Annotated in this window: 229 protein-coding genes and 3 tRNA genes (2 of these 232 cut by a window edge); 70 read left to right on the forward strand and 162 right to left on the reverse strand. The window is 50.8% G+C overall.

Features of this window, described 5'->3' with window-relative positions:
- The 8 genes from OMQ46_RS04720 to OMQ46_RS04755 form a co-directional block, all read right to left on the reverse strand.
- Window positions 1-624: the 5' portion of an XdhC family protein gene (locus tag OMQ46_RS04720; RefSeq protein ID WP_266235877.1), read on the reverse strand. The gene continues 363 nt to the left of window position 1, outside the view; 624 of the gene's 987 nt are visible here — the first part of the coding sequence; it begins with the start codon at window positions 622-624; the stop codon falls past the left edge of the window.
- The gene (locus OMQ46_RS04725) at window positions 625-2,910 is read right to left on the reverse strand and encodes a xanthine dehydrogenase family protein molybdopterin-binding subunit (protein WP_266235405.1); all 2,286 of its coding nucleotides are present in this window, start codon (window positions 2,908-2,910) and stop codon (window positions 625-627) included.
- Window positions 2,900-3,370, reverse strand: coding sequence for a (2Fe-2S)-binding protein (locus OMQ46_RS04730; RefSeq protein ID WP_266235403.1), 471 nt, complete (start codon window positions 3,368-3,370; stop codon window positions 2,900-2,902). Before OMQ46_RS04730 ends, OMQ46_RS04725 begins: the two co-directional genes overlap by 11 nt.
- Before the next feature lie 44 nt (window positions 3,371-3,414).
- Window positions 3,415-4,353: an AraC family transcriptional regulator gene (locus tag OMQ46_RS04735; protein WP_266235402.1), complete on the reverse strand. Its 939-nt coding sequence runs from the start codon at window positions 4,351-4,353 to the stop codon at window positions 3,415-3,417.
- A gap of 161 nt (window positions 4,354-4,514) precedes the next feature.
- A complete protein-coding gene (locus tag OMQ46_RS04740; RefSeq protein WP_266235400.1) occupies window positions 4,515-5,936 on the reverse strand; it encodes an efflux transporter outer membrane subunit in 1,422 nt (473 codons plus the stop codon).
- On the reverse strand, window positions 5,936-9,106 hold the full coding sequence (locus tag OMQ46_RS04745; RefSeq protein ID WP_266235398.1) for an efflux RND transporter permease subunit: 3,171 nt from the start codon (window positions 9,104-9,106) through the stop codon (window positions 5,936-5,938). The genes OMQ46_RS04740 and OMQ46_RS04745 overlap by 1 nt, the downstream gene beginning before the upstream one ends.
- A 9-nt stretch (window positions 9,107-9,115) precedes the next feature.
- Complete coding sequence (locus OMQ46_RS04750; protein ID WP_266235397.1) at window positions 9,116-10,282, reverse strand: efflux RND transporter periplasmic adaptor subunit; 1,167 nt, start codon at window positions 10,280-10,282, stop codon at window positions 9,116-9,118.
- Between the two features lie 535 nt (window positions 10,283-10,817).
- Window positions 10,818-11,795: a glutathione S-transferase family protein gene (locus OMQ46_RS04755; protein WP_266235395.1), complete on the reverse strand. Its 978-nt coding sequence runs from the start codon at window positions 11,793-11,795 to the stop codon at window positions 10,818-10,820.
- Window positions 11,796-11,959: 164 nt separating this feature from the next.
- Here OMQ46_RS04755 and OMQ46_RS04760 point away from each other — a divergent pair, with 164 nt between their 5' ends.
- Entirely contained in the window at window positions 11,960-14,413 is a 2,454-nt protein-coding gene (locus tag OMQ46_RS04760; RefSeq protein WP_266235394.1) for an efflux RND transporter permease subunit, read from the forward strand.
- Window positions 14,414-14,457: 44 nt separating this feature from the next.
- Window positions 14,458-15,108: an MlaC/ttg2D family ABC transporter substrate-binding protein gene (locus OMQ46_RS04765; RefSeq protein WP_266235393.1), complete on the forward strand. Its 651-nt coding sequence runs from the start codon at window positions 14,458-14,460 to the stop codon at window positions 15,106-15,108.
- A 32-nt stretch (window positions 15,109-15,140) separates the two neighbouring features.
- Here the strand turns inward: OMQ46_RS04765 and OMQ46_RS04770 are convergent, their stop codons facing one another.
- The 9 genes from OMQ46_RS04770 to OMQ46_RS04810 form a co-directional block, all read right to left on the reverse strand.
- On the reverse strand, window positions 15,141-15,710 hold the full coding sequence (locus OMQ46_RS04770; RefSeq protein WP_266235392.1) for a PqiC family protein: 570 nt from the start codon (window positions 15,708-15,710) through the stop codon (window positions 15,141-15,143).
- Between the two features lie 21 nt (window positions 15,711-15,731).
- Window positions 15,732-17,402 (reverse strand): intermembrane transport protein PqiB, encoded by a 1,671-nt coding sequence (gene pqiB, locus OMQ46_RS04775; protein WP_266235391.1) that lies wholly within the window; start codon window positions 17,400-17,402, stop codon window positions 15,732-15,734.
- The gene (locus tag OMQ46_RS04780; protein ID WP_266235389.1) at window positions 17,395-18,732 is read right to left on the reverse strand and encodes a paraquat-inducible protein A; all 1,338 of its coding nucleotides are present in this window, start codon (window positions 18,730-18,732) and stop codon (window positions 17,395-17,397) included. Before OMQ46_RS04780 ends, pqiB begins: the two co-directional genes overlap by 8 nt.
- A 196-nt stretch (window positions 18,733-18,928) precedes the next feature.
- The gene (locus tag OMQ46_RS04785; RefSeq protein WP_266235387.1) at window positions 18,929-19,831 is read right to left on the reverse strand and encodes a catalase family peroxidase; all 903 of its coding nucleotides are present in this window, start codon (window positions 19,829-19,831) and stop codon (window positions 18,929-18,931) included.
- Entirely contained in the window at window positions 19,785-19,925 is a 141-nt protein-coding gene (locus OMQ46_RS04790; protein WP_266235386.1) for a hypothetical protein, read from the reverse strand. Before OMQ46_RS04790 ends, OMQ46_RS04785 begins: the two co-directional genes overlap by 47 nt.
- Window positions 19,926-20,125: 200 nt before the next feature.
- On the reverse strand, window positions 20,126-23,266 hold the full coding sequence (locus OMQ46_RS04795) for an efflux RND transporter permease subunit (protein WP_266235384.1): 3,141 nt from the start codon (window positions 23,264-23,266) through the stop codon (window positions 20,126-20,128).
- 9 nt (window positions 23,267-23,275) lie between these two features.
- Window positions 23,276-24,502: an efflux RND transporter periplasmic adaptor subunit gene (locus OMQ46_RS04800; RefSeq protein ID WP_266235383.1), complete on the reverse strand. Its 1,227-nt coding sequence runs from the start codon at window positions 24,500-24,502 to the stop codon at window positions 23,276-23,278.
- A 5-nt stretch (window positions 24,503-24,507) separates the two neighbouring features.
- A complete protein-coding gene (locus OMQ46_RS04805) occupies window positions 24,508-25,788 on the reverse strand; it encodes a TolC family protein (protein ID WP_266235381.1) in 1,281 nt (426 codons plus the stop codon).
- Between the two features lie 62 nt (window positions 25,789-25,850).
- Window positions 25,851-26,108, reverse strand: coding sequence for a hypothetical protein (locus OMQ46_RS04810; RefSeq protein WP_266235379.1), 258 nt, complete (start codon window positions 26,106-26,108; stop codon window positions 25,851-25,853).
- Window positions 26,109-26,538: 430 nt separating this feature from the next.
- On the opposite strand from OMQ46_RS04810, the gene OMQ46_RS04815 reads away from it, so the two are divergent.
- From OMQ46_RS04815 to OMQ46_RS04825, 3 genes are read left to right on the forward strand one after another with little or no spacing between them, the layout of a single operon-like run.
- The gene (locus OMQ46_RS04815; RefSeq protein WP_266235378.1) at window positions 26,539-27,609 is read left to right on the forward strand and encodes an HlyD family secretion protein; all 1,071 of its coding nucleotides are present in this window, start codon (window positions 26,539-26,541) and stop codon (window positions 27,607-27,609) included.
- On the forward strand, window positions 27,609-30,347 hold the full coding sequence (gene rbbA, locus OMQ46_RS04820) for a ribosome-associated ATPase/putative transporter RbbA (protein WP_416234828.1): 2,739 nt from the start codon (window positions 27,609-27,611) through the stop codon (window positions 30,345-30,347). The genes OMQ46_RS04815 and rbbA overlap by 1 nt, the downstream gene beginning before the upstream one ends.
- A 2-nt stretch (window positions 30,348-30,349) precedes the next feature.
- Entirely contained in the window at window positions 30,350-31,474 is a 1,125-nt protein-coding gene (locus OMQ46_RS04825) for an ABC transporter permease (protein ID WP_266235377.1), read from the forward strand.
- 20 nt (window positions 31,475-31,494) lie between these two features.
- On the opposite strand, the gene OMQ46_RS04830 is transcribed toward OMQ46_RS04825, so the two are convergent.
- The 3 genes from OMQ46_RS04830 to OMQ46_RS04840 form a co-directional block, all read right to left on the reverse strand.
- Window positions 31,495-33,093, reverse strand: a complete 1,599-nt coding sequence (locus tag OMQ46_RS04830) for a BCCT family transporter (protein WP_266235375.1) — start codon at window positions 33,091-33,093, stop codon at window positions 31,495-31,497.
- Window positions 33,094-33,250: 157 nt separating this feature from the next.
- On the reverse strand, window positions 33,251-33,859 hold the full coding sequence (locus OMQ46_RS04835) for a c-type cytochrome (protein WP_266235374.1): 609 nt from the start codon (window positions 33,857-33,859) through the stop codon (window positions 33,251-33,253).
- 135 nt (window positions 33,860-33,994) lie between these two features.
- The gene (locus OMQ46_RS04840) at window positions 33,995-34,486 is read right to left on the reverse strand and encodes a TIGR00645 family protein (RefSeq protein WP_266235373.1); all 492 of its coding nucleotides are present in this window, start codon (window positions 34,484-34,486) and stop codon (window positions 33,995-33,997) included.
- A gap of 492 nt (window positions 34,487-34,978) precedes the next feature.
- Between OMQ46_RS04840 and OMQ46_RS04845 the strand changes: the two genes are divergently transcribed.
- Window positions 34,979-35,419: a protein tyrosine phosphatase family protein gene (locus OMQ46_RS04845; protein ID WP_266235372.1), complete on the forward strand. Its 441-nt coding sequence runs from the start codon at window positions 34,979-34,981 to the stop codon at window positions 35,417-35,419.
- Between the two features lie 48 nt (window positions 35,420-35,467).
- On the opposite strand, the gene OMQ46_RS04850 is transcribed toward OMQ46_RS04845, so the two are convergent.
- The 4 genes from OMQ46_RS04850 to OMQ46_RS04865 all read right to left on the reverse strand — a co-directional run bounded on the left by OMQ46_RS04850 (window position 35,468) and on the right by OMQ46_RS04865 (window position 37,803).
- Window positions 35,468-35,941, reverse strand: a complete 474-nt coding sequence (locus tag OMQ46_RS04850) for a nuclear transport factor 2 family protein (RefSeq protein ID WP_266235879.1) — start codon at window positions 35,939-35,941, stop codon at window positions 35,468-35,470.
- 3 nt (window positions 35,942-35,944) lie between these two features.
- Entirely contained in the window at window positions 35,945-36,559 is a 615-nt protein-coding gene (locus OMQ46_RS04855) for a glutathione S-transferase family protein (protein ID WP_266235369.1), read from the reverse strand.
- 89 nt (window positions 36,560-36,648) lie between these two features.
- On the reverse strand, window positions 36,649-37,206 hold the full coding sequence (locus tag OMQ46_RS04860; RefSeq protein WP_266235367.1) for a pyridoxamine 5'-phosphate oxidase family protein: 558 nt from the start codon (window positions 37,204-37,206) through the stop codon (window positions 36,649-36,651).
- A 51-nt stretch (window positions 37,207-37,257) separates the two neighbouring features.
- Window positions 37,258-37,803 carry a carboxymuconolactone decarboxylase family protein gene (locus OMQ46_RS04865; protein WP_266235365.1) on the reverse strand — a complete coding sequence of 182 codons (546 nt, stop codon included), beginning with the start codon at window positions 37,801-37,803 and terminating at the stop codon, window positions 37,258-37,260.
- A 123-nt stretch (window positions 37,804-37,926) separates the two neighbouring features.
- Between OMQ46_RS04865 and OMQ46_RS04870 the strand changes: the two genes are divergently transcribed.
- The gene (locus OMQ46_RS04870; RefSeq protein WP_266235363.1) at window positions 37,927-38,826 is read left to right on the forward strand and encodes a LysR family transcriptional regulator; all 900 of its coding nucleotides are present in this window, start codon (window positions 37,927-37,929) and stop codon (window positions 38,824-38,826) included.
- A gap of 42 nt (window positions 38,827-38,868) precedes the next feature.
- Here the strand turns inward: OMQ46_RS04870 and OMQ46_RS04875 are convergent, their stop codons facing one another.
- From OMQ46_RS04875 to OMQ46_RS04905, 7 genes are all read right to left on the reverse strand, one after another.
- Window positions 38,869-39,180, reverse strand: coding sequence for a hypothetical protein (locus tag OMQ46_RS04875; protein ID WP_266235362.1), 312 nt, complete (start codon window positions 39,178-39,180; stop codon window positions 38,869-38,871).
- 227 nt (window positions 39,181-39,407) lie between these two features.
- Window positions 39,408-39,860, reverse strand: a complete 453-nt coding sequence (locus OMQ46_RS04880) for a DoxX family protein (RefSeq protein ID WP_266235360.1) — start codon at window positions 39,858-39,860, stop codon at window positions 39,408-39,410.
- An 11-nt stretch (window positions 39,861-39,871) separates the two neighbouring features.
- Window positions 39,872-40,606: a DNA-binding domain-containing protein gene (locus OMQ46_RS04885; RefSeq protein ID WP_266235359.1), complete on the reverse strand. Its 735-nt coding sequence runs from the start codon at window positions 40,604-40,606 to the stop codon at window positions 39,872-39,874.
- Window positions 40,599-41,471, reverse strand: coding sequence for a DUF692 domain-containing protein (locus tag OMQ46_RS04890; RefSeq protein ID WP_266235357.1), 873 nt, complete (start codon window positions 41,469-41,471; stop codon window positions 40,599-40,601). Before OMQ46_RS04890 ends, OMQ46_RS04885 begins: the two co-directional genes overlap by 8 nt.
- Before the next feature lie 34 nt (window positions 41,472-41,505).
- Entirely contained in the window at window positions 41,506-41,787 is a 282-nt protein-coding gene (locus OMQ46_RS04895; protein ID WP_266235356.1) for a DUF2282 domain-containing protein, read from the reverse strand.
- Between the two features lie 9 nt (window positions 41,788-41,796).
- Window positions 41,797-42,114, reverse strand: coding sequence for a thioredoxin family protein (locus tag OMQ46_RS04900; RefSeq protein WP_266235355.1), 318 nt, complete (start codon window positions 42,112-42,114; stop codon window positions 41,797-41,799).
- A 52-nt stretch (window positions 42,115-42,166) separates the two neighbouring features.
- Window positions 42,167-42,643, reverse strand: coding sequence for a YHS domain-containing (seleno)protein (locus OMQ46_RS04905; protein WP_266235881.1), 477 nt, complete (start codon window positions 42,641-42,643; stop codon window positions 42,167-42,169).
- A gap of 290 nt (window positions 42,644-42,933) precedes the next feature.
- On the opposite strand from OMQ46_RS04905, the gene OMQ46_RS04910 reads away from it, so the two are divergent.
- Entirely contained in the window at window positions 42,934-43,764 is an 831-nt protein-coding gene (locus OMQ46_RS04910) for an AraC family transcriptional regulator (RefSeq protein ID WP_266235352.1), read from the forward strand.
- Window positions 43,765-43,881: 117 nt separating this feature from the next.
- Here the strand turns inward: OMQ46_RS04910 and OMQ46_RS04915 are convergent, their stop codons facing one another.
- A complete protein-coding gene (locus tag OMQ46_RS04915; RefSeq protein ID WP_266235350.1) occupies window positions 43,882-44,598 on the reverse strand; it encodes an FMN-dependent NADH-azoreductase in 717 nt (238 codons plus the stop codon).
- A 115-nt stretch (window positions 44,599-44,713) separates the two neighbouring features.
- Here OMQ46_RS04915 and OMQ46_RS04920 point away from each other — a divergent pair, with 115 nt between their 5' ends.
- Both OMQ46_RS04920 and OMQ46_RS04925 read left to right on the forward strand, forming a co-directional pair.
- The gene (locus OMQ46_RS04920) at window positions 44,714-45,595 is read left to right on the forward strand and encodes a LysR family transcriptional regulator (RefSeq protein WP_266235349.1); all 882 of its coding nucleotides are present in this window, start codon (window positions 44,714-44,716) and stop codon (window positions 45,593-45,595) included.
- Between the two features lie 60 nt (window positions 45,596-45,655).
- Window positions 45,656-46,846, forward strand: a complete 1,191-nt coding sequence (locus tag OMQ46_RS04925) for a cysteine desulfurase family protein (RefSeq protein ID WP_266235347.1) — start codon at window positions 45,656-45,658, stop codon at window positions 46,844-46,846.
- A 442-nt stretch (window positions 46,847-47,288) separates the two neighbouring features.
- Here the strand turns inward: OMQ46_RS04925 and OMQ46_RS04930 are convergent, their stop codons facing one another.
- Entirely contained in the window at window positions 47,289-48,113 is an 825-nt protein-coding gene (locus OMQ46_RS04930) for a DUF5677 domain-containing protein (protein ID WP_266235345.1), read from the reverse strand.
- A gap of 147 nt (window positions 48,114-48,260) precedes the next feature.
- On the opposite strand from OMQ46_RS04930, the gene OMQ46_RS04935 reads away from it, so the two are divergent.
- From OMQ46_RS04935 to OMQ46_RS04950, 4 genes are read left to right on the forward strand one after another with little or no spacing between them, the layout of a single operon-like run.
- The gene (locus OMQ46_RS04935; RefSeq protein ID WP_266235344.1) at window positions 48,261-48,644 is read left to right on the forward strand and encodes a 4a-hydroxytetrahydrobiopterin dehydratase; all 384 of its coding nucleotides are present in this window, start codon (window positions 48,261-48,263) and stop codon (window positions 48,642-48,644) included.
- 19 nt (window positions 48,645-48,663) lie between these two features.
- Window positions 48,664-48,870 (forward strand): DUF6494 family protein, encoded by a 207-nt coding sequence (locus OMQ46_RS04940; RefSeq protein ID WP_266235343.1) that lies wholly within the window; start codon window positions 48,664-48,666, stop codon window positions 48,868-48,870.
- 17 nt (window positions 48,871-48,887) lie between these two features.
- Complete coding sequence (locus tag OMQ46_RS04945) at window positions 48,888-49,331, forward strand: ferritin-like domain-containing protein (protein WP_266235341.1); 444 nt, start codon at window positions 48,888-48,890, stop codon at window positions 49,329-49,331.
- Between the two features lie 5 nt (window positions 49,332-49,336).
- Window positions 49,337-49,708, forward strand: coding sequence for a DUF2237 family protein (locus tag OMQ46_RS04950; RefSeq protein WP_266235925.1), 372 nt, complete (start codon window positions 49,337-49,339; stop codon window positions 49,706-49,708).
- On the opposite strand, the gene OMQ46_RS04955 is transcribed toward OMQ46_RS04950, so the two are convergent.
- The 5 genes from OMQ46_RS04955 to fae form a co-directional block, all read right to left on the reverse strand.
- Window positions 49,701-51,629: an ATP-dependent DNA helicase gene (locus OMQ46_RS04955; RefSeq protein WP_266235339.1), complete on the reverse strand. Its 1,929-nt coding sequence runs from the start codon at window positions 51,627-51,629 to the stop codon at window positions 49,701-49,703. The two genes, OMQ46_RS04950 and OMQ46_RS04955, sit on opposite strands and share 8 nt — an antisense overlap.
- Entirely contained in the window at window positions 51,630-52,535 is a 906-nt protein-coding gene (locus OMQ46_RS04960) for a GIDE domain-containing protein (protein WP_266235338.1), read from the reverse strand.
- Window positions 52,536-53,111, reverse strand: coding sequence for a LemA family protein (locus OMQ46_RS04965; RefSeq protein ID WP_266235337.1), 576 nt, complete (start codon window positions 53,109-53,111; stop codon window positions 52,536-52,538).
- Between the two features lie 12 nt (window positions 53,112-53,123).
- Complete coding sequence (locus OMQ46_RS04970; RefSeq protein ID WP_266235335.1) at window positions 53,124-53,651, reverse strand: hypothetical protein; 528 nt, start codon at window positions 53,649-53,651, stop codon at window positions 53,124-53,126.
- 127 nt (window positions 53,652-53,778) lie between these two features.
- A complete protein-coding gene (gene fae / locus OMQ46_RS04975; RefSeq protein WP_266235333.1) occupies window positions 53,779-54,327 on the reverse strand; it encodes a formaldehyde-activating enzyme in 549 nt (182 codons plus the stop codon).
- Between the two features lie 355 nt (window positions 54,328-54,682).
- Here fae and OMQ46_RS04980 point away from each other — a divergent pair, with 355 nt between their 5' ends.
- Window positions 54,683-55,084 (forward strand): group II truncated hemoglobin, encoded by a 402-nt coding sequence (locus OMQ46_RS04980; RefSeq protein WP_266235332.1) that lies wholly within the window; start codon window positions 54,683-54,685, stop codon window positions 55,082-55,084.
- Window positions 55,081-55,833: a competence/damage-inducible protein A gene (locus tag OMQ46_RS04985; protein ID WP_266235330.1), complete on the forward strand. Its 753-nt coding sequence runs from the start codon at window positions 55,081-55,083 to the stop codon at window positions 55,831-55,833. Before OMQ46_RS04980 ends, OMQ46_RS04985 begins: the two co-directional genes overlap by 4 nt.
- Here the strand turns inward: OMQ46_RS04985 and OMQ46_RS04990 are convergent.
- Entirely contained in the window at window positions 55,812-56,732 is a 921-nt protein-coding gene (locus OMQ46_RS04990; RefSeq protein ID WP_266235329.1) for an AEC family transporter, read from the reverse strand. The two genes, OMQ46_RS04985 and OMQ46_RS04990, sit on opposite strands and share 22 nt — an antisense overlap.
- Before the next feature lie 209 nt (window positions 56,733-56,941).
- Here OMQ46_RS04990 and OMQ46_RS04995 point away from each other — a divergent pair, with 209 nt between their 5' ends.
- The gene (locus OMQ46_RS04995; protein ID WP_266235328.1) at window positions 56,942-58,840 is read left to right on the forward strand and encodes a LapD/MoxY N-terminal periplasmic domain-containing protein; all 1,899 of its coding nucleotides are present in this window, start codon (window positions 56,942-56,944) and stop codon (window positions 58,838-58,840) included.
- Between the two features lie 20 nt (window positions 58,841-58,860).
- Entirely contained in the window at window positions 58,861-59,526 is a 666-nt protein-coding gene (locus OMQ46_RS05000; protein WP_266235326.1) for a transglutaminase-like cysteine peptidase, read from the forward strand.
- 1 nt (window position 59,527) lies between these two features.
- Here OMQ46_RS05000 and OMQ46_RS05005 read toward each other — a convergent pair whose 3' ends face one another.
- The 15 genes from OMQ46_RS05005 to OMQ46_RS05075 form a co-directional block, all read right to left on the reverse strand.
- A complete protein-coding gene (locus OMQ46_RS05005; RefSeq protein WP_266235324.1) occupies window positions 59,528-60,211 on the reverse strand; it encodes a hypothetical protein in 684 nt (227 codons plus the stop codon).
- Complete coding sequence (locus OMQ46_RS05010; RefSeq protein WP_266235323.1) at window positions 60,208-60,987, reverse strand: FTR1 family protein; 780 nt, start codon at window positions 60,985-60,987, stop codon at window positions 60,208-60,210. Before OMQ46_RS05010 ends, OMQ46_RS05005 begins: the two co-directional genes overlap by 4 nt.
- 4 nt (window positions 60,988-60,991) lie before the next feature.
- Window positions 60,992-61,315 (reverse strand): cupredoxin domain-containing protein, encoded by a 324-nt coding sequence (locus OMQ46_RS05015; protein ID WP_266235322.1) that lies wholly within the window; start codon window positions 61,313-61,315, stop codon window positions 60,992-60,994.
- A gap of 1 nt (window position 61,316) precedes the next feature.
- Complete coding sequence (locus OMQ46_RS05020) at window positions 61,317-62,639, reverse strand: ATP-binding protein (RefSeq protein ID WP_266235321.1); 1,323 nt, start codon at window positions 62,637-62,639, stop codon at window positions 61,317-61,319.
- Entirely contained in the window at window positions 62,636-63,295 is a 660-nt protein-coding gene (locus OMQ46_RS05025) for a response regulator transcription factor (RefSeq protein ID WP_266235320.1), read from the reverse strand. Before OMQ46_RS05025 ends, OMQ46_RS05020 begins: the two co-directional genes overlap by 4 nt.
- Window positions 63,276-63,935: a tetratricopeptide repeat protein gene (locus OMQ46_RS05030; protein WP_266235318.1), complete on the reverse strand. Its 660-nt coding sequence runs from the start codon at window positions 63,933-63,935 to the stop codon at window positions 63,276-63,278. The genes OMQ46_RS05025 and OMQ46_RS05030 overlap by 20 nt, the downstream gene beginning before the upstream one ends.
- Window positions 63,936-63,945: 10 nt before the next feature.
- Complete coding sequence (locus tag OMQ46_RS05035; RefSeq protein WP_266235317.1) at window positions 63,946-64,731, reverse strand: SDR family oxidoreductase; 786 nt, start codon at window positions 64,729-64,731, stop codon at window positions 63,946-63,948.
- Entirely contained in the window at window positions 64,719-65,387 is a 669-nt protein-coding gene (locus OMQ46_RS05040) for a TenA family transcriptional regulator (RefSeq protein WP_266235315.1), read from the reverse strand. Before OMQ46_RS05040 ends, OMQ46_RS05035 begins: the two co-directional genes overlap by 13 nt.
- Window positions 65,388-66,836: an AMP-binding protein gene (locus OMQ46_RS05045; RefSeq protein ID WP_266235313.1), complete on the reverse strand. Its 1,449-nt coding sequence runs from the start codon at window positions 66,834-66,836 to the stop codon at window positions 65,388-65,390.
- Window positions 66,833-67,540: a thermostable hemolysin gene (locus OMQ46_RS05050; protein WP_266235312.1), complete on the reverse strand. Its 708-nt coding sequence runs from the start codon at window positions 67,538-67,540 to the stop codon at window positions 66,833-66,835. The genes OMQ46_RS05045 and OMQ46_RS05050 overlap by 4 nt, the downstream gene beginning before the upstream one ends.
- Window positions 67,541-67,626: 86 nt before the next feature.
- Window positions 67,627-68,859 carry a TolC family protein gene (locus tag OMQ46_RS05055; RefSeq protein WP_266235310.1) on the reverse strand — a complete coding sequence of 411 codons (1,233 nt, stop codon included), beginning with the start codon at window positions 68,857-68,859 and terminating at the stop codon, window positions 67,627-67,629.
- A 67-nt stretch (window positions 68,860-68,926) separates the two neighbouring features.
- Complete coding sequence (locus OMQ46_RS05060; protein ID WP_266235309.1) at window positions 68,927-72,049, reverse strand: efflux RND transporter permease subunit; 3,123 nt, start codon at window positions 72,047-72,049, stop codon at window positions 68,927-68,929.
- Window positions 72,049-73,281 (reverse strand): efflux RND transporter periplasmic adaptor subunit, encoded by a 1,233-nt coding sequence (locus OMQ46_RS05065; protein WP_266235308.1) that lies wholly within the window; start codon window positions 73,279-73,281, stop codon window positions 72,049-72,051. Before OMQ46_RS05065 ends, OMQ46_RS05060 begins: the two co-directional genes overlap by 1 nt.
- A gap of 46 nt (window positions 73,282-73,327) precedes the next feature.
- On the reverse strand, window positions 73,328-76,165 hold the full coding sequence (rapA, locus tag OMQ46_RS05070; RefSeq protein WP_266235306.1) for an RNA polymerase-associated protein RapA: 2,838 nt from the start codon (window positions 76,163-76,165) through the stop codon (window positions 73,328-73,330).
- Between the two features lie 16 nt (window positions 76,166-76,181).
- Window positions 76,182-76,460, reverse strand: coding sequence for a cupin domain-containing protein (locus OMQ46_RS05075; protein ID WP_266235304.1), 279 nt, complete (start codon window positions 76,458-76,460; stop codon window positions 76,182-76,184).
- Between the two features lie 142 nt (window positions 76,461-76,602).
- Between OMQ46_RS05075 and OMQ46_RS05080 the strand changes: the two genes are divergently transcribed.
- On the forward strand, window positions 76,603-77,181 hold the full coding sequence (locus tag OMQ46_RS05080; RefSeq protein ID WP_266235883.1) for a YigZ family protein: 579 nt from the start codon (window positions 76,603-76,605) through the stop codon (window positions 77,179-77,181).
- Here the strand turns inward: OMQ46_RS05080 and OMQ46_RS05085 are convergent.
- The 8 genes from OMQ46_RS05085 to OMQ46_RS05120 all read right to left on the reverse strand — a co-directional run bounded on the left by OMQ46_RS05085 (window position 77,171) and on the right by OMQ46_RS05120 (window position 81,568).
- Complete coding sequence (locus OMQ46_RS05085; protein WP_266235942.1) at window positions 77,171-77,431, reverse strand: methyltransferase domain-containing protein; 261 nt, start codon at window positions 77,429-77,431, stop codon at window positions 77,171-77,173. The two genes, OMQ46_RS05080 and OMQ46_RS05085, sit on opposite strands and share 11 nt — an antisense overlap.
- Before the next feature lie 6 nt (window positions 77,432-77,437).
- Complete coding sequence (locus tag OMQ46_RS05090; protein ID WP_266235884.1) at window positions 77,438-77,803, reverse strand: hypothetical protein; 366 nt, start codon at window positions 77,801-77,803, stop codon at window positions 77,438-77,440.
- A complete protein-coding gene (locus OMQ46_RS05095) occupies window positions 77,803-78,525 on the reverse strand; it encodes a DUF445 domain-containing protein (RefSeq protein WP_266235299.1) in 723 nt (240 codons plus the stop codon). The genes OMQ46_RS05090 and OMQ46_RS05095 overlap by 1 nt, the downstream gene beginning before the upstream one ends.
- Entirely contained in the window at window positions 78,518-78,802 is a 285-nt protein-coding gene (locus OMQ46_RS05100) for a hypothetical protein (RefSeq protein WP_266235298.1), read from the reverse strand. The genes OMQ46_RS05095 and OMQ46_RS05100 overlap by 8 nt, the downstream gene beginning before the upstream one ends.
- 17 nt (window positions 78,803-78,819) lie before the next feature.
- Entirely contained in the window at window positions 78,820-80,121 is a 1,302-nt protein-coding gene (locus tag OMQ46_RS05105; RefSeq protein ID WP_266235296.1) for a M18 family aminopeptidase, read from the reverse strand.
- Between the two features lie 65 nt (window positions 80,122-80,186).
- Entirely contained in the window at window positions 80,187-80,624 is a 438-nt protein-coding gene (locus tag OMQ46_RS05110) for a hypothetical protein (protein ID WP_266235294.1), read from the reverse strand.
- 42 nt (window positions 80,625-80,666) lie between these two features.
- Complete coding sequence (locus tag OMQ46_RS05115; protein WP_266235293.1) at window positions 80,667-81,101, reverse strand: hypothetical protein; 435 nt, start codon at window positions 81,099-81,101, stop codon at window positions 80,667-80,669.
- Window positions 81,098-81,568: a YcgN family cysteine cluster protein gene (locus OMQ46_RS05120; RefSeq protein ID WP_266235290.1), complete on the reverse strand. Its 471-nt coding sequence runs from the start codon at window positions 81,566-81,568 to the stop codon at window positions 81,098-81,100. The genes OMQ46_RS05115 and OMQ46_RS05120 overlap by 4 nt, the downstream gene beginning before the upstream one ends.
- Between OMQ46_RS05120 and OMQ46_RS05125 the strand changes: the two genes are divergently transcribed.
- The 3 genes from OMQ46_RS05125 to OMQ46_RS05135 all read left to right on the forward strand — a co-directional run bounded on the left by OMQ46_RS05125 (window position 81,567) and on the right by OMQ46_RS05135 (window position 84,982).
- A complete protein-coding gene (locus OMQ46_RS05125) occupies window positions 81,567-82,046 on the forward strand; it encodes a DUF6231 family protein (RefSeq protein ID WP_266235289.1) in 480 nt (159 codons plus the stop codon). The two genes, OMQ46_RS05120 and OMQ46_RS05125, sit on opposite strands and share 2 nt — an antisense overlap.
- A 79-nt stretch (window positions 82,047-82,125) precedes the next feature.
- Window positions 82,126-84,213: a polyphosphate kinase 1 gene (gene ppk1 / locus OMQ46_RS05130; RefSeq protein WP_266235287.1), complete on the forward strand. Its 2,088-nt coding sequence runs from the start codon at window positions 82,126-82,128 to the stop codon at window positions 84,211-84,213.
- 7 nt (window positions 84,214-84,220) lie between these two features.
- Window positions 84,221-84,982: a ParA family protein gene (locus tag OMQ46_RS05135; protein WP_266235284.1), complete on the forward strand. Its 762-nt coding sequence runs from the start codon at window positions 84,221-84,223 to the stop codon at window positions 84,980-84,982.
- Here the strand turns inward: OMQ46_RS05135 and OMQ46_RS05140 are convergent.
- Window positions 84,979-85,140, reverse strand: coding sequence for a hypothetical protein (locus OMQ46_RS05140; protein ID WP_266235282.1), 162 nt, complete (start codon window positions 85,138-85,140; stop codon window positions 84,979-84,981). The genes OMQ46_RS05135 and OMQ46_RS05140 overlap by 4 nt on opposite strands.
- 87 nt (window positions 85,141-85,227) lie before the next feature.
- The gene (gene rlmKL, locus OMQ46_RS05145) at window positions 85,228-87,429 is read right to left on the reverse strand and encodes a bifunctional 23S rRNA (guanine(2069)-N(7))-methyltransferase RlmK/23S rRNA (guanine(2445)-N(2))-methyltransferase RlmL (RefSeq protein WP_266235280.1); all 2,202 of its coding nucleotides are present in this window, start codon (window positions 87,427-87,429) and stop codon (window positions 85,228-85,230) included.
- Between the two features lie 48 nt (window positions 87,430-87,477).
- On the opposite strand from rlmKL, the gene yhbY reads away from it, so the two are divergent.
- The 5 genes from yhbY (at window position 87,478) to hrpA (ending at window position 93,812) form a co-directional block, all read left to right on the forward strand.
- Window positions 87,478-87,771 carry a ribosome assembly RNA-binding protein YhbY gene (yhbY, locus tag OMQ46_RS05150; RefSeq protein WP_266235277.1) on the forward strand — a complete coding sequence of 98 codons (294 nt, stop codon included), beginning with the start codon at window positions 87,478-87,480 and terminating at the stop codon, window positions 87,769-87,771.
- A 4-nt stretch (window positions 87,772-87,775) separates the two neighbouring features.
- Window positions 87,776-88,372, forward strand: a complete 597-nt coding sequence (locus OMQ46_RS05155; protein ID WP_266235275.1) for a nitroreductase family protein — start codon at window positions 87,776-87,778, stop codon at window positions 88,370-88,372.
- A gap of 12 nt (window positions 88,373-88,384) precedes the next feature.
- Window positions 88,385-88,846 carry a pentapeptide repeat-containing protein gene (locus OMQ46_RS05160; RefSeq protein ID WP_266235273.1) on the forward strand — a complete coding sequence of 154 codons (462 nt, stop codon included), beginning with the start codon at window positions 88,385-88,387 and terminating at the stop codon, window positions 88,844-88,846.
- A gap of 82 nt (window positions 88,847-88,928) precedes the next feature.
- Window positions 88,929-89,903: a DUF481 domain-containing protein gene (locus OMQ46_RS05165; RefSeq protein ID WP_266235272.1), complete on the forward strand. Its 975-nt coding sequence runs from the start codon at window positions 88,929-88,931 to the stop codon at window positions 89,901-89,903.
- A 24-nt stretch (window positions 89,904-89,927) separates the two neighbouring features.
- Window positions 89,928-93,812, forward strand: coding sequence for an ATP-dependent RNA helicase HrpA (gene hrpA, locus OMQ46_RS05170; protein ID WP_266235270.1), 3,885 nt, complete (start codon window positions 89,928-89,930; stop codon window positions 93,810-93,812).
- A gap of 1 nt (window position 93,813) precedes the next feature.
- On the opposite strand, the gene OMQ46_RS05175 is transcribed toward hrpA, so the two are convergent.
- Window positions 93,814-96,153: a putative bifunctional diguanylate cyclase/phosphodiesterase gene (locus OMQ46_RS05175; RefSeq protein WP_266235885.1), complete on the reverse strand. Its 2,340-nt coding sequence runs from the start codon at window positions 96,151-96,153 to the stop codon at window positions 93,814-93,816.
- A 207-nt stretch (window positions 96,154-96,360) separates the two neighbouring features.
- Here OMQ46_RS05175 and OMQ46_RS05180 point away from each other — a divergent pair, with 207 nt between their 5' ends.
- The 5 genes from OMQ46_RS05180 (at window position 96,361) to OMQ46_RS05200 (ending at window position 99,628) form a co-directional block, all read left to right on the forward strand.
- Window positions 96,361-96,555: a hypothetical protein gene (locus OMQ46_RS05180; protein ID WP_266235265.1), complete on the forward strand. Its 195-nt coding sequence runs from the start codon at window positions 96,361-96,363 to the stop codon at window positions 96,553-96,555.
- Window positions 96,556-96,816: 261 nt separating this feature from the next.
- A complete protein-coding gene (locus OMQ46_RS05185) occupies window positions 96,817-97,218 on the forward strand; it encodes a c-type cytochrome (RefSeq protein ID WP_266235263.1) in 402 nt (133 codons plus the stop codon).
- Window positions 97,219-97,308: 90 nt separating this feature from the next.
- Window positions 97,309-97,602 carry a PepSY domain-containing protein gene (locus tag OMQ46_RS05190; RefSeq protein ID WP_266235262.1) on the forward strand — a complete coding sequence of 98 codons (294 nt, stop codon included), beginning with the start codon at window positions 97,309-97,311 and terminating at the stop codon, window positions 97,600-97,602.
- Window positions 97,603-97,608: 6 nt separating this feature from the next.
- Complete coding sequence (locus OMQ46_RS05195) at window positions 97,609-98,286, forward strand: response regulator transcription factor (protein ID WP_266235260.1); 678 nt, start codon at window positions 97,609-97,611, stop codon at window positions 98,284-98,286.
- Window positions 98,279-99,628: an ATP-binding protein gene (locus tag OMQ46_RS05200; protein ID WP_266235258.1), complete on the forward strand. Its 1,350-nt coding sequence runs from the start codon at window positions 98,279-98,281 to the stop codon at window positions 99,626-99,628. Before OMQ46_RS05195 ends, OMQ46_RS05200 begins: the two co-directional genes overlap by 8 nt.
- Here OMQ46_RS05200 and yjgA read toward each other — a convergent pair.
- Genes yjgA through OMQ46_RS05225 form a run of 5 tightly spaced genes read right to left on the reverse strand, consistent with a single transcriptional unit; the run spans window position 99,622 to window position 104,405 of the window.
- Complete coding sequence (gene yjgA / locus OMQ46_RS05205; protein WP_266235257.1) at window positions 99,622-100,149, reverse strand: ribosome biogenesis factor YjgA; 528 nt, start codon at window positions 100,147-100,149, stop codon at window positions 99,622-99,624. The two genes, OMQ46_RS05200 and yjgA, sit on opposite strands and share 7 nt — an antisense overlap.
- Before the next feature lie 2 nt (window positions 100,150-100,151).
- The gene (locus tag OMQ46_RS05210; protein ID WP_266235255.1) at window positions 100,152-100,568 is read right to left on the reverse strand and encodes a secondary thiamine-phosphate synthase enzyme YjbQ; all 417 of its coding nucleotides are present in this window, start codon (window positions 100,566-100,568) and stop codon (window positions 100,152-100,154) included.
- The gene (locus OMQ46_RS05215; RefSeq protein ID WP_266235253.1) at window positions 100,565-101,611 is read right to left on the reverse strand and encodes an anthranilate phosphoribosyltransferase; all 1,047 of its coding nucleotides are present in this window, start codon (window positions 101,609-101,611) and stop codon (window positions 100,565-100,567) included. The genes OMQ46_RS05210 and OMQ46_RS05215 overlap by 4 nt, the downstream gene beginning before the upstream one ends.
- 3 nt (window positions 101,612-101,614) lie before the next feature.
- Window positions 101,615-103,633 (reverse strand): NAD-dependent DNA ligase LigA, encoded by a 2,019-nt coding sequence (ligA, locus tag OMQ46_RS05220; protein WP_266235252.1) that lies wholly within the window; start codon window positions 103,631-103,633, stop codon window positions 101,615-101,617.
- On the reverse strand, window positions 103,617-104,405 hold the full coding sequence (locus OMQ46_RS05225; RefSeq protein ID WP_266235251.1) for a cell division protein ZipA C-terminal FtsZ-binding domain-containing protein: 789 nt from the start codon (window positions 104,403-104,405) through the stop codon (window positions 103,617-103,619). The genes ligA and OMQ46_RS05225 overlap by 17 nt, the downstream gene beginning before the upstream one ends.
- 58 nt (window positions 104,406-104,463) lie before the next feature.
- Here OMQ46_RS05225 and queF point away from each other — a divergent pair, with 58 nt between their 5' ends.
- Window positions 104,464-104,853, forward strand: a complete 390-nt coding sequence (gene queF, locus OMQ46_RS05230; protein ID WP_266235250.1) for a preQ(1) synthase — start codon at window positions 104,464-104,466, stop codon at window positions 104,851-104,853.
- Between the two features lie 236 nt (window positions 104,854-105,089).
- Complete coding sequence (gene cysZ, locus OMQ46_RS05235; RefSeq protein ID WP_266235249.1) at window positions 105,090-105,824, forward strand: sulfate transporter CysZ; 735 nt, start codon at window positions 105,090-105,092, stop codon at window positions 105,822-105,824.
- Here the strand turns inward: cysZ and OMQ46_RS05240 are convergent, their stop codons facing one another.
- The 13 genes from OMQ46_RS05240 to OMQ46_RS05300 all read right to left on the reverse strand — a co-directional run bounded on the left by OMQ46_RS05240 (window position 105,825) and on the right by OMQ46_RS05300 (window position 115,269).
- Window positions 105,825-106,025 carry a (2Fe-2S)-binding protein gene (locus OMQ46_RS05240; RefSeq protein WP_266235248.1) on the reverse strand — a complete coding sequence of 67 codons (201 nt, stop codon included), beginning with the start codon at window positions 106,023-106,025 and terminating at the stop codon, window positions 105,825-105,827.
- 96 nt (window positions 106,026-106,121) lie between these two features.
- A complete protein-coding gene (locus OMQ46_RS05245) occupies window positions 106,122-106,730 on the reverse strand; it encodes a LysE family translocator (protein ID WP_266235247.1) in 609 nt (202 codons plus the stop codon).
- A 393-nt stretch (window positions 106,731-107,123) separates the two neighbouring features.
- Window positions 107,124-107,750 (reverse strand): hypothetical protein, encoded by a 627-nt coding sequence (locus OMQ46_RS05250; protein WP_266235244.1) that lies wholly within the window; start codon window positions 107,748-107,750, stop codon window positions 107,124-107,126.
- 116 nt (window positions 107,751-107,866) lie between these two features.
- Entirely contained in the window at window positions 107,867-108,016 is a 150-nt protein-coding gene (locus tag OMQ46_RS05255) for a DUF3096 domain-containing protein (protein WP_266235241.1), read from the reverse strand.
- A gap of 69 nt (window positions 108,017-108,085) precedes the next feature.
- Window positions 108,086-108,442 carry a YidH family protein gene (locus tag OMQ46_RS05260; protein ID WP_266235240.1) on the reverse strand — a complete coding sequence of 119 codons (357 nt, stop codon included), beginning with the start codon at window positions 108,440-108,442 and terminating at the stop codon, window positions 108,086-108,088.
- Between the two features lie 26 nt (window positions 108,443-108,468).
- Window positions 108,469-108,768 (reverse strand): hypothetical protein, encoded by a 300-nt coding sequence (locus OMQ46_RS05265; protein WP_266235888.1) that lies wholly within the window; start codon window positions 108,766-108,768, stop codon window positions 108,469-108,471.
- Window positions 108,769-108,862: 94 nt separating this feature from the next.
- Window positions 108,863-109,405 (reverse strand): cytochrome b, encoded by a 543-nt coding sequence (locus OMQ46_RS05270; RefSeq protein WP_266235889.1) that lies wholly within the window; start codon window positions 109,403-109,405, stop codon window positions 108,863-108,865.
- Window positions 109,406-109,444: 39 nt separating this feature from the next.
- Window positions 109,445-109,996, reverse strand: a complete 552-nt coding sequence (locus tag OMQ46_RS05275; protein WP_266235233.1) for a hypothetical protein — start codon at window positions 109,994-109,996, stop codon at window positions 109,445-109,447.
- 386 nt (window positions 109,997-110,382) lie between these two features.
- Window positions 110,383-112,560, reverse strand: a complete 2,178-nt coding sequence (locus tag OMQ46_RS05280; protein ID WP_266235231.1) for a TonB-dependent receptor — start codon at window positions 112,558-112,560, stop codon at window positions 110,383-110,385.
- A 59-nt stretch (window positions 112,561-112,619) separates the two neighbouring features.
- Entirely contained in the window at window positions 112,620-112,922 is a 303-nt protein-coding gene (locus OMQ46_RS05285) for a hypothetical protein (protein WP_266235229.1), read from the reverse strand.
- 132 nt (window positions 112,923-113,054) lie between these two features.
- Window positions 113,055-113,771 carry a ZIP family metal transporter gene (locus OMQ46_RS05290; protein ID WP_266235227.1) on the reverse strand — a complete coding sequence of 239 codons (717 nt, stop codon included), beginning with the start codon at window positions 113,769-113,771 and terminating at the stop codon, window positions 113,055-113,057.
- Window positions 113,772-113,836: 65 nt separating this feature from the next.
- Window positions 113,837-114,430: a hypothetical protein gene (locus tag OMQ46_RS05295; protein ID WP_266235224.1), complete on the reverse strand. Its 594-nt coding sequence runs from the start codon at window positions 114,428-114,430 to the stop codon at window positions 113,837-113,839.
- A 38-nt stretch (window positions 114,431-114,468) separates the two neighbouring features.
- On the reverse strand, window positions 114,469-115,269 hold the full coding sequence (locus OMQ46_RS05300; RefSeq protein WP_266235222.1) for a phosphatase PAP2 family protein: 801 nt from the start codon (window positions 115,267-115,269) through the stop codon (window positions 114,469-114,471).
- A gap of 320 nt (window positions 115,270-115,589) precedes the next feature.
- On the opposite strand from OMQ46_RS05300, the gene OMQ46_RS05305 reads away from it, so the two are divergent.
- A complete protein-coding gene (locus OMQ46_RS05305) occupies window positions 115,590-116,024 on the forward strand; it encodes a GlcG/HbpS family heme-binding protein (RefSeq protein ID WP_266235220.1) in 435 nt (144 codons plus the stop codon).
- A 185-nt stretch (window positions 116,025-116,209) separates the two neighbouring features.
- Here the strand turns inward: OMQ46_RS05305 and OMQ46_RS05310 are convergent, their stop codons facing one another.
- From OMQ46_RS05310 to OMQ46_RS05330, 5 genes are all read right to left on the reverse strand, one after another.
- The gene (locus OMQ46_RS05310) at window positions 116,210-116,938 is read right to left on the reverse strand and encodes an NAD(P)-dependent oxidoreductase (RefSeq protein ID WP_266235217.1); all 729 of its coding nucleotides are present in this window, start codon (window positions 116,936-116,938) and stop codon (window positions 116,210-116,212) included.
- Between the two features lie 79 nt (window positions 116,939-117,017).
- Entirely contained in the window at window positions 117,018-117,383 is a 366-nt protein-coding gene (locus tag OMQ46_RS05315) for a VOC family protein (protein ID WP_266235215.1), read from the reverse strand.
- A gap of 47 nt (window positions 117,384-117,430) precedes the next feature.
- Window positions 117,431-118,522: a hypothetical protein gene (locus tag OMQ46_RS05320; RefSeq protein ID WP_266235214.1), complete on the reverse strand. Its 1,092-nt coding sequence runs from the start codon at window positions 118,520-118,522 to the stop codon at window positions 117,431-117,433.
- A gap of 13 nt (window positions 118,523-118,535) precedes the next feature.
- Window positions 118,536-118,997: a GNAT family N-acetyltransferase gene (locus tag OMQ46_RS05325; protein WP_266235212.1), complete on the reverse strand. Its 462-nt coding sequence runs from the start codon at window positions 118,995-118,997 to the stop codon at window positions 118,536-118,538.
- 302 nt (window positions 118,998-119,299) lie between these two features.
- Entirely contained in the window at window positions 119,300-119,728 is a 429-nt protein-coding gene (locus tag OMQ46_RS05330; RefSeq protein ID WP_266235210.1) for a helix-turn-helix domain-containing protein, read from the reverse strand.
- Window positions 119,729-119,795: 67 nt separating this feature from the next.
- Here OMQ46_RS05330 and OMQ46_RS05335 point away from each other — a divergent pair, with 67 nt between their 5' ends.
- The gene (locus OMQ46_RS05335) at window positions 119,796-120,296 is read left to right on the forward strand and encodes a DUF2938 domain-containing protein (RefSeq protein ID WP_266235208.1); all 501 of its coding nucleotides are present in this window, start codon (window positions 119,796-119,798) and stop codon (window positions 120,294-120,296) included.
- A 112-nt stretch (window positions 120,297-120,408) separates the two neighbouring features.
- On the opposite strand, the gene OMQ46_RS05340 is transcribed toward OMQ46_RS05335, so the two are convergent.
- The 10 genes from OMQ46_RS05340 to OMQ46_RS05380 form a co-directional block, all read right to left on the reverse strand.
- Window positions 120,409-121,170: a penicillin-binding transpeptidase domain-containing protein gene (locus tag OMQ46_RS05340; protein WP_266235207.1), complete on the reverse strand. Its 762-nt coding sequence runs from the start codon at window positions 121,168-121,170 to the stop codon at window positions 120,409-120,411.
- A gap of 42 nt (window positions 121,171-121,212) precedes the next feature.
- Window positions 121,213-121,722 carry a DUF6653 family protein gene (locus OMQ46_RS16590; RefSeq protein WP_323135141.1) on the reverse strand — a complete coding sequence of 170 codons (510 nt, stop codon included), beginning with the start codon at window positions 121,720-121,722 and terminating at the stop codon, window positions 121,213-121,215.
- Between the two features lie 109 nt (window positions 121,723-121,831).
- A complete protein-coding gene (locus OMQ46_RS16630) occupies window positions 121,832-122,230 on the reverse strand; it encodes a GFA family protein (protein WP_416234829.1) in 399 nt (132 codons plus the stop codon).
- A gap of 104 nt (window positions 122,231-122,334) precedes the next feature.
- Window positions 122,335-122,736 carry a GFA family protein gene (locus tag OMQ46_RS05350; RefSeq protein WP_266235203.1) on the reverse strand — a complete coding sequence of 134 codons (402 nt, stop codon included), beginning with the start codon at window positions 122,734-122,736 and terminating at the stop codon, window positions 122,335-122,337.
- Between the two features lie 336 nt (window positions 122,737-123,072).
- Window positions 123,073-123,615: an NMCC_0638 family (lipo)protein gene (locus OMQ46_RS05355; protein WP_266235201.1), complete on the reverse strand. Its 543-nt coding sequence runs from the start codon at window positions 123,613-123,615 to the stop codon at window positions 123,073-123,075.
- A 118-nt stretch (window positions 123,616-123,733) separates the two neighbouring features.
- Window positions 123,734-124,069 carry a hypothetical protein gene (locus OMQ46_RS05360; RefSeq protein ID WP_266235200.1) on the reverse strand — a complete coding sequence of 112 codons (336 nt, stop codon included), beginning with the start codon at window positions 124,067-124,069 and terminating at the stop codon, window positions 123,734-123,736.
- Window positions 124,070-124,135: 66 nt separating this feature from the next.
- Window positions 124,136-124,906, reverse strand: coding sequence for a CPBP family intramembrane glutamic endopeptidase (locus OMQ46_RS05365; protein ID WP_266235198.1), 771 nt, complete (start codon window positions 124,904-124,906; stop codon window positions 124,136-124,138).
- Window positions 124,907-125,020: 114 nt separating this feature from the next.
- Window positions 125,021-125,569: an STM3941 family protein gene (locus OMQ46_RS05370; protein WP_266235197.1), complete on the reverse strand. Its 549-nt coding sequence runs from the start codon at window positions 125,567-125,569 to the stop codon at window positions 125,021-125,023.
- A gap of 74 nt (window positions 125,570-125,643) precedes the next feature.
- Entirely contained in the window at window positions 125,644-126,267 is a 624-nt protein-coding gene (locus OMQ46_RS05375; protein WP_266235195.1) for a hypothetical protein, read from the reverse strand.
- A 492-nt stretch (window positions 126,268-126,759) separates the two neighbouring features.
- Window positions 126,760-127,941 (reverse strand): pyridoxal phosphate-dependent aminotransferase, encoded by a 1,182-nt coding sequence (locus OMQ46_RS05380; protein WP_266235194.1) that lies wholly within the window; start codon window positions 127,939-127,941, stop codon window positions 126,760-126,762.
- A gap of 422 nt (window positions 127,942-128,363) precedes the next feature.
- Here OMQ46_RS05380 and dksA point away from each other — a divergent pair, with 422 nt between their 5' ends.
- Window positions 128,364-128,786, forward strand: coding sequence for an RNA polymerase-binding protein DksA (gene dksA, locus OMQ46_RS05385; protein ID WP_266235192.1), 423 nt, complete (start codon window positions 128,364-128,366; stop codon window positions 128,784-128,786).
- A gap of 88 nt (window positions 128,787-128,874) precedes the next feature.
- On the opposite strand, the gene OMQ46_RS05390 is transcribed toward dksA, so the two are convergent.
- The 3 genes from OMQ46_RS05390 to OMQ46_RS05400 form a co-directional block, all read right to left on the reverse strand.
- Complete coding sequence (locus OMQ46_RS05390) at window positions 128,875-132,918, reverse strand: translocation/assembly module TamB domain-containing protein (protein ID WP_266235190.1); 4,044 nt, start codon at window positions 132,916-132,918, stop codon at window positions 128,875-128,877.
- On the reverse strand, window positions 132,919-134,667 hold the full coding sequence (locus OMQ46_RS05395) for an autotransporter assembly complex family protein (protein ID WP_323135138.1): 1,749 nt from the start codon (window positions 134,665-134,667) through the stop codon (window positions 132,919-132,921).
- An 87-nt stretch (window positions 134,668-134,754) separates the two neighbouring features.
- Window positions 134,755-135,672: an AraC family transcriptional regulator gene (locus OMQ46_RS05400; protein ID WP_266235189.1), complete on the reverse strand. Its 918-nt coding sequence runs from the start codon at window positions 135,670-135,672 to the stop codon at window positions 134,755-134,757.
- 166 nt (window positions 135,673-135,838) lie between these two features.
- On the opposite strand from OMQ46_RS05400, the gene OMQ46_RS05405 reads away from it, so the two are divergent.
- From OMQ46_RS05405 to OMQ46_RS05420, 4 genes are all read left to right on the forward strand, one after another.
- A complete protein-coding gene (locus tag OMQ46_RS05405; RefSeq protein ID WP_266235187.1) occupies window positions 135,839-137,359 on the forward strand; it encodes an aldehyde dehydrogenase family protein in 1,521 nt (506 codons plus the stop codon).
- Between the two features lie 130 nt (window positions 137,360-137,489).
- The gene (gene acs, locus OMQ46_RS05410; protein ID WP_266235186.1) at window positions 137,490-139,454 is read left to right on the forward strand and encodes an acetate--CoA ligase; all 1,965 of its coding nucleotides are present in this window, start codon (window positions 137,490-137,492) and stop codon (window positions 139,452-139,454) included.
- Entirely contained in the window at window positions 139,454-139,855 is a 402-nt protein-coding gene (locus OMQ46_RS05415; RefSeq protein WP_266235185.1) for an RNA-binding S4 domain-containing protein, read from the forward strand. The genes acs and OMQ46_RS05415 overlap by 1 nt, the downstream gene beginning before the upstream one ends.
- Before the next feature lie 2 nt (window positions 139,856-139,857).
- Window positions 139,858-140,286, forward strand: coding sequence for a MazG nucleotide pyrophosphohydrolase domain-containing protein (locus tag OMQ46_RS05420; RefSeq protein WP_266235183.1), 429 nt, complete (start codon window positions 139,858-139,860; stop codon window positions 140,284-140,286).
- Here OMQ46_RS05420 and fdhD read toward each other — a convergent pair.
- The 4 genes from fdhD to OMQ46_RS05440 all read right to left on the reverse strand — a co-directional run bounded on the left by fdhD (window position 140,283) and on the right by OMQ46_RS05440 (window position 143,079).
- Entirely contained in the window at window positions 140,283-141,104 is an 822-nt protein-coding gene (fdhD, locus tag OMQ46_RS05425; protein WP_266235182.1) for a formate dehydrogenase accessory sulfurtransferase FdhD, read from the reverse strand. The two genes, OMQ46_RS05420 and fdhD, sit on opposite strands and share 4 nt — an antisense overlap.
- Window positions 141,097-142,104 (reverse strand): GTP 3',8-cyclase MoaA, encoded by a 1,008-nt coding sequence (moaA, locus tag OMQ46_RS05430; RefSeq protein ID WP_266235180.1) that lies wholly within the window; start codon window positions 142,102-142,104, stop codon window positions 141,097-141,099. Before moaA ends, fdhD begins: the two co-directional genes overlap by 8 nt.
- 11 nt (window positions 142,105-142,115) lie before the next feature.
- Entirely contained in the window at window positions 142,116-142,331 is a 216-nt protein-coding gene (locus OMQ46_RS05435) for a DUF2892 domain-containing protein (RefSeq protein WP_266235178.1), read from the reverse strand.
- A 76-nt stretch (window positions 142,332-142,407) separates the two neighbouring features.
- A complete protein-coding gene (locus tag OMQ46_RS05440) occupies window positions 142,408-143,079 on the reverse strand; it encodes a Bax inhibitor-1/YccA family protein (protein ID WP_266235176.1) in 672 nt (223 codons plus the stop codon).
- A 154-nt stretch (window positions 143,080-143,233) separates the two neighbouring features.
- On the opposite strand from OMQ46_RS05440, the gene OMQ46_RS05445 reads away from it, so the two are divergent.
- From OMQ46_RS05445 to OMQ46_RS05460, 4 genes are all read left to right on the forward strand, one after another.
- Window positions 143,234-143,323 (forward strand) — tRNA-Ser (locus OMQ46_RS05445).
- Between the two features lie 403 nt (window positions 143,324-143,726).
- On the forward strand, window positions 143,727-144,176 hold the full coding sequence (locus OMQ46_RS05450) for a hypothetical protein (RefSeq protein WP_266235175.1): 450 nt from the start codon (window positions 143,727-143,729) through the stop codon (window positions 144,174-144,176).
- Window positions 144,177-144,270: 94 nt separating this feature from the next.
- The gene (locus tag OMQ46_RS05455) at window positions 144,271-144,705 is read left to right on the forward strand and encodes a hypothetical protein (protein ID WP_266235173.1); all 435 of its coding nucleotides are present in this window, start codon (window positions 144,271-144,273) and stop codon (window positions 144,703-144,705) included.
- 143 nt (window positions 144,706-144,848) lie between these two features.
- Window positions 144,849-145,235, forward strand: coding sequence for a hypothetical protein (locus OMQ46_RS05460; RefSeq protein WP_266235171.1), 387 nt, complete (start codon window positions 144,849-144,851; stop codon window positions 145,233-145,235).
- On the opposite strand, the gene cmoB is transcribed toward OMQ46_RS05460, so the two are convergent.
- From cmoB to tsaB, 3 genes are read right to left on the reverse strand one after another with little or no spacing between them, the layout of a single operon-like run.
- Complete coding sequence (cmoB, locus tag OMQ46_RS05465) at window positions 145,236-146,210, reverse strand: tRNA 5-methoxyuridine(34)/uridine 5-oxyacetic acid(34) synthase CmoB (protein ID WP_266235169.1); 975 nt, start codon at window positions 146,208-146,210, stop codon at window positions 145,236-145,238.
- A complete protein-coding gene (gene cmoA / locus OMQ46_RS05470; protein ID WP_266235168.1) occupies window positions 146,207-146,938 on the reverse strand; it encodes a carboxy-S-adenosyl-L-methionine synthase CmoA in 732 nt (243 codons plus the stop codon). The genes cmoB and cmoA overlap by 4 nt, the downstream gene beginning before the upstream one ends.
- Window positions 146,938-147,621, reverse strand: coding sequence for a tRNA (adenosine(37)-N6)-threonylcarbamoyltransferase complex dimerization subunit type 1 TsaB (gene tsaB, locus OMQ46_RS05475; RefSeq protein ID WP_266235166.1), 684 nt, complete (start codon window positions 147,619-147,621; stop codon window positions 146,938-146,940). The genes cmoA and tsaB overlap by 1 nt, the downstream gene beginning before the upstream one ends.
- Window positions 147,622-147,707: 86 nt before the next feature.
- On the opposite strand from tsaB, the gene OMQ46_RS05480 reads away from it, so the two are divergent.
- Window positions 147,708-147,830 carry a hypothetical protein gene (locus tag OMQ46_RS05480; protein WP_266235164.1) on the forward strand — a complete coding sequence of 41 codons (123 nt, stop codon included), beginning with the start codon at window positions 147,708-147,710 and terminating at the stop codon, window positions 147,828-147,830.
- 97 nt (window positions 147,831-147,927) lie between these two features.
- Window positions 147,928-148,167 (forward strand): hypothetical protein, encoded by a 240-nt coding sequence (locus OMQ46_RS05485; RefSeq protein WP_266235163.1) that lies wholly within the window; start codon window positions 147,928-147,930, stop codon window positions 148,165-148,167.
- Here OMQ46_RS05485 and OMQ46_RS05490 read toward each other — a convergent pair whose 3' ends face one another.
- The 8 genes from OMQ46_RS05490 to OMQ46_RS05525 all read right to left on the reverse strand — a co-directional run bounded on the left by OMQ46_RS05490 (window position 148,168) and on the right by OMQ46_RS05525 (window position 155,509).
- Window positions 148,168-148,740 carry a YceI family protein gene (locus OMQ46_RS05490; RefSeq protein ID WP_266235161.1) on the reverse strand — a complete coding sequence of 191 codons (573 nt, stop codon included), beginning with the start codon at window positions 148,738-148,740 and terminating at the stop codon, window positions 148,168-148,170.
- Complete coding sequence (locus OMQ46_RS05495) at window positions 148,737-149,300, reverse strand: cytochrome b (protein ID WP_266235159.1); 564 nt, start codon at window positions 149,298-149,300, stop codon at window positions 148,737-148,739. Before OMQ46_RS05495 ends, OMQ46_RS05490 begins: the two co-directional genes overlap by 4 nt.
- Before the next feature lie 90 nt (window positions 149,301-149,390).
- A complete protein-coding gene (locus OMQ46_RS05500) occupies window positions 149,391-151,574 on the reverse strand; it encodes a YgiQ family radical SAM protein (protein WP_266235158.1) in 2,184 nt (727 codons plus the stop codon).
- 79 nt (window positions 151,575-151,653) lie between these two features.
- The gene (locus tag OMQ46_RS05505) at window positions 151,654-152,217 is read right to left on the reverse strand and encodes a L,D-transpeptidase family protein (protein ID WP_266235156.1); all 564 of its coding nucleotides are present in this window, start codon (window positions 152,215-152,217) and stop codon (window positions 151,654-151,656) included.
- On the reverse strand, window positions 152,214-152,648 hold the full coding sequence (locus OMQ46_RS05510) for a CBS domain-containing protein (RefSeq protein ID WP_266235154.1): 435 nt from the start codon (window positions 152,646-152,648) through the stop codon (window positions 152,214-152,216). The genes OMQ46_RS05505 and OMQ46_RS05510 overlap by 4 nt, the downstream gene beginning before the upstream one ends.
- The gene (locus tag OMQ46_RS05515) at window positions 152,641-153,834 is read right to left on the reverse strand and encodes a cation:proton antiporter (RefSeq protein WP_266235152.1); all 1,194 of its coding nucleotides are present in this window, start codon (window positions 153,832-153,834) and stop codon (window positions 152,641-152,643) included. Before OMQ46_RS05515 ends, OMQ46_RS05510 begins: the two co-directional genes overlap by 8 nt.
- Window positions 153,834-154,640 (reverse strand): spermidine synthase, encoded by an 807-nt coding sequence (locus tag OMQ46_RS05520; RefSeq protein WP_266235151.1) that lies wholly within the window; start codon window positions 154,638-154,640, stop codon window positions 153,834-153,836. Before OMQ46_RS05520 ends, OMQ46_RS05515 begins: the two co-directional genes overlap by 1 nt.
- A complete protein-coding gene (locus OMQ46_RS05525) occupies window positions 154,640-155,509 on the reverse strand; it encodes a DUF3530 family protein (RefSeq protein WP_266235149.1) in 870 nt (289 codons plus the stop codon). Before OMQ46_RS05525 ends, OMQ46_RS05520 begins: the two co-directional genes overlap by 1 nt.
- 141 nt (window positions 155,510-155,650) lie before the next feature.
- Here OMQ46_RS05525 and rpe point away from each other — a divergent pair, with 141 nt between their 5' ends.
- The 6 genes from rpe to trpC are packed head-to-tail and all read left to right on the forward strand — an operon-like array spanning window position 155,651 to window position 160,954.
- Window positions 155,651-156,343, forward strand: coding sequence for a ribulose-phosphate 3-epimerase (rpe, locus tag OMQ46_RS05530; RefSeq protein ID WP_266235148.1), 693 nt, complete (start codon window positions 155,651-155,653; stop codon window positions 156,341-156,343).
- An 8-nt stretch (window positions 156,344-156,351) separates the two neighbouring features.
- Window positions 156,352-157,020: a phosphoglycolate phosphatase gene (locus OMQ46_RS05535; RefSeq protein WP_266235146.1), complete on the forward strand. Its 669-nt coding sequence runs from the start codon at window positions 156,352-156,354 to the stop codon at window positions 157,018-157,020.
- 9 nt (window positions 157,021-157,029) lie between these two features.
- Window positions 157,030-158,526 carry an anthranilate synthase component I gene (gene trpE / locus OMQ46_RS05540; RefSeq protein ID WP_266235144.1) on the forward strand — a complete coding sequence of 499 codons (1,497 nt, stop codon included), beginning with the start codon at window positions 157,030-157,032 and terminating at the stop codon, window positions 158,524-158,526.
- 16 nt (window positions 158,527-158,542) lie between these two features.
- On the forward strand, window positions 158,543-159,121 hold the full coding sequence (locus OMQ46_RS05545; RefSeq protein WP_266235143.1) for an aminodeoxychorismate/anthranilate synthase component II: 579 nt from the start codon (window positions 158,543-158,545) through the stop codon (window positions 159,119-159,121).
- Window positions 159,122-159,130: 9 nt separating this feature from the next.
- On the forward strand, window positions 159,131-160,144 hold the full coding sequence (trpD, locus tag OMQ46_RS05550) for an anthranilate phosphoribosyltransferase (RefSeq protein WP_266235141.1): 1,014 nt from the start codon (window positions 159,131-159,133) through the stop codon (window positions 160,142-160,144).
- A 9-nt stretch (window positions 160,145-160,153) separates the two neighbouring features.
- Entirely contained in the window at window positions 160,154-160,954 is an 801-nt protein-coding gene (gene trpC / locus OMQ46_RS05555; protein WP_266235139.1) for an indole-3-glycerol phosphate synthase TrpC, read from the forward strand.
- A gap of 13 nt (window positions 160,955-160,967) precedes the next feature.
- On the opposite strand, the gene crp is transcribed toward trpC, so the two are convergent.
- Entirely contained in the window at window positions 160,968-161,651 is a 684-nt protein-coding gene (gene crp, locus OMQ46_RS05560) for a cAMP-activated global transcriptional regulator CRP (protein ID WP_266235137.1), read from the reverse strand.
- A 118-nt stretch (window positions 161,652-161,769) separates the two neighbouring features.
- On the opposite strand from crp, the gene OMQ46_RS05565 reads away from it, so the two are divergent.
- From OMQ46_RS05565 to OMQ46_RS05580, 4 genes are read left to right on the forward strand one after another with little or no spacing between them, the layout of a single operon-like run.
- Complete coding sequence (locus tag OMQ46_RS05565; RefSeq protein WP_266235136.1) at window positions 161,770-162,189, forward strand: OsmC family protein; 420 nt, start codon at window positions 161,770-161,772, stop codon at window positions 162,187-162,189.
- Window positions 162,161-163,819, forward strand: a complete 1,659-nt coding sequence (locus OMQ46_RS05570) for a DUF885 domain-containing protein (RefSeq protein WP_266235134.1) — start codon at window positions 162,161-162,163, stop codon at window positions 163,817-163,819. Before OMQ46_RS05565 ends, OMQ46_RS05570 begins: the two co-directional genes overlap by 29 nt.
- The gene (locus tag OMQ46_RS05575; RefSeq protein WP_266235132.1) at window positions 163,819-164,211 is read left to right on the forward strand and encodes a VOC family protein; all 393 of its coding nucleotides are present in this window, start codon (window positions 163,819-163,821) and stop codon (window positions 164,209-164,211) included. Before OMQ46_RS05570 ends, OMQ46_RS05575 begins: the two co-directional genes overlap by 1 nt.
- A 19-nt stretch (window positions 164,212-164,230) precedes the next feature.
- The gene (locus OMQ46_RS05580) at window positions 164,231-164,512 is read left to right on the forward strand and encodes a YcgL domain-containing protein (RefSeq protein ID WP_266235131.1); all 282 of its coding nucleotides are present in this window, start codon (window positions 164,231-164,233) and stop codon (window positions 164,510-164,512) included.
- Window positions 164,513-164,673: 161 nt separating this feature from the next.
- On the opposite strand, the gene mutS is transcribed toward OMQ46_RS05580, so the two are convergent.
- Complete coding sequence (gene mutS, locus OMQ46_RS05585; RefSeq protein ID WP_266235129.1) at window positions 164,674-167,238, reverse strand: DNA mismatch repair protein MutS; 2,565 nt, start codon at window positions 167,236-167,238, stop codon at window positions 164,674-164,676.
- 16 nt (window positions 167,239-167,254) lie between these two features.
- Here mutS and pncC point away from each other — a divergent pair, with 16 nt between their 5' ends.
- From pncC to OMQ46_RS05625, 8 genes are all read left to right on the forward strand, one after another.
- Complete coding sequence (gene pncC, locus OMQ46_RS05590; RefSeq protein WP_266235127.1) at window positions 167,255-167,758, forward strand: nicotinamide-nucleotide amidase; 504 nt, start codon at window positions 167,255-167,257, stop codon at window positions 167,756-167,758.
- A gap of 113 nt (window positions 167,759-167,871) precedes the next feature.
- Window positions 167,872-168,912 carry a recombinase RecA gene (gene recA, locus OMQ46_RS05595; RefSeq protein ID WP_266235126.1) on the forward strand — a complete coding sequence of 347 codons (1,041 nt, stop codon included), beginning with the start codon at window positions 167,872-167,874 and terminating at the stop codon, window positions 168,910-168,912.
- Window positions 168,909-169,358, forward strand: a complete 450-nt coding sequence (gene recX / locus OMQ46_RS05600) for a recombination regulator RecX (RefSeq protein ID WP_266235124.1) — start codon at window positions 168,909-168,911, stop codon at window positions 169,356-169,358. The genes recA and recX overlap by 4 nt, the downstream gene beginning before the upstream one ends.
- Window positions 169,348-171,951 carry an alanine--tRNA ligase gene (gene alaS / locus OMQ46_RS05605; protein WP_266235122.1) on the forward strand — a complete coding sequence of 868 codons (2,604 nt, stop codon included), beginning with the start codon at window positions 169,348-169,350 and terminating at the stop codon, window positions 171,949-171,951. Before recX ends, alaS begins: the two co-directional genes overlap by 11 nt.
- 2 nt (window positions 171,952-171,953) lie before the next feature.
- Window positions 171,954-173,180 (forward strand): aspartate kinase, encoded by a 1,227-nt coding sequence (locus OMQ46_RS05610; RefSeq protein WP_266235120.1) that lies wholly within the window; start codon window positions 171,954-171,956, stop codon window positions 173,178-173,180.
- Between the two features lie 235 nt (window positions 173,181-173,415).
- A complete protein-coding gene (gene csrA, locus OMQ46_RS05615) occupies window positions 173,416-173,601 on the forward strand; it encodes a carbon storage regulator CsrA (RefSeq protein WP_266235118.1) in 186 nt (61 codons plus the stop codon).
- Window positions 173,602-173,656: 55 nt separating this feature from the next.
- A tRNA-Ser gene (locus OMQ46_RS05620) sits at window positions 173,657-173,746 on the forward strand.
- Between the two features lie 49 nt (window positions 173,747-173,795).
- Window positions 173,796-173,872: transfer RNA gene (locus OMQ46_RS05625), tRNA-Arg, on the forward strand.
- Between the two features lie 64 nt (window positions 173,873-173,936).
- Here the strand turns inward: OMQ46_RS05625 and OMQ46_RS05630 are convergent.
- From OMQ46_RS05630 to amrS, 8 genes are all read right to left on the reverse strand, one after another.
- Complete coding sequence (locus OMQ46_RS05630) at window positions 173,937-179,015, reverse strand: diguanylate cyclase domain-containing protein (RefSeq protein ID WP_266235116.1); 5,079 nt, start codon at window positions 179,013-179,015, stop codon at window positions 173,937-173,939.
- 14 nt (window positions 179,016-179,029) lie between these two features.
- The gene (locus OMQ46_RS05635) at window positions 179,030-179,746 is read right to left on the reverse strand and encodes a hypothetical protein (protein ID WP_266235115.1); all 717 of its coding nucleotides are present in this window, start codon (window positions 179,744-179,746) and stop codon (window positions 179,030-179,032) included.
- Between the two features lie 11 nt (window positions 179,747-179,757).
- Window positions 179,758-180,552 carry a gamma-glutamylcyclotransferase family protein gene (locus tag OMQ46_RS05640; protein ID WP_266235113.1) on the reverse strand — a complete coding sequence of 265 codons (795 nt, stop codon included), beginning with the start codon at window positions 180,550-180,552 and terminating at the stop codon, window positions 179,758-179,760.
- A gap of 267 nt (window positions 180,553-180,819) precedes the next feature.
- Entirely contained in the window at window positions 180,820-182,403 is a 1,584-nt protein-coding gene (locus OMQ46_RS05645; protein WP_266235111.1) for a methyl-accepting chemotaxis protein, read from the reverse strand.
- 127 nt (window positions 182,404-182,530) lie between these two features.
- Window positions 182,531-185,065 (reverse strand): EAL domain-containing protein, encoded by a 2,535-nt coding sequence (locus OMQ46_RS05650; protein ID WP_266235109.1) that lies wholly within the window; start codon window positions 185,063-185,065, stop codon window positions 182,531-182,533.
- An 81-nt stretch (window positions 185,066-185,146) separates the two neighbouring features.
- Complete coding sequence (locus tag OMQ46_RS05655) at window positions 185,147-185,575, reverse strand: helix-turn-helix domain-containing protein (protein ID WP_266235108.1); 429 nt, start codon at window positions 185,573-185,575, stop codon at window positions 185,147-185,149.
- Window positions 185,576-185,605: 30 nt separating this feature from the next.
- Complete coding sequence (locus tag OMQ46_RS05660) at window positions 185,606-186,178, reverse strand: DUF2726 domain-containing protein (protein ID WP_266235107.1); 573 nt, start codon at window positions 186,176-186,178, stop codon at window positions 185,606-185,608.
- Window positions 186,179-186,189: 11 nt separating this feature from the next.
- Entirely contained in the window at window positions 186,190-187,296 is a 1,107-nt protein-coding gene (gene amrS / locus OMQ46_RS05665) for an AmmeMemoRadiSam system radical SAM enzyme (protein ID WP_266235106.1), read from the reverse strand.
- An 87-nt stretch (window positions 187,297-187,383) separates the two neighbouring features.
- Between amrS and amrB the strand changes: the two genes are divergently transcribed.
- Both amrB and amrA read left to right on the forward strand, forming a co-directional pair.
- Window positions 187,384-188,172, forward strand: coding sequence for an AmmeMemoRadiSam system protein B (gene amrB, locus OMQ46_RS05670; RefSeq protein ID WP_266235104.1), 789 nt, complete (start codon window positions 187,384-187,386; stop codon window positions 188,170-188,172).
- Window positions 188,173-188,174: 2 nt separating this feature from the next.
- The gene (gene amrA / locus OMQ46_RS05675) at window positions 188,175-188,726 is read left to right on the forward strand and encodes an AmmeMemoRadiSam system protein A (RefSeq protein WP_266235102.1); all 552 of its coding nucleotides are present in this window, start codon (window positions 188,175-188,177) and stop codon (window positions 188,724-188,726) included.
- A gap of 42 nt (window positions 188,727-188,768) precedes the next feature.
- On the opposite strand, the gene OMQ46_RS05680 is transcribed toward amrA, so the two are convergent.
- The 3 genes from OMQ46_RS05680 to OMQ46_RS05690 all read right to left on the reverse strand — a co-directional run bounded on the left by OMQ46_RS05680 (window position 188,769) and on the right by OMQ46_RS05690 (window position 192,411).
- Window positions 188,769-189,542 (reverse strand): TIGR01458 family HAD-type hydrolase, encoded by a 774-nt coding sequence (locus OMQ46_RS05680; protein ID WP_266235101.1) that lies wholly within the window; start codon window positions 189,540-189,542, stop codon window positions 188,769-188,771.
- Between the two features lie 77 nt (window positions 189,543-189,619).
- Window positions 189,620-191,086 carry a cryptochrome/deoxyribodipyrimidine photo-lyase family protein gene (locus tag OMQ46_RS05685; RefSeq protein ID WP_266235099.1) on the reverse strand — a complete coding sequence of 489 codons (1,467 nt, stop codon included), beginning with the start codon at window positions 191,084-191,086 and terminating at the stop codon, window positions 189,620-189,622.
- Complete coding sequence (locus OMQ46_RS05690) at window positions 191,086-192,411, reverse strand: DASH family cryptochrome (RefSeq protein WP_266235097.1); 1,326 nt, start codon at window positions 192,409-192,411, stop codon at window positions 191,086-191,088. The genes OMQ46_RS05685 and OMQ46_RS05690 overlap by 1 nt, the downstream gene beginning before the upstream one ends.
- A 51-nt stretch (window positions 192,412-192,462) precedes the next feature.
- On the opposite strand from OMQ46_RS05690, the gene OMQ46_RS05695 reads away from it, so the two are divergent.
- Window positions 192,463-192,861 carry a thiol-disulfide oxidoreductase DCC family protein gene (locus OMQ46_RS05695; RefSeq protein WP_266235095.1) on the forward strand — a complete coding sequence of 133 codons (399 nt, stop codon included), beginning with the start codon at window positions 192,463-192,465 and terminating at the stop codon, window positions 192,859-192,861.
- On the opposite strand, the gene OMQ46_RS05700 is transcribed toward OMQ46_RS05695, so the two are convergent.
- From OMQ46_RS05700 to OMQ46_RS05740, 9 genes are all read right to left on the reverse strand, one after another.
- Window positions 192,862-194,817, reverse strand: a complete 1,956-nt coding sequence (locus tag OMQ46_RS05700; protein WP_266235094.1) for an alpha-amylase family glycosyl hydrolase — start codon at window positions 194,815-194,817, stop codon at window positions 192,862-192,864.
- A gap of 24 nt (window positions 194,818-194,841) precedes the next feature.
- The gene (locus tag OMQ46_RS05705) at window positions 194,842-195,717 is read right to left on the reverse strand and encodes a carbohydrate kinase family protein (RefSeq protein ID WP_266235093.1); all 876 of its coding nucleotides are present in this window, start codon (window positions 195,715-195,717) and stop codon (window positions 194,842-194,844) included.
- Entirely contained in the window at window positions 195,714-196,571 is an 858-nt protein-coding gene (locus OMQ46_RS05710) for an HAD-IIB family hydrolase (RefSeq protein WP_266235091.1), read from the reverse strand. Before OMQ46_RS05710 ends, OMQ46_RS05705 begins: the two co-directional genes overlap by 4 nt.
- Complete coding sequence (locus OMQ46_RS05715; RefSeq protein WP_266235090.1) at window positions 196,568-198,721, reverse strand: HAD-IIB family hydrolase; 2,154 nt, start codon at window positions 198,719-198,721, stop codon at window positions 196,568-196,570. The genes OMQ46_RS05710 and OMQ46_RS05715 overlap by 4 nt, the downstream gene beginning before the upstream one ends.
- 209 nt (window positions 198,722-198,930) lie before the next feature.
- Window positions 198,931-199,551 carry a 2OG-Fe(II) oxygenase gene (locus OMQ46_RS05720; RefSeq protein ID WP_266235088.1) on the reverse strand — a complete coding sequence of 207 codons (621 nt, stop codon included), beginning with the start codon at window positions 199,549-199,551 and terminating at the stop codon, window positions 198,931-198,933.
- Window positions 199,552-199,662: 111 nt separating this feature from the next.
- Entirely contained in the window at window positions 199,663-200,193 is a 531-nt protein-coding gene (locus tag OMQ46_RS05725; RefSeq protein ID WP_266235086.1) for a gamma-glutamylcyclotransferase family protein, read from the reverse strand.
- Window positions 200,194-200,220: 27 nt separating this feature from the next.
- Window positions 200,221-200,685: a DUF2380 domain-containing protein gene (locus tag OMQ46_RS05730; protein WP_266235084.1), complete on the reverse strand. Its 465-nt coding sequence runs from the start codon at window positions 200,683-200,685 to the stop codon at window positions 200,221-200,223.
- Between the two features lie 207 nt (window positions 200,686-200,892).
- Complete coding sequence (locus tag OMQ46_RS05735) at window positions 200,893-203,016, reverse strand: molybdopterin-containing oxidoreductase family protein (RefSeq protein ID WP_266235083.1); 2,124 nt, start codon at window positions 203,014-203,016, stop codon at window positions 200,893-200,895.
- Between the two features lie 115 nt (window positions 203,017-203,131).
- Window positions 203,132-204,307, reverse strand: coding sequence for a trans-sulfuration enzyme family protein (locus tag OMQ46_RS05740; RefSeq protein WP_266235081.1), 1,176 nt, complete (start codon window positions 204,305-204,307; stop codon window positions 203,132-203,134).
- A gap of 239 nt (window positions 204,308-204,546) precedes the next feature.
- On the opposite strand from OMQ46_RS05740, the gene OMQ46_RS05745 reads away from it, so the two are divergent.
- The gene (locus OMQ46_RS05745) at window positions 204,547-204,888 is read left to right on the forward strand and encodes a cupin domain-containing protein (RefSeq protein WP_266235080.1); all 342 of its coding nucleotides are present in this window, start codon (window positions 204,547-204,549) and stop codon (window positions 204,886-204,888) included.
- 81 nt (window positions 204,889-204,969) lie between these two features.
- Here the strand turns inward: OMQ46_RS05745 and narL are convergent, their stop codons facing one another.
- Both narL and OMQ46_RS05755 read right to left on the reverse strand, forming a co-directional pair.
- Window positions 204,970-205,614 (reverse strand): two-component system response regulator NarL, encoded by a 645-nt coding sequence (gene narL / locus OMQ46_RS05750; protein WP_266235079.1) that lies wholly within the window; start codon window positions 205,612-205,614, stop codon window positions 204,970-204,972.
- A gap of 15 nt (window positions 205,615-205,629) precedes the next feature.
- Entirely contained in the window at window positions 205,630-207,429 is a 1,800-nt protein-coding gene (locus tag OMQ46_RS05755; protein ID WP_266235077.1) for a histidine kinase, read from the reverse strand.
- A 69-nt stretch (window positions 207,430-207,498) separates the two neighbouring features.
- Between OMQ46_RS05755 and OMQ46_RS05760 the strand changes: the two genes are divergently transcribed.
- Window positions 207,499-208,884, forward strand: coding sequence for a PAS domain-containing protein (locus tag OMQ46_RS05760; RefSeq protein ID WP_266235076.1), 1,386 nt, complete (start codon window positions 207,499-207,501; stop codon window positions 208,882-208,884).
- Between the two features lie 47 nt (window positions 208,885-208,931).
- Here OMQ46_RS05760 and OMQ46_RS05765 read toward each other — a convergent pair whose 3' ends face one another.
- The 22 genes from OMQ46_RS05765 to glnT form a co-directional block, all read right to left on the reverse strand.
- On the reverse strand, window positions 208,932-209,978 hold the full coding sequence (locus OMQ46_RS05765) for a heme-dependent oxidative N-demethylase family protein (RefSeq protein WP_266235074.1): 1,047 nt from the start codon (window positions 209,976-209,978) through the stop codon (window positions 208,932-208,934).
- A gap of 16 nt (window positions 209,979-209,994) precedes the next feature.
- A complete protein-coding gene (locus tag OMQ46_RS05770; protein WP_266235073.1) occupies window positions 209,995-210,948 on the reverse strand; it encodes a PDR/VanB family oxidoreductase in 954 nt (317 codons plus the stop codon).
- Complete coding sequence (locus OMQ46_RS05775; RefSeq protein WP_266235071.1) at window positions 210,945-211,547, reverse strand: dimethylamine monooxygenase subunit DmmA family protein; 603 nt, start codon at window positions 211,545-211,547, stop codon at window positions 210,945-210,947. Before OMQ46_RS05775 ends, OMQ46_RS05770 begins: the two co-directional genes overlap by 4 nt.
- A gap of 60 nt (window positions 211,548-211,607) precedes the next feature.
- Complete coding sequence (locus OMQ46_RS05780; RefSeq protein ID WP_266235069.1) at window positions 211,608-212,756, reverse strand: aminomethyltransferase family protein; 1,149 nt, start codon at window positions 212,754-212,756, stop codon at window positions 211,608-211,610.
- A 123-nt stretch (window positions 212,757-212,879) separates the two neighbouring features.
- A complete protein-coding gene (locus tag OMQ46_RS05785; RefSeq protein ID WP_266235067.1) occupies window positions 212,880-214,571 on the reverse strand; it encodes an APC family permease in 1,692 nt (563 codons plus the stop codon).
- Between the two features lie 74 nt (window positions 214,572-214,645).
- Window positions 214,646-214,969, reverse strand: coding sequence for a quaternary ammonium compound efflux SMR transporter SugE (sugE, locus tag OMQ46_RS05790; protein ID WP_266235065.1), 324 nt, complete (start codon window positions 214,967-214,969; stop codon window positions 214,646-214,648).
- An 81-nt stretch (window positions 214,970-215,050) separates the two neighbouring features.
- On the reverse strand, window positions 215,051-216,181 hold the full coding sequence (gene ribBA / locus OMQ46_RS05795; protein WP_266235064.1) for a bifunctional 3,4-dihydroxy-2-butanone-4-phosphate synthase/GTP cyclohydrolase II: 1,131 nt from the start codon (window positions 216,179-216,181) through the stop codon (window positions 215,051-215,053).
- Between the two features lie 9 nt (window positions 216,182-216,190).
- Window positions 216,191-216,979 (reverse strand): GTP cyclohydrolase FolE2, encoded by a 789-nt coding sequence (gene folE2, locus OMQ46_RS05800; RefSeq protein WP_266235062.1) that lies wholly within the window; start codon window positions 216,977-216,979, stop codon window positions 216,191-216,193.
- A 276-nt stretch (window positions 216,980-217,255) separates the two neighbouring features.
- Entirely contained in the window at window positions 217,256-217,402 is a 147-nt protein-coding gene (locus tag OMQ46_RS05805) for a hypothetical protein (protein WP_266235060.1), read from the reverse strand.
- A gap of 343 nt (window positions 217,403-217,745) precedes the next feature.
- Window positions 217,746-218,465, reverse strand: coding sequence for a TorF family putative porin (locus OMQ46_RS05810; protein WP_266235059.1), 720 nt, complete (start codon window positions 218,463-218,465; stop codon window positions 217,746-217,748).
- A 72-nt stretch (window positions 218,466-218,537) separates the two neighbouring features.
- Window positions 218,538-219,995 carry an APC family permease gene (locus OMQ46_RS05815; RefSeq protein WP_266235891.1) on the reverse strand — a complete coding sequence of 486 codons (1,458 nt, stop codon included), beginning with the start codon at window positions 219,993-219,995 and terminating at the stop codon, window positions 218,538-218,540.
- Between the two features lie 238 nt (window positions 219,996-220,233).
- The gene (locus OMQ46_RS05820) at window positions 220,234-220,530 is read right to left on the reverse strand and encodes a hypothetical protein (RefSeq protein WP_266235055.1); all 297 of its coding nucleotides are present in this window, start codon (window positions 220,528-220,530) and stop codon (window positions 220,234-220,236) included.
- Window positions 220,514-221,185, reverse strand: coding sequence for a hypothetical protein (locus tag OMQ46_RS05825; RefSeq protein WP_266235053.1), 672 nt, complete (start codon window positions 221,183-221,185; stop codon window positions 220,514-220,516). The genes OMQ46_RS05820 and OMQ46_RS05825 overlap by 17 nt, the downstream gene beginning before the upstream one ends.
- Before the next feature lie 58 nt (window positions 221,186-221,243).
- Window positions 221,244-221,672 carry a universal stress protein gene (locus OMQ46_RS05830; RefSeq protein WP_266235051.1) on the reverse strand — a complete coding sequence of 143 codons (429 nt, stop codon included), beginning with the start codon at window positions 221,670-221,672 and terminating at the stop codon, window positions 221,244-221,246.
- Window positions 221,673-221,683: 11 nt separating this feature from the next.
- Window positions 221,684-223,078, reverse strand: coding sequence for an APC family permease (locus tag OMQ46_RS05835; protein WP_266235049.1), 1,395 nt, complete (start codon window positions 223,076-223,078; stop codon window positions 221,684-221,686).
- Window positions 223,075-223,254: a hypothetical protein gene (locus OMQ46_RS05840; RefSeq protein ID WP_266235048.1), complete on the reverse strand. Its 180-nt coding sequence runs from the start codon at window positions 223,252-223,254 to the stop codon at window positions 223,075-223,077. Before OMQ46_RS05840 ends, OMQ46_RS05835 begins: the two co-directional genes overlap by 4 nt.
- Window positions 223,251-223,661, reverse strand: coding sequence for a hypothetical protein (locus OMQ46_RS05845; protein ID WP_266235046.1), 411 nt, complete (start codon window positions 223,659-223,661; stop codon window positions 223,251-223,253). The genes OMQ46_RS05840 and OMQ46_RS05845 overlap by 4 nt, the downstream gene beginning before the upstream one ends.
- 12 nt (window positions 223,662-223,673) lie before the next feature.
- Window positions 223,674-223,979, reverse strand: coding sequence for a hypothetical protein (locus tag OMQ46_RS05850; protein ID WP_266235044.1), 306 nt, complete (start codon window positions 223,977-223,979; stop codon window positions 223,674-223,676).
- Between the two features lie 180 nt (window positions 223,980-224,159).
- Window positions 224,160-225,494 carry an FMN-binding glutamate synthase family protein gene (locus tag OMQ46_RS05855; RefSeq protein ID WP_266235043.1) on the reverse strand — a complete coding sequence of 445 codons (1,335 nt, stop codon included), beginning with the start codon at window positions 225,492-225,494 and terminating at the stop codon, window positions 224,160-224,162.
- Window positions 225,495-225,519: 25 nt separating this feature from the next.
- Window positions 225,520-226,260: a protein glxC gene (locus tag OMQ46_RS05860; RefSeq protein ID WP_266235042.1), complete on the reverse strand. Its 741-nt coding sequence runs from the start codon at window positions 226,258-226,260 to the stop codon at window positions 225,520-225,522.
- Between the two features lie 23 nt (window positions 226,261-226,283).
- Entirely contained in the window at window positions 226,284-227,186 is a 903-nt protein-coding gene (locus OMQ46_RS05865; RefSeq protein WP_266235041.1) for a class II glutamine amidotransferase, read from the reverse strand.
- A gap of 36 nt (window positions 227,187-227,222) precedes the next feature.
- A protein-coding gene (gene glnT, locus OMQ46_RS05870) for a type III glutamate--ammonia ligase (RefSeq protein WP_266235040.1) crosses the window boundary here: on the reverse strand, window positions 227,223-228,035 show its 3' portion. Its footprint extends 558 nt past the window's final position; 813 of the gene's 1,371 nt are visible here — the last part of the coding sequence; the start codon falls outside the window, past its right edge — the gene reads right to left on this strand; it ends in the stop codon at window positions 227,223-227,225.

The raw sequence follows: 228,035 nt of genomic DNA on the forward strand, positions 1-228,035 counted from the left end.
TAACTCGCCATCTTCAGCCAACCAGGTTTGTTGCATGTCCTCACGTGGCTCGGCAACCAGCACCTGGTAATCCAGTGCCGAGGCCATTTTGGCTAAATAACCGGAAGTTTCACCGGCACCGATCACCAACAGGCGGGCACGTGGACCATAGCTGAAAGTCAGCTCTGTAGCTTTTTCCTGAACCAGATGTTCACTGTCTGCCAGCTCAATAAAGCTTTTTGCCTGAACGAGATCAAGCCGGCGCTGAATAGTCCGGCGCTGTTCAATCGTTTCCAGCACTTGTTTCACCCAGCTGATGTCTGTCACTTTCTCCAAAGAAAGGCGCAAAGTGCCGCCGCAGGGGAGACGAAACCGGTCACGTTCCTCAACCGATTCACCATAAGTCAACAGCCTCAGTTTTGTTCCGGCCAGTTCTCCCGACAGAACCTTGTCTTTGAGATCTTCTTCTATGCAGCCACCCGAGACTGAGCCGATAAGGGCGCCATCCTGCCGGATGGCGCACATCGCACCGGGTTGTCTGGGGCTGGAGCCATAGGTTTTTATCACCGTGCTCAGCCAGACAACGTGACCAGCTTCGTGCCAACTTAGTACCTGCCGCAAAACCGTGATATCGGTGCTTTGCATCTAGGCCTCCAGTTGATAACGGATGGGCAGGTTACGGATGCGCTTCTTGGTCGCGTTGAAAATGGCATTACACAAGGCCGGCGCAATTGGTGGCATGCCGGGTTCACCAACACCGCCAAGCGGCTGGTTGTAATCTTTGGCTGGTACAAAGTGGACATTGATTCTGCCCGGTGCGCCATCCATTCGGGTGACCTGGTAACCATCAAAGTTATCCTGTTCTGCCACACCGTCCTTGAAGCTGATTTCTCCCAGCATGGCAAAGCTGATCCCCATCACACAGGCACCCTCCAGCTGTGAACGGATACGCTCAGGATTCACCTGCGGCCCGCAGTCGATAGCAATATCGACCTGGGGTATCGTGACTTCACCGTCATCATTGACCTCAACCTCGACCACAGCGGCGACATAGGAAACAAAGCTGTAGTGAGCAGCCAGACCCTGACCTTTACCGGACGGTAATGACTTGCCCCAACTGGCTTTGTCTGTGACAAGCTCAACAACCCGGCGCAGGCGACCCGTGTCGATGGGGTAAATCTCCGGTGACTGACCATAATTCCAATCATCCTGTAGGGTGCGCGGGTCAATCTGACGATCATCACCAATCAGTTCCAGCAGCAGTTCCTTGTGATCACGTTGCTGTTGATGCGCCATTTCTGCGATAAACGATTGCACGGCAAAGGCATGAGGCAGATTGGAGACCGAACGGAACCAGCCAATTCGGGTATGGTTTTTAGCAGCTGGGTTTTCCAGCTGAATATTAGGAATGGCATAAGGGATATTCACCACGCCCATACCGATTTCGATCGGCATTTGATGCTCAGAGCTGGCATCAAAAGTCGATGAGATCGAAGGCGCGACGGTACGATGCAACCAGGCCTGGGTTTTACCGTTCTCATCAAATGCGGCTTCCAGGTGTTCGTAAGACACCGTGTGATAGTAGGCATGCTGGATATCGTCTTCACGTGTCCAGACCAGTTTGACCGGTTTGCCATCCATCGCTTTGGAGGTCAGGGCCGCCTCAACCAGATAGTCAGGCTTGGATTTACGTCCGAAACCGCCGCCAAGCAAGGTGACATTCACGGTGACCTGTTCTGGTTTGAGTTCCAGCCACTTGGCCACGGTATCCACGCTGGCCTGGGGGTTTTGTGTCGAAGCCCAAAGCTCACAGGCATTGCCCTTGAAATGGGCTGTCGCTACAGGCGGCTCCATCGGTGCCTGTGCCAGGTGCGGAATGTAGTAGCCGGCACTGAGGGTCGATTCAGCATTTTCCAGTGTCTTGTATGCATCACCGAGCTGTCTCAGGACTTTGCCACCTTTTTGTTTGGCTGACTGTTCCAGCGTTTGACGAAAAGCCTTTGAGTCATAGTCGCTGTTCGGGCCTTTGTTCCACTCGATCTTGAGTTTTTTACGGCCTTCCATCGCTGCCCAGGTATTCTCGGCAACCACGACCACCCCACCCAACGGGTTGAATACCGCAGGCGGCGGGGAAGAGGGCAGAGTCAGCGTTTTAATCACGCCCGGGACTTTCAATGCTTCACTATCATCAAAGGATTTTAGCGTGTCGCCATAAGCGGGCGGATGAGCAACGACGGCATAGACCATGTCATTGAGGCGAACATCCATGCCATATTCGGCTTGGCCGGTGGCGATGGCGTGACCGTCGATATTCTTACTGCTGTTTTTGCCGATGTAGCGAAAATCTTCAGCTGATTTATATTGCAGACTGGAGCGTTCCGGCACGTCTAACTGGGCAGCTGCCTGAGCCAGTTCGCCATAGCCCATTTTGCGGCCTGAAGGCGGGTGGATCACTTCATGATTCAGCGCTTTCACTTCTGAGACCGGTACTGCCATCATCGCCGCCGCTGCTGTTTCCAGCATCATGCGGGCGGCTGAGCCCACATTGCGCATCGGCATGAAGAAGTGGCGAACACTGCGGGATCCATCGGTGTTCTGATTGCCATATTTTTGCTCATGACCCGGCGCCTGAACGACTTTGACCCGCTCCCAGTCAGCCTCCATTTCATCGGCCACCACCATAGGCAGGCTGGTACGTACCCCCTGACCCATTTCTGCACGGTGGGCAACGATGGTGACAGTGCCGTCCTCAGCAATCGACACGAACACTAGTGGATTATCAACCCAGCCGTTAGGCATGGCATCTCGGCCATATTTGGGCTTTTCTTCTTCGGCGGACAGCCCCGGCAGACCGACGGCCAATACCAGACCACTCAGCGCAAAACCTTTGACAAAACCGCGGCGGCTGATGTTAACGATGTTATCCTTCATGACCGGCCCCCAGTTTGTTGGCTGCCTGTTTGATGGCATCACGAATGCGGGTATAGGTGCCGCAGCGACAGATATTGCCGCTCATGGCGTTGTTGATATCCTCATCACTGGGTTTGGGATTGGTGTTGAGCAGCGCGGTGGCAGAAACTATCTGACCGGACTGACAGTAACCACATTGGGGCACATTCTTTTCCAGCCAGGCAGCCTGAATGGCGCGACCCGCGGGTTGCTCAGAGATTGCCTCAATCGTAGTCAGTTTTTTGTTTTCGGCCTGTTTGATCGGGGTCACACAGGAGCGGATGGGCTGACCATCAAGCATCACAGTGCAGGCGCCGCACAGTGACTGCCCGCAACCGAATTTGGTGCCGGTCATGCCTAAAACATCACGAAGCGCCCACAGGATGGGCATATCCTCAGGCACATCAACCTGATGGACCTGCTCATTGATAGTGATTTTCATACACAATCCCTTAAATTTGAAAACGCGTTTGATTTTTTATTGTGTTAACTGGCTGTCAGGTGTGACCGGGCATCTTTGCTGGGCGGCACCCCGAATAAACGACTGTACTCACGGCTGAATTGAGACACGCTGGAATAGCCGACATGCATGCAGGCGGTGCTGACATCCATCATTCTTGTCAGCATGATTTGCTTGGCTTCGTGCAGTCGCAACTCTTTCTGAAACTGCAGTGGCGTCATGCGCGTGACATTTTTGAAGTGGGTGTGAAACGCAGACACACTCATATTGCTGAGCGTGGCCAGTTCCTCCACTTTCATCGGTTCTTTAAAATGTTCGCGGATCCAGCTGATGGCTTTGGATATTCTTTGCAGACTGGAATCGGTGGACGCAATCTGTGCCACCAGGGTACCGATATCACTACGCAGCAGTCGGATGAAGATTTCATCGATAATCAGTGGCTGCAGAAACTCGGCATCTTCAGGTTGTGCCAGCAGCTCAAGCAGACGAGTGCCGGCTTCGACAATCTTCGGATTAGCCTTACCGATAAACAAAGCTCGTGGATGCTGCACCCGGGGCACTCCGTGGGGGAAAGCTTTTAAAGTGAGCTCGGCCAGCTTCTGCGGTTCAATATCGACAATCAGACATAGATAAGGCTCGGCTTCACTGGCTCTTAAAATTTTGGCCGAGACCGGCACCTCGGTGGAGTAGACCGCCATTCGGGAGTTATCGTAGTCGTAAACATCCTGTCCGATCAGGACCCGCTTGGCACCCTGCGCAATAATGCACATGCCCGGATTGGTCACCGCCCGGGTCGGGTTGGTGTCGGTATTGGCGGTGCGGAGCAGGTGCACGCCGGGCAGTGGCAGATCAAACAGACCGTCATGCGGTGCATAGCGACTGATGAGTTTAGCCAGTGCCGCACGGGCATCAGCACTGTCATCGCTGCTGGCAGCGTGCGCTTCTTTGTGGTTTAATTCAGTCATGGTCAACCTACCGCTGTGGCCGTGATAGCATGGAAATTATCAATCTTTAATTCTAGAGACTGACAGCTTGTCTGACTTGCCTGAAGCTACAGCCTTGTTGACTGATTCTCCAGTAAACCCGTCCGATATGAATAACTGACCACCACGGATAAATTCAGTTCTCAGCTTTTTACCTGCCAACCACCACCTAGCGCCTTGTAAATGGCAATCAGGTTCAGCACGGCACTGATTTCACTTCCGGCCAGAGTATCTTCGGTTTCCAGTAAAGTTCGCTCGGCATCCAGCACATCCAGAAAATCATCATAGCCTTCATCAAAACGTTGTCGTGCCAGCTCGGCAGAATGTTGGGCTGACTTTGCCGCCTGTTGCAGGGTCGCCCGGCGTTCCTCTTCGCGGGCAAAATCACTGACCGCAGTCTGTGTTTCTTCCAAAGCCGCCAGTACCGTTTTGTCGTAGTTCGCCAGTTGGGCGAGACTGCGGGCATCAGCCTGATCGATACGGGCACGAATGCTGTCACGGTTGAATACCTGCCATTGCAGGGAAGGACCCAGTGAACCAGCTAGCGCCGAAGTGCCGAAGCTGCTGAGATTGGTGGCGACAAAACCCAGCGAGCCAAGCAGGCTGACTTTCGGGAACAGATCAGCAACAGCGACATTATAAGCCGCGACACTGGCCGCCAGATTGCGCTCTGCCGCGCGAATATCAGGACGTCGTTTGAGTAATGACTCAGCATCACCCACAGCCAGCGTCACCGGCAATTCAGGCAGTGGCGCTTTTTCTGATAATCGCTTACGCAAGGCGTCCGGTACCTGTCCTGTCAGCACTGATAAACGATTGATGGCGGCAGATACCGCTGCCTGCAGCGGGGGGATAGTCGACTTGGTGAGGGTCAACTGGGTTTCAGCTCGGGACACATCCAGCGCTGTAGCGCGACCATTATCCAGGAGCACTTGCGTCAGTTCATAGGTTTCAGCCTGGTTGCTCTGGTTACGCTCGGCAATATCCAGCCGGTGCTGGGCACCGCGAAGTTCGATGTAGGCTCTGGCAACCTCTGCAGCAATGGTGACATAAATCTGCTGTAAATCCGCTTCGGCAGATTCCGTCAAAGCCTGCTGTGCTTCAACCCTAGATGATACACGGTTGAACAGATCCAGTTCCCAACTGGCATCAAAGCCCGCCTGGAAACTGTTATTGGTTCTGGGCAGGTTGGTCCCATTGGAGCTCTCCTGCGAATTCAGGTTACGCGAGGCATCGCCGGTGGCATCGACAGCAGGCTGACGGTCATAACCGACTTCACGACGCAAAGCCCGGGCTTCCTGCAGATTGGCGTAGGCGATCCGCACATCCGGATTAGCATTGAGCGCGGTGTTGACCAATTCGGTCAGCAGGGGATCATTAAATTCACGCCACCAGTCGGCAACCGGTTTTTTGTTGGCCTGAACACGATCATTACCGGCCTGTTGCAGTTCAGTTTCCGACACCGCCTCGGGCGTTTCCGGTGCCTGATAATCGCGAAATGAGGCGCAGCCGCCGGCTGCCATGAGAACCCCGATAAGTAGCGCTAGTAAAGGTCGCTTTGTCATTAAACAGACTCCGAAGACAGGTTATCCGAGGTCTTTTTGACCCGAATCAGTGCCAGTTTGCGGCACAACACATAAAACACCGGCGTGAATATCAAGCCGAAGGCGGTCACACCGAGCATGCCGGAGAACACGGCCACCCCCAGCGCCTGGCGCATTTCCGCACCGGCACCGGTGGCAATCACCATCGGCACCACGCCCAGAATGAAGGCGAAGGAGGTCATCAGAATCGGGCGCAGGCGAAGCCGCGCCGCTTCCACCGCCGCCTGCCACATATCACGACCCTGATCTTCCAGTTCGCGGGCAAACTCGACAATAAGAATGGCGTTTTTAGAGGCCAGCCCCACCAGGACCACCAGACCGATCTGGGTCAGGATGTTGTTATCCATACCGGCCATATAGACGCCGGTAATGGCCGACAGCAGACACATCGGCACAATCAGAATAATGGACAGTGGCAGCGTCCAACTCTCGTACTGGGCGGCCAGCAGCAGAAAGACAAACACCACCGCCAGCACAAAGGCGAGGACCGCCGTATCGCCGGTCGATTTCTGCTGATAGGCAATCTCTGTCCACTCATAACCAATGCCGTCAGGCAGGATCTGCGCGGCCAGATCTTCCATCGCGTTCAGCGCTTCACCCGAGCTGTAGCCGGGACTGGCACTGCCCATTACACCGGCCGCCGGATACAGATTGTATCGCGGCACACGGGAGGGGCCAGAGGTGTTTTCCACTGTGGCAAAAGAGCCAATCGGCACCATATCACCGTTGTTATTGCGCACCCGGATTCGCAATGCATCATCAATGCTGAGGCGTTCTTCGGCTTCCGCCTGCGCTGTGACCCGGAAAGTTCTGCCCAGGTAATTAAAGTCATTGATATAGACCGACCCGATAAAGACTTCCAGCGCTTCAAACACGTTATCCACCGGTACGCCCAGACGCTCAGCCTTATTGCGGTCAATATCCAGGTAAAGCTGTGGATTATTGGTATTGAAGAAAGTAAACGCTGCTGTCGTGGCCGGACTGTCAGGGCTGTTGGCAGCCGCTGCCATATCTTTGGCTGCCTGTTCCAGCACAGCCAGACCGCGCCCACCCTGGTCCTGTAACATCATTTTAAAACCACCGGCATTCCCGATACCGGGAACAGGCGGTCGCTCAAACACGGCAATCTGAGCATTTTTGAACGAGCCCGCAACAGCACGCATATTGTCCAGAATGCTTTGATATTCAATGCCTTCAGCGAGCCGCTTATCAAATGACTCGAGTGGCGTGAAGATGACCGCGGCATTGGATTGCAGCGTACGGGTCGCGCCGGAGAAACCGGTAAAACCCACCGTATTGGCAAGGCCCGGCACCTTCAACATTTCGCTACTAACGGCCTGGACTACCTCATCGGTTTCAGTTAGAGACGCACCTTCCGGCAGCGTAATCGCAACAATCAGCGAGCCCTGGTCCTGTGATGGAATAAAGCCTGTCGGCACACGGTCGAACTGAAACGCGGTCAGCGTCATCAGACCGCCGTAAATCAGCAGCATGATAAAGCCCATGCGAATGGTTTTGCCGACAAACCAGCCATAACGATTCGACAGCCCGTTCATGCCTTTATTGAAACCATTAAAGAAGGCTTTGACCGGTGACTTGTACCATTTGACCGGTTTGTGGTCATGCGGCTCCACCTTCATCAGTATGGCGGCCAAAGCAGGGGACAGGGTCAGCGATACTGCCACCGAAATCATCGTGGCCACGGCCACGGTGAGACCGAAAGCCTGGTAGAATTTGCCCGAAATCCCCTCCAGGAACAGGGTTGGCAGGAACACCGCGACCAGGACCAGTCCCATCGCAATCAGCGCGGAACCGACCTCATCCATCGTTTTACGGGCGGCATCACGGGGTGAAAGACCATTGCGCAGGTTGCGTTCCATATTTTCTACAATGACGATGGCATCATCGACCACGATACCAATCGCCAGCACCAGACCGAACAGGGTCAGGTTATTGAGCGAATAGCCGAGCGCCGACATCACGGCAAAGGTCCCGATCAAAGACACCGGAATCGCCACAATCGGAATAATGGCAGCGCGCCAGGTCTGCAGAAACACCAGAATGACGATCACCACCAGGAACACGGCTTCATACACGGTCAGTTCAACCGCTTCAACCGACTGTTCAATAAACTCGGTGGGGTTATAAGCAAACTCGTATTCGATTCCGGGCGGGAAATCCTTGGCGATATCGATCATTTCAGCCTTGAGGGCCTGGGTGGTAGCAATCGCATTGGATCCCGGACGCTGGTAGATAGGCAGCGCCACGGCCGGTTTTTCACCCAGGTAGCCTTTGGTGACATACTCCTGAGCACCGAGTTCAATACGGGCCACATCTTTCAGGCGAACAATCCGGCCTTCCTCGGCTTTCACGATAACTTCCCCGAACTGTTGCGGGGTTTCCAGCCGGCCCTGAGTCTGCACAATGTATTCGTAGTAGTTCTGTTCCTTTTGCGGTGCACTGTTGAGCGTGCCACTGGCAACCTGCACGTTCTGACTCCGGAGGGCATTAATGATGTCGCCGGCCGCGATATTATAGGATTGCAGCAATGCCGGTTTCAGCCAGATCCGCATCGCATAATCAGCAGCACCAAATACCCGGACCTCACCGACACCTTCAATCCGGCGCAGGCGATCACGAACATTAAGCACGCCATAGTTAGCCAGGTAGTTCTGGTCATAAGTGCCATCCGGGGAGGACATATTGACTACCAGCATCAGATCCGGGGTGTTTTTACGGGTTGTCACCCCCATGCTACGGACGACTTCCGGCAAGCGCGGTTCAGCAATCGCCACCCGGTTTTGAACCAGCACCTGGGCGGTATCCAGATCCGTACCCAGTTCAAAGGTGATAGTGAGGGTCATACTGCCGTCGGCTGAAGCCTGTGAATGCATATAGAGCATGCCTTCGACACCGTTCACTTCCTGCTCAATCGGTGTGGCTACCGTTTCTGCCACCGTTTCGGCGGTGGCCCCCGGGTAATTGGCCGAAACCTGGATGGTGGGGGGAGCCACTGAAGGATATTGCTCAATCGGCAGGGTAAAAAAGGCCATCGCACCGACGATCACGGTCATGATAGACATCACCGTGGCAAATATCGGTCTGTCGATAAAAAACTTGGGAAATTGCATAAAAATTCCTTATTCCTGATCCGTCCGTTGCTCAGAACCTGTACCTTCCGCCTGCACCAGGGTATCGGGCTCTTGCCACGCTAACTCAACAGGATTAGGAGTGACGGGCTGGTCCGCCTGACGGATCCGCTGAATGCCGTTAATCACCACGCGTTCATCGCCGCTCAATCCCTCGCTGACCACAATCAGATCGTTATCCAGAAGGTTGCCGATCTGCACATACTGCCGCTGTACGATGTCTTTACTATCAACAACATAGACGAACTTTTTATCCTGGTCGGTATTGATGGCCTTTTCCGGCAGCAGAATCGCTTCGTAATTGGCCCTGCCCAACAGACGGGCACGGCCGAACAGGCCCGGGTAGATAATGCCGTTGTCATTGTTGACGGTGGCGGTCGCCTGAATGGTGCCGGTGGAATTATCAACGGCATTGTCGACAAAGTGCATCTTGCCCTGGTGGTAGAATTTATCTTCATCCAGCAGTTTGATGTAAATGGGATTCGGCGCGGAATCGCTGCTTGGACGTTGACCGGCCCGATCCAGACGCAGATATTTGAGCAGATCAGTCTGCGAGCCTTCAAAGCGGAAATGTATCGGATTGGTGCTGACGATGCGGGTTAATACCGTTTCGTTTTCTTCCACCATATTGCCGACATCCACGTAACTGTCACTGACCTTGCCATCAATCGGCGAGGTGACTTCGGTAAAGGCCATTTGCAAACGTGCGTTGTCCAGCGAAGATTTGGCAATCTGTAACTCCTGAAAGCGCCGATCAGCTTCTTCCTGAGAAATCGCCCGGCTCTCACGTAGATTCTGGGCGCGTTCCCATTCTTTCTGTGCCAGTTGGTGCTGTGCTTCTATCCGCTGTAGTTCATAGCTGAATGGGCGCGGGTCAATGACGTAGAGCACATCGCCTTTTTTGACCATCTGTCCGTCTTTGAATCTTTTTTCCACCAGATAACCGGTGACGCGGGCACGTAATTGCACATCGTTGATGGCTTCAAAACGCCCTGTGAACTCATCCCAGTCGGTCAGCGTCTGTTTTAAAGGTGTCGCTACATCCACTTCCGGCGGCGGGGGTGGACTTGGGGCAGCGTCGGCATTCTGTGTGCTATCCGTGCAGGCTGTGGAGGCCAATGTCATTAAAAAGACTAAAGCTGAAAATGAAAGTCGCATGCTTAAACTCCATGGCAGATTGCGTCTAATGAACGCATACATTTATTAAAATCCGGTTAATTGATTGGCCCTGGCCAGGAAAAACAGACCTGCTGAATGCTGTGCCCGAGGTCTCAGGCCGTCATTGGGCTGAGGAAAGTGATTAGCATTGTAGGTGGATGCGCAGAGACAAGCTTGCCCAAAACTACAGGCTTATTGATTGATTCTCGTTAACCCAGGCTTTTTTTGAAACGGCTTCGCTGCCGGAATGAGGCTGGGCAATGCGCGCTTTTTCAGGCTATTCAGGCGCATTGTATAAGTTGCTTTTAAACAAATACGGACTGCCGAATAAGCCAAGTACTGTCAGCAGAAAGGCACCCGCTGAAAGCACGGCAGCGGAGGGATAAATAAAGTCACAAATTGACCGCTGAAATTTGCTTTGGTGTTACACAATCATATGGCTTAAAAGTGAAATGCTCGGATCAAAGCCTCAAGCCGTTTGCAATCGACGCCACCGTCAGCAACGCCACGTCAATGGCGAGGAAGAGCAGCCCGTTCAGCGTTGCTCACGCCCATGCGGCTGATTCAGATCCAGTACCGGCCCGGCAGGCACAATCCCGGTGGGATTAATTGTGCCGTGGCTGCGGTAGTAATGCTGTTTGATATGGGCCATATTGACGGTGTCGGCGACACCCGGCCATTGATATAACTCACGTAGGTAGCCTGACAGGTGGGGATAATCCGCAATCCGCCGCAGATTGCATTTGAAGTGGCCAACATAGACCGGATCAAACCGGAGCAGGGTGGTGAATAGGCGCCAGTCGGCTTCCGTCAGTTGATCGCCGACCAGATAGCGCTGCTGTGACAGACGCTCGTCAATCCTATCCAGGGCTTCGAATAACGGTATGACGGCTTCTTCGTATGCTTCCTGCGTGGTGGCAAAGCCGGCTTTATAAACGCCATTATTGATCCGGTCATAAACCTCATCATTAATTGCATCAATCTCTGACCGCAGTGCTTCAGGATAATAATCACCGGCTTCGGCGCCCAGCCCGTCAAAGGCTGTGTTGAACATACGGATAATCTCGGCAGACTCATTATTCACAATCGTATCCTGCTGCTTGTCCCACAGTACCGGCACGGTCACCCGGCCGCTAAAGTCAGGCTGAGCAGCGGTATAGATTTGATGCAGGAAGTCGGCATCGTGGACTGGATCGGCTATCACGCCGTCTCCGCTTTCAAAAGTCCAGCCATGCTCTCCCATGTACGGATTCACCACCGATAGTGAAATTATTGATTCCAAACCTTTCAATTTACGGAATATCAATGTCCGGTGGGCCCAGGGGCAGGCCAGTGAGACGTAGAGATGATAACGATCCTTTTCTGCTTTAAAGCCAGCATTGCCGCTGGGGCCGGGCTGACCGTCCGGCGTCACCCAATGACGAAACTGGGATTCACTGCGTTTGAATCGGCCCTGATTGGATGCCGTGTCGTACCAGCGGTCATACCACTTCCCGTCAATAAGCAGTCCCATGAAACGTCTCCTGTTGATCAATATAATGGCTAATCTGGCTATTAGTTGCGGCGAAGGTTCCAACAGACCAGTCCAGAACTTTACTGTCATACGAGGATTGGGCAGAGTGGGCGTGAACTTGTGGACCCGATTTACTTCAAACACACAGCAACACTGGATACCGCATGAAAAAAAGCTTAATTGCGCCACTCTCTCTGATTCTATTGCTGACAGGCCTTTGCCTGGTCGCGGCATACTACGTTCAGGACTTCCGTTTTGATGCCTCGGAAGACACGCTGGTGGCAGAGGGCGATCCGGAGCTGGCCTATTACCGTGATGTTAGTGAACAGTTTGGCGGCGAAGGCTTCCTGGTGCTGACCTATACGCCCACAAACCAGCCTTTAATCAGTCCGCAGAGCATTCAAAACCTGCAGCAGTTGGTCGGTCAACTGGAGGAAATTGATGGCGTCAGTAATGTGGATTCAATGCTGGAAGCGCCGTTACTGCAAAGCCCCCATGTGCCGGTCTCGGAACTGGCAACAGGCTTTCGCACACTGCTGTCAGATGATGTGGATTTAAGCCTGGCCAGAGAAGAGCTGACGCAAAGCCCGTTATTCCGCAATCTGTTGATATCAGAAGAGGGTCAGACTACCGCAATCCGTATTCAGTTAGAACCGGATCACGCACTCGCTGAAATTAGAGAACAGCGTCGTGCGTTACGGAAGATTGAGAACCCAACAGAGGAACAACAGCTTCAGCTGGCCTCGGTCGAGGAGCGCTATCAAAAAGTCTACAGCCAGCATCTACAGGACAGGGAACAGTTAATCAGCCAGATTCGGGCGGTACGAGACAACGTAAGTGATGATGTGAAAGCCTATCTCGGCGGGATTCCGATGATTGCCGCCGACATGATCAGCTACGTGAAGCAGGATGTGGTGATTTTCGGCAGCATTGTGATTGCCCTCATTTCTGCGATGCTGTTCTGGCTATTCCGACAGTTACGCTGGGTGTTATATCCGCTTGCCAGCACCGGCGTGACCATTTTTCTGACCACAGGTATTCTGGGCTTTTTACAGCAGCCGACCACGGTCGTTTCCTCCAACTATATCTCTCTGCTAACTATTTTCAGCATCTCCTTTGCGATTCACCTCATCGTTCGTTACCGCGAGTTGGGAAGCAAGAACCCAGACATGCCGCATCAGGCACTGGTGATCGAGACCATGAAAGATAAGCTGGCCCCCTGTGTTTATATGGCGCTGACCACCATGGTGGCATTCGGCTCATTGGTCACCAGTGATATCGTACCGGTGATGGATTTTGGCTGGATCATGAGTATCGGCATCCTGGTGTCATTTCTGGTGACGTACGCTTTGTTCGCCGGCATTTTACTGCTGCTGCCCAGAGCGGGTGACCATGCCCGCCTTCATGATGAACCACATCTCACCCATTTCCTGAGCGGTCTTGCCGTGAATCGTACCCGCCTGGTGTTAATCCTGATGCTGATTGTGTTTGTTGTGGCAACGCTCGGTATCGGCCGACTGAGCATGGATAATCGCTTTGTCGAATACTTCCGTGATCACACCGAAATTCATAAAGGGCTCGAATTTATTGATAAGAATCTGGGTGGCACCATGCCGATGGATATCATTCTCCAATTCCCGCCTTATCAAGAACCGGAAGAGGAGGAGACCAGCTTCTTCAGCACTGGTGCAGAAGATAGCAACGCCAGACTCTACTGGTTTACCCCCAACAAGATTCAATATTTGCGTGAGATGCATGACTACCTGGAGCGTAAAGAGGCTGTCGGTAAAATCATCTCGTTGGAAAACCTGGAACAGGTGGCACAGACCTACAATGATGGTGAGCCCCTGGGGCCGGTTGAGCTGGTTACGGCCATCAAAGCCATGCCTGAGCGGGTTTACCATGATCTGATTGAACCCTACGCCTCCCCCGAGACTGGCATGATGCGTATCACCCTGCGTCTGCATGAAACGGTGCCTGATTACACGATTGAGGGGCTGATTGAAGATATCGAACACCATGCGGTGAACGAACTCGGTTTTGCAGCAGAGGATGTTCGCATCACCGGCATGGCAGTACTGTTCAACGGTATGCTGCAGCACCTGTTTGATTCGCAGACATCCACCCTGGTATTTGTGATTATCGCGACATTGATCATGTTCATGCTGTTGCTGCGTTCCCTGACGCTGGCCGTACTGGGTTTGATTCCCAATGTGCTTGCCGCAGCGACTGCGCTTGGCCTGATGGGCTACCTGGGCATCCCGCTGGATGTGATGACGATTACCATTGCCGCGATTATTATCGGTATCGGGGTCGATGATGCGATTCATTATCTGCATCGCTTCCGGAAGGAATATGCGGCCAGCCATAATGTCCGAACTGCTGTCAGCCAGAGCCACCAGAGTATTGGCAATGCGATTTACTACACCTCGGTGACGGTCATTATCGGTTTTTCAGTGCTGGTGTTTTCCAATTTTATTCCCAGTGTCTATTTTGGTTTGATGACGGCACTGGCCATGATGCTGGCGCTGACCGCCAATCTGACCATTCTGCCTGGACTGTTGATTCTCGCTTACCAGTCAAAAGATAAGCAGCGAACTCAGGCCAGCGAAAACTGACTCATTCATTGAAATACCAACTACGGAAAAGGGATACCTTACTTATGCAACACAGCACGTTTTTCCATTGGATTTTAGCGACATACCTGCTTTTCTTTGCGTTCACTGTCAGCGCAGAGCAGGGTCATAACAACCCGAGAGACATCATCCAGGCATCCACGACTGAAGTACTGGATATTATCAAAGAGCACCAGACGCTCGACGAAGGCCAGATGACGCAGGAGATGGCGGATGATCTGTTTCAGGTACTGGAACCGATTGTGGATTTTGATGCCATTGCTCGCGGGGTCATGGGCAAGCACGGCAAAGCAGCGACACAGGAACAGAAGCAAGCCTTTTCGGAGGCCTTTAAGCGCAGCCTGTCAAAGCTCTACATGAAAAGCTTTCAAACCTTTGAAGTCAAAAGTATCGAAGTCCAGCCCCTGCCGGCGGATTTCAATCCGCAGCGTGATAACCGGACCTATATCAAAATGAAGGCAGAAGCAGGCAACAACCGAATTTATTCAATTGATTATGCCCTGGGCCGAAAAGACAGCAGCCAAGCCTGGCAGGTGCACAATATTATTCTCGACGGGGTCAACCTGGGTATGGTGTATATGAACCAGTTTGATGGTGCTGTCAGTCGACATGGCAGCGTCGAAGCAGCGATAAATAACTGGTCAGCGGATGAAATCAAGGGTGTCGACGAGCTGTAATAAGGTGCTTAACACGCATATCCTGGCAACCGCTAGGGTTGCAGATAGTCTGCAATCTGCTGCGACAGTTTATCGAGATTCTGCCCCAGCGCTCTGACCAGCGCTGGGTAACCTGACTCCTTGAGTGCTGTCTCCATCTCAAAGCGCTGGATGTGCTGGATTTCACCTTGTTGATTTTTCAGTTGCCATTGTCCGCTGGTCAACGCCAGACCATCATAGCGGCCATGAAATCCATGAATATCGATAGATAAACGTAAATCAGCCGGAGTCTGAGGTCTTACCACTGTGTAGGGCTGTGACTGAAGATTCAGACGTGCCTGCAGACCACGGTTGATTTGCCGGCGTAGATCTTCAGCCCAGACATGGTTTTTTGCCTGATTCAGGGTAATGTCGTCCAGTTGCAACACCAGTCCCGATTTATTCAGAAAGTCAGCCAACTGTACGTCACTGATTTGCAGCAATTGCATTTTCCCCGGCTTATCGGCTGACTCAATCTCGCCGCTCGGTCCCGGCAGGAAATAATGTTGCTTGTCCATAGTCGGCTTGGCACAGGCCGACAATAGCAGAATGAACAAAACGCTTAGATAAGTTTTCGGTGTCATCACAGTAAAATCGATTCCTGATTAGGGTGTGGCTGCCGGTGGCTGTGGGTCATTAGTCGCCGGTGGATTAAAAATCAAGGCATTAGGCTGCTCACCCAGGGTTCGTGCCAGAGGTTGCAGGTCCCGCAGCAGGGTTTCCAGGGTTTGCAGTGTTTGGTTCAGTTCCTGGTAGGTCTGCGACTCCGGTGACAGGCCTTCAATGGCTTTTCGCAGCTCAGTCAAAGTCTGATTGATATTGGTCGGGACCTGCTGAATTTCCGGATTATCCAGCAAATCCTTAACGCTGGCAGTAAGACTGCGGACTTCCCGCAACAGGGATTCGGACTGCTGCATATTATTGTCCATCCCTTTCATGATTGGCTCGATCTGCAGTGCATTGAGTTTATCCAGCAGACTGGATACCTTCAGCTCAATTTGCGCCAGCCCTGTCGGGGTAGTGGGGATCACAAGCCGTTTCTCAAAGGTTTCCAGCTTCCTGTTTTCGTCTTGGTCACGCTGAAAGTTGAGATCAACAAATAAGGCTCCAGTAAGCAAATTGCCGGATTTCAGCGTGGCATGCAGGCCATTCTCCACGATGTTTTTCAATCTTTCACGCCAGGACGCCAGGTCGACTTTTTCCTGACCACCAAGACGCTGCGGCTCAATACTGATCAATACCGGGATGGCAAAGTTTTCACGAATACGTCGTTCCGGTGAGGTAAAGCGCCAGGGTACTTCCTTGACCGTGCCAACACGAAGACCACGAAATTCCACCGGTGCGCCTTCACTGAGACCGCGCACCGTGTCTTCCACCAGCAGCACATACTCCAGTGAATCGCTGAACAGTCCCTGACGGGCTTTTTCTTCGTCCGGGAATAGTTGAAAAACCTGCTCCTGTTCTACAGGGCCTGCCGGCAAGTCTTCCAGAATGCCGAAAGTCACGCCACCGCTCAACAGGGCTTCCAGTGAAGCGATATTGACCTCAAATCCGGTGGAGCTCAACTCCAGGTTGACACCTTTGGCAGACCAGAATCGGGTATTAGCGTTAATCAGGGCATCATAGGGCTGCTCTATAAACAATTGGTGATTGACCTGCAGGGCGGCCTCATCAAACTCGGCACTCTCAACACGTCCCACGGTGTAACCCTGATACGTCACCGGGTCGCCCACCCGCAGAGAATTTCCCAGTTGACTGACCAGCTTGATTCGGATCCCTTCATTGCCATCCAACGCCACCGGTGGCTGCTCAAGTACCTCAAATTTTCGCCGTTGTTTCTGTGACTGGCCGGGATGCAGTTGGATATAAGCACCGGACAACACGGTGCCGAAACCACTGATGCCCTCACGGCTGATACGGGGTTTCACAACCCAGAAGCGGGTATCTTCAACCAGCACTTCCTCGGCATCGTGGTTGATGCGGGCCATCACCAGGGCCTGACTGAGATCATCGGATAATTTCACTTCTTCAACCTGGCCGATATCAACATTGCGGGTCTTGATTCGGGTTTTACCGGCCTCAATGCCTTCAGCGTTGGAGATAGTCAGGGTGATCAACGGACCGGTGTGTAGATAGTTGTCGACAACCAGCCAGGCACCTATCAGGGCTGCCACAACAGGAATGATCCAGATAGGCGATAATCGTGAGGCCCTGACAGTCGTCGCTTTGTGTAAATCGCTGTTGTGTGGCTGGTCGGTTGAACCGTTTTCACTCATGCAGTGGGTCCTTGAAAGCGTGGTTTCTGTGTTCAGTGGATTGATCCCAAATCAGTCTCGGGTCAAAACAAATGGCAGCCAGCATAGTCAATATTACCACCAGGGCAAAGGCCAGTGCAGCCGGACCGGGTGTGATGGACATCAGGTTGCCGGCACGAATCAGCGCGACCAGGATGGCGACGACAAACACATCGACCATGGACCAGCGACCGATAAACTCCACAACACGGTAGAGTCTGATACGACTGCGATACGTCATCTCACTGCTTTTGCCAACACGAAGACACAGCCAGCCCAGAGCCAGTATTTTGCCTACCGGGACGATAATACTGGCGGTGAAGATGATCAGGGCAATCGGCCAGGAGCCACCATTGATCAGGTCGACAACACCACCAATAATCGTCTGTGGCTGCGTCTGTCCCAGCCGGGTACTATGCATAATCGGGTAGACGTTGGCCGGCACATAGAGCACACAGGCGGTGAGCAATAAGGCCCAGGTGCGCTGCAGGGAGTGGGGGAGCCGGGGGCGTAGTCGCTCACCACAGCGTTCGCAGTGAGCCTGTCCCTGATTCGGCAGTCTCTGCAACAGGCCACAGGTGCTGCAGCCGGTCAGCTGTTGTGAGGCCGCTGTTATTCCGGTTTGTGTTCCCTCGGGTGCCGGTGGTTCGCCGGCAATCGAAAACCACAACCAGTCATCATCAACCGATCGGGTCGTCATCAGCAGCAAAATGGCAAAGCTGCAAAAGGCCCAGAAGCCAGCCCCGAGCGTCACATCAGCGGACCCAGACAGCTTAAACAGGCTGACCAGCGCGCCGATGATGAACACATCCGCCATCATCCAAGGATGCAAATGTTTCAAAGATCGGGCAATAACCCGACTCATTGGCTGTGGTTTCCCCCGCAGCAAACCGCTTTGCAACCAGATCACTGCTAGCAGGTACAACGCCGGCAAAATCACGATAGTCAATGACACCAGAATGGCCATCAATGGCTGTTCAAAACTCAGTAACTGCGTGGCTGTCTGGCTGAGCTGAATTTTCTGACCGATGCCCAGCGCATGAAAACTGACAAAAGGAAAATAGACCGCCAGCATTAACGCAATTAAGGCACTGATGGCCAGCGCCATACTGCGTTGCGCCGGGCGGAAATGTCGTCGCGCCAGCGTGTGATGACAACGGGGACATGTGGCAAGCTGATTGGGCTTGAGTGCCGGTAAGGCCACTACCCAGTCACATTCCTGACAGGCACGTAAACGCCTGCGCCGCCCCCGTGATTCAGGAGAACCAGGCTCGACAAATTGAAAGGTCTTAAATCGTTGCGCTCGCTGCAAATCAAATGTCCATGCGGCTTATGAGCGAAAGCTCAAGTGTCAGGGATAAGGCTTTATGGATAAGTACGCTTGTCGTAATGTTATCAGTGGACTATCAATTGTTCATATCCGAAAATTGGGTACGTAATCCACAGCAGGACTGAAACAAAAAATGCGGGCTTTAACCCGCATTTTTTTATCGATGCGGTGCTGGCGTTCAGTCTGCCCGTTTTTGAAAACTGAGCGCGTAAGCCGTGGGTCTTGCAAGTAAAACCGGATCATCAGAAGCCGAGATGCCATCGGTCAATGCCAGCGGATTGAACAGGGTGTTTTTGGCATATTCAGCGCCATTGTCCATGATGTTCTGAATTTCAAGTGTACCCAGTTCGATGATTTGTCTTTCTTCCGGCCAGACCACGGTAGGATCATTTTTAATATCGTCCTCACTCGCAATCTGTAGCGAGATTGTCATCACGGCTTTGCCTTGTTCAAGCCGGCTTTTTAATTCAGTGGAGAGATAATCCGGCGCTGCCGATTCGCGTGCGTCTCTATCCAGAAACTGTGAACCATTAACCGGCTCTACCAGATAACGCCCGTAAACGCGCTCACCATCAGCATTAGTGAAAATAAGGGCATTCAGACCATGATAGTTTTGTGTGGTAAAGCTTTCTGGTGCGGGTTTGTCCAGTTCAACAAAGCGTTTGGCACTGGGATTGTTTTCAAGAAAGCGGGCAATCGGCGAAGGGGTGGCATCACTGTCACGGGATGCTTTAATCGCTGTCAGTAACTCAAGAAATTTTTCCGGCGTACTGACCGGGAATCGATTGACGGATAACAACACCATATCAGTCTCATCCCCGTCTTCGAGTAAAAAACGAATAGCCATCCCCTTGGGAAAAGCTTCGCCAGACGCATCATGAATTTGCGGGACACCGGTCGCATTTGAAAACCTGACGACAACATCAGTGGGCGTTTTTTGGAAATGGGGTGCTGTGGTGATCTGGCTGGCCTGAGACGATGGCGTAAAAATGCCTTCAGCCACAATGCCCTCTGCGTGATTAACCCGCTCACCTTCATGGACCACCTGACAGGGCCACAAAGGTATCGACGATGTTGGCATGGGCACTTTCTGCTAATGCCAGTCCCGGCAGAAAAGCCATAAAACAGATACCTATCCAGCCAGACAACTTACCTATCTTATTTTGATTACGCATAGAGACCTCTCAAATAAAAGCCGGCATTCAAACGGCAGAATTAGCGGTTTAGCCATTGCAGAATAGCATTATGTCAATCTGACCGTTCATTGCTGAATTAAGCACGAATGACACAGCCATATTCATCCAGAATAGAGATGATTGATGAATTTTTTGTGATCGCGCCTTTCCGTTTATGCCGTATCAGGTCTGATGTCAATTTATGGCTGCGCCGACCGACGCTCAGCACGTCGATGAGCCAGAATATACAGCGCCGGTAACACGACCAGCGTGAGTAAGGTCGACGAGATTATGCCCCCCACGACCACGGTGGCCAGAGGCCGCTGTACTTCAGCCCCTGTACCGGTATTGAGCGCCATGGGTAAGAAGCCGAGACTGGCCACTAATGCGGTCATTAAAACCGGTCGTAAACGCTGCATCGCTCCACTTCTTACCGCTATCAAGAGGTTTTCCCCTTTCGCACGCAGTTGGCGGATGAATGACAGCATGACAATACCATTGAGCACGGCAATGCCTGACAGGGCAATAAAGCCGACTGCTGCGGAAATCGACAGCGGCATATCTCTGAAAAGCAGAGACAAGACACCACCGGTTAGTGCCAACGGTATACCGGTAAACACCAGCAGCGCGTCTCTAAGTGATTGAAAGGCGCTAATCAACAGGCCCAGAATCAACAGCAGGGTGACCGGCACCACGATTGATAGCCGCTGCGTGGCGGACTGCAATTGTTCAAATGTGCCGCCATAGTCGACCCAGTAACCCGCCGGCATCGATAACTGCTCATTAATCGCCGTTTGAACATCACTGATAAAGGAGGCCAAATCACGTTGGTTGACATTAGCCGACACCAGCACATGCCGTTTGCCATTTTCCCGATTGATTTGATTTGGACCAATAACTCTCTTAATGGTCGCAATTTCACCCAGAGGCACATAGGACAAATCAGGCTCATCACTATCTGGCAGTGCTACGGGAAGCTTTGAGAGGTACGCAATGTTTTCACGCTTTTCATCGGCCAGCCTGACAATCAGATCAAAGCGTTTATCGCCCTCATAAATCAAACCAACCTCACGGCCACCAATCGCAGTCTGAATAGTCTGCTGCATATCATTGATAGTGAGGCCCAGGAGGGCGAGATGATCACGATCAGGTTCGATGGCGATCATCGGCAGACCGGTAATAGGCTCCATGCGGACATCGGCCGCCCCCGAAACACGCTTGATGATATTAATGGCTGATTCGCCGATTTGATTAAGCTCATCCAGATCATCGCCATAAACCCTGACAGCAACATCCGCTCTTACACCCGCAATCAGTTCATTGAAGCGCATCTCAATCGGCTGGGTGAATTCGTATTTATTGCCGGGTACAGCTTCAACTGCCTGACGTAACTCATCCAGAAACGCCGCCTTGGTTTGAGTCGGATCGGGCCAAGCACTGCGTTGCTTGAGAATGATATAGGTATCCGCGACATTGGGTGGCATAGGATCAGTGGCAATATCGGGGGTACCTATTTTTGAGAACACCCGCTCAACCTGTGCAAATTCACGAATCACGCTTTCCAGCTGGTTCTGCATATCAACAGATTGTTCCAGGCCTGTGCCGCTGATTCTCAGCGCATGCATGGCAATATCACCTTCATCCAGTTTAGGCAGAAATTCCGCGCCCATACGCGTGGTCAGACTGGCCGTCCAGATGACGAAAATCAATGCAGACAGTGTCACTACCAGCGGCAGACGCATAGCCAGAGACAGAAAAGGCCGGTAGGCAAAACGTGCACCGCGCATCAAAATATTTTCCCGGTGTCGCACTTTACCCCTGACAAAAATCGCCAGTGCCGCCGGTACAAAAGTCACAGCAAAGATTAATGCCCCGGTGAGGGCCGCCATGACGGTAAATGCCATGGGCTCAAACATCTTGGCTTCAACCCCGCCCAGTGCAAACAGGGGCAAATAAACCAGCATGATTATCAGGACGCCGAAAACTGCCGGATTAAAGACTTCACGCGTGCTTTCTGTGACTTCCTTTAAGCGCTCCTGCAGGGTCAATAAGCGTCCAAGTCGCTCCTGCGCCAATCCCAGTCTGCGAAGTCCATTTTCAACCACGATCACCGCGCCATCGACAATCAGACCAAAGTCGATCGCCCCCAGGCTCATCAGATTGCCCGAAACCCGGTTATTGACCATGCCGGTTACCGCAAACAACATGCTCAAAGGGATGATCATGGCAGTGATAAAGGCTGCCCGGAAGTTGCCGAGCAGAGCAAACAACACCACGATGACCAGTAAGGCGCCCTCTAGCAAATTTTTCTGTACGGTGGCGATAGTCTCTTCGACCAGGGTGGTGCGGTTGTAGACCGCTTCGGCTTTGACGCCCTCAGGTAAGCTGCGGTTAACCGCCGCCAATTTCTCAGACACGGCTTCAGCCACAACCCGGCTGTTTTCACCAATCAGCATAAAAGCGGTACCCAAAACGGTCTCCTGACCATTCTGGGTCGCTGCACCAGTGCGAAGTTGCTTGCCCAGCATCACTTCAGCGACATCGCCCACAGTGATGGGCATATCATCACGCTTGGCAATCACCACTTTGCGAATGTCATCCAGGGTTTTGAGCTGTCCCGGCGAGCGAACCAGCCACTGCTCACCATAACGCTCTATATATCCGGCCCCGGTATTTTGATTGTTCTCCATCAGCGCCTGAGACACGTCGGCCAGCGTTAGTTTGTAAGCCAGTAATTTTGCCGGGTCCGGCGCAACCTGGTACTCACGCTCATAGCCACCGACACTGTTAATTTCGGTAATGCCAGGCACCGTGACCAGTTGCGGCCTGATGATCCAGTCCTGGATGGTTCTCAGATCTTCGGCGTTGTAGGGCTCACCGTTTTCTTTAACCGCATCTGCTTCAGCGCTGATTGCATAGGTAAAAATTTCGCCGAGACCACTGGCGACTGGCCCCAGTTGTGGCTCGGCACCGGCGGGTAATTGACCGCGTATGGATTGCAGACGCTCACTAATCTGTTGTCTTCCCAGATAAATATCGGTGTCATCCTCAAACACCACCGTCACTTGAGACAGACCATAGCGTGACAGGGAGCGGGTGTATTGCAGATCCGGCAGACCGGCCATAGCGGTCTCAATCAGGTAAGTGACACGCTGTTCCGCTTCCAGTGGCGAATATCCAGGCACCTCCGTGTTGATTTGCACCTGCTTATTGGTGATATCCGGTACTGCATCAATGGGCAGTTGATAAGTGTTGTAAACACCCAGCCCGGCGATCAGCAGGGTCAACACCAGTACCAGCCAACGCTGATTTATCGCGAAGCGAATAATCGAATCAATCATGGTTCGCTCCTAATGGCTGTGGCTGGCGCCATCTTTCAGGACTTCGGCCTTAAGCAGATAGCTGTTTTCAATGACATAGTCGGTGCCGGGTTTCAGCCCCCCAGTGACTTCTACATACGCTTCATCCTGACGGCCAAGCTGCACCATCCTGACTTCAAAGATATTGCCAAAACGGGCAAAGACCACCGGCATGTCACGGTAGGTCTGCAGCGCTGAGCGTTTGACAGCCAGCGGCACTTCGAGTTGTTCAGTGACAACGCTGGCAATCACATGCATACCGGGCCGCCAGTTGCCATCGGGATTGGCCAGTGTCGCCCTGGCACGGGCAATATGCCCCCCGGTCATCTGGGGTGAGAGATAATCGAGTTCAGTTTCTGCCATTTGCTCGTCATGAAGATCACTGACTCTGACCTTCATGCCTTTGGAAATAGCCTCGATATCCTGGGGAAACATCGACATTTCTACCCAGACTTTGGAAAGGTCACTGACTTCGACCAGCGTACCCATATCGCTATGGTCGCCTTTTTTAACAGGACGCAGCGTCACCTCACCCGCAGCCGGGCTGGTCACGGCATAAGTCTGCAGGGTCTGCTGGTTGAGCACGGTCAGCAGACGCTGACCTTTTTTAACCTGGTCACCGGTATTGACCAGCACCGACTGGACAATACCGGGGTAGGGCGCATGGACATGAAACACCCGGTCTTCGGCTTTACTGATAATGCCGTAGACGGTGTTGGTCACTGTCAAAGTCTGCGGGCTGGCGGTGTCTGTTATAACGCCCGATAAGGCCAGCAATCTGTCTGTGATTTCTGCACGGCCCTCATAACTTTCAAAATGCCAGTGATGCTCCTCATCCTGGTAACGGGCAGTGACCTCGACTTCAAATGAATGTGGCTCTCTAACCTCCTGGTCTCCCAGCAAATAATCGGATTCAGGCATAAAATCAATCAGATCCTGATCACCGCCGGTCCGGTTTAAAGTCACGGTCATATTAATCTTTTCAGGATCAATCGCTGTACCGTCCGGCTGATAAGCATAAACCCGCATCTCCGGTGGAATACCGGATTCAAAAATGCTGAGTTCCAGGTTCAAACTGTCACTCTCCAGCAGACGCCCGCCATGGGGACCTTCCGGTGGTGCTTCATGCCCGCTGTCATCATGACCGTGGCCGTGACCGCCGGCAGCGAAAGCAGTGGTATGAATAAAAAAAGTGAATATCAAAAAATAAAATTTCATGGTGCTTATTCCTTGTCAGCAGCGTCGCTGGATGAGTGGTTAACCAGACTCATGCCACTGAGCCGTTCCAGTTCCAGAAACTGCAGATGAACAGCGTACTGGGCTTCGATAATGTCCCGCTCGATAGCGTAGAGCTCATCCTGGGCATCGACCCATTGCAGGACGTTGTAAATACCGAGTTGGTAGCCGCGTTCCACTTCGTCGAGTAATGAGTTCGCCACAGGCTTAAGGTCCTGATTAAGGCGATTTTCCTGCTCGATATTGTTTTGCATTGCCGCCAGAATGCGACTCAGCGCAATCTCCAGCCGGTTTTTCATCAACGTTTGATGCGCCAGTTTTTCCTGATACCGGGCCTGTGCGGCGGCGATGCTGCCCTGATTTTGATCATTCAGTTGCAAGGGCATGGAGAAATTGAATACCAGCGCCAGATCATCATTGCCCTCAAATCGTCTGATACCGGCACCCACCGTGACATTTGAAGTACGCTCAGCTTCAGCCAGCGCCAGTCTCGCCTGATTGATCCGGGCCTGTGCCGCTAAAAGCAGATAATCCGGCGTTTTAACTAAAGCCGCTTGAAGTTCATTCTCATCCGGTAGACGGGGGAGCTTGGCGAGTTTGCCAGCGACAGCCTCGAAATCCGGCGCCTGTACCCAATTGGCAGCCAGCATTCTCAGCGCCTGTTCATGCTCTGCGAGAAGCGTTTGTTGCTTGGATTCAGATTTCGCCAAACGCAATTGCATACGCATCAGATCGGCTTCACCGACCACACCGGCATTGGCGCGTTTTTGAATGACTTCTAAAGCCGCCTTTTCGCTGACAATCCGCTGTCGGTTCCAGTCCATAAGGTGCTGTAAACGCAGTGCAGCATAATAATCTCGCAGGGTAGCCGCCACGACATCGAGACGTTTGACTTCATAGTCGTGTTGTAACTCAGCCGACTTGCGGTCAATGACATCGACCCGACGCTCACGCTTGCCACCCAGTTCCAGTACCTGACTTAAAGACAGCGTCAGTTCATGCCCCGCAAGAAAGCGGCTATCACCGGTGCCCATCACATTTTCCAGGCTGGCGCCCAGCGTTGGATTGGGTCTCAGGTCCGCCTGCAGCGCTTCACCCTCGAGAGTGCGCACATGGTAAGGATAAAGCTCTAACTGCGGACTGGCTTGCAGCGTTCGTTTTACCGCGGTTGACGGCTCAATAGCCAGTGCTGAGCCTGAACTCAGCAGCCCGGTGACGACTGCCAGCACCGGCATGGCGGAGCGGCATAATAAATTCAACAATTTCATGATCAAATCCCATAGCAAATTCACACGCAAAAGCGTGTCTTAAGAGACCAGTTGCTAAAGGATCAGGCGTTGGGCGGGGGAAGAGGGGGGGTATAAGAGCGGGTAATCAGCGGGCTCATCACATCGCCACTGATATGATTAGCCGATTTGATAAAACGAATAGCTTCATGTTCAATCAGATCCGCTGTGATATGCAGGTTGAAGTGATGCGCATGCTCAGCACTGGCATCATGTTCCTCATGCACACCCGAATCAGTTTGATGATCAGCGTACGTCAAATCGGCATGCGTCAGTTCGAGTTGGTGTTCATTGAGGTGCAAAAAAGCTGATGCACTGGTCGAGAAAACCATGCAGATAAGTAAACTGATTGTGATCAGGAAGTTCGGCTTCACGTCAACGTATGAATGAAATAATTGAGTTCATGGTATGCCCGGAACCGGGACAAATCAAATTTGAAATATCGTTTTTGATTGCAACCAGCTTATCGATAAAACAAATCAGGTTGCTCATCGTCGAGCATTTTTTATCCAGCCTGAGGCCATCATTTGGCAGGAATTTGATCTGAATCAGTTGCCGTGATTTTGAAATCTCTTATTGTTTAACTTATTGCTGCTAGGACAACTGATCCTTAATATGAATTCAGTAACAAAGTGAGCAATTCGGAAACAAGGTCTGACGTGCCTGAAAAGTTAATCACGTACTGGAAAGCTGACTATCTGCGTTCTATGGCCACATCAGTGAAGGAAACACATGAGGAACACAGTCAAAAAAATATCGCTGTTGGTAGGACTGATCGCCCTGGTCAGCCTTTCTATCTGGTTCTGGTTTATTCAGAAAAGTAGTCAACCTGTTGACTATCTGGTGAGTGGTAATGGCCGTATTGAGGCGACTGAGATTGATATCGCCACCAAATATGCTGGCCGGGTGATAGAGATTCACGCCAGGGAGGGGGATTTTATCGAGGCAGGCGACATTGTCGCCAGTATGCAAATCGATGTGCTTAATGCACAACTCAGTGAAGCACAGGCTCAACTACAGAAAGCCAGGAATGCTGTTGCCAGCGCCGAGGCACAAGTGGCTGTTCGGGAGAGTGACGTGGCAGCCGCTGAAGCAGTCGTGGTCCAGCGAGCCAGTGAACTGGAAAATGCACAGCGTCGACTGGCCCGTACTGAAACCCTGGCACAAAAAGGATCGGCATCCAAACAACAACTCGATGACGACAAGGCTTTAGTAAGAAGTGCAGAGGCAACACTTGCTGCAGCCAAAGCCCAGGTAAAGGCCGCTGAAGCGGCTGTCATTGCAGCAAAATCACAAGTCGACGGTGCCAAGTCTACTGTCGCTGCTGTTGAAGCCACCATAGAGCGGATCAATGTTGATATTGCTGACAGCCAACTCAAAACGCCCAGAGCTGGACGAGTCCAGTTCCGGGTCGCCGAGCCGGGGGAAGTATTGCCCAGTGGTGGCAAAGTGCTCAACATGGTCGACCTGACTGATGTCTACATGACCTTTTTCTTGCCTGAAACCGTAGTTGGCCGTGTTGCGCTGGGGAGTGATGCCCGTATTATTCTGGATACCTTTCCTGAGTATGTCATTCCTGCCAAAGTCAGCTATATCTCCAGTGTGGCGCAGTTCACCCCGAAAACAGTCGAAACAGCCGAGGAGCGTCAAAAGCTGATGTTTCGTGTGAAAGTCCGTATTTCACCGGATTTGCTGAACAAACATATTCGCCAGGTAAAAACAGGGTTACCAGGCGTAGCCTGGCTGAAACTGGATGACAATCAGGACTGGCCTGAATCGCTACAGGTTAGGGTATCCGAATAGTGCAGGCAGTTGATAAACAGCCCGTTATTGAACTGAACGATGTCAGTCTGAACTATCGCTCCAAACAAGCTCTGAAGCAGATTAACCTCAGCATCCCGGCCGGTGCAACCGTCGGCTTTATCGGTCCGGATGGAGTAGGAAAATCGAGTTTACTGTCATTGATTGCAGGAGCAAGAAAACTTCAGGCAGGCTCACTGAGGGTGCTCAATGGTGATATGTCTTCCAGACATCACCGCAGACAAATCTGTCCCACGATTGCCTATATGCCACAGGGTCTGGGTAAGAACTTGAGCCTTTCCCTGTCAGTGGAAGATAACTTACAGTTTATCAGCCGTTTATTCGGTCATGACCCAGCGGAACGCCGTCGTCGTATAGAACATCTGACAACGGCGACGGGACTCTATCCCTTTCTTGATCGTCCTGCCGGCAAATTATCAGGCGGCATGAAACAAAAACTGGCTCTGTGCTGCGCCCTGATACACGACCCTGACCTGCTCATTCTGGATGAGCCGACAACGGGGGTGGACCCCTTATCCAGAAATCAATTCTGGCAACTGATTGAACAAATAAGAGCACAGCGCCCGGGCATGAGCGTACTGGTCGCCACAGCCTATATGGAGGAGGCGGAACGGTTTGAGCTGCTTGTTGCCATGGATGAAGGCGAAATTCTGGCCACAGGGACACCTGCAGCGCTGATGCAAACGACGGATACTCAGAGCGTTGAAGCCGCTTTTATTGCCTTACTTCCCGAGCAGAAAAAACGGCATCATTCGTCTATCGTCATTCCTGAATTCAGCAACCAGGATGAGATCGCCATCGAAGCCAGTGATCTCACCATGCGATTTGGTGACTTTGTTGCAGTGGATCAGGTGAACTTTGAAATCAGACGCGGGGAAATTTTCGGTTTTATCGGTTCCAATGGTTGCGGTAAAACCACCACGATGAAAATGCTGACAGGCCTTTTAGCCCCTACCGAAGGTCAGGCCAGGCTGTTCGGTCATAAAGTTAAATCCCGCGATGTTGAAACACGACGTCGTGTTGGTTACATGACACAGGCCTTTTCTCTCTATAACGAACTCAGCGTCAAGCAAAACCTGGTACTGCATGCACAACTGTTTAACGTACCTTCAGCAGAAATTCAGGGCAGAGTCGATGAGTTATTGGCCCGATTCGAGCTTGATCAAGTCGCAACAAGGCTGCCGGACAAATTACCGCTGGGAATGCGACAGCGCTTGTCACTGGCTGTCGCTGTTGTACATAAACCTGAAATATTGATTCTGGATGAACCGACTTCCGGTGTGGATCCGGTTGCCCGGGATGCTTTCTGGTCCTTACTGGTTGAGTTATCCCGGGATGAAAAGGTCACTATCTTTATCTCCACCCATTTTATGAATGAGGCTATGCGCTGTGATCGCATTTCACTGATGCATGCTGGACAGGTGCTTGATACGGACTCACCGGAAGCAATCATTAACAAACAACAGGCATCAACGCTGGAAACAGCCTTTATCGCTTATTTGAAACAACACGAAGCATCGTTCGAATCCACCAGCACAACACAATCGACAACGCCTGAGACGGAGATTGATGACCGGGAAAGCTTAAACAATTCAAGTCACAACAAACTGTTTAGCTGGCAACGGGCACTCAGCTACAGCATGCGGGAAATGCTTGAACTGAAACAGGATGGTGTTCGTCTGACGATGGCCCTGATGGGTAGCCTGCTACTGATGGTCATCATGGGGTATGGCATTTCGATGGATGTAAACGACCTGAGCTATGCAGTTCTGGATCGTGATCAGACTGTCCTGAGTCAGAACTATACCCTCAACATGTCGGGCTCACGCTATTTTATTGAGAAGGCACCTATTCAGGATTATGCCGATTTGGATAGAAGAATGCGCAGCGGAGAACTGGCACTGGCTATTGAAATTCCTCCCAATTTTTCACGAAATCTCGCCAGAGACAACACATTAGAAATCAGCGCCTGGATAGATGGCGCTATGCCCCAACGTGCTGAAACCGTGCTGGGTTATGTAAAAGGTATGCATCAAAGCTGGGTCAGTTCAGCGTTGGGAGATAGTAGTGCACCTGCGGCGAGTATTGAAACCCGCTTTCGTTACAACCCGGATGTCAAAAGTCTGCCTGCCATGGTGCCTGCGGTGATGCCCATGATGTTGTTATTGATTCCGGCCATATTGAGCGCGCTGGCGGTCGTCCGTGAAAAAGAACTGGGCTCCATTATCAATCTATACGTCACCCCCGTGACCCGAACTGAGTTTATGCTGGGCAAACAGCTACCCTATATTGTTCTGGCCATGATCAATTTCCTTCTTATGGTTGCTTTTGCCATCTGGGTGTTTGAAGTACCGATCAAAGGCAGCTTTCCGGCGCTGCTTATTGCCTCGATATTTTTTGTCAGTTTTGCCACAGCATTTGGTTTGCTGTCGTCAACGTTCACTCGAAGTCAAATCGCTGCCATATTCTTTACTGCCATGGGCTCACTGATACCCACAATAGAGTTTTCCGGGATGATTCATCCCGTCTCTTCGCTGGAAGGCGTCGGTAGAATCATCGGCGAACTCAATCCGACGACGCACTTCATCACCATCAGTCGCGGTGTATTCAGCAAAGCCCTGACATTACCCGAGTTACTGCCCGCTATTTTCTCCATCTCCATGGGAGCGTTGCTGGTCATGCTGTTAGCCATTGCGCTATTAGGGAAACAAGAGACATAGCCATGGTCAGGATCAGTCATGTCTACCGTCTGGGCGGGAAAGAACTCTGGAGCATTCTTCGCGACCCGGTCATGCTGGTTCTCATTGCTTATGGTTTTTCATTACTGATTTATATCGCAGCCACATCCATGCCGGATACCCTGAACAAGGTGCCTATTGCGATTGTGGATGAAGATCGTTCGCCTTTATCTACGCGAATTATTTCTGCTTTTCAGCCTCCTGAGTTTCAACCACCTTACCTTGTTGACCTGAAGGAAGTAGATACGGGTCTTGATGCGGGTTATTTCACCTTCTCGCTCGATATCCCGCCGAATTTTCAGCGGGATGTATTGGCTGGAAAGTCCCCTGCAATCCAGCTTAATGTTGATGCCACCCGCATGTCTCAAGCTTTCAGTGGAGCAGGGTATGCCCAGCAGATAGTCATGGAGGAAATTAATGAGTTTATTCAAGGCTATCGTGAGACAGCGACACAACAGGTTGAATTGACTTACCGGATCCGCTTCAACCCCAACATGTCACAGAAATGGTTCGGCTCGATCATTGAATTGATTGAAATGGTCACGATGCTCTCCATCATTCTCGCTGGGGCAGCCCTCATCCGTGAACGTGAGCATGGCACCATTGAGCACCTGCTGGTCATGCCGATGACACCGGCTGAAATTATGCTGGCAAAAGTCTGGGCCACCGGCATTATTGTTCTGGTTGCCTCCACGCTCTCGGTGACTTTTGTCATCAAAGGCTGGCTGGGTATTCCGATCCAGGGCTCAATCTGGTTCTTTGTTTTGTTGACCGGCCTGTATCTGTTTTCCACGACTTCCATGGGTATTTTCATGGCCACCATCGCCCGAAGCATGCCACAGTTCGGACTGCTGATGATGCTGGTCATGATGCCGATGCTCATGCTGTCTGGCGGGGTGACACCTCGAGAGAGCATGCCAGTGGTTGCCAGAGTGTTGATGGAGTTTATGCCCTCAACGCACTATGTTTCCGGCACACAGGCCATTCTTTACCGCGGTGCTGATATTGATGTCATCGTCCCACAGATAGTGTCTTTGCTCGCAATCGGCCTGGTCTTTTTTACCATTTCATTATTGCGCTTCAGACACAGTGTCAGTCAAGCGGATTGATAGCTGCTGATTAAACGACGCTATTGATTTTGATTATCTTCAGATTTCGTTTGTTCAACTTCATGCTCATCAAGAAGACGCTGCAATCTCTCTCTCATCAATGCTTCATGCAGCTCGATCTGTCTTTGCTCATCTCTCAGCGATTTGAGTAAGGCACTGGCCATAAAAACCATCAATATCATGAACGGGAAAGCGGCAACGATAGAAACGGTCTGTAACGATGACAGACCGCCACTCAGTAATAAAACACCCGCGACCAGAATCTGAATCAGGCCAAAGACAAATCTCAGCCAGGGTTTGGGTATCAATGCGCCTTTACCAGCAAACATGCCCAGCACAAACGTCGCTGAATTGGCTGAAGTGATAACGAATAAAACAATTAAAACCAGCATTAAAACGGCCGTCATTTCTGCGCCGGGTAACAGCGCAAGCAATGCAAACAAGCCAGCGCTGATCTCCTGTGATACGGCCTGGGCAATTTGAGCATTGGCAAACACTTCGTAATACAAGGCACTGCCGCCGAATGTTGCAAACCAGATAGCGCTGAGTAACACCGGCATACCAATTACCCCGAAAATAAACTCTCTTATTGTGCGTCCACGTGAAATTCGGGCGATAAAGCTGCCCACAAAGGGGGCCCAGGATAGTCCCCATGCCCAGTAGAATATCGTCCACCGCTCAACCCAGTCTTCTCCGGTGTAGGGTGTCATTACCAGGCTCATACCAATCAAATTACCGAAGTAGTCCCCAATCGCGTTGGTCATCGAGGCGGTAATGAAATCAGTGGGGCCGGCAAAAAAAACGAAAATAAGCAGTAAGCCCGCCAGCCACATATTCAGATCACTGATATAACGTATTCCGCTCTCCAACGGTGCCAGTGAGCAGAGAAGAAAGACAACCCCCACGCCAGCCAGGATCGCCAATTGGGAGGAGAGGCCAAACTCAATATTGAAAACAGATGATGCGCCGCTGTTGATCTGAAGCATACCCAGCCCCAGTGTCGTAGCGACACCAAAAACCGTTGACACCACTGCCAACACATTGATGGCATGCCCCATACCGCCATCTACGCGGTCCCCCAGAGTGGAACGGAACGCTTCACTGATAAGGCCAGGTCGTTGTTGTCTGAAACGAACATAGGCAATGGCGAGGCCGACGATCCCGAAATTAGCCCATTGATGAAACCCCCAATGAAACAGGGAGTAACGCATGGCAAGCCCGGCTGACTCTGGCGAGTTGGCTGGAGCACTACCAAAAGGTGGCGATGCATAATGCGTCATGGGTTCAGCCACGCCCCAGAAGACGAGGCCTACCCCCATACCTGCTGAGAAAATCATGCCCAGCCATGACAAGTATGAAAACTCTGGCGCCTCACCATCGGCACCTAGTCTAATTTGACCGTAATTAGATAACGCGATGCTGATACAAAAAACCAGAAAGCCGGTAGTGACAAATAAATACAACCAACCGAAGTGGCTCGTTGTAAAAGATAATGCTCGCTCAGCGGATTCTGAGAATAAATCCGGATATAGCGTTGCCAGAGCAATGAAACCGGATAATAAGGAAAGTGAGATATAAAAAACCCAGCCGGGCTGTGACTGTGACGTAGTGTTTATCATACTGACATCATAGATATCGGTCGTGCTGATTGGAAGATCAAACCATTACCTCAAAAACACAACATCTGCTGGGTATTGTGTCCTATCGATTTTTGAGATGGCGGGCTGGTTAACTTGCGTTGCCAGGATAGTGCCGCTGATGAGCGGGTTGGTAATATTACTGTTGTTTAGCTGGTTTAACTTCGCCTATAGCGCCATCGGCACGCGCCTTGAGGTAGGCATAGAGATTCTCCATACCGCTCATCACCGTCGCATTTGACTCCCAGGCGGGCATACTGCCGATTTGTCCAGTCTTGCCATGCGTAACGACGTCGACAAACTCCGCTTTACTGATGACATTAAGACTGTCCGCAAGGTTGGGGCCCACCATGCCTTGCCCATAGGTGCCGTGGCAACGCGCACACCAGTTACGGTAAAGCTTAAAACCTTCATAACTGAACTCATCCAGCTTGTTACCATCAACAACCTGATATAAGTCGTCAGATGACTGTTTCTCCTCCGACGAAGCGCTTGATTCTGCTTGTGTTACTGATGATGGAGCAGGGGGCTCAGCATGCTGTTCAGGCGGGTTGACTTCTGGGGAGCTGCTCGATTCCTGACTGGGTTGCTGCTCTGCCATTGGCTCGGCAGGGGAAACATCAGTGACTTCATTGTTGATTTGAGATGAGGAATCGTTCTCTGTTGGTTGGTCACAGCCCGACAGGATCATGGCATGAGTCAATAAAACGGGCATATAAAACAACAGTCTGATTTTAGACTTGTTCATAAGGCACCCCCTGTATAGCCAGACAGTCACTTCAAATTATCAGCATATGCTGACATTGTGAAGTAATTTAATCGAAGGCTTAGCTTAGAATAAAGCAGGCTCCCACACACCGGTTACCATTTACAGTCATCTGAATTACTTGCTACGGGTGATTTTATCCAGGTAGCCCATGGCGAAAGCAGACACGACAAAAGTGATGTGAATCAGCAAATACCACTTTATTTTGTCATTAGAGATATGTTCTGCGTTCATGAACACCTTGAGAAGATGAATCGATGAGATTGCCACAATTGACGCCGCCACCTTGTTCTTCAGAGAGCCTGCATCCAGCTTCCCAAGCCACCCCAGCTTGTCTTCGCCTTCATCCACATCCAGCCGAGAGACAAAGTTTTCATAGCCTGAGAACATCACCATTACTATCAAACCGCCCACCAGGGTAATGTCAATCAACGAGAGGGCAACCAGAATGAGGTCTACCTCTTTCATTTCCAGAATCATGGGGAAAATATGAAAAATCTCCTGGAAGAACTTGATGCCCAACAGTGCCAGCACCAGACTGAGCCCCAGATAGATAGGCGCCATAATCCAGCGGGACGAATACATCAGTTTTTCAAACAGCTTTTCCATTAATGATTCAATACCTGTGAGGTGGATAAAGGAACAATAGGATAGTGGGGGCTAGCACAAACGGTCAATGTAATCCATTGCTCAAAATTAACTAGAGCAGCGTTTATCAAACAAATGACATTCTTTGTCACAAAATCCTAACCAATTGCGATAAAGGACTAAGAAGTCTGCCTTTGAAAACGGACTCAGCAATGAGGATTTAGGTTTACTTCAGTGCCAGTTGACACAATATCGAGTTGCGGGCGAATGCGACCAATGCAAGATTGGTCAATAGACTGATACGAGCTAGACTCTCTCTGACTCCTTTTCAACTATCTCTATTGGATAGTAAGTTAGCCGACAATTGCTGTATTGGTGAGGCTTCCACCATCATTCCCAATCAAAACCTATTCATTGTATATTTAGAGTTAGGATGAAATATCTTACTGAGACGTAAGTTCATGAAGATAGGCGAAGCATTAATTGTCGCTATACAGCTTTGGTGTGCATGACATGACAGTCAAAAACTATTTAGAAATATCCCCCCAATTATCAAGCTCAGGTCAGCCAGCCCCAGAGGATTTCGAGCTTATAGCAGAACAAGGCTACCAAGTGGTGATAAACCTCTCTATGCCTGACTCAAAGAGCGCGCTCACAAATGAGGGTTATTTGGTCACCTCAACGGGTATGGCCTATATCCATATCCCTGTACCATTCGACTCCCCAGAATCATCTCACTTCCACGCATTCTCCAGGGCAATGGATGCTTTTTCTGCAAACAAAGTCTGGGTTCATTGTGCCTTGAATTACCGAGCGTCTGCATTTCTCTACCTATACAGTCGCCTCGTAAAAAGGCAATCCAAAGCCGATTCAGCAAGATACATTTACCCTGACTGGGAGCCAAATGATACCTGGTCGGGTTTCATAAAAAGATGTGAAGCAGAACTTCCCTGAATTATCTTTTGTGCTCCGGAGGTCCCTCTCCGGAGCGTACCTGGTGACTTAAAGGTTTAAATCACTCAGAGTGGGGTGATCATCTGGTCTTTTCCCAAGTGGCCAATGGAACAAACGCTCAGACGCTTTGATAGGTAAGTCATTTATGCAAGCGAAACGTCTCTGCATCAGGCCATCAGGATTGAACTCCCAGTTTTCATTGCCATAAGACCGGAACCAGTAACCACTATCGTCATGCCACTCATAAGCAAACCGAACTGCTATCCGGTTGTTGTCAAAAGCCCAAAGCTCTTTGATGAGCCGATAATCCAGCTCTTTTCTCCACTTGCGTTCTAAAAAGGCTTTTACCTCTTTACGGCCACGGGGGAATTCTGACCTGTTACGCCAAATGGTATCCTCAGTATAGACTTGAGACACACGCTCAGGATCTCGACTATTCCAGGCATCTTCTGCCATTCTCACCTTTTTGATTGCGGATTCTTTATCAAAGGGGGGGAGTGGGGGTTTAATTTCAGTTGTCATTCGTTACTCCAAAATATCGTCATTCAAAATGCCCGGCATTGCCAGATAACCGGGTAAAGCTTCAAACCTTTTCTTCCAGCTCTGAATATGCCCATACGGCGTCATATCAATATGACCTTCATGAGCCAGAGCGAGATAGGGATACAGGGCTATGTCTGCGATGCTAGGCTGTTCACCCACCAGCCAAGGCTTCTTTGCAAGGTGGCTTTCTATGATTCTCAACACTTTATTACTCGTATCAGAGGCTAGTTTAAAATCAATCGGGCGTCTGAATTTATAATGTACTCGAAGCCGAGCAGGGCCGTTTTGAATCTCATTAGCGGCCGTCGATAACCACGAGATGATTTCAGCCAACTCATCCGATGACTCAGGCCACCATTGTTTATCACCGTATTTTTTGGCCAGGTAAACCAATATCGCCTGACTGTCTCTAATTACCGTGCCGTTGTCATCCAGCACGGGGGCTTGTCCAAACGGGTTAAGTACTAAATAGGCGTCGCTGGATTGCTCAGAGGCAGTGAGATCCAGATCATGTGTCTTGTACTCAATACCCAGAAAACTCAGCATCAGTCGAATCTTATGGCAGTTACCGGATAAAGCGATGTTGTATAAGATCATGTGGATTCATCTCTGGTGATTAATTTTTCGGTATTTTCAGATGACTAATGAGTCACAGTATTGTGATCTGCGACCGTCTAAAAAAGCGGCTACTCAATAAGCTGCGTATCTAATTCCTCTTGAGTATAGCGAGGCGAGATGTATTTAGAGCAGTTCCAGTCCATCGCTTCTATAGTAATAATCATTCCCCGTTCAACGGGTGCACGAAAGTCGGCTACCTCAAGGCGTGCAACTTGTGCGGGGTCATCATTTTCTTTGATGACTTTCACCCGTCCCCAAATTTTCAGCCTTCTGCGCTCGCCATAACTCATCAGAAACAGGCAAACCCGGTCATTACCCAGCAAATTGCCAACCGTCAGATATTGACGGTTGCCCCTGAAATCGGCAAAACCGAGCATGTTCTTCCCCAGCACTTTGAGAAAGCCCTTAGGTCCGCCACGGTGCTGTATGTAGGGCCAACCGTCTTCATTCATGGTAGCCATGTAAAAACTATCCCGCTGTTCAATAAACTGTTTGGTCTTATCATCAATAACAGAGGAAACTGTTTCTCCCTGCTCAAGTGACTGGTAGTTCTTTCTACTTCCCATTTCCTTCTGTATTTGTTTTACATTCGGTGTGAAGCCGATTTTTGCAAATGCGCTGGCCATAAACATTTCCTCAAGATGAATGCCCGGCCGAGGGCCGGGCATTGAGCTGATTTATGCAGCCTGATTCAAATCGACTCTGGGAAAGTCAATATCAATACGACTGGCCTTGCTTAAAATATTGGTCAGCAAATTGATACCCGTGTGGGTGATGATTTCTACAATATCGGCATCGGTGAAACCGGCATGTCGCAGTTCCTCAACCTCTGCAGTCGTAACATCACCGAGATGCTCAACGAGTGAACGTGAAAACTTAACAGCGACCGCTGCTTTCGCGTCCTGACTATCACCATTACGGTTGCTGTTTATCTCAGCAGTATTCAAACCGGTCTTGCGACCAATCGCAGTGTGTGCGGATAGGCAGTATTCGCATTCGTTTCTCTGAGCTAATGTCAGAGCAATACGCTCACGTGTTGCTGCATCCAGTGAGCCATTACCTGCAATATGATGAAAACCCAGAAAGGCTTTCAGTGCGTCTGGTGAATTAGCAAAGACGCGAAGGAAATTTGGCACAATGCCCAAGTTGGATTTAATGGCAGCAAACAGTTCAGCCTGTTCACTGTTAGCAATATCGTCTGTGACGGTTGTGATTCTACTCATGTCTCGTTCTCCTATTAATTGAAACTGGCACTTAAGTATCCAGTGAGAACATTATTGGGTATTATCAATAATAAAATAATAGAGCAAATGACTAATTCACTATTTCATATAATGGAATAATCAATGGACCGATTACATTTAATGACCGTTTTTGTCGCCGTCGTTGATAACGAGGGGTTTGCCAGTGCTGCTCGAAAGCTGAGGCTGAGTCCCCCCGCAGTAAGTCGGGCTATTACAGAACTGGAAACACGGCTGGGGGTCAAGCTTTTGCAACGCACCACCAGACACCTACAAATCACCGAAGCTGGTCAGCGTTATTACAAGGATGCCAAACATATCGTCACGCTCTCTGAGGAAGCTGATGATGCCGTAAGAGGGAAAAATGCTGTCCCCAGGGGGCTAGTAAGAATCACAGCTTCCGTTTTGTTCGGTCGCTTGTATGTAATGGACGGTATCGTCAGCTACCTGAAGCAATACCCGGAAATGCAACTTGATGCGCTTTTCGTCGATCGCGTTGTCAACATGCTGGAAGAGGGGATTGATGTTGCTGTCAGAATCGGTGAATTACAGGATTCAACATATAAGGCCATCAAGGTTGGGGCAGTCAGGCGTGTGTTCTGCGCTTCAACGCAATACTTAAATGAATATGGATACCCCCAAAAACCTGAAGACCTGAGTGATCACAGAATTATTCTGGCAAGAGGCTTAAGCCCGACGAATGAGTTGAGGTTTTCTAAAGGTGGGAAAAATACCAGTGTCAGAGTCAATCCATTTCTGACTGTCAGTGATAATTTTTCAGCTGAGAAAGCAGTTATCTCTCACATGGGAATAACGCGATTACTGTCTTATCAGGTAGCTGAAAGTCTGGCCAGTGGCGCTTTGAAAATTATTTTGAGTGAGTTCGAGCCTCGCCCTGTTCCTGTTCATGTTGTCCACAGAGAGGGACGTTACTCTTCGGCCAGAACAAGAACATTAATCGATTGGATGGTAGAACACCTCAGGGCCCAGCCTTCCTTGAATTGATGGGTGATGCCCGTTGCACTGAGTCAACGGGCATCCGGCTTACTAATTGTAATAATTAAATAAATGTAATGAAGAGTTCGCCATCACCGCTTGTTTAGCAGCTTTCTCTTCATCAAGTTCAACAGGGCGTGGGGCTTTTGCCGCGTCGATATACTGATAGATATGCTGTGGAGATGAGAGCACACGCTGATTATTGTGCTTGCTCAACACCTCATGCGCCACCACTTGTTGTTTCGCTTGCAAGTCCAGATTTACATTGAGATGTTCCGGTGGAAACGTTTCAGCAACAGATAAGCCTGAAGCGCTGATCGTTAAAGCGAAAATGACTGAGTTCAATTTTTGATAGTTGTGCATAATAAATCCTCAATAGGTTGCACTGCCCAATGCAGTGATGCCATGTTAAGTGGATTCACTTCCTGCCGGATGTCCAAAAGTAAAGAGGATGTGTCCATTCATCCATACCTGTTTGCCTGCGGCTACGGAAAGTAGGTAAGGAAGAATTAATCGTTAGTAATAGATAAAAAAAGGGTAGCAATGTGCAGCATTGCTACCCTGAAGCTGAATTAAAATCTGAAGTTGATTCAGGTTGAGCCTTTGGCACTGAAAAGCACGTTATCAAGTGAAGCCTTTCCTGCTCCCCACACAATCAAACTGAAAATCATCCCGCCCCAAATGACATGCAACAAAAAGGCAGCCGGGGCCATATCAGCCAGGCTCAGAACCGCCACAATATTGAAAATAAACAAGCCCAGAGCTGCAAAGGGAGTGAGAAGTCCGAGTAATAACATCGCAGGCAGAATGATTTCACTGGCTGTTCCAAGGTAAGCTGCAAAATCATGCCTCAAGAGCGGAACGGCATACTCATACTCAAATAAGAATAGGGTGGATTCCCAGTTTTTGAGTTTGTTAAAACCCGCGAAAAAAAATGTGGTAAACAAATAAACCCTAACACCCAGCAATGTGACTGACTCAAGTATGGAACGAGCCAGCATGACATAATCAGAGTAGGGAATACGATAGTTGAAATAAGTCATTGTGTTATCTCCTAATAAAAACCAGTGACAAGACCTTCACCGGTCGATTGAATAAGCCAGTCAGCCAATACAAATCGCTGACTCAGCTGGTCCAGTGCATCTGAAATTGAAACCCCACCCATGGTCAGGTCTAACCAATCTGATTCGCTTGGCTCTACCTCACGAACCAATGCCTTCCAGGCAGGCCGCCATATCACAGCTTTTTGCCCGCGCCCCTGTGAGAGCTTGTGCTTCGCACTGCTTAAACATTGTTGTCGCTCATCAGGGTTTTTTGTTTGATGCGCCATCCAGATGTCGACGATGGGATAAATGGAATCCAGCAGTTGGCTGCCGGCACAGTAATGAATATGTAGCTGACTCAAATCGGCATCAGCTTGAGGGCATCCAGCCGGAGTTATGTGACTTTGCTCTCTCTCTGCCAGGTGGCATAACAAGTCCAGTCTGGCGCTGTCGGCAATGAATGGAAAAGGGGAAAGATTCTCAAGTTGCCCTAACCAGTCTGGGAATGTATTACCCCACATCCCCCAATCACCCTCTACCAGTTTCTCCTGGCCAACAAAGGTTCTTGCCAGCATGGAAAAGAATTCCTCACCAACTAGCTCCACTACCGTTGGATAACTTATTGATAGGGCCCGCTCTGCGTTCATCAACAGGTTTTGTCTGTATACAGCAAGACCAGCATGACTGAATGAGTCGTCTTTTCCGTTCCATATCGCCTCGAAAAGACTTGCCTGATAATTACGCATTTTCGAGTGCTCTCATGGCAAAAGAAGCGGCTGTACTCGCCTCAGAGATGAGCGTTGACCATGCAGGTAAGCGCGTGTCCCATTCGATTAATGTCGGTACAGCGCCAAATCGTCTGATCGCATCCGCATAAGTAATCCAGGTATCCGAACTAACCGGGCCGCTATGGTCATCGATCCAGGTTTCCTGAGCCATATCATGAATACCGGCCAAGTGAATTTCTTTAACAATGTGTGGGTCCAGCGCGGTAAGCGTGGCCAAAACATTATCCAGAGGCTGCTTGGCACCCGCGTTATGGGCATTGACGTAAAGATTGTGAAGATCCAGCAACAAACCACAGCCGGTAACATCACAGAGCCTGTTGAAAAATTCGGTTTCCGGTATGACCGAACCCTCAAAGGCTATATATGAGGAGATATTTTCGATCAGAATCTGACGGCCGAATAAATCCTGCACTCGCTGAATGTTATTGGTCATTGCCTGTAATGTTTCATTATCAAAGCGGATTGGCAGCAAATCACCGGCATGAACTGCCGAGTTGCCATCGTCAGACCAACTGAAACAAGCATGATCTGAAATGAGAAAAGGAGAGCACCTGTCTATCAGACGCTTCATTTTCTTTAAGTGAGAAAGTGGGGGCGGTTGCAAAGAGCCGAGTCCCAATGAAGTACCGTGCAAACTGATCTTGTATTGCTCTGCTACCGACATTAACAAGTCATGCGTCACACCTCCCTCAGCGAAAAAGTTTTCTGCATGCACTTCAACGAAGTCTATGGGGGCAGGAGTCATCGCTGCCTCGTAGTGTGCTGATCGTAAACCTACGCCAACTTGAATCATCGCTGCCTCCATAGCCTCGTTAATGAACATCAGTGCATTTCCATTTCGAAGATCAAAGTGCAGATCAATTAGCGCTCAACAGCGCTTTGGCTTCGTCTTTGGAGTAACCACCCAGGTCAGTACAGGTACCAACTGGCACTAGCTTCCATTCACCCGGGTCGTTATCGACTTTGGATTGCGCCGCACAGGAGTGGGTACCTGCCAGGTTGGCACAATCGTTCTGACCGGCTTTAGCTACGCCGTAGCATTTTTCCTTACTGGCAGCGTGGGCAGTCATGGGAACGGTCACACTCAGCGACACTGTGGCTGCGATAGCCGCAGCGATAATGGCATTGTTTTTCATCATTTATTCCTCTTAGGCTTGAATAGCGTGGTCAATCCACGCGTTAACGTTGTCGCCGGGTTGTGAACCAACCAGCGAGTCGATTTGTGAACCATTTTTGAGCATGATCAGCGTAGGGACTGAACGCACCTTGAACACTTCACGGACATCGGGCAGCGCATCAACATCGATCTCTGCGACAGATATGTCATGACGCTCGGCAGAGACGGACTCAATAACCGGGGCAAAGCGTCGGCACGGTTCACACCATGAGGCTGAAATTTTCAGCAACAAATATTCGTGCTGCTGTTTCTCAGTCTCAAAATCATCCATGGTTGCTATTTGTTTCATCCTCTTTCTCCAGAATTGAGCCCCGGCAACGAGGTTGCCGGGACAGACTCGTTTAGAATGTTTCCAGGGCCGAATCAGTAAACGATTTAATGGTTGGCCAGGTTTGATTAGCGTTGGTGATGTAGCCAGGCACATCTTCCAGCCAGACTTTCTGAACATCTTTATTCAGGTTCAGATAAAGCTTACCGTCGACAACACGCCAGGCAGTCGGGTCGGTGTCAAACTTTCTGCCTTTGGTCACACCGAAAGCACAGAAACCACCAAACTGAGGGGCGTATTTAGCTGGGCTGGCCCGGAACAAGTCGCGATTTTCTTCGCTGCTGAAGTGATAAATGGCGTTTTTGTATGTGGCAGTGAAGTCACTAGAGCCTTTGGTCGGCTTTTCATTAGTGAAATAGGCAACGGGGTCATAACCCTGGATGGCCAGGTCGTTTCCATTTGCATTCATATCAATATCGGCTGCAAAGCTTGCAGCTGAAAGACTCAGTGCCAGAGTGGCCGCGGTAGTTGTGATAATTTTCTTTAACATTTGTTTATCTCCAGGTTTGTGTTTGTCATTACTGAACGGTTGCTGCGTTAGTTACTGCTGACGTTTTCTTACCAGCGAGATCATTATTTCTTGTTCTGTTTTAAAAAATAATAAGTCGTCTGATTAATAAACTATTGCTTAAAATGAAATAATCACTCAGCTCAGCCTGAAAAACTCATCACCATTCAGTCGATTAAAGTGCACAGGCACGATGCATACTTTAGTGACTAAGGTGAGGTCGGTGAGCTATGATCGTCCTGGTTATTTATCCAATCATCCAGAAGCGAGTTATGGACAAACTCTCATTGATACTGGACCGTTTATCGGTCACTGCTGGTGTATTTTTCTCTGGTGAAATGTGTGGACTGGCTCATTTTGATGGGACGGCTCAAAACGAGGGGCATATTCATTTATTAGCATCGGGCAGGATGGATGTTATTGATGAAAATGGTGATGTGATTAAGCTCGACAAACCCTCCGTTATATTCTTTCCCAAGCCAAGCATTCATCGCTTGCAGGCTAAAGAGTCTGATAATGCTAAAGTCGTTTGCGCCTCCATCCGCTATGGTGCAGATACCAGTAATCCTCTAACCAATGCACTGCCGGGGATGGTGACCCTGGATTTTGCCGAAAACGAGTATGTTTTAGCCACAGTCAACGGTTTGTTTGAAGAAGCTTTTCATGACAGAGATGGTAAGCAGCTATTAATAGACCGGCTGACAGAAGTGATCATTGTTCACTTGCTCCGAGCAGTGCTAAGCAAAGGGACAGATTATCGGGGCGTTCTGGCAGGCCTGGCCCATCATCAGCTTGCCAGGGTTATTATCAGGCTGCATGAGTCACCGGCTGAGCCATGGACGCTTGAGTCAATGAGTGAGCTTGCATTTATGTCTCGCTCAAAGTTTGCTGAAGAATTCAGAAGGGTAGTCGGACAAACGCCGGGTGATTATCTGATTGACTGGCGCGTCTCGGTGGCACAAAGTGAATTAAAAAAGGGGAAACCCGTGTCTATTGTGGCAAACGAAGTCGGCTATGAGAACAGCTCGGCTTTATCAAAGGCTTTCAAACGGAAAACAGGTCTTTCCCCCAGTGCCTGGTTGAAAAGTTACTTGCAGCACTAAAAGGGCTCAGACTAACAATAAAGGCATGGGGGGCCAAAGCCACCGTGTTGAAGTGGTTCAGACACAGTGCTTGAAACGTATATTCATGGGCGTATCGGCAATCAGGACCAAGATCGTTTAAACCTGTTGTCCCATCTTTTCAAGACTCTTGTCCATGAACGGATTATCTGTATTGCCAACGGCAAGATCTCTAGCCAATAACTGTATTTCTTTCAATGCATTGGCATAGGACTTTTGATGTCGATTATCATTAAACTCCTGGTACTCACTACCAATCTCATAAAACGTCTGGACACCGAGATATTTCGACAAGACCTTGATGTGAGTCCCTAAGTGATTCATCTCTTCCCGGATACCACCTTGAGAAAAGCCAAACTCACCTGCTGAAGTGATCAGGACCATTGTTTTTCCTGACAGTGTTGGTTCCAGTGGAAAGTCACCACGTGAAAGATCAAAAGTGAAGGTTTTATTCACTCTGACAACCTGATCGAACCAGGCCTTGAGTGCAGCCGGCATTCCATAGTTATACATCGGCGTAGAAATCACTATCAGGTCAGCCCTTACCAGCTCCTCGATGAGCGTATCAGACTGACTAAGCAACTGTTTTTGCTGCTCAGTTCTCTTGTCATCAGGTGTGAAGACCGCGCCGATCCATTCATGGCTGATAAAAGCAGGGGGTAACGCTCCCACATCACGGTAAATGATTTCTTCATCTGGGGAATGTTCATCTAATTTTTTGATGAATTCACGTGCCAGAGTGCGGGAAAGGGAAGAATGTGAAGCTTTCTCGTTATTAAGCGGTCTGGCACTTGCTTCAATAAGTAATACAGTCATGTTCGTCTCCTAATTCAAGCGTGATGAATTTCAGAGACTATATTTCTATTTATCTTGTTGTTTTACAAATGATATTATCTTCAATATAGATGAACTTATCTCATGTATAGGTTAAATGATGACCAAAATCCCGAACCTGAACATGCTCTATACCTTTAGCAGAGCAGCCCAGCTGAAAAGTTTTAAAGATGCAGCAACTGAGCTCCATATCACCCCCACAGCGGTTTCGCATCAAATGAGAAAGCTCGAAGAGGTCTTAGGTCAAACGTTATTCATACGTTTGACCAGAGAGATTCAACTGACAGAGAAGGGACAACAACTGGCTGATGTCAGTCAGCGTATATTTAGTGAGCTGACACGAACTTTGGATGACATCACCAGTGAAGATAAACAAATCACAGTAACGACAACAGTCGCTTTTGCCTCCATGTGGCTGGTACCCAAGCTGGCTGATTTCCAAAAACTTAACGCTGGGCTCAAGGTTTCGATTATCACCTCAGACGACGTTGTTGATATGAAATCCAGCCAGAATATTGATTTAGCCATTCGCTACGCTAAAGACATTGATAACACGAAAAATGCCACACCCTTAGTTACAGAAACTATGGGCCTATATGCCTCTAAAGCCTATATATCAGGTTTGAGCAGTAACACTATTCCAGTCATTACGACAAATTGGAAAAATAAAGCCCTGCCTGATATAAGCTTCACCGGTTGCATTGATAACGGCAGGTATCAGGCACAAAAAGCAGAGAGCTATGATCAAGAAAACCATGTTATTCAGGCCGCAGTATCAGGACGGGGAGTGGCGTTTGTCAGTGACATACTCGTTAATGACTATGTCCAAAATGAGTGGCTGGTAAGATTGCCCGACACACACTCTGTAGAGGGCCTCAAATATTATCTGGTAACTGGAAATTTGCTATCACCGATGCAGTCCGATGTTGAGTTCTTTGTAACATGGCTAACTCAACAGTTGTCTGAATCAATGGCTTGAGTGACAAATTTCCCATATCCGCAACACTGTACAGATTCGTAAAAGGCAGATTTAGAAACTATGAGAGCAGAGAATTCCATTTATCTCGATTATATGGCATCAACGCCCGTCGATATTAGAGTGCGGCAGGTCATGCTTGAGTGTGATCAGCTTTTCTTCGCAAACCCGCATGCAACCCAGCACACATTAGGGCAGTTGTCTGCTTCAGCAGTTGAAAATGCTAGAGCAAAAATTGAATCGCTTATTGGGGCAAAAGAGGAGGAGGTGATCTTCACTTCTGGCGCGACAGAAGCTAATAACCACGCTATCGCAAGCGTTTTATTCGATAAAGCAGGTAGTAACAGAAATATCGTCTTAATCAGTGCTATTGAGCATAAGTGCGTTAAAAATGCCGCTTACTTTTATGCTAGTAAACTGGGTTTTCATGTTGAAGAAATTCCTGTTCAAAGCAATGGCATTATTGATCTAGAGGCATACAAAGCAATGCTCTCAGACAGTGTGGCTTTGGTCTGCATTATGGCCGTAAACAATGAAATCGGTGTAATACAGGACATAAAGACAGTAGCTGAAATGGCTCACAATGTAGATGCTTTATTTCACTGTGATGCAGCTCAAGCACCCGAAACCATTGATATTGATGTCCAGGACTGGAATGTGGATACACTCAGTCTCTCTGGGCATAAAATCTATGGGCCCAAAGGTATCGGGGTTTTGTTTATCAAAAACACTTTGCAAGCTCAGTTACCACCATTGATACATGGGGGTGGACAACAAGGTGGCGCCCGCTCAGGCACAGTTCCCACAGAACTCTGTGTGGGTATGGCTAAGGCATTGTCCTTAATAGTAGAGAATGCGGAGCTCAATCGAGCCAAATTAAGCACTTTGAAAGAAACTTTTATAGAAGAGCTCGGTAATTCGGGTATTGAATTTGTTCTCAATGGTGACCAGAAATACTGTCACCCTGGCAATATCAATGTGCAATTCAAACAAGTCAATGCACCAGAACTACTCGGTGCATTGCAGCCTGACATATCAGCATCAACAGGCTCTGCCTGTAATAGTGAAATGGTTCTACCATCACATGTTTTGAAAGCACTGGGCCTGACTGACGAAGAAGCGCTGTCTTCAATGCGTTTTAGCCTTGGGAGGCACACTGAGGAAGGACAGATTTTCGATGCGATCGAGATAATCAAAAAATGTTTCCACAATCTAACCTGTAGAAATCAACCAGGGGAAAACATCATTAAGTAGTCATAATCAGTGACGCGAGTGTCGCATTCTGAATTTGAAATCTAGCTGGCTTGATAGTGTAAAACCGTCCAGATTTTAAATTCTGGAAGCGCGAGTTATCTGCAGCACCTGAATCTCAATTTGTCATAACCTGAATGATACGAACCACAAAGAAAGCGTGGTTTGCGCTTTGTGTTTTTGCTTACGCTTAAGTTCGTATAATATATATTATGTTAAATTAAGTATTCAAGAATAATATCTGATAGATATGTAAGTGCTTACGATATGAAATCATCACTTCTCCACTTCAGGTGCTAAAAATCCAAAAAGCAGCAGTTCAGAATTTAATTTCTGAGGTGTTATCCCCGGTAAGCATCACCAGATTTTAAATTCTGAAAGCATAAAAAAAGCCCAACTGAAAATTTCAGTTGGGCCTTCAAAAGATAAGTACTAAAACTAAAAGTTATCGGTGTGAGACTTTCACCACGGTGTGTTTCCAGACATCCTGCGCTTTGTGTTTTATCGTTTCCAGGCTTTCAGATTGCTCTTCAGGTTGACGCTGAATTTTCAACATGATTTCAATGCCGGCTATCAGGTAGTCTCCTGCCGTTAACATCAAGGTTGAGAGTTTGTCCTGATGGTCTGCTCGGGTGTTGATGCCAACAATCGCATCACTGCGATCTTCGACTTCCAGATCCGCTTTCAAGGAATGCAGGTTACTGTGAACGCTCTCACTGAGTAACTGGTATGTCGTGCGGTACTCATTGAGTAGTCCTGCCAGTTCCGCTTTGATAAACACGTGGATATCATCGCGATCGTCTTCGTCAGCACTGTTGATAACGTTTTTGAGGTGGTTTATTTCCTCTTTTGTAAAGGTCGGTGTTTCCAACTGTTGGTTATACAGTCTGATCAAGACTTCCCTCCTCTGGTCATCATCGCCAACTGTCATGGCTTCCAGCAAATCATCGTGCTGATGGAATGCTACCAGATTAAACAACAGCTCCAGCATGCAACGGGCCATGATCTCTACCTGGTGAGTCATGCCACGTTCAGACATCAGAATAATCGACTGAAAATGTGACAGCATTCGCTGGAAATGCAGTGTCAGATACACCTCTTTCTCATCGTCCGGGTGAATGTGACAGTGATTCAGGACCGATTGCCCCAGCTTATTGAGGTCTTTGCAAACGGTGTAGTAGCCGCTTTGCTTAATTTCCGTGGCAAAATCGCCATGGCAGCATTGTTCTGATAAAAAACCGACTTCTCTGAAGCTGGCGGCATCATTCATATTGTCTCCCCTTCTTCAAAATCAATAACTTCATCTTACTCTTTAAACACCGTGAGACAAACCGTCACCAGCATGCTGTCTGGTTTTGACAGTGATATTCAAATATGTCTAACTGGGAGTAGAATTAATTTGTAATAGGTGGAAACAATGAGTTGGAGAGAAGACGGCAAAGAAAAAACCTACACGGATGAGGAAGTTGAAGCCAGACTGAAGCAGGAACTGCCTCACTGGTATCTTGAAAACGGCTGGATTCGTCGGAAATATAAAACCAGTAGTTGGAAAAGCACCTTGATGGTGGTCAATACGGTAGGTCATCTGGCTGAAGCAGCATTCCACCATCCGGACCTGACTGTGTCCTATGCCTTTGTCATTGTGAAACTGGTCAACCACGCTGCCAAAGGCATTACCGATAAAGATTTCGAACTGGCCAGGAAAATTGAAGAAGTGGTCATGTGGCAGCCGGGATTGGATGACGGGGCATTAACAGGGACACCTGACGATCCCCGTTTCAAATACATCAAATACGATTAATGAGTGACGGAGCGATGCCATGAACGATGAAATGCTCAATATGGATATACGCAAGTTCCTGAAGCAGGTCGGTGTCACCTCTCAACGTGAAATCGAACATGCGATTATCCGAGCGCTGGATAATGATGAACTCAATGGTATGGAAACCATTGAAGTCAAAATGACGCTGGATGTCCCCGCGCTGTCTATCAAGCATAAAGTGGATGGCACCATTCATCTGAGCTAAACCACGGGAGGTCTGATATGACTGACCAGGCTTTAGACACTGATAAAGTAGTCAATTTACTCAATCAAATTCTTGAAACTGAACTGGCGGGTGTGGTTCGCTACACCCACTACTCTTTTATGGTCTATGGTTACGGCCGTATCCCCATCGTATCCTGGATGCGAAGTCAGGCTGACGAGTCGCTTACTCATGCTCAGGAAGCCGGCGAACTCATCACCCACCTTGGTTACCATCCCTCGCTGGGGATTGGCACCCTGCTGGAATCACAGCAGCATGACATCGGCGCGATTCTCCATGAATCCCTCGAACATGAGCAGCTGTCGATTGAGAAATATCATGCCTTACTCAAACTGGTTGAAGGAAAAAGCGTGATGCTGGAAGAATATGCCCGGCAGAAAATCAGCGAAGAGGAAATGCATGTCGGTGAAGTCAGGAAAATGTTAAGGAAACCAGGTGATTAATGGATATCGATGAATCCTTGAATGTGTTTGGAGAACCGCTTCAGAGCTGTAGTGAAGAACCCTTGACCGGCTTTTACCGTGATGGTTGCTGCAACACCAGTGATGCGGATTTTGGCCAGCACACTGTCTGTGTGCAGGTAAACCAGGCTTTTCTGGAATACTCACGGTTCCGGGGCAATGATTTGACAACCCCCATGGATGAGTTCGGTTTTCCCGGGCTTAAGGAAGGTGATCGCTGGTGTCTTTGTGCGGCGCGCTGGCTGGAAGCTTATGAACACAATATGGCACCCCGCGTTTACCTGGCTGGTACCCATCAGCGGGCAACCGAAATTATTCCACTGGATTTGTTGAAAGCGTTTGCTGCTGATCTTAACTAGCGGGACTCAGTAATGCTTCGCTGAAAAATGCCTCGACATCATCAATACGCTGCGTTATGGGCATTGGCGGCAGGCTGCGCATAAAGACTTTGCCATAGGGTTTGCTTAAAAACCGGGGATCACACAACACCAGTACGCCCGAATCCTGTTTATCACGAATCAGTCGGCCAATGCCCTGCTTCAGTTGGATCACGGCTGAAGGTATCTGTATTGAACGGAAAGGATTACCACCCCGCTCCCGCAGATGATTAATCCGAGCTTCCAGTACCGGGTCGCCAGGCGAAGCAAAGGGAATTTTATCGATTAACACGCAGGATAAGGCTTCCCCTCTGACGTCCACCCCCTCCCAGAAGCTGTTTGTGCCCAGTAAAACCGCATTCCCGTGATCTCTGAATTCTGCCAACAGCTGGTTTTTGGCGCGGCTACCCTGCACTAGAATCGGATAATCCATATCCTGCAAAGCCTCGGCGACCTCATTCAAAGCCCGGTAACTGGTGAAAAGCAGAAAAGTCCGGCCCCGGCTGTGTTCGATGACCGAACGTGCAATCTCGGCAATATGCTGGTTATAACCATGATGCGAAGGCTCAACCGGTATCGATGGCATATATAAAAGGCTCTGACGGGCATAATCAAATGGGCTCTGCCAACTGGCTGTGAGCGGATCTTCCAGGCCTAACTGCTGAATGAAGTTATTGAATTTGCCGGCTACGGTTAATGTGGCTGAGGTAAACACCCAGGCGCTGGGTTTCTCGGCGATCCATTGCTGAAAATGCTGACTGACTTCCTGCGGTGTGGCATGCAAGACAAAACTGTTGCCACGAATATCGAGCCATAGCACCAGATTGTCATCTTCGGCGTTATCACTGAATATTGATAAGCGATCAATTAAGTCCTGACTGCGTTCATAGCATTGTTCCAGTCCCCTGCTCCGTTCGCTGGCTGTTTCCAGCGTTTCCATCAGGGTTTCAACGCTGCTTATCAATGTCTCCAGTTGCTCCTTAACATCCGGAAAACGCTGCAGGCACTGATGCCACGGCAGACGTTGCTCACTATCAACCAAGCTCAGTTTAAACTGGTGCAAACGGTTTTCCAGTTTCTCAGCCGCTTGGCGGATACTGTCCATATCATTGGCTTCCAGCTCCATTTCCCTGATGCTGTCTCGGCTCAGCTCCTGCAACTGATGACTGCTGACCCGATGACCAAGAAACTGACTGGCAATTGCAGGTAACTGATGGGCTTCGTCAATAATAAAAGCATCTGCATCCGGCAACACCTCTCCCTGCCCAGAGGCCTTAAGCGCCATATCAGACATCAATAGATGATGATTGACGATCACGATATCCGCCTCCTGCGCCTTGCGCCGGGCCTCGACGATAAAACACTGGTCATAATCCGGACACTGCTGGCCCAGGCAATTATCGACCGTCGAGGTCACTTTGGGCCATAACGGCGATTGCGCTTCCAGCAGATCGGTCTCACTCAAATCGCCGGAGTCGGTTTTACCTGACCACTCACGCAGTTCCTGCAGTACATGTTGATTCAGGGCTGAACTGGGCTCTGTTTCAGCCAGAGACAATCGGTAATGGCACAAATAATTACTGCGACCTTTGAGTAAAGCGGCTTTTAAAGGCACAGACAACACTTCACGCAGTTTCGGCAAATCCTTTTTAAACAACTGATCCTGAAGGTTTTTAGTGCCAGTTGAGATAAAGATTTTTTGACCCGACAATATGGCCGGTGCCAGATAGGCATAAGTTTTACCGGTGCCTGTGCCGGCCTCAGCAATCAGCATGTCCTGGTTGCTCAGTGCCTCACTGACCTTTTCTGCCATCTCGATTTGTTGCTGCCTGGGTTGATACCCCTCGATATGTTTCGATATCAGGCCATCAACTTCGAATAACTGCGTTAACTCAGTCAGCATTTAGACGCCCATGCGCTGGTTAAAAGCCCATACCAACGCAGTACCCAGACAGAAAAAAAGGATCAGACTACCCATCGCTGCCAGTTGATATCGCCTGACTAGGCGCTGTTCTGGTTCGACGGAAAGAATGAAATGTTGATATCGATTCGGGCTCTGTTTGATCACACTCAATTGTGTATTTCGACGCTTATCCCGTTCTCTTTTAATTTGCTCAGAAGCGTTGTGCCTGACTTTATCCCATTCATTGAGACTGATTTGGCCGTCACCATCAGTATCGTAGTCCTGAATCAGTAAATCCGGATTCTGTTTCCAGTGACGGAGTAACTGTGTAACTTCCCTTCTGAAGCTTTCCGGCTCTGATTCGGAAAATGATTGATGCCAGCCAATCGCATACAAAGGTTGACCAGCGAGAATCAGTTTTTCTTTAAACCGCCGCCGTTGAGCCAAGTCATCTCCATACCATCGGCGGTTGTAATTCGTAATGACCTCGGCAGACTCGGGATCAATGACGCAGTCGCCCGTTTCATCTCTTAACAGAAACAGATCATCGCTGGTTTCAGCTTTGACCACATGCCAGCGACTACTTCGTCTTCCACTGCTGTCATAATGACTGCGGCGCTCTTCGATAGTGTAGTGATACCAAACACATTCTTTTAACGACACCGGAGACCGGATTACGGGTCCCTCCATGGCTACGGCTTGACCTGACAGTTCTATGTGTCCCTGTGGTGCCGATCGAACTTTAGCGGTGGGGATGTTCGAAATCAGACGTGCTCGACGGTAATCTGCAAACATTTTCCAAAATGCAAACAGTGCGAAGACCAGACCGAGCATAACGCCAACCCAGAACCAATTCGGATCTGCCGTTTTGATTACCCTGGATAATGAAGCCAGAAAATCCTGCATTTACTGTTCAAACAGGCCGCGCAAATTGACATCAGCAGTCTCTTCCGCACTGAACTCCAACAGCGTAAAAGCTTTAAAGTTAAACAGCCGCGCAATAATCACATCCGGGAACTGTTCAATGCGGACATTGTTGATGTTGACACTCTCGTTATAATACTCGCGGCGGTCAGCAATCGCGTTCTCCAGTCCGGTAATACGTGCCTGCAGATGCTGGAAGGTTTCGTCAGCTTTCAGTTCCGGATAGGCTTCAGCCAAGGCGAACAGGTTACCCAGTCCCAATCTTAAAGCCCCCTCAGCCTGACCCAGTTGCGCGACATCGCCTTGTTGCTGCGCATTAGCGACAGAGGAACGTGCCAGCATCACTTTTTCCAGGGTTTCCTGCTCGTATTGCATGTATTGGCGACAGGTTTCGACCAGTTTAGGCAACTCGTCATGACGTTGTTTGAGCAAGACATCAATATTGGACCAGGCTTTACTGACATTGTGCTTAAGACTGACCAGGTTGTTATAGATAATGACTATATAGACCAGCAGAACCGCAACCAGCCCCCAGAAAATAAACTCGCCTACACTCATCGTCGCTCCTTGTTATGTTTCCTGGTTATCCCAGAGTTCCTGTTCTGGCCCGTTTTCACGCGTCCAGACCCGGTTGCCGATAATTTTAAACTGTGCGATTGACATAGCGCCGCGTTTTTTACGGGCACTGTCCGGTTTGCTCTCCATCGCTGCGGCTATCGCCTCACGACTGGCTTCGAAGATTTCGTCCGCTTCGTATTCTTCATCAAATAGGACCAGCACGGCAAAATCCCAGTCCTGATCCGGGTTGAGCTGACCAATTCTGGGGCTGGAGCGGGTATTTTCGAAAATGGCGCGACCTTTGATGATAAATTTTTTGTCTTTGCGCTCTCCAGACAGACCCAATGCGTCTATTGGACTACCGGGGTCATCAACTAAAGAGAGATTGAGCGCTTTGGCAGCATCAAACCGGGCGATTTCACCGGTCACAGGTAAGGTACTGCCAGTAGTCTGGCGATATTTTGCTGCCAGCTGCCGGGTTTCATGCATCAATTTATCTATGGAGTACAGTTCCATATCTACCTGGGTGGAGTGTGTCATGAGGCTCATTATACATGGCAAAAAAAACGGTCCACCCACTGTCGTAGACGGACCGTTAATTGTGCGAGGCTGTGAATCAATCCTCTTTATGACAGACCACAGCTAAATAACTGAGTTTCATGTTATTTTATTTTTTTGCATCCAGTTCTTTCTGGTAATACTTATGAACCAGTTTATCCTGATTCTCCAGCAGATAGTCGATGCTAGGTTCATTGTTCATCGCTTTTTCCAGCGCGCGACGGGTCGCTTCACGATGAATGTTGAACAGCGCTTCATGATCCAGATCTTCCACAGTGGTGATGCTTGGGTTCAGCCACACAGAAACGATGATACCCAGATCGTTGACCTTTTCTTTAGGGATAGTACCGTTACGAACCGCATCCAGAACACCGTTGGCGATCGCGCCCTGGACGGTACCCATCAGAATATTGGTGTAAGCCGTTTTCTTAACGGTGACCTTGCTGACCATGATGGTGGCTGGACGAACTTGCATATCGGTGTTCATCAGTGCCAGTACACGAGAATGGCCCTGTACCTGGTCACCCATCAGGTTGGCGAAAGCAGTACCGAATGGACCATCCAGTTCACCGATAACTACTTCTGGTTCAGCCGCTGTGAAAGCGGGACCACCACCGACCAGTGCTTCACCGGTACGCATTACGATTTTATCGCTCATTAAGATTCTCCTTAAGATTGGACGTAAAAAAATGCACCATTATCCCGCTCTGAGTGACTCGTCGCAACCCGCGCCCCATCATGTTCGACAAGCGTTGGCAGAGTAATCAACCATATACAGCGGCTTGATGGCAGCTGCAAAACAAAGCCTGGTGGGTAGAAATAATTTGAGTCTGTCGGAATTAACAGAGCAAAAAGCGATGCCCTGCGCGATTTAATAGCAAACACTGTCTGGCATGAACAAGGCAATACATATTATTGATTATTGACAAATTTTGTCCCGGCAGGCACTAAAAGCTTGCTTTATCAGTCAGACAAGGCAAGTTAAACTAGCCTTTTTCCATAAGCTAAAAACCATGGCAGATATTGCAACACCCTACGAGCGCATCGGCGGCGAAGCCGGTGTCAGAAAGCTGTGTCAGACTTTCTACCAGATCATGTGCGAGACAGAGCAGACACAGTTGATCCGCAGGCTGCACCCCGAAGACATCAGCAGCAGTGAAGAGAAACTGTTTATGTTTCTGAGCGGCTGGCTTGGTGGTCCGCCCCTGTTTACAGACAAGTTCGGTCATCCCCGGCTCCGGGCACGACATCTGCCCTTCTCTATCGGTATCGAAGAACGCGACCAATGGCTTTACTGCATGGCACAGGCTCTGAAAACGATGGATCTTGACCGGCTATTTGCAGAACAATTAATGTCCTCATTTGTACAAACCGCTGACTTCATGCGTAACAGACAGGAGCAAACCACGGGATGAAAATCGGGGCATTGATTATCGGTGATGAAATCCTATCCGGTAAAAGACAGGATCGTCATTTTGCACATTTACAGGAAGTGCTCGCCGCACGTGGACTGGAGCTCAGCTGGAGCCTCATCGTCGGTGATGATGCCGCCGATCTCGAGCGTGCCATGCGCTTTTCAATGGCGAGTGATGATTTGGTCTTCAGTTTTGGCGGCATCGGCGCAACCCCGGATGACCGCACCCGCCAGACCGCTGCACTGGTTAAAGGTGTGCCCCTGGTGCCACATCCTGAAGCGGTCAAGGAAATCGAGGACAAGTTCGGTGAAGCGGCTTACCCCAATCGTATTCTGATGGGACACCTGCCCGAAGGCTGCAGGCTGATTCCCAACCCGGTGAACCGCGTGGCGGGTTTCAGCGTCGATAATCATCACTTTATGCCTGGCTTTCCGGAGATGGCCTGGCCGATGGTGGAATGGTTGCTCGACAACGAATATGCCCATTTGCGTGATCTGCGACCACGCAGTGAACGTATTATCCGCATTACCAGGGGGCGCGAGTCCGACCTGCTGCATACCATGAATCAAATTGTCGATGACTATCCTGATCTGCTTTTATCCAGCCTGCCTCACTTGGGCGATGAGCCCTATATCCTGTTCAGCCTGCGCGGTGATGAACAGCAGGTGGAACAGGCCATGGCCGTGATGATTGCCGAAATCGAGAAGTCCGGGTTTATCTGGGATGATCAGGCTGGCGGCAGAAAGTAAAACCAGACTGTCAGCGTCAATACGCTGAGGACTGTGGTCAGGAAAACCGCTGCAGCATAAATCGCACTGTCGAGACCATACCGCTCACAAATTACAATCCCGAATATCATGGTCGGCATCGCGGCCAGTAATACCACAGCGGTGGAAATATCCTGTGGCATAGACAGGCCATGACTGACAACAAACGCCACAATAGGCGCTATCAGCAATGAAATCACGCCGACCGGTAACAACATCGGCAAAAATTTCAGGCGCATCGTATCCCAGCGGATACTCATTCCCAGCGCGATCAGCATCAATGGCACCACGCCGCCCGATAGCGTCGATAAGGTGTTGTGAACGAGTTCTGGTCTGGGGACGTCCAAGATATTCAACAGCATGGCCACAGCCACAGCCCAGAGCGGAGGTACTTTTCGCAACTCACGCAAGGGGTGAACTTCCCGACCGTCCGCACCAAAATGATTAGCCATTAAAATGCCCAGGGTCAGCAGTACCGGTGTACAGGCGAATAAATCAAATTGAAGTACAACTGAATTACTCCATTTACCCAGTACCTGATCAGTGACCGGTAGCCCCAGATAAGTCGCATTGGGAAATACGGCGGCCAGTAGTAAGGCTCCTTTTGTCGGCCGGCTGGTCTCGAAAAAACGGAGTACCAAAATCATCAGCAAAGCAGAGACCGCCAAGGTCGATAAAGCGACCAGCGAAATTTTCATTGAAGTGAGATCAATCGGCGCGCCCCAGATGACATCCAACACCAGTGCCGGCAGCAAAATATAAAATACCAGATCAGTCAAAGCCCGGCGGTGAGCCAGCGCGGGGATATGCCTGGGAGCCAACAATCGCCAGAGTGTGCCAAAGGCAATCAGCAGCCCCATCTGCAACATGGTCGACAACATGCCATTCGCCTTGCGGGGAGAAAAACTGATCCTAGCAACCGCTGCACTAAAACAAAAGCGCTGTGAATGCCCGAATCACCTTGCCTGATGCTGGTTGGCAGCGTATCTTTAACTGAATTTCATCATTAACTTGAGATAGACCAGAAGGATAGCGAAGGTTTATCAGATGGTGAATTAATTCTGCATTGGCCTGTTTCGAGGAACGCATTATGTCTCTGTCCAAGCAACTCCTGATCCTGATCAGTCTGATTTTCCTGATTGTCTTCTCGGTCAGCTTTTATTTAAGCATGAACAATATTCGCAATTACCTGGAGGTGGAATCTCAGATTCATGTTCAGGATACCGCTACCTCGCTGGGTTTATCTTTGAGCCCGCATATGACTGATGAGCAGGATCCTATCTTGCAGACAATGATGAATGCCATCTTTGATATGGGCTATTACAAGGAAATGCGCCTGGAAAATGTGGATGGTGAAAACCTGGTCACACTGACCAATCCAGTACAGATGGAAGGCGTACCCGACTGGCTGATAAGACTGTTACCGATGAAAACTGCCACAGCGCGAACTGAGATCAGCTCGGGCTGGAATATTTCCGGCAGCCTGTATGTCACCAGCAACCCTTCCTACGCCTATCTCAAACTGTACGAACAAGCCAAGGAGACGCTGCTTTATTCCCTGTTTATTTTCCTAGCGGCCTTCCTGCTGTTAATGCTGGTACTGCGATTGACGCTTCAACCACTGCGAGACATACAGAAACAGGCTAATGAGATTTCCAGTGGTAATTTCACCACAATTAACAGGCTGCCCTGGACCACCGAGGTGCGCCATGTCGCGAACTCAATGAATGGCATGTCACGTAAAATCGGCGATACCATTGCCCGGCTGAATACCCGCCTCGACTCACTCAGTGACAGCCTGAAACGCGACCCTCTGACCCGTCTGCTCAATCAGGCAACATTCAGTGTCGATGTCAAACGCGCCCTCTCTGCGGGTAGTCATGGTTATGTGCTGTATTTCAAATTTGATGATCTCGCTGCCATTAGCAAAGAACTGGGCAATCAGAAAGTCGATAAATTACTGCAGTCATTCGCCGAACTACTGCGTAAAAATGCCCCTGAAGAGGCTGATGTCTACCGTCTTTACGGCTCTGAATTTGCATTGATCAGCCCAGACTCAGATGTGAATTCGGTCACAGCTTTGGCTGAAAGACTCAAGCACGATATCAATGAGTTAGGTCAACGCTATGAGCTGGATGACATGGTGCATACCGGTATTGTGTATTTCGATAAGACCAGTGAATTTGATCGCCTGATGCCGGCCTTGATCGAAGCTTATGAACAGGCCAGAAACATTGGTCAGAATGCCTATTTCATCAAGCAGGACAGCATCAGCTCGATGACTGAACAGGCCTGGCGCGAAGCCATCGTCCATGCTATCGACAACAACACACCTGAAATCACTTTCACGGCTGAAGCTTATAATTACAATACCGATATTCCCCTCAAGGTGATGCAGGAAGCCTTTACCGTGGTCAAAGACGCCAGCGGCAAGGCGCTGTCCATCGGTACCTTCTTCTCCGTTGCACAAGAGTTTGATCTGGCTGAAGATCTGGACAAAGTCATCGTCAACAAAATCATTCTCAAAATGGAAGCCGAAAACATCACCACGCCGGTTACCATCAACCTGTCAATGCCATCGGTGTCATCGCTGGCATTCCACCGCTGGCTCAAAGCCCGTATGGAACAAACCAGCCTGGCTAATCATCTGTTGGCTTTTTCGGTGACCGCTTATGCCGCAGCCAAGGATATTGCGGCCTTCGACAGTTTCAGCAGCTTTGTCGAGTCTCAGGGAGCAACCGTGCTGTTAAAACGTTATTCCTCCGACATCATCCCTGTCGAAATGCTGCATGATCTGCACATCGACTATATACGACTGGCGCGGGATCTGACACATAACATCCGAGGCAATGCCAGCAAGCCAGACTTCCTTGAGCTGATTCAGGAAGTATCGAGCCTGATTGAAATTAAGGTGCTGGCTGAATCGGTAGAAGCCGATGAGGACTTTGAGATTGTGAAACAGACCGGCTTGTTTGGTATCAGTCGCTGAGTCTGATCGCCGGGGATTAAATGCGTCTTTACCGTCACAGTCTGATAACGCTGCTACTGGCTTCGCTGCTGTTTGCCCTGCCGGGCATCGCCAAGCTCAATATCAGCGATGAAGTACTGGCCCGCATCGAAAGCCAGTACAATAAATTCGCGCGCAAACGCGTTGAAGGCTGGCGTGAACTGGTAGACGATCCGGCCAATCACGACTTACCGGAAAAAGAAAAGTTGGAACTGGTCAATCAATTCTTCAACAGTAACGTGCAGTTTATTAACGATATCGATTTGTGGCAGAAAAAAGATTACTGGGCGACGCCACTGGAAATGCTGTCTATCGGTGCCGGCGACTGTGAAGACTACTCAATTGCCAAATACTTCACCCTCAAAGAGCTGGGCGTCGATGAAGGCAAGCTGAGAATCACCTATGTTAAGGCCATTGAAATCGATCAGGCACACATGGTGCTGACCTACTTTGAAACCAAGCGCTCAGTACCGCTGGTACTCGATAACCTGATTACCGATATCAAACCGGCCAGCCGCCGCAATGATCTGGTGCCGGTCTACAGCTTTAACGGTACTGGACTGTGGCTGGCCAAATCCCGTGGTGAAGGCCAGCGGGTTGGCGAAGCTTCCAAACTCTCGCTATGGAATGATCTGGAGAGACGGATGAAGGAACAGGCACTGCAATAAGCTAGAATTCGTATTCAGCCAGTAGTCGCAATGTAGCATCCGGCGTTTTTTTACTGAGACCGAGCAGAATGCCAGTTTCCCAATGTAACTTTTTACCGGGACCGAAGCGGATATCTCCCATCGCAACGGGTCCCAATGCCCGGGTATTTTCACCACCATAAAACTCAATCGCCGGCTCAAACTCGGGTGAAAGACGATAACGGGTTTGCAGGGCGACAGCTGTTTCAAACTCATCCTTGATCTGATTACCCCATTCGTATTCCAACCAGAAATTGGCTGCCCCGACCCACCTGCCCCACTGTTTCTCCATTAACAGGGCAGTGGCCAGCTCCCATTCATCTTGGTGATGGGCTTTTTCCAGTTCAACCAGCATGCCCCAGTCAACTGGATATTCGCCCTGCTCGGTCAGTTGGATCCGCGTTTCCAGTTCATAGCCTTCCAGTCGGAAAGTATCGCCCTCTTCAACTGCCAGCAGATAACCCTCGACAAAGACCCGATCATTTAAGGATTGTCCGATACCCAACCGCTGCAAGTGATCACCGTCCGCAGCCACCATCCGCCATTCCACTTCCCGCTCCAGTGGCTGAACATAAGGGTGATAGACCTTATCAATGGCAAGGTCATCCGCCATCACCAGTCCGGGAAGCATCAATACTGGCACGATGATGAGACGGATGAATTTCATGATGACTTTCCTCTGAACATAAAACTGATAGCAGCAGCTACAACCAGCAGGACTATACTGCAGAAATAAGCCGCAGCCTGCTGCGGTGCCGGTGTTGCTTCATAGCCGACAAGAGCATAGAGCAATTGGCCTACCGCTGATCGTTCACTGATAATCGCAGAACTGTCCCACACCGGTGCGCTGGCGGCGATGTAGTCTGCCTGGATCATAAATTCGACTGCCTGCGCTACCATGCTGCCACCAATCAGCAGCAGAATCAGGTAACCCAGCCAGATACCATGGCTGGTGCGCATATTGACCAGCAGATAGTAAAAAAACACGCCAACACTGAGTCCAATGCCGGCACCAACGGCACTGCCCATTAATACCGGGCTGAGTAAATCCGGAATACCGATAAAGCCTTTAATGTAAAGGATGATTTCAGAGCCTTCGCGAACAATAGCGGTGATAACGGCCAGTACGATGGTCATAAGATTGATGCGTCGCCACATGGGGTGTGCCTGATGGGGCACAGTGATCATAAATATCAGTAAGGCAAGGAAAATCACGCTGTGTAATACAGCGTTAAGTACCTCTTGCCCCGTGCCCTCCATCGCCATTGAGATCGCGCTGAGATTCACCGCGTAGATATACGCGCCGCTGAAACCGATTATCAAAGCCAGCAACATCCACCACAGATTACGGTTCAGCAGCTGACTCAGCGCCAGAAACACACTGATGATCAATGCCGCTTCCAGCACTTCGCGCAGAATAATAATGACTGCATTCAATAACATCACATCACTCCGCGATCACTTTGCCCTGGGCGGTTTTTGGGAAAAACTCGCCGAAGAAGGGATATTCACCGGCCGGTAGCGGGCCGATAAAAATAATGGCTTCGCTGTGACCGGCAATCACCTTTTCCCGGTTTAGTTCATAGCTCTCGAATTCTTCTGCCGTCGGGTCCAGGTTTTTTACCAGCAATTTAACCTTGGTATCAGCCGGAATCCGCACCTCATCAGGGAAGAACAAATGATCCTTGATCTCGATTTCAATCACCGGCGGCCCTGCCATAACCAGCGGTGACAGACAGCATAAACTCAGCAGAATAAAAAGTTGTTTCAATTTAGCTTTCCCCCGGAAACTCAATGGTCACGCCCAGCCCCTGCCCCAGCGATGAGGGTCCGAGCTGTATCCGGGCATGATGCAAATCGACGATGTGACTGACAATGGTGAGCCCCAGACCGCAACCGAGTTCGCCACTGTCGTGCCTGTCGCCATCAACCCGATAAAAACGCTCAAATACCCGCTGGTACTGTTCAGCCGGGATGCCGGGGCCGGAGTCTTCGACTTTGAGCTCTACCCTGTTGTCAAGCAGCCGCACGCTGACCCGGATTTCCCCACCCGGGGGCGTATATTTGTTGGCATTGCTTAATAAATTCTGTAGCAGGGTTTCCAGTGCAAACCGATTCCCAGGTATCAAGGCGGGCTCGCCATCCAGTGATATGTTCTGCTGCTTGCGCTCAAAACGGGCAAAATCAGTGGCAATCACTGTCTGCGCCAGCTTGTAGAGATCGACCGATTCGAAACGGTCTGATGCCTGGTCCGGTGAGCTTCGGTACAGGGCCAGAATCTGTTCAATCAGATGCCCCATGCGTTCAATACCGGCCTTGAGCAGGGCCACGTCCTCATCTCCCTCCCCCAAGCGTTGTTTCAGATTATATAAATGCACTTTGAGTACACTGATGGGGGTTCTCAGCTCATGCGCTGCATCAGAAGCAAAGCGCTGTTCCCGGTGAAAAGCATCATCCAGTCTGCCCAGCAGAGCATTGGTATTGGAAACAACCGTCATCAGTTCATAAGGCACTCTTTCCAATTGAATCGGACTCAGATCATCAGTCCTTTTAGCGCGGACCTGGTCAGCAAACTGTTTGAGCGGTTTCAGACCGATGCCGACGGCCAGCCATATAATCAATGCGGCGACCGGTATACCAATCACAATGGGCAACAAGGATTCCAGTACCACCTCCTCAGCCAGGCTATAGCGAATATCGATACGCTCTGCCACCACAATCCAGCGGTTCAGATGCTGATCACGGTAGACAAAGTTACGCCAGCGATAACTATCGAAGTTGATCTCATGAAAACCTTCACTGAGTTCGCCGGTGACAAACCCGGGCGCATTTCGGGATCGCGTGAGCAACTGCCTGCTGTCACTGTCCCAAATCTGAAAATAGGTGAACGGCGTCTGCTGTTCGGCAATCCCCTGCTGAATCGCCTGCTCGGAATTTGCAGAAGCAATCAGTCTCGCTGTGCTCGCCAGCCTCGAGTCAAACAGGCTCTGCGCCTTTTCCATACTGGACTGATAACCATGTAGCAAGGCGACAAAATTCACCAGCGTGATCGTCGCCAGCAGCGATAGCAGCAGGAACAGGCGTATCGACTTCATGCCACCTTGATGGTGTAACCGACACCACGAACGGTCTTGATGAAATGCTCAGGCAGCTTCTTTCTGAGATGATGGATATGCACCTCAATCGCATTGCTGGCAATCTCTTCACCCCAGCTGTAGAGCTTGCTTTCCAGACTATCGCGGGTCTGCACCCGTCCGGTATTTTCCATCAGCATTTTGAGCAACATAAACTCACGCCGGGAGAGTTCAATCTCTTTACCTGAAACCCTGACTGTCTGCGCTTTGGTGTCCATCGTGACTTCACCGATTGTTAATCCGGCATGTTTAAAACTGCTCAGCCTTCTTTCGAACACTCTGAGGCGGGCGAGTAATTCATCCGTTTCAAAGGGTTTGGCTAGGTAATCATCAGCACCGTTATCCAATCCCGTGACTTTATCTTCCAATGAAGCCCGGGCTGTCAGAATCAGTATGGGTAGTTCTGCATCAAGTTTACGAATGGCTTTGAGCACCTCCTGACCATCCATATCCGGTAAGCCCAGATCCAGCACCAGCATATCCGGTGCTGATGTAGCAACGGCACTGACAGCCTGCTTACCCAGCGTCAGATGGTTAACAGTAAAGCCTTCATGTTTGAGCGACCGTTTGAGTCCCTCTGCCAGAGAGGCATCATCTTCAATCAGCAATACCTGCATGTTGATGTGTTCTCAGTTGATAACGAACTTGCTGCAATGCGTCGGTGATTTCCTGTTGCCGCCCCTGATCTGCCAGTGGCCGGTCCGGCCGTGCCGGTGCCTGCCGGGCTTTCAATAAATACTGCTCTGCTTTTTCGTATTGTCTCTGATCCAGCATAAAAACCCCATAAAAATAATTACTATCGATACCATCCGGGTTAATCGCCAGCGCCTGTTTCAGTAGTTGCTCGGCTTTGTCGTTGTCGCCAAAGCCCAACGGCCAGCCGGGGACTTTGAAATACAAAGTACCGAGACTGGTATAAGCGGAGCCGGCTAGCGCCTTGTCATTGATCTTCAGCGCCTGTTCAAAGTCAGCTTTGGCAGCTTTAGCCAGGCCCAGCGCCCCCAGCCCGCCTTTGATGCCGGCATAGCTTGACTGCACAATACCGCGCCAAATGAGAGCCTCGGCAGATGCGGGATTCGCCTGCACCACGGCATCGGCCTCTTTCAGTAAACCCTCAAAGCGGGTTTGCTGCGCTTTGCCCTTGATCTGATAGTTGGCTTCCGCCCAGTGATGCTGGACTTCAGACACCTGTTCCATCACATCAGCAGACGCTGAAAAACTGACCACCATCGCCAACAAAAATAAATATATTTTCATGGTTGATTCCTCACATATAACGTTTAATCACAGCCAGCTGTTTCTGGAAAGATCTATCCACCAGGGATGGAAACAGGCTGTTGATACGCACGAATAATTTCTCCGGCCAGCCCAGGTAACCGCGCTTGTCGTGGTTTTGCAGAAAACTGACCAGTTCAGCAGCGACCTGTTCTGGCGTATCCATCGCATTGCCCAATGCTTTGTTCATCTCATTAACCCGCTTATCATTGAGTGCGGTTTGAGTGGCTCTTGGCGCGAAATAACGCACTGCGACCGAGCTGTCCAGCAGTTCACGGCTTAATGCTTCACTAAATCCCCGTAAGCCGAACTTGGTCGCGCAATAAACGCTGTAGCCTGGCATCCCGATACTGCCGAGAATGGATCCGACGTTAATGATGCTTGCTGACGGCAAACGGCTGAATAGGGGCAAAAAGTCACGACAAAGGGCAATCTGGCTGATCAGGTTCACGGTCACCAGCTTGTCGAGTTGCTCATCACTATAATCAGTCAAGCGAGCAAACTGGTTGATGCCGGCAATATTGATCAGCATTTGCGGCGGTGACAGCATCTCGCTGCAGCATTCGACCAGTTTGCTGCGGCCTTCAGCTGAGGCCAAATCGGCTGCCACGGTGTAATGTTTGTCATTAAAACCGTGATTCAGCTGTTCCAATTTATCGCTGTTGATATCGGTCAATACCAGCGTGGCCCCCATCGTGCTCAGTAATTCAGCGACAGACTGGCCAATACCGCCTGCCGTCCCGGTCAGGACAATCGTTTTATCTTTCAGACTGTGCATGGCATTGCATCTCCAGTCAGGCTACGAAAAATATTGCCGTAGAGATAATAAAAACGCTGGGCCGAGCGGATAATCAATTCCTGCTCTTCCGGCTCAGTTATCTGGTTCATCAAGCCTTCAAAAAACTTCACATGGTCCTGATCCAGCGCCCCATGGGAACGCAGGTAACTGAATGCCTGATTGGGCAGTTTCAATGTCTGTTGAATCGATTCTGCAGCGCGGTCTGCAGAAGTAATACTGGTCCCTTCCAGGACATGCACCATACCGAAGAAGCCCAATGGATTCACACGCTGGGCCATATCATAGGCATAGACGACCATCAGCTCGGTATGCAGATTGGGCTGACTATTTCTGACAGCTTCCTTATCTCCACCACAGGCGGCAATATCATTTAATATCCATTCCTGGTGCCCCACTTCCTCCTCAATGTATTCAGCCACCGCTGTGCGCAGCCACTCTTTGCTCTCAGGTAAGCGGCCGCCGACGGTCATCAAAAGCGGCACCGTGTGTTTCACATGATGGTAAGCCTGTGTCAGAAAATCGATGTAAAGCTCAGTATCAATGTCACCGGAAAAAGCCCGCTGAAAAATCGGGGCTGAAAAAAGCTGTGCTCTTGTCTCGGTAGTTTCAGCCTGTAAAACATCAAAAAAAGCCATTCACGCCTGCTCCTTAAAAAGATGATTAATTTCTGCTTGATAAATTTGGTCTATCCGGTCGCGAACCGGTTTGCCGTTGGCTGTCAGCGTGCCGTTTCCCTGGTTCAGAGGCTGAGGCAGCCGTAACCATTGCTTGATACGGGCGTAAACCGGGAGTGCCTGATTAACCTGCTGTAACCAGTTATCGATAAGCGCATCGCTTACCGCTGATCGGGCATAAATCAGGGCGATGCAAAACGGCCGTGCATCTCCTGTAACCACGCACTGAGCAATGACAGGATTGGCCAGGACTTCGCTCTCAACCCACTCCGGATTGATATTGCGTCCGAAACTGTTGATGAGCAGATTTTTTCGACGACCGAGGATATGTAGAAAACCGCTGTCATCAATAAAGCCGAGATCCCCGGTTTTCACCTGTTGCTGATACCAGCTCGCCGGCTCATTCACGTAACCGAGAAAAGCATTGCCAGACACAACAATTTCATTGTCTTCTAACGAAACAGCAACATGTGGGAGTGGCTTACCGGCACTGCCCTGCTGATTGTCGGTAGTGCTGTTGAGACTGACGACAGAACTGCACTCGGACAAACCATAGCCTTCATACACGGGCAAACTCACTGCCCTCGCGGCTTCCAGTAAACCGTGGCCAACCCGGCTGCCGCCCACGGCAACGAATTTCAAGCTACTGGGCGGCTGCCAGCCTTGCTGAATGATGTGGATCAATGCCGATAACAAGCCCGGCAATATAATCAGGCTCTCTGGCTGTATGGTCTCCAACGCGGCGGCCAGTTTCTGCACATCAAAGTCACTGGCGCCATTGAAACCGAGTTCAGCGGCCGATAGCAGCATCACCTCGCCGCAACTAAGTAAGGGCGCGTAGACGCCGGCAATATTTTCAAGCAGGGTCGCTAAAGGTAAAACACAGAGGTGTTTGGTCTTTTCCAACCCGATGCGCTTTAGCAAGGCCTGAGCGACATTGATCTGATTGGCTTCACTGAGACACACGCCCCTGGGTTCGCCAGTGGAACCGGAAGTGAAAGTGATTTTGACGGTACCGTCAGGGGTTTTTGCCTCTGACGTTGGATAGACCGGCTGAATCTTCAGTTGGTTTGTCAGTGGCTCTCCCTGGAAATCAACACTGTCTTTTATCAGTGCGACCGCACCACTTTGTGCTATCGCATGCTGCTGTTGACTGTCACTGAAGAAAGCCGGCAATGGCAGTAATGTCACTCCGGCTTCAAGACAGGCCAAATCAGTGACAACCCAGTCGATTTGATTGTCTGCAAGCAAGGCTACAACCTTTCCCTGGTAGGGCTTGAGAATTTCAGCAAGTAGCTGCACTGCCCCAATCAATTCAACCCGGGATAAACGCTGGTGTTTATCCGTTACCGCAACGGCTTCTGGATTTTCTGCAGCCAGTTCGCGTAATCGCTGAACGATCAGACTCATTGCGGCAGCCTGGCAGAGACATGTTCAATTTCATCAGCATACTGATCACACAGATGGGCCATCAAAGGATGACTGTTCATAGTACTGAAGCTGCGATCAATATTGGCAGCCAGCACAACGGGCTTGTCGTCGTAGTAGGTTCCCCAGTTTGCGCCTTTATCAGGCAGACGTTTCGGGTCAGCCTCGGTAAGCACAAATGCCGGGATCTGCAGCCTTGCCAGCCAGCTTTTTACGGCGCTGTTAGCTGTGAATACCACCCATTCATAGCCTGCGGCATAAAGGATCTGTGCCAGTAACAAAAACAGGGATTGTGTTGCACGCTGTCTGCCCGAAGCGAGATTACCTATCTCAACGATTCGGTGGCGGTGGATTTCGCTTTGCGTGACGAGTCCAAGTGTAGTTTCAATATCGCAATCCAGGTAAAACTCCAGAAACAAACGACGGAGAGAAGCAGGCTGAAAACCCAGTGCAGCAGTGATACCTTTATCATCAGCCGCTGACAGCAGCATGGGAAGAAAGGTGTTGATATCAGCGCCATACTGGTGAGCAAAGCGCTGATAGATGAACTGCTCTACAGCTGTCCTGTAAGGGGTATCAGGGGTATGCAGCTTCAGTGAATACAGGGGTAATAAGCCCCAGTTGGCTGAGTGCCGTTTGAATTGCCCGTGTTCGGGCACAAGATTATTGAATGAAACTGCTTCCATATACCACTCCAGTCTGTGACATTTGAGACACAGATTAGCGTGGTAGTCTTAACGAAAAATTAAGCGAAGAAAACGTTGATGAAAATTTAAAGAATGATGCCTAGCGCCTGATTTACCAATGCTTTTTGCTGCTCGATCTGAACCTCAAGTTCGCGTTTTCGGCTGCGGCTTTCATTAGCCAGCACCTGGCTGCGTAATAAATCAATCAGATTGATTTCACCCAGATCAAAAGCGCGTTTTTGCATCTGGTAATACTCATTGGTGGTCTGGTTCTGTTTAGTGGCCAGTTCCAATTGTTTACGAGTCGCTGATAGGGTTTCCTGAGTGGCCAGCAGATCCTTGTCTAACTGACGCTCCAGTTCCTGTCTGATCACCTGCGCATCGGCCAGTGCCGCCGAACTCTCAGCCACAGCGACCTTACTGTATCTTTGATTATCAAGCGGCATACTGAAACCAATGCCAAGACTGTTATTGAAGGACTCACTGTCATCACCCCGCTCACGACGCACTCCAACGGAGATACTGGGATTCACACTGCCTTCAAAGCGGGCTATTCCCATTTCCGCCTGCAACCTGGCGATGATCTGATCCTGCATTTGCAGGGCTGGATGCTGGGCAGGAACGTCTGTTCGTTGTTGAGGAACTTCCGTCACTGTGACCGGTAAAAGTTGCAATCCCGTCATTAATTGATAAATTTTAAGCTGCTGCGATAGACGGGACTCAGCCGCAATCATCTTGCTGTGTGCTTCCATTGTGTTGCTGCTGGCCAGCAGCGCTTCATTGGCTGCCAGATCACCGGCTTTCACTCTGGATGCCACATCCTGTTCCAGCTTTTTTGCTATTTCCCAGGCTTGCTCAGCCTGTTCAAGCTCCGCTTCTGCCAACTTTAGCTGCCAGACCAATTCCCGCACTTCACCCGAAGCACGCAAACGGAGTTGATTCTGATAGGCGGGTAATTGAGCCAGGATTTTAGTCGATAAAGCCTGCTGTGCCTGCTGCTGGCCGGGCAACCATAACGGCATATCCACACTACCCTCCCATTCCTGCAACCCCTCTCCACTGCCGATAGCATCATTAAAATGATCAAGGTTGGCAGTCGCAGGCTCAGCAAATAAGGCATTGCCCAAGGCATCATTTGCCTGCTGCAACTGGCCGAATTTGTTCTCTGCCTGTTTCCCCGGCAATCGCTGGTAGACCTGCTCGGTGACAGTACTCAGAGAGAGTGTGTCAGAGTAGTAGTCCGGTGTCAGCTCGCCTGCGCTGACAACGAAGGAATGAGTGACCAGAAAACTGGCAATCAGGTATTTCAAATAAGACATGCTGGCCCCTTACTATCACGCCAAACAGCTACTATTACGGCATAAGCTTAATACAAACTTAACCAGACTAACTTTTTTGTGGCACAAGCTTACCACTGATTTTGTCTGCAGCGCTCTCATGTACGGACAACATGGCCGGTATCACCAGCAACACCAGCGCAGTGGCGAACATCAGTCCAAACGAAATCGATACCGCCATCGGAATCAGGAACTGGGCCTGCAGTGAAGTCTCAAATAACAGTGGCGTCAGACCGCCAATTGTGGTTAATGAAGTCAGTAATACCGCGCGCAGACGCTGACTGGCCGCTTCGATAATCGCCTGCTGCGTGCCCAAGCCTGATTCACGCAATTGCTTGAAGAAGGTGACCAGAATAATGGAATCATTCACCACAATCCCGGACAGACCGAAAATACCGAACAGAGACAGAATCGTCAGATCGATCCCCAGCAGCCAGTGACCGAACAAGGCACCGATCAGCCCGAAAGGTATCGCTGACATCACCACGAGCGGCCAACCGTAAGATGCAAATACCCAGGCCAGTACCAGGTAAATCATGACAAAGGCAAGCAACACGCCCTGCACCATATCACCAATCGTTTCCGCCTGTTCTTCAGCACGACCTTCATAAGCCACATTAACGCCATAGCGCGCGCTCAACTCCGGCAGGAAGGACTGTTGCATATCTGCCAGAATTTCATTGTTGTTATTGACCGTCGCATCGACCGTCGCGGTAGTATGAATTGCCAGTTGGGTATCAGTATGACGCAGCACATCAAAACCACGGCGGGCATCAAATTCGACCACACTCGACAGCGGTGCACTGCCACCGTCAGGCAGGCGGATCATAAAATTCTCCAGTGTAGCCAGTGTGTTGCGTTCATTTTCCGGCAACATGACCCGCACCTCGACCTCATCATCACCATCCTGGAATATCTGAACCAACTGGCCGTCAAAAGCGGCGCGAAGCTGCCGGCCGACATTGTTCAGCGTCAGACCCAGGACTTCACCCTGACCTTTGATCCGGTAAATCAACTGCTCCTGACCATAGGGCATATCATCTTCTATGGCACTGACGCCAGGATAGGTTTTGAGCTTTTCGGCGATTTCCTGAGACGCCGATTTCAGCGTATCTGCCGGTGCGCCTGTGAGCCTGATATCAATATCACTGCCCGGTGGGCCACCCCGACGTTCGCTGATGGTAAAGGTTTCGATGCCGGGTGGCAGATGAATCTTCTCACGCCAGGCATTAATAAAATCTTTATTGCGGATATCGCGTTTATCCGGTGAGATCATTTCCAGTTGAATCGAGCCGAAGCGTTCATCCACCTGCGACGTCGCGTTGGGGTTGGCTGCACTGGCTGTGCTTTGGCGCATTACTGACAGATCCAGTAATTGCGGCCCCAGTTCCTGTGCTGTTTCATCCAGTTTCTGATTCACATGAGTCAGGAACCGCTCAACATGTTCAGCAGGCGTACCGGCAATAAAGCGGGCATTGGCCACAATCGTAGTGCCCTCAGGGGATGGGAAAAAGTTAAACAGTATCCGACCACTGGCCAGTAAACCGATAGCCACTATCAACAGAGCAATCGCTGCTGCAATTGTAACCCCGCGAAAATTGACGGCATAGGTGACCAGCGGTTTGAAAGCATGATCACGAAAACGGTGAAACTGCGAATCGAGATAACGTCTGAATCGTCCCGGTTCAGCATGGTGCATTGTGTGAAAAGAGTGTCGTAAATGCCCGGGAAGAATCAGAAAACTTTCGATCAAAGAAGCAATAATCACGCAAATGACCACAAAGGGAATATCAAACAGAATATTGCCAATAACACCGCTAATCATCATCAGAGGTAGAAAAGCAGAAATTGTGGTCAATGAAGAAGAAATAACCGGTGCTAGCATCCGTCTGGCCCCACCCTCAGCAGCGGTAAGAGAGCGTTCACCATGCTGGTAATGAGACAGCGCATCCTCACCCACCACAATGGCATCATCCACGATAATCCCCAGTGACATGATCAGGCCAAACAGGCTGATCATATTGATACTGCCGCCGAGTACATAAAGCACTGACAGTGCCGCCATAAATGAGACCGGTATACCGACTGCGACCCAGAACGCAACACGCCCATGCAGAAACAGAAACAAGACGCCGAGTACCAGTAACAGACCACCGAGACCGTTATATAGCAGCAGGTTAATCCGCTCCTCAATCAACTCCCAGGCGGCATCGAACACTTTGATTTTGACACCATCCGGCAATTCATCGCGGCTGTCTTCCAACCATTGTTTCATGATCTCCGCAGATTTGAGCGCATCGGCATTTTCTGTGCGCTGCAGCTCAATCTCGACCGCAGGCTGTCCCTGATAAAACACCTTGACCTGATTACGCATCGGCCGCCGTTCAATCTCAGCAACATCATCCAGCATCACCAGACCGCCGGCATAATCCGCCTTCAACAGGAGATCACTGAAGGCATAGACATCGCGTTTCTGACCTTCGCTGCGAAGCTGTCTGGCGGTTTCATTATTGCCGACTTCGCCGGCAGGCAGATCCTGACTCTGCTCCCCGACCCTTTCGCCAACCTGATTGAAACTCAGGCCTAATGCCTCCAGTTCATAGGTACTGAGCTGGATAGCAATTTCTTCTTCCGGCAGACCGGTGATATTGACCCGCGAGATACCTCGATCCAGCAACTCATGTTCGATCTGATGGGCTAAATCACGCAGCTCATCAAGCTCGCCATCACTGGTGATCAACAGCCTGGCCACCGTGTCATAGCGCGTGACCAGGCTTATTTCGGGCGTTTCCGAGTCAGTGGGAAGGTTGCGGATGCGGGCAACGTGGTCCTTGACCTGATCCAGTGCGCGGCCCATATCGGCATCTTCTTCGAATTCCAGCGTGACCAGTGATGAGCCGTAAGACGATGTGGAAGTCATCTTGTCGACATAGTCGATGGTGCGCAGTTCCTGCTCTACACGTGTGGTCAGGGACTCCTCAACATCCTCAGCACTGGCACCGCGCCAGGTGATACTGATGGTAATGATGTCGAGTGCGAAGTTCGGAAAAAACTGGGTGTTCAGCCGGTTCAGGGATAATGCCCCGGCAACCAGCATCATGATCATCAGCAGATTCGCCGCAACCCGGTGCTGAGCGAAAATCCCGATAAAATCGCGTCGATGACCTTCCATCAGTCTGCGACCTCAACTCTGAGCCCGGTAATCGCGTTAGGCAATTGCGTCGCAGCAATCAAGTCACCCGGACTGAGAGCATCACTGCGGATCAACAGACTGTTTTTACCTGCTTCACGCTCGATTTCACCGACACGCTCTATGGCCACTGACTGCAAATGCCCTTCGTCAATCCGGTAAACGCGATCCATACCGTATAACGCACTGAACGGTACTTCGATGACGTTGTTCTGTTCAGCCAGTTGCAGTTGAAGTTCGACAAAGGTGCCCAGTGGCAATGGCGTCATATTGTTTTCAATACGGAACAGACCATCGATACCACCACTGTCCTGTCTGACTTCACCGGACAGGCGATTGAGTGAGAGACGGATCAACTGATCATCGACTTCCGCCTCAGCCTGCAAATTTCTGCCCTGCTGCAGCATTTGTCGGACCTGAGGAATATAACGTCCGGGGATTTGCGCCCTGACTTCAAGGTTGTCGAGATCATACACAGTGAGCAGAGTGTCACCGGGGCGCACCCGGTCGCCTAGCGCTACTGTCAGACCGGCTACGCGACCATCAAAAGGCGCTTTGATTTCAGTACGACTGAGATTAACTTCAGCCTGCGCCAATAAGGCTTCTGCGCGTTGCTTGGCAGCCTGTAACTGAGCCAGCCTGATCTTATGGTTATCAATATCGAACTGCAGCTGTTTCAGTGCCAGCGCCTGCTGCTCGTAAGCGGCCAGCGTATCATCCAGAGAAGCCTGTGAAGCCAGCCGGGTCTGCTCCAGTTTACGGGCACGCTGAACAGCCTTGTCAGCAAGTTCCAGTAACTGTTTCTGATTGGCCAACAGCGCCTTATCACGCTGAAAGCGCTGATTCTCGGTCTCGATTTGGGCCTGAGCCTCTCTAACATCCGCCTGACGCTGCTGCAGTGTGAGCTGAATATCAATATCATCCAACTTGATCAGGGTCTGTCCTGCGGTGACATTATCGCCTTCCAGTACATTCACTTCGATGACATCGGCTTCAAGCGCCGCTTTCAGACTGGCGTCGCGCGGCGTTTCGACCCGGCCGTAGATGGTGACTTCCGGCGCAATACGCTGATACTCAGCCGTTACCGCTTCAACCAGCCAGGCTTTTTCCTTTTTTGCCATTGCCGGTGTTTCCGGTTCACTGACTTTGAGCAACATGAATGCCACAATGGCAAAGCCGATAATGAGAATGGGTAACGCGATTTTTTTTAACAACTTATGCTCCAAGCAACCATCATGAGAAGGAAGAGACTGTCCGTATTCAGTTGGATTCAGTCACTATCGCGATCCGAACCGCATCCAGGCTTAATTCGGCTGATTGTATCGTATTCGCCAGAGCGTGAGTGAGTGTCGACATGCTATCAATCTCATCCTGGCGAATCGCAGGATTCTTCTCTGCCAGCGCTTTCAGGCGTACTGTTTCAGCTGACATTTCCTGCTGCATTGATGCCAGCGCTTCCCGTCTCAGCATTTCACCGGGTTCCAAACTGGCGCGCTGGGCCTGCTGGATCAGTTTTTCCAGCTGTGGACGGGCATGGCGTATGAGTTCCTGCGAGGTCGCCCGAGGGATACGTCCTGCCAGTTTGTTGAATTGTCTGTCTGGCAGGCTGGCCTGGTGCTGACGGCCCTGCTCGTCCACCACAATGCGCAGATAGCGTTGCGGTAAGAAGCGATCCACATAGGTCTGCAGTGCGCCGATGGCCTGAACCTTGAAAATGGCTTCCAGCAGGAGCGTGCCGGGGTTAAATAAACCGCTTTCGAGAGTACAGAAAGCACTGTTGCCGATTTCGGTGTTCATTACCAAATCCATCGCGCCCAGTACCATGGGATGTTCCCAGGTTAGAAAAGCCATATCTTCACGGCCCAGCGCCCGGTGGCGTTGATAGGTCGCAGTCAGACCGTCTTCGGGTAATTCCGGAAAGGGATAAACCATATGGTTACCCGGCTCGATGATGATGCTGTCGCTGCTGTGAGGCTGCTGTTCGACCCCGAAGGCATCAAACACGTCATCCATAAAATCTGCCAGTTCCAGCCCGCGGGTGGCCTCTTCCAGTTCAGCGATAATATGTTGCGCGGCATCGTCATCGAAGGAGTTACGTTCCAACAGACGATTACGGCCCGACTGCAGGCTTTCCCTCGCTTTTTCTGCCGTATCGCGGGTCATTTCAATCAGCTCTATCAGCGCTTTATCATCAGCAGGCTGATTCAGACAGGCTTCCAGTTGTGCCTGAGTCGCCTTATGAACGGCATCGCCGGCGGCAAATACCTGTTCAAAGGCATTCATACCCTGGTGATACCAGTTCAGTAAGACCTCCTGCGCTGTGCCTGCAAAATAAGGCACATGAATATCGACATCATGCTGTTGACCGATACGGTCCAGACGGCCTATACGCTGTTCCAGCAGATCCGGATGGCGTGGTAAGTCCAGCAGTACCAGGTGATGACAGAACTGGAAGTTACGCCCTTCACTGCCGATTTCAGAGCAGACCAGAAGCTGCGCCCCATCCTCCTCCTCGGCAAAATAGGCGGCGGCGCGATCACGGTTCACCAGTGTCAGCTTCTCATGGAAGGCCGCACTCCTAACCCCATGATGCACGCTGAGATGGCTGTCGAGCTGTGTTGCGGTATCGGCACTGGCACAAATCAGCAGAATTTTTTCGCCGCGATGGGCCTTCAGGAAATCAATCAGCCAGGCAACCCGTTTATCTTCGATGAGCCAGTCATGACCCAGGACTGTTTCTGCTTGTAAGGCATCGATACCGGACAACCTGCTATCGGCTTCCAACGGGTAGCGATGCAGGATTCGTTCAGGAAAACCTTTCACCACATCACGGGTATTACGGAACAACACCCGACCGGTGCCATGCTGATCCAGCAGCTGTCTGATCGCCGCCAGTTTTGCTGCATCAAACGCCTCATGCTGCTGTAAATCAAGCAGAGCTTGCTCGGGCAAATAGGATTCAAGTGCCTTTAATAAGGGTTTGAGCTTTTTGTCATCAGCGGATTGCAGTGCATCCAAATCATCAATTAAATCCGAAATCGGCTGATAGGCAGCTTCCTGTTCTCTGAAAGCTTCCAGATCATGAAAGCGTTCCGGATCCAGCAGGCGCAGACGCGCAAAATGGCTGTCGATACCCAGTTGTTCAGGCGTGGCTGTCAAAAGCAGCAAGGCAGCAATGCGGGCAGCGAGCTGCTCAATCAACTGATAGGCAGGACTGCTGTTATCGGGTTGCCAGTATAGGTGATGCGCTTCATCCACAATGAGCATATCCCAGTCTGCCGCAAACAAATCTTCCTGCATCACCGGGTTTTCGAGCAGATCGTCGAGGCCGCACAGTACCAGCTGGACACTGTCAAAGGGATTCCCCTCATCAAGCTCGACCAGTGCCAGATGACGTTCAACATCAATCAGACTGAAGCTCAGATTGAAGCGACGCAGCATTTCAACCAGCCACTGATGCAACAAAGCATCCGGCACGATGACCAACGCGCGCTTCACTTCACCGCTGAGAATTTTCTGATGCAGAATCAGCCCGGCTTCAATGGTTTTACCCAGACCGACTTCATCGGCCAGCAGCACGCGAGGCGCATGACGCTGGGACACCTGCTGCGCAATATAGAGCTGATGTGGCAACAGCTGAACCCGGGCCCCCAGTAAGCCAAAGACCGCTGAACTGAACAGTTCATGCTGATAAGACAGCGCCTTGGCACGCAACTCAAACTGACTGTTTTTATCGACCTGGCCGGCGAACAGGCGATCCTGAGGCTGATTGAAATGCACCCGACTGTCGAGATCCATTTCATGAAAGCTGACCGCTTCCCCTTCTGCGGTCTCACCCTGATAAATCATACAGCCATTGAAAGGCTGCACGGCAGAGATAGTAAAGCTCTGTTGCTCGCGGCTTTTGACCTGCTCGCCTTCGGAGTAGATCACTCGACTCAGCGGCGCATTATTGGCCGCATAAAACCGGCTCTCAGCGACCGCCGGAAAGAAGACCTCAATTTGACGGCCACTGATTTCTTTAATGATGCCAAGGCCCAGCTCTGCTTCGCTGTTACTGACCCAGCGCTGGCCGATAATAAATTCAATTTCTGACAATGTTTTTCCCCGGCGTTCAGCCGAATTGATAATGTTTACGCAAATCCTGTTTGATGTGCCAGCGACAGCTCAGGCCGGCAGCGAAAGTCACCAGATCACCGGCTTTGATGGTCACCGACTCGCTACCATCATCAGCGGTGACAGTGACTTCGCCCTCCAGGATGAAGGCGGTTTCTTTTTCATCATAATGCCAGGGGAATTCTGATGCTTCTTTTTCCCAGATGGGCCAGGCATAAACGCCGAGTTCAGTGAGGCGCGACTGGTCAGGCTGATGTTCCACTTGAATGGCTTTCATAATTGTCTCCTGCTATGACTCTCTCATCTCCGCCTCAATCGGCAGCGGTGGATATGAAAGATCAACAAGCCCTAGTGCTAAAACGCGTGTCGTGGAGCGATATGTTAAATTGTTGCCTCGTTTTTTCCTATAGCTGCAAACGATGGCCTCCAAGTTCAACACCATTCACCGCGCCGCGGAAGCCGATTATGAAATCAAAAAATCACGCTTTATTGGCGTGATCATGCCCTGCCAGTCAGAAGACGAAGCACTGCGCAAACTGGGGCAGTTAGCCCGTCAACACCCTAATGCCAATCACCTCGCCTTTGCCTGGCGGATTCGTCAGCCGGAAGGATTCCTAACTGAACGTTTTCATGATGCGGGTGAACCCTCAGGTACAGCCGGGAGGCCGATTCTTGCGCCGCTGGAGGGCGAAAACCTGATTAATGTCGTGGTCGGTGTTGTGCGTTATTTTGGGGGTATCAAACTGGGCACCGGCGGACTGACCCGTGCCTATGGCACTGCCGCAAAAGAGGCCATTGCCGCCGCAAATATCAGTCCCTGGGTAGAGATGGCGACTTTGAAACTCGATATCGAGTACCCGCAACTGCAACTGCTGGAATATCAGCTAAAGCAGATTCATGGTGAGATCATCGACCAGCAATTCACAGATAAAGTGAGTTTAATCATCTCCGTTTGTGTATCGGAGAAAGAAGCTATCCAGCAGCAATTCAGCGCTTGAGCAGCACCAATCTATTGTTAATTACAGGCTCTGAAAATCCATATTTATCAGAAATATAAGAAATAGTATTAGCGTGATAAATGAAGACGTGGGTCGGGTCGTTTTTATAATTCCAGCGATGAAAATCAACCCCTTCCTGATACAGCTCGGTCATGCACAGCAGCACGCCTGAAGGTTTTAACAAGCGACTGAGCAAGGCAAAACTTTCCGCCGGGCGGTGGAAGTGTTCTATCACCTCACAGCTGCAGATATAGTCTTACTGCTGTTCCAGCAAAGCGGGATGATCAAAAAACAGCGGATCATAGGCCTGAATGTCATAGACCTGCTCAGCCAGTACATGCGTTATGACAGGCGCATGTCCGGCCCCGAAGTCGAGACCTTTATGGGCGGGACTGAAATGCCGTTTGACCTGTTCAGTGATGGGAGAGACAAAGCCCTCAAAGCGCGGGTCACTGACATCGTTCAAATGTTCCAGATAACGCTGTTTTTCTTCACCCCTGTCCGGCCAGCTTACCGGATCTTTGATAATGGCCTGACAAGTCTGACACTGGTAGTAATAACGCTGTTTAAAATCATAAAACAGACTGCTGTGGCTGCCGCACAGCGGGCAAATTGGCGCCATTACAGAGGCAGAAAACTGGTCGCCAGCCCTATCAGGCCGCCAAAAACCCCGCCCCAGACAACCAGCCAGCCCAGATGCTCGCGAATCATACGCTGGATGATATCTTTCACCATTGGCGGCGTCAGTTCATCCAGCCTGGATTGCACGATAAGTTCAATCTGACCGTGAATGTCATCAAATACCGGGTTGCTGCTGAGCTTGGCTTTGACACTGGTTTGGAAAGAATCGCTGTGCGCCATATTGTCCAGTGCCACACGCATTTTATCTATAAATGGCTGTTTCAAGGCTTCCAAAGATTTCTTGCCGCCAAACATCGACAGCATGCTGCCGAAAGACGATTCCATGATGGTATCGACCAGACTGTCGTAGGCCGGTGCCAGATCGGTCTGCTCAATCACATCGCTGAAATCAAGCCGGTGCTGGGCATTATCCCTAATCAGCTCGGCCATAAACCGATCGACATTGTCTTTGCTGAAAAACTGCGACATCACCAGCTCGTGAATACCGGACTTAAAGTCTTCAAAGCGGGCTGAAATAATGCCCGACCCATAAAGACCGGGCACCTTTTCAAACAGCATATGAATCGCAAGCCAGTTGGTGATGCCCCCTGCCAATGCAAACAGGCCGGTATTCAGAATCGGATCGCGATAAGGCGCTGGCGCCATGAACCCGCCTGCCACAAAAACTGCGGCAAGCAGGTTAGTGATCAGGCTTTTATTCATTGGTCCATTTGGTCAAAGCATCCACGATCTGGCTGGCCTGGTCACGGCTGGAAATATTGAATTTGGAACGCTGGCTGTATTCACCATTACGCTTCTGATAACGACGGATAGTGTATTTATCGGGACCAAAGTCACCGGTTTTGCGATCCAGATCCTGATAGCGGAACATCACCGTGGCCCAGGCACCCTTGGTCAGTACGACCTTGTCCAGCTCTTTGACTGTCATGGTCTCGCCTTCGAAATATTCAACGGTCAGTTCATCTACGTTTTCAGCCATATAATAGGGTTTCCTTTTTAATGAGAAGTTTGCTGATAAAAAGCGGTCAGGACCTTGTGCAGCATCTCGGCATCGCGACTGCCGGCCATTTCCCGAATCGAATGCATGCCATAAGTGGGCACACCAATATCCAGTGTACGAATGCCGATATTTGAGGCGGTAATCGGACCAATGGTGCTGCCACAGGCCATATCAGTACGGACCACGAAGTCCTGTACCGGCACATCCTGCTGATTGCAGAGCTGACGGAACACGGCGCTGGTCTCGCTGCTGGTGGCATAGCGCTGATTGGCATTGGTTTTTATCACCGGGCCGCGATTCAGAATCGGGCCATGCTCGGCATCATGCTTGTCCGGATAATTTGGGTGAATCGCATGGGCATTGTCGGCAGAAATCATCATCGAGCGGTCAATCATGCGCTGATAATTTTCCGGTGTCTGACTCAGGCGCTGCAGCACTGAGTGCAGGAATGTACCCTGTGCGCCGCTGCTGGACTGGCTACCGACTTCTTCATGATCATTACAGATTAGTAGGCCCGGCCGTCTGCCATCCGCTTTAAGAATCGACTGCAGTCCGACATAGCAACTGAGCAGGTTATCCAGTCGGGCACTGCTGATAAAGTCGCCATAGAGGCCGGTCAATGCGGCCTTCTGGGTATCGTAGAAACAGATTTCATAGTCCAGCACTTTGCCAATCTGGCGATCCGGATATTGCTGCTGACACTGTTTCTCCAGCAGGGCACGGAAATCGAGCGTGTCGCCCTCCTCCAACTGGCACAGTACCGGCGGCAGATGCAGCTGCGGATTCACACTACGGCTTTGGTTGGCTTCACGGTCCAGATGAATAGCCAGGCTGGGAATGACAGCAACCGGACATTCGAAATTAATCAGCAGCTGTTCGATTCGACCGTTTTCTGCTTCAACACTGACTCTGCCTGCCATCGATAAATCACGATCAAACCAGGGGTTTAACAGTGCGCCGCCATAGACCTCGACCCCCAGTTGCAGCAACGTCTGCTGGACTTTCTCCGGCTTGGGTTTGACCTTGAGACAAGGACTGTCAGTGTGAGCACCAACCATATGCATACCGGTCTGCGTGAGCGACTCCCCGTTGAGGGTGAAAGCAATGATCGAAGCATCATTGCGGGTCACGTAATATTTGCCTGCCGGCAGTTCGCCCCAGCTATCCCCTTCTGACAAGCCTGTGAACCCCTGCTCCTCAAGCAGGTTTTTCATCGCTGCTACCGCGTGATAAGGCGTCGGAGACTGATCGAGAAAATCGCACAGCCCTTGATTGAATGTGTTGCTAGAATGAGCCATAACAAATCTTTATGCAGGGAAGTGTCCGGTATGATACCGATTTTAAACAGGCGGTTCGACAATTGTTAGTCTTTAACCGGACGGCCGCGGTACATTCTGGCTGGCTTTTTGACCGCTTCTTTATTAGCTTTTTTCAGACTTGGGATTACCCTTTTAGTCTCTACTTCCGCTCCCCTGTACATGCGCTTGCCGGACACAGCGGCTTGATCAGCATGATGTAAGCCAAGTGCGGCCAACAGATTTTCAGCGTCCTCGACAAAGGCCTTTGAAGGCAGAGGCATAGTCACATCCTGCTGAAAAGAAAACCTGGCTACCTGCATAAACGGTAGCGAATGGATAACCGACTTACCGCGTTCCCGACCATACGACAGTGCACAGATACGTCCTTTTTCAATCACGATATGGCAGGCTTTGTTGTCAGTGGTGGTAATAAAAAAGGTGCCGGTTTGTGCCTCATGACAGACGCTGGCCAGTTGTTTGAGAACGTCCGTATTCGCGCTCATAGGTGGTAACAGCCCGATGATTAAGAATGGTTGTGCACCAGATTACATGACATCGTCATCATTATCATCGTTTAATTTGAATGTCGCCCGTTTTGACAGGCCACCATGCAGGCGACAGCGTGTTGCCAGTGCCCCCATACCCCAGGCTTCAGGGGGACGGATGGCGACCGAGCGTTTGCAGCGCTTGCCACCTGGCAACTTGGCACCACAGGGAGGACGGTAGCGTTTGATTTTCTCCCAGCCCTCCAGCGTTTGAGTCGCTTTGCGAATAGATTTAACTTCACGCGGAGATAACTGTGTCTGGTCGACGGGATGCGTTTCCTGATCAGTATGACGCCACCAGTAACGTACTACCGGTACTGGCAAGCCGAAACGTCGCGCGAGATCATCGGGTTTGCGATAAATTTCCAGTTCCAGTAACAGCAGCGCTGCCTGTTCCAGACGGGCGGTAAACTCGCGGCTTTCTTCAGGTGTCATGCATCTGGGTCGGGTTCATGACTGAGTTTGATAACCGCCTCATTCAGATCATCTACGTCCGATTCCGGCTGGGCAAACTCGCGGACTGAAATGCCGGCTTTATGTACACTGTCAGGATCACCGGTGATCAGCGGATGCCAGTCCGGTAAGGGCTCACCTTCCGCCAGCAGACGGTAGGCGCAGGTTGAGGGCAACCAGTCGAAATAATGCGCGTTCTTAATACTGAGTTGAATGCAGTCGGGGACGATGGACTGACGGTTTTCGTAGTCCTTGCAGCGACAGCTGTTGATGTCGAGCAATGAACAGGCAGCGCGGGTGTAATACATACGCCCGTCATCCTCATCTTCCAGTTTGTGCAGACAGCAGCGGGCACAGCCATCACAAAGGCTCTCCCACTCATCATGAGTCATCTGACTCAAGCGTTTGTGTTTCCAGAATTCAACAGATGTTTTATCCTGATCAATCATGACCAATTCAGTTGCCCTATCCAGCCTGCTCGCGCCGTTTGTCAGTCAGTTCAACCCCAGGTCGATTCTGACTGCCGGCGACACGGCGGCAATGTGTCTGCAAAAGGATAATGATACTAAATTGCAGCATCTGAAGACACCATTCAGCCAGGATCAGTTGCGTAACACACAGCCGGCCGACCTTGCCGTTATCAGCCATCTGACAGAATCGATGGAGAAAGCGGCCGCACAACAATGGCTGGGCATGGTGAAAAACCGTCTCGCCCCACATGTCATTCTGATCAGCCACCCTGCGATTGCCGATAATAAAGGTTGGGAGCTGACTGACTACCTGGCGATGGGGTTCCGACATCTTGCTGGCACCGAAGACGGATTACAGGTCTTTACTTATGCCATTGAAAATTATCAGCCTAAACGTGACTGGCTCAACAGCCGTTACTGGGCCAACCCCGAAATGTACGACAAATACCGCTGGTAACGCCTGTCGTCATCTTGCTGTCACAAAGCGAAGCTAGACTATCAAGGATAACTACGCCTCAGGCGCTCAAGAAGGAATTATGAAACAAGAACAACCCATCGATCTGAACAACCCTGAGCTCTATATTAATCGCGAGCTGAGTCTGCTCGAGTTCAACTGGCGGGTTTTGCAACAGGCATTGGATAGCAGTGTGCCGCTGCTGGAACGCCTCAATTACCTGTGCATTTCCAGTACCAATCTCGATGAATTTTTCGAAGTGCGGGTGGCCGGCCTGATTCAGCAAATTGAAATCGGCGACCCCTATATCGAAGCTGATCAGGTCACGGCACAGGAATGCCTGAGATTAATCAGTCAGCGCGCTCACGAACTGGTGGAAGAACAGTACCGGGTACTGAATGAGGTCTTGTTACCGGAGTTGGAGGAGCAATCAATCCGGGTGTTACCGCGATCACAATGGAATGATGAACACACCAAGTGGCTGCAGAACTACTTCCAGGAAGAAATTCTGCCGATCCTGAGCCCGATGGGGCTGGACTCCGCTCACCCCTTCCCGCGCCTGCTCAATAAGAGTTTGAATTTTATCGTCTCTCTGGTGGGTAAAGATGCCTTCGGTCGCGACCGTGGCTACGCGATTTTACAGGCCCCGCGTGCATTACCCCGCGTGATCCAGTTCCCACAGGAGCTGTGCCAGCCCGGTGAATACAAATTCGTATTCCTGTCATCGATTATCCATGCCTTCGCAGAAGATCTGTTCTTCGGTATGAAAGTGAAAGGTTGCTATCAATTCCGTGTCACCCGCAATAGTGATCTGGCTATCGATACCGAAGAAACCAGTGACCTGCTGGCCACCATTGCCGATGAATTAACCCAGCGTAACTACGGTGATGAAGTCCGGCTTGAAATTGCCCACAACTGCCCGGAAGATATGGTTGAGTTTCTGCGTAATGAGTGTGCCATGGAACGGGACAATGTCTACCTGGTCAACGGCCCGGTAAACTTGAGCCGGATCCAGGCTGTGTGCTCACTGGTTGACCGGCCCGATCTCAAGTTCAAGCCATTTACGCAAGGCCGTCCGGAAGGCTTGACACCGGATGTCGATATATTTGCGGCGCTGCGCAAGCAGGATATGCTGCTACACCATCCTTATCAGTCCTTTACCCCGGTCATTGATTTGCTGCGTCAGGCTGCTGCTGACAGCAGTGTGTTGGCGATTAAACAGACCCTGTATCGCACTGGTGCCAAATCGCCAATCGTTGATGCGCTGGTGACGGCGGCACAGGCAGGTAAAGAAGTGACAGTAGTCATTGAACTTCGTGCCCGCTTTGATGAGGAAGCCAACGTCGCACTGGCTGCCCGCCTGCAGGAAGCCGGTGCCCACGTTGTGTACGGTATCGTAGGCTATAAAACCCACGCCAAAATGCTGCTGGTATTACGCCGTGAAAACAGTAAGTTACGCCGCTATGTTCATCTGGGTACCGGGAACTATCACCGGGGTACCGCCCGCGTTTATACCGATTATGGCCTCTTGACCTCGGATAAACAGATTGGCGAAGACGTCAACAACCTGTTCATTCAACTCACCAGTCTGGGTAAAATTCCGCAGATGCATAAACTGCTGCATGCACCGTTCACCCTGCATGAAGGCCTGTTGAAAAAAATCGAACGGGAAATCGAACATGCCGGAGCTGGCAAGCCCGCCCGCATCATTATCAAAGTAAACGCCGTGGTCGAGCAGGAAATGATCCAGGCGCTTTACCGGGCATCGATGGCCGGCGTCAAAATTGACTTGATTGTGCGCGGTATTTGCTGCTTGCGGCCCGGCGTCAAAGATTTATCTGAAAATATTCATGTGCGTAGCATCATCGGTCGTTTTCTCGAGCACACCCGGGTATTTTATTTCGAAAACGGTGGCAACCCGGAAATCTGGTGTGGCAGTGCAGATTTGATGAAACGCAACCTGCTGAGACGCGTCGAGACTTGCTTTCCAATCGAGTCCAAAAAACTGCGTCAGCGCATTCTTGACGATCTGGAAACCTACCTGTCTGACAATAGCCAGGCTTGGATCCTTAACGCCGATGCCCGTTATCAGCGGGTAGAAAAAACCGAATCGGAGCCTGCAATCGCCGCACAGCTCTCTTTGCTGGAACAAATGGCCAAGACCTACTGAGGCCATTGTGGAGACGATTGCATTTTTCAACCTGAAAGGCGGCGTCGGTAAAACGACGTCAGCGGTCAATATTGCCTGGCATGCGGCCAGTGAAGGTATTCCTACGCTGCTATGGGATCTGGATCCTCAGGGTGCGGCCAGTTGGCTGTTAAATGCGCAAGCCAAAGAAAAAACCCGCCCAAAAAAAATACTCAGTGGTAAAACGCCCATCGGCGAGTTGGTGCGTAGCACTGATTTTGAAAATCTGGATGTAATCCCATCAGACTTCTCTTTGCGTCATCTCGACCAGCAACTGGCCACGCAAAGCGAACAGGGTAAACGTAATCTGATTGCCAAACTGGTTGAGCCTTTTGGAGAAAATTATGCGCTGGTGGTACTGGACTGTCCGCCCAGCTTTTCTTTATTGACTGAGCAGGTGTTTGAAACCGCAGACTCGCTGTATATCCCGATTATCCCGACGCATTTGTCCTTGCGTACTTTTGAACAGACGCGGGACTTCTTTAAAGAAAACAAGCTCAAACCTAAACGACTGCATGCTTTTTTCACCATGGTAGATCGCCGTCGCAGCCTGCATCGGGTGATGCTGACTCATCCACCCAAAATGCTGAAAAATGGTCTGCCCACACCCATCCCCTATGCCGCAGCGGTGGAACGCATGGGAGATTATCGAGCCCCCCTGCCCGCATTTGATAGTGCCTCGCCGGTGAGCCGTGCTTATGCACAACTCTGGCAAGATATCAAAGCAACACTGAAAGAGTTTTCAGCTTAATCATTGGCCTGACAGACATAACCTTCCGGATTATCCTGCAACCACTGCTGGTAGGTCTGTATGGATGTGGTGAATTTAGGAAAATATTCATTGCCCTGATCCGGACCGAACATTTCCCATTCCTTGAGAGAATTGAAATGGCGTTCTGCTGGTGACATGGCGTTATCCCGTTGTTTAAGTCAGGCACATCATGCGCATCTGATATGACAATTTGATGTGAATCTGACGGGAAATCCCGTAGAGAATCAGTCGCTTTTTGTCACCAGCCAGCACTGGTGAACTTTCTTATTACGTTCAAAATCCCTGGGTATGGTCTGGGCAGTAATATCTTTTAAGCTCACCCCTTCCATTACATTAAGTGCCATTTTGAAGTCACGCCGGTTAGTGGAGAAAATCAACTGGCCACCGGGTTTCAGCAAATTCGCCGCCATCTGAATCAAGCTGACATGATCGCGCTGTACATCAAACACCCCATCCATCCTGCTGGAGTTGGAAAAGGTCGGCGGATCGAGGAATATCAGATCAAAGCGCTCAGCCTCCTGCTGCGCAGCCTGCAACCATTCCAGACAGTTGGCACGAATAAATCGGTGCTGTTCGCCATCAAAACCATTCAGCTGCAAATTGTCCTGTGCCCAACCCAGATAAGTGTTGGACATGTCCACACTGGTGGTACTGGCAGCGCCGCCTGCGGCCGCATAGACAGTCACAGATCCGGTATATGAGAACAAGTTGAGAAAATCTTTGCCTCGCGCCATATTCATCAGCATCAAGCGGGTATCGCGGTGATCCAGAAACAGGCCGGTATCCAGATAGTCTTTCAGATTGACCCAGAACTTGAGGCCATTTTCTTCAACTTCGAAGCGTTTGTTCTGTGCTGCCTGGGCTTCATACTGATTAGCACCGCGCTGTTTCTGTCTGACTTTGAGACTGACGCTGCTGGCCGGCACTTCCAGGACATCGGGAATGATATGCATGGCCTCTTTCAGGCGTTCAACGGCTTTCTGCGGATCAATCTGTTTGGGCGGAGCGTATTCCTGCACATGCACCTGATCGTCGTATACGTCGATGGCCAGCGCATAATCAGGCAAGTCGGCATCGTAAATGCGGTAGCAACTGACCTTGTTCTTACGTGCCCACTTCGCCATGTGTTTGATATTTTTCTTCAGGCGGTTTGCGAACATATCACCCTGCTCGCTGATTTCAACTTCCTGTAGATCCGGCGCCGTATCACTGATTACTGGCTCCGGTATAGCCTGTGTCTGATTTGTCTGAGTCACCGCTTTACTGGCGCGGTAGAACAGCACTTCACATTCAATCGGACCATTATCAAAAGGCACACTTTCGAACAAAGTCAGGCCCGTAAATTTGCCGAGTTGCGGCTTGTCGGTAATGATCGCGCTGCGCCAGCCCGGCAGAGACTCACGCATAATATCGCCCAGACTCTCATAAAGCCGGGGCAGACTATCGGCATCTCCCATGCGTTCACCATAAGGCGGATTACAGACCAGCAGCCCCATTGGCGGCAGCGCCTGTGCTTCAGCCGGCCAGTCCAGCAATCTGCGTTGTGCAACCTGAATCCAGTCACTGAGACCCGCTTCGGCAATATTGGCCCGTGCAGCCTCCACCGCTTTGGGATCCGCATCTCCGCCCAGAATCACCGGTATTCTGGCCAGACCTGCCTGACGTCGACGCTCGGCGTCCGCCTTAAGTTTTTTCCAGGCGTCTTTGTCGTGCTGCTTCCAGTAGATGAAACCGAAGTAATCCCGCAGAATCCCGGGTGCAATATCGGCGGCCATCATCGCCGCTTCAATCAGAAAAGTCCCGGAACCACACATCGGGTCAATTAATGCCCAGCCCTGTCGAGCCAGTCTGGGCCACTCAGCACTCAGCAAAATGGCCGCGGCCAGATGCTCTTTGAGTGGTGCTTCGGTGTTACGCGCGCGGTAACTGCGACGGTGCAGACTCTCACCGGATAAATCGATGCTGATGGTGGCCTGATTGTGTCGCAGGTAGACATTGATGCGAATATCCGGCTGGTGAAGGTCAACTGAAGGACGAATCCCGGTCAGCGCGCGAAAACGATCCACAATCGCGTCTTTGACTTTCTGCGCGCCGTATTGATTGTGTTTGATTTTGGAACGGAAACTGTTGAAATCCACCGCTAGGGTGCCCTCTTCCGCCTCAAGATGATCTTCCCAGGGCAAGGCCGTGACACCCTCGTAAAGTTGTTCCGGCGATTCAGCACGAATGGTGGCGATAGGCATCAAAACACGTATGGCAACGCGGGACCACAAACAGACTTTGTAGGCATCCTCCAGACTGCCGGTGAAACGGATGTTACCCTGTTCCTGCTTGCTTTGTTTGATGCCGAGTTGCTTGAGTTCTTCAGCCAGCAGCGGCAGCATGCCGCGCGCCGCTGTGAGCGTGAACTTGTGTTGTTTAGCCATATTGGGTTCCTGTTATACTCCGCATATTTTAAACAGGTAACGCACTTCATGGCAGTCACGGATAAACAAAAACGCTACCTCAAGGGGCTGGCGCACTCTCTCAAGCCGGTAGTGATGGTCGGTAACAGCGGTCTCACCGAGTCGGTTGTCGCGGAAATCAACAATGCGCTGGAACATCACGAACTGATTAAAGTCCGTATTAGCGGCCAGGAGCGCGCAGAACGCAAGGCGATGCTGGACGAGATTGCGCAAACCACCGGTGCCGATCTGATACTGGTTATCGGCAACATCGGCGGTTTCTACCGCCCTGCCAAAGATCCGTCGATTCAACTACCCAGGTAACAACATGATTCAGAAACCAGCGGACACCGAACAAGACATTGATACTTTACTCGCCGAACGCTGGAGCGGCCGGGCCTACGATCCGGACCTTGAGGTGAGCGAGGAACACATTGTGGCACTCACGGAAGCGGCCCGCTGGGCGCCCTCCTGTTCCGGTGAAGAGCCCTGGCGTTACCTGATTTGCAACAAGTTCACTGATAAAGCGGCCTGGGACAAAGCCTTTGATTCGCTGATGCCTGGTAACCAGACCTGGGCGCAGGACGCCCCGCTGCTGATTCTTGCCGCCTCGGTCACCGAATTCCGCGAAAAGGACAAAAATAACCCCTGGGTTGGACATGATACTGGCGCCGCCAGCCTCAGCCTCTGTCTGCAGGCCACCTCACTCGGCCTGATGAGTCATCAGATGGGAGGGTATGATCCGGACAAAATGCGGGCAGCGTTTAGCATTCCGGATAACATTCGCCTCTGGTCGATGATTGCCATTGGTCACCCGGCCCCGCTGGACAGCCTGACTGAAGAACAGATGGAACGGGAACTTAAACCGCGTCAGCGCCGTCCATTATCCGAACAATTCTTCCGCGGGAAGTGGCCCGCAGCGTAGCAGGAGACAATCATGAATAAAGCGCTTCTCATCCTTGGTCTTATCATTGCCGGCAGTGCCGCAGCTTATGAAAAAGTCTATCTGGACAGACTACTGGAAACCCGGCAGTGCAATTTCTGCAACCTCAGTGAGGCCGAACTGAGCGGCAAGGATTTGAGCGGCGCGGATATGAGCGAAGCTAATCTGAAAGGTATCGATCTCAGCCATGCCAAACTGGTCGGTGTCTGGTTTACTCACTCTCGCATGCAGGGCGCGAATCTGGAAGGCGCTGATATTTCCGGTTCGCTGATGGATTACGCCGAACTCAATGGTGCTAATCTGAAAAATACCAACCTGTCCGGCACCCAATTGATTTTCGCTGATCTGCGAGATGCTGACCTCACTGGTGCGAATATTGAAGGTGCTCAGATGCGTGGCATTCTGTACTGCAATACCATCATGCCCGATGGTGAGATAAATAATAACGACTGCTGATTTTTTTCAGTTCCTGTCAGGTATAATCCGCGGGCAGCGTCATTTGACGTTGCCTTTTTTATTTCTTTACAGGAACTTATCCGTGTCTTTTAAATGGCTTTCTATCCTATCAACCGCGCTGCTGTTGCTCTTCTTACTGAGCTTTCCGCTGCAGGCGGCACCGTCTCAGATAGAACTCATCAATGGTGATCAACTTAGCGCTGAGATCCTCAGCCAGACTGAGGCACACATCCTGATCAGCCATCCTGTCCTCGGCGAACTTAAGCTCGACAAAAATCAGGTGATGGCAGTCAGACAAACAGCCGCACTCCCCGAGCAAAGTGAGACGGTAGACGTGGCCGATACCGTCACAGAGCAGTCGGCTGACAACGAAGATAACGGACTTTTTGGCAGCGGCGTCCTGGTGAATTGGAAGCGTCGGGTAGATTTGGGCATTGCAGGCAGTGCCGGTAAATCCAAAAATCATCAGGTCAACATCGGTTTCAGTGCCGATTATGACAGTGGCTACACCCGCATTTCGCACAAGAGCGCCTATTTCCGCGCCAAGTCCGAAGAGGCACTCTCGGATCACAGTTTCTTTTCCTCTATTAACCGTGACTGGCTGCGGCCGACGACGCCCTGGTTTCATTTCGCCGGTGGGCGTGTTGATTGGGATGAGTTCAAAGACTGGGATTTGCGCGTCAACGCTAACGGTGGTGTCGGCTATGAATTTGCCAAAACCGAAAACTGGATGCTGCTGGGCCGCAGTGGTCTCGGTTTCAATCAGACTTTTGGCGGCCAGCGAGAAGAGTTCACCCCGGAAGGTCTGATCGGCCTGGAAACCCAGTGGAAGGTGAATGACTACCAGCAAATCGAGTTTGCAAACAGCTTTTACCCCAGTCTGCGGGATACCTCCGAGTATCGTAACCTGACCTCGCTCGATTGGGTGCTTGATCTCAACAGTTACGTCGGAGTCGCCCTCAAACTGGGCTTACTCAACGAATACGACTCGGCCACCGAAGAAGGCATTAACAACAATGACTTTAAATATACTGCGTCGCTGGCCTGGAAACTGTAAAATAAACGCTTTTGCGTTTCTATTGTGAGTAACCAGACGCCCGATCTCGACACATTGCTAGAATCGACCATGCTGAGTGACAGGCACCGTCTGACTCAGCGTTGGCAGCGATTGAAAAAAGAGCAAAATCAGGACAAGCTCGCTGCTCTGGCGCAGCAGGTCATAGCCTCGGTTGAGCGGGCAGAAAAGCGCCGGCAGAACATTCCCAAGCCTACGTTCGAGGCCGATTTGCCGGTTATCGAGCGCCGCGAAGAAGTCAAACGGGCGATTGCTGACAATCAGGTGATCATTCTCTGTGGTGAAACCGGATCCGGTAAAACCACTCAGTTACCTAAAATCTGCCTCGAGCTCGGCCGTGGCGTGACCGGCATGATTGGCCATACTCAGCCCCGCCGTATCGCAGCCCGCACGGTCGCCACCCGTATCGCTGAAGAATTGCAGTCGGAAATTGGTCAGACCGTTGGCTATAAAGTCCGTTTCCACGATCACGTCAACGCCGATCGCAGCTACGTCAAGCTGATGACCGACGGGATTCTGTTGGCAGAAACCCAGAATGATAAGTTTCTCAATCAGTACGACACGCTGATCATTGACGAGGCCCATGAACGCAGCCTCAATATCGACTTTCTGCTGGGTTATATCAAACAACTGCTGCCCAAGCGCCCGGATCTGAAAGTCATTATCACCTCAGCCACCATCGACACTGAGCGCTTTTCCAAACATTTTGATAATGCGCCGGTCATTGAAGTCAGTGGCCGCACCTACCCGGTCGATATCCGTTACCGCCCACTACAGACGCCGGATGAAGAATCGCCCGATTACGACATGGTGTCAGGTATCGTTGCCGCCGTGGATGAACTCTGCCGGGAAGGCCCGGGCGATGTGCTGATATTCCTTGCCGGCGAACGGGATATCCGTGATGTCTCTGAAGCTTTACGTAAGCATCATCCACCACAAACCGAGATCCTGCCGCTGTTTGCAAGACAATCGGCCGCTGAACAGAACCGGGTATTCAAAACCGGCGGGCAGCGTCGCATTATTCTCGCCACCAATGTCGCCGAAACCTCTTTGACTGTGCCCGGCATACGCTATGTCGTGGATCCTGGTAATGCGCGTATCAGTCGCTACAGCGTCAGAAACAAAGTTCAGCGCCTGCCCATCGAGAAAATCTCCCAGTCCAGTGCCAACCAGCGTGCCGGGCGTTGCGGTCGTGTCGCTGCCGGTATCTGTATCCGGCTCTATGATGAAGAAGACTTCGAAGCCCGGCCAGCTTTTACCGACCCGGAAATTCTGCGTACCAACCTAGCGTCGGTGATTTTGCAGATGTCAGCCTTGAAACTGGGCGACCCGGCTAAATTCCCGTTCATCAACCCGCCGCCGCAGAAGATGATCAATGATGGCTACCGTCTGCTGGATGAGCTGGATGCAGTCGATCGTCAGCGACGCATCACAGAAACCGGTCGACAACTGGCCAAACTACCGATAGATCCCAGAATCGCCAGAATGCTGCTCAAAGCCGGAGATCTCGGCAGCCTGACTGAAGTGCTGGTGATCGCCAGTGCGCTCAGTATTCAGGACCCACGCGAACGGCCGATGGACAAACAACAGGCCGCTGATGAAGCGCACTCTAAATACAAAGACGAACGCTCCGACTTTATCGGCTTTCTCAAGCTCTGGGATTTGTATCACGACAAGAAAAAACACCTGAGCCAGAACAAACTGCGTAAGTACTGCAAGGAAAACTTTCTTTCCTTCCTGCGTCTGCGCGAGTGGCATGATATTCACCAGCAACTGCATATTCAGCTTTCTGAACTCAAGCTCAAATTCAATACGCAGGAAGCAGCCTATGACAGTATTCATCAGGCTTTGCTCAGCGGGCTTCTAAGCCACATTGCCGTAAAAACTGACCGATTCGAATACACCGGTGCCCGTAACCTGAAACTGGGTATTTTCCCGGGCTCAGCGCTGCATAAAAAAGGTCCCAAATGGCTGATGGCGGCAGAACTGGTCGAGACCGGTAAGCTTTACGCCCGCATCAATGCCAAGATTGAACCGGAATGGATCGAGCCCATCGCCGGCAGTCTGGTCAAACGCCAGTACAGTGATCCGCACTGGGAAAAGAAGCCAGCCCAGGTGGTGGCTTTCGAATCTGTCTCGCTCTATGGCCTGCCGATTGTCACCCGTCGTCGTGTGCATTATGGTCCGCTGGACCCGGATCTCGCGAATCAGATATTTATCCGTGAAGCCCTGGTCAATGGCGACTGGCATTGCCGGGCGCCCTTCTTCCGCCATAATCAGTCGCTAATTCAGGAAGTCGAACTGCTGGAGCAGAAATCCCGCCGCCGCGATGTACTGGTGGATGAAGAAATTCTGTTTGATTTCTACCGTAGCCGCATCCCCCATAACATTATCAATGGCGCCGGCTTCGAAAAATGGCGTAAAAAGGCTGAAAAAGACGACCCCAAACTGCTGTTTCTGAGCAAGGAACTGCTGATGCAGCATGAGGCGGAACAGGTCACCGCCGATTATTATCCTGATCAGATGCTGGTCAACAGGGTGCCGCTCAAACTGGAGTATCACTTCGAACCGGGTAAACAGCATGACGGTATCACCCAGACAATTCCCCTGTCGCTGCTGAATCAAACCAGTGCCGAACGCTATGAGTGGCTGGTGCCGGGCTTGCTCCGCGATAAGATTGTCTTCCTGCTCAAAGCGCTGCCCAAGTCTTTACGCCGTCACTTCATCCCGGTACCGAAATATGCCGATGACTGCCTTAAAGATTTATCGCCTGAATCCGGTGCCCTGCTTCCGGCCTTAAGCGAACGTCTGCGCAAGCTGACCGGTGTCGAAATTGATGAAAAAGACTGGCGTACCGACGAGTTACCACTGTATCTGCAGATGAATTTCAGGCTGGTCGATGATGATGGCAAACTGCTGGATGAAAGCCGTGATTTAAATCGCCTGAAACAAGACTGGGCTCGTGAAGCGGCTGCCAGTTTCCGCCAGATTCCGGACAGTGAATATGAAAAAACCGGGCTGACCAGTTGGTCTTTTGACGCGCTGCCGGAACAAATTACATTGGAGCAGAACGGTCTGGAAATGACCGCTTATCCTGCCCTGATCGACAAGACAGACAGTGTTGATCTGACGCTGATGGATACCGCCGCCCAGGCCCGTCAGTTGACCCGCTTGGGGCTGCGCCGCCTGTTCATGCTGGCACAGGCCGATGCGGTGAAATACCTGCACAAGAACCTACCCGGTATTAAGGAGATGTGCCTGCATTATGCCAATGTGCCGCCTTCTCCCTACGGTGATAAAACCAACAGCAGGCTGACTCCCTGCGAGCAACTGAAAACTGATCTGATTCATGTTGCCTTTGATCGCTGCTTTATTCTTGAGCAGGCAGCCATTCGCAGCCGCGAAGCATTTGAACAGCGACTCAACAGTCGCCGTGGCGATTTAATCAAAATTGCATCGGAACTGGCACAGAACATCGCATCGCCATTGGCTGAATATCATGCCATCGCCAAGCGTCTGGGCAGCAATATCCCGCTGGCGGCTATCAACGCAGTTAATGACATCAGGGAACAGCTGGGTTTTCTGGTCTATCAGGGTTTTGTCCACGACACCCCGGATGAAGCGCTGAAAAGATTACCGGTCTACTGCCAGGCAGCGGGTATCCGTCTCGATAAATTACTGACTGATCCTGCCAAAGACCGGCAGCGCATGGCTGAGGTCAAACCGCATTGGCAGAAATTTATCAGCAAGGTGAACAAGATCGAGACCGAGGCTTTCTATGAATACCGCTGGATGCTGGAAGAATTTCGGATCTCTCTGTTTGCACAGGAGCTGAAAACGGCCTATCCAATCAGTGCCAAACGTCTTGAGAAACAGTGGCAGCAGTGCTGATCTAGACTTCCCACGGCTGAGGAGCAGCAATCAGATAGCCCTGCACGAAGTCGACGCCAATGTGCTTCATACTGATCAGCGTGGCTTCATCCTCGACAAATTCGGCTACCGTCTTCAGGCCCAGCACCTGCCCGATACCATTGATGGAATTGACGATTTCCAGATTCACCGTATTGTGCACACAGTCTCTGACAAACATGCCATCGATTTTCAGGTAATCAATCGGCAGTTGTTTTAGGTAGGCAAATGACGACAGGCCGCTGCCGAAATCATCCAATGCAAACTGACAGCCAATCTGGCGCAGTTCGTTAATAAAGTGCAAAGCCGAACGCATATTGGTAATAGCCGCTGTCTCAGTGACCTCAAAACACAAAACGACATCATGATCACTGAGTCTCGCATCGATGATAAGTTGAATAATTCGCTCATAGAACCGACCATCACCGAGTGACTGTCCTGACAGGTTAATCGCATAAATACCACTGATATCACGTCCTGCAGCACTTGCTGCTTTTAGGCGCGATAACGCGTGTTCCACAGTCCACATATCAATGGCGGCGGCCAGATTGTATCGTTCCGCAGCCGGTAAAAACGCCCCCGGGGAGATAATTTTACCGTCATCATCGAGCATTCTTATCAACAACTCACAATGTGACTTGCCTTTATTGCGCGAATGCAGAGCCTGGATAGGCTGGCTGTAAAGCACCAGGCGATGATCTCTCAATGCCTGCTGTATGCGCGCTACCCAGCGCATTTCACCACTGCGTTGCACCAGATCAGAATCCGTCTCACTGAATATATGCAAGCGATCACGTCCCGCTTCTTTCGCTGCATAACAGGCACTGTCGGCTTGTTTAAGCAATTCAACAAGCGTGCTGTTTTCATCTACAACCACGAGCCCCATACTGGCAGAAACTTTGAAGGTATGATTTTCATACTCAAAGCTGAATGTGCGAATATGTTCCAGGAGGTTTTCGAGAATACGTTGTGCCTGTTCCTGCGAGCAATCTATCATCAGAATCGCAAACTCATCGCCACTGAAGCGCACCAGCGTATCCTGCTCTCTCAACCCCTTGCGAAGTATTTGACTTACCTCTTTAAGCAGCGCATCACCGGCAATGTGACCACAGGTATCGTTGATCACCTTAAACTGGTCCAGGTCGAGATAACAAAGTACGTAACCTGTGTGCAATGGCTGGGACAGTACCGCCTGTATCTGTTTTTCCAGCGCCCGGCGATTGGGCAGGCCGGTCATGGCATCATGCAGGGCTTGATGTTGAAGATCGTTGCTCAGCAGATACTGCTCGGTAATGTCCTGCGCCTGGATAACCACATACTCTATCTCGTTATCTTCACCGCGCACTGCCGAAATGGTTGAGTTCAGCCATAGCGTTTCTCCCTGACGACTGATACAACGACGGGTGACTCGATATTGTCTGATTTCACCTGCAAGCAGCTTTTTGAACTGTGAGCTGATTTCTGCGTTGTCATCGGGATGCAATAACTCAATGGCGTGTTTACCCTGCAAGTTGGTTTTGTCAAAACCGAACAACTCACAGCCGGCCTTATTCACATCCAGAATCACAAAGCTTTTATCCATTAAAAGCATAGGCACACCCGCATCTTCAAAGGTGTGCATCAAAAAGGTTTCCTTAGCGCGTAGCTCGCTCAGTAGTTCTGCCTGTTTCCGGTTAATATCGGACAAGTGGCTGACTAATGATTGGTTTTCATGGCGTAACCTCAAACTTTCAAGCATTTTATGATTGAGGTTACGAGCCAGCAGCATGATGGCAAGCAGATAAACCAGCGTTATCATTGCCACGGTGTATAGGCCTGCCGAAAAAATGCTAAGACAAACTGGTAGCAACAGGGGCAGAACAAACGCAGAGAAACTCCGCAAACTACTGAGATATGAGAAAACGGCACCTGCGGACATACCGCAGGCAACCAGCGGTATGGTCATTTGTTGTGTCAGGGGCAGTTCTGCATGGAAGAAAAGGCCCAATGATCCCCAAATCAAGCCACTGACAAAGAGGGCTATGGCATAGTGATTTTCGTACGCCTGAATGGTTTCCTGAACAAGCTGCTCTGCACTTTTGTTACGCAGGATTCGCCACAGCCATAGCCTTCCGCTGTTGACGACAAGTGCAACACCCAACCACCAGAGTAACAACGGCTGATTAACGGCAGGATACAAAATCACAGCCGTCAGCGAGCTGACAATCAGATTAGTGATGATAGCAATGGGGCCTTGCTGTAACAGGAGCTGCAACCGCATGGGATCGAAAGCGGTCGCTTCAACGGCACGGACATCCTTATTCATGCTGATTTTAGTAGTCAATGATACTCCAGACTCAATTTTCGCTTTTTTCGTACTTGTGAACTCTGTCACAGGTTTGCACAGTAAATCATATGTGACACAGTTCAACATGTGAGCCAGTTCACAACTTAGCAAATAATTTGTTGGGAAAAAGCCCTCATTATTCAGTGATGGTTCAGTTATCGCTTGTTAATCTTTTCCAGACACTGTCACACGTGGGTCTATGTTATGAAAAGTATCACTGCGGCTTCCGCTTCCAAATTCCTGTCAGCAGGTGGAACCACAGATCGCGATGATCGTAAATATCGGATTTATTCCTGTAGAGGTATGGCCCGTTTGTCCGTTCTGGAACCGGCCTACCCAATCGAAACGGTAAAAAGTGCAGCACTTGGATATGAGGAATACCCAGCCACACGGTCCTGACACAAGCTGTTTTACAGCAGCGCTATCGCCAATGGCATAACCCGTGTTCTCTCGAAGAGTGGTCAGGTTAATGCGAGGATGTTCATGGTGCATAGATTGCCCGACGGCTCTGATGGAGTGTATAGAGCATAAGCTCGGCAAAAAAGAATGCTTAATACAATGAGTGACCCGGATGATGGTTGCGTTAGCACCACCATGATGGACTCCATGCCGCGCGAGTCAGCTTGAACCGCTTCGTTGCTAATTATTGAGGTGATTATTATGAAAAAACTGCTTTTGACAATGACACTGGGCGTTGCCATTTCTTACCTATCCGCCCTCCCGGTATTAGCCGCGGGTCCTAGACCCTATACGGTTACCAATGGCAACAAACTGGATGCCGATACCTATAATGGTTTCAAGCTCTACCGCAACTGGTGTGCACGCTGTCACGGTACTTACGGCCAGGGGCTGGCTGGGCCTAATCTGGCAGAAAGCCTCAATAAAATCACTTATGAAGAGTTTATGAAAACAGTAGCCGAGGGCAAAACCGGTCGAATCGGGATGATGCCGGCTTGGCAATCAAATCAGTCTGTGATGCAGGGTCGGGACAATATTTATAGCTATCTTAAAGCCCGGGCGGATGGCGCAATTGATGCCGTAAAACCTGAAAAAATGAAATGAACCAATCCAGGACAATAGTGAGTGACTGTCCGGACTTGCTTTAACAGCAGATGCTGTTAAAAATACGGCTGATAATGATAAGGTAATCCCATGTTTAAGTTTCGCTGTGTATTGCTGTTTAGTTTGCTGATGGGCTCGTTTGTTCATGCCGATGACGCCATCCCATATGAACAGCAACCGGGGAATATCATCAACGAAATCACACTGCCACTGACCAAGCATACAGCAGCGGAACTGGCTAAAATCGAAACCGGTGGCAAAATTCTCTCTGTAGAGGAACAGCCCAACGGCGATCAATTGATTTTTCGGGTCAAAGTGCTCCACGACAATGGCAAAGTAAAAGTTCACCGTATCGACCGTGATAGCGGTCATACCCTTCCCTGAGACAGCATGCGCGTTTTACTGATAGAAGATGAAATCCATCTGCGTGAGCAAATCACCAGACAATTAAACGATCAGAACCTGACTGTCGACGCGGTCGCAGACGGCGAAGAAGGCCTGTTTATGGGGACTGAATACACTTATGATGTAGCCATTATTGATCTGGGGTTGCCTAAACTTTCCGGCATTGAGGTGATCCAACAACTGCGTCAACAAGGCCTTGATTACCCGATACTGATTCTGACCGCCCGCGGCCGCTGGCAGGACAAGGTGGAAGGACTGGAATCGGGTGCTGATGATTACCTGGTTAAACCCTTTCATTTCGAAGAGTTACTGGCCCGTCTCAATGCGCTGGCCAGGCGGGCTTCAGGTTGGGCGAACGCGACAATCTGCTGTGGCCCCATCTGTCTGAATCCCAGCACGCAGCAAGTCACCAGGGATGACAACAAGATAGATCTCACTGCTTATGAGTATCGGCTATTACATTATCTGATGCTGCATGCCGGTGAAGTGATATCAAAAACTGAACTGACCGACCATATCTACGAACTGGATCAGGATCGTGACAGTAACGTCATCGAAGTGTTTGTTAAACGCCTGCGCAGCAAACTTGACCCGGACAAGGCTCTGAACCCGATTGAAACTTTACGTGGTCGCGGTTACCGGCTGAATCTGCCACGTGGTTAATAAGCTTTCCCTCTCCAACCGACTTCTGATAGCCGTCAGCCTGGTGCTAACTGCATTCTTTGGATTATCCGCCGTCAGTCTTAACAATGCTTTTGAAAGCAGCGCCGAGCATGAACAGAAAAAACGTCTGCAGAATTACGTCTACACCCTGCTGACTGCAGCCGATATCAATGCCTCTGGTGAACTGGTGATGTCGGCTGATCTGGCAGAACCCAAGTTTTCGATTCCCAATTCCGGTCTCTATGCGCAAATCACCCAACAAGGCGAGATTGTCTGGCAGTCACCGTCGGCGATAGGCCACTTCCTGGCTTTGCCGTTCACCCCAGAGCCGTCCCAGGAGGAATACCACGTCGTCGAGATGGAAACCGGCATGAGCCTGCTGAACCTGGCATTTGGCATTGTCTGGGAGACCGATGAGGGTAAGGAAATTGCCTACACCATTAATGTGGCTGAGGATATGCAGGTACTGAAGGAACAGACCGCCAGTTTTCAGCGCAGTCTATGGTACTGGCTGGGCGGTACCGGTCTGATGCTGCTGATTGCACAGTGGATTATACTGCGCTGGAGTCTTCGGCCTCTATACGACGTAGCCATCGATTTACATGCTATTGAAACCGGAGAACACCGCCGTCTCAATGATGAATATCCAAAGGAACTGCAACAGCTCACTTTTCGAATCAATGCCCTGCTTGACCATGAAGAATCGCGACGACAACGTTACAAACACTCACTGGCGGATCTGGCTCACAGTCTGAAAACCCCCTTATCGGTGTTCCGGGGTGAACTGGAAAACAGCGACAATATGCAACAACTCCGTAAAACCGGCTACGAACAGTTGGATCGCATCAGTACGCTGGTTGATTATCAGTTACAACGTGCCTCCACAGAAGGCAAAAGCAGTCTGCTTGCACCGGTATCACTGGGCGAGATTATCTACAAAATCACCAGCAGTCTGGACAAGGTGTATCAAAGCAAGACTATCCGCAGTCAGTGTGAAATCGAACGCGATGCCTATATCCATGCCGACGAAGGGGATATGTATGAGCTACTGGGCAACCTGCTGGAGAATGCCTACAAATACTGTAAACACCAAGTTCATGTGATTGTCACCACCATAAATGGCAATGTTCGCATCCGTGTCGAAGATGATGGCAGCGGCATCCCGGCACGGGCTGAAGGCTTTGTGATTAAACGCGGGCACCGCATTGATACCCAGGCCGAAGGCCAGGGCCTGGGTCTCGCTATTGTCAGCGATATCATTGTGGCCTACGAAGGCAATATCAACCTCGAACGCTCACGCCTGGGCGGTGCGAGCTTTGTTATCGAACTGCCACGTCAGTGATTCTGCTGCAGTTCCTGCAGATACTGAAAAACCTGCCGCGCTGATTTCGGCGGTTTATTCTGTTTCGCTTCACGAGTTGCATTCCTGACCAGTTGGCGAACATGCTGGACATCAAAGGCATCAAACTCGTTGATCAGTTCACCATAAACGTCATCATCTCCAGCTAAAAGCCGGTCCCGCCAGTTTTCCAATTGATGAAACTGTTTCACCTGCCCCTGATGCGGTTGTTTCAGTTGATTAAGCTGACGCTCAATCGACACATGATCAAGCTCGGCAATCAGCCCACCGATAAAACCGGTCTGGCGTTTCAATGCCCCTTTACTCATTGCACCCGCATCATCAACGGCTTCACGCAGCTCCTCAGGCAGATCCAGCTTGTCCAGATCTCTTTTGGGCAGATTAATCAATTCTTTGCCCAGTTCTCTGAGAGCCTGAAGCTCCTTTTTGACCTGGGTCTTACTTTTCTCGTTATCCCAGTCCTGAGGCCAGTTTTCTTCACTGCCGTCTTCAAATTCACTCATCTTTATTCACCCTGCACCGTGACAATCACGCGACGTCGCTGGGGATCGGTGCGGTGTTCCCACAGATAAATGCCCTGCCAGACACCGAGGTCACACTGCCCGCCACTGACTGGTACAGTCAGATCCGGATTTGTCAGCACAGTGCGCACATGAGCACTCATATCATCAGGCCCTTCATCCTGATGACGAAACATGGGATCACCATCCGGCACGATATGCTGCATAAAGGTTTCCAGATCATGGCGGACATCCGGATCGGCATTCTCGCAGAGCATCAGCGACGCGCTGGTGTGCTGCACAAAAACGTGACAGGTACCGGTCTGAATGCCGGATTCTGACACCAGTTGCTGCACATCGCGGGTGATGTTGCTGGTACTGCGCCCCTGGTTGTTATAGGTGAGTGTGTGTTGATAAATCATGATTGAATAGCAGCCTCGAAATGTGCTTTGGCATTGCCGTTATTGATAATAGTGCGAACGTGGTCAGCCGCCTGACGTTGTGAAGCTTGCAGCCCGGTATGCCACAAAGCAATGGCGGCACCATAGACTAGACTGTCATATGCCGGACCGGTCTGACCTCTCAGGGCCTGCATACCCTCTTCCAGCGTTCTCTCAGCCGTGACTTCGTCATCCACTTTAACACCGCGGGTGTCCTGCTCAATCCCAAAGTCAGCCGGGTCCAGTCGACATTCCTGCATGTCACCATCAAGCATGCGGTGATTATTGGAAGCCTCCCGCAGGGTTGGCACAATACCGCCCTCCAGACCGCGGGCAATAAAGGCCGAATCGTAACCAAATGCCTTGGCCAGCCAGCCCAGAATGGCCGGGTACTCCTTATGAACAAAGCCAATAGCAAGATGGGTTCTGGCTTTGGCTTTTATCGGCATCACCATTTTTTCCAACGTCGCTATGCTGGGACGTTTAATCATCTGTGTGCGTAGTGCCTGCAAGGCATAAACCAGGGGGCTGGCAGCCGATTGATCCAGGTAAGCCCAGCCGATATCGACATGATTAACCGCCTGTGTGGCTTCAGGCACCTGAATAATATTGTTGTAACCAGCCAGTTTCAGCACCTGGGCATGAGTAACGCCGAACTTGGGCCCCATTTCATACACGCCCTGGGAGACAGTCGGCAAACCTGCTGCCGCCAATACCGCCGGCAGGAAAGCCGTTACCGGACAGTGGCGGTTAAAGCCGTTAAAGGGATCGGCAAAAATCAACAAATCATCTACTTCTGCCTGTTGCTGTTCGGTATTCGCCTGCAGCGCCTGCAGAATGCCAAGATTTTCTTCGTTGGTTTCGCGCTTCATGCGCATCGCAATAAAGAAGATTGCCGCTCTCACTGGATCTGCTTCACCGGACAAAATTTCCATGGTCGCGGCATAGGCCTCTTCCTGGCTCAGATCTTTACTTAAATGCGGTCCCGTGGCGACTTTCTTGATCGCATCAGCAACAGCTGTCATAGATTATTCCTGTGTTAACCATTCAATCAGGGTGTCTTCATCGACAACCGGCACACCCAGAGATTCAGCTTTTGTCAGCTTGGAGCCGGCTTCGGCACCCGCTACGACGTAGTCGGTTTTTTTCGAGACGCTGCCTGCCACCTTGGCGCCAAGCGCCAGTAGCTTTTCTTTAGCTTCACTGCGTGACATTTTATCCAGCGTCCCGGTGAGCACGATGGTTTTACCGCTCACGACCGAGCTGGTACTGCCTTGCTCTTCCTGAGGCCAGTTGACCCCTACTTCCAGCAGACGTTGGATAACCTCGCGGTTATGTTCCTGCTGGAAAAAGGTCTCGATATGATGCGCTACAACCGGCCCAACATCCTCAATCTCGACCAGCGCTTCCTCATTGGCCTGCATCAGCGAATCCAGATCGTGAAAATGCATGGCCAGAGAACGTGCCGTCGCTTCACCGACTTCACGGATCCCCAAAGCATATAAAAACCGTGGAAAGCGGGTTTCCCTGGCTGCCTGCAGGGCATTGACCAGATTTTCAGCAGACTTCTGCCCCATTCTTTCCAGACCGGCAATCTCTTCGGCACTGAGCAGAAACAGGTCTGCCGGATTTTTGATCATGCCACTGTCGACCATTTGCTCGACCAGTTTATCGCCGAGACCATCAATATCCAGCGCCTTGCGGGAAGCAAAATGTTTGATCGCTTCCTTGCGCTGGGCAGCGCAGAACAGACCGCCGCTGCAACGTGACACTGCTTCGCCGTCTTCGCGCTCCACATCAGAGCCACAAATCGGACATTGTGTCGGCATCACAAATTCACGCACTGACTCAGGACGCTTTGACTCAATGACTTTGACAATTTCCGGGATGACATCACCGGCGCGGCGGACAATCACCGTATCACCGATATGCACATCTTTGCGTCGAATCTCATCTTCATTATGCAGGGTCGCATTGGAGACCGTGACGCCTCCGACAAAGACTGGTTTCAGCCGGGCGACAGGTGTCAAGGCACCGGTGCGTCCCACCTGGACTTCGATATCTTCGACTACCGTCATTTCTTCCTGCGCCGGGAATTTATAGGCAATCGCCCAGCGTGGCGCGCGGGAGACAAAGCCAAGTCTTTCCTGAAGCCCGGTGCTGTCAACTTTAAACACCACGCCGTCAATATCATAAGGCAGACTGTCTCGGCGCTCCCCCAACCAGTTAATGTAGTCCTGACATTCGGCCAGACCTGTGAGGGTTCTGAGCTCAGGCGATATCCGGCAGCCCATTTTTTCAATCAGACGCATCGAAGCTGAATGACTTTCCGGCCGCTCCATGCCTTCAAGATAACCGATGCCATAGCAATAGATATCCAGCGGTCGTTGGGCCGTAATTCGTGAATCCAGTTGCCGTAAAGAACCGGCGGCGGCATTCCTCGGATTCACAAAGGCTTTTTTATTGTTTTCGAGCTGTGTTTGATTGAGCTTTTCAAACCCGGCTTTGGGCATAAAAATTTCACCACGGATCTCAATTACTGCCGGGATGTTGTCGCCCTGTAATCTCAATGGCACCGATTTGATGGTGCGGACATTGGCCGTCACATCCTCACCCCGGCTGCCATCACCCCGGGTGGCGGCCTGCACCAGCACCCCATTCTCATAGCGAATGCTGATAGCTAGCCCGTCCAGCTTGGGTTCCGCCGCATAAGTTTGTGGCTGGTCCGTGTTCAACCAGTCACGCACACGTTTATCAAAAGCGGTCAGCTCGTCCTGATCAAAGACATTATCGAGCGAGAGCATCGGCATCGCATGCTCGACTTCGGCGAACTTCTGCAACACCTCGCCGCCGACACGCTGAGTCGGCGAGTCTGCTGTCAGCAGCTCCGGGTTGGCCTGCTCCAGTTCCTGCAGTTCACGAAACAGCCGGTCATATTCTGCATCCGGCACTTCCGGGTTGTCAGCGACATAGTAAAGATAATTGTAGTGATTAATAAGCTCGCGCAATTCTGCGGCGCGTTGCTCAAACTCAGTTGTAGTAGTCATTCGAAAATTGGCTGCTCTCTGCCTGTGCTGACATCTGGTAATGGAGGATTTTGCTACGGGTGGTTTCCAGTGCATCGTCGCTGACGGGCTGCCAGGCTTCATCGCACAGTATGCCACCCAGCTGGTCATTGATGCCCTGCGCGGTATCCAGCAAATCATCAAACAGCGCCAGACCGTTAACCGGCCCCGGCAGACGGGTAAAAATCAGCAGACCGGGCGTTGTCATGGAGACGAATTTATCCGGCAACAAGGTGCCTGGATCCAGAATATTGGCCACGCTGAACAGGATTTGCTTGCGTGAGCCGGCAACATGCTTGTGGAAGATCTGCATGTCACCAAAGTGCATATCATGCTTCTCCAGCGCGGCTTTGACTGCACGGCCGGTAAAGGCTCTGCCTTCCGGTGCCATAATAGTGAAAGCGACCACCATTTCCCAGTCGGGTTTTTCTTCTTCGGCTTCTTTCTCAGGCTGCACTGCAGGGGCGGATTCGTCTACTTTCGGTGACGGCTCATCGAACAGATCGGGTTCTCTTTCAGGAGTGTCAGTCAGGCGCGTTTTTTCCTGTTCTGAAAAAGTTTGCTCGTCATCATGCAACTCTTGCTCGAAAAGTGCGTCAAAGCGCTGCTGGAAAGAATCGTCCTCGCGGGACTCATCAATTTCCAACTCTCTTTCGAACGCTCTGGCCCGCTCCTGGCTGCGCTGATGTGCATACCAGCTGGTCGCGATGAAAGCGACAATAACAATGAGAGTGAGGACGATGATTTCTAACACTTAATTTAATCTTTTAGTTAAGAGATAATAGTCGTTTAACTTCAATTTGAGATTGTCCATGTCCACTCAACCAAGCAAACATCTGGAAACCTTTGATAATGCCACGCCCGAGCGTGATTATACCATTCACATTGAGACACCTGAATTTACCTGTCTATGTCCTAAAACCGGCCAGCCCGATTTTGCCACGATTAAGCTTGATTATGTACCCGACGAGAAATGCGTCGAGCTGAAATCCTTCAAACTCTACATGTGGTCTTATCGTGACGAAGGTGCGTTTCACGAAAAAGTGACCAACACTATTCTGAACGATCTGGTCGCAGCCTGCGACCCGCGTTTTATGCGTGTCACCGGTATTTTCAATGTGCGCGGCGGTGTTTATACCACGGTGGTCGCTGAGCATCGCAAAGAAGGCTGGATCCCACCCACCCCGGTTCACCTGCCTTAATCAATATAACCTTGTGGCTACCGGCACCATCAGGTGCCGGTGGTTTGTTGATCCTGCTACACCCTCGCTTATCATTCCCTCATTGTCATCTAGTCGATGCATAGGCTATTCAAATCACTTCAACCGCTGCAAAGCTGGCATAGTTCGCGCTATGTGGCAAACTAAGTGACAGATTTTTTAGCGACTTTTTTTCATTTCGCAAATCTGGAAATGAATCAATCCTATCCGAGGTGATCATGCAGAACATTGTCCGAGGCGCACGTTACCTGTTAAGAGGCTTTTCTTTAATTAATCAGCCCGGCGTTCGACGCTTTGCCTATCTGCCTATGCTGATTAACACCATCCTGTTCAGTGTTGCTATCTGGTTTGGGCTATCGCATTTCGGCGGCTGGCTGGATGCATTGATGCCGGACTGGCTGCCAGCCTGGCTGGAAAGTGTTCTGACCTGGATCATCTGGCCATTGTTTGTATTGCTGCTGGTGATTATTGTGTTTTTCAGCTTCTCGGTAGTCGCCAATATTCTTGCCGCCCCGTTCAACGGCATTCTGGCTGAAATGGTTGAGAGAAACGTGGCTGGGACACCGCCACCGGAAATGCCCTGGTCGCAGATGTTCAAAGACAGTCCCAAGATGATCTTCAATGAACTGCGTAAAACCGCTTATCTGCTGGTCTGGATCATTCCGCTGTTTATTCTGTCATGGATTCCGGGTCTGAATTTATTCGCGCCGGCACTATGGCTGTTTTTTACCAGCTGGACACTGGCGCTGGATTATCATGATTACCCGATGGGCAACCATCAGCTCGATTTTCGTCAGCAACGTGACATTCTGAGAAACAACCGTGGGCTGGCGCTGGGCTTTGGTGGTGCCACTATGTTGGCAACCATGATTCCGATAGTAAATTTTCTGGTCATTCCAGCCGCAGTCGCGGGTGCCACAGTCTTGTATCTGGAAAACCTGAAGCAGTCATGATCAGAGCTGGGCAATTGCTTCGCCGAGGATAGTCTCAATATCCCACTCGCAGGAACCGCAGCCGGATATCGCACCGGTTTTACGGGAAATAGTGTCAGGATCGATAATACCCTGCTCGATCAGACTGAGAATCTTGCCACGGGTGGTGCCACTGCAATCACAAATGATTTCGTCCAGTTCGGTCTGCTTGGTTTCACTCATAGAATTTTTGATGCTGCTGTAAATAGACAATTATCGCTTAACAGACCTGTTTTCTCACACCCAGTTTCCAGCTGAAACAAAGTTTCTTCAGGTGAGTCAGTTTTGAATTAACAATGAGGTGGCTATCAGGAGAAAAATAAAGGCTGCCGTCCAACGCAAAAACTTCATGTGCTTCAGATTCAGAGTCGCTCTCAACCTGGCTGTCATAAGCACATAAAACAGTTTACTTACACCGACACTGAATACAGTGACACTCACAATCATCATTATCTCTGCAGAAGACACATTGGCCAAGTCAACAAAGGCCGGCAGAATCGCCAGATAAAATAACACCGCTTTCAGATCGGTTAATGTCAATATAAAGCCGGCCAGCCATCCGCGTCCGCTTTGAGCCCCATCATATTCTGAACGCACCGGCGGTTGCTTGTGGAGACAGAGTCGCATTGCCAGGTATATAAGGCCTATTGCGGCAATCAGCTTGATCAGGAACCAGTGACGTGCCAGGAGAGGATAAGCCGCAGCCAGTCCTGAAAGCGCCAGCGACAACCAGAATAAGTCACCCAGTACAACGCCGACTGCTGTGGACGTGCCTGAACGGACGCCATGTAACATCGTGTTGGAAATCACCAAGAGCGTACTCAAAGTCGGCAACGCGGCCGCCGTCAGCAACACCAGACTCAGCCCAAACAATTCAGTTGGATGCATCCCTTATCCTTAGCAACATTTCAGGGGACCGGCTCCAGGTTCTCTTTAAGCTCCGGCGGTTAGTCAGACTCGATTCAGGGGCAATGAAAGCTTGGCTCAAGCTAAGTATAGCCGTGCCATAAGGCTATTTATCAGCCAATTATTATTAATATCGCCAATCCTGTAGATAAGCCTCGACGCAAGCTAATCATTGCCTATTACAATGTCTAGCGCCCATAAGGTTATGCTGTAGTGACTGGGCTCGTCATGACTGATAATAGTTGAAAACAAAAGCAATCCCGTCGTCTGAATGATTTGCTAGCCAGTGAAGGACGAGCTTACTGAGCAGTGACAACAATAGATTCAACACACATCCCGATAAAAACCGGGACGTGTGTTATCAAGTGCTCTCAATCAGCTTTGCTCATCAAGGATCACAAGCGAATCCGCTTCCAATTCCATAGTGTCGATAATATTTTCTTCCATATTACCGGTGACACTGATCAGATCACCGACATCGACTTGCTGAAAGCCTCGATCATCCAGTGGATTGTAGTCCATTCCCAGCGTATCGACGGTCAACATCTGGTTACCTTTATCCACCGTAAACTCACGACCGGTTACCGAGGTGACAGTACCAATAACTTCAGTCTGCCCAACAATGATGGGGGCCGTGTTAGTAAACCTGGCGCTCTCTTCATCCGTTGAGTTGGCATAGAAATAAACACCGAGATTTTCAACATAGACGGATTCGGCTTCAATGGTCGCGAGTTCAGAAAAGTCATCATCAATCTCGCCGTAAACACGCACTTCATCACCATTGAAAATAGGCGCCGCATCGGCGTCGGTCGACCAGTCATCCATCTCAACCAGAATCGTGCCCTGACCGTAATCCAGATAAAAGCTGTCCGGTCCGGTTTCGATCGCAGTCCCGGTCATGTTGACCCAGGTATCGTCAGCCTGACTGAAGGGAGATTCATTCGCCATGGCTGCTGGTGTGAGAAATGGGATCATCAGTGCAAAAACAGTTGAATGTCTCATGCATTTCCTCCTTATTAATAATTTGGATTTGCAAGTGACTCACAGTGTCTCAGGCACTGCTAGTGGTCTTGACACAACGCAGCACAAATTGTTTCCGGTCGGGAAGGATATCTGATTCAAGGGGTGATATTGAGGCTACCGCCGAACAGGCCAACCAGGCCAATCAGAATTAAGTAAACAGCCACAATATAGTTCAGGAGCCGTGGGACCAGCAATACCAGAATACCGGCAATCAGAGAAATGAGTGGGGTTAAAGAAATAGTCATGATTTCCTCCTTGTCATGTGGAATGACCGAGTATGCCGGTCGACAGTCCGGCCTTGCAAGCGACGCGTTTCAAAAACGCAGGAATATCAGTACCGACAACATCATCAGGCCAGCCAGCGCAACCAGCAAGTTCAGACCCAGGCTAATACCGACACGATAACCAGCAGGCCGTTCAAGCGCGGAAAAGGACGGCAATAACTGTGAGAACTGGAATACAGCGATAGCAACCGTCAGCACACCCAACAGCATGAACAGCACACCCAGCCAGAACAGGGTGAACTCATGGACGGGATCGCTCTGACCCAGAACTTTCAGCAATAAACCGGCCCGTTCGACAACGAAACCAAATGCCATCAGCATCATGCCGGTACGTTGCCAGGCAAGCAAAGTGCGCTCAGCGGCAAAAAAGACTCTGGGATCTTCCATATCACTCGCTCCCAAGTTTCGAGGAATTAATTGTCGAGGCTTTGCTGCATTTGGGCTTCGGTTGATGGAATAAGCACAAGACGATATGTACGGTATTCCTTCTCCAGCACTTTTTTGACTGCCCATATACCGCCAACAACGGCACAGGCAATGCCCACTACCTGAGACCAGAGTAGGTTTTTTTCCTCCAGTCCTGCAAGCGCGAGCAGAAATCCGGTGAGAAAGCCGAACACCACAGCCAGCAGGGCTGTGATCAGAAAAGTACGCCAGAAAATACTCCACCAGACCCGGGCCGCTCTACCCCAGGTGACATCCATGATTTGCATAATTCACTCCTTGATTGGCTTGTGAATGCTTCAGTTTTTTACAGATAAAAAAATGGGCCGCTTTGCGACCCATTTTTCATCAATTTTGCTGTATTTACCAGCGCATCATCCGACGAACAATGCCGTCATTTCTAAACGCATGATAAATCGCGCCACTGACGTGAACAGCAACGATGCCGAGTAGAGCCCAGGCGGTGTATGTGTGCAATTCACCCCAGAACTCGTTCATCTCTTCATCCGGCGCCGCAATCCGCGGAAACTCAATGGTCCACCACCAGACGGTATCCCAGCGAGTATGCGCTGATGACAAATAACCGGTGACACACACGGCCAGAATCAAACCGTAAATAGCTACGTGTGCCAGAATCGCCAGCCAGTGCATCCAGCCTGTCATACTTGTTGAATCCACTGGGGCCGGACGATACTTCAGCCGGACATAAAGCAACATCAGAATAATAATCACCAACGTGATACCGATGTTTTTGTGAAGTTGGAATGGGAAAGCCCGGAACTGCAATTCCGGAGATGGTAGCGGCAGCCCCATCATCCACCAACTGGAAATGAATAAAAAGAAAATTGAAACAGCCAGCAACCAATGCAGGATTACCGCCGTTCTGTTAAAACCTTGTCTTTGCATAACAGCTTCCGTTTATAGTTCGTTGCAATGATTGAAGAATTAAGCTTCGGCTTCGGTGTGTCTGCCAGCGAGTGCGCCGACGACTAACATCAAGTGAAGAATAAACCAGAGCAGGATCCCGCCCAGGTATACTTCACGCAAAGTTGGTCCGGTATTAACCACCGCAGCAAACTGCAGCAAGTCGACCGCAGCCAATGCACCGAAAACCGTGACAGCCGCTTTGGAAGCCCAGGGAGTGTAGTTCACCAGCGCCCCACCAATAATGATGGACAAAAACGCCAACACTGCACCAATACCAGCCAGTGTCATTTGTGCAGCAGGGAACCAATCAGGGGCGGCCAGTGCGATACCTTTAACGTGCTCGATAAGATATTCACACTCAGCAACAGTGATTCCTTCTTCTTCAAGTTCCTCTTCAGGACAGTCTGCTTCCGGCATAACACCACTTGCTGGCATGTTATTGACGATTACAGACTGTTTCATTGCTTCGTTGCCATGAACGGCAGTTAGAAAAACCCCCAGCATGATAGCCACCACACCGAGGATGCTGGCCCACGACGGGGTATTGTTGTTTAATCCTTCAGACACCATACAGCACCTGTCCTCTCGTTGTTATTAATGGATTTATCTCTCTCTTGAGTTGAAAGCTGCGACTGACAGGCCCCCCACCTCTTACAGCGATGTTTTCAACACAATTAACTAAGCTAACACAGCACAATTAGCTTAATCAAAACTTCTGACAGGCTATTCAAGCTTTTGTTCAGGGTCTCTTGGAGAAGCGTGATCTTGGGTGCATTTATTTTTGCTGCCACGCTGTATGAAGTTATTGGGAGAAATAATGCTGAAACAGCAACAAGTCCAGACAACTGCAGCTATGACAGTGAAATATCAGGCGGTGATCTTGTCAGGAGTGAAAGATCACCGCCCTTGGTTAGTGAGTCCCTTTAAGCCTGCAACGGGAACTCATCGTGCGATGCTTAAAACGGCAGGTTCATCTGCAGGGTGACATTACGTCCAGGACTCAATGCATAACCTTTATAGGTATCCAGGAAATCCCGATAGTCTTCATCCAGCAGATTATTGACACGCAAGGCAATTCTACCCGGCTGACCACTGGCCTCGTAAGGCAAATCAAAGCCAGCGTATAGATTCAGCAAGGTGTAATCATCCGTTGATGCTGTACCAAAAGGCGTGTTGTCGAACTGACTGAAAGGTTCCAGTTGCCCTGCCGCATCCTTGTCTTTTTTGTGGACCACTTCAACCGTCAGATAAGGATTTTCCAATGCCCCCATGGCAGTCGGCGTCAGGGTGACGCCCCCTCTGATTGTGTCAGCCGGAAGCAGAGGCAGATCATTGCCGCTGTCATCAAAATCGCCCCTGACCACCTCATAACTACCATGTAATGCAACCAGCGTATTCAATTGATAATGCGCAGACAAATCAGCGCCATAGAGTGTGGCATCCGCCTGTTCTGCCTGCAGAATAGGGAGGCCACCGGCGTTGGTCTGGCCAGTATCACCAAAAAACAGGTAATCGCTGATTTTGTTTCGATAAATGGTTGCTTTGGCCTGCAACCGCTGCGACCGCCACCGCAAAGAAAAATCTGTATTGATCGCGGTTTCTTCCTCCAGCGTCGGATCACCAATTTGAACAGCTGCGACACCGCCATGAACCCCGTTGACAAACAATTCAAACAGGTCTGGTGCCCTGAAGCCTCTACCCAGATTAGCTGCGGCAACCAGATTATCGGTCAGTTGATAACTGGCACCGACTGATCCGGTCATCACGCTATAGGTCTGTTCCCTTGAGCCTGCGTTCGCGGGAATCACCGTCTGGTCACGCGTTTCGCTGGCCTTGGCTTCCTGTTCGCGACGGTCAAAACGTAAACCGGCATTAAGCGTCAAGTCGCCCAACTCGAACTCTTCAAATCCAAACACCGAATAATTACTGATTTCGCCGCCCGGTGATAAGGCAACTTGTCCCTTGGAGACCTGCTCCTCCCGGACGACCTCAATCCCCCAACGGCCGCTCAGCCAGCCATCAATATCGTTATGAACCAGTTCTACCCGTCCAGTGTAGCTGTCCCGCTCCAGGTCAATCACAATATCCTCAGGTAAATAGTCACGCGTACTACCTTGTGGACGATCGGCAGCAGGCGGCGGCCCGGGGTTTGACTGCCGTTTATTATTTGACCAGGTAAAGCTGGGCTCCAGATGCCAGCCTGGCGATAAATCGATCATCGCCTCGAGCTGCAACAGATCATTCTCCAGATTCTGACCAATCCCGATGCCATCAGGCAGATTGAGAGGCGGCGGTAGAAGGTAGTTATGCTCATCCTCCCAGTGTTTATAACGCGCGGTAATGGTGCCGAATGGTGCTAACCACCCCACGGCAAACTCACCATTACGCTGTTCAAAATCAGTATGATCCAGTTCACCGGAAAAATTGGGCGCACCCGGACGGCCACTTTCTGAGAAAGTAGCTTCATTAGGGGTCGTGATATTTTCGCCTTCCCGTCCCAGAAAGGCCCCGGTCATACCGAACTGGTCATTAGCGGCATTGATCCTGAGTCCACCCATACGTTCGTTATTATTCGTGGCGTACCCTGCTGTCACTTCCCCACCCAGTTCAGTTTTTCCTGGCGAGGCAAAGGGAACGGGAGTAGAGATAACATTGACTGCGCCCCCGATGGCATCGGAGCCGTACAAAATACTTGACGCCCCTCTCACCACTTCAATTCTGTCGGCAAAAAAAGGCTCGATATTGGGTGCGTGACGCACCCCGTACTGCTGATGATAGAGACCAATGCCATTTTGCATGACCCGTATCCGGTTGCCACTCAGCCCGCGGATTACCGGCTTGCCCGTCTGGCTGCCAGTACCGATATTGCTGATACCGGGTAAGCGATCGAGTGTCTCTCCCAATGAGGCTGATTGATTTTTTTGTTTCTCCCTGCCCTGCAACACCTGGACATCGGCTGGTGTGTTGAACACAGGTGTTCGCTTCGCCGTGCCGGTCACCGTTAAGGTATCGAGTTCGGCTGCAGCTAATTGAGGTTGCTCGTTGTAAGTCTGGCTTTTGTCCTGTGCTTGTGCATGCACGGGATAAACAACCAGCGCGGCCAGCATTGCGCTGGCATTAAATATGGTTTTCATCTTTTTCTCCACGCTGAATAAAGCGCACGCTATAAGGTGCGTCCAATCATGTCTAAGATTCAGATAGAGAGATGTGGTGGTGCTCTGACATGGTTAATGATTGACAGTAAGCCATAATCGATGGGCTCTTCAGATGCTGTCGGCGATGTTTGCCAGCAGGATAAAAGCGCCCTGGCAGTGCCCCTGAAAAAAATATCGCCGATGTGTTGAGTGAGATGAAACTGCTCACAATCACAACTAGCGGGAATATGGGGGACATCAAATAAATGATGATTAGCCGCATGCACCTGGCTGTTGGCTTGTACCATCACCAACAACAGCAAACTCAGCAGCACCTGCATATAAGCGTGTCGAAACAACATAAATCTGAATTAGGTCAATCATCTCAATCAAAAGCTATGATACATCGTATCATTCTATACCTACCTACATGCAAACCCGGGTTAATATAAATGCCTGAGCGGTAGGCTTTTGATTGTTTAGGGAATGAAAGTTTAAGGGCTTATGATCTGATGACCTATCAGACCTAACAAAAAACCGCCCAGGGCAGCCAACGGCGGCGCATAGTGATTTTTCAACCTTGCTTGCGGCGCTATATCCTGAAAGATCAGATACAGGATGCCACCGGCAGCAAACATCATAACCATGGCAATAATAACGGGATGGTCAGCAAGAAAAAAATGTCCAGTCAAACCTGCTAACGGCCCTAGCAATGCCATCAGTGTAAATGCTGATACCACAGACCATGACGGGTAAGAGGTGGACTGAGCCAATTCCCGGTAGGCATTAAATCCTTCGGGTAAGTTTTGCAGTGCGATGATGATTGCCAGTAGCAGCCCTGCCTCAGGAGAAACGGTAAAAGTAGCGCCCATCGCCAATGCTTCAGGAACAAAATCAGTCAACATCGCAGCCAGTTGGCTGACTGACGTGCCCTGGCTAGAGAGAAAATAATCCAGCCCCATAAAAGCGAGACCACCGCTGGCAAAGCTGATACAGACCAGCGTCAGCGATAAATCCTTGCTGCCTTGTGGCACGAGCACCAGCGCCACGGCAGCAATCAAGGCACCACCACCGAAGGCGATAACACTATGTCTGAAGTCGGTCTCAAGCCAGGATGGACGTATCCGCTCGATACATGCCAACGCTGCCCCCAGTGGCATCATCAAGCCAGCTATGAGGGTTAGCAGTGACAGTTGAAGCCAGTCACTCATCGTCATCACCAATATCGGGTTGAAGTCTCCCTGTCTCGTTGCAGGTGTTATCGCGTTTTGCCACGTTACTGCCCTGCCACACGCCGGTAATCTTTTTGCTGACTGAAAAAATGTCTGAATAAAAGATGGGATGGCAGATAGATCAATACAACCAGCGCCACAAAGAACAGACACAGATAAGCTAATGGCGGCAGCACGGTTTGAGGCCCTCCAAGACCATAAACCCAATTTATATTGTCTGTCCGTTCTGTCACTACAAAAGTCAGGGGCAGCACTAACAGTGCAAGCATCACCTGCGACCGGAAAGCCCGCCTGTCATAGCCAAGGCGTAATAACAGATAGAGCAGTAAGGGTGGCAGGATCAGATGAAAAGTGCCAGAGAGCAGCCTGATAAGCCGGGATTCAGTCTCATCAAACATGTAAGCGGCAATCCCCATGAACTGGCTACCTGTCATAAAATCCATGACCCAGGCGGTCTCCAGCAATAAAACACTGACCGCCATGGTGCTCACTATCAGACGATTTTCGAGCCAGACTGCTGCTACCAGTGCTATCAATGCAATATCAGAAAACCAGAGAAAGTTTGTGGGGCCCAGTTCATGCCAGTAAATCGGCACAATGATACAAACGAGTACGGTGTAGCCAACTTTTAGCCACATTGGGAGGCGATTCTTCTGCCTACCGGTCACTGGCGCATTCATAGCTCACCGCTGCTCTGGTGCTGCCATTTTCTGTGAATTAATTCTGCCACAGCGATTCCCATCAGCAACCAGAAGCTGCCAACCAGAAACCCTGCGACCACATCACTGGCATAGTGAACACTCAACACCAAACGACTCCCCCCTATCAAAAGGATTAACATCGCAGCCCAGTAAATTAACTCAAATCGCTGGCGAGCCGAACTTACCCCCCGGCTGATGATGTAGGCCATGAATCCATAAACCGCGAGCGCACTGGTGGCATGACCGCTGGGAAATGAAGGCGTTATCTCGACCAAATCGGTTACTGATTCAGGTCGTGGTCGCTGTAGCAGGAATTTACCGGTATAAGTCATCAGCTGCGAACCCAACACCGTCAGCCAGAGAGGCGCAATAAAGCCACTCAGATGATGCGCCCAGAATATCCCCGTAGCGACCACTGCTACCGCGATAAGCGCCGGAGCGCCACCCAGATCCGTCAGCCAGGCAAAAGCCATCAGGGTACTGTCGGTTCGAATCAGTGTCAGTTGTTCATTAATCCAATAATCGATCCGGATCAGCTCTTCTGCTTCCAGCAGTTCTTCGACCAGCCCGGCGAATAATGCCAGCAGATATAGCATCACCAATATGATGAGGCTTAGTAGTAAGCCTGAAAAATGCGACGTTGTCAGTCTCGCCTGCACAAGCTCGCTCATTTTCGGGTAGCGAACTTTGAGTTGAGACCACAGGCCGGCCACCTCGTCTCGATGCCTGGCCTTTAACAACCAGACAGCAGCTTTGTGATATAACACTGTAGCCATGCGTGAGGCCCACCAGCAAAGTGGTCTCAGCATAACAATCAATAAAACCAACCCCATCAACGGTAAATATGACGAGAGCATGTTTATCTCCGCTTATCCGGCTTAAGTTCGATTATTTTGCTCATGTGTTTCCGCTGAAACAAATTCTTCCCCGCCCGGCTATGTGATTATTACTAAACCAAGTCGCCAGATAAATTGTCACCTTTAGTGACAGCTTAAATCCAACACGGCAACAAAACAGTCATCTTCTTCCATTTACGCACAGCGCGTGAGTGTAGGAGAGTACTTGGCGTTGTCAGTTAATCAAAAAGGAGGTTTATATGCATGTCACTTCAGAAGCAGCGAATAAAGCTATTGATGGTGCACTCGCCAAAGCAGAGTCTACTGAAACCCGCATGTGCATAGCTATTGTTGATTCCGGCGGTGCATTAAAAGCGTTCTACCGCATGGATGATGCCTGGGTGGGCAGCATTGACATCGCTATAAAAAAAGCACAGACAGCATTGTATTTCGGCATGCCCAGCGGTGAAATCGGGCAGCTGTCCCAGCCGGGCCAGCCTTTATATGGCATTGAGCACTCAAACAACGGCCTGATTACCTTCCCTGGTGGCGTCCCGATCGTCGATGATGATGGCTATATGTCCGGTGCCATTGGCGTCAGTGGCAGTTCTGTAGAAAATGACAATCTAGTGGCAAGAGCTGGGGTCGAAACCATCGGTGTCTGTGATTTACCGGATCATCCATGGAGAACCTAATCATCGACTCTGCTGGAGCTTAATACTCCAGATAAACGAATAAAGCGGCTATCCTGCAAAAAGGATAGCTGCTTTAATCTAAAGTCAGATACCTAATTTACAGACACCGTGCACGTCATCCATCAGAGGCATGTATAACACCTCACGAAGTATTATTTGAGCCGTTTCGTGTCATCGTCAGTCCCTTAGCCCGCATCGTTATATATCACCGGCATCTTCCCTTTCCAGACAGACCAGAGGTCGGGATCAACAGCCAAACTGGCCATAAAATGAGCTACGTTTTCCCGACTGGTCGTGCCCGGATTAAAAATGACGTTTCTGATCGGCGAAGGAAAGATTCTATACGCCGAGGCCTCCGATTCGTTGATGAGACTATCCGGTCTCACTGCAACCCATTCAATGATGGGATGATTCTGACCGATATGGGTTCTCAGATAATCTGCTGCCTGCTCATTATCCCGGTGTGGGGGCAGTAAAAAACGGACAACTGAGATCACGAATCTCTGGGAAAATGGCGGCTTTTCAGGGATATCACGGTTACTGTTTCCCGATGTATTCATCAGAATGAGCTTCACTTTGTGATCTGGAGCAACACCTTCAACACCACTGATAAGTTTCTTAAGGGTATCGGTGACCAGGCGTCTGGGTTCTCCAAACACCCCTTTGAAAGTGGGCTTATGCCCCAAACAGGATATAACCACACCACAACCAACAAGATGAGCTGCAACTTCCCGCTCACTAAGCTGGGAAATATCAGCAGTGACTTCCGAGTAATTAGCCTGATTACCAACAATGTCTGTCAGCGAACTCCCTTCTCGCATGATAGCCACGACATGAATGTTCCGCCGGAGCAGTTCAGCCACGACCCGCTTTCCGGTCGCCCCACTTGCCCCGGTCACTAATGCCTTGTTCACTTAGCTGGCATCCAGGCGGTAGGCCACAGCAGTTTCAGGCTTTCTATGTTTGCTATCACTATAAGCACGGTGGTAATGCCTAGATATTCTGACCAAAGCGCCAGACAACACCACTGGGATCATCAACGATAAAATCCAGCATCCCCCAGGGTTGCTCTGTGATCTCTGAAACCGCAACGCCGTATTTTTCCGCCACACCAGACCGGGTTATGTGTTGATGCCACGCTTTTACATCCTCAACCAGCACGTGCATCATCAAGTTCTCTGCGAGTTCTTTCACGTAGAAATCCTGTAACAGAAAGCTGCAATCACCATAGCGGAAATAAGCAATGCCTCCAGAGTCTGAGGCTTTGGTAAAGCCGATATCTGAGTAAAACTGCTTAGACCGTTCAAAATCTCTAGCTGGCACGAAAGCCTTGATTTCAACTGTATTCAAATTACCCATGTTCAATCCTTGTTTAACTGGCAGATTATTAGGCATTCCGATTGGCTTTACTGCCCATAGGGTGTCGACAGCATCTCTATCACACCGAGTTCGACGCGAAACACATAAACCAACATCACAATAAGACAAAGACAGGCGAAAGCAACAATGGCACTGGTGCTTTTATCAGGGTTTTCCGGTAACTCGAACTCTACCCCTTTTTTGTTGAGATAATCAGAGTAAAGATCGCATAAAGCCAAAACAAAGATTGGTCGAAGCACCAGCATCAGAATTGCCAAAGTAATCAATAGCGGAACACCAGCCCAAAAGTAGAAGGTATAAATGTGACCGTATATTTCATCGCCACTGGGCACGATATCCATAGTCATAAAGATAACGATGACGCCACCATAGCTGACACAGCCGATAATCCAGCAAAGCGCTGAATAGCCGGCCCGCAACTTGGCCACTTCGACAAAATTATCTTTGACGAAAATAACCGAATTTTTACCCGACTTAATCAGGTTATTTCCTGTAACAATACTGGGCAAAATGCCGGAGATACCCAGCTTCCAGGCATAATACAGCGCTTCACTTAATACCGCATTCCTTCGCCCTCCTTTCTTGGGCAATCGATCCAGTATTTGATTCACCGTGATCCAACCATCAATCCAGTGAAACGACCATAGGGACCAGCTGTGGGGAAGAACAAGCTCTAAACAGCTTGCCACGCTCGATTGACGACCTTGCTTATGCAAGAAATGGGTCGCCCCCATGCATCCAGTAAGAATCCCCACTGGGAAGGCCGCCAGGCCAACGCACACAAAAGACCAGGCTAAGAGCACCCAGTCTGCAATTGAACCATCATCCGATTCTGCGGCACTTCGCCAGACCGTCTCGGGAATCCAATCAAGCATCTGTACCCACAGCAAATACGCAAGGCCAATTGATGCCCACTGCAGCAAACTGAATAGAAAGATTTCTTTTTCTTTAAAGCCTAATGATATGGCATAGCCGACCCTGGAACCGAAGTTTCTGATGCCACCGGACGGCTTTTTCTCAATACCGGGAATCTCTTTTATCTCGTCCCTGACGAAATCAAGTTTATTTAACAGTCCCACTCCAAGTCCTTTTGCAAGATTGTCACCGTTATCCGTCACTGTTTTCTGGCAATCAACCGATTCGCTTGTACATGATATCGACCATCACGCCTTTATACAGACATCGTTCCATATGATGCCAGCCCAATTTTTGATAGAGCCCTGATGCGTACTCAGTATAGAGATACCAGACAGAAACACCCGACTGCACAGCCTCAAGTTCACAGCGTGAAATTAACTTGCTGGCTATACCTTGATGCCGATAGTCCTCTTTTACGTATACCGCTGCTAACCAGGGGGATAAATCCCGCCTGGTGTCCATATCGTGATGGACTATCGCCGCCGAGCCAAGCAGTTCATTGCCAGACAAAGCAATAAAGATCGAGGGAATCCCCTCTCGTCCTGCGGCATCCCTGATGACTTTCCTGCGTCCTTCCAGCGTCAGCGACGGGTTCAAATGTTGCCATTCCGCATGGTGGCGTGTTGCCAACTCAATAATCAATGCCTTTTTATCAGCCAGAGGAATAATTTCCATATTTTATCTACCTCAATGCTCAAAAGCCGGATCAGTGTGGCTTAATAAGGTTTACCCATGAAATCATCCAACACGATATCACGCAGAGTCTGAGTGCTTATCTTATATACAGCAGCCCCGCTCTCAGCACTGAATCCGAAGTGATGGCAACGCGGTAGTTGATACCCATATTTTCGGGAGTGGTTTTTCTATACCAATAGTCTTCAAACAGGTACCAGGTTCTAAGCAGAAGCACACAGAATGCTCCCACATATTTCAACGTTTTCACTGGCTATGCTTCTCCCCTGTGCATAAGCAACTGTTTATTCCACGTTACCGCGCACTCCCTTTCTTCGATTGTCTCGGACCTTGAGCGTAGCCAGATTCATTAACCGCCGGAACTTGGGACACGCCAGATGACTGGGCGCAGTACATGCCGCGGCATGCCTTAGTCCGTCCCGCATGGTAGTTAACTGGCGAATTTTCTTGTCCAGCTCGTTAGCCTTTTGCGACAGCAGTTGTCTGTCGATTCGGGGCTGGTCGCTGCCAGGTTCAAACATCAGCACAATCTCGTCCAGCGAAAATCCAGCCGCGCGCCCGAGTGAAATCAATGACAACTGATCCAGGACAGCTGGCGAAAAAGTACGTCGCAGGCCCTGCCTCCCCGTCGAATGGATCAGCCCCTTCTCTTCATAATAGCGTAGCGTAGAAGCCGGAAGACCTGATTTTTTTGCCACCTGAGAAATATCCATACAGCCCTTGACTTAAAGTTAACTTGAAGTTGTAGGCTAGCATCAATCACGTTGATAAGGAAAAATTATGGACAACATCACCCACGATTTAATAACCATTATTGGCCTTGGTATCGGCGCCACGCTCTTGATGGATATATGGGGACTGGCTCGCAAGCCCTTACTCGGTATCTCTCCGCCAAACTACTGCCTGGTGGGCCGCTGGTTTGGCCATATGATGCGAGGACAGTTTCAGCATCAATCGATCAAGGCCTCCAAACCCATTCAGGGAGAATGCTTTATAGGCTGGTTTGCCCACTATCTGACCGGCATCTGTTTTGCCAGCATATTAATCATATTCTGGGGGATGTCATGGATTGAACAGCCTAAACTTGTCCCCGCCCTCTGGGTCGGCCTGGGAACACTAGCCGCACCATTTCTGTTGATGCAACCATGTATGGGCGCCGGCATCGCAGCGGCGAAAACACCCAACCCATGGCAAGCGAGAATTCAAAGCTTAGTGACCCATCTGGTTTTTGGGTTTGGCCTTTATCTAGCGGGCTTGCTGATCAAGTTTATGGGCACTTAGTTAACAGCGGTTTGGCTTGGAAAGGGTATAGCTTGCCCAAAATAGCAGGCTTGATGCCCTTCCCTACTGGAGAAGCCAGGAACTCAGTCCAACAGCGCGCCTCTTAAACCTATTAGTGTTCGACAATATCCAGCAATCTAAATGCTTCCAGGGTAAGCGATTTTCTTAACGCCAAATCTGAGCTTTGCTTTATCTCAATGTGGTTGGCAAAAAACCAGGTTTGATTGTTGACAACCAGATACCCCACATACCATCCATCTTTACCGGACCAGCCGGTTTTCGACCAGATTTTTACAGCGCTGTTGCTGTCGGAAAGCATAATCTGCTTCAGGGTTTTTATATGTTGTTGCTGTATGGGTAGCGTCTCTGCGTAGACTTTTCGCAGAAAGCGGATTTGATCTTCCAGAGAGACCCGCAAATCACCGTCCAGCCAAAACCGTGTGATTTCACTGCCGGTTAATTGGTTTCCATAATCAAAATCACGGAGGTACTGATGGTATTTCTGGTCGCCTACCATTTTGGCATAACGTTGATAGCACCATACGCACGAGACTTGAAAGGCTGTTTTCAGTGTTTGATCCGCGTTCCATGGCTCATAATCACGCTCAACCCCATCCCAGGCAATCACTTCCGAGGCATCTTTAATCAAACCTTCCTCAAGTATGATGAGCGTGTTGGGAATTTTAAATGTCGAAGCAGGGATGTAACTTGCTTCGTTATTCAGGTTGTATTGATACTTTAATTTTCCATCAGCAGACTCAATGAGTATTGAGCCTTCAACGTTGTTGGTTTGGTACAGGTTTTCGAGCTGATTCTCCGAAGCATATACGTTAGCTGAGAGCATCCATACAAAAAGAAATCCTAAATACTGCATATTCATCCTGATTTTAAAATATGAGTGCATAACGCTCTCGCATTATGTTTTATACCATGATTGGTAGCGGGGGTTAGCGTCTTTCATATCGGTGTATAGCCACACCATACGATCGACAAACCATGCCTTAAAAACCATTATCCAGACATTACCGAGGACCAAAATCCAGAAATCCAGCGCAACCAAGCCATAAATGAAGATTGGAAGACCGATAGCGGATAAACACTGCAAGACTCGGCAGACTATTCGATGATGATGCGGAATAGCTGTGTTTTTGCGGTTGAGATAAATCCGCTCTCCAAAGGTGCCCATTGAGGCCCAATTATTTGTTTTCCTTGGCACATTAAATAGTCGTGGGTTCAGCCATACCCACAATATGGCTAGAAAGATTGGCGCTATGGAATAAGCGCCAATCCAGTCCCTCGACCAGAATGCAATGGAAATGAGTGGTAACGTCGTAAACCTTGTGTACACGCTCCATGGGTTGGCGTGCCTCATCCATACATCGTCAGTCATGGACATGGACTTCTCTGCGAGTTTAAGGATATTCATACGCCCCCATACGAAGTATCACGCTGCCATGTACAAGACGAGTTTGCCAGCACTCGCCGACCATCAACGACGGATTTAATCGCCCTGTCAGTCCGGTTCTGATGGCAACTCATAGCGTTGGTGGCGCTTCTGGATACTGTGGAAGATCATCAGCAATGTCTATCCACGGTTGTTTGGAGGATACCCAGAAATGCATATCAGGTTTAAACAGCGACGGATCGTCCAGACTCCCTGCCGTAAATCCGATAACTCCCGCCGAAGCACGCCGGGAAAATATGCTTGTACCACAACGCGCACACGCCCCTCTTTCGAGCGTCTCTGATGAGTAAAATGTATTAACGGGTCCGGTGATAGAAACATCTTCAATCCGCACGAGCACTCGAGCGTTAAATGCTGCACCAATAGCCTTTTGACATTGCCTACAGTGACACACTCTCTGGTTCAATGGCTCAGCAGTCGTTTGGTAACGAACAGCACCACACAGGCACCCACCGCTAAATTTTGTCACCAGGAAAGCCTCCTCATCTTAATGGTCCTACCCCGCGCTCTGCGGCAAATTGGGAACGTAACTATAGATCCGTCCGACAACAGCCACTGGTTATGTATGGTAGTTCAATCTGGCAGGCCTTCGAACGTCGGCAATGCCGTTAACACCACATCCCAAGCCGCTTTACTGGATGAAAAGATATGCGCAGTTGGCGACATGGTTATTTCAGTATCCAAACAGCCCGCAGGCACGACGAGCAAACCTGGGAGCTGCGTGTTTGGCAGGGCTGAGCCACACAACTTGCAAAAGCTCTTGTTATGTCGAGTGCCAGGAAGCGTAAACGAAGTCACTGCATCTGCCCCCGAATGCCAGATCAATTCAGCTGACTGTGAAAACAGGTTTGCCGCATAAGCGGCACCCGTATCTTTTTGGCAATAGTGACAATGACACAGGTAAAAGCTTTCAAACTCACCTGTTACCTCGAACTTCACGGTGCCGCATAGACAGGAACCGAAATACTTACTCATCAGCCTCACACCTCCCATAGCTTGTGGCTGAATGCCACATTAGTAGCCTTCAAAACTGCGCCAGCGCTTTGGGATATCAACTGCAGCAATTTGCCAGGGTCCTATCTATTGTTTCCAAAATGAATGAAATGCGTTCGTCAATATTAGTACGCAGCACTTCCGATGTTTCGTATCCCCACTGCAAATACCACTTTTTCATGCCCGCAACCCACATGCAGAAGCCAAGTCAAAGTCGCTGGGGTTTGATGGGTTCTTCAGTTGTCATCAGTGCATTCTTCGGCATAATGCTTCATTCAGCCGAAGCGTTAGCGGTCAGTTGCAATGTCTTGTTAGGCATTACAGTAAACTCGTACTAAAAGCCACCTGATAACTACCAATAACCTTGGTGACTGCACTCATGACAACGCTTACTTCTTTCTCAGGTAATTCCACAGTGAACTGATATGTCTTGAGTTCATTATCTCCAGCAAACATAGGAATGCTCTTTGTAGAAAACTTCCATCCAGATTTTTCCGAGATACGATTAATACTGTTATTTATGTGTGTGATGTAATTAGCAACGTCTGTCTCCTTAATAAAAACAGTACAAACACCATCATTTCTGTATGCGACAGCGTAATTTCCATCTCGTGAACTAAACGACCATGCCTTTCCATCCGAGCCATTCAGAAAATGCTTAGATAACTCAGATGGCAGTGGCGCTTTTATTTTCATTCCATTAGTCATGAAGTCATCAAGAGCATTGGCATCCCCGGCATTTTGTACGCAGCTTGATAAAGAAAAGTTTGCACCGAAAAACTCAGGGTCACTCGCATTTGACTGACTGCACCCTGAAACTATGATTAAGAGAGTTACAAAAAGTATAGCTTTTACTTCCATGTTTTATTTCCTTTGATGCCTAACGCCAATATTAAACGGCCGACTTGCCGGAGCAAGGCGGCCCGGTGGAGGCCCGCCAGGGCCGGAACGAACTTGAATGACTGGTTATGTGCTTGGACTACTGGGAACACGGTTGTAGCGAAAAAACGAAAAGCCCAAACCATACATTACCAAGCAATATCAGCAATTTGATCGCACCCCGAGCAAACGCGGGAATATTTTGATAGCGGTATAAATAGCCTATGACCACCCATTGCGCAGCCAGCCACACGGCTGAGAAATACAGGATGCCTTTGTGACACTCTATTTCAGAGGCGGTGTAATAGGTATACCACCAACCCGAAACCATACCCGTGGTGAGAAGAACGAGAATCGCGCAAGACAGCCGATTGCGCCAATGTGGGTATTCCGTGCTTAAAAGCTTTTCCTTTGCTTCGGTCAATTTTCCCGCCATTCAAATCTATTCAGGAACTGCCACAAAAACGCCTGCAATCACGCGCTTGTCGCGTCCTTTGCTTTGTTATGCCAATCCTAAGCTCAAAACATAGCTCACTAAATGTGCGAAAGCGTGAGCGATGATCGCCGCTTCCAAGCCATACCGCCAATACAGGTAACCGAACAGCATCCCGAAGGCGGTATTAGCGCCGACGATGAACAGCACCACGTAGCCCGTCAACTCCCCAGTCTGCATTGCTACCGCTGGTAAATGGCCCGCGCCGAAAAGCAGCGCGCTCACGACGATGGCCAGCCAGACATAGCGAGGCCGGGGAATACCGCTTCGATGTTGCAGGAACCGCCATGCCAGCCATACCAAGACTGTCATTAGCCCCCACCGTAAAAGCAGCTCCTCTGTGACCCCGCCATAGAGCACACGCGCCATTATCGGCACTGTAAATGGCTGATCCACCTCAGCGAGGATCGATGGGAGTCCGAAACCGCCAATCGCGAATAGCCCAACTCCCCCCACGACCCCGGCGACCAGACCGGGAAGGAGCTGCGGCCGAAGGGCCGACCTGATCGAGCCCGCAGTCACCGCGGCCTCAAAAGCAGCAGCTCGAAAACCAATTTTCGGCGCCAGCACCACGCCCAACCACACCGCGACAGCGACTAACAGCGCACTCTGCGCAATACTTGCAATTAACACCAACCATAGGGGCGCGGCAAGCGTCACGTCAGCCATAAGTTGTGGTAGCACAGTGACTGTGAGCGCGACCACGCCGAGCATGCCCGCAACCCACATGCAGAAGCCAAGTCGAAGTCGCTGGGGTTTGATGGGGTCTGCAGTTGTCATCAGTGCATCCTTCGGCATAACGCCGCATTCACCGGCTTGTCCGGTGCAATGCTTTGTTAGGCTTGCTTTTCCTCGATTTTTTAACTTTCCATTAAAAACTCAAGAAGAGTATTGTTAGGCACCTGAACCATATTTGCTAAAGCTGTTTTCTACGAGTTCTAGTAACTTCGAATAGCTGATTTTTAGTGAATTTGATGATATAGCAATTGGACTGCCAACCATTTTCATGTTTGCATTGTTTAAGGCACGCTTCATTGCGCCGCCCCGATCTACATATTTTTTGGGATCTTGGACATGGATTATTAGCATTTTTTGTCTTTGGATCTGATATTCGCTAAAACCCGATATTTCCGCCCATGGGATAAGCCCGGCAGCTACACCGCTTGAATTATCCGTGATGCCCTTATGATTGAAGATTAGCCCCGGCTTTGAATCGAAGAGTTTAGTGATGCCATAAGCGGCACATAGACCGAAAAACGCCATGCAGATGTAGCCAACTGCATGGGCTATTTGAGGGTTGCTGTATTTGCGTGAAGATTCGATTTGTTCGGAATCTAATGTGGTGAGCCAAAGACCTCCAACCACAAATGCCAGTGACCCAGCAATCATCAGAATGATTTTAAATTTGCTGAGCGCTATTACTATTTCGTCTTCGTTTTGCAACGTACTCTCCTTGGTGCCTAATGCTTCATTCAACCGACGCGTTAACGGTCGGCTGGAAGGACATGTTAAAAAACTCAAAAGCAGTCTTCATTCGAGTAAACATCTATCAGAGTTTGATTTGAGCTATTATTCACTTTCTCCTTGCGGGTGTTGAATACATCGAAACACACGTGACGTTCCTGATCAGCCAATATCTTTGGTGCTGAGCATCCAACAAAGGTTTTAGATTCTCTGACAGAATTTCCAGTTAAGGTCTCAGCAATACAGACTTTATGTTTGTTAGGGTCATTTTCTTCAGGGATTAATAGTGGACCATAGGTATAGCCCCTTCTAGAAGTAAAATTGACCTTATAAATGACGTCAACCTTCTTTTCTCGTAACCAGACCGGAAACCATAAGTTCTCATGCTCAAGAATACTGAGCACAACCGTGTGATCACCATCAATCAAGCCTAAAGCAAATGGGCAGCGTATATCTTTTCCATCATCTCCCTTGCAGCTTAGACCACGAATGTCTTGATTGTCGACGGACTTTGTATAGACAGTAGTGTTCGAAAAAAAATGACCTGCTAGCACTCTAACTAATAACGCGACTTCCTGATTTGTTTTTTTGGGACCTGAGTATGTCGGAGCATGATCTGGAAAAGTAGTACAAGCCGATAACAAAAGTATTGTCAGGAGGAAGTAAATGAATTTCATTATGTGTTTCTAACAGCCTGTTAATAAGGCCGTTGGCCTCATAATAAATATTATCGGGCGGCCTTTTAATTTTCTGGCAAGAAATGCCTGGTGCTCGATAAGTCTATGTAAACATGGTAGAAATGGAAAAAAGATTCTTTTCAAGGAGAAAAGAATCGGGCCGACTATACGGATTATTGTCGGGTTAGTTATGTGGTTATTCAGGGATGAGGTCGCTTCCATGCAAAACAAATCTCCATTTCTCAACGCCATTCAACAATTTATGATGGTCAGGCGAGATAGCCTTGGTCTTTCCATGTTGTAGCCTAATATTTCACAGGCTTGGGCTTGTGGCAAGCGATCGGTGGATTGCTGCGTCGTCACCTCCTCGCAATGACCAACGTTTTATTAAGCTTTCGCTATGGTCGGCTTTGTCGTTTACGCTTCAAGCATGAAGGAGTCTGACGGTTTGCTTAAGCGCAGCCTTCTGATTTCATTGCGCATTTCCTTTCATCATAATCTACCTAATGCTTTACCTATTCTCTCTGCCGCCTCAAGCAGTCGCTCTTCACTGGTGGTATAGGCAAAGCGACAATGTTTTTCTGCTTCGAAATTGCCGAAATCAAGGCCCGGTGTAATGGCCACGCCTGCTTCTTTGAGCAGGTAGCGTGACAGAGCCATGCTGTCTGGGACTTTTTCGTTTAATAACGTTGAACAGTTAGCATAGAGGTAGAACGCGCCCTGGGGCTTGACGGGTATATCAAAACCGATTTCCCTCAAAGCGGGTAGCAAGGCATCACGGCGCTGCTGCAGGATTTGACGGCGTTGCTCAAGGATAGCCAGAGTCTCACCTTCAAAGGCTGACAGTGCCGCATATTGCGACATGGTAGGGGCAGCGAGATAAAGGTTTTGTGCCAGGCGACCCATGACTTCGGTGTAGCCATCGGGCACGACCAGCCAACCTAATCGCCAGCCGGTCATGCCGAAGAATTTAGAGAAGCTGTTTATCACAAACGCTTCATCATCGACTTGCAGGGCGCTGGGTGCGTGGAAGCCATCGTAGGTCAGGCCGTGATAGATTTCGTCAACGATGAGAGTGCCCTGCTCTTTTTTTACCGCCGCTGACAAGGCTGCCAGTTCAGATTTGGTCAATACGGTGCCAGTTGGGTTGGATGGTGAAGCCACCAGGGCAAGACGGGTGTTTGCATCCCAATGTTCTTCAACATGCTGTGCTGTGAGTTGGTAATGGCTCTTTGCCGTGACCGGAACGGCATTGACTTCTCCCTCCACAAACCGGGCGAAATGGCGATTACAGGGATAGCCCGGGTCGGCCAGCATGACTTTGTGGTCTTTATCAAGCAAAGCCCCCATGACCAGCAGCAAAGCGCCGGAAGCACCGGGTGTAACGATAATCCGATCCGCTGAGACCTTTACGCTATAGTGGGTTTGATACCAGTCCGCAATGGCTTGTCTGAGCTCGGGCAAGCCCAGTGCCGGTGTGTAATGGGTCCGGGCATCTTCGAGCGCCTTGATGCCAGCTTCAATAATCGGCTTTGGTGTCTCAAAGTCAGGCTCTCCGACTTCCATATGAATGATGTCATGGCCGCGCGCCTGCATGGCTTTGGCCTGGGCCAGAATATCCATCACATGAAATGGTGAAATGGCCTGTGCCCGTTTGCTGATTGGCCTGCTCATGAATCTCCCTTGAAAATTAGACGCTTACTCGAACGATTACCGGCAAGGATAAGAGTAATGCTGCACGCTGGCAAAACAATCCTGAATCAGGCTTGATCTCAGGCTTTTTATCTGGCGTATGATGGGAACATTGAAAGTCATAAAGCGACGTTGTGACCACGTTGTCACAAACAAAAACCAGCATTTTTGTACGCTAAAATGGACTTGGCACTGGGTTATTATGATGCGCGATTGATTGCGCCGGCGCACATGAGCACTGTCAATCCGCGAAGTGTTGAGTGTTTATCAAAAACAGCCGCTTTTTATTAGTTTATTCGTGATTTTTGACTGTTGAATTGGGCTAAAATGGAATTTTAGTTTTGCACATGCGAGGGCGTTCTGGTATAGATTCGCCCTTGGTTTTATAAGTATGAGGTTTCAACATGGAAAACACTCAAGCCGACGCTAAGTTCACTCCTTACCAGGAGCAGCCAGGCGAAGAATACATGAACGACGCTCAGGTTGAGCATTTCCGTCACATTCTGCTGTCATGGCGTGCTCAGTTGCGTGAAGAAGTTGACCGTACTGTTCACCACATGCAGGACGAAGCAGCGAACTTCCCTGACCCCAACGATCGTGCCACTCAGGAAGAAGAGTTCACGCTGGAGCTGCGAACCCGTGACCGTGAACGCAAACTGATTAAAAAAATCGACGAGTCGCTGGTCGACCTGGAAAAAGGTGATTACGGCTTCTGTGAATCCTGTGGTACCGAAATCGGGATTCGTCGTCTGGAAGCTCGTCCTACAGCAACACTGTGCATCGACTGTAAAACGCTGGACGAAATCAGAGAGAAAAACCGCGTTTGATGCCTGGCGGGCTCAAGCTGCTTGCAGCCTGCTTTAAACCTCATACGCTAGACAAAAGCCCTGCAATGCAGGGCTTTTTTTATTTGTGTCAGTCTTCAGGTCCACCACGCTCAAAGGTATAGAGCAAATCCACCCCACTCTCGGTGCCGGATTCCGCTTTCAGGGACCATATTTGACTGAGCTGATAGCGCAACTCAACGGTGCTGACGGATTCGAACACACCAATGCCATAACTTAAATAGAGTTTTGGCGATAGATATTTACCCACCTGCACCGCGGCATTCTCGGCGCTATCACCTTCAATCGAAAACTCATCAAGTCCAAAGGTGCTGGCAATTTCGTCGCCAATCATCGCGCCATTCTGCAAGCCCATACCGGTCGCTGCTGAGGCTAATAAAGCGGCGTCGGTGGCACTGGCCTGATTCAACGGTTTACCCAGCAGCAGGTAGGACAATATGTCGTCCTGGCTCATGCTCGGATCAGAAAACAAATCCGCCTGTGGTGAAGCAGCTGTGCCCTGTATTCGCAGCCCGGCCTGGTAATCTTTGCCTTTACGCACCGCTTTGATATCCAGTTCGGGGTTGTCAATGGGACCGCCGGCAAAACGGATACTACCATCATCAACATGCAAGGTCTGCCCATAAGCGATGTAGCTGCCGTCTTTGACCATAATCTCGCCATTCGCCAGCAAGATATCGCTGGTTTTACCGAAGACTCTCAATGAGCCTGTCAGACGACCCTGAAAGCCCATCGCCTTAAGTTTCACTTTATCTCCCAGGCTGACCGTGATATCGATTTCCGTCACCGCCGCAGACTCATCGATCTTTTCTTCATCACTGACAACCACCACATCGCGGCTGGGGCTGACGGTCGAGTTAAACTGGGTCGGCTCAATCTGGGCGCGTGGAATATGCACTTTGCCGGTTACCAGGGTCTTTTGCGGCGTCACAGACACCGTTAACTCCGGTTCGGCAATCACCAAGGCCTCAGGCGTATTCATGGCCTCGAATTCCCGTCCCTGGATGTTGGTCGTCAATTCCCAGCTGGAGTCTGTCAGTCTGAAGACGCCATCCCCCATCAGACTGCCACCGCCTGAACGCGCCTGGAAATCAAAGTTGACCGTATCGGTATTGCCTTTAACACTCGCCTGAATTTGTTCCAGCACGATCCCGGCATCGACGATAGCGACTTCACCCTGCTGCAGGCAGGCTTGGCCCTGAATTGCAGGCTGGGCCAGTGTGCCACTGATATCGAGATTGATATCAAGCTGACCCTTTAGGTCACCAAAGGCCGGGTGTGATAACTCCAATTGCGACAAATCACGCACTGCGGTGGTGATATTACCGTCCAGTGCTGCTTGTTCAGGATGGTTGATCAGCGTCGACAAGCCCGCAGTCTCTAATTCGGCATGCACTGCCGAAACGCCATCCAACTGAGGCTCGAGATGGAAACTGGCTGTACTCTTATCGGCATCGATTTGATAGCGCAGACTGACATTGTTCAATGGCACCGGCTTTTGCTGATTCAGTGCGGTCTGGTTCATTTGCAGACTGGCATCGTCCAGATTGATTTCACCCTCACCGATGATCACCGATTGTTCATCTGATGCCAGAGAAAACTGCCCACGCAAGCGGCCCTGAAGCTGTTCGATTTCGACCACAAAGGCTTCAAACAGGCTGAGCGGGAGATCAGCGAAGTGACCAGCAGCCTGCCACTGCTGGTCCTGATGCCTGGCCTCAAGGCAGAACTCGCCAGTGGACGATGACCAGCAGTGTAATGGCACAGTCTGCTTTTGTGCTGAGAGCGTCATCAGCCCTTTTTCGCTCAACTGCCATTGTCCTGCCTTATCATTGCTGAAACTCAATTGCTGTAACTGGCCCTGCCAGACCTGTTCGGTATCCAGCCCGCCACTGGCTTGCATTGACAGGTCAAGTGGTTGGGAAACAAGTGTGAGCTCGATATCATGCTGCTGTTGTTTGCCCTCGATGTTCAGATTGAGACTTTCAGCTGTCAATTGCGGCAGCCTGAGATTCTGCAATGCAATATCTGCATTCAAGTCCGCGTTCTCTGCCAGAGTCATTGTGGCCGTGCCATTCACCTCTCCTGCCTGAACCTCACCATAAGCGATCGCTTTGCCGTTTAACCGAAGCTCGGCGGCGGGCATTTCCAGCGTGCCGGAGACAGTACCGTCTGCATCAAGGCGGCCCGACACCCCAGGATAAAAATCTTGCAAATCAGTAGATTGCAGCGACCATGTAAAGTCGAGACTCTCCTGCTGAAGCTGACCGCTGGCAGCCAGGCTAGATTGTCCGGACTTCAGTCTCAAATCGCTGACATTAATGCGCTGTTCGCTATAACTGACAGCGCCGTTCAGCTTGAGTGGTCGGTCACGTAACTCACCATCAATGGCAATATCCTGCGCATCAACCTGAATGCCTGTGTCGGGTGCGGAGACCCTGATTGCCGCATCTCCACTCAAACTACCCGGCCAGTCAGCCGCTAACAGGCCAGGATTGAGTTCATTTAATGCCAGTTGACCGTCGACCCGAGTATCCCCCTGCCACAACAACGGGCCCTGATAGCGCATCGAGCCTTCTGCCAGTTGAATCATCAGTTCAGCAGCATCAAAGCCACGACTGGTCTCCCCACTGCCGTTGGCCTGAATACTGGCTTTGATATCGTCGATGAGCAGATCGGCTTTTGTTGATAGCTGCAAAGTTTCGGGGTTGCCATCCAGTTGAATCTGACCCTGTTCCAGTTTGATAACGCGTTGAGCCAGATTTTCCGGTAACACGATATTCTGCCAGTCGGCATCAAGCTGATACTGCATCGGCGAGGCCTGCCAGTTGACCATGCCGGTCGCATCAAGGCGACCTTGAAAGCCTTCAACTTGCATTGACTCGATTTGCAACTGACTCAGACTACCTGTCGAATCAGCTGACACATGCAGGGGTTGCTGTTCCCAGTTCAAAGTCGATTTGAGCTGTGCCTGATAATTTTCCATTGTGCCAGTCACAGAAAGCGAACCGTCAGGGCTTGTAACCAACGTCTGGTCGCCCGTTAACGGCCAGCTGAGATTTTGCCACGAAGCAGTCAGATCCGCTTCTGGCGACTCGCCGCTGATATTGACTTTACCGGCAAGCTTCAGCGTCTGAGCTTCACTAATGGCTGTGTTGAGGGCCAGTTGCCAGTTTTCCAGGTCATCGGAATTAATATCGGCATTGACAGCAAGCGGCGGCAGCTCGGATTGTAATACACGGCCACTGATCTGGGCATCAACACGGTTCAGGCTGCCTTCGGCCCCGATATCAAGTGCTTCAAACCGGGTGGGCTGGTCGGGCATCACCGCCGCCAAATCAATCTCATCGGCTTTAGCTTCGAGCGTCCACTGCAAGTCATCGAGTACATCGGTTACCACCACCGTTTGCTGCGAAGCCAGCGGTTCGGAGACCTTCTGTTTCAGAATGAGCTTCTCGATATCACCGTTTATATTGCCATCCAGCTTTAAGGGCGCTTCAAACAACTGCTTCAATGTAACGTGATAGTCGATTGATGCCGGGTATGGCGACTGAAGTGCCAATTTACCATTCAGGCTGGTCTCCAGGTCGTCACGCACGACTGATAATTCGTTGATGATCAGCTCGTTATCATTGAGTGCTGCATTGGTACTGAACGTGTTGATCAGAGGCGTTTCCTGACCTTGTTCATCGATTAATGCAACATCTGTGAGATTGAAACTGGCTATTTTTATCTGCAGTGGTAACTGTAGCTCGGGCAGATTTAACGCCCCCTCTTCAGCCGTTGTCTCGCTGGCGACGGTATAGATATCAAGTTTATTGATGCTGAGCGTATCGATCTTGAGCGTGGCACTGAGAAGCGCGGCAGGCTGCCAGTCGAGGTCGACCTGTTCGATCTCTGCACCGCTACTGTCCTGAGGGCGATACTGAATCCCCCGTAGAGACAGATTACCCAGCACACGACCCTCAGCCTGGTTAATCTGTAACGCAGGGACGAAACGTTCGCTGAGGCTGACCAGCGCATTCAGTCCGGACTGCGTTCCCAGCAACCAGGCGGATGAAAACAGTATCAGCAGCAGTAAAATAATGAAGGAATAAAGAAGCTTTTTACGCATTTAGAGATCCGGGCCTATCACGATATGAAGTCCGATCGATTCATCCGTGTCTGACAGGGCTTTGGCAATATCAACCCGGATTAGTCCAACCGGCGAACGCCAGCGCACACCGACACCGACACTGTATTCAATCGGGTCACTGAAGCTGTTGTAGGCATTACCGAAGTCAGTAAAGACGGCGCCACCCCAATCACCCAGGAACATATTTTCATATTCCAGGCTGCCGACAGCCAGATAACGGCCGCCTTCGACTTCACCATCATCCCCTTCCGGTCCCAGCGACTGGTAGTCAAAACCGCGGATGCTGTTATCGCCACCGGCGAAGAAACGTAATGAGGTCGGTAGTTGTTCGAAATCATTGACCTCGGTCGCGCCGATAGACGCCCGGGTAATGATACGGCTGCTTTCGCCAATGCTACGGATATATTTACCGCGTAATACGACCTGCCCGAAAGTCACATCTGACAGTAGCGCCTCTGACGCGCCAGACAGTGATAGTGTCAAGCGTCCGCCATGGCGGGTGTAGAGGGTATTATCAGCCCAGGTCCTGCTCCATGAAACGCCGGGGATGAGCAGCAAAGTTGATTCACTGTCATCAGACACATCAAAGTCTTCCTGCAACAGTTTCAGTGAGCCGGTTTCATCCCAGCCAAAGCGTTGTCGCTTGTAATAGCTCCCGACCGCAAATGATTGACTCTCACTGGTATCGGTATCCTGCTGTTTATATTCTGTGTTGAAACCGACGGTATTAATAGTCTCGCTCCAGAACGGCATGATGTAATCAGCAGACAGACTATTGGCAACCTGCGACAGTCTGGCATCAGCTGTCAGACGGTGACCACGATCATTGATGTAGCGATTCTCCCAGCCCAATGCGAGTCTCGCACCGGTGTCGGTGCCATAGCCGAGGCCGGCAGTGTATAGATGTTTGGGTTTCTCGTTCAGACTGACTGTAAGCGGCACCTCGCCGTTCTCTCGTTGTTCGCGCTCTGCACGGACCGATACCGAGTCAAAATACCCGCTGTTGCTCAGATTATTCCGCATTGAAAGCACTTGAGCATCGGTATAGGCATCTCCCGGCGCTATCGGCTGCAATTTCAGCAGCAGTCTTTCACCGATCACCGTATCCGGATAATTAATCTGACCGAAATGGTAGCGCTCACCGGAATCGTAATATAAATAAACATTTGCCAGATATTTATCAGGATAGACTTTAACTTCTGCCCGCGTCATTTCTCCATCAAAATAACCCCGGCTGGCGGCGAGGCGCAGGATCGATTTTTTAGCACTCTCGTATTGCTGATGATTGAGTTGCTGACCGGACTCCAGAGCAAAATCTTCAATTAGTTTTTCAAATTCGGGATCGGTCTCCGCCTCACCGCGGATCTGCAGATCCACTTTTTCCAGTGTGACGGCCTGGCCCAGCTCAATCTGGTAAGTGGCTTTCCAGCCTGAATCAAGCTCGCTTAGTTCACCCTCAATGCTGGGCGAATAGTAGCCATAAACGGTCAGCATCTGCTGAAGAGACTCCAAACCGCTTTGATATAGCTTTTCCACATAACGCGGATTCAGCCGCTCGCTGTTCTTCTGCTGTTCTATAGTGAGACCGTTTTTTAACGTTTGGGTCAGCTCTGGATCAACACCATTAAGCTCAACATTGATCCGACTGTGCTCTTCTGCACGCAAAGGCAGACTGAGCATCACTAAGACAATAAAAATGGTACGAAAAACGACTGGCGTTATCGACAAAACTCAAACCCATGAAAAGTGCTAAGAGAATCACATTATGACAGCCAAGTAGGCGGTTGCCATAATTCTATGGATAGGCCCTCGGCCTTATTCGTTGCCTGATAGCAGCCGATACTGACTGGGTGAACAGCCAAAGAAACGGGTAAAGCGACGACTGAAGTGACTTAAATCGTTGAAACCAAAGCTGTAACAGGCATCAGTGACACTTTTACCGGCGCGTATGGCCTCTGCCGCCGATTTCAATCGCAGTTGTTGCTGAAATTCGCCCGGGGTACAGCCCAGCTGTTTTTTGAACTCAACATAGAGTCGGCTGCGGCTCATACAGGCGCGACGACAAAGCTGATCGACATCCAGCGGCGTAGTCAGATTCTGTTCCAAATAGTGAATCGCGGCAGTGACGCCGGTGGCATCGGGATCCTGCTGACAATAGCTCAACAATACTTCACGACCCTGTTCCCTGAGCAAACGGATAACCAGCTCAGTGACGCCCAAATCGAGCATGATCTCCTTATCTGGATTATTCTGGGTATATAGGGACACCATTTTCTCCAGTAACTGCTGAGTATCGGTGGTGTGATGGGTGTGAATAATTTTGGGTTGGTACTCCCAACTGTGGTCAACCACTTCCAGTCGGGTCAGATCGCGCATTCGTTCTGAAATGTCGCTGATGCGATCTTTTGATATTTCTATTGTCAAACAGGTTGTGGGTGCTTCCTCTTTGGCGTCAGGGAAATCAATTTCCACATAATCGCCGGGCGGCATCACATAGGATTCATGCGGGAGAAACAGCTCGCCATCCTGATGACGCAGATCATGCATGACTTTACGGCCACTGACCATGCCACAGAACAGTAATTGCTCAGCCGCAAGGCCGACACCAGTGGCAGCACGATAGGTATCGTAAATGCTCAACGCTGAGTCAGGACCTGCAAACTGCAATTTGTTTTCGATCAGTAATTGTCGTTTTTCACGCCGTTTTGACAGCGAGAGTTTCTCAATCTGCATCGTGAGTTCTTTAATACGTTTGTCACAAAATTTTGGAACTGTTCTGGACTATAAGTCAAGTGATTGGGAATTACAGTCAAGCGTATTGATAAGGGTGGGATTTATCCTGCATCATCACTCTTATATTAATTATTAGATCATTAGCACACACAGAGAGAGAAAAACCATGATTTACGCTAAACCAGGAACTGAAGGTTCCGTTGTCAACTTCGACAAACGCTATGATAACTTTATCGGTGGCAAATGGGTGGCCCCGGTCAAAGGCCAGTATTTTGATAACGTCACCCCCGTTACCGGTGAAGTCTTCTGTGAAGTTGCCGAATCAACTGAGGAAGATATCAACCTGGCGCTCGACGCTGCCCATGCGGCAAAAGATGCCTGGGGTAAAGCCTCCGTTACTACCCGATCCAACGTTCTGCTGAAAATCGCTGATCGCATTGAAGAAAACCTGGAAATGCTGGCCGTGGCAGAAACCTGGGATAACGGCAAAGCCGTTCGTGAAACCCTGAACGCCGACGTACCGCTGGCGGCGGATCACTTCCGTTATTTCGCCGGTTGTATCCGTGCGCAGGAAGGCACCATGGGTGAAATCGACGAAAACACTGTCGCCTATCATTTCCATGAGCCACTGGGTGTTGTGGGCCAGATCATTCCCTGGAACTTCCCGCTGCTGATGGCAGCCTGGAAAATTGCACCTGCACTGGCTGCCGGTAACTGCATCGTGATGAAACCAGCTGAATCGACCCCGGTGTCGATTCTGAAACTGATGGAAGTCATTGGTGATCTGCTGCCACCGGGTGTACTGAATATCGTCAATGGTATGGGCCGTGTTGCCGGTGAAGCCCTGGCTTCCAGCAAGCGTATTGCCAAAATTGCCTTTACCGGCTCGACGCCTGTCGGCTCGCACATCATGTCCCGCGCCGCGGAAAACATTATTCCATCGACTACAGAGCTGGGCGGTAAATCGCCGAACATCTTCTTCGAAGACATCATGCAGCAGGAAGAAGACTTCATTAACAAAGCGGCTGAAGGTATGGTTCTGGCCTTCTTCAACCAGGGTGAAGTCTGCACCTGTCCGTCACGCGCGCTGATTCAGGAAAGCATTTACGATCAGTTCATCGCCAAGGTCATTGAACGCGCCAAAATGATTAAGCGTGGTAATCCACTGGATACCGACGTTCAGGTGGGTGCTCAGGCCTCACAAATGCAGTTCGACAAGATTATGGAATATGTCGACATTGGTAAAAAAGAGGGTGCTGAAGTTCTGATGGGTGGCGAAGTTGAACAGCTGGGCGCTGAATTCGACAGCGGTTATTACATCCAGCCGACCCTGATGAAAGGCCACAATAAAATGCGGATCTTCCAGGAAGAAATCTTTGGCCCGGTGGTGTCAGTCACTACCTTTAAAGATGAAGCTGAAGCGCTGGAAATCGCCAACGATACCGAGTTCGGTCTGGGCGCCGGTGTCTGGACCCGTGATATGAACCTGGCTTACCGCATGGGCCGAGGCATTCAGGCCGGTCGTGTCTGGACCAACTGCTATCATGCCTACCCTGCTCACGCTGCCTTTGGCGGTTACAAGAAGTCAGGTGTCGGTCGTGAAACCCACAAAATGGTGCTTGAGCACTATCAGCAAACCAAAAACCTGCTGGTCAGCTACAGCACCAGCCCGCTCGGCTTCTTCTAGAATCCGTTTTAGTCAAAACTCTCCCCTAAGCCCTGCTTTCGGGAGAGTTTTTTATGTCTGCTTAACAGGCATTCTGTTCAGGGGTAAAGTGTTACTCTGACCTTAAGAACAATCGTAAAGGTGTCGTTATATGGCTCAAGAAAATATTGAATCCAACCTGCATGAAGATCGTCGGTTTCCACCAAGCGAGGCTTTCGTCAAAAGTGCCGCGCTGCATGCTGATGACCTGGAAGCGCTTTACGCCAAAGCCAAAAAAGATCATGAAGGCTTCTGGGCTGATCTGGCGCGTGATCTGATCGACTGGAAGCAGCCGTTCACAACAACGCTGGACAGCAGCAACGCGCCACATTACCGCTGGTTTCCGGATGGCAAACTGAATGTGTCCTACAACTGCCTGGATCGCCAACTGGAAAAAAATGCAGATAAAACGGCCATCATATTCGAAGGTGAAAAAGGTGATGTTGACCATGTCAGCTATCGCGACTTGCACAAGAAGGTATGCGTCTTTGCTAACGCGCTGAAAGCACAGGGTGTTAACAAAGGGGATCGGGTCATCATTTACATGCCGATGATTACCGAGGCGGTTATCGCGATGCAGGCCTGCGCCCGCATCGGTGCGATTCACTCGGTGGTTTTTGGTGGTTTCTCGGCCTCCTCGCTGAAAGACCGGATTGAGGATACCGGTGCCAAAGTGGTTGTCACCGCCGATGGTGGTCATCGTGGCGGTAAAATAGTCCCTCTCAAACAAACGACGGATCAGGCGCTTGAAAACGGCTGCGACAGCGTTGAAACCGTGATTGTTTATCAACGCTGCAACCAGGGCGTGGAAATGAAAGACGGCCGTGATATCTGGTGGCATGATGCCACCCAAGGCCAGTCTGAAGACTGCGAACCGGAGTGGATGGACGCTGCCGATCCATTGTTCCTACTCTATACCTCCGGCTCTACCGGCAAACCGAAAGGCATCCAGCACGGCTGTGCCGGTTATCTGCTCAACGCCATTACAACCATGCGCTGGGTGTTTGATATCCAGGACTCTGATGTGTTCTGGTGTACGGCCGATGTCGGCTGGATCACCGGTCACACTTATGTCGCCTATGGCCCGCTGGCCACCGGTGCAACTCAGGTCATTTATGAAGGTGTGCCTACCGTGCCGGATGCCGGTCGCTTCTGGGATGTCTGTGCCCGTCATGGCGTCACCATTTTCTACACTGCACCGACCGCGATTCGCGCGCTGATGAAAGTCGGTGATGAACTGCCTAACAGCTATGACCTGTCCAAGCTGCGTCTGCTGGGTACCGTTGGTGAGCCGATTAATCCGGAAGCCTGGATGTGGTATTTCAACGTCATTGGTCAGGGCCGCTGCCCGATTGTGGATACCTGGTGGCAGACTGAAACCGGGGCACATATGATTGCACCGGTGCCTGGTGTCACCCATGCCAAGCCCGGTTCCTGTACCCGCGCCCTGCCTGGTATTGATGCGGCTATCGTTAATGATGATGGTGAAGAAATCACCAAGGCCAATCAGGGTGGTTATCTGGTCATTCGTAAACCCTGGCCCTCAATGATCCAGACTATCTGGGGCGATGATCAACGCTATAAAGACACCTACTGGCCGTATTTTGGCGGTAAATATTATCTGGCTGGTGACAGCGCCCGTCGTGATGAAGATGGTTTCTTCTGGATCATGGGTCGGATTGATGACGTGCTGAATGTCTCTGGTCACCGCCTTGGTACCATGGAAATCGAATCTGCGCTGGTCGCCCATGAACTGGTGGCAGAAGCGGCTGTGGTCGGTCGTCCGCATGATGTTAAGGGTGAAGCGGTGTTCGCCTATGTCGTACTCAAAGGCACCCGTCCTGAAGGTGGTGTTGATGAGAAATTGACCCAGGAGCTACGAAACTGGGTGGGTGAACAGATCGGCCCTATCGCCAAACCGGATGACATTCGTTACTCGGATAATCTGCCCAAAACCCGTTCGGGCAAGATTATGCGCCGTCTGCTTCGCGCCATTGCCAAAGGAGAGGAAATCACGCAGGATACATCGACGCTGGAAAATGAATCGATATTACTGCAACTCCAAGGTAAGGCTTAATGGCGGATCAGAACGACCGATCTGAATCACAACGTTTAGACAAATGGTTATGGGCTGCGCGGTTTTACAAAACCCGCAGCCTCGCCGTTGAAGCCATCAGCGGCGGTAAAGTGCACCTTAATGGTCAGCGGGTCAAACCCAGCCGCACAGTGCGGGTGGATGACAAGCTGACCATCTCCAAACCACCCTACGAATTCGACATTATCGTTCAGGGGCTCAACCTGCAACGACGGCCTGCGACAGAAGCGCAGGCACTCTATCAGGAAACCGAAGACAGTCGCGAGAAACGCGAGCTACTTCGTGAGCAGATCAAAAACGAGCCGCTTGGCTTCCGTCAGCAAAAAGGCCGCCCCAGCAAACGTGACCGCCGTAATATCATTCGCTTCACCCGTCAGGATTAAAGATGGCCAGCCAGGATTTTCTGCTCAATCAGCTTGATAAACATCAGGATGCCCTGCGTTATGCAGTCGCGATGCAGAAAAAAGCCGCTGAAGTCGGTTTTGACTGGCCGGATATTCAGGGCGTTATTGCCAAAATTCATGAAGAACTGGATGAGCTGGGCCAAGAAATCGCTGATGATGCGGATACAAACCGCTTAAGCGATGAACTCGGTGATGTGCTGTTTGCCTGCTGCAATCTGGCCAGACACTTAGGCATAGACCCTGTGGATGCGCTGCAAGGCACCAATCAGAAGTTTTACCGGCGATTTAATTTTGTCGAAACCAGCGTCACGGCAGCCAATAAAGGATTTGGCGATTTCAGCCTGGAAGAACTCGATGCCTTCTGGCATCAGGCCAAGCTGCTGGAAAAACTGGACAACAGTGAGATTTAGCTGACGGTTTCAGACTGACTGAAAGCTTCAATACCGTTATAGACCAGAAAGTGCTTACCCTTGGCACGAGCGACCATACCGATACCGATCTGCTGCGCCAGTTTCAGGCCCATCTCGGTCACGCCGGAGCGGGACAGTAACAATGGCACCTGCATCTGGGCGACTTTAATCACCATCTCCGATGTCAATCGGCCAGTGGTGTAAAACACCTTGTCATGACCTTTAATGCCGTTCAGCCACATCCAGCCGGAGATGGCATCCACCGCATTGTGCCTGCCGACATCCTCAACAAACATCAGAATATCAGTACCATCACACAATGCGCAGCCATGCACCGCCCCTGCCTGCTTGTACATCTCGTTGTATTCAGTCAGCGCCTTGAGCGCCGCATAAATCGAGTCCGCGCTGAATGACGGACAAGTCAGTTTTAGTTCTGACAACGAATCCATCACATGGCCAAACATGGTGCCCTGACCACAACCACTGGTTACCGTACGGCGAGAAGTTAACGCCTCAATATTGTCTTTGGCAGTGCGTGTGGTGACCGCCACCGCCTCCACGTCCCAGTCCACCTGAATCGATTCGATATCATCCAGCTTGTCGACCAGCCCCTGATTTCGCAGATAGCCCAGTGTCAGCAGTTCCGGCTGGGCACCCAGGGTCATCAGAGTGACAATTTCAATGGTGTTGAGATAGATAGTCAGGGGACGTTCGCCGGTCAGCGATACTTCGCGGCTTTCACCGTTTTCATCGACCACGGTCGTAGTGTGTAGTCGGTGAATACCGGCATTACTCATTTTCGGCCTGTAATCAGCCACCCGTGACACTCATATGGCGGAAAATTACCGGCTTGGCCTCAATATCAAAATCATGGCCTTCCGGTTTGATATCCATTGACTTCACAATCGCCTGCTTGAGCTTATCCATATCCCCCGGATGGCGGCGAATGATGTCTCTGAGGTCCATGGAGTGCTCCTGCCCCAGGCAAAGCAACAGACGACCTTCCGTAGTCACGCGCACCCGGTTGCAGCTACTGCAGAAGTTATGACTGTGTGGGGAAATAAAGCCGATGCGGCTATCGCTGCCAGCCAGCTGGTAATAGCGTGATGGGCCGCCAGTGGATGCAATACTGGGCTGAAGATCAAAGCGTGTCTTTAGCTTTTCCAGCACCTCATCACTGGAACAGTAACTCTCACCACGATGGTGTTCCACCTGACCCAGTGGCATCTCTTCAATGTAAGAGATATCCATACCGTTGTTGATTGCAAACTCTGCCAGATCGATGATTTCGTCTTCATTGCGACCTTTCATGATGACGGCATTGAGTTTGATCCGCTTGAATCCGGCCTGTCTGGCCGCCTCGATGCCTTTCATGACCTGTTCCAGCTCACCGGTGCGGGTCAAAGCTTTAAACCTGTCAGGGTCCAGTGAGTCGAGGCTGATATTGATGCGGTCAACCCCGGCTTTGACCAGCGCTTCGGCATGTTTGGGCAACTGAGAGCCATTGGTGGTCAGCGTCAGCTCTTTAAGCGAGGTATTCTGTTTAAGCTGACCAATCTGATCAAACAACCAGTCAACATTGCGTCGAACCAGAGGCTCGCCACCGGTGATTCGGACCTTTTCCACACCAAGCTCACAAAAAGCCTTAAGCAGAAAGACAATCTCTTCCAGTGTCAGCAGTTTTTCGCGGGGCATGAACGTCATTTCTTCGTCCATGCAATAGACACAACGAAAGTCACATCGGTCGGTGATCGACATACGTACGTATGTGACTTTGCGTCCGAAGCGGTCAACCAGTTGTGTCGGTAATTCGCTCATTTCACTATCCGTTATTCCGGCTTATTAGTACCAGCATGAGTGTCGCAGCTTTTTGCGGTAGAAAAGCCAAACAAAGCATATCCACCACAGCGGCCTGTAACACCATTCAAAATCAGAGCCAATCCGAGCAATGCCCACCAGCTCTGATGATACAAGGCTATCACTATTATAGCCGCACCGATGAAAATCCGTAAAAGCCGGTCCCAGTTTGCCAGATTTTTCTGCATGGTTATCTCATAAAAATAAACCCCGCAGGGCGGGGTTTATTAGAAAACAAATTAAGCGCTCAGTTCACTACTTAATTCAATCATCGCCTGAGAAAGCACCCAGCAGATGCAGCAGGCTGGTGAACAGGTTGTAGATAGAAACATATAGCGTGACTGTCGCCATGATGTAGTTGGTTTCACCACCATTAACAATCTGGCTGGTTTCATACAGAATCAGACCGGCCATCAGCAGTACGAACATCGCAGAAACAGCCAGTGACAGACCCGGCATTTCGAAGAAGAATGCTGCAAGACCCGCCAGGAAAGCGACCAGGATACCAACGAACAGGAAGCCACCCATGAAGCTGAAGTCTTTCTGACTTTTCACAGCATAAGCTGACAGGGCAAAGAAGATGATGCCGGTGCCACCCAGGGCCTGCATCACAATCTGGCTACCGTTGGGTAGCCCCAGATACATATTGACGATGGGGCCCAGTGTGAAACCCATAAAGCCAGTCAGCGCGAAGACGGAGGCCAGGCCCCAGACACTGTTACGCAGTTTGGCTGTCAAAAACAGCAGGCCGAAATAACCCACAAGGGTCAGAATGATGCCCGGATGCGGCAGGTTCAATGCCATGGATAGACCGGCTGTCATGGCACTGAATACCAGTGTCATGGCCAGCAAGCTGTAGGTATTTCTGAGTAGCTTGTTGGTCTCAAGTACTGACTGCTGCGAACGAGCAACCGTCGATTGAGCATCGTAATTCATCAGAGTGTCTCCATTTGATGTTGATGAAATTGTCTATTGCACTGACAACATCCTACCTTATAAGTTCTAAATGGCAATAGGATTCAGATTGGCAGAAATAATTTTGCCTTAGCGGTTGTGCTGGCGGGTATTATCTGTATAATTTCGCATCTTCGGAGGGATGGCAGAGCGGTTGAATGCACCGGTCTTGAAAACCGGCAAGGGTTAACGCCCTTCCAGGGTTCGAATCCCTGTCCCTCCGCCAAATATAAGCCCCGGTTCGATATGACCCGGGGCTTTTTTGTGTGAGTCAGTAAGACAACATTCGTCTAAATCACCACTTTCACAACAAAGTTTCCAACATACCTTCATCGGGCAACGATAGACGTTTATGGAAACCGGGTGATATTTCAGCTGATCACCACACATCTCAGCATACACAATGCCGAATCTCCGTTGATTTCTTTCAAAAGAAAACGAAAGGACAGCTAGTCAAAATAACAGCAATCGGCTTCTCCACTGTGTATTTCGATGAAATGAAGATGTCATGAAAGTAACAGTCATTAGTCTTGAAAAAACAATCTCAAACTAATCACTAGCAGCAGAGTTCCTCATGTTGCCTGATTCTGCTACATTGTCGTGACGACAAGTACACAGATTATGAAACCATGAAACGCAAGCTGAGCCTTATTTTTGCCATCACAGTCACCCTGCTCTCTTTTCTTGCTAACGCTCATGAGCCTGGTAGCGGACTTGAAATTGAGTCGCCGCACTCACTCCATATCGTCTATACCATCGAACCCGACAGTGTCGATAGCCATGCCATTCAGTCCCTGGTTGAAACCACCCTGGCTGAAACAAGCCTGGAAACGAGCAAACGCGATGATGCACAATTAATACTCAGAGTTGAGGAACATGCGGGCAGTTACCTGCTTTATCTCGATTTCAGCAGACAATTGCAATATGAGGCTCAGGGTAAGCGCTACCTCAAAGATGGCTATGTCTGGGGCCGTTATGCCAAAAACATTACCGACATGGAACAACTGCTGGAGGATGTCAGCTTCTTTTTCGAAGAGTTTCTGCAAAAATACCAGCGTGCCAATAATATCGGAAAATAACTGATCGCCCACCGCTTAATATCTATACCACTGAGAACCTATTGAAGCGCCAGTGTGTCTACCGTCCTGTGTCCCGATAACACAGGGTGGTGGTATGCAACAGCTGGTGAATGGTTTACTGATGTGGGCGGTCAGTCTCAGTAGCTATCCAGAAGCAGCAAATCTCCCTGAGTTGATTGCGATACCCCACGCACAACTGGAAGCAACACTGTGCAATCATGAACAATGTAACGCCGTGGCCTACTATGACCACCATACCGATATTGTTTATTACGACCAAAACCTGGATCTGGAAAACAGCTTGATCGCAAAAAGTTTTATCGTTCATGAGCTGGTGCATTATCTGCAGGATCAATCAGGCAAGATGAAGCACTTTCCCCTGGCCTGCGAGGCCCATATTTCACTGGAGCGGGAGGCATACCAGGTACAGCAACGATACCTGAGTGAACACCAGACAGTGACCCATCATATTGATATGGCGATACATTTGTTAGGTGGTGTTTGCGACTCGGTGCCTGAGACGGAGTGATCGGAGAGCTTGGAAATGCTTTTAATTCGGGTATATACTCTGCTGGTTAGGAAAAACGTCCCGCTTTAACGGGATGTTTTGCTCATCCGTGAAAGTCACTGGCGTATTTTAATAACCAGTCTGTACTTCGATTATGGAAGTTTATGTTGTTTAACAAGCTAACCAGTCTAGGCATTGCCTCGATAGCTTCATTTAGCATCATCACAAGCACCGAAGCTTCTCTGGATTTGCTCGCAGGTGTTGAGGCCGGTATTGAAACCGATACCTCAATGACGAGCAGCGATCTGGAACAGACACAAAAGGCATTATCGACAGAAGCCGTGGGCTCTCGTCATTACTGGCTCAACCAGGAAACCGGTAATGCCTACGAAATCAACATTGATCACACCTATTCTTATGGCCACTATCCCTGCCTGGCTTATGACTTATCGATCACCAAGGATGATGTGACCGAAGTGAAATCACTGGATGCCTGCAAAAACAGCAGCGGTCAGTGGATTTCCATCACCCCTGCTGCCACCGCACTCTGATTACTGCGGCGCATTGGCGATAAACACCCCCCGCATTGGTGCTGGATACCCCTCAATCGTTTTACTTGTATCGTCGGGATCGAGAAAATCCGCCAGGGATTCAAATGTCATCCATTCAGTGCGGCGTTGTTCTTCCAGTGGCGTGATATCGATATCCACACAACGCACGTTTTTAAAACCGCACCTGCGCATCCACAGTAACATCGTCTCAACTGAAGGAATAAACCAGACATTACGCATCTTGGCGTAACGTTCCTCCGGCATCAGGGTCATCCCCGGGCCTGCCTCAATGATCAACGTTTCCAGCACCAGTTCGCCCCCGGGCTTCAGGCAGGAACGCAGTTCCAGAAGATGGCTCAGGGGCGATTTCCGGTGATATAACACGCCCATCGAAAAGACGGTATCAAACCAGCCGAGATTGTCCGGCATGTGCTCGATACCAATCGGCACAACAAAATGCCGGTCACTGTTGATAAAGTGATTGATCAACTGGTACTGCATGGTGAACACCAGCGTCGGATCAATACCCAGCACCAGCTCCGCGCCCTCTCCCAGCATGCGCCAGCCGTGATAGCCGTTACCGCCGCCGACATCCAGCACACGGCGACCTTTAAGTGGGCTCAGGTGGGGTAGCACCCTGTCCCATTTCCAGTCTGAACGCCATTCGGTATCCAGGTGAATATCAAATAACCAATACGGACCTTTACGCCAGGGATGAAACTGTTTTAAGAGGTCGATAAAGGCTTCGCGATCAACATCTCCCAAATCAGCAGCGCCACCAATAGCCACATGGTCTTTTATTTCAATCTCACTGGGTACAACGGCAGGTAGCGCCTTCAACGCTTGTTGCCACATCGGCATCTTGCCATGACGTGTCAGAGAGAGTTGTGATTCAATTCGGCTTTGAAGCTGCTGCCGCCATTCATAGAAACCGGCTTCGTCGAGGATATCGTACAGAGGCTGGTATACACTCATTTAATGGCCACCATCGAAACGAAATTAAAACACTGATACCACTTTTCAACAAAGCTGAACCCTGCCTGCGTCAATCGCGCCTGATGCGCACTCAAGGTTTCTGGGATCAGGACTTTTTCCAGCGCACTCCGCTTCTGACTGATTTCCAGATCGCTGTATCCATTAGCCCGTTTGAAGTTATGGTGTGACTCAATATGGAACTGGTTGACCTGCGGTTCTTCAAAGGCCAGCTTTTCCGACAGGATTAATATCCCCCCCGGCAACAACCCATCGTAAATTTTTTGTATCAGTGTCTGTCTCAATTCAGGCGAAATGAACTGCAGGGTGAAATTCATCACCACAACAGAAGCCTTTTCAATACCGACTTGATTAATATCAGCACATTGCAGCTCGACCGGCACTGATGCTGAATCATCAGTCAGTACCTCACGCGCTTTGGCTATCATCGCTTCTGAATTATCCACGGCGATAATTGTGCAGTCAGGCTGCTGAATCGCATGACGCAGGGACAGGCTGACTGCACCCAGCGAGCAGCCAAGGTCATAACAGTGGCTGCCAGCTTGCACGTAACGCCCTGCCAGGGTACCAATATTGCTGATAAGCGTGGCATAGCCCGGCACTGAACGTTGAATCATATCGGGAAAAACACTGACCACCCGCTCATCAAAGCGAAAATCAACCATCTGTTGCAAAGGGGCGGCGTAAAGCTTGTCTTTTTCACGTGCCATTACTGCTCGCCCTTCTTCTTGGCAACATTGTCACGCAGGTAGACCGGCACTGCCTGCTCTGCAGACAGCGTTTGTCCCTGCTCAGCCAGCTTACGTGCCAGTTTGGTCATGGCCGCCGCAGTGGGCAGTAAGCTGCTGTCTTCACCTGATAAAAGTCCTGCAAAAGCGGCTTTTAGTACTTCGCCATGTTCTTGCCAGCCGGTACCGGCAGCAAACCATCGCTCGTTATCCAGCGGTTTAAATGTGTCGGGTGGGCATACCTGTTCCTTGTCGCAGAGCACCGCCAATCCGTTTTCTTCGCGATAATGCGCTGCATATATTTCTCCCATACGGGCATCCAGTGCCACGGCAATTTGTGTGGCACCGAACTCATCAATGGCTCTCTGCGCGACCGCAGCCAGGGTTGATACTGGAATAATCGGCAACTGTCGGGCAAAAGCAATGCCCTGGGCCACACCGACGCCGACACGGACACCGGTAAAAGAGCCGGGACCTCTGCCAAAAGCCAAGAAATCGATTTCATCCAGGCCCACGCCCGCCTGCTGCAGCAGTTCATTGAGCATGCCCAATATTCGTTCCGAATGACCACGTTGCGTCGTGGTCGACCGTTCAATGAGCTGGTCCGCATTGAGCAGAGCGACGGAGCACACTTCGGTGCAGGTATCTAGTGCAAGAATTTTCATAGTGGCGTCAGTTATTGTCGTCATTTGGCTGTCACAACCGCGCATTATAATGCAAAGCAGTTGATTCGATGGTGCGGGGAGGCGCTATGTTAATGCTGATTGTCGATGCAATCTATGTTCTGAGAGAACTGGCACGACTACTGTTTGTGGTGGTAACTTCCCCTTTCGCTGTTATTGGCGGTCTTTTGCTGCTGGCAGGCCAGCCCTGAGCAATACCAAAGCGAAAGCTTATAAACCACATATTTTTCATTTATATCAATCTGTTATAGCATAGTGTTGTCAGAACATTTCTGGGAGGAGATGACGATGGCAACACAACACTTACAATCTCTGGAACTGGCTGCGCAGGGCGACTGGGATAGCGCACACAGCACAATACAGATCTACGAAGACAGACTCGCGTGCATGGTGCATGGCTATCTGCACCGCGTAGAAGGAGATAACGGCAACGCTGCCTACTGGTATCGCCGTGCGGGCAAATCGTTACCAGTAAACAGCCTGCCGGAAGAGTTTGACCGGCTCTATGAGCTGGCCAAACAGGTGTGATTACTGACGAATACCTTCAATCGACAGGGTCAGATAAACCTCCTCTGCTGAAGGGCCCAGTTTAGTCACATCAATACCGTAGTCGGCAATGGTGAATTTGGTTTCACCAACGAAGCCGACACGGTATCCGCCCCAGGGATCATCACCCTCACCCACTTTTTCAATCGGAATCACCAGTTCGTTGGTGACGCCATGAAGCGTAAAGTCCCCGACCATTACCATGCTGCCATCCTCTTTCACTTCGACAGATTTGGATTGGAAGCGTGCTTCAGGGTATTTGTCGGTGTGAAGAAATTTCTCACGTAAGTGTTTATCACGCTCGGCAAAATTAGTATCGACACTGGCCACATCAATGACGACATCAATATCCGACGCTTCCGGTTGTTCTGCGTCGTAGTTGAAGGTCCCGGCAAAATCATTAAAGCGACCACTCATCCAACTGAAACCCAGATGCTGAATACGAAAGTCGATAAAGGCATGTGCTTTTTCTGTATCAATCACATACTCTGCAGCCTGTGCCGGCAGCATGGAAGAAAGTCCCAGAAAAGACAGGGCGAATAAAGTTTTTTTCATGAATCATCTCCTGATGGAATGGCAAACATACGCTTGAGTGTGGCGTCTTTATCAATGAAGTGGTGTTTCAACGCAGCCAGGGCATGAATTGAGGCCAGCGCGATAATAAACCAGGCAATCCAGAGGTGTAGCCGCCCTGCCCAGTCAATCCAGCCGCTATCGTCTTTGATTAAAGCAGGAATGGCAATCCAATCGAACACCACAAGCGGATCCCCCTTGGCGGTGACAATAAGATACCCGGTCACGAAAAGTAGAAGAATGGCCAGATTCATCAGTAGATGCGCGGCACGGGCCGAGATGCGTTGCCAGGTCGGTATCGATTTGATCTCGGCAGGCGCTATTCTGAGTCGCTGCCACCCCCAACGCGACAGCACAAGCACGGCAGTGACGACACCAATCCCCTTATGCCACCAGGGTGCCTGATAATACCAGTCATCATAGTATCCGAGGTCGACCATCCACAGACCTGAAGCAAACAGGGCAATGGTAAACAGGGCAACACTCCAGTGGAGCAATACCGAAAAAACATCGTAGCGTCGATTTGACGGCTTATCTGGCATCCTTACCTCAATATTAACGTGCGAATAGTGAAGATTGACCCTGAACAAAGGCGAATGTTTCGCAAATAAGATATTTTTTTATTCAATCTATCAGCGACGACGACGGGCAGCTTTCACCTTGGTTTTACCCGGACGGGTATGTTGTGTTTTGAAAGGTCGGCTTTGTCCTCGGCCGGCTTTGGCTTTGCGGCTGATCCGCGCACCTTCGCCCCGTTCACCCGTCCCGGCGGGTTGCCAGGTAGGGATCAGGTGTTTCTTGCCATTACCAATCAGATCCGCCCGACCCATTTTTTTCAGTGCTTCGCGCAACATCGGCCAGTTTTCCGGATCGTGATAGCGGAGGAAGGCTTTATGCAGACGACGTACTTTCAGGCCTTTAGGCACGGTAATATCACCGCCCTTACGCCGCACCTTGTGTAAGGTGTCTTTACCGGAATGATACATGGCTGCCGCCGCAGACATTGGTGACGGCAGATAGGCCTGTACCTGGTCGGCACGGAAACCGTTGCGTTTCAGCCAAATCGCCAGGTTCATCATATCTTCATCCGTGGTGCCCGGGTGGGCAGCAATAAAGTATGGAATCAGATACTGTTCTTTACCCGCTTCCTTCGAGTACTTATCAAACATCTGTTTGAACTTGTCGTAGGTACCGATGCCCGGCTTCATCATCTGCGACAAAGGCCCGTCTTCAGTATGTTCCGGCGCGATTTTAAGATAGCCGCCGACATGATGTGTGACCAGTTCTTTGACGTATTCCGGCGACAAAACAGCCAGGTCATACCGCAGACCGGAAGCAATCAGAACTTTCTTGATGCCCGGCAATGAGCGGGCACGCTTGTAGAGATTAATCAGTGGCGTGTGATCGGTATTCAGGTTTTTGCAGACGCCGGGATAAACGCAGGACAGTCGGCGACAACTGGCTTCAATTTCCTCATCTTTACAAGCCAGACGATACATATTGGCGGTGGGGCCGCCGAGATCGGAAATCACGCCAGTAAAACCGGGCGTGGTGTCACGAATCGCTTCCACTTCCTTGATAATCGAGTCTTCGCTTCGGCTCTGAATGATGCGTCCCTCATGCTCGGTAATCGAACAGAAGGTACAGCCACCAAAACAGCCACGCATGATATTGACTGAGAAACGAATCATCTCGTAAGCCGGGATATTCATCTTGCCGTAGGTAGTATGCGGCACGCGGCTATAGGGCAAATCAAAGACCGCATCCATTTCCTTGGTCGTTAATGGAATCGGTGGCGGATTGAGCCAGACATCGCGGTCTCCATGCTGCTGCACCAGTGCCAGGGCATTCCCCGGATTGGTTTCCAGGTGCAGGATGCGTGAGGTATGGGCATAGGTAACAGGATCATCCTTGACCTGATTGTAGGCCGGCAGCCGGATCACGGTTTTATCGGCATTTCGCGGTGAGACCCGGTGGATCTTAATCACATTGCCTGCAGGTTGTTCCGCTTTTTCCTGTTCTGTGCGGGCTTTTTCCTCGGCACAACTGGCTTCGGTCTGCATCTGATAGGGATCAATCGGCGGATTGAGCTTGCCGGGGGTATCGACCGAGGTGGAGTCTTTCTCCCACCACCCGTCTCTGCGGCCGTGCTTGGTCATGTAGGCGGTACCGCGAATGTCGGTGAGGTCTTTCACCGCTTCCCCGGCGGCCAGACGATGTGCAATTTCCACTACCTGGCGTTCACCATTGCCATAAACCAGCAGGTCGGCTTTGGAATCCATCAAAACGCTATGGCGCACTTTTTCCGACCAGTAGTCATAGTGGGCAATACGGCGGAGGCTGGCTTCAATGCCACCAATAACGACCGGCACCCCTTTGTAGGCTTCACGACAACGCTGACTGTAAACCACAACACTGTGATCAGGGCGTTTTCCACCCTCACCACCGGCGGTATAGGCATCATTACTGCGGATTTTACGGTCTGAGGTGTAGCGGTTGACCATCGAATCCATATTGCCACCGGTGACCCCGTAAAACAGGTTGGGCTTGCCCAGCTTCTGAAAATCCTCAGCGCTGGTCCAGTCGGGCTGAGAAATAATGCCGACACGAAAACCATGAGATTCAAGCAGACGCCCGATCAGGGCCATCCCGAAGCTGGGGTGGTCAACATAAGCATCACCGGTAACGATGATAATGTCGCAGGAGTCCCAGCCCAGCGCGTCCATTTCTTCACGCGACATCGGCAATTCGGGGGCAATACCGAAACGATGTGCCCAGAATTTACGATAGGAAAACAGGTCGGGTGCGGCTTGCATCAGGTCCTCGGGAGGGTCAAACAGAAAGTGGCATTATTCTACCAAATTCAAATACCTGAAGCAGGGTTTTGACGACTGTTCAGTCGGTAATGGTGACGGTAGTGCCTTTGTCGATGTAGCGAGTGAGTTGTTCCACTTCGTTATTGCGAAGTGCGATACAGCCCTGGGTCCAGTTGGCCAGCTCGTGAATTTCCAGTTTATCTTTGGTTTCCACCCCAATACCATGGATGCCGATGGCACCACCCAAAGGGGTATTCTGCGGCGGAAGCTGACCGAAAATATGTGCATCGAGAATACCGCGGTATTCTTTTTTGCTGATACGCCCGGCTTTCAGGGCGTTGATGGCATCCCGAACGCTGGGATAATCCAGTTGAATGAATAAGTGAAAACGGTCGCTGTCACGAACCTGATAGATGTGATATTCACCCAGTGGGGTCTTACGATCGCCGGCCTGCAACTTGCCGCTCTTACCGCCACTGCCAAGCGCCACGTGAAAACTGCGCACTGGCTTACCATCTTTCTGCACAATCAAACGCTGTTCCGAACGCTTAACCAGCAGTTTGTAGTCCCCTGTCGCCGAGGCAGGTAGCTGCCAGACGAGCAACATCACTATCAACAAGCTTGAAACCGACAATTTTTTCATTGAAGACTTTCCCGCACTACTTCAGTCAGTTTGACGACCCCGGTTGGAGCCTCATCCGCTGCTAATACTACCAAATCAGTGACATCCGTCTGCAACTGTCTGTGCAAAATCTGATTAATTTTTTCATTTTCCCGGCAGTAGGCGAAGTGTGGGTCCATCAACTCACCGGCTGTGGCCGCTGCAACCTGAGCAAATAATTGCCGGTGGGAATGGACCGGTCGGTCATGGCAGAACAGATGATTGACCAGTTTATTGAAACTCAAATGGCCTTTTACCTTGCCATTTTCCAGCACGTAAGCATCGCGTGAATCATGCTCGATCAGCGTCTTCACAATATCTCTCAGGCCGGTATCCGCCGAGACCGTCACCAGGGCGTTAGGATGCGCCTGCAGCCACTCGGCCACAGTGAGTTCGATAATACGTTCACTCATAACCTGACTCCCCTTTGATTTCCCCGGCTTTTTGCAGCGCATAGCGTGTGGCAAACGGGCCCAGCAGTTCGTAGATGAGCGTACTGGCCAGAATCACATTCACGATCAGCAGCCCGCTTTCCTCAAACACGGGATGATTGAGTAAGGACAGTGCCAGACCTATCGCAATACCTGCCTGCGGCACCACGCCAAGTCCGATATACTTTCGCACCGGCTCAGGCGCATCAATAAAACGGGCTGCGAGGTTAGTCCCGCCCATCTTACCCAGCACTCTGGCCAGCACATAAATCAGGACCAGCCCGATACCACTCAAAAGAACATCCAGATCAAAATGCGCCCCGGCCAGGGTGAAAAACACCAGAAATACGAATTCTTCCAGATATTCAACCGGTGCCAGCAAACGCTCACCGCCGGATTTAAAGGTGGCACGGGCCACAAAGCCCAGTGTCATCGCAGTCAGCAACGGAGAACAATGCCACACCTCTGCTAGCCCCTGAGAAAGCACTACCGTACTCAGCACCATGGGTAAAAAGAAATGCGGATTGCGCACCCGATGTCCGAAACCGGCCAGAGCCCAGCCCAGTACCGCACCCAGTAATAATGCCCCACCGATCTCTATCAGCGCCATCGACATCACACCGGTGACGCTGCTGCCCGTAGTTGCCGCCAACAGCAGAGAGAAGAGGATGATACCGATCGCATCATCCAGGGCCACCACACCGAGCAGCGACGTCGTCAGTGGACCCCGACTGCGATATTCATGAATAACGGCAACGGTGGCGGCGGGCGCCGTGCTGGCCGCCAGTACCGCCAGTGCTGCCGCAATCAGGATGACTTCAGCTTGGCCTGACAGAAACAGACAGACAGACAGGAAAACGACGACTGCAGCACCCAAGACCTCACCGACAGTGCAAAACACAATGGTACTACCCAGCCTTTTCAATTGTCTGGCCGTGACCGATCCGCCTATCAGGTAGGCAATCAGTGCCAACGCCGTATCGGTGAGTAGCGCAGAGCCCGCGCCCAATTGCAGCTCAAACACACCGCCGAGTGAATCCTGCGACCAGATCAAGCCGGCTAGCGCATAAAGCGCAATTCGGGGCAGGTTAAAACGCGCAGCGACCAGACTGAGCAGCAGACCGGTGACCAGCAGTAATCCAAGATAGAGAAACAGCGACTCCGGCATCAGGCAAATAAGCGACTGATAAAGTTACGATTCTGTCGAATCAGATTCTGTAAGGCCTTGGGCAGGTTAATCCGGTAACGCATTTCCCACTCATCGACCTTAGCGCGCAGCAGCTTGAGGTCGCGGTGATTGACCTCAAACTGTGTAGCAAGCGCAATCACGTTGCCTTTATTCTCCACCGGCAACAGCATCGAGCGGCCCGCAAAGCTCTGGTTAATACGCTGCATGGTGGTATTGAATAAATCTCTCTCGCTGCCCCAGAGGTTGATACTCATGACACCATCGGCAGTCAAAATGCCGCTGCAGGCATCAAAAAAAGGCTGTACGCCGACACTGGCTGCCATGCCGTTGTGATCGTAGGCATCAACCAAAAGCAAGTCGTAGCTCAAATCTGTTTCGTAGAACAATTGACTGACATGCAGATAGCCATCGCCCTGCACAATGTTAAGTCGCGGGTCGGTCAGCGGTACATTAAAATAATGTGCGGCCACCTCAATGACATCACGGCGGTACTCGACGACATCGATCTGACACTGGGGGAAATGTTGCAGCAGAAATTTGACCAGCGAGCCACCACCGAGACCAATCACCAGCACCCGCCGTGGGATGGGATTGAGCAGCAGGCAGCCCATCATCGACTGTGTGTAACTCAACGCCAGATGGGCCGGATCACTCAGCCGCATACTGCTCTGTCTGGGATAAGTACCGAAATGCAACGAGCGGCTGTCACCGTTATCTACTACCTCGATCACGCCATCGTCAGTCTGAGCCTGGTGAATCAGCGTACCATCGCCGTATATGCGCATCAGTTCGGTTCCTCGCTGACGAACTGTTTGTGCAGCCAGCCACGCACATAACTCAATACCCTGGACTCAAAACCATAGAAGCGAAAGCCGGCACCGTTAATGCGTCGCTGGTCATACGCTGTGGTCTGCTGTTGCTTCATAAAAACCAGACGGTCTCTGGCCAGATTATTCATTGAACCGGGCACAGTAGGCGCAATATCAAGTATGGGTGTAATTGCTGGCATAGCCTCAAGCTCAAGCATGGGACGAATCCAGATTAAACCACGTTGTTCTCCCATCTGTTCGGCCAGCGCATCGGTTAGACGCGCGGCCTCACCTAGAGCCAGAACAACGGTTGTACCCGTTTGCTGTGAATCAAGATAAGCCAGTGCGGCGTTGAGACGGGTCGCATTATCCGGCAGTTCAGGTTTTTTTTCTGTGTCCGGGTCTTGGTCAGCTGTTGCATTATCAGCGGGCAAGCCGGCGCTTGCTTGACTGGCATCGACTGTCGGCTGAGCCATGGATGCAGCATTACTGGAGAGAAAAATGCCAGGTTCTCTGGGGTAAGTCAGCGCCACCGTCATGGTTGTCCAGCCCGAGTTAGGCAACCCCTCACGCAGGGTATTGATCAAGCCCGGACTATCGATGCCGGCATTGCTGTCATGCAGAATCAGTACTTTCCCGTAAGACTTGCCCAGTCGATCATTAATCAGTGTCGCGTCGATACGGGTATCCCCTACCGGCAGCGCCAGGTAACCGTTGACCTCACCAGCCTGGCTGATGACAGAGCTGTCTACCTGCGCGGGTTTGGTGTCATCTTCGGCGGTTGCGAGACCCTGACTCAACACAAATATCGCCGCCAGAAGACCGCTTTTTAAAACCTTTTGCAAACCACGCTCCACCCTCTCGTTAATGCCATCCCCAGTATAATGACTGCGGAATCTTTTCAAAAGCTGAAAAATCAGACCTGATACGGTAAAGTATCGGGTTTATACAGCATTTCTAAACCTAAAGTTTTAAGAGAGAACAACATGGCTGAATTCAAAATTGCTCCGTCTATTCTGTCTGCGGATTTTGCCCGCCTGGGTGAAGAAGTCGATAACGTACTGGCATCAGGTGCCGACATCGTTCACTTCGACGTCATGGACAATCACTATGTGCCCAATCTGACCATTGGTCCGCTGGTCTGTGACGCGCTGCGTAAGCACGGTGTAACGCATGAAATCGACGTCCATCTGATGGTCAAACCGGTTGACCGAATCATCCCTGACTTTGCCAAAGCCGGCGCGACTTTCATCACCTTCCACCCCGAAGCCTCCGAGCATATTGACCGCAGTCTGCAACTGGTTAAAGCAGAAGGCTGCAAAACCGGTCTGGTATTCAACCCGGCTACGCCACTGTCTCTGGCCGAACACGTGCTGGACAAAGTCGACCGTATTCTGCTGATGTCAGTCAACCCCGGTTTTGGTGGTCAGAAGTTCATTCCACATACACTGGATAAGCTGCGTCAGGCACGCAAAATGATCGACGAAAGTGGTTATGACATCGATCTGGAAATTGATGGCGGCGTCAACGTCAAAAACATCCGTGAAATCGCTGAAGCCGGTGCCCGCACATTCGTGGCCGGTTCCGCCGTATTCGGTGCTGCCAAAGACAGTGATCCCAACAAATATGAGAGCATCATTGCTGAAATGCGTGAGGAACTGGCCAAAGCCAACGTTTAAGACGTTTCATGGCCATACCCCCTCCCGAGGTCGTACTGATTGATCTGGACGGCACGCTGGTCGACAGCGTGCCGGATCTGGCCTGGTGTACTGCGCGCATGCTGGAAGCGCTGGATTGCCCGACCTGTAGCGAAGACGATGTCAGGTTGTGGGTGGGGAACGGCGTTGAGAAACTGATTAAACGGGCTCTCACCGGTGACATGAATGCTGAGCCTGATCCGGCTCTGTACGATAAGGCTCTGCCCTTGTTCATGACACTTTACAAGGATAACAGTTGTCGGCTCAGTCATCTCTATCCCGATGTCGAAACTGGTTTGAGATGGTTGCAGTCGCGACAGATTAAACTGGGTTGCGTGACCAACAAACCCGAAGCATTCACCCTGCCGCTTCTGGATTTTCTTGGGATTCGGCAGTTTTTTGAGGTGGTGATCAGCGGCGATAGCCTGCCGCAGAAAAAGCCCCATCCGGCACCACTGCTGTACGGCGCCGAGTTTTTCAGGGTCAGCCCCGATAAAGCCCTGATGATTGGTGACTCGGTCAGTGATGTCGAAGCGGCCCGCGCTGCCGGATTCCGGATAGTTTGTATGAGTTACGGCTACAATCACGGTGCCGATATCCGTAGCGCCAATCCGGATGTCGTCATTGACAGTTTTGCAGAGTTGGAAAACTTATTTTAGAAAGAAGCGATGAAACAGTCAGAATTCGAACAACTCGCCGCTGAAGGCTACAACCGCATCCCGCTTGCCCGGGAAGTACTGGCTGATCTCGATACGCCGCTCAGTACTTATCTTAAGCTGGCAGATGCGCCCTACTCTTACCTGTTTGAATCAGTTCAGGGAGGGGAGAAGTGGGGACGTTATTCGATCATCGGCCTGCCCTGTGAAACAGTGGTTCGCGTTCATGGTTTCGATATCAGCGTTGAACATCAGGGCGATATCATCGAAACCGACAAAAGTGACGATCCGCTGGGCTGGGTAGAACAGTTCCAGCAACGTTACAAGGTCCCTGAAACTGGCCAGCTTCCCAAGTTTAACGGCGGTCTGGTCGGCTACTTCGGCTATGACACCGTGCGCTACGTTGAGCCCCGACTAGGCGATGCGCGGGCACCTGACCCACTGGGTTGTCCCGATATCATGTTGATGGTGTCGGATGAACTGGTCGTGTTTGATAATCTCAGTGGTCGACTGTACCTGATAGTTCATGCCGATCCCGCTCAGGACAATGCCTACAATCGAGCGCAGGCAAGGCTGGATAAACTCATTGAAACACTGCGCAACACCACGCCCAGGTTCCAGCGTCACGGTGAACGTCGACGGGTCAATGAAGAAGACTTTGTCTCCGGCTTTACCCATGACGGCTTTATTGACGCGGTTAAAAAAGCAAAGCAATACATCAACGACGGCGATATCATGCAGGTGGTATTGTCACAGCGACTCTCGATTCCGTTTGCGGCAGAGCCGGTCGATATGTACCGGGCACTGCGCACGCTCAACCCCTCCCCCTACATGTATTACCTGAACCTCAAAGACTTCCACGTGGTCGGTTCCTCACCGGAAATTCTGGTCAGGATGGAAGATCAGGAGGTCACCGTCAGACCGATTGCCGGTACCCGCCGTCGCGGTAAGACCGAAGAGGAAGATACTGCGCTGGAACAGGAACTGCTCGCCGATCCCAAAGAACTCGCTGAGCATCTGATGCTGATTGATCTGGGTCGCAACGATATCGGCCGCGTCAGTCAGACCGGCACGGTTGAGCTCACCGATAAAATGGTGATCGAGCGTTACTCACATGTGATGCATATTGTGTCCAATGTGACCGGCAAGGTGCTGGACAACATGTCTGCCATTGACGCCCTCCGCGCCACCTTCCCGGCCGGCACCGTAAGTGGTGCCCCCAAGGTAAGGGCCATGGAAATCATTGACGAGTTTGAACCCGTCAAACGCGGCGTCTATGCCGGCGCCGTCGGTTACCTGTCCTGGTCCGGTAATATGGACACGGCGATTGCCATCCGCACTGCCGTGATAAAAGATAATACGCTGCATATCCAGGCCGGGGCCGGTATCGTTTATGATTCGATTCCTGAACTGGAATGGAAAGAGACCATGAATAAGGCAAGAGCGATTTTCCGCGCTGTTGCCATGGCGGAAGCTGGCCTGGAAGCCGATCCGCACGCTGAAGGCTGAGCCGGGACCCTAATTTATGCTGTTAATGATTGATAATTACGACTCTTTCACCTACAACCTGGTGCAGTACTTTGCTGAACTGGGTCAGGAAGTCGTGGTGCACCGTAACGACAAAATCACCATTGAAGAGATTGAAGCCCTGAACCCGGATAAAATCGTGCTCTCCCCCGGTCCGTGCACACCGAATGAAGCCGGTATCTCCATGGCGGTGATTAAACATTTTGCCGGTAAAAAGCCACTTTTGGGCGTATGTCTGGGCCATCAGGCGATTGGACAGGTTTTCGGCGGCGATGTGGTTCACGCCCGTGAGATCATGCATGGCAAAACCTCTAAGGTGTACCACAACAATACCAGTGTTTTCCGTGGTCTGAATAACCCACTGGAAGCCACCCGCTACCACTCTCTGGTGGTTAAGAAAGAGACTTTGCCGAACTGCTTTACCATCACCGCCTGGACTGAAACTGAAAACGGCGAGATGGACGAGATCATGGGTATCGAGCACAAGACCTTGCCCATTGAGGGTGTCCAGTTCCATCCCGAGTCTATCCTGACCGAACAGGGTCATGAACTGCTGAAGAACTTTCTTGATCGATAGGACCTGAGCATGGATATTCAAGCTGCACTTAAACTCGTCACCCAGCGTCAGGATCTCAGTGCCGATCAGATGCGTGATGTCATGAATCAGATCATGACCGGTCATGCCACCCCGGCACAGATCGGCGGATTCCTGATTGGACTGAGCATGAAAGGTGAAACCGTGACCGAAATTGCCGCGGCTGCTGAAGTCATGCGTTCGCTGGCAACGCCGGTTGATATTCAGGGCGAACATGTGGTCGACACCTGCGGCACTGGCGGTGACGGTGCCAGTACCTTTAATGTCTCGACCGCCAGTGCCTTTGTTGTTGCAGCAGCCGGCGCTCAGGTCGCCAAACATGGTAACCGCTCTATCAGCAGTAGTTCCGGCAGTGCCGATGTGCTGGAAGCAGCGGGCGTGAACCTGGAACTGACGCCGGAACAGGTCAAACACTGTATCGAAACCGTCGGTGTCGGCTTTATGTTTGCTCAGAAACATCATGGTGCCATGAAGCATGCGATTGGCCCGCGCCGTGAAATGGGTGTTCGCACCGTATTCAATCTGCTGGGTCCGCTCACCAACCCCGCCCGCGCCCCGCACCAGGTCCTGGGGGTGTATGACAAGAAATGGGTGGTGCCAATGGCTGAAGTGCTGCAAAAACTGGGCAGCAAACATGTGTTAGTGGTTCACGCTGAAGACGGACTGGATGAGATCAGCATCGGTGCCGAAACGCACGTCGCCGAACTCAAACACGGCGAAATCTCCAGCTACACCATCAAACCTGAAGACTTTGGCCTCAACCGCAGTGATGTCAAAGGCCTGTCAGTCAAGAATGCCACTGACAGCCTCGACATCATCAAAGCCATCTTTAACGGAGAAACCGGTCCGGCCCGCGATATTGTCGTTCTCAATGCCGGCGCCGCGATTTATGTGGCCGATATTGCAGCGACCCTGGAACAGGGAATCAAGCAAGCAGCCGAAGTCATCGACTCGGGTGCCGCCTCACAGAAACTGAATGCGCTGATTGTCAGCAGCCGGAGCTAGAAGATCATTATGAGTGAAAACACCCCGGATATCCTGGTCAAGATCCTTGAACGCAAACAGGAAGAAATTGCTGAACGCAGCAAAAAAATACCGCTGGCCATCATGCAGCAACTGGCTGAGCATGCGGATAAACCGCGGGGCTTTGTTGAGGCTCTGTCGCGCAAGATCGCTGACGGTGAGCCTGGCATCATCGCTGAAATCAAGAAAGCCTCGCCCAGTAAAGGCCTGTTACGAGAAGATTTCAGACCGGCTGAAATTGCAGAGAGCTATGCCAAACATGGTGCCACTTGCCTGTCAGTGCTGACTGATCGTGACTTTTTCCAGGGCCATGAGGAGTTTCTTCAGCAGGCGCGTAAAGCCTGCAGCCTGCCGGTTATTCGTAAAGATTTTATTATCGATCCCTATCAGGTTTTCGAAGCCCGGGCGATCAATGCAGATTGTATTTTACTGATTGTATCGGCACTCAACGATAATCAACTGGAAAATCTGAGCCAACTGGCACTACAACTGGGCATGGACGTACTGGTAGAAGTGCATGATCTGGATGAACTGGAACGGGCACTGGTATTGAACCTGCCCCTGATTGGTATCAACAACCGCAATCTGCGAACATTTGAAACCTCGCTGGACACCACACTGTCACTGCTGCCTCGGATTCCTGATGGTCACATTGTGATCACTGAGAGCGGAATACACACACCGGAAGACGTTACATTGATGCGCGACAATAATGTCAATGGATTCCTGGTCGGGGAAGCCTTTATGCGCGCTGACGATCCGGGCCAGCAGTTAAAGCAGCTGTTTTATTGAGACATGGAGAGCGTCAGAGCTTCTTGATAACAGGCGTAGAGACGCGGTGGACCTCGTCGTAGACAATCACGGTCTTACCGTGAGCCCAGACTTTACCGCCTTCCTGCAGCTCTTTTAAGACGCGGCCGACCATTTCACGGGAGCAGCCCACCATGCGGCTGATTTCCTGACGGGTGACCTTGATTTGAGTGCCATGAGGATGACGCATCGCATCAGGCTGAGCAGATAATTCTGCCAGTGCGGCCTCTACCCGGCCGGCGACATCCAGAAACGCCAGGTCAGTGGCTTTGCGGGTGGTCGACAACAGGCGTTTAGCCATCTGCTCACCCAGCGTATAAAGCAAGGTGGGGTAACAGTTTTTCAACTGGCTGTCGGCCAGGGTACGGATTTGCTGATAGGAAATCTCTTCGGTTCTGACATCGGTCTTGGCACGGATGGTGACCATTCTGTCGCCGACTTCAGAAAAGAAGCCAATTTCACCGATGAAGTCGCCCTGATTGAGATAGGCCACGATGAGTTCCTCACCCTCTTCATTTTCCATGCAGACGGTGACAGAACCTTCACGGATGTAATAGAGCGTATCTGCTGGGTCACCGGGCCGAATAATGATGTTTTTTGCAGGATAAAATTTGCTGTGACAACTGTGAAAGAAGTCGGCAAGACCTTCTTCCAAGGCTTTATGTTTGTGATATTCCATCCATTATTCCAATTTGAAACCCGGCGGGCAGTATACAGTTGCAAACGGTGATAATTCGTTTTCGATTTCACAAATATGGCAAAATTAAAGTTATTTATCAACTTTGGGAAACATTTTAATGAAAGCACGAGTGAAATGGGTAGAAGATGTGATGTTTCTGGGCGAATCCGGTACCGGTCACACGGTAGTCATGGACGGTCCCGAAGAAGCGGGTGGTCACGGCACCGGTATGCGCCCCATGGAACTGCTGTTACTCGGGATGGGCGGCTGCACGGCTTTTGATGTGGTGGAAATTCTGAAAAAATCGCGTCAGGATATCCGTGACTGCGTAGTGGAAGTGGATGGTGAGCGCAGTGAGGAAGTCCCCAAGGTCTATACCAACATTCATGTTCATTACAAAATCACAGGCAAAGAGGTCAAACCCAATTTTGTGGAGCGTGCCATCAACATGTCTATTGAAAAATACTGTTCAGCTACGCTGATGCTGGCCAAGACCGCCACCATCACCCATGACTACGAGATTATTGATGTCGACTGATAACAGTCACACATTCGACCGAATACAGGAAAGTTATCTTGCCAGTTGGTGCCGGTTTAATCCGGAAACCGCACTGGATGCCGGCATCGAGGATTATGCCGGTGAGCTGACACCCTGTGACGATGCCAGTCAGGGCATTCAACTGGTCCTGAATGAAAAATGTCTGGCTGCGCTGGACGAGATCAATATCACAGCGTTGGACGCCGATCGCTTGCTCAACTATCAGGTTCTGCATGGCTGGGCGCTGCTGGAACACCACAGCATGATGGAGCACGACTGGCGTTATCGAGATCCAACCGCTTTTCTGCCGATTGATGCCCTGCATCAACTAACTATCCGACCTTTGGAAAGTTTCAGTCTGGCACTGCTGTCCCGGCTGCAAAAAGTGCCGGGACGTGTCAGAGAAGCCAAAACTTACCTGAATCTCAAGCCGGCCATCATTCCACCGGTATGGCTGGAAATGGCCATTCAGGAATGTGAAGCTGGCGTGCAGTTCTGTCATGAACTCTCTGATCACCCGCGGGTACAGAAAGCTCTGCTGCAGCATCAGGCTATCGACACCGCGCTCCATGAAGCCGGTAAAGCGATGGAAGACCTGCACCATTCGCTAACCCGCCTGCAAAACCATGCACAGGGTGATTTTGCCTGTGGTCGAGAGCACTTTGAGCGCCTGCTGCATTACCGCCATTTTCTGCCTATCAGTGCCCAGAAGCTCAGCGCATTTGGTGAAAAACTGTTTGCACAAACTTCGGCTGAACTCAAAAAAGCGGAACAGGACAGCGGGCTGACCCTGGCCCGTATCCGGGCCCATCACCCAAGCGCCTCCCAACTGCTGGACAGCTACCAGCAGGAGATGCAGGCCGCGAGGGATTTCCTCAAGGCGAACGCCCTGGTCACCTTACCTGGACGGCAGCATCTGAATGTTGTCGACACCCCTGGCTTTTTGAGACATCAAATACCTTTTGCAGCTTATCTGGATCCCAGCATCGCCGACCTCAGTCAAAGCGCATTTTATTATGTGACCCCGGTCAGTCGTGATGCCGAGCTGAAGGAACATAATTTCGCCGCCATCGCCCAGACCAGCGTGCATGAGGCCTGGCCCGGTCATCACCTGCAGTTTGTCACCGCGAATCAATCTGACCAGGGTTCCGCACTGCTACGACGACTGTTTCCCTGTGCCACACTTTACGAAGGCTGGGCCCTGTACTGTGAGCAAATGATGCTGGAGCAGGGTTTTGATCGCTATCCGGGTCAGAACATCGTGATGCTCAGAGACAGGCTCTGGCGGGCGCTGCGTATCATCATTGATGTCAACATTCATACCGGTGAATGGACGCTTGAGCAGGCTGCAGCGGAAATGGTTGATAAACTCGGCTTCACTCAGGCGCAGGCCATGGCTGAGTGCAACTGGTATAGTCAGGCCCCCACTGTGCCGATGAGCTATGCCGTGGGCTGGGCACTCATTAATGCACTGCGTTATATCGTTCAGCCGGCGGATGGTGAGGAACTGAGAGCATTTCATGACAAGTTACTGCAGTGCGGTTCCGTTGCGCTACCGCTGGTGATAGAGCATCAATTCGGTTCAGCAATCTGGCAGCAATGCTGCCAACACGTATTTGGAGAGGATTAATGGAACGACCCGGGAAAACCGGTGGCATGCGGCATGTCGCCCTGTTTGTTACCGATCTGGCAGCCTGTGAGCAATTTTATGTTGATTGTCTGGGAATGACAGTCGAATGGCGTCCGGATGAGGATAATGTCTACCTGACTTCAGGTAATGACAATCTCGCTCTGCATCGGGCTGAAGTCACTCCTGCCTCACCGGAACAGCAAAAACTGGATCATATCGGTTTTATTATTCCTACCATGGATGAAGTCGACAGCTGGTTCGATTTTTTGCAGTCAAAAAACGTTAAGATGCGCAATGCACCACGCACGCATCGTGATGGTGCCCGCAGTTTTTATTGCTATGACCCGGCTGGCACGGTAGTGCAGATTATCTATCATCCCCCCATTTCATGAGTTTCACACGATAGCCCCGATGAAGACCTACATTTATAAAAGCAGCAAGAAAGAAGAACTCTATCTCTACATCGTTAAAAAAGATGATTTTTCCGATATTCCACAGTCACTCTACGACTCCATGGGCAAAGAGCCGATATTCGTCATGGAACTGGAATTAAGTCCGGAGCGGCCACTGGCGCGGGAGAATGTCGCCGCGGTCATCAATAATCTGGAAACACAGGGCTTTCATGTACAGATGCCACCCCGTCCGGAAAAACTGGGCGAATTTATGAATGCCAAAAAGCAGCATTTGCATTAAAACCCTCAGTTATCCGCAGATTTCGCTGATTAACGCAGCTTTACAGCGATGAAAACCCTGCTTCGTGCTCAGGTGTCAGCGCTCTCAAGCATCTTGTTTATGCAAACGCCTCAACAATAATCTGTGTCCATCGGTGTAATCTGCGGATATAAAAGCATTCGTCAGGAATCTGCTTTCGACAGTTTCCAGAGTTCGTAGAGTAATTCCAACGCCTGTTTCGGACTCAGGTCATCTGGATCAATCCTTTGAAGGCGTTTTTCCAGTTCAGATGGCTCGCTGGTGCTGCTGAATAAATCCGGCTGCGGCAGCTTTCTGCTCTCCTCGCCCTGGTACCGGTACTGCTCCAACTGCTGCAACTTGACCCTGGCAGCTGATATGACATCACCCGGTACCCCAGCCAGCTGTGCTACCTGCAAACCATAACTCTGATTGGCTGCGCCGTCTTTAAGCTGATGCAAAAAGACGATTTTGTCGCCATGTTCAATCGCATCAAGATGGACATTACGCGCCTTATCAAACAAGTCAGGGAGCTGAGTCATTTCAAAATAGTGGGTGGCAAACAGTGTATAAGCGCTGATATCACGAATCAGTTTCTCTGCACAGGACCAGGCCAGTGCCAGCCCGTCGAAAGTACTGGTGCCGCGACCGATTTCATCCATCAGAACCAGACTGTGTTTTGTCGCGTTGTTGAGGATATTGGCGGCTTCGTTCATTTCCACCATAAAAGTTGAGCGCCCGGAAGCCAGATCATCTGAGGCACCGATACGGGTGAATACCTGATCAACCGGACCAATCACTGCCCTGCTCGCCGGGACAAAGCTTCCCATATGAGCCATCAGAACGATTAGCGCTGTCTGACGCATATAAGTCGATTTACCGCCCATATTGGGGCCGGTAATAATCAGCACCGGCTGTTTGGAGGACAATTTCAGATCATTGGCGCAGAAAGGCGCAGACTGACTGGTTTCAACGACTGGATGACGACCGGCTTCAATTTCAATACCGGTCTCATCCGTGAATGTCGGGGCCACATAGTCCAGTGTTTCTGCCCGCTCAGCGAGATTGGCAAGGACATCGAGTTCGGCCAGCGCGGACGCTGATTGGGCCAATGCGGGTAATTCCGGAGCCAGCTTGTCGAACAGTTCATCATAGAGTGACTTTTCCAGTGCCAGGGCTTTTTCATTGGCACTCAATACCTGTTCTTCAAAACTTTTCAGCTCGGGCGTGATGTAACGCTCAGCATTTTTCAGTGTCTGTCGGCGTACATATTCCGTGGGAACCTCAATATCATGGGCACGGCTGAGTTCGATGTAATAACCGTGTACCTTGTTATAGCCGACTTTCAGACTGCTGACACCGGTGCGTTCACGCTCCTGCTTTTCGACATTATCAAGAAAGCCGCTGGCATTCTGATGCAGATCGCGCAGCCGATCCAGTTCAGCGTGGTAACCGGGACGGATAACACCGCCGTCACGAATCAGTACCGGTGGCTCATCCAGTAACGCCCGCTGCAGAAGTTGTTTCAGTTCGCTGAAGTGACCCAGCGTACGGTCAAGATGACGGAGGTGAAGGCTACTCATCGGTTTTAGCAAAACATGCATTTCCGGCAGCATCTCCAGCATGCGACGCAGATGCATCAGATCACGGGGTCTGGCACTGCGCAGCGCAATACGTGACAGAATCCGCTCGATGTCGCCCAACTGCCGCATCAGTCCATGGCAGTCATCACCATTTTGCTGATCGATAAACTGCTGAAAGCCCTCCTGACGTAGTTTTAACACCCGCGTGTCACGAATTGGCCGCATCAGCCAGCGTCTGAGCAATCGGGCTCCCATCGGCGTCGCAGTTCTATCCAGAACGGAAATCAGGGTGTGTTCACGACCGCCCGACAGGTTTTGTTCCAGTTCCAGGTTGCGTCTGGACTGCGGATCCAGCCGGATACTGTCTCGGGCATATTCCACCGTGATCTGCCGCAGATGCGGTAAGGCCGTACGATGCGTTTGCTGAGCGTAATTAAGCAGGCAACCTGCCGCGCTGACCGCTAAGTCCATGTCATCGCAGCCAAATCCCTGCAGATCCGAGACCTTGAAGTGTTCACAGAGTCGCCTGCGGGCCGCCTTCTGCTCAAAGTGCCATTCCGGTAAAGGCCGGAGGCATTTTTCAAACTGCGGATAAGCTGCGATATCCGTGTCACAGATCAGTAACTCTGCCGGTTGCAGCCGGGCCAGTTCTGCGCGCAGGTCGGTCGCTGTTTCAATTTCGCTGACGATAAAACGGCCACTACTGATTTCTGCAGAAGCGAGACCGAAACGGCCCTTGTGCTGGCTCACCGCAACCAGCAGGTTTTCATGACGACTGTCGAGCAAGGCTTCTTCTGTGAGCGTGCCCGGTGTCAGCACCCGGACTACTTTCCTTTCGACCGGTCCTTTACTCTTTGCCGGATCACCGACCTGCTCACAAATCGCTACCGATTCCCCCAGCTTGATCAGTCTTGATAAATAGCTGTCGGCGGCATGATAAGGGACTCCCGCCATGGGAATCGGCGCACCGTTGCTGTTGCCACGGGCCGTCAGCGTAATATCGAGCAGTTCTGCAGCTTTGTGCGCATCATCAAAGAACAACTCGTAGAAATCGCCCATGCGATAAAACAACAGATATTCAGGATGTTCCGCCTTGATACGCAGATACTGCTGCATCATCGGTGTATGATTTTGAGATTGAGTCATCGGCATAGTTTATATCATGAATAAAATTTCTGACGCTTCGCTCTATCAACTGGTTGAACAAGTCGCTGAGCTGCTGATTATGCAAGGCAGGATGCTGGTTACCGCCGAGTCCTGCACTGGTGGCTGGGTCGCAAAAAGCTGCACCGATCTGGCTGGCAGCTCAGCCTGGTTCGATCGTGGTTTCGTCACCTACAGTAACGCCGCCAAGCAACAGCAACTGGGCGTCATTGCTGACACACTGGAAAAAAATGGGGCTGTGAGTCTGCCGGTTGTGGAGGAAATGGCTTTTGGTGCGCTGAAATATTCCCGGGCTGATTACAGCATCGCCATTACCGGTATCGCTGGCCCGGGCGGGGGCTCAGATAAAAAGCCGGTGGGGACGGTCTGGATTGGTTGGGGTCTGCACGGTGGCGGCGTCCATAGTGTTTGTTTTCAATTTGACGGTGACCGCGACAGTATCCGTCGTCAGGCTGTGTTCGAAGCCCTCTCGGGTCTGTTAAAAATCGCTGCGGAAGACTAAATACAGCGGTCATTTTCTCCGCACCGTTAAAAGCCCGTTTCACCTCTAGAGCCTGAGTGATATCTATGGGATAATCCATTGGTTTTAATTAATCAATTCAGGGGTGGCGCAAGATGGATGACAACAGAAAGAAAGCACTGGGCGCAGCGCTGGGACAGATTGAAAAGCAATTCGGCAAAGGTGCGGTCATGCGTCTGGGTGACGCCGGTGCCGCTCGCGACGTGGCTTCGGTCTCAACCGGCTCTATCGGCCTGGACATCGCGCTTGGGATCGGCGGCCTGCCCCGTGGTCGTATCATTGAAATTTACGGTCCGGAATCATCCGGTAAAACCACATTAACGCTGCATGCGATCGCAGAAATGCAGAAAACAGGCGGCACGGCTGCCTTCGTTGATGCCGAGCACGCCCTGGACCCGGATTACGCTGAAAAACTGGGCGTCAATATCGACGACCTGCTGGTCTCCCAGCCAGACACCGGTGAACAGGCACTGGAAATCACCGACATGCTGGTACGTTCCGGTGCGGTGGATATCGTGGTCGTCGACTCGGTCGCTGCTTTGACCCCGAAAGCGGAAATCGAGGGTGAAATGGGTGACAGCCACATGGGTCTGCAGGCCCGTCTGATGTCTCAGGCACTGCGTAAACTCACCGCCAATATTAAACGTTCCAACACGTTGGTTATCTTCATCAACCAAATCCGGATGAAGATTGGTGTCATGTTCGGTAACCCGGAAACCACCACCGGTGGTAATGCCCTGAAATTCTACTCTTCTGTTCGACTGGATATCCGTCGTATCGGTGCTATCAAAAAAGGCGATGAAATCCTGGGTAATGAAACCCGCGTTAAAGTCGTTAAGAATAAAGTGGCGCCGCCTTTCAAACAGGTCGAGTTCGACATTCTCTATGGCGAAGGCATTTCACGCGAAGGTGAACTGATCGACATGGGTGTACAGGCCAATATCGTCGAGAAATCCGGTGCCTGGTACAGCTATGACGGTAACCGTATCGGTCAGGGTAAGGACAATGTTCGAAACTTCCTCAAGGAAAATCCGACTACGGCGGCTGAAATCGAAGCCAAGGTACGTGAAATCCTGCTGCCTAAAAAAGTGAAGGCGGCTGAGAACGATGCGGTTGAGGACGATCTGGAAGCGTGAGCAAATCCGCCAGTGAACAGGCAGTGAGCTATCTGGCCCGCCGCGAACATAGTGCACTGGAACTGAACCGCAAGCTGGCAAAAGCTGGTTTTGAAGAGATCGAGATTGAACAAAGTCTGGCCGAACTGCAACAAGCCGGGCTACAGAGTGATGAGCGTTTTGCTGAGAGCTTTGTCAATTCCCGCATCAATCGGGGCTATGGCAGCATCCGGATTCGGATGGAGTTGAAAGAACGTGGAGTGGCTGCCGACATTATCACGGACACGCTGCAACAGGCAGATACAGACTGGTTTGCGCTGGCCTCTGAGGTCAGACGCAAACGTTTTGGCGAGCAAAACCCGGAAGATTTTAAGAGCCGTGCCAAACAGCAACGGTTTTTACAGTACCGCGGGTTTACTCATGACGAAATAACGGAAAGTTTTAACGTAACTGACGATGAAAAGTAGCGCTGATATACGCAAATTGTTCCTCGACTTCTTTGCCGGCAAGGGACACGAAGTGGTTTCCAGTAGTCCGCTGGTGCCTGCCAACGATCCGACCCTGTTGTTTACCAACGCTGGCATGGTCCAATTCAAGGAGACCTTCCTGGGCCAGGAAACCCGCGCCTACACACGTGCAGTGACGACCCAGCGTTGTGTGCGAGCCGGTGGTAAGCATAATGACCTGGAAAACGTCGGTTACACCGCCCGTCACCATACCTTTTTTGAAATGCTGGGTAACTTCAGCTTCGGTGATTATTTCAAGCGTGAAGCGATCCAATATGCCTGGGAGTTTCTGACAGACACGCTGGGACTGCCACCAGAAAAACTCTGGGTCACGGTGTTTGAGGAAGATGATGAGGCCGCCGATATCTGGCTCAAAGAAATCGGTATTTCTGCAGAGCGTTTCTCCCGCATCGGTGCCAAGGATAACTTCTGGTCGATGGGCGATACCGGTCCCTGCGGTCCCTGCTCCGAGATTTTTTATGATCACGGCCCTGAGGTTGCCGGTGGTCCACCGGGAACACCGGAAGAAGACGGCGACCGCTATATCGAGATCTGGAATCTCGTATTCATGCAGTACAATCGCAGCGCTGATGGCACCCTCACGCCACTGCCTAAACCCTCAGTGGATACCGGCATGGGGCTGGAGCGACTGGCTGCTGTGCTGCAAAACGTGCACAACAACTACGACATCGATCTGTTCCAGCACCTGATTAAAGCCATTCAGGCCCTGTCAGGCACTGAAGATAGCAGCAACTTCTCGCTGCGGGTGATTGCTGACCATATCCGGTCCTGCTCATTCATGATTGCTGACGGCGTGCACCCATCAAATGAAGGTCGTGGTTATGTACTGCGCCGTATCATCCGCCGTGCGATTCGTCACGGTCATAAACTGGGCCTTAAAGACACCTTCTTCCACAAACTGGTGCAACCATTAGTTGATGAAATGGGCGAGGCATTCCCGGAACTGGCTCAAGCCCAGTCCCTGGTTGAAAAGGCCCTGTTGCAGGAAGAGAATCGTTTCGCCGACACGCTGGATAACGGTCTGCGCATTCTGGATCAGGCGATTGAAGACATGGGGGACAAGGAGATTCCGGGGGAAACTGTGTTCCTGTTGTATGACACCTATGGCTTCCCTATCGATTTGACCGCTGATATCGCCCGCGAGCGTGGTCTGACTATCGATATCGCCGGCTTCGAGCGGGCGATGGAAGAACAACGTTCACGTGCCCGCAGTGCCAGCCAGTTCGGTGGCGGCATGACCGAACAACTCAATATTGACAGCGAAACTGAGTTCTGTGGTTATGAGCATACTCAGGAAGACGGCACTATCACCGATATCATTCTCAATGGTGAGCACGTAGACAGCCTGAATGAAGGTCAGGAAGGCATTCTGGTGCTCGACAATACGCCTTTCTATGCCGAATCCGGTGGCCAGGTTGGCGATCACGGTGAAATCACTACTGATTCCGCCAGCTTCACCGTCACCGATACCCGCAAACAGGGCAAAGCCTTCACCCATATCGGCCGCTGTGAAAACGGCCGCTTCCAGGTTGGGCAGAAAGTCACCGCACAGATCGATGAAAACAATCGTCTGGCGACCGCGCTGAACCACTCGGCCACACACCTTCTGCATGCCGCTTTACGTAAAGTGCTGGGTGACCATGTCACACAGAAAGGGTCATTGGTTGATCCCCATCGTCTGCGCTTTGATTTCTCCCACTTTGAGCCATTGACCGATGCGCAGTTGCATGAAATCGAGCGGATGGTTAATCAGCAGATTCGAATGAACCACCCGGTCGAAACACGCTTGATGGCACTGGAAGAAGCTAAGAATAGCGGTGCCATGGCGCTGTTCGGCGAAAAGTATGATGAAAAAGTCCGCGTGCTCAGCATGAGTGATTTTTCTATCGAACTGTGTGGTGGCACCCACGTTAGAAATACAGGCGATATCGGCCTGTTCAAAATCACCGCTGAAGCCGGCATCGCTTCTGGTGTCCGCCGTATTGAAGCAGTCACAGGCGATACCGCGCTGGATTTCGTCGATAACACGCTGAATACACTCAACCAGGTTTCCGAACTGCTGAAAGCCAAACCTGACAATGTGCAGGACAAAGCCTCCGCCTTAGTTCAGCGCAACCGTGAGCTGGAAAAGGAACTGGAAAGTCTGAAAGGGAAACTGGCCAGCAGCGCCGGTGACGATCTGGCCAATGATGCTAAAGATATTAATGGCATCAAGGTACTCGCCTCAACGCTTGAGGGTGCTGACGGTAAAGCCCTGCGAGACGCTGTTGATCAGCTCAAAAACAAGCTGGGCAGTGCGGCGATCGTGCTGACGTCGGTCAAGGATGAAAAAATCACAATTATTGCTGGCGTCACCAAGGATATTACCGATAAAATCCGCGCCGGTGATCTGGTCGGACATGTAGCCGGTCAGGTCGGAGGTAAAGGTGGCGGCCGCCCGGATATGGCACAGGGCGGCGGTAATGAGCCTCAGAACCTGGCAGCGGCTTTGGCCTCTGTCTCGGACTGGGTCGGATCTAAGCTGGAAAATTAAGCATGTCACTTATCGTACAGAAATACGGCGGCACGTCCGTAGGCTCGGTCGAGCGAATCAAAGAAGTTGCCAAAAAAGTTATTGATTACCGTAACCAGGGTCACGATATGGTGGTTGTCGTCTCTGCGATGAGCGGCGAGACCAACCGGCTGATTGACTTAGCCAAACAATTGAATGATGAGCCACGTGGTCGCGAACTCGATGTGCTGCTGTCAACCGGTGAACAGGTCACCATCGCCCTGCTTAGCATGACTTTGCAGCAAATGGGCATGCCAGCGGTATCCTACACCGGCAGTCAGGTGCGTATTCTTACCGACAACGCCCATAACAAGGCACGGATCACCGAGATCGATGATCACAAAATCCGTGATGATCTCAAACAAGGTAGCGTCGTTGTTGTAGCGGGTTTTCAGGGCTGTGATGAAAACGGCAATATCACCACACTGGGCCGCGGTGGTAGCGATACCACAGCAGTGGCACTGGCTGCAGCATTGAAAGCTGACGAATGTCAGATCTATACCGACGTTGATGGCGTTTACACCACAGATCCGCGGGTCGTGCCTGAAGCTCGTCGCCTCGATCACATCACCTTCGAAGAAATGCTGGAAATGGCCAGCTTAGGTGCCAAGGTATTGCAGATTCGCTCAGTCGAATTTGCCAGTAAATATAATGTTCCGCTTCGTGTGCTCTCTTCTTTCACAGAAGGTGGCGGCACACTGATCGCTGCAGAGGACCCATCAATGGAACAAGCTCTTATTTCAGGTATCGCGTTTAACCGCGATGAAGCCAAAATTACCGTACTGGGTGTCCCCGATCATCCCGGCGTCGCCTCACAGATTCTGGGCCCGGTGGCGGCACAGAATATTGAAGTCGACATGATCATTCAGAACACGGGACACGATTCCACCACCGACTTTACTTTTACCGTCCATCGTAATGATTACAAATCAGCGCTGAAGATTCTGGAGCAGACAGCTGAAAAACTTGGCGCGCGCGAGGTCAATGGTGATGATCATATCGCCAAAATTTCGGTCGTCGGTGTAGGTATGCGTTCTCATGCCGGTATTGCCAGCACGATGTTCACTGCGCTTGCTAATGAGAACATCAATATTGAAATGATTTCGACCTCTGAAATTAAAATTTCCGTGGTAGTCAATGAAAAATACCTGGAACTGGGTGTTCGCGCACTGCACAAGGCATTCAACCTGGAACAGAACCCAGCTGCCTGATTTTTGTCATAAAACTGAGACAATTATCTCGCGAACAACTTAACTTCCTGATAAAATGAACTGGACTGTGAAGTAGTTACGACTATTTTACAGTCCACAATAAAAGAGACGTATAAGATCTCTAAACAAGGAAATATTCATTAAACAGGACAAGGCACGAGGCCTTACAGCATGGAAGAATTCACATTTTCTCCTGGTGACCTCGGCCTGCTTTTGAGAGTAAAGGGGAAAAATCATGTTAATACTCACACGTCGTGTCGGCGAATCACTCATCATTGGTGATGATGTCGTTGTAAATGTGCTTGGTGTTAAAGGTAACCAGGTCAGAATCGGTGTGGACGCACCTAAAGACGTATCTGTGCATCGTGAAGAAATCTATGATCGTATCCAGCAGGAAAAAGATCACCCGAATGCCGGTTAATTTCACGATATCACTAGCCAAATAAAATACATCTGTTATACTGTGCCGCTTTGATGGAGAGCTGGCCGAGTGGCTGAAGGCGCGCCCCTGCTAAGGGCGTATAGGTTAACCCCTATCGAGGGTTCGAATCCCTCGCTCTCCGCCAGAATTATTATTGCGGACATCACTGGATGTTAGTATAATAAACGGCTTTAGCGCCCGTAGCTCAGCTGGATAGAGTACCTGGCTACGAACCAGGCGGTCGGAGGTTCGAATCCTCCCGGGCGCGCCAAAAAAGTAAATACAATAAAGCAGTTATTCGCCTAGCGATGACTGCTTTTTTTGTGCTCATCTCTTTACTTCTCGCTTACTCCATCATTGGCCGCTTTCACCCGGTTGCGACCTGATTGTTTAGCTCGATAAAGTGCGGTATCGGCTGCTCGAAGTAGTTGTTCCAGACCTGCTTCAGCCTCGGGCGTCACAGTGGCCGTCCCCGCGCTTAAAGTCACCACCTCGGCGGTTGAAGAGTGCGCGTGCTCTATTGCCAGACTCTCTATGGCAGCACGCACCTTTTCCCCCATAAGCGTTGCGCCCTGGCTGTCAGTGTCTGGCAGGATAAGGATAAATTCCTCGCCACCATATCGAGCAAGCAGATCTCCCGGTCTTTGTAGTTGTGCTCGTAATGTTTCAGCAACCGATATCAGGCAGTTGTCCCCTGCCCGATGACCATAATTATCATTAAAGGCCTTGAAGTGATCGACATCAAGCATAATCACCGATAAAGGCTTTTTTTCACGCCGCAGTCGAGTCCATACCTCAGCCAGGTAGGCATCTCCACGGCGGCGGTTAGCAATGCCGGTCAGACCGTCATGTTCAGCCAGTCCCTGCAATTTCTGATTAAGCTGCTCCAGTCGCGCCGTCCGCTCGGCTACTTTATGTTCCAGAGTCCGGGAATAATCCTGAACCTGTTCGTACAGACTGGCATTCTCAATTGCGACCGATGCCTGGGCTGCCAACAACTGAATCACCTCCACTCGTGATTGAGTAAAGACACCGCTCGCGAGGTTATTTTCCATATATAAAGCGCCCTCAAAACGCTCACGTCTGATGGGCACGCACAATACCGACTTGGGTCTGAACTTGAGTATATAAGGATCCTGAGTGAATAAACTTTTCTGCGATACATCATGGATAACTTCTGATTCACCACTTCGCAGTACCTGAGTGATCAGGGTGACCGGTAGTGCAAGACGACCACCTTCATTATCAGGAATCAGTGATTGATGAGGTAAACCTGCTGTCGATAATGTCGATTCGGGTAGAGCAACAGCCTCTACAACCAATCGACCACCTCGAACAACGACCAGACATCCCCATTGACCGCCGGCATTTTCAAGCACGATATTCATCGTCGTTTTGAGCAAGCGGTCCAGTACGATTTCGCCGGAGATTTCCCTTGAAGCTTTCATGACTGAGGCGAGGTCGATATCGGTCGGCTCTCTCTGTACAGCATGACTATTTACTTCTGCCGACAACGCTTTTAATACCGGGAATTCCTGTTCCAGCAGATCGACTTTCCGCTGGGCACCCCAGCGATCATATAGATGATAGGCGCCGCGTAAATAACCCAGCGCTGCCCTTTCCCGTCTATGTGCAAGTAAATATCGCGCAGCTCGCTCATGAGCCGTGGCCTCGTCTCGAAGGAATCCTGTTTCTCTCGCCGCATCGATCGCAGCTTCATAGTATTCCAGAGCTAACTCAAGCGTGCCTTGCAAGCTCTCCAGTTCTGCTTCCATCAGATACTGAAGATGGCGAAAGTTGTCCGGGCAGTTATCCGCCCACCGTTTCATTTGTTCAAGATCACGTATCATGCGTTCACGGGTATCGCGCTGCTGATTTGCCGCCATTTTGGGATAGTGACTTGCCAGCGTCATAAATGCCACGATATAGAAACGAACCAGCTGCGGCAGAGACATCGCTGATTTGACCAGGCCATCCTGTGCCCTGACGTGTTCCAGTGCTAAATCTGTCTCGCCATACAGAAAACAAATTTCGGCACTGTAGATATGGTAATTGGCAATACCCGTCATAAACCCACGCTGGTGCATGCCGGCCAGACAGGCCTCTTGGTCAAAGCTGGCGTCACTGAGCGAATAGGGATTATCTGTCAGGCCAAGCAGGTTTCGCTGAAATTGTAAAAATAAGGTCCCTGAATCCAGTGAATCCTGATAGGCACACTCACGCACAATCTCCAGATTCTCGGCATGCAGTCGATGTGCTGTTTCCAAGTCCAGCTTTGGATCCCAAATGACACAATCCTGAGCACTGTAGGCGAGGTAAAGTAAGTCCCCCGTCTGATAGCCCGCTTCAATACCTCTGCGGAACCAGGGGGTCAGACTTGACCAGTGATGACTCCAATGATGTACGAACATCCCATAGACATAGATAACTCTTGCCCTGAGCGTGAGATCATCGAGTCGCTCATTGATAGCCAGGCCGACTTTACCATACTGATAACCCAGTGCTGGCTCATTGAGTTCGCCACAAAGCAGCATGCCATAAGCCGCATAAATAAAAGCAGACTCCGGGCAGTTGCCATGACGTAATGACAAATTGACTGATTTCAGCACCAGATAGGGGAATAACTTACCACTACCGGATAAAAAGGCGGCCGCAAAAATTTCCATCAACAATCGCATCGCGGTCAGTGCTGATTTGTCCTGAACCAGAGGTGCATCGACCAAATCTGAGATAGCCCGCCCCTGCAGGTTCGCTTCAACCAAGCGTCGCTCTTCGTCGATGTCTGCATCTCCAGGCTGGTCAGTAAAATCCACACCAAGCAGCGCTAATCCCTCGATTGCCGAATGAATAGACGCTGCCATTCGGCCCAGTGTCGCGTATTGGCGGGTACGAATGGCCAGTATGTCTGCTCGCGCCAAATCCGACTCAGCATGCTCAAGCAAGATCGCTATCCCATTCTCAGCCGCCTCAGTACGTCCGGTAAGATAGGCACACTGCTGCGTTTCCAGTGCAAGATCTTTCATAAATACAGGCGTGCGCTGCCATGAATCAGCGGGTAACTGTTCCGCGGCAACCATCAGGTAGTGCCAGGCTGATTCATAGGCTGAAGACTGCCTGGCACGGACACCCGCTCGCAAATTCAATTCTGCAAGCAGCCATCGCTCTTCTATGGAATCAATTAGTGCTCGCCCGGCATTGAGATGCTCAACGATATCGATAAGACGATCATCAGGCACTGTCTCCTGACCCAGGTGCTGAAGCACTAAGCGTCCAACGAAAAGATGAACAGCTTGTCGTTGCTGAGGGTCGATCAAGGCATAGGCAGCCTGTTGCACACGATCATGATGGAATTTATAAGTTGGATTAAAGTCCAACCCCAGGTCGCCCTCTCCTACCAGTCGATAATCACTGTGCAAGGGCAGGATGGTGTGTTGCTTCAATGCTGGCTGTAATGCCTTAGCGGTGTCTGATAAAGAATGCTCATAGACCAGCGAGAGGGTATGCAAATCAAAACGACCACCAATGCAGGCGGCCAATTGCAGAATCAGCTGTGTGTCAGACTCAAACCGCCTGAGATTATCCACCATAAACTCAACGACATCGCTACTGACAGTTGACCACCGTGCCGCATCCAAATCCCAGTCCCATTGTCCCGTATTCAGATCTGCTGTTATCGCAGCTTCCTTGTGAAGTTGCCGCAGCAATTCATTTGTAAAAAAAGGATTACCCTGCGCCTTGTCATAGAGCATATTGCTGAGTGGTCGTACTTCAGCCGGTTCGCGATATAAGCCTTCAGCCACGAGTTTTTCCACAGAGCTTCTATCAAGCGGCCCCAGCGGTAAAGGGTGAATATTAGCCTGTTCCTGAACCTCTTCCAGCAATAACCGAAGTGGGTGTCCCGGCCCCACTTCGTTACTGCGATAAGCCCCGATAAACAGCAAGTGTTTGAGCTCATGGGTCGTCATCATGCGACGCAGAAAATCCAGTGTAGGCGTATCACTCCACTGCAGATCATCAAGAAACAGCACAACCGGATGCCCCTCCCCTGCAAACACACGTAGAAAAGCAAGCAAAACGAGGTGTAACCGGTTACTGGCTTCCGCTGGTGGCAATGTGGCAACTGAGGGTTGAGAGCCGATGATTAATTCCAGCTCCGGTACCAAATCCACGACCAGAGCGGCATTCGGTGTCAGCGCCTCCAGTAGCTGTTCTCGCCAACCGGCCAGCTCTGCTTCAGCTAATGCCAGAATCTGCTGAACGAGACCGCGTAAGGCGGTTGCCAGTACTTTGTAGGCTTCACCATGTTGAAACTGCTCGAATTTGCCCTGAACCAGAAAGCCGTGCTCGCGCACCAGCGGTCGATCTATCTCGTTAACCAATGCCGATTTACCGACACCGGAATAACCATGAATCAGGCAGAATGCCGTCCCCCCTGACGCGGCAGTATCGAACAGCTGCATCAACGTCGCGAGCTCTCGTTCACGACCATAGATGGTTTGTGGAATCAGGAACTTATGTCCCATATCCCTCTTACCCAGTTGAAAACGCTCAATTTTATGGCCAGCGGCCAAGCGATCCGCACAGTATTTCAGATCGTGTATCAGTCCAGCAGCACTCTGATATCGTGATTCGGGGCTTTTTGCCATCAGCTTGAGGACGATATCCGATAGCGCCTCTGGTATCGCTTCAACGATTTGATGGGGGGCTGGTGGGAGTCGACTGATATGACTGTGGACCCATCCCAACGGACTGTCTGCCTGAAATGGTTTTTCCCCGGTCATTAACTCGAACAACAACACGCCGAGCGAGTAATAATCAGATCGGTAATCCAACTCCCGATTCATCCTGCCTGTCTGCTCAGGCGACATATAGGCTAGCGGTCCGTCGATATGCCTGGACAGTTGTACGGTCTGCCGCTCCTGATCTAATTCAGAAGCAATGCCAAAGCCTGCCAGCGCTACATCACCACTGACAGGGTCAAAAAGGATATGGTCGGGGGTTAGTGCTTTATGCACAATATCCTGTTCGTGAAGTCTCTCCAGGATATGAGCAAGTTGTAAGGCAATATTGAGCACTTCGACAAGCAATAAAATCTTGCCTTCTTTGGCGCTGAGATGGGATTGAAGGGTGTGACTGAAGTACTCGCAGATCAGTGCCAGATTACCGCTACCGTGAGTCTGCACTGCATAAATCTGACGCACTCCGGTCACTTCTTTCAGCTGTCGCAACATGCGACCTTCACGATACATTTCGGCCACCTGTTGACGCTCAGGGTATTCGGCATCAATCGTCTCAACCGCTACAGGGAGATTGTCTTGTATGCGATAAGCTCGATAAATAACCCGTCCCCCACTTTGATAAAGCGCGGAGCCCACTTCATAGCCGGGTAGTTGCAGTCCTTTTTTCACCCTCATCGATGATAACCGCGCTAGACACCGAATAACCGGTTAAAGGTCGCGCTGTAGTCTTCGTGCGCCGTTTCCCTCAGAGGCTCGCCATGTCCGCAAAGTGCATGTTTGAAGTTCAGTGTTTTCAGTCGTAAAAAGTCTTCCCCGCCAGGTGCAGCCGCCTGACACCAGACCGGTCCCAGATTGGCGGGCGTGAAAAAACCCATCTCCTGCATCCGATCTCTGGAAGCATCAGAGAAAAATTCATCGTCTGAAATCCAGTTCTGCAGTGCATCACAGGCGATGAGGATGCCACCGTCTCGTTTAAGATGCAGAATACCTTCAGGGAGCCGCGTTGTCTGAAACTCAAACAATGAGGCATCGGAAATAGGCAACGGTCCCTCCTCACTGAGCGTATGAGTCACTGCCAGTGTATTGTCATTGGCAAGACCGGGTAAGGTCCAGTATCGAGCCTGATAGCGGTCCACATAGAAAGAATCATCACGACCATGTAAAGCACCAAGCCGTATGACATCGGTCACCTGTCCGAGACGCTCCAACTCCGCCAATCCCGTTTCATCAAGGCGAACCGTGTTGATGACGATCAGTCGTTCCCCCTCCCTGACCACGGTCATATTGCGACTAAAACACCAATCCAAATCCTGAAGCACGGTTTCCATCGCACCAGTAACGAAAAAAATATCCTGAAACACGGGCTCAAGATGTCCATGTGCCAGTGCGGGGCTAAATTGTTCCATTAATGCCCTCCTCAGGCCTGGTGGTGGTTGAATCGCCCCACATACCGATACTCTCTCGCATACTCATTCAGATAGCAGTTGAGATAGTGTTTCTGGATATCATTGAGACGGTCATGCAGGATATCGTCCAGACACTCATTACCATCACTGGTATCGAGCCGCTTGAGATGAAACAGTGTCATGTCCCGGCCCCCGAAGAAATGCTTGAGGTAATCATGTCTCGGGCGCGCCTGCGACATATCGAACACCGCTCCGTAAAGTGCCGTATAAAGTGGATGTCGAGACAGGGATTGATAATCAAATAGCGGAAAGTCACCACTGGGTGGTGTGAAAAGCGGGTACGCTTCAGGCTTGTGGACAGGATGACTTGACAGATCATGGATGTAATCAGCATCCAGCCCTGCCGAACGAGCCCCCTGAATTAACAAATTAAGATAACGCCGGCTGGGAAGACAGGTGTGATTAATAAATGCCGGCATGCCGATATAGACAAATGCCGGGACTCGCTCACCGTCGACCTCTACCTCAACAGTGATACGGTCATAGCCATGACCATAGGCTTCCATGGCATCCAGCGCTTCCAGCGCTTCATCAGGACACTCGTGAAGGACGCCCAGCACCCGTTCAATGGGATCTCCGGCGTACTCTATGTTGCCCACGCCCCCTTCATGACGAAAAAAATGTTCGACATTAAAACGAAGCTGCCACCCCCTTAAAATTGCGGGCCGAGAGGACAAAGGTTCTACGCCCTTTGCGCGCAGTGAGGTGATATTCATATTAGAGCCAAAGCCAAAATAGCGAAACATAGTGATTAGTACTTGTACAACGGGTATAGCTTCAGTCGGCGGCCGGCTTGAGGCACGCTGGCTAGCGGGTAGCAGCTGAATCCTGCCTTGACAGGATTGTACGGGAAATCGACTGGTCTGATCATGAGTCTTGCTATCCAGGCCCTGTTTGCCTGTTATTTAAGCCGTTGGGTGATACTTAATTACCATCCCATCTGGACCCGCTGCACTGCCATCAAAGACTGCCCGTGAAACCTGGCACCATGTGATTATGCTGTCAGCGGCTTATCAGGCCTGACTGAAGCGACGGATCATATTCAACAAGGCAGTTGATTCCCCAGCCAGGTTTTCGGCATTGGTATTAACCAGGTTGGCATTCGACACCACGCTTTCAGCGTCACTACTGATACGAACGACATTACGATTGATATCATCACTCACCGCACTCTGCTCCTCAACAGCCGTCGCTATCTGTGTGTTGAGATCGTTCAACTCCTGCACCTTGTCTTTGATAATGGAAACAGAGGTGATCGAGGCAGAAATATCTTCGCGGCTGGAAGAGGCGGTTTCCTGTGTTTTTTTCATACCGGCAACCACCTTGTCTACTGCCTGATCCAGTCTCTGGATCAAACCGGAGATTTCCTGTGTCGATTGTTGTGTCCGGCTCGCCAGTGAGCGAACCTCATCGGCAACGACGGCGAAACCGCGTCCATATTCTCCGGCTCGCGCTGCTTCGATGGCCGCATTCAGCGCCAATAAATTGGTTTGCTCAGCGATATCACTGATCACACCGATTATTGGATTGATGGCGTTGGAGTCATCCTCCAGCTCGGAGATGACACTGTTGATGTCACTGAAAGCGGTATCGAGGGAGCCCAGGCTGTTCACAGCGGTCGAGGCTTTTCGTTCACTGGATTTGGTCAACTCATCAACTTCTGAAGCCGTTGATGCTGCCTTACTGGCATTACTGGACACTTCCTGAATGCTGGAACTCATTTCAGTCATTGCCGTTGCCACTTGCTCTGTCTGTGAGGCCTGTGACTGAATCGACTCCATGATTGACTGTTGCGAGCTGAATGTATCTCTCGCTTCAGTATCAATCTTGCCCGCAGTGTCTCTGAGTCTGACCAATACCGTATTCAGTTTGGCCTGTGCTAATTTATTGACCAGAGAGAGCTGAGCGATTTCATCGTTGTTGCCCGTATAGACCATCGCCATCAGTGGATTATTAACCTCTTTACGCGCTTCTTTTAAAGCCCGATCCAGACTGGCAAACACCCATTTGTGCAGTAGTGCATAGGTACCGGCCCCAACCAGTACCGGCACAATCATCGGCAAGAAAAATGGCAGCGCTGCTACCAGATTCAGTTGGGAGGCTAACATTGTCAGCAGGCTCACCAACGCCACGCTCAACATCGTTTTATGTTTGAGACCGAAACGGCTGAAAACATTGCCAAGCCTGGGCTTTTTGCCTGCATTAATTTGCTGGTAGAGGGTTTGTGCCCGTTTGACATATTCTGCTTTGGGCGGTATCCGCACCGATTCATAACCCACAATTTGCTGGCGGTCAAAAATCGGGGTGACATAGGCATCAACCCAGTAGAAGTCACCATCTTTCCGGCGGTTTTTAACAATCCCCATCCAGTGGTCTTTCGCCTTGACGGTATTCCATAAATCTTCAAATGCGGCGGGGGGCATATCCGGATGTCGGATAATATTGTGATTTTTCCCTAACATCTCCTCACCGGGAAAACCGCTCACCTCTTCAAAGGCTGCGTTGAAACCGGTGATCGCCCCTTTCAGGTCGGTGGTGGAGATGAGTTCTTCCTCGAATGTGACTTCGTTGTCTGTGACGGGCAAATTTTTCTTCATTGTGCTTTCTACCTTATAACGAGCAATAAATGCTGATTACTTTTGTTTGCTCTGTGAGGTTATCGGCATCGATGACGCGCAATTAAATATTCTTCAAAAAAGAATCTGACTGCGGAAAGACAGTGATTCAGATATCGCTACTGGGCACAGGACGACCAAATAAATAGCCCTGAAACTGATGACAGCCCAGTTCTGTTAGACGCTCGGCTTGCTGTTGCGTCTCGACTCCTTCTGCAATAACGTTGAGTTCCAGGCTCTGACCCAGTGCGAGAATCGTTTTTATAATCGCTTCGTCATTTTGATTCTGGCCGAGTTCACGCACAAAAGACTGATCAATTTTTAATTGATGAATAGGCAATAATTTCAGGTAACTCAGTGAGGCATAGCCTGTACCGAAATCATCCAGTGAAAATCGAATACCCAGCGTCTGTAGCGTGTTCATCTTCTCAGCGACCTGTTCCATGTTATCGATAAGCAGGTTTTCAGTGACTTCGAACTTGAGCCTTGAGGCATCAATCCCGGATCGCCCGACCACCTGTTCGACATGTTCAACAAAACCGCTATGACGGAACTGCCGTGGACTGATATTAACGGCTAATGTCCAGTTATTTTTTTCTGGATCAGTTTCCCAGTCAGACAATATTTCACAGGCTTTCTCAACAACCCACTGCCCCAATGGAATAATCAAACCGCTATCTTCGGCAATGGGGATAAACTCGGCGGGTGATATGGTTCCCATCGTCGGGTGTTGCCAGCGAAGTAACGCTTCCATGCCTATGACCGTTTCCCTGTTGTCCACCTGGCACTGCAAATAAAGCGACATGTGCCGATGTTCGATAGCCTCACGCAGAGCCACTTCCAGCACACTGCGGCGTTTGATGGATTCCTGCATCTGTGGATTAAAAAAGCGTTGACTGTTTCGACCTTGATGTTTGGCTTCATGGAGGGCTAAATCAGCCAGCCTGACAATCCGCCCCGTCTGACCCTCAGCATCGCTGAACATGGCAATCCCGATACAGACTGTGGCGTTGTATGCACCTTTGCCGAGCTGATAAGGCGCTGATAACAGTTGTCGTATCTCTGTCGCTGCCGCTTCAGTGTAGTCTTTGCTATTACAGTCCCCGGGGATATCCAGCAAACAGGCAAACTCATCCGAGCTTGTCCTGAATACACGCATCGAGGTTTCATTGAAGGACATCAATCGTTGCGTGATTTGTCTCAGTAACTCATCACCCTGACCATGACTATGGGCTTCATTAATCAGTTTGAAGTCGTCGACATCGACCACCATCAGTGCGGCAGACATTGAGCTGTCCTCCTGAAGCTTTTTCTCGATACATCTGAACAGTTCAAAGCGATTTGGCAGCCCGGTTAATGGATCGGAGAATTCGAGTGTCTGCAGACGCTCATGCATTTTTTTGTTATCGGTAATATCGGTAGAAATGCCGCATAGGGCGTAAATGTGATCGTTGCTATCGCGAAGTGGTATTTTTACCGACAGGAAATGCCGCGTGGTTCCGTCACGCGTCTGACTGATCTCCTCTTCTTCAACCAGACGCTCACCCTCTTCCATCACCTTTAAATCATTCAGTCTGAGGTGTTGGCAGGTATCCGAATTAAAGATTTTTTCATCCGTTTCACCCATCAAATCTTCCGGTGTCAGACCTGTTAAATCAGCTATTTTCTGATTGATATAACGATAACGATGCTGACGATCCTTTATGTAAACAATGGCATCCAAACTGTTTAAGATGGTGTTGAGACGGTTCTCGCTTTCAAATAAGTCACGTGTTTTAAGATTGACCTGCTTACGTAGAACCTGATTGAACGTAACCACCAGGATGACAATAATGATCAGCGATGCCAGCAACCACCAGATAAACACAGGAATCGGATGCCGTGATGGCAGGGTCCACTTTGCCAGTACCTGGTAATAGACTGAGTCGGGCCTCGCCTTCCAGCGAATCAGATAGTCATCAATCACCTCAAGTGTGGCCGGGGCAAACTGGGGAGAAACAGCATAAAAGAGACGTGCCGGCTGAAATAGAATGGGCGTTGCATTGAGCGCCAATGCCCGCATTTTGTTGTTGCCATAATAGTGACTGGAGACCACGGCATCGGCCTCGCCACTGACCACTGCATTGAAAGCAGTATCAAGGTTATTGGTGCGCAACCAGTTTACCTTCAGAGAAAAATTACTGGCAAGGTTCTGCAGATAAGCTTCCTGGACTGACCCCTCGAGAACGGCCACTGTTTTACCATCCAGATCCAGTAGGTTCGCTAACCTGACATTACCCGCTGTATAAACTTGCGACCAACTTATCAAAGCCGGTTCAGTGTGAAACTGATAACGCTGTTGGCGCGACTGATTTTTAGCGACGTCCGGCAGTAAATCGATTTCGCCATTTTCCAGCATCTTCAGGCAAGCACGCCAGGTACAGGGAACAACTTCAATGCGCCAATTTTCTCGTCTGGCAATATGCATGAGCAGGTCGCCCAGGATACCGCTGGCTTCGCCCTGCTCACTCAGCGTTAACTTGGGCGAGTTTTCATACACGCCAACCCTTATCTGGTCGGGTTGGGCATAACTTGCGGTGGTCGTTGCCAGTAATATAAAGGCATAGAACAAGCCTCCGCCAACGACCCAATGGCGTGGTTTCACAATCGTCCCCTGAGATGCTCTTTGGCATCCTTATCCTGCTGCTGAGTGAGTGTGTTTCTCAGCAGTCATGTCGTTCAGCGTTTATTTTTTGTTTTTGGCCTTTTTCTTTTTCTTGTTTTTTTCTTTGGCCTTTTTATCTTTATTTTTGCTCTTATCTTTCTTGGCTTTTTTATCTTTCTTAGCTTTTTTCTTGTCTTTTTTGTCTGACTTTTTCTTGGTTTTTTCAGTCTTTGACTCAACAGCAGGTTCAACTGTCTCGGCTGAGACTTCATCAACAGCCGTCAATGCTTTAAGTCTCAGTTTGCGAAATCGGGTCACAATATATTTGACCTGCCCCAGAGATAAGCCGCTCGTGGCTGCAGCCATGCTCTGTGTCTGGCCTTCGTGTATCGCAAGTAAAGCTGCTGCACGCTGATTATCACTGAGTTGAGATGCTGCCAGTTGTTTGCAAGCAGTAACTTCACGAGGCTTGAGTAATTTTGGTGAATGTTTGTTATCGCTGACAGCCATGATCAATCCTTCAAAAGCCAATAAACAGGTTTAAACGTCAAGCCCGGCTTGATGCCGTTTTTCATCACGCTGGCCTGGGTCCAGATAGACTCTGACATCCTCCGCAGCGTCCTCGTCGAGCAAAATGGTCGGCTCCAGTTGCGTGATAATTTTCTGGCGAAGCTGCTTGTCGCTCAAAGCATTATGAACATCAAGAATAAGAAATGGCAACTTACTCTGCTGACAGATCTGCCGGATAAATTGCTGCCTGCTACCCAATGTGCCGTGATGTATCAGAATCAACACACAGGCAATTTTACTGGTGTTTTTTTCGGTCAGCACAAAATCTGTCGTTGTGGTTTGAATTTTCAGCCGCAGGTCTTCTGCCTCTCCGGCTGCGTCGGATTCGGTGACCAGCAGATCAGTAAGGCGGATGTGCGGAAATACATCATAGTCCTCACCCACAGCCCGCTCAAGCTGTAATTTGAAGTCACGCAGTAAGCTGTCCATCAGCGTTTTCCTGGGGCGTAGACTGACTGGTGCAGGGTTGTGTCGCCGGTATAACCTGATCCCCACCCAGAGCATCAGTAACAGGGCAATCAAAGACAGGCCAAACCACAACATCGCATCTCCTTTTAATCTGCACGCATATCCACTACCACACGTTTGGCGCCCCACTGGCCGGGCAGAGACTCGAAAACACCGGCACAGGGTGTTCCACAGCTGAGACAATGTCCGTTGTCATCCAGTTGCCAGGCAGACAACTGATACCAGTCCCGACCTATCAGCAGGCTGCCACAGTGATGACACCAGGTACTGTCTGCCTGTCTGTCATGCATATTGCCGACATAGGCATAGCGAATCCCCTGTGCGAGGGCGATATCTCTCGCTCTGCGGACAGTTTGAGTTGGTGTTGAGGCTTTGTCCATCATTTTCCAGTCGGGGTGAAACACACTGAAATGCATCGGTACGTCATTACCCAGATGTGACACCACCCACTGACACATCTCGGTCACTTCATCTTCAGAATCGTTCTCTCCCGGTATCAGCAGCGTGGTGAGTTCAAACCAGACATCGGTTTCATGCTTGAGATACTCAAGAGTCTCAAGTACCGGCTGTAAATGCGAACCGGTGATCTTTTTGTAGAAACGTTCACTGAAAGCTTTCAGATCGACATTGGCCGCATCCATCCAGCTATAAAACTCGCGCCGGGGTTCCGCGGTGACATAGCCGGCCGTCACTGCCACCGTTTTAATACCCTGCTGCCGACACGCCTGAGCCACATCAATCGCGTACTCATGAAAGATCACCGGATCGTTATAGGTAAAAGCAATACTCCGACAACCCAGTTGTCTGGCCTTATCAGCCAACATTTCAGGCGTGGCCAGGTCCATCAAACTGTCCATTTGCCTGGATTTACTGATATCCCAGTTCTGACAGAACTTACAGGCCAGATTACAGCCGGCAGTGCCAAACGACAGTACGGGTGTGCCGGGCAGAAAATGATTCAGCGGTTTTTTCTCTATCGGGTCGATCACAAAAGCGCTGGAGCGGCCCCAGCTCGTCAATACCACTTGTCCCTGGTAATTGGCACGCACAAAACAGAGTCCGCGCTGACCTTCGTGCAACTTGCAGAATCGCGGGCACAAATCACATTGTACCCGGCCATCATCCAGACCATGCCAGTAGCGGGTAGCAACGGCATCGGGAAATGCTTCGCCCTGGTTGAAATTCTGATTCATATCGCAGCTCCATTCATCGGAGATATTGCAATAAATTATTGATAAGCTGATACTTATCCATGTTACGCCGACAAGCGGAGGGTTACCATGGAAATCGTTCGCCCCAGTGCCGTCGCCGGCCTGTTTTACCCGGCAGATGCACAGAAACTCAGCAGTATGATTGCCCGAAATCTGCAGGCCAGCTCAACGCTGACTGAGCTTGTCCCAAAAGCCTTGATAGTTCCCCACGCGGGTTATGTTTATTCCGGTCAGGTCGCTGCCTGTGCCTATAAACAGCTGGCGTCTCTCAAAGCCATTATCAAACGGGTAGTCTTGATTGGTCCGTCTCACCGGGTACCCTTTGATGGCCTCGCCGTGTCGTCGGTTGACTGGTTCGAAACCCCGATGGGCCTGATTGCGGTAGACCGTCACGCTGAAAGTCAGATCATGAACATTGATGGCGTACACGTGCTGGAACAGGCCCATGCTCGAGAACACAGCCTGGAAGTCCAGTTACCCTTTCTGCAGTATCTGCTGGAAGATTTCAAAATTGTGCCTATTGTCGCCGGACATGCCAGTCCCAAACTGGTTTGTGAGGTGCTGGATAAGCTCTGGGGTGGCCCGGAAACACTGATCGTGATCAGTTCGGATTTAAGTCACTATCTCGACTACGAGAGTGCTCGCGAAATCGACGCCGAGACGTCACAGGCCATTATCAGTATGGATAACCACGTCATTGACGGCTATCACGCCTGTGGCAGTGTCGGCATTAACGGTCTTTTGCTCTACGCACGCCAGCATCAGATGCAGGGCCAGATACTGGATTTGAGAAATTCCGGTGATACAGCCGGTAAACGAGACAGTGTGGTGGGTTACGGCGCCTACTTGTTCCAGTAATCATGATTCCCCGGCCCGAACGCTACCTGTTACGTAAAATCGCCCGCGATGCCATCAAACACGGACTCAGGCATGACGTCGTCATGCCATTGGAGCTGGACAGCCTGCCCCGCAAAGTCACTGTAGAGGGGGCCAGTTTTGTCACGCTCTACCTTGCCGGTGCTTTGCATGGCTGCATCGGAACACTCGATGCTCACCGTCCGCTGGCAGCCGATGTCGCGGCTAATGCCTTCTCGGCAGCATTTCGAGACCGGCGCTTCGAGCCAGTGACAGAACAGATTGTTGATGAACTGGATATTCATATAGCCGTACTAAGTAAGCCTGAACCCATTAACTGTCAGTCCGAAGCAGCACTGCTAAGTCTGCTCAAGGCCGGTGAAGATGGTTTGATTCTGGAGGATCAACAGCATCGGGCCACCTTCCTGCCTGCTGTCTGGGACGCATTGCACAGTCCGGAGCAATTTGTCGCCGCATTGAAACGTAAGGCTGGCCTGCCGGCCGATTACTGGTCGGAAACCCTTCGCTGTTATCGCTATCATACAGAAAGCTTTTAGGGTGCTGATATCCCGGACATTGATCAGCCCAACGCGTTTGAATCAGGTCTCAGCCGCCTCACGGCTCTGATAAAAAACATCTCTGATAGCGTCCACAACCGAATCTGCCACCGCGGCCTGACCAGCCTTGCTTTCATCGCCGGGCAGGTATTTGCCGGTTCGCACCAGGCAGGCCTGCAGACCGGCTTGCATCGCACCCATCACATCGGCCTCGACATCGTCACCGATCATCAGTACCTCTTCAGCTTCACAGCCCAATGAATGTACCGCGGCCTGAAAAAAGCCGGCCGCGGGTTTGCCCAGAATCTCGGCTTTAATATCGGCAGCGTATTCGAGGGCATCGATAAACGGGCCAGCATCGAGTTGCAGCTGTCCCTGACTTTTGAAATAACGGTTCCGGCCGATTCCCAGTAAGGGCGCCCCATCGATCAGCAGTGAAAATGCTTTGTTCAAGTGCGCATAATCAAATCGATCGGCGGCATCCGCAATCACGACGGCATTGGGATCCTGCTGGTTGATATCCTGAAATTCAGCTTCGAGATCCGGGTGAATCAGACAATAAGGTCGCAGTCCACGCTGCGCACAGACCTGTTTCACTGCCAGCGGGGCAGTAAAGATAGCCGATTGGCTAAGGTCAAAGTCCATTGTTCTCAGGCTGTTGAAAATCTCTTTACTGGTTGAACGTGAGGTGTTGGTGACAAACCGCATCGGCACCGACTGTTGCTGCAAAGTCGCGATCAACTCAACGGCACCGGGTATCGGTCGTTTATCCACATGTAAGACACCGCTGATATCAAATAGAATCGCCTTGAGCATCACAAAGACCTCCCTTCTGTGAAAGCGACAATTTTAGTATGCGCCTGCCCTACCTCAGACTCAAATCAGATTGATCCTCAGCGTGAAGGCGGTCTCACATGGATCTTCAGAATTCGCTGGTTTTCCTGCTGCACCCGGGGATGTTTACGCCAGGACCAGAGCAGATCGCGTGCCCGCCGGGCACAGTGCTGATAATCAATAATCGGCTCGGGGTAATCCTGACCGAGCGTGACTTGATACATCTGCTGTTCCATCGGCGTCATCTGCCAGGGCATATGCAACAGGTCGTCGGGCAATTCTGTCAGCTCCGGACACCACTGGCGGATGAATACACCGTCGGGGTCCTGCTCCTGGCTTTGTTTTATCGGGTTATAGATGCGAATGGTATTGGTACCGGTCACCCCGGCCTGCATCTGGAACTGGGGATAATGAATACCGGGCTCAAAATCGAGAAACAAGCGTGCCAGATGGGTTACACCATGCCGCCAGTCAATTAGAAGATGGTGACTGAGGAAACTGGCCAGCATGGCGCGCATCCGGAAGTTAATATAGCCGGTGTGATGCAGGCAACGCATACAGGCATCGACCAGAGGAAAGCCGGTTTTGCCCTGCTCCCAGGCAGCAAGGTCCTGCTGAACCCTGGCATCATCGCGATAGGGAAAGTCCTGATAACCACGGTTAACCGGCCTGAATTCCATCTCGCACTCACTTTCAAACTTCTGCATGAAGTGACAATGCCAGTGTAAACGTGAGGATAAGGCGACCAGACTTCGACGCCAGCCCCGATCCTGCCAGTGACTCAGCAGATGCTGATACATTTCCCGCAAACTGATATTGCCCCAGGCCAGATAGGCTGACATCCGGCTACAGGCTTCGCGGCTGGCAGAAGGGCTTGATAAACGACGGTAATAATCCTGGCCCCGGCCCTGGTAGAAATTCTCCAGTGTCCGCCAGGCTGCCTCGCTGCCACCCGCCTGAAATGAGCCCTTACGCCGGGTCCAGGTCAAAGGCGGTTGCCAGTCTGGCTCAGACAGTCCGCTCACCGTCTGCAGCCGCTCCCAGTCCGGCTGCTGCAGGTCTGCCCGCATCACCCGTTGCCAGTGTTTATCCCAGTCATCACGATTGGCCTTGGCACGTGCCACCGCGCCTGTCTCAAACTCCTGCCAGTGGACACCGTTTTGTTGACACCATGCTGCCACTTGCCGATCACGCGCATAAGTATTGGCGAGTCCGATTTCCTGATGACTGAAAATCTGTTTAATGTCGACATCTGCACTAAGCCAGTCGAGCAGCTGCGGCATCTCCGCCTGGACAATCAGCAGCTGATGCCCCGTTTTATTGAGCGCGTGCTGCATCTCTGTCAGTGACTCCCAGACAAAGCGCCAGTGGCGTAGGCTGTAATGCGGGTCTGCCAGCAGCATGGGCTCGATGACATAGAACAGCAAAGCCGGTAAATCAGATTGAGACGCCGCTTTCAGCGGGGCATGGTCGCTCAAGCGTAAGTCCCGCTTAAACCAGACCAGATTAACAGCGCGTTGTGACATCAGCTTTTTTTGGGTGGCAGTATTGGCCAGTCTGCCGCATCCACAGAATCCAGCTGTGTGCTGGTCACCTCCCCGTGCCACTTGCGAACAAATTGGCCGTCGGGATCATACTGACGGGATTGCTTGTCGATATTGAAATGACGCCCACCACGTGGATCCATGCCGACACCAGCAATGTACTGCCAGTTACCCCAGTTGGCAGCCACATCGTAATCAATCAGTTGCTGCTCGAAATAAGCCGCGCCAAACCGCCAGTCGAGCTGGAGCTCATTGATGAAACAACTGGCTACAATCTGTCGACCGCGATTGCTCATATAGCCGGTTTGGTTGAGTTGTTTCATCAGGGCATTCACGAGGGGGTAAGGCGTATTGCCATGGCACCATTTCTGATAGCGCTCAGGATAAAAACAACAACGCACGTTTTTGTTCGCTACACCGCCTGCGCGGAATAATTTGTGCCCGAGCGTGTGTGCGACCCATTGAAAATACTCGCGCCAGAGCAGTTCGAAATATATCCAGTAAGTGGATTCATTCGCCGTTTCCTGCATTTCGTAACGTTTGAGTCTATGCACAAGCCGACGCACGGAAACACTGCCATTAGCCAGCCAGGCAGAAAACTTGGTGGAGTTATGCCAGCCGTCGAGCTCATTACGCCAGCTTTTGTAATGAGCCGGATCACTGCTGGAAAAGTAGGTTTCCAGATGCGCCAGCGCCGCGCTTTCTCCACCTTCAAACGCCGCTGTTGTTTTGGGTTTGACCAGCACGGCTTCCGACTCTGCACTGAGACGTTCGATAGCTGGCGGTAAGGTTTTGGGCATCACCAGCGGTGGATCGACATCGATATTTTCCACCTGTTTGCGAAACTGGCTGAACGTGCCGGGTAGATTGTCAAGAGAGAACGGTAACTGTTCGGGACGAAACAGGGTGTGTGATGGCAGTGATTCAAACCGCAACCGGGGAAAGTCGGCTTTCAAGTGCTGCCACTGGCGGTTTTCAAACACACCGACATGCTGACTGCGATAGACGGCGCCGACATCGAAGCGGCTGATCAGACTGGAGATAATCTCGACCGGATCGCCACTGAGAATCACCAGCGACTGTCCCCGTTTGGCCAGTTGAGCAGACAGATCCAAGAGTGTCTGATTCATGAACTGGCGTCGGTTTTCGCCCATCGGCTTGGCATTGAAACCGGTCGGTCTGTCCCACTGGCTGTCAATACAGAACAGACAAATCAAACGCTCGCAATTCAGACTGGCTTCCAGCAAAACCGGGTTGTCATGAACACGGCAGTCATGATTGAACCAGACAAGTCCTGTTTTGATCATATTTTTACGCTCTCAGTGAGATGATGCACTCGTAGTTATAGGAACCTAAGCATGTCTGAACAAACCCAATTGACTGTATTTTATGATGGCCATTGTCCACTCTGTGTGAAGGAAATCAGGGCCATGAAACGCGCTGACAAAGAGAATTTGCTGCAATTGGAGAATATACACGCCAGCGATTTCAGTCAGCGCTACCCCGAAGTAGACCCCGTTGAAGCGGATAAGCTTTTACATGCCATAGACCACAACGGTGAATGGCTGACCGGCCTTGATGTAACGGTCAAAGCCTGGCAGTTGGTCAGGCGTCATCGCTGGCTTGGCGTATTACGCTGGCCAGTGATTCGGCCCGTGGCTGATGGATGTTATCGGTTTTTTGCCCGCTATCGCCAGCAAATCGCTTTTCTGTTAACCGGCCAGCGGCGTTGTGATCGCTGTGTAGATGACGCCTGATCAACCTTCCCGCAGCCAGTAAAAGCTGAATGGTGGTATCACCAGCGTGTCATTGAAGCCATCGGGCTGCTGGCCGCTGTAGAGGTCATAAAGCTGACCATACTGTGGGTCACCCCAGCCTATCAGGGTATCCAGTTTCAGATGCTGCGGTTTGTCATTAAAGTTGGCCACCACCAGCACTTTGTCATGCTGTCGGGTGATGTTGTAGCGCTCAAACACGAATAAGTGTTCATTGCCGACATCAAGCAGTTCACGATTATTAAAGTCGGCAAAAGCATCAATTTCCTTACGCACCGCGATCATGCGTTTCAGTGCCGAGAATATCTCATACTGATAATGGCCGGGCTGATTGCGCAGCTCGGCCTTTTCCCAATCGATTACCGGGCGATGGACCCAGCGGGAATCGCCTTTTTTATGGGGATCGGACAGGAACGAAACATCATTGATGGTGCCCAGCTCATCACCATAATAAAGCAAGGGAATGCCGCCGAAAGACATGATGAGACTGTGCAGCAGCAGAATGATTTTAATCGCATTGTCTTCGGCCTCGAGGTCACCATTTTCAACGGCATATTCCAGCCCGACCAGCGAAGCCAGAGACCCGGAGATACGGGCATCGCCGGTTTTCTCATTCTCACCAAACGGCAAGCCCCGGGCATGGGAATTATCGTAACGCCCCATAAAGTAATCGATTAAAAACTTGCGGTGACCGGCAGGCTCATAGCCCACCAGTTCTATATCCCGGTCATCAAAACCGAGACCGATATCATCATGGCAGCGGATGTAGTTCAGCCAGGTGGCCCGCTCCAGCTTGACCGGCAGGCTCTTGATACCCTGGTTCAGCAGATTGGCATTCTTGGTTGCCACCGCATCCCACATCAGCGCCATGAAGGTGGCGTTGTAGGCTATCTCGCATTCCTTGGCAATCACGGCGTCCTCGCCAAAATATTTGGTCACTTCTACCGGCGCGACAATAGCCTCGGCAATATACAAGACACCCGGCGCGGTCACCTGACAACAGTCTTTGAGCAGCTGCAGGATCAGATGTGCCTCGCGTTCATTCTGGCAGGTACTGCCGATTTTCTTCCATAAGAAAGCCACCGCATCCAGACGCAGAATATCGGCGCCCTGATTAGCCCAGAACAGAATCACGTCCAGCATCTCGATGAACACTGCCGGATTGGAATAGTTGAGATCCCACTGGTAGTTATTAAACACCGTCATGACCCAACGGCCCATATCCTCATCCCAGGTGAAGTTACCGGGCGAAGTTTCGGGAAACACTTCTGGCATGCTCTGCTCGAACATGTCCGGCACATTGCGGCTCTCGAACGTGTAGTAATAATCCTGGTAGGTTTTGTCACCCTGACGGGCTTTCTGCGCCCACTCGTGTTCATTGGAAGTGTGATTCAGCACCACGTCCATCGTCAGCAGCATATCCCGCTCGTGCATGGCGCGGGAGAGATGCAGCAGATCGTCAATCGTCCCGGCTCTGTCGTCGATCTCACGGAAATCACTGACCGCATAGCCGCCATCACTGCTGCCTCGCGGACACTGCATGATGGGCATGATGTGGACCATGTTCACCCCCAGTTCCTGGAAGTAGTTCAGATGGCTTTCCATGCCTTTCAGATCACCGGCAAAGCCGTGACTGTAAAGCGCCATGCCCACCCAGTTCTGACTCAGAAACCAGTTATGATCGGCTTCTCGTTCAATATCCCGCTTGCGCAGGTCTTCAGGCCGGCGGATATATTGCCAGGCCATGGTCTCAACCAGCCGCTGAGCCTGTTGCTGGAAATCATCGCGGGCGCCATAAAGCCGCTCAAACAGGGAGTGAATCGCATAAAAGTTCGCGCCCAGCCTTGTGTAGAAATAGCGTAAATCCTGTTTGGATATCCCTGCTTCGATCTCATTGAGAATATCGTTGAGCAGTTTGTGAGCCTGTTGTTCGTACATAAATGCTTATTTAGCTTTTTCCGGTTAAAGTTTGATATGGCGATAAAATTCCGGATCGTCGGTGATGGCCCCACGCAGTCCTACCACTTTCGACGCAAAGGCCTGGGCTTCATGGAGGGTGGTATCGATATCCCAGTCATGCAGGAGCCCGTGCAGGTACATCGCGGTGAACGCATCACCGGCACCGACCGAATCCACCACCTGTTCATTCAGCGTCGGTTTAACCAGATGAAACTCTCCGTCCGTATCTCTGACAATTGCCCCTTTCTCGCCACAGGTGACAATCAGCTGATCCAGGTGAAAATGGGTGTGCATCCGGGTCATATCCTGGTGTAAATCGGCGCTGCGGAACCCCAGTTCAGCCAGTTCATGCTGGTTCAGTTTGACCCATTGTGCCTGTTCGAGCCATTGATAGACATCTTCTTTCTGCCACCACGGGCTGCGCAGGTTCACATCAACGAAAATAGCATAATCCGGGTTTTCACTAAGTTTCTGCAGGGTCTGATGACTGATTTCACTACGCGCTGCGAGGGAGCCATGATAAAAGATCCCTTTCGCCGGCAGGTCATTAATCGCCGGGTAATCGATAAAATCCCAGGCGCTGCCCTGGGCAATATCATAGGCTGGCTCGCCATCATTAAAACTGACGTTGACCCGCCCCGTCGGATGACGCTTATCCTGCTGTAAGGTCGCCGCTGACAGCCCCCAATCCGCGACCGCCTGCTGGATTCGCGCTCCCAATTCGTCATGACCGATACGACTGATGAAGACCGGTTGGTCGCCCATGGCCTGCAAGTGCCAGGCAACATTGAACGGGGCGCCACCCAGTTTCTGCTCACCATCGGGAAAACAGTCAAACAGGACTTCTCCGAATACGGTTATCGGTTTTGGATATGTCATGACAGTTTCTCTGTGTTGCTTGTCTCTGCGAAATAAGGCGAATAATGGAAAATCCCCTGCAATACGCCGGCTGAATAATTACCGTTGTGCTTGTGCGGCTCATTGGTAGCGAGATAAAGCGCCTCGCTGTGACCATTGTGCTGGGATAACTGCTGTGCGGCTTTTTTAATCTCATCACTGGCATTCGCCACCAGTACTGACTGGATCTGACTGGTCAGCACCGGCAGATCATTTCCGCTATCGCCCGCAAAGATGACCTCGCTCAGGTTGTAACCCAGTTTCTTCTGCAAAAACTCAATCGCATGCAGTTTAGTGGCATGACGCGGCAAGACATCAAGCAACCCCACATTTTTCGGTTCATCGACGCTCCAGAGAATACTGGCATCCACATCCGCTTCACTCAGGAAAGCCTCGATGCGGGCAATAATGCTGTCTTTGTCCAGGTATAAAGGCAGGTAATAACTGAGTTTGTGTGTGTTCTGTTTACTGCTTTCCTGCAGACGCAACTCATTGATTGGCTTGAGGATCGCTTTCAACTGTGCATGGGTTTTACCATGCCAGTCCTGATCGATTTCCGCTTCCCAATCAGCCATTTGCTGCCAACTGCCTTTCCCTATCTGATAAATCTTGGTGCCCACATCCGTAATGGCGAAATCCGGCGCTGGCAGCGCATAATTCTTGATCGCACGCTTGACCAGCGACACATGGCGGCCGGTCACATATACCAGCTTGACATCAGGCCTGCGGCAGAATTGATTGAATTCACGCCGGGCATCGGGCGGTTCCGGCTGAAAGCCGTTGGGGATGACAGTCCGGTCCATATCGGTACAAAGCAAGAGTTGGGCTTGTTTCATGATTGTGCTTTCTTGTTTGTGACGAGTTCGAAAAACTGGTAGTGAGCCAGGGCTTCCAGAATGCCAGCCGCATGCGATTGGGTGGCAAAGTAGATTCGGTCGGTATCGACCAGTTGCGATAATTCTTCATGATGACGGTTGGCGACAACGGCTGCCAGTGTATTACCGCGCATCATATCCTCATCCGCACCGGAGCCACCAACCACCAGAATATGCTCCAGCGGTATCTGCCAGCGATCCGCCACATAGCGTAATGCCATGCCTTTGGAGGCACGAATCGGCAGAATATCGAGGTACTGACCGAAAGCCAGCTGGGCATGTACAGACTGTTCTTCCTGGTGTAGCAGACGCTTGATATCCTCGATATCCGCTTCTTCCGGATCAATGTAGTAGCTCAGTTTGAAGCGGCTCTGCTCTGACTTGGGCTGTTTCTCCAGCCCCGGGTAATCATCCAGTAACGGCCTGATTTTATGTGGGGTCCAGTGGTAATCGATATGCTCGGCCCAGCCTTTATCCGGAGTCAGCTTGGGCGCGTAGTAGATTTCGGTACCGGAACTGGTGATCAGGATATCGGGCTCTGGAATCTGGTGTTTTTTCATCACCCGCAAGGCCACATCCAGACGACGGCCGGTAGCGATGGCAAACTTGGTGGTTTTGCGGTTCACCCGCAATAAACTCAACAGTTCCTGTAAAGCCTCATCGTTACCAATCAGATTCAGATCCAAATCACTGACCAACGCCCGCTCGGCGTACATCTGACTGGTACGTTCCAGCGGTTTGCGCTGAAGAAAGTCAGCGCGCTCAGCAATCGGTCTGACCAGTTGCAGATAACGTTCGGCATGCGCCTGCCAGGAATAGTGTTTGGCCACGCCATCCAGACCCTGTCGTGAGTACAGATTCCAGGTGGCGTTATCTGTCAGCAGCTTTTTCAAGGCGCCGGTGATAGTGCTGGCTTCCAGCGGATCAATCAGAAAACCGTTATGACAATTACCGATAATATCCCTGGGCCCGCCGTCTTCCGTCGCGACAATCGGCAGACCGGAAGCCGCCGCTTCAATCAGGGTCAGGCCAAAGGGTTCTGTCAGAGCCGGATTAACAAAGACGCCACCGGAAGCCGCTGCAATGCGGTATATCAATGGTACCTGCTCGCGTTTGTGATGTTTGGGTAAGGCGACTTTGCCGTAAAGATCATAACGATCGATTGCCACCAGCAAATCGTGAAACACTTCCTGAGCACCATGTTCCAGATCATCAATATCGTCACGGTTGCCGGCAATGATGACCAGATTGGCCAATCTCTGCAACTCATCCGACTCACCATAGGCCTCAACCAGAACAGCAATATTTTTTCGTTTATCCGGTCGGGATAAAGCCAGGATGATAGGTTTATCAGGTTCAGTCAGGTGGGCTGTAAGATAAGTGAATAAATCATCTTCCAGTTCGCCACCAACCGGTGGCTTGAACTGGGTGATATTGGTGCCGGGCGGTATGACACGCATCTGCTCGGGCTGATAATGATCGTAGATTTCGTATTGCTCTTCGATTTCCTGATGCGTACTGGTGATGACCCGTTCTGCGGTTGCCAGTGTGATTTCTTCAGCTTCGACCCGGCGCGACATATTGTAGAGCGTCTCGATTTGCTCGGCGCTGAGCCCGCTGGCCAGCAAACGCCGGCGTTTGACCCGGCCCAGAGAGTGGCCGGTATGAATCAGTGGCACACCCAGCAGATTAGCCACATGCGCACCGACAAAGCCGCCGTCGGCGTAGTGACTGTGAATCAGATCCGGAAACTGATTCTGGTCGCGGAAAAAGTCGGCGAGATTATCGGCAAAGACATCGAGATGGTCCCAGAGATGTTCTTTATAGATGTATTCATCGGGACCGGCATCTATTCTGACAATGCGAAATTTATCGTTAATAATTTCAACCGGTTCCGAATAGTCAGGAGAGATATGTTCATCGTTGATGCGGCGGGTGATCAAATCCACCTGGGCGACATCCGGCCTTTCCGATAGCGCCTGAGCCAACTCAAGCACATACAAGGTCTGTCCACCGGTATCAGCATCTCGCCCCAGTTCCAGGTTGGTGCCACGGATGAGCCCGTGAACACTGACGAGGGCAATGTAGATAGGTCCCGGTTGGTCGCTCATTAAGATTGATTCTCCGTTATTGATGTCTGACGCGCCGACTGGATGCGATGCGTTGATCATGGATCCTGAATCTACTATAGCATCCCTGCGTGCGAGCCCGTTGACAGTGACGTCACAAAACCTGCGTGTCGACAGTTGAAGTCGACAACCATTCTGTGACAGGTGGGAACAGCCAGTGTTCCGTGAACAGTCTGCCTACAGTGGCAGACTTATTTGAATAATGATTTCAGCTTGGCGCTCAGCCGGTGAAAAAAGCGATGTTTGTTGCCTGCTGCATGACTGGTCAGGAAGTTGATCTGAATCGACTGTCGTTTGCCTTCGAAACTGGGGTAGCCATGCCAGCAGTTGTCAGTGACTTTAAACGCCATCAAACTGCCCGGGCCGGGGGCGATTTCCTCGACATAATCATCCATGTCGTGCTCACCTCGCAGTACACGCAGTCGGCCGCTGTCTGCCGACCATTCCGGATTGAGGTAAATCAGAATTGTCGCCACTTTGGTTTTGGAGTCAGTATGAATCCGGCCGTCTTTCTTGCGGGAATAGCCCCGCAGCGTAATCATCATCGGTAAATCCATGACTTTGACATCGAATTTGTCACAGATAATACGACGGAACGCGGGCGTATCAATCGAGTCGATCAGGGACTTGAACGTCGGATGCATTTCGACATCATCAATGTTGTAACTGCCACCATCATTTATCGTCGGAAAGGCGTCGATAATAGCGCCCACCTTATCTTCATCAATCGCTCTGTCGACCGTGAAATACGGGTAGGGATCCGTGTTAATGGGGGCGTTGGCCAGTGCATCCAGTTTGAATACGTTTTGCATAAAAATGTCACAATTTCCTGATAATCTATAAGGTTACCATGCGGCCGTGACGGCAAAAAGCATTTTATCTTTTGCTGACCTTTTTTATTACAAACAGAGCCAAGCCCACGCTTAGTGATGGATTGTCAGTTCGTCCTGACTGCGTTGTTGATTCGGATCTTCCTGTGTCTCCACAGCTTCAATCCAGGCTATATATTCGGCTGGCAGCGCATGCTCCCGTGCGCCCTCAAGCACATGACGTTTATACCAGGGATAGGGTCGTAATCTCGGTTCGATGTGAATTGCAAGGTAAGTCAATGCCGTAACCCGCTTACCATCCTCCAACTCGACTTCCACCTGCGTGATTTGATAACCGGCCCCTTCACAGCTATCCAGCTTGGCCTGCTCATCGGCATTAAACAGAAACAGAATGCCGTGAGTGACATCATCGGCCTCATCGGTTTTAAAGGCATCACACTTGGCTGAATTATCGACTGTACTGTGTTTGTGAAACCGCAGCTGATGACCGCGCAGCCTGGCTCTGGCGTAGAAACTCGCTGATGGCACCCTGGCCTGGAGCCGTTTGCTGGACATATTGGACCCATAGGCAAAGTAAAGCACCTGCTCGTGTTGCGTAGAAGCTGGCTGGTCACGCTTTGTCATCGTGGATAGTAATCAGAATAGCGGGGCTCAGCGAGATGACAACAGCGCATCAAGGTCTTTCATGACGTTGTCGATATTTCTCGGAATCGTCTCCGGTGCCCGCCCTTTTACTTCGGTTTTGAATTCTTCCAGCATTTTGCCGGTCTCGACATCAACCACCCGCAGCATGATGTAGGAAAACAGATAGCTGGGCTTGTGATAGCGTCCTACAACAACATAATCCGCATCATATTGCTGACCCAGATCAGCGGCGGCATCAGGTCTGTCAAACAGGAAACCGACGCCTTTATCAGCTTGTTTCTGCGCTTTGGCGTCGATTTCAACCAGTTGATAGTGGTCGCGTTGTTCAACACCCTCGCGAATCAAGCTTTGTGTCAGCGCCAGGTTCTGCTGATCGTTGGCTGCGATTTCTGCCCGCTTTTTTGGGTCAGTCACTTCGAGTGTCAGATCCCGCAGCTCCATATCCAGAACGGCGACTTTTGTCTCTGCCATCACTGCACCAGACATGAATAACGCGAATGAAACGAATACTGACAATAAAGACTTCATACTGCTCCTCAACATCAAACGTGACGATTTTTTGGATAATAAAAATGACATTGCACTGCTCCAACAAACGTGAAGCAGTGCAATTAAGACGTCTCAGATCGCCTGAGACGTTGAACGGCTATCTAGCGAACTAGACAGTGTTGCACGGTCTCAGTTCGCCAGACTGACCTGCACCAGGTTATCGGTGAAAGTGGGCGCATGACCCATATCAACGAACTCAGCCGAACTGACACAATTGACTGTGCCTTTATTGAGCTGACGCCAATATCCCAGCGTCGCCACCACAATGCCCGGACTGACATCATCGGTAATTTGTGCCAGCCCCTCGAACGCACCGCGCTGATTGAACACCGTCACTTTGTCACCACTTTGTATGTTTCGTGTGTCCGCATCCGCAGCATTTATCATCACGAACTGTTCACCCTGACCTTTAATTTTGTCGTCGATATTGGCGTAACAGGAGTTCAAAAAGCCATGACTTTTCGGTGAGATGATATTGAGTGGAAACTCACTGGCCAATGTCGGGTTGGACTCAGTGGTTTCGCGGGACGGTACATAATCCGGCAGGCTGTCAATCGGCTCACCGGGCTGGAAGCCTTCGTACATCTGACGGAAAGGCGGTGCTACGAAGTTGGTCGCGCCTTCCACCATAAAGTGGCATTTGCCGCTGGCTGTCGGAAAATTACCCTCTTTGTGGGGCACCCGGTTATCACGGGTACCGACATTCAGACGGGCAAAGCCATGCTTGCGCAGATAGGCCAGATCGATGCCTTCGCAGGCCGGTGCATCCCAGTCCACGTAGTTTTCCAGACACTCCGAATCAGACCATTTGAAATTCTCTTCTTCATAGCCCATCTTCGCTGCCAGCCGGCGGAATATTTCATTATTCGGCAGGGCTTCACCCGGTGCTTCGGCACATTTCTCGTTATAGGTCAGATATAAATGCCCCCAGGACAGGATCATATCCTCCATTTCCGCCCCCATGGCTGCGGGCAACACGATATCCGCATAGGAGGCCGTATCAGACAGGAAGTGCTCGGCCGAGACCAGGAACATATCCTCACGCATCAGCCCTTCAACAATCTTGTCGGTTTCCGCGGCCTGAGTCACCGGGTTGGCATTCCAGCACATCATCGATTTAATCGGCACATCCAGGTCCATTTCGCCATTAAGCGCACGACCAATCTGAATCGCGTTAATGACGCGGGTGCCTTCCGGAATCAGGTCCGGCCGGCTGATCACATCAAACTTGTAAGGATGCTCCCACACGGGGAACTGTGTGGCCCCGCCACCGACATGACGCCAGGCCCCGGTCAACGCTGGCAGACAAGTCACAGCGCGAATCGCCTGCCCGCCACCATAATTACGTTCCAGTGCGACACCGAGCCGAATCGCCGCCGGCTGCGTGGTGGCATATTCACGGGCAAAAACCCGAATCTCCTCAGCGGGAATACCGGTGATTTTCTCGGCCCACTCCGGGGTACGGGTTTTAACACGCTCAGCCAGCTCCGCAAAGCCGACGGTATAGTTATCAACGTAGTCCTGATCCTGCAGGTCTTCCTCGATAATAGTGTGCATCATTGCCATGGCCAGAGCGCCATCGGTACCGGGTTTGGGTGCAATATGCCAATCGGCCTCCTTGGCAGTACGGGAACGGTACGGGTCGATAACCACCACTTTGGCACCACGCTTCTGAGCATCTTTAACAATATGCCAATGATGAAGATTAGTGCTGACCGAATTACAGCCCCAGATCACGATAAATTTGGAATGAATGTAGCTTTCCGGATCCAGTCCTGCCGTGGGACCCACGGTCAGCAGCCAGGCTGTACAGGAACCCTCACCGCAGAAGGTCCGTTCACAGACAGTGGCCCCCATCTTGTTAAAAAAGGCATCGCCGCCATTGAGACCATGCACCAGTCCCTGATGGCCAAGATAACTATAAGGAATAATCGCCTGCGGCCCGTATTCCTCGATGATGGCTTTCCAGCGGGTGGTGATCTCATCCAGCGCTTCATCCCAGCTGATTTGCTCAAACTGACCGCTGCCTTTGGGACCGGTACGACGCATCGGATGAAGTAAACGATCGGGATGATAATGCCGTTTTTCGTAGTCTTTGAGCTTGACGCAGAGACCACCGCGGGTCATTGGATGTTCGGCATTACCTTTCACGGAAATCAGCTTGCCGTTTTCAACTTCAAACACCATAGCGCAGGTGTCGGGACAGTCATGTGGACACGCACCGTGATGCGTTGTTTTCAAAACACTGGCCATTTCTCTCTCCTGTAATCATCTGATTTTTATTATTTTTGTTATTTTTCAGGCTTCAGCCCTAATCAGGACTATACACCATTATCAGACGGGAAATTTGCCCAGTAATGTGTTGAATTTACGCTAGCCCTGAAAGCGCCTGTTCCAGGTCAGCAATCAAATCCTGTTTTGCCTCAAGCCCGACAGAGAGACGAATCATTCTGTCACTGATACCGGCCTCATTCAGTAGTACTGATGGTAATCCGTAATGGGATGTAGCCACTGGCTGAGAGACCAGCGTTTCAGCACCGCCAAGACTGGGGGCCAGGGTCATGAGTCTGAGTTTATCGGCAAACTGCCTGGCTACCGAACCCTCGCCTTTAAGATCGAAACTGAGCATACCGCCATAGCCCCGCATCTGTCGCCGGGCTAATTCGAAACTCTCCGACCGCTCAAGTCCCGGATAATAGACTTTATCTATCATCGGATGCTGTTCTAGAAACTCGGCCAGCGCCTGCGCATTCTGATTGTGCCGCTCAACCCTGAGAGGCAGAGTCACCAGACTGCGTTTCAGTTTGTGCGCCACCTCCGGCGCAATTGTCTGCCCCAGGCTCTTACGCCACTCATTGAGTTCAATCATCTCGCGCTCACGGCCGGTGACGACACCCGCAGTCAGATCACTGTGACCACCAAGGTACTTAGTCGCGCTCTGCACCGAGAAATCGGCGCCTAATGCCAGTGGCTGCTGGTTAACCGGCGTGGCAAAGGTGTTGTCAACGGCAAGCCTCGCACCATGCTGATGGCTAAGTGCTGCCATTTTCTCAACATCCGTGATTTTCAGTGTCGGGTTGGCCGGGGTTTCCATAAACACCAGTGAAGCCCCCTGCTGCAATGCTGCCTCAAACCCGGCGCGGTCATCACTGCGGATAAAGCGAGTGTCGATACCCAATGTGGCAGCCTGTTGCTGCAAAAACGCTGTGGTGCCACCGTAAATCTCGCCCAGACAGACAATACCGCCCTGGCCAAAGGCCAGACACAGGGAGCTTATCGCAGCCATACCAGCGCCAAATGCCAGCGCCGATTCAGCGCCATCCAAAGCAGCCAGACGCTGCTCCAGCGAGGTGATGCTGGGATTCATCCCATAGCGGGTATAGAAAGCAGCCTGTTTACGACCTTCCACGACATCAAGTAGCGCTTCGGTGTCGGCAAAGCTGAAGGTCGTGGTGTCATATAAAGGCGATATCGCGGCACCGTGAGGGTCATCTATCTGACCACTGTGAATGGCCCTGGTCGATAAATCGTTGTCTTCTGCCATTACCCTATCCTTATGTCCTGAACCGTCGAAGCTCAACTTAGGCTTATCCGTCTGCGCCGTCAATTCGAGCACCATCAGGGCGGAGGGAAGGTGCTCTCCTGCCATCAGCAAAGCGCTGTTATTACTGGATTTAATGCGTTTTTATACTCCCTAATGAGTAAGCCTTCTTGAGAATTGTCGCTGTTTGCCCGGGGCTATTTAATGCGAGTGTCATTCATGACAAACAATTGAGGTAGACAATGAAATACAAACAAAACGCAATTTCAGATCCACAGCCTTCCATGGGGGTTGACGGTGTGGATGCGACCCTTGGCGATACTTTTGTCTCAGACAGTAAAGACAAAACCCTCTGCGCCGGTTTTTTCCATCTGAATAAAACCGACAAACCACTGGTCTATACCTATGATTACGAGGAAATGAAAGTCATCGTTGATGGTGAGTTTGTCATCACTGATGAATCCGGCTACAAGGTTCATGCTAAGGTCGGTGACGTATTCTTCTTTGGTGACGGTGAGACCATCACCTTTGAAACGCCCACCCGTGGCGTTGGTTTCTTCACCGGTCAGCGTCAGCCCATCTGAACTGACTAGTGATGATCTGCTGCAGCAGATCGCAACAAAAACGGCCCGCAAGCGGGCCGTTTTTTTATGCCTGTAAAAAGCTCAGTGTCTGGATTTTTGTTGATGACGCCAGACTGCCGCTTCCAGGCGACTGGTCAGATTGAGCTTACGCAGCAGATTCTTGATATGCACTTTAACAGTGGTATCGCTGATCCCCAATCGACGTGCGATATTCTTGTTGTTCATGCCCTCGGCCAGGCATTCCAGAATTTCTGTTTCGCGTTCAGTCAGATTCACATTCTCGGCTGTTTTAGATTCGGGTTCGAGTACCGCACGTTTCAGTACATCGTTCAGACACTCCTGCAATACCGTGACGCCACCAAAAGCTTTCAGTAAATTGGCGCGCAGTTCTTCCGGCTCCATGTCCTTGAGCAGATAACCATTGGCACCGGAGCGCAATGCCTCCAATAAATCATCTTCGGCATCAGACACCGTCAACACCACAATATGTGCCTGCGAACCGGCCTGTTTAAAACGCCTTAAAGTTTCAAGCCCGTCCATACCTTTCATATTCAGATCCAGCAGAATGATATCCGGTGACAATGCCGGTTCTAATTCCAGGCCCTCCAGACCGGAAGCCGCCTCACCGACCACCTCAAACGCCGGATCATCGGAAATAATCTGTCTCACTCCCTTGCGAAACAGCGGGTGGTCATCAATCAGCATGACTTTGATGGTTTCACTCATGATTTTTCTCTTCTTTTATTGTGCCAGTTTGGGGGTGAAGATCAGCCTGACACGGGTACCGCCATAGCGACGGTTCATGACCTCAATATCTCCCCCTAAATTATATGCCCGTTCTTTCATGATCGCCTGACCGTGATGGTCGTAGGTAGGCGAAGCCGGCGTTAACCCCATACCATTATCATCAATAATCAATTCCACCGCGCCACTACGCAGCATTCGCATTAAAACCGACACGGCAGTGGCACCGGAGTGACGCACGATGTTGGACAGGGCTTCGCGAACCACATGCAGAATATGAAATTCCTCATTTACCGTCAGTCGGCAATTGATCAGACGATTATCCAGGGAGATGCAGATATCGGAGCGCTGAGAAAACTCATCAATCGCGGCCTGAATCGCATAGCCCAGACCACGCAGGTCCATGTGCACACGGAACGTGGTCAGTAATTCACGCAGCTCACGATAGGCGTTATCCAGGCCTTCACGCAGTTCTTTGATCGCATCCGCCTGTTTGGTCTCGTCGAGCTGTGTCGACTGCAGCCTTGCTACCTGTATCTTCATAAAAGACAGTGACTGCGCCAGCGAGTCATGCAACTCCCGGGCAATCGCCGAGCGTTCTTCCAACACCGCCAGTCGCCGCCCCTCTTCATCATGACTCTGGTACTTGGCCACCATCGCCAACAGGTTGGCCGTAATTTCCAGCACTTTGATTTCCGAGTCTTCCAGCAGCCTGGCACGCTCCATTTCCACCAGCAACACACCAATACCGTTACTGGCACTGGGAAAGGAAACGGCCAGGCAGGCAACCGCTTGATTATCCGGGTTATGATCCGTGAAGTTGAGCATGCCGGTGGCCATAAGCTGGTCAAAACGTGCATCACTTAACGGCGTCGGCTGGTGGTGAGAAAAGATGATGCGCTCGGAAGTGATCACCGCCGCATCATCCGTATAAATTAACGCCGCATTGCTGAAGTTAAACACCCGCTCCAGCGAATAAAGCATTTTCAGTAAAGTGCGCTCGCTCATCACATCTTCGCTGGCACTTTCAATAAAATGCAGCAGAAAATCCTGTGCCCGGATCAGGGTCTTGACCTGTTCACTGGTTCGGTTAGCCCAGCTGATTTCAGCGTCAGCGCCCTGGGCATGAGCGGTGACTTCAGCAATACGGCTTTCAATCAGCGCGAATTCATCGTCACCGCTGCGACTATCGGGACTGTGAACACGTTGATTGATAAAGCGCAGCATATTATCAAAGCGGTCAACCAACAGCTTGCGGGCCGATATAGCAATCACCAATGCGCAACTCAATACAAAGATCAGGCTCACCGACTGCAACAGACCAATGACTGAGCGTTTAATCTCACTGTCTTTTTGCAAAGCCAGATTGAGTGCATCATAGGATTCCGCAATGCGTTCTGCGAGTCGCAGCTGTGCCGTCAAGCGCATATTGTAGCCAGCAACCTGGTTAAAGCTTGACTGTAGCTGTTCCAGCCGATGAACTGCCTGCCGGATGTCAGGGTTCTCCTGTTTCAGCATCCATTGCACATTTTCGTCATCCAGACGCAGATAATTCTGCTGCATATCCGTAAAAGTGGTGTTGGCTTCCTTCGGAGTGACGGCATTAATAAAGGAGAGTTGACGGTGCCAATAGACCTTTTGTGTGTTGACTTTGTCTATGGCTGCCTGGCTGGAAGGGATATAATCAAGCAAGAAGAAATTACTTGCCTGCATCAGCAGCACTGTCAACAGCAAGCAGCCCAGTAACATTAGCAACTTGGCATACAGGGTGCGCTGACTGAAACCGTTGACCAGCATCGAAATTTGCCTGAATAGCGAATTGATCCGCCGCGGTTTATTGACTGTAATCACATCAGAGGCCTGACAATGAGTTTAATTCTCTTTTCCATGGTGATGCTCAGTACCATTTTTGTATTGATTTTCGGTTTCTGGTGGGACAGTACTGCCCCCTTCAAAGTCCACCTGGCCGTGCTTGCCAGCAGTGTGGCTACAGTCATCTCTGTGATCATGGTTATCAGTGTCTATCCCAGACTACAGCGTCGACTGAAATTACAGACACCCAACCGCCTCGACAACCTGAACTGGGGCCAGGATATTTCCGCCAAGCTGTCCTCTCCCGCTGCTGTCATCGACGGTTTTAATATCAAATTCGCCAACAGCGCCTTTCTCAAGGAACTGGGCCTGACCGGTATGTCGGAGTTTGTCAGTGATATGCCCCTGACTAATCTGGTTCATCCCAGTAACCACGATCAACTCAATCAGTTCATCAGTCAGCAGGAAGAGGACAATAACCGCACCCTCTCGCTGCGCATGCTGTATGTGGATGGTACGACAATCCCGGTTCACATGTCATTGTCACCGCTCAACCGCGAACAGCAGCCGGATATGTACCTGCTGCAGTTTTCTCTGACCACCGTCTCACACCCTGTCACTGAAGACGATGATGTCAAAGCCGCTCAGTGCCGCCTGTTGTTGGAGCGCATTGAACAAATCGTATTTCAGGTGAACGTCGACCTGGAGCTATTGTTCGTTAACCCGGCGTGGCAGCGATTGCTGGACTATACCCCTGATGAAACCATAGGTCGTGAACTGTTCCGCTTTATTCATCCTGAAGATATTCCCCTGGCTGAAGCCCGTCTGCACGCATTATCAGAAGGTAAGCGGCAGCATACCCAGTTCGAACTGCGTTTGATCGCCAAAAACGGTATGTCACAGTGGTGTGAAATACGCGCTACAACCACATCCAAATTGAAAGGTGAACGCAGCAGCGTCATTGGCACGCTGACCGATATCAGTCGTATGAAACAGGCCTCTGAAGGGCTCAAAGCCAATGCCCGGACTTCGACTGAAATGATTATGTCGCGGATCCCGGCCATGGTATATCGCTGTAAAAACGACCGTAACTGGTCGCTGGAATATGTCAGCACCGGCAGCCTGGAAGTCACCGAGTATCAGCCTTATGAGCTGGTGCGCACCCCCAGCACTTCCTATATGAGCCTGATTCATCCCGATGACCAGTCCGGCTGTTGGGAGTATGTCCAGCAACAGTTGACTAAACAACAGGGTTTTCAGCTGATATATCGGCTGATTACACGCTCGGGTAAAACCAAATGGGTGTATGAACAGGGCCGGGGCGTATTTTCCGGTGCCGATGAACTACTGTCACTGGAGGGCGTTATCACCGATCTGCAGTGTGATGATTACTATCAATTACAGCAGGGGCTGGATCATATGCTGTGCTCACTCAAATAAAAGCCCGGACAGCATCACTGTCCGGGCTCCGTTCAGTATTACAGGGCTTATTCCGGATGCGTGCCCAGCTCCAGCTCTGAGCCATCATCCATCGGCGCCAGGTGATCAATGACCATCTGCCGATAGAAATCCAAGCCTTTGTACTCAGATAAATCCGGATGCAGATTGGTCAACACACGGCGCAGACGCTTAGCCCAGCGCGGGTAGGTCGCCAGTTCATTCACACTCGCGAGATAACCACGCACGCTGAAAGCAATCGCGTTGCTACGTGGCAAGCGGAACAACGCCTGTAACTCTACCCGCAGATGCACTTTGTCACCCACGTTTTCCGGTGTGACCGACACATTGTCCGGTCCCCACAGCGGGTAGTTTTCCGGTGAGGTATCCAGTCGTGGATTCACTGTCATGGTCCAGTTCAGCCGGCGAACCGGACTGCCATATTGCAGATGCAGTAGGTACTTCAGGGCACGGTCGAAAATACCCAGTTCATTGGCCTGTGGCACCGGACCATGCCACTCCTTGAAGGACATGCCGGCATCAAACGCCATTGACCAGTCGGCCTGGCTGGTAACGATGCCCATATCGGCAAACAGATCGTCATCACGCTGATCCAGAATAATCCAGTCACCCTGCACCTGCCGACCGACAAATTCGAAGGGTTGCATCGGCAACGTGGATTGATCGCCGAAGACAAACTTCTGATCGATACCCAGCGGTTTATTAATCCAGTGCCAGTTATCACCGTCTTTAGTCAGTTGAAACTGTTCAGGATAATCCGTGGACAATGACTCCATCATCAGTTCCACCATATCCCACTGCGCATCCATCATATGCGGCAAAGCGATGTAACGCAGCGGATCGTCTTCCAGCACCAGGGCCCGATCCGCACATTCAGCGACATAATGCTCATCGACATCAATAGCGTGCTCAAATACCGATCCCGGTGCGCCACCGTTGTGCTGTTCAATATTGACGCTGTACATGTACTCGTCTTCAGCAAACGGGAATGGGAAACGGCGGATCGCTTCCGCAGAATTGCTGAAGCTGTAATCGTCACGGAAGGTTTCTTGTTTGAATGCAAGATTCTTAGCCATATTCATCATTTATTCCTCAAAGGTTGACCACCAGTTTTGAGCACTTGGCCCGTGATACACACGGCATAATGCTTCTGCCCTCGGCTTTTTCATGGTCCGACAGATAATGGTCGTTGTGCATAATCACGCCGTCGCAGGACACCACTTCCAGTTCGCAGCGTCCGCAGGCACCGCCACGGCACAGGAACGGCGGTTCAGCCCCGGCTTCTTCCATCGCTTCCAGCATGCTCATGTCACCCGGCACCGTGACTTCCATACCGCTCAACGCCAGTTCCACCGTGAATTCATCGCCTGAAGGCGGTGCGGTAAACTCTTCACTGTGTACGTGGTTGTCAGGCCACCCCAGATTCTTGGCATGCAGGTGCAGGGCTTTTACCATCGGTTCGGGACCGCAGGTATAAACATGAGTACCGAGCGGTTGACGACGCAGCAGTTCGGGGATATCCAGGCGCTGGCCTTCGCTATCTACGTAGAAATGAACCCGATCGCCGCATAGCTGCTGTAACTGTTCACGGAACGCCGCATGCTCAGGTGAGCGATAGGCATAATGCAGTTCATAGTCGTAGCCCAGGCGATTGAGGTCAGAAATCTGCGACATAAAGGGCGTAATACCGATCCCCCCGGCAATCAGAATATGCCGGCGACCCAGCTTGGATATCGCGAACAGGTTAACCGGATAGGTGATTTGAAGCCGGGTACCCGGCTTCACCTGCTCGTGCATGTAGACCGAGCCACCGCGTGAATTTTCCTGCTTGCGTACCGAAATATGATAGCTGTCTGAATTAGCGGTAGACCCCATCAATGAATACGGATTCCGGTGAATGCGACCATTGATATCCATCGATACCACAACGTGACTGCCACCGGAAAAATGCGGTAAAGGTTCACCATTTTCCTGCACCAGCGTGAAGTGTTTGACCACCTCAGTCACCTGTTCCACATCCACCACTTTCACATTCAATACACTCATGGATAAATCTCCTCTGCTGCCGGTACATTGCCCGGTTCTTCAGCATCAACCATCACGCCCATGTAAGCGCCCAAACGACGGGAAAAATGGTCACGAACAAACAGATGACGGCCGCAGCCGCTGCATTGATGAATGCTGTGATGCACATCTTTATCCGTGGTTTTGCAATGAACACAGTAAACGCTACGTGCCAAAGTCCCGCTCAGCTCTTTTTCCACATTGCGGTCCTGAACACCGTAGACTTTGAGCTCATCCATCACCGCCCAGATGAAGGCCTCACTGCCGGCGACATAAAACTGTGTGCCCATCAGACAATCAGGTAATTGCTCCCTGAGTGCAGCCAGCACCGCCTGGTCTGACTCACAGACCTGCAGACCTTCCGGTACCAGCTTGGTAATAATCTCAGCGTATTTTTTTGATGCCGACGGATCGTCAGCAAACAATAACTTGATTGGTTCACGGGGACACATCTGTTGAAATAACTTCAGTACGGCAATACCCCCCTCGCCCTCGGCGATAACAACATGACCGGTCGCATGCTGCTTCCACACCAGCGAGTCATACAGTGGTTTGCTTCTGATCCAATATCCTCTTTCCATCACTTTTTCCTCATCTTGTTGCCCTGCCACGTCCCTGTGACATACCAGGCTGGGTGACAACTATTGTTCGGGATGAGTACGCAGACGCATCGGATCGTAGAAAGGTGTCTTAACGACATGGGCTTTGATCGGCGTCTCGGCGGCAACCACCACCTGGGTACCGAGTTGCGAGAACTCGGGCTTGATATGCACCATGGCAATCGATTTCATCAGGTAACGGCTGAAACTGGCACTGGTCACCACACCGATTTCCTTACCATCTTTAATAATTTTGGCCCCTGCCGGCATCGCCTCATTGCTCTGACAAACCAGACCCGCCTGCTTGAAGCGTTCACGGGCTTTCAGTTTCAGTAATGCTTGTTTGCCGACATAGTCGCCTTCTTTGTCGAGATCCACACACCAGTGCATGTTGACTTCCCATGGGGTGGTGTCGCCTTCTGGCATATCGAATGGGTAGAACAGCAAAGCGGCTTCAACCCGGGTCAGGTCCAGAGATTCCCAGGAGCCGGCCATAATCCCGTAGGCATGCCCTTTTTCCATGATGCTGTCCCAGATATGCACCGCATCATCAGCGCTGCAATACACTTCATAACCGCGCTCACCGGAATAGCCGCCACGGGCAATAATCACATCACGACCAAACAACGAGGTTTGAACATGTTTGAAATAAGGCAGGCGTGCCAGGTCAATACTGACTTCGGGACCGAGAATATCGATTGATTTCGGCCCCTGCAGTGACAGAATATGCACGTCAAAATCCTGCTCAATGCTGACGTCCAGACCTTCAGCCAGTCTGGCCAGATTGTCCTGGGTGCTGCCACCACCGTGAGAGATTCGATAATGTTCCTTGGCATCACAAATCAGCATAATGTCATCCACCAGGGCACCCTCTTCATTCACTTCCGCAGCAAGACGTGAGGTGCCGGGCTCGAGTTCAGTCACATCGATCGCCACCAGTTTATCCAGTACTTTCAATGCCGCTGGCCCGGTGACATTAAGAATATTCAGCGCAGACACATCGTAGAGTGCGGCACGGGTTCTGACCGCAATGACTTCGTCATGGGGATCGCTGTGATAAAACTGCGGAATGGGCATTCCCCAGATCGATTCATCCAGCTTGGAACCCAGCTCGCGATGTCGTTGATTCAGTACTGAGTTACGGGTAATGGCCGCATCCGCGGCTTCGAGAGGTTGAGTAGAATTGCTCATGGCACTGGCTCCGCTTTAATAACAGAAAGTTCATAAGCAAATTAACGCAAATAAAAGGGCTTAAAAATTCTCTTGATGGCGTACTCCCTTGGGAGTAAAAAATCGCTGCTGAGGCCAATAAATTCAGCTCAAAAGACTTTCAACCAGGATATGACTGACATACAGAATGCCCCCCCCCATCAACAGCGCCAGATAAGGCAGAACACCGGCTCTACCCAGCGCCGAATGATGTCGCTGTAGATCCTCCCGCGTCCCTGCCGGGAATGTCCCCTTGTCAGTCAGATAATGACGCCAGAGGAACAGAGGAATACTCACCGCCGCCATCAATAAGCCGCTCAGCAATGCCCCCTTACCCCAGACGTTGGCACCCAGCCCCATAATCGCAATATTCATGTAGGCCATCACAATCCCCATAGCAAGCAAAAATGTCGGTGCCTTGAACGGTCTTTGCCAGTCACCACGGTCAATGCGATGTATCCAACCTGCATTGAGATTGAGGAAATTGAAAATCATATAACCCACATTCGACGCCGCCAGCAGAAACACATAATCCGACATCATCAACAACACCAGGTTAATCACCAGATTGGTCCACATCGCATGAGTCGGCGCCCCCTCCTCATTCACATGAGACAGATAGCGCGGCAACAGACCATCGACTGACGCCTGGTACAGCGTCCTGGATGCGCCCGACATCGCCGTCATCATTGCCAGCACCATAGCCAACACCAGCATCGCCACGATCAGATTTGCCATAAATGGCTGACCGCCAAGCATCGCGGATAAGGCATTGGCCACCCCCATACCACTGTAGATCTCTTCGGCGAGCATACCGTCATAGCGGGCAGGCGCTATCAGTTGCCCATCTGAATCCAGGATCGCCGGCTGAATCATCTCGCCGATACCAAGGTAGGACTGAAAAGCCACTGGTACCAGAATATAAGCGGCCAGACACAGTAAACCGGCATAAAAAATCGCCCGATGGGTATCCCGAACCGGGTTTCTGAATTCACGGGTGTAACAGAGTGCAGTTTCAAATGCATAAGCCGACCAGCCGGCGATAAACAGAGCGCCAGCCATCAAGACCCAGCCCTGCAGACTCCACTCCCCGGCCACCACTTTTCCCATCGAGTCATAAGCGACCGGAGTTAACGGGAAAAAATGATCCCGTGGCAGATCACCACTCAATAGAGGAACCAGCGCAATCAACATCAGGGGAATCAGGGCGCTTAATGCCAGCAGCATGGTTGTCCTGGCTGAACGCAACACGCCACCGTTCTGTATGGCAAAAACCACCAGCAAAATGGTGGCACCGACAATAAAGGTGGCGTCAATACGCAAACTGAGTCCCTGCTTGAGCGCACTCAAATCAATCAGTGTCAGCTGCCAGGTATTAATCACAGCATCGGCAGGAAACAGTACGTTAAGGATATAGCCAGCAGATAAACCAGAACCGATGGCGAGTACTGGCGACCAGGCCCACCAGTGACACCATATCGACACCGGTGCAATCAGTTTGCTGTATGGCATCCAGGCGACAGCGCCATGAACAGAGACTCCACCGGCTTTATGTGGAAACAGACCGGCAATTTCAGCATAGGTAAATGACTGCAGCAGACCGAAACTGATGGCAATAATCCAGACCAGCCAGGCGGGCTTGCCCACCGTGGCCGTAATCGCCCCCATGGAGAACAGCACCAGTGCGGCCACGCCACTCGCTATCCAGAAAGCGCCTTTCCAGTCTATAGCGCGATGCAGCGTCTGAATGCGACCGTCGATGGGTTGGAATGGGATGGAAATATCCTGCTGACTCACTATGCGCTCCCTAAGCGGATCTTGATGATCACCATAGCGCGCAGGCAAACATCAGCCAGTCATGCCGGATTTTTTCAAGCTTCGGCCGTGCTAAGCTTGAGCCCGATAATCCCGACAATGATAAAAGCGATGCTCACCAGCCTGCTTAAACTGGTGGATTCGTCAAACAACATAATACCGAGAATCACCGTGCCTACCGCACCAATACCCACCCAGACACCGTAAGCAGTGCCAATCGGCAAGTCACGCATGGCCAGGCCGAGCAGCCAAAAGCTGAGTAATAGGGTAAAGACCGTCGCAATTGTCGGTAAAGGCCGGGTCAGGCCATCGCTGTATTTGAGGCCGATTGCCCAGACCACTTCCAGCAATCCGGCAATAAATAAAATCATCCAGGCCATCTGAATGGTCCTTATTATTAGCGGGTCGTCCCGTCTCAAAAACCGTACTCAGGGTCGTCCCTGCGGTCAGATATGTCTTGTTCAGGCGCTGGCTTGTTCTTTCTCTGTCTCCGCATCCGGCAACAGAAAATCATGCACGGTCAGGCCAAAGCCAGTCATTGCAGGCAGTATACGCGGCCGCGTCAGCAGCGTCATGCCCGTCACACCCAGATCTTTGAGGATTTGTGCACCTACGCCATAGTGCTTGAGTTTGAGCCTGGGGATATCATTTGATTCACCGATGCCGTCATCATGCATCAACAGCAGCACACCGGTACCGGCTTTGCGAATGGCCTGCATAGCCTCGGTGACACTCCAGCTGTGACCGCGACGGTCACTGTCGAGTAAATCCAGACCGTTAAACGGTGCATGCACCCGCACCAGGGTATTCTGTGCCGCAGACACATCCCCAAAAACCAATGCCTGGTGAACTTCACTGCTGTGAATATCCCGGTAACGGCTGAGCGTAAACTCACCAAAGATGGTACTCAGTGAACGACTATCTATACGTTCAATGATCGTTTCCTGCTGATGGCGATAGGCAATCAAATCAGCGATGGTGCCGACTTTGAGGTCATGTTTGTTAGCAAAGGCCAGTAAATCGGGCAGTCGGGCCATGCTGCCGTCATCATTCATGATCTCGCAGATAACAGCGGCCGGCTCTCTGCCGGCTAGTTGCGCCAGATCACAACCGGCTTCAGTATGACCGGCACGTTTTAAGACACCGGCCTGTTGGGCCATCAAGGGAAAGATATGCCCCGGGCTGACAATGTCTGCTGGTCCCGCGTTAGACGCGACCGCAGCTTGTATAGTGCGGGCACGATCCGCCGTCGAGATGCCGGTGGTCACGCCTTCTGCTGCTTCTATCGACACCGTAAAATTGGTACCCAGTGAGGTGCCGTTATGACCCACCATCAGTGGTAGATCAAGTTGCCGGCATCGTGTCTCCGTGAGTGTCAGGCAAATCAATCCCCTGCCATGCATCGCCATAAAATTAATCGCTTGGGCATAAGCAGCATCGGCAGCCATGATCAAATCGCCTTCATTTTCGCGATCTTCGTCATCCATCAACACCACCATTTTGCCCAGGCGGATATCCTCGATGATGTCTTCTATCGGTGAAATCGCAGGCAGAGGAGCCTTGGCTTTAAATGCAATCGTGGAATATGTCATGACGCCTCCTTACATGCGATCAATCAATGCGTAGGCAGAATGGTTATGAATCGACTCGAAGTTCTCGCATTCAACCCGGAAACCACCAATTTCAGGCGCTTTTTCGAGTGCACCGGCAATGTCTCTGACCAAGTCTTCAACAAACTTGGGATTATCGTAGGCAAACTCGGTCACAAACTTTTCATCCGGGCGCTTAAGCAGGCCATACAGCTGACTGGATGCCTGCGCTTCGACCAGGCGAATTAACTCATCGAGATTCATTGCCTCACCCATTTCCACCTCGACGGTGACCAGAGAGCGCTGATTGTGTGCACCATACTGGGAAATCTTTTTGGAACAGGGACAGAGACTGGTGACCGGAATTTCTGCCTTGACGGTCAGTTGGTAGGCTTCACCGATCTCGGCATTCAGGGTCACGTCATAATCCATCATGCTGGTCACGCCCGACACCGGCGCGGCTTTTTCCAGGAAAAACGGAAACCGCATCTGCACATGACCATTGTCGGCTTCCAGCAGCTCAAGCATGGCACGCATAAAGGCCGGCATCGCAGCGACTGAAAACACCTGTTTCGGCTGTTCCAGCAACTCGACAAAACGCGACATATGCGTGCCTTTAACATGATGGGGCAGACTGACCGTCATATTGAAATCAGCGACGACCCGAATGGGATGGCCATCCTGACTATCGAAGAAAATAGGATAACGTAAGGATTTAATGCCTACCCGATCAATCGGTAACTGGCGTTTATCAGGTGTGTTCTGAACATCTTCCAGGCCAGCTTTAAGAGGCAGGTTCATAATACGTATCCTTATCTTGCAGACTGTACAGTCAATTGGTGTTGGCTTACCCAAAAAGGAAGGCGAACTGTTCACGCCTGTTCACACATGCCATTGAGAACATCATGCTGGCAGTGTCAGTTCGCCCCCAACGTCCCAACGAGAGAACGGTTTAGAGGATAACCATGAAAGAAGCTGAACCCCTGTCATCAAATCAGCTTCAGTTTAATTATCGTGGCTGTCATGCCCTTCAACAATTCCAAAGAAGGCTTACTACCTAGGTGTTAGAAACAATCCCTAACGTGGATTGAATGGCCCGAAATCAGCTGACTCTTCTGCAGTGAGAATCCCACCCGTGTAACTACCCACCATCCAACCGTTACTCATCAGTTGGGTTAGCACCAATGCCAGAAACTTGAAATATTTGCTGTTTGAAATCGACATACATAAACCCTCCTTATCAGGGTGTAGCCAACACAGCCTCTCAGTTCAGTACTGAGCGCATGATCTTGATTAGCTTGACACTCCCATGACAAAAAAGCGCGTCATGACATCATCTACAGCTAAAAAAAAGGAGCTGCCGAAACCGGGCAATAAATCATTGCTTGCGACTACGACAACTCCCAAATATGCCAGTCGGAACGGGCAAGAGGATAACCATCAAGAAGCTGAAACATTCGCTGAAAACCAGCTCCAGTTTCATTATCTCCTTAAGCCCTGATAGCCACCATTCCGAAGAGGTATTACTACCAAGGTCATAGTGGCGCTACTCCCTTCCGACAGTTTTTTACATTGATTTAGAGATACTGAAGACAAAGCGTCCCTCAGCCAGGTCATCGGTGTAGAGATCTTCACCATCGCTGTCGGTATCGGTGTAAGTCAGATCAAAACCGAAGCCGGCAAAGTCTTTGGACAGACCGATGCGATAGTCAGTCGCGCTGTCCGGGTTGCCGGAACCGAAAACATCATCGTCATAATCGTAATAACCGACCGCGGCACTAAGGTTGACGCCAGCCGGCAGACCATAATCGAAGCCCAGATTGTAATAAGTGCCTGTCTCGCTAAGTCCGTAGACATCACCTGAATGTGCTACGCCCAGAGTAAAGTAGCTGTAACTGAGTGAGCCATACACTTCATTCCAGTCCAGGCCGGATTCACCCGGGTAGTCGTAACGCAGGATACCCAGATCATAGGCAATACCGGTGTCACCAATTTCATTGGCATAGCCGGCATAGTAATCCACTTCGATACTGGTATCTGGGGCTGCATCGCCGAAATCGACATTGGAGGCCCAGATGCCGGTATAAAATCCACTGCTGTGACCATAGTCAAAGCTGCCGGAAATGGCTGGTTTTTCATCAGTCTGAGAATAACCGCGCCAGACATAATCACTGGATAAAGCCACACTCGCACTGGTGCTGTGCTGACCGTTTTCACTCTCCCAGGCCATCGCTGCGCCCGAAGTCATCAGACCGCTGGCGGCCATTAACAGGATCATTTTTTTCATGTTGTTTTCTCTCTTTGTGGTGATAAACAAAATAAGGGGGCAGAGTCTACTGCCCCCTTCGTTACAGCGTTATCATTTACTGGCAACAGCGCCGATCGCCGCATTGTGCTGGCGGGTCTCAAATTGGGTGTAGAGCCAGATTGGCAGGTACATACCCAGCACGATGAAGCCAACCCAAGTTGAGAACCAGCCGACTTCCAGGCTGTTCAGATACACCACGCCAACCAGACACAGCGGGATATTGAACAGACCGAAAAGCATGGCCACATTTTTCCAGCCGGCCGGTGCTTTGAAAGGACGCTCGACATTGATAAAACGCGGGTCTTTTTTAGCTTTAACGTAAGCAAACAGACTGATACCGTTCGCACAGGTGTAACCAATCGCAGAAGCGGCCAGAATTGCTGCTGGCGTGCCCATGGATATCAGCACCAGGTTGAACAGACCGATGACCACCATCGCCAGTACCGGCGTGCCATGGCCATTCACTTTACTCAGCACTTTAGGCAGATTGCCTTCATGCGCCATTGAGTGCATGGCACGGGCAGAACCCAGATAGGCGGTTTGAATAATCAGGATCATTGCCGCAATCAGCATGATGATGGTGATAACGGATCCGGACTCACCAAATGCAGCCTGTGCAACCGGAATCATGGGTGACAGGGGCTCAGCCAGAACACCTTCCACACCCAGTACACCGATAACCGCAGCCTGTACCAGCACGAAGGTCAACAGACAAATCGCACCGCAGACAAACAAGGCTTTGGGTACATCAACCGATGGTTTTTTGTATTCCGGGCCGTAAATCGCTGCCGTTTCCCAGGCACAGGCACTCCATTGGGCGATGGCAAACAAACCAAACAGAATCAGAATATGATGCATATCCCATGACCAGTCAGCCGGAAGCCAGGATGACGTGATATTGCTCATATCCACTGAACCGGTCGCAAACGGTACTGCAGTCATTACCACCAGTGGGATGATTGAAACCGCCGCCAGAATGTAACCCAGCACCGCACCGTCTTTGAGACCGAAGTAATTGACGATGATAAGACCACTGAAGATCACCACGCCCGAAATCAACGACAGTTGGTATTCAGTAAACATCTCACCCAGGCCGGGGAACAACCCCTGCAGGTAACTGCCAACCAGTATGGCGAAGATAGCTAACACCGGGTTCCAGGCAAACCAGTAACTCCAGGCACTGAAACCGCCAATCAACTTACCTTTGTCATACTTTCCCTGGTAGTCTTTCGATGTAAAAACGTGCTGGGCAAACCCCGGCAACCCGGATGCTTTGGGAAAGGCAGTCGCCATTTCCGCGTAGGCCAGATTCTGCATAAAGCCCTGCAGCACCGACAGCCCCCAGACCAGAATAGCCGCTGCCGCCACCCACATGGGGAAGTAACCCAGCGACGGTAAAATTAATAATGGCACCCCAGATGCGATTGCCAGCCCCTGTTTCCAGTCAATTGACCGTTCCAGTGACTCTGCATCGTGGGTGCCAACAGATGATTCGTTGTACTCACTCATATCTCTATCTCCAGCTAGTGGTTTAGCTTTTTGCTATTAGCATTGAATTTCAGACGGTTCCGAATCGGCAATTCAGGACCTGAACTGAACTTACCCCTACTGCAACAAGACTGTAATTATCTTCTGTGAGTACTCCATAGGTAGTAACGATGCGAATCTATGTTTCTGATTGACAATAGAAAACTGTCACTGAAGGTGAAACCTTCAATGTCTGGCTGGCGAATTTGGAGACACCGAATCAGGCGTGTTCGTGATAAGACCGACTAACCCATCGCACCTTTGCCCAGAGGTATGCATCCATCACTGACAAGGCATAGATAAAGAGACCACCGGCAAACTGACCGATCACGGAAACCCCGGGGCTGGCCATGTTGAATGTCACTACGCCCAGTACCAGCATAAAAAAAACCATGGTGAGTCCGCGCATGGGTGACTGGTTCAGTACCTGACCAACACCTGGCAGAATAATCGCAACCAGCAACACCAGGTAGGGATGCCACAAACCCGTGCCCTGCTCATCAGGCGGCTTTTTCATAATGGCCCCCGTCCAGATTAAACAGCAAAGTCTGCAGTTGTCGGCTCAAAGCAGCAATTTCTGTCGGATCCAGTGGCTGCATATCAAAATCCGCCATCCGCAAGAGCAAATATTGTCCCCTGTCGCCTTGCCTGGCCAGATAAGTCAATCTCACGGCATCCGGGGTGATCAGCAACGCTTTCACACGCTGGTCAGCAAAAATACTTTGAATATCGCCGTCGATACGCTGCAGGCTCGGCACTTTGTTTTTACTGACATAACGCGCATGTTGAGGCCAGTTTTTCGGGGGAGTAACCGGCCGCTCCCAATTCCAACCGGGACTGAAAACATCACCGCTCTGCGGTCTCATCAGAATATCCAGACTGCCCTCACTGCCGGCGGGTCTGAGCATGGTGATATGCAACCACATTATCGGTAATTTACGTGCGGTCAGATTATCCACTTCCAGTTTCAGCGCCACGCTGGTACCGGCGAACTCTCCTGCCAGGTGAGCAAAACCGGCCTGATCCAAAACACGCTGCTTAATGTCTATCACTTTGTGACTTTCACTTAATAAAGCAGCCCGGTCACGCAGTATCTGGTGATGATGACGGCGGTAGATGAGCCACAAGGATATCGAAAATACCACGGTCATCAGAATGATAAGTTGTGTCATTTTTGCCTCCTTAAACCGGCAAAAAAAAGCCCCGTAACCACAGTTACGGGGCACGAAGTCAACGCACGACCGTGACCGGACAATGCGCCTTACTGATCACCTGCTCGGCGATAGAGCCCAGCAGAACCTTGGCGACACCTGTTCGGCCGACTGACCCTGTTACCACATGGTCATGGTCATTGTTTTCGGCATAATCAATGATTGCCCTGGCAATGTTATGACCGGGAACAGTAGTGCAATAGACTGGCTGCAAGTCACGTTGATGAGCCCGTTCCATCGCATCATGCAACTCCATCTGGATTTGATCATGCGCGGCATCGAGCATATTGGAGTTCCAGAAATAAGTATGTGAAACATCCTCACCGGTAGGCATTACCACGTGAATAAAAGTCAGTTCTGCCTCTGCCAACTTCGCCAGTTCAATCGCATAGTCCACCGCTTTCTGCGCACTGTGAGAACCGTCGGTTGCACATAAGATTTTTTTCATGACGTTCCTCCTTAATAGCCTTTAGGCCGTGGCCAGGGCATCGTGAACTGATCACCCCGTTTCACAAACTGATAGCGACGCATGACAAACCACACTGACGCGACGATGTAGAAGGCCATGATCGACAGCAACGAAGCGCCGTAACCGAGGAAGGTCGCAAAATAGACCACCGAACACAGTGCCAGCAATACCAGCGCCGGTATCGGGTGAAACGGATGGATGTAGCCCCGTTTGATCACACCCAGCGGCCACATCTTTCTGAACTTCATCATGTTGATTGACATGAAGGTGTAGCCCAGCAGACCGGACAGAATCGAGAAGGTAATTACCTGATCCAGTAAGCCGGTAAAGGCAAATGACACCGCAATCGGAATCAGGAAAATAATGGCCCGGAAAGGTGTACGGTAATGCGGGTGAATCGCACCAAACCAGGTCGGCATATAACGATCCCGCCCCATTGAGAACCAGGCACGTGCGGCATCATTGATACAGCCATTGGCTGAGGCAATGGCTGCAAACATGGTACCGATGAACAAGACCACCTGCAGAGAGGGATTACCGATAATCGAGGCCGCATCATACAACGGTGTCGTTGCCTGCCCCAGATACTGCCAGGGCATCAGACCGGTAGAGACATACCAGGTCAGACTGGCTGCCACCAGTAAGGTCAGAATGCCACCGATGGTACCCAGTGGAATTGCGCGGCCCGCACTACGAACCTCCTCTGCTGCCTGACAGGTGCCCTCAATACCGAGGTAATACCACATACCAAACTGCAATGCTGCCACAACCCCAATCCAGCCATAGGGCAGTTCAGTGAGCAGATCACTGTGCTTGAGTATGTTGCCGGGATTGAGCGGATCAGTCCCCACAAACAGGGCAATAATCGCCAAAAACGCAAACAGCGTGATAACAAAGTTCACTGTCAGCGTCATGAACACACCGCGATAGTTAAGCCAGGCCAGAAAGGCGATCGTCAGCACCACAAAAGGTTGCGGATTGAGACCTTCATAGCCGGTGGCAGCTGCGACTGCAGCCATCAAATCACCGACAATCAGGGCATCGGCCGCTTCCAACATGGTGTAGGCCATCACCAGATACAACCCCACATTAAAGGCCATAAGCGGACCGATAATGTGCTTGGCCTGGGTATACTGCCCACCTGCTGCGGCTACTGTCGAGGTCACTTCCGAGTCGATCATGGCGACACAACTATATAAGAGCCCGATCACCCAGCAGGCAATCAGGGCCCCATAGGCGCCCCCTTTGGCGACGGAGAAGTTCCAGCCCATAAACTCGCCAACTAATACGATCCCAACCCCTAAAGCCCATACATGGAAAGGGTTGAGCACCTTGAACATCGAGATGCGTTGTACATTGTCTGCAGTCGTAGATTCAGCGGTCATCGGATGCCCTCCTCTTGCTTGATTTGTTCAAGCAACTCATCGGCACCCTCACGGGAACTGACCAGAAGCTCTTCGTCAAACTCACGCGATACACTGATGGCATCGACCAGAATCCACAGCAGTAGCAGCCCGGAGATAATCCAGGCGGCATAACTTAAAATATCCCACCAAATCATTGTGTTGCCTCCCTGTTTGAAGCTGTCTCCTGACTATCGAATTTTTCTCTGATGACTTCCCGGTATTGCTTGTTGGAAACCCGCAGCATGAAAAAGAAATAGCCGATGATCACCAGCGCCGTAATGGCAAGCATTAACGGGTCAATGGTGTAATCGAACTTATTGTTGATAATCTCAGCAGCAGCCTGTTCGTCATAACCAAGCTTTTGCCACTGTTCCTGTTCAACAGGGGAGACGCCCAGAGATTCCCAGGAGTGGGACTGGACAATGGCTGTTTCATCGACCGACTTACTGTCGGATTCCAGAAACAGAGGGATATAGAGACTTACATAAACCAGTACCAGAATAAACAGACTATCAAACAACTGTCCCCGTTTAGGCTGGATCTTGGGTATATAACTGGACATAGCATTTCCTCATTAATTGACTCTTGCATCGTTTTTAGCCGCCCGGTTCTCATCCAGGTGCTTGATATCGAGGCCATAGATGAACGCTTTATCTTCCGCATAGTGACGAGTCATCGACCCGACAGAGGCGGTATTAAAGAGCACAAGCAGACCACTGGAGATGATTAACACCCATTGAACAATGGGGTCATCGACGATGTTTAAGATACTAATGAGGACGAAGCCCACAGCCAGCCAGATCAGAATGATATCCGACCAGGCCATGATACAGTCCCGTAGATACATATTTTGTATACGTTTTTTTAAATTATTATTCATGATTGTTTCCTCTCTTGTTTGAACTAATGAATTACACGAATTCCTCCTGTTGAAAAAAATGCAAAAAAGATAAGGGCCGATACCACGCTGAAATCAACACTAGATGACGGGGTAAGGATCACAAGTGATTCATTCTTTGCAGTACCGGCCCTTATTTCGATCGCTCGTTAAAAACGGGGCTTAGAAGGTCTGTTGCTGACCCGGAATCCAGCTGGTGCCGGCCAGTGGTACACGGGCCATAGCAGCAGATTCAACAGTCAGGGCAACCAGATCTTCCGGTTCCAGGTTACGCAGATCATTCTTACCGCAGGCACGGGCCAGGGTTTGCGCTTCCAGGGTTAAAACACGCAGGTAGTTCGCCAGACGACGGCCACCTTCAACCGGATCAAAGCGTTTCATCAGCTCTGGATCCTGGGTAGAAATACCGGCAGGGTCACGACCTTCATGCCAGTCATCGTAAGAACCCGCTGTGGAGCCCAGTTTCTGGTACTCTTCTTCCCACTTCGGATCGTTATCACCCAGCGCGACCATCGCCGCAGTACCGATAGCAACCGCGTCAGCACCCAGTGCCATACACTTGGCCACGTCGGCACCGTTACGGATACCACCGGAGACAATCAGCTGAACCTTACGGTGCATGCCCATTTCCTGCAGTGCCTGTACGGCTTGGGGAATGGCTGCCATGGTCGGAATACCGACGTGTTCGATAAACACGTCCTGGGTGGCTGCGGTGCCGCCCTGCATACCGTCGACGATGATAACGTCAGCACCGGCTTTGACCGCCAGCTTCACATCGTAGTAAGTGCGGGTGGCACCGACTTTGATATAAATCGGCACCTGCCAGTCGGTGATTTCACGCAGTTCCTTGATCTTGATTTCCAGATCGTCAGGACCGGTCCAGTCTGGATGACGACAGGCAGAACGCTGATCCACGCCTTTTGGCAGGGTACGCATCTTCGCCACACGGTCGGTGATTTTCTGACCCAGCAGCATACCGCCGCCACCCGGTTTCGCACCCTGACCCAGTACCACTTCGATGGCATCGGCTTTACGCAGATCATCCGGGTTCATGCCGTAGCGTGATGGCAGATACTGATAGACCAGTTTGGTGGACTGACCGCGCTCTTCCGGCGTCATACCACCGTCACCGGTAGTGGTGGAGGTACCGACTGCTGAGGCGCCACGGCCCAGCGCTTCTTTGGCATAGGCAGACAAAGCACCAAAGCTCATACCGGCAATCGTAACCGGGATTTCCAGCTCAATCGGTTTCTTGGCAAAACGGTTACCCAGCGTGACCGAGGTGTTGCATTTTTCACGATAACCTTCCAGCGGGTAACGCGACATACTCGCACCCAGGAACAACAGGTCATCGAAGTGTGGCAGCTTGCGCTTGGCACCAGCACCGCGGATATCATAAATACCGGTATCGGCAGCGCGACGGATTTCAGCCATCGTCAAACGGTCGAATGTCGCTGACTCGCGCGGTACGGTCATGTATTTTCTCTTTTCAGTCATTTCTATTTCCTCGCAATATCAGCAATTAATAAGCACCAGCGTTATCAACTTTGAAGTTGTAAAGCTGTCTGGCAGAGCCGTAGCGTTTGAAATCTCTCGGGTCCTGATCGGTCACACCGGCACGTTCAAACAGCTCGGTCAGTTCTTCGATGTGTTCGGCACGCATTTCTTTTTCAATGCAGTCCGCACCCAGGGATTTCACACTGCCTTTGACATAGATGTGTGCTTCATAGAGCGAGTCGCCCAGGGCTTCACCAGCGTCACCACAAACGGCCAGTACGCCGGCCTGCCCCATAAAGCAGCTCATGTGACCGACGCTGCCTTTGACGAGGATGTCGACACCTTTCATGGAAATACCACAACGTGAACCGGCGTCGCCTTCAATCACCAGGAGACCACCGTGCGCGGTGGCACCCGCTGCCGATGAGGCATTGCCTTTAACACGTACCAGGCCTGACATCATGTTTTCCGCCACGCCCTGACCGGTGTGGCCGTGAATCGTGATTTCAGCTTCCTGATTCATGCCGGCACAGTAGTAACCGGCCGGACCGTGGATATCGATTTTCAGTTTCTGATTAACACCAACCGCCAGGTTGTGATGGCCTTTCGGGTTCAGCACATCCCATTTTTCGATGGTCATTTCATCATGCTGATCGTGCAGTGCCTGGTTCAGGTCACGCACCGTCTGAACTGACAGGTCAACCGTACCGACACCGTTGATGGTTTCGAATGCAGAGGTTTGTTCTGCTAAGTTGTTTGTACTCATTATCTTCTCCTAATCACCTAATCTCAGTTACCGTTACGTTCCCAGACGTAGATACGTGCAGGTTCCGGTTCCCAGACCTTGGCGTCTTCGATACCCGGCAGGGTTGTCAAAGCCTGGTATTCAGATGCCATTGCCACGTAATCGTCGGTTTCAGCAATGACGGCCGGTTTACAGGCAATCGGGTCACGCACCACAGCAAAACCGTCTTTGGTGCCAATGGTTAAGGTGTAGAAACCGTCCAACGTTTTCAGCGCGTTCTCGAGTGCTTCATTCAGAGAATCACCCTGCTGCAGACGGTAAGTCAGGTAACCTGCTGCGACTTCGGTATCGTTTTCGGTATCGAATTCAATCCCTTCGCGTTGCAGCTCTTTACGCAGGCGGTTGTGGTTGGAAAAAGAGCCGTTATGTACCAGGCACAGATCCAGACCGGTTGAGAAAGGATGGCTGCCTGCCATGGTGACAGCAGATTCCGTCGCCATACGGGTGTGGCCAATGATGTGGCTGCCTTTCATATCGCCCAGTTTGAACATATCAACGATACGTTCCGGCAGACCGACTTCTTTCAGGATTTCGATCGATTTACCTGAACTCATAACCAGTACATCGTCATGATTCTGTTCCAGGTAGTCCTCGACTTTTTCAGCATCGACGCCGACTTTGAACACGGCAACTTTACTGTTCTGGAACCAGTTCACTTTGGTATCCAGGGCCGTTTCGATGTCTTTCGCCAGGGCTGTCCAGTCGTAGTTTTCGTCTTCATGACGCAGGGTCAGTTTGATGCCGTCTTCTACGGCATCGCCGTAGACCGCAAAACCAGCACTGTCAGGACCACGTTCGGTCATCGCAATCAGCATCGGGGCGAACAGTTTGCCAATTTCGCTCTCGTATTTATCGTTTTTCAGATAAAGACCAACGATTCCACACATAAGATTTCTCCTAAAAAACGCCTCTCAGGCGGAGTATTAATAAAACTCAACGTAACGGTTGATTTCCCAATCGGAGACATGACGCATGTACTCCACCCATTCCATGTGTTTCAGTTCCAGGAATTCCTTGGCCAGTCCTTCACCCAAAGCACCTTTCACGACGTCGTCCTTTTCCAGTGCCAGCAAGGCCTCATGGAGGTTTTGCGGCAGGATGCCGATACCGTTTTGTTCCAGTTCGGCCGGTGTCATGTCGTAGAGGTTTGAGTCGTGACCTTTGCCTGGATCCAATTGGCGTTCCACGCCGTCCAGACCGGCAGCAATGGCTGCTGCAGCAGTCAGATAAGGGTTGCAGGTGCCATCCGGCAGCCGCAGTTCGATGCGTCCGTAGGGGATACGCACCATGGTCGAACGGTTGTTATTACCGTAAGAAATATAGGCTGGTGCCCAGGTCGCACCGGACAGGGAGCGGCCGACGACCAGACGTTTGTATGAGTTAACGGTAGGCGCTGCTATTGCAGTCAGTGCAGGAGCATGCTCCAGGATGCCAGCCATAAAGTGATAGGCCATTTTCGACAGGCCAAGACCATTGGGATCACTGTCATCATGGAACAGACTCTTCTCACCATCACCAATCGACATATGCATGTGCATGCCATTGCCGGGGCGGTTACTGAACGGTTTCGACATGAAGGAGCAGATCATGCCCATTTCATTGGCGATTTCGCTGGCACCCATCTTGAACATAATGTAGTCATCAGCGCTCTTGAGGGCATCAGCGTAGGTGTAGTTGATTTCAAACTGACCATTCGCATCCTCGTGGTCGATTTGATAGATATCGAGACCGACTTT

The organism is Methylophaga sp. OBS1 (assembly GCF_026319365.1).

What these genes read in the sequence shown, in the direction of transcription:
- OMQ46_RS04725 (WP_266235405.1), bottom strand. Translation starts at nt 2,910, where the DNA reads ATGAAGGATAACATCGTTAACATCAGCCGCCGCGGTTTTGTCAAAGGT.
- OMQ46_RS04730 (WP_266235403.1), bottom strand. Translation starts at nt 3,370, where the DNA reads ATGAAAATCACTATCAATGAGCAGGTCCATCAGGTTGATGTGCCTGAG.
- OMQ46_RS04735 (WP_266235402.1), bottom strand. Translation starts at nt 4,353, where the DNA reads ATGACTGAATTAAACCACAAAGAAGCGCACGCTGCCAGCAGCGATGAC.
- OMQ46_RS04740 (WP_266235400.1), bottom strand. Translation starts at nt 5,936, where the DNA reads ATGACAAAGCGACCTTTACTAGCGCTACTTATCGGGGTTCTCATGGCA.
- OMQ46_RS04745 (WP_266235398.1), bottom strand. Translation starts at nt 9,106, where the DNA reads ATGCAATTTCCCAAGTTTTTTATCGACAGACCGATATTTGCCACGGTG.
- OMQ46_RS04750 (WP_266235397.1), bottom strand. Translation starts at nt 10,282, where the DNA reads ATGCGACTTTCATTTTCAGCTTTAGTCTTTTTAATGACATTGGCCTCC.
- OMQ46_RS04755 (WP_266235395.1), bottom strand. Translation starts at nt 11,795, where the DNA reads ATGGGACTGCTTATTGACGGGAAGTGGTATGACCGCTGGTACGACACG.
- OMQ46_RS04760 (WP_266235394.1), top strand. Translation starts at nt 11,960, where the DNA reads ATGAAAAAAAGCTTAATTGCGCCACTCTCTCTGATTCTATTGCTGACA.
- OMQ46_RS04765 (WP_266235393.1), top strand. Translation starts at nt 14,458, where the DNA reads ATGCAACACAGCACGTTTTTCCATTGGATTTTAGCGACATACCTGCTT.
- OMQ46_RS04770 (WP_266235392.1), bottom strand. Translation starts at nt 15,710, where the DNA reads ATGACACCGAAAACTTATCTAAGCGTTTTGTTCATTCTGCTATTGTCG.
- pqiB (WP_266235391.1), bottom strand. Translation starts at nt 17,402, where the DNA reads ATGAGTGAAAACGGTTCAACCGACCAGCCACACAACAGCGATTTACAC.
- OMQ46_RS04785 (WP_266235387.1), bottom strand. Translation starts at nt 19,831, where the DNA reads ATGCCAACATCGTCGATACCTTTGTGGCCCTGTCAGGTGGTCCATGAA.
- OMQ46_RS04790 (WP_266235386.1), bottom strand. Translation starts at nt 19,925, where the DNA reads ATGCGTAATCAAAATAAGATAGGTAAGTTGTCTGGCTGGATAGGTATC.
- OMQ46_RS04795 (WP_266235384.1), bottom strand. Translation starts at nt 23,266, where the DNA reads ATGATTGATTCGATTATTCGCTTCGCGATAAATCAGCGTTGGCTGGTA.
- OMQ46_RS04800 (WP_266235383.1), bottom strand. Translation starts at nt 24,502, where the DNA reads ATGAAATTTTATTTTTTGATATTCACTTTTTTTATTCATACCACTGCT.
- OMQ46_RS04805 (WP_266235381.1), bottom strand. Translation starts at nt 25,788, where the DNA reads ATGAAATTGTTGAATTTATTATGCCGCTCCGCCATGCCGGTGCTGGCA.
- OMQ46_RS04815 (WP_266235378.1), top strand. Translation starts at nt 26,539, where the DNA reads ATGAGGAACACAGTCAAAAAAATATCGCTGTTGGTAGGACTGATCGCC.
- OMQ46_RS04825 (WP_266235377.1), top strand. Translation starts at nt 30,350, where the DNA reads ATGGTCAGGATCAGTCATGTCTACCGTCTGGGCGGGAAAGAACTCTGG.
- OMQ46_RS04830 (WP_266235375.1), bottom strand. Translation starts at nt 33,093, where the DNA reads ATGATAAACACTACGTCACAGTCACAGCCCGGCTGGGTTTTTTATATC.
- OMQ46_RS04835 (WP_266235374.1), bottom strand. Translation starts at nt 33,859, where the DNA reads ATGAACAAGTCTAAAATCAGACTGTTGTTTTATATGCCCGTTTTATTG.
- OMQ46_RS04840 (WP_266235373.1), bottom strand. Translation starts at nt 34,486, where the DNA reads ATGGAAAAGCTGTTTGAAAAACTGATGTATTCGTCCCGCTGGATTATG.
- OMQ46_RS04845 (WP_266235372.1), top strand. Translation starts at nt 34,979, where the DNA reads ATGACAGTCAAAAACTATTTAGAAATATCCCCCCAATTATCAAGCTCA.
- OMQ46_RS04850 (WP_266235879.1), bottom strand. Translation starts at nt 35,941, where the DNA reads ATGACAACTGAAATTAAACCCCCACTCCCCCCCTTTGATAAAGAATCC.
- OMQ46_RS04855 (WP_266235369.1), bottom strand. Translation starts at nt 36,559, where the DNA reads ATGATCTTATACAACATCGCTTTATCCGGTAACTGCCATAAGATTCGA.
- OMQ46_RS04860 (WP_266235367.1), bottom strand. Translation starts at nt 37,206, where the DNA reads ATGGCCAGCGCATTTGCAAAAATCGGCTTCACACCGAATGTAAAACAA.
- OMQ46_RS04865 (WP_266235365.1), bottom strand. Translation starts at nt 37,803, where the DNA reads ATGAGTAGAATCACAACCGTCACAGACGATATTGCTAACAGTGAACAG.
- OMQ46_RS04870 (WP_266235363.1), top strand. Translation starts at nt 37,927, where the DNA reads ATGGACCGATTACATTTAATGACCGTTTTTGTCGCCGTCGTTGATAAC.
- OMQ46_RS04875 (WP_266235362.1), bottom strand. Translation starts at nt 39,180, where the DNA reads ATGCACAACTATCAAAAATTGAACTCAGTCATTTTCGCTTTAACGATC.
- OMQ46_RS04880 (WP_266235360.1), bottom strand. Translation starts at nt 39,860, where the DNA reads ATGACTTATTTCAACTATCGTATTCCCTACTCTGATTATGTCATGCTG.
- OMQ46_RS04885 (WP_266235359.1), bottom strand. Translation starts at nt 40,606, where the DNA reads ATGCGTAATTATCAGGCAAGTCTTTTCGAGGCGATATGGAACGGAAAA.
- OMQ46_RS04890 (WP_266235357.1), bottom strand. Translation starts at nt 41,471, where the DNA reads ATGTTCATTAACGAGGCTATGGAGGCAGCGATGATTCAAGTTGGCGTA.
- OMQ46_RS04895 (WP_266235356.1), bottom strand. Translation starts at nt 41,787, where the DNA reads ATGATGAAAAACAATGCCATTATCGCTGCGGCTATCGCAGCCACAGTG.
- OMQ46_RS04900 (WP_266235355.1), bottom strand. Translation starts at nt 42,114, where the DNA reads ATGAAACAAATAGCAACCATGGATGATTTTGAGACTGAGAAACAGCAG.
- OMQ46_RS04905 (WP_266235881.1), bottom strand. Translation starts at nt 42,643, where the DNA reads ATGTTAAAGAAAATTATCACAACTACCGCGGCCACTCTGGCACTGAGT.
- OMQ46_RS04910 (WP_266235352.1), top strand. Translation starts at nt 42,934, where the DNA reads ATGGACAAACTCTCATTGATACTGGACCGTTTATCGGTCACTGCTGGT.
- OMQ46_RS04915 (WP_266235350.1), bottom strand. Translation starts at nt 44,598, where the DNA reads ATGACTGTATTACTTATTGAAGCAAGTGCCAGACCGCTTAATAACGAG.
- OMQ46_RS04920 (WP_266235349.1), top strand. Translation starts at nt 44,714, where the DNA reads ATGATGACCAAAATCCCGAACCTGAACATGCTCTATACCTTTAGCAGA.
- OMQ46_RS04925 (WP_266235347.1), top strand. Translation starts at nt 45,656, where the DNA reads ATGAGAGCAGAGAATTCCATTTATCTCGATTATATGGCATCAACGCCC.
- OMQ46_RS04930 (WP_266235345.1), bottom strand. Translation starts at nt 48,113, where the DNA reads ATGAATGATGCCGCCAGCTTCAGAGAAGTCGGTTTTTTATCAGAACAA.
- OMQ46_RS04935 (WP_266235344.1), top strand. Translation starts at nt 48,261, where the DNA reads ATGAGTTGGAGAGAAGACGGCAAAGAAAAAACCTACACGGATGAGGAA.
- OMQ46_RS04940 (WP_266235343.1), top strand. Translation starts at nt 48,664, where the DNA reads ATGAACGATGAAATGCTCAATATGGATATACGCAAGTTCCTGAAGCAG.
- OMQ46_RS04945 (WP_266235341.1), top strand. Translation starts at nt 48,888, where the DNA reads ATGACTGACCAGGCTTTAGACACTGATAAAGTAGTCAATTTACTCAAT.
- OMQ46_RS04955 (WP_266235339.1), bottom strand. Translation starts at nt 51,629, where the DNA reads ATGCTGACTGAGTTAACGCAGTTATTCGAAGTTGATGGCCTGATATCG.
- OMQ46_RS04960 (WP_266235338.1), bottom strand. Translation starts at nt 52,535, where the DNA reads ATGCAGGATTTTCTGGCTTCATTATCCAGGGTAATCAAAACGGCAGAT.
- OMQ46_RS04965 (WP_266235337.1), bottom strand. Translation starts at nt 53,111, where the DNA reads ATGAGTGTAGGCGAGTTTATTTTCTGGGGGCTGGTTGCGGTTCTGCTG.
- OMQ46_RS04970 (WP_266235335.1), bottom strand. Translation starts at nt 53,651, where the DNA reads ATGACACACTCCACCCAGGTAGATATGGAACTGTACTCCATAGATAAA.
- fae (WP_266235333.1), bottom strand. Translation starts at nt 54,327, where the DNA reads ATGAGCGATAAAATCGTAATGCGTACCGGTGAAGCACTGGTCGGTGGT.
- OMQ46_RS04980 (WP_266235332.1), top strand. Translation starts at nt 54,683, where the DNA reads ATGGCAGATATTGCAACACCCTACGAGCGCATCGGCGGCGAAGCCGGT.
- OMQ46_RS04985 (WP_266235330.1), top strand. Translation starts at nt 55,081, where the DNA reads ATGAAAATCGGGGCATTGATTATCGGTGATGAAATCCTATCCGGTAAA.
- OMQ46_RS04990 (WP_266235329.1), bottom strand. Translation starts at nt 56,732, where the DNA reads ATGTTGTCGACCATGTTGCAGATGGGGCTGCTGATTGCCTTTGGCACA.
- OMQ46_RS04995 (WP_266235328.1), top strand. Translation starts at nt 56,942, where the DNA reads ATGTCTCTGTCCAAGCAACTCCTGATCCTGATCAGTCTGATTTTCCTG.
- OMQ46_RS05000 (WP_266235326.1), top strand. Translation starts at nt 58,861, where the DNA reads ATGCGTCTTTACCGTCACAGTCTGATAACGCTGCTACTGGCTTCGCTG.
- OMQ46_RS05005 (WP_266235324.1), bottom strand. Translation starts at nt 60,211, where the DNA reads ATGAAATTCATCCGTCTCATCATCGTGCCAGTATTGATGCTTCCCGGA.
- OMQ46_RS05010 (WP_266235323.1), bottom strand. Translation starts at nt 60,987, where the DNA reads ATGTTATTGAATGCAGTCATTATTATTCTGCGCGAAGTGCTGGAAGCG.
- OMQ46_RS05020 (WP_266235321.1), bottom strand. Translation starts at nt 62,639, where the DNA reads ATGAAGTCGATACGCCTGTTCCTGCTGCTATCGCTGCTGGCGACGATC.
- OMQ46_RS05025 (WP_266235320.1), bottom strand. Translation starts at nt 63,295, where the DNA reads ATGCAGGTATTGCTGATTGAAGATGATGCCTCTCTGGCAGAGGGACTC.
- OMQ46_RS05030 (WP_266235318.1), bottom strand. Translation starts at nt 63,935, where the DNA reads ATGAAAATATATTTATTTTTGTTGGCGATGGTGGTCAGTTTTTCAGCG.
- OMQ46_RS05035 (WP_266235317.1), bottom strand. Translation starts at nt 64,731, where the DNA reads ATGCACAGTCTGAAAGATAAAACGATTGTCCTGACCGGGACGGCAGGC.
- OMQ46_RS05040 (WP_266235315.1), bottom strand. Translation starts at nt 65,387, where the DNA reads ATGGCTTTTTTTGATGTTTTACAGGCTGAAACTACCGAGACAAGAGCA.
- OMQ46_RS05045 (WP_266235313.1), bottom strand. Translation starts at nt 66,836, where the DNA reads ATGAGTCTGATCGTTCAGCGATTACGCGAACTGGCTGCAGAAAATCCA.
- OMQ46_RS05050 (WP_266235312.1), bottom strand. Translation starts at nt 67,540, where the DNA reads ATGGAAGCAGTTTCATTCAATAATCTTGTGCCCGAACACGGGCAATTC.
- OMQ46_RS05055 (WP_266235310.1), bottom strand. Translation starts at nt 68,859, where the DNA reads ATGTCTTATTTGAAATACCTGATTGCCAGTTTTCTGGTCACTCATTCC.
- OMQ46_RS05060 (WP_266235309.1), bottom strand. Translation starts at nt 72,049, where the DNA reads ATGGAAGGTCATCGACGCGATTTTATCGGGATTTTCGCTCAGCACCGG.
- OMQ46_RS05075 (WP_266235304.1), bottom strand. Translation starts at nt 76,460, where the DNA reads ATGAAAGCCATTCAAGTGGAACATCAGCCTGACCAGTCGCGCCTCACT.
- OMQ46_RS05080 (WP_266235883.1), top strand. Translation starts at nt 76,603, where the DNA reads ATGGCCTCCAAGTTCAACACCATTCACCGCGCCGCGGAAGCCGATTAT.
- OMQ46_RS05090 (WP_266235884.1), bottom strand. Translation starts at nt 77,803, where the DNA reads ATGGCGCCAATTTGCCCGCTGTGCGGCAGCCACAGCAGTCTGTTTTAT.
- OMQ46_RS05095 (WP_266235299.1), bottom strand. Translation starts at nt 78,525, where the DNA reads ATGAATAAAAGCCTGATCACTAACCTGCTTGCCGCAGTTTTTGTGGCA.
- OMQ46_RS05100 (WP_266235298.1), bottom strand. Translation starts at nt 78,802, where the DNA reads ATGGCTGAAAACGTAGATGAACTGACCGTTGAATATTTCGAAGGCGAG.
- OMQ46_RS05105 (WP_266235296.1), bottom strand. Translation starts at nt 80,121, where the DNA reads ATGGCTCATTCTAGCAACACATTCAATCAAGGGCTGTGCGATTTTCTC.
- OMQ46_RS05110 (WP_266235294.1), bottom strand. Translation starts at nt 80,624, where the DNA reads ATGAGCGCGAATACGGACGTTCTCAAACAACTGGCCAGCGTCTGTCAT.
- OMQ46_RS05115 (WP_266235293.1), bottom strand. Translation starts at nt 81,101, where the DNA reads ATGACACCTGAAGAAAGCCGCGAGTTTACCGCCCGTCTGGAACAGGCA.
- OMQ46_RS05125 (WP_266235289.1), top strand. Translation starts at nt 81,567, where the DNA reads ATGACCAATTCAGTTGCCCTATCCAGCCTGCTCGCGCCGTTTGTCAGT.
- OMQ46_RS05120 (WP_266235290.1), bottom strand. Translation starts at nt 81,568, where the DNA reads ATGATTGATCAGGATAAAACATCTGTTGAATTCTGGAAACACAAACGC.
- ppk1 (WP_266235287.1), top strand. Translation starts at nt 82,126, where the DNA reads ATGAAACAAGAACAACCCATCGATCTGAACAACCCTGAGCTCTATATT.
- OMQ46_RS05140 (WP_266235282.1), bottom strand. Translation starts at nt 85,140, where the DNA reads ATGTCACCAGCAGAACGCCATTTCAATTCTCTCAAGGAATGGGAAATG.
- rlmKL (WP_266235280.1), bottom strand. Translation starts at nt 87,429, where the DNA reads ATGGCTAAACAACACAAGTTCACGCTCACAGCGGCGCGCGGCATGCTG.
- yhbY (WP_266235277.1), top strand. Translation starts at nt 87,478, where the DNA reads ATGGCAGTCACGGATAAACAAAAACGCTACCTCAAGGGGCTGGCGCAC.
- OMQ46_RS05155 (WP_266235275.1), top strand. Translation starts at nt 87,776, where the DNA reads ATGATTCAGAAACCAGCGGACACCGAACAAGACATTGATACTTTACTC.
- OMQ46_RS05160 (WP_266235273.1), top strand. Translation starts at nt 88,385, where the DNA reads ATGAATAAAGCGCTTCTCATCCTTGGTCTTATCATTGCCGGCAGTGCC.
- OMQ46_RS05180 (WP_266235265.1), top strand. Translation starts at nt 96,361, where the DNA reads ATGAAAAGTATCACTGCGGCTTCCGCTTCCAAATTCCTGTCAGCAGGT.
- OMQ46_RS05185 (WP_266235263.1), top strand. Translation starts at nt 96,817, where the DNA reads ATGAAAAAACTGCTTTTGACAATGACACTGGGCGTTGCCATTTCTTAC.
- OMQ46_RS05190 (WP_266235262.1), top strand. Translation starts at nt 97,309, where the DNA reads ATGTTTAAGTTTCGCTGTGTATTGCTGTTTAGTTTGCTGATGGGCTCG.
- OMQ46_RS05195 (WP_266235260.1), top strand. Translation starts at nt 97,609, where the DNA reads ATGCGCGTTTTACTGATAGAAGATGAAATCCATCTGCGTGAGCAAATC.
- yjgA (WP_266235257.1), bottom strand. Translation starts at nt 100,149, where the DNA reads ATGAGTGAATTTGAAGACGGCAGTGAAGAAAACTGGCCTCAGGACTGG.
- OMQ46_RS05210 (WP_266235255.1), bottom strand. Translation starts at nt 100,568, where the DNA reads ATGATTTATCAACACACACTCACCTATAACAACCAGGGGCGCAGTACC.
- OMQ46_RS05215 (WP_266235253.1), bottom strand. Translation starts at nt 101,611, where the DNA reads ATGACAGCTGTTGCTGATGCGATCAAGAAAGTCGCCACGGGACCGCAT.
- ligA (WP_266235252.1), bottom strand. Translation starts at nt 103,633, where the DNA reads ATGACTACTACAACTGAGTTTGAGCAACGCGCCGCAGAATTGCGCGAG.
- queF (WP_266235250.1), top strand. Translation starts at nt 104,464, where the DNA reads ATGTCCACTCAACCAAGCAAACATCTGGAAACCTTTGATAATGCCACG.
- cysZ (WP_266235249.1), top strand. Translation starts at nt 105,090, where the DNA reads ATGCAGAACATTGTCCGAGGCGCACGTTACCTGTTAAGAGGCTTTTCT.
- OMQ46_RS05240 (WP_266235248.1), bottom strand. Translation starts at nt 106,025, where the DNA reads ATGAGTGAAACCAAGCAGACCGAACTGGACGAAATCATTTGTGATTGC.
- OMQ46_RS05245 (WP_266235247.1), bottom strand. Translation starts at nt 106,730, where the DNA reads ATGCATCCAACTGAATTGTTTGGGCTGAGTCTGGTGTTGCTGACGGCG.
- OMQ46_RS05250 (WP_266235244.1), bottom strand. Translation starts at nt 107,750, where the DNA reads ATGAGACATTCAACTGTTTTTGCACTGATGATCCCATTTCTCACACCA.
- OMQ46_RS05255 (WP_266235241.1), bottom strand. Translation starts at nt 108,016, where the DNA reads ATGACTATTTCTTTAACCCCACTCATTTCTCTGATTGCCGGTATTCTG.
- OMQ46_RS05260 (WP_266235240.1), bottom strand. Translation starts at nt 108,442, where the DNA reads ATGGAAGATCCCAGAGTCTTTTTTGCCGCTGAGCGCACTTTGCTTGCC.
- OMQ46_RS05265 (WP_266235888.1), bottom strand. Translation starts at nt 108,768, where the DNA reads ATGCAAATCATGGATGTCACCTGGGGTAGAGCGGCCCGGGTCTGGTGG.
- OMQ46_RS05270 (WP_266235889.1), bottom strand. Translation starts at nt 109,405, where the DNA reads ATGCAAAGACAAGGTTTTAACAGAACGGCGGTAATCCTGCATTGGTTG.
- OMQ46_RS05275 (WP_266235233.1), bottom strand. Translation starts at nt 109,996, where the DNA reads ATGGTGTCTGAAGGATTAAACAACAATACCCCGTCGTGGGCCAGCATC.
- OMQ46_RS05280 (WP_266235231.1), bottom strand. Translation starts at nt 112,560, where the DNA reads ATGAAAACCATATTTAATGCCAGCGCAATGCTGGCCGCGCTGGTTGTT.
- OMQ46_RS05285 (WP_266235229.1), bottom strand. Translation starts at nt 112,922, where the DNA reads ATGTTGTTTCGACACGCTTATATGCAGGTGCTGCTGAGTTTGCTGTTG.
- OMQ46_RS05290 (WP_266235227.1), bottom strand. Translation starts at nt 113,771, where the DNA reads ATGAGTGACTGGCTTCAACTGTCACTGCTAACCCTCATAGCTGGCTTG.
- OMQ46_RS05295 (WP_266235224.1), bottom strand. Translation starts at nt 114,430, where the DNA reads ATGTGGCTAAAAGTTGGCTACACCGTACTCGTTTGTATCATTGTGCCG.
- OMQ46_RS05300 (WP_266235222.1), bottom strand. Translation starts at nt 115,269, where the DNA reads ATGGCTACAGTGTTATATCACAAAGCTGCTGTCTGGTTGTTAAAGGCC.
- OMQ46_RS05305 (WP_266235220.1), top strand. Translation starts at nt 115,590, where the DNA reads ATGCATGTCACTTCAGAAGCAGCGAATAAAGCTATTGATGGTGCACTC.
- OMQ46_RS05315 (WP_266235215.1), bottom strand. Translation starts at nt 117,383, where the DNA reads ATGGGTAATTTGAATACAGTTGAAATCAAGGCTTTCGTGCCAGCTAGA.
- OMQ46_RS05325 (WP_266235212.1), bottom strand. Translation starts at nt 118,997, where the DNA reads ATGGAAATTATTCCTCTGGCTGATAAAAAGGCATTGATTATTGAGTTG.
- OMQ46_RS05330 (WP_266235210.1), bottom strand. Translation starts at nt 119,728, where the DNA reads ATGGATATTTCTCAGGTGGCAAAAAAATCAGGTCTTCCGGCTTCTACG.
- OMQ46_RS05335 (WP_266235208.1), top strand. Translation starts at nt 119,796, where the DNA reads ATGGACAACATCACCCACGATTTAATAACCATTATTGGCCTTGGTATC.
- OMQ46_RS05340 (WP_266235207.1), bottom strand. Translation starts at nt 121,170, where the DNA reads ATGCAGTATTTAGGATTTCTTTTTGTATGGATGCTCTCAGCTAACGTA.
- OMQ46_RS16590 (WP_323135141.1), bottom strand. Translation starts at nt 121,722, where the DNA reads ATGAATATCCTTAAACTCGCAGAGAAGTCCATGTCCATGACTGACGAT.
- OMQ46_RS05350 (WP_266235203.1), bottom strand. Translation starts at nt 122,736, where the DNA reads ATGAGTAAGTATTTCGGTTCCTGTCTATGCGGCACCGTGAAGTTCGAG.
- OMQ46_RS05355 (WP_266235201.1), bottom strand. Translation starts at nt 123,615, where the DNA reads ATGGAAGTAAAAGCTATACTTTTTGTAACTCTCTTAATCATAGTTTCA.
- OMQ46_RS05360 (WP_266235200.1), bottom strand. Translation starts at nt 124,069, where the DNA reads ATGGCGGGAAAATTGACCGAAGCAAAGGAAAAGCTTTTAAGCACGGAA.
- OMQ46_RS05365 (WP_266235198.1), bottom strand. Translation starts at nt 124,906, where the DNA reads ATGACAACTGCAGACCCCATCAAACCCCAGCGACTTCGACTTGGCTTC.
- OMQ46_RS05375 (WP_266235195.1), bottom strand. Translation starts at nt 126,267, where the DNA reads ATGAAATTCATTTACTTCCTCCTGACAATACTTTTGTTATCGGCTTGT.
- OMQ46_RS05380 (WP_266235194.1), bottom strand. Translation starts at nt 127,941, where the DNA reads ATGAGCAGGCCAATCAGCAAACGGGCACAGGCCATTTCACCATTTCAT.
- dksA (WP_266235192.1), top strand. Translation starts at nt 128,364, where the DNA reads ATGGAAAACACTCAAGCCGACGCTAAGTTCACTCCTTACCAGGAGCAG.
- OMQ46_RS05390 (WP_266235190.1), bottom strand. Translation starts at nt 132,918, where the DNA reads ATGCGTAAAAAGCTTCTTTATTCCTTCATTATTTTACTGCTGCTGATA.
- OMQ46_RS05400 (WP_266235189.1), bottom strand. Translation starts at nt 135,672, where the DNA reads ATGCAGATTGAGAAACTCTCGCTGTCAAAACGGCGTGAAAAACGACAA.
- OMQ46_RS05405 (WP_266235187.1), top strand. Translation starts at nt 135,839, where the DNA reads ATGATTTACGCTAAACCAGGAACTGAAGGTTCCGTTGTCAACTTCGAC.
- acs (WP_266235186.1), top strand. Translation starts at nt 137,490, where the DNA reads ATGGCTCAAGAAAATATTGAATCCAACCTGCATGAAGATCGTCGGTTT.
- OMQ46_RS05415 (WP_266235185.1), top strand. Translation starts at nt 139,454, where the DNA reads ATGGCGGATCAGAACGACCGATCTGAATCACAACGTTTAGACAAATGG.
- OMQ46_RS05420 (WP_266235183.1), top strand. Translation starts at nt 139,858, where the DNA reads ATGGCCAGCCAGGATTTTCTGCTCAATCAGCTTGATAAACATCAGGAT.
- moaA (WP_266235180.1), bottom strand. Translation starts at nt 142,104, where the DNA reads ATGAGCGAATTACCGACACAACTGGTTGACCGCTTCGGACGCAAAGTC.
- OMQ46_RS05435 (WP_266235178.1), bottom strand. Translation starts at nt 142,331, where the DNA reads ATGCAGAAAAATCTGGCAAACTGGGACCGGCTTTTACGGATTTTCATC.
- OMQ46_RS05440 (WP_266235176.1), bottom strand. Translation starts at nt 143,079, where the DNA reads ATGAATTACGATGCTCAATCGACGGTTGCTCGTTCGCAGCAGTCAGTA.
- OMQ46_RS05450 (WP_266235175.1), top strand. Translation starts at nt 143,727, where the DNA reads ATGAAACGCAAGCTGAGCCTTATTTTTGCCATCACAGTCACCCTGCTC.
- OMQ46_RS05455 (WP_266235173.1), top strand. Translation starts at nt 144,271, where the DNA reads ATGCAACAGCTGGTGAATGGTTTACTGATGTGGGCGGTCAGTCTCAGT.
- OMQ46_RS05460 (WP_266235171.1), top strand. Translation starts at nt 144,849, where the DNA reads ATGTTGTTTAACAAGCTAACCAGTCTAGGCATTGCCTCGATAGCTTCA.
- cmoB (WP_266235169.1), bottom strand. Translation starts at nt 146,210, where the DNA reads ATGAGTGTATACCAGCCTCTGTACGATATCCTCGACGAAGCCGGTTTC.
- cmoA (WP_266235168.1), bottom strand. Translation starts at nt 146,938, where the DNA reads ATGGCACGTGAAAAAGACAAGCTTTACGCCGCCCCTTTGCAACAGATG.
- tsaB (WP_266235166.1), bottom strand. Translation starts at nt 147,621, where the DNA reads ATGAAAATTCTTGCACTAGATACCTGCACCGAAGTGTGCTCCGTCGCT.
- OMQ46_RS05480 (WP_266235164.1), top strand. Translation starts at nt 147,708, where the DNA reads ATGTTAATGCTGATTGTCGATGCAATCTATGTTCTGAGAGAACTGGCA.
- OMQ46_RS05485 (WP_266235163.1), top strand. Translation starts at nt 147,928, where the DNA reads ATGGCAACACAACACTTACAATCTCTGGAACTGGCTGCGCAGGGCGAC.
- OMQ46_RS05490 (WP_266235161.1), bottom strand. Translation starts at nt 148,740, where the DNA reads ATGAAAAAAACTTTATTCGCCCTGTCTTTTCTGGGACTTTCTTCCATG.
- OMQ46_RS05495 (WP_266235159.1), bottom strand. Translation starts at nt 149,300, where the DNA reads ATGCCAGATAAGCCGTCAAATCGACGCTACGATGTTTTTTCGGTATTG.
- OMQ46_RS05500 (WP_266235158.1), bottom strand. Translation starts at nt 151,574, where the DNA reads ATGCAAGCCGCACCCGACCTGTTTTCCTATCGTAAATTCTGGGCACAT.
- OMQ46_RS05505 (WP_266235156.1), bottom strand. Translation starts at nt 152,217, where the DNA reads ATGAAAAAATTGTCGGTTTCAAGCTTGTTGATAGTGATGTTGCTCGTC.
- OMQ46_RS05510 (WP_266235154.1), bottom strand. Translation starts at nt 152,648, where the DNA reads ATGAGTGAACGTATTATCGAACTCACTGTGGCCGAGTGGCTGCAGGCG.
- OMQ46_RS05515 (WP_266235152.1), bottom strand. Translation starts at nt 153,834, where the DNA reads ATGCCGGAGTCGCTGTTTCTCTATCTTGGATTACTGCTGGTCACCGGT.
- OMQ46_RS05520 (WP_266235151.1), bottom strand. Translation starts at nt 154,640, where the DNA reads ATGCGCATATACGGCGATGGTACGCTGATTCACCAGGCTCAGACTGAC.
- rpe (WP_266235148.1), top strand. Translation starts at nt 155,651, where the DNA reads ATGGCTGAATTCAAAATTGCTCCGTCTATTCTGTCTGCGGATTTTGCC.
- OMQ46_RS05535 (WP_266235146.1), top strand. Translation starts at nt 156,352, where the DNA reads ATGGCCATACCCCCTCCCGAGGTCGTACTGATTGATCTGGACGGCACG.
- trpE (WP_266235144.1), top strand. Translation starts at nt 157,030, where the DNA reads ATGAAACAGTCAGAATTCGAACAACTCGCCGCTGAAGGCTACAACCGC.
- OMQ46_RS05545 (WP_266235143.1), top strand. Translation starts at nt 158,543, where the DNA reads ATGCTGTTAATGATTGATAATTACGACTCTTTCACCTACAACCTGGTG.
- trpD (WP_266235141.1), top strand. Translation starts at nt 159,131, where the DNA reads ATGGATATTCAAGCTGCACTTAAACTCGTCACCCAGCGTCAGGATCTC.
- trpC (WP_266235139.1), top strand. Translation starts at nt 160,154, where the DNA reads ATGAGTGAAAACACCCCGGATATCCTGGTCAAGATCCTTGAACGCAAA.
- crp (WP_266235137.1), bottom strand. Translation starts at nt 161,651, where the DNA reads ATGGAATATCACAAACATAAAGCCTTGGAAGAAGGTCTTGCCGACTTC.
- OMQ46_RS05565 (WP_266235136.1), top strand. Translation starts at nt 161,770, where the DNA reads ATGAAAGCACGAGTGAAATGGGTAGAAGATGTGATGTTTCTGGGCGAA.
- OMQ46_RS05570 (WP_266235134.1), top strand. Translation starts at nt 162,161, where the DNA reads ATGACTACGAGATTATTGATGTCGACTGATAACAGTCACACATTCGAC.
- OMQ46_RS05575 (WP_266235132.1), top strand. Translation starts at nt 163,819, where the DNA reads ATGGAACGACCCGGGAAAACCGGTGGCATGCGGCATGTCGCCCTGTTT.
- OMQ46_RS05580 (WP_266235131.1), top strand. Translation starts at nt 164,231, where the DNA reads ATGAAGACCTACATTTATAAAAGCAGCAAGAAAGAAGAACTCTATCTC.
- mutS (WP_266235129.1), bottom strand. Translation starts at nt 167,238, where the DNA reads ATGACTCAATCTCAAAATCATACACCGATGATGCAGCAGTATCTGCGT.
- pncC (WP_266235127.1), top strand. Translation starts at nt 167,255, where the DNA reads ATGAATAAAATTTCTGACGCTTCGCTCTATCAACTGGTTGAACAAGTC.
- recA (WP_266235126.1), top strand. Translation starts at nt 167,872, where the DNA reads ATGGATGACAACAGAAAGAAAGCACTGGGCGCAGCGCTGGGACAGATT.
- alaS (WP_266235122.1), top strand. Translation starts at nt 169,348, where the DNA reads ATGAAAAGTAGCGCTGATATACGCAAATTGTTCCTCGACTTCTTTGCC.
- OMQ46_RS05610 (WP_266235120.1), top strand. Translation starts at nt 171,954, where the DNA reads ATGTCACTTATCGTACAGAAATACGGCGGCACGTCCGTAGGCTCGGTC.
- csrA (WP_266235118.1), top strand. Translation starts at nt 173,416, where the DNA reads ATGTTAATACTCACACGTCGTGTCGGCGAATCACTCATCATTGGTGAT.
- OMQ46_RS05630 (WP_266235116.1), bottom strand. Translation starts at nt 179,015, where the DNA reads ATGAGGGTGAAAAAAGGACTGCAACTACCCGGCTATGAAGTGGGCTCC.
- OMQ46_RS05635 (WP_266235115.1), bottom strand. Translation starts at nt 179,746, where the DNA reads ATGGAACAATTTAGCCCCGCACTGGCACATGGACATCTTGAGCCCGTG.
- OMQ46_RS05640 (WP_266235113.1), bottom strand. Translation starts at nt 180,552, where the DNA reads ATGTTTCGCTATTTTGGCTTTGGCTCTAATATGAATATCACCTCACTG.
- OMQ46_RS05645 (WP_266235111.1), bottom strand. Translation starts at nt 182,403, where the DNA reads ATGAAGAAAAATTTGCCCGTCACAGACAACGAAGTCACATTCGAGGAA.
- OMQ46_RS05655 (WP_266235108.1), bottom strand. Translation starts at nt 185,575, where the DNA reads ATGGCTGTCAGCGATAACAAACATTCACCAAAATTACTCAAGCCTCGT.
- OMQ46_RS05660 (WP_266235107.1), bottom strand. Translation starts at nt 186,178, where the DNA reads ATGTTGTGGTTTGGCCTGTCTTTGATTGCCCTGTTACTGATGCTCTGG.
- amrS (WP_266235106.1), bottom strand. Translation starts at nt 187,296, where the DNA reads ATGAATCAGAATTTCAACCAGGGCGAAGCATTTCCCGATGCCGTTGCT.
- amrB (WP_266235104.1), top strand. Translation starts at nt 187,384, where the DNA reads ATGGAAATCGTTCGCCCCAGTGCCGTCGCCGGCCTGTTTTACCCGGCA.
- amrA (WP_266235102.1), top strand. Translation starts at nt 188,175, where the DNA reads ATGATTCCCCGGCCCGAACGCTACCTGTTACGTAAAATCGCCCGCGAT.
- OMQ46_RS05680 (WP_266235101.1), bottom strand. Translation starts at nt 189,542, where the DNA reads ATGCTCAAGGCGATTCTATTTGATATCAGCGGTGTCTTACATGTGGAT.
- OMQ46_RS05685 (WP_266235099.1), bottom strand. Translation starts at nt 191,086, where the DNA reads ATGTCACAACGCGCTGTTAATCTGGTCTGGTTTAAGCGGGACTTACGC.
- OMQ46_RS05690 (WP_266235097.1), bottom strand. Translation starts at nt 192,411, where the DNA reads ATGATCAAAACAGGACTTGTCTGGTTCAATCATGACTGCCGTGTTCAT.
- OMQ46_RS05695 (WP_266235095.1), top strand. Translation starts at nt 192,463, where the DNA reads ATGTCTGAACAAACCCAATTGACTGTATTTTATGATGGCCATTGTCCA.
- OMQ46_RS05700 (WP_266235094.1), bottom strand. Translation starts at nt 194,817, where the DNA reads ATGTACGAACAACAGGCTCACAAACTGCTCAACGATATTCTCAATGAG.
- OMQ46_RS05705 (WP_266235093.1), bottom strand. Translation starts at nt 195,717, where the DNA reads ATGACATATCCAAAACCGATAACCGTATTCGGAGAAGTCCTGTTTGAC.
- OMQ46_RS05710 (WP_266235091.1), bottom strand. Translation starts at nt 196,571, where the DNA reads ATGAAACAAGCCCAACTCTTGCTTTGTACCGATATGGACCGGACTGTC.
- OMQ46_RS05715 (WP_266235090.1), bottom strand. Translation starts at nt 198,721, where the DNA reads ATGAGCGACCAACCGGGACCTATCTACATTGCCCTCGTCAGTGTTCAC.
- OMQ46_RS05720 (WP_266235088.1), bottom strand. Translation starts at nt 199,551, where the DNA reads ATGCAAAACGTATTCAAACTGGATGCACTGGCCAACGCCCCCATTAAC.
- OMQ46_RS05725 (WP_266235086.1), bottom strand. Translation starts at nt 200,193, where the DNA reads ATGACAAAGCGTGACCAGCCAGCTTCTACGCAACACGAGCAGGTGCTT.
- OMQ46_RS05730 (WP_266235084.1), bottom strand. Translation starts at nt 200,685, where the DNA reads ATGGCAGAGACAAAAGTCGCCGTTCTGGATATGGAGCTGCGGGATCTG.
- OMQ46_RS05735 (WP_266235083.1), bottom strand. Translation starts at nt 203,016, where the DNA reads ATGGCCAGTGTTTTGAAAACAACGCATCACGGTGCGTGTCCACATGAC.
- OMQ46_RS05740 (WP_266235081.1), bottom strand. Translation starts at nt 204,307, where the DNA reads ATGGCAGAAGACAACGATTTATCGACCAGGGCCATTCACAGTGGTCAG.
- OMQ46_RS05745 (WP_266235080.1), top strand. Translation starts at nt 204,547, where the DNA reads ATGAAATACAAACAAAACGCAATTTCAGATCCACAGCCTTCCATGGGG.
- narL (WP_266235079.1), bottom strand. Translation starts at nt 205,614, where the DNA reads ATGAGTGAAACCATCAAAGTCATGCTGATTGATGACCACCCGCTGTTT.
- OMQ46_RS05755 (WP_266235077.1), bottom strand. Translation starts at nt 207,429, where the DNA reads ATGCTGGTCAACGGTTTCAGTCAGCGCACCCTGTATGCCAAGTTGCTA.
- OMQ46_RS05760 (WP_266235076.1), top strand. Translation starts at nt 207,499, where the DNA reads ATGAGTTTAATTCTCTTTTCCATGGTGATGCTCAGTACCATTTTTGTA.
- OMQ46_RS05765 (WP_266235074.1), bottom strand. Translation starts at nt 209,978, where the DNA reads ATGGCTAAGAATCTTGCATTCAAACAAGAAACCTTCCGTGACGATTAC.
- OMQ46_RS05770 (WP_266235073.1), bottom strand. Translation starts at nt 210,948, where the DNA reads ATGAGTGTATTGAATGTGAAAGTGGTGGATGTGGAACAGGTGACTGAG.
- OMQ46_RS05775 (WP_266235071.1), bottom strand. Translation starts at nt 211,547, where the DNA reads ATGGAAAGAGGATATTGGATCAGAAGCAAACCACTGTATGACTCGCTG.
- OMQ46_RS05780 (WP_266235069.1), bottom strand. Translation starts at nt 212,756, where the DNA reads ATGAGCAATTCTACTCAACCTCTCGAAGCCGCGGATGCGGCCATTACC.
- sugE (WP_266235065.1), bottom strand. Translation starts at nt 214,969, where the DNA reads ATGGCCTGGATGATTTTATTTATTGCCGGATTGCTGGAAGTGGTCTGG.
- ribBA (WP_266235064.1), bottom strand. Translation starts at nt 216,181, where the DNA reads ATGACATATTCCACGATTGCATTTAAAGCCAAGGCTCCTCTGCCTGCG.
- folE2 (WP_266235062.1), bottom strand. Translation starts at nt 216,979, where the DNA reads ATGAACCTGCCTCTTAAAGCTGGCCTGGAAGATGTTCAGAACACACCT.
- OMQ46_RS05805 (WP_266235060.1), bottom strand. Translation starts at nt 217,402, where the DNA reads ATGTCGATTTCAAACAGCAAATATTTCAAGTTTCTGGCATTGGTGCTA.
- OMQ46_RS05810 (WP_266235059.1), bottom strand. Translation starts at nt 218,465, where the DNA reads ATGAAAAAAATGATCCTGTTAATGGCCGCCAGCGGTCTGATGACTTCG.
- OMQ46_RS05815 (WP_266235891.1), bottom strand. Translation starts at nt 219,995, where the DNA reads ATGAGTGAGTACAACGAATCATCTGTTGGCACCCACGATGCAGAGTCA.
- OMQ46_RS05820 (WP_266235055.1), bottom strand. Translation starts at nt 220,530, where the DNA reads ATGAAAAAGCCGCCTGATGAGCAGGGCACGGGTTTGTGGCATCCCTAC.
- OMQ46_RS05825 (WP_266235053.1), bottom strand. Translation starts at nt 221,185, where the DNA reads ATGACACAACTTATCATTCTGATGACCGTGGTATTTTCGATATCCTTG.
- OMQ46_RS05830 (WP_266235051.1), bottom strand. Translation starts at nt 221,672, where the DNA reads ATGAAAAAAATCTTATGTGCAACCGACGGTTCTCACAGTGCGCAGAAA.
- OMQ46_RS05835 (WP_266235049.1), bottom strand. Translation starts at nt 223,078, where the DNA reads ATGACCGCTGAATCTACGACTGCAGACAATGTACAACGCATCTCGATG.
- OMQ46_RS05840 (WP_266235048.1), bottom strand. Translation starts at nt 223,254, where the DNA reads ATGATTTGGTGGGATATTTTAAGTTATGCCGCCTGGATTATCTCCGGG.
- OMQ46_RS05845 (WP_266235046.1), bottom strand. Translation starts at nt 223,661, where the DNA reads ATGTCCAGTTATATACCCAAGATCCAGCCTAAACGGGGACAGTTGTTT.
- OMQ46_RS05850 (WP_266235044.1), bottom strand. Translation starts at nt 223,979, where the DNA reads ATGAATAATAATTTAAAAAAACGTATACAAAATATGTATCTACGGGAC.
- OMQ46_RS05855 (WP_266235043.1), bottom strand. Translation starts at nt 225,494, where the DNA reads ATGACTGAAAAGAGAAAATACATGACCGTACCGCGCGAGTCAGCGACA.
- OMQ46_RS05860 (WP_266235042.1), bottom strand. Translation starts at nt 226,260, where the DNA reads ATGAGTACAAACAACTTAGCAGAACAAACCTCTGCATTCGAAACCATC.
- OMQ46_RS05865 (WP_266235041.1), bottom strand. Translation starts at nt 227,186, where the DNA reads ATGTGTGGAATCGTTGGTCTTTATCTGAAAAACGATAAATACGAGAGC.